The following is a 229,881-nucleotide window of genomic DNA, read 5'->3' as shown; positions in this document are numbered from 1 at the left end:
CGCCGCCGGGGAGTCGGGATCGTCCTCCCAGAACCGCCCCACCGCGTCGCTGATCTCGACGAATCGGGAGGAGTGCTCGGTCACCGCGATCTCGGTCACCCCGGCCTGCTGCGCTCGCTCCCAATACGCGGCGAGCCGTTCCGCCGTCACGTTCGCCGGTTGCCTGCCGTGTTCCCAAAGATGGAGGTGATAGTCGAGCATCGAACCGAGGCTACAGGCGAACGATCCCCGACGACGGCTCCTAGGTAGGCAACGGCGGGGGCGGTGGCGGAGCGGGGCCGAGATCGGCGGTCGATGAGGCCGGCTCCCGCTCGGCGTTGCGGGCCGCGACCGCGATGACCCCCAGCCCCACGATCGTCAGGACGAGCCACGCGATCCCGCCGAGGATGGGAACCAAGGCGATCAGCCGCACGACGATCCACCCGACGAGCAAGGCGAGGAACCGCGAGCGCGGTTCCTTCACGAACAGGCGACCCACCACGTAGGTGGCGACGGTGTAGCCGATCGCGTAGATCGCGAAGAGGGCGAGGAACAACCCGACCGCGAACGGGATGCCCACGAGCGTGACGACGGCCAACCCGCCGAGGATCGGAAGTCCCACGAACAGCGCCGCACCCCAGGCGAACGTCGCGCCGGTCGTGGAACGGAACGCTGCGGGAAGGCGTGTCATCCCGCGAGGAACGAAGGCCAAGAGCAGGATGCCGACCAACAGGATCGAGGCGGAGGCCGCGATCCAGAGCACGATCTTCGACGCGATCGCGAGCCCGACCTGCGTTCCCTCGAGGTCGATGCCCGTGGTCCGTCCTTCCACGGTCGCGCCGGGATCGACGGCCGGCGTCTCCCCGGTGACGAGGTCGCCGGTGACGCGGGCCCCGTCGGTGAGCTGTACACGACCGCTGAAGACGGTGACGGATCCCTCCACGAGCCCGGTGATCCGGGTGTCGCCGTTGAAGACGACGACATCGCCGTTCACCGTCCCGTCGATCTGGGCGGTCCCGTTGAACAGCACCACGCCGCTGACGAGGTCGTCCGGGCCGACCAGGACGCGTCCGTTCAGGACGACCTGGGTGTTCTCGTCGTAGGCGATGTCGGTGTCGGTGTCGGAGGGAAGGGGTTCGGGTGAGACCTGTGCAGTCGCGACGGCGGGGAACGACAGCAACACGAGGACGCCGAACGCGGCGACCACGATCCGGGTGCTCTTCATCGTGCGCTCCTTCCCTCGGTGGCTGCCCGACAAACCGGCGGCGTGTTCGTGGGTCCGACGCGTGTGCCCACCGAAGGCTAGTCGAGCCACGCACCTCGCGCGGACGCCCTGCCGGGCGTGCACGAGGATGTCGGTCCACCGGGCTACGGTCGAGGCGACGTCCCGGACCGGGACCGGGGCGCGTGCCTGGGAAGGAGCGTGGCGATGGGTCCGATCGCGATCGGAGTGGTAGCACTTGCCGTTGGGGCCGCGATCGGTGCGGGTCTCGTCGCGGTCCTTCGCGTTCGTTCGGGAGGCGCCGCCGCGGACGCCGGTTCCACCGCGCGGCTCGAAGCCCGGCTCGAGGTGCAGTCGGCAGAGCTGCGTCGGCTCGCCGACGATGCCCGGGGTCGGGACGACACCGCGCAGCGTCTGCGCGACGCGGTCGAGGGTGCCCGGGAGGCCGTGCACGAGCTCGGCGTCCGTGACGAGCACCGCCGGGCGCAGCAGCAGCTCGACTCCGACGTGATCCGCCGGCTCTCGACGGTGCTCGCCGGCGGCGCCTCGAAGGGTCGCGCGGGTGAGAACGTCCTGCGCCAGCACCTGTCGGAACTGCCGCCCGGCATGCTCGTCAACGAGTTCCGGGTCAACGGCAAGATCGTCGAGTTCGGGCTGCTGTTGCCCGACGGCCGTCGCCTGCCGATCGACTCGAAATGGTCGGCCCTCGCCGAGCTCGAGGCGCTCGAGGCCGCCACCGATCCGGCCCAGCGTGAGGCGCTCGCTCGCGAGGTCGAGAAAGTGGTCGTCGCCCGCGCGCGCGAGGTCGCCCAGTACCTCGACCCGGCGCTGACGGCCCCGCTCGCGGTGGCGGCGGTGCCCGACGCAGCCTACGACGTCCTTCGCCGCGCACACGCAGATGCGTTCGCCCGTGGTGTCGTGATCGTTCCCTATTCGTCCGCGCTGCCCATCGTGTTGTTCTGCTATTCGCTCGTCCAGCGCTACGGGGACGCCGGCGACGTTCAGGGATGTCTGGCCGAGCTCGGAGCGGTGTTCGACCTCCTCGAGGTGTCGCTCGAGAACAAGATCGTCCGCGGCGCGACGATGGTCGCGAACGGGGCGGACGAGTTCCGCTCGCAGCTCGGCAAGGCGCGCGGCTCCCTCGCACGGGCGAAGGCGACGGTCCCCGACGACGCGTCCGGGGGGGTCCTCGAGATCGTCCAGTGACCTGCGCTTCAGTGGCTCGCGCCCGGATGCCGATACCTCAACCCGATTGCGACGTCTCTCGCTCGTCCTCGCGCTGGCCTCCGCATGCTTGGTGGTTCCCGCGTCCGCCTCCGTCTCCGGCGCGGCGGGGGCGCATCGCTCCGAGCCCATCGCCGTCGGCGGTCTCGCCCGCGGGGTCGATCTGCCGGCACCGGTCCCGTGTCCCGGCTGCTACGCGCCGGATGACCTCGAGGTGCGTTGGCAGTGGCAGCTCCAGGGCGAGCTGGAGATCGACGAGTTCATCGACGACCACGGCGTCGAGCTGTTCGACGTCGACATGTTCGAGACCTCGGCGGAGCAGGTGGCGCAGATCCACGACGGCGGAGCCGCGGCGATCTGCTACATCAGCGCCGGGGCCTACGAGAACTTCCGGCCCGACAAGGGCAGGTTCCCCAAGCGCGTGCTCGGCAAGCCGCTCGACGGCTGGCCGGGGGAGCGATGGCTCGACATCCGACGGATCAAGGTGCTCAAGCCGATCATGCAGGACCGCTTGGATCGTTGTGCCACCAAGGGGTTCGACGCGGTCGAGTTCGACAACGTCGACTCGTACACGAACCCAACGGGGTTCCCCCTCACCGGAGCCGACCAGCTCCGTTACAACGTGATGCTCGCGAACGAGGCTCATCGCCGCGAGCTCGCCGCCGTGCTGAAGAACGACATCAAGCAGATCCCGAAGATGCTCGACTACTTCGACATGGCGCTGAACGAGCAGTGCTACCAGTACCGTGAGTGCGGGAACTACGACCTGTTCGTCGACGCGGACAAGGCCGTGCTCGGGGTCGAGTACGAGCTGGTCCCGGCGAAGTTCTGTCCGAAGGCGAACGCCTCCGGCTACAACTGGCTGAGGAAGGCCTACGCGCTGAAGGCCGAGCCGTTCCTGGACTGTCACGCCTGGGCCGCCTGAGCCGCCTGCTCGCAGCCGCTCTTCCTCGATCACCGGCAGCGTCCGGTTGACGCTGCGCTGCCCCTCCGTGCATAGTTATGCATCTCATGGCCGATCCATACACGCTGCGTGTCGCGGTCCTCGGCGCCTCCGGGTACACGGGGGGCGAGCTCGTCCGGCTGCTCGCCGACCATCCGTCGGCGGAACTGACCTACCTCGGCGCGCACAGCGCCGCGGGAAAGTCGCTGGCGCAGGTACAGCCACACCTCGCGTCGCTCGGTGAGGTGATCCTCGAGCGGATCGAGCCCGCCGCGATTGTCGAGCGCGCCGACGTCGCGTTGCTCGGATTGCCGCACGGCACGAGCGCTGAGATCGCCCCCGCGCTGCTCGATGCGGGCCTGCGTGTGGTCGACCTGGCCGGCGACTTCCGGCTCGACGCCGCGGCCTACCCCGAGTGGTACGGGTGGGAACACCCGGCGCCCGAGTGGCTGGAGAAGGCCGTCTACGGTCTGCCCGAGCTGTTCCGTGCCGAGATCGAAGGGGCCCAGCTCGTCGCCAACCCCGGCTGCTACCCCACGGGGGTTGCGATCGGGCTCGCGCCCCTGCTGGAGGCCGGCCTGATCGACGCGGAAGGGATCCTCGTCGACGGGAAGACCGGGCTGTCGGGGGCGGGACGCGCGGCCGACGAGTCGAAGCTGTTCACCTCCACCGAGGAGAGCATCCGGCCCTACAAGTTCCCCCGCCACCAGCACACTCCGGAGATGGAGCGCTCGCTCGCGCTCGCGACCGGGCAGTTGCCCTCCGTGCTGTTCGTGCCGCACCTCGTGCCGACGGTCCGAGGCGTTCTCACGACGAGCTACGCCCGCATGCGGGTCGACGCGACCACCGAGTCGCTCGGCCAGGTGCTGATGGACGCCTACGCCTCCGAGCCGTTCGTGCGCGTGCTCCCCGCGGGGCAGATGGTGGATTCGAAGCGGGTGCGGGGGACGAACGTGGTGGAGATCCAGGCCGTCGCCGATCCGCGGACCGGTGCCGCGATCGTCGTCGCGACCGAGGACAACCTCGTGAAGGGCGCCGCCGGACAGGCGATCCAGAACATGAACCTCCTCGCGGGGATCGACGAGACCGCGGGACTCCCGACGCTCGGGGTGTACCCGTGAGCGTGACGTTCCCGGCCGGGTTCCGCGCGGCGGGGGTGACCGCGGGTGTGAAGCCCTCGGGCGCTCCCGATCTCGGGCTGCTCGTCGCCGATGCTCCGTGCTCGGCGGCCGCCGTGTTCACGACGAACGCGTTCCGCGCGGCCCCGGTGGAGCTGTGTGCGCGGCGCCTCGCGAACGGCTCCGCGCAGGCCGTCGTCGTGAACTCCGGGCAGGCGAACGCGGCGACCGGCGCCGCGGGACTGCGCGACGCCGAGCGGCTCGCCGATGCCGTCGCCTCGGGGATGCATCTCGACCCCGACCGCGTGTTGGGGTGTTCGACCGGTGTGATCGGCGAGCCGCTGCACATGGACGCGCTCCTCGCGGGCGTTCCCGCGGCCGTGGGCGCGCTCTCGCGGCGTGGAGGGCCGGATTTCGCCGCCGCGATCATGACCACCGACACCGTTCCGAAGCAGGCGCAGGGAGCATCGGGATCCCATCGCGTGGGCGGCGCTGCCAAGGGCGTCGGCATGATCGCGCCGAGCCTCGCGACGATGCTCGCGTTCGTCACGACCGACGCGCCGGTGCCACCCGCCGCCGTGCATGAGCTCACGACCGAGGTGCTCGAGCCCGTGTTCGAATCGCTGACCGTCGATGCGAGCCCGAGTACGAACGACACCGTGTTGCTGATCGCCTCGGGTGCCGCGCGGGGAGCCGCCGTGACGCCGGGAACGGCGGCATGGGCCGGTCTCACGCGGACCCTCGAGGAGGTGGCCCTCTCGCTCGTCGACCAGCTCGCCGCGGACGCCGAGGGCGGGACCCACGTCCTGCTCGTGGAGGTCTCCGGAGCGGCGTCGACCGGCGATGCACGCCTGGTGGCGAGGGCGGTGGCGGACTCGCCGCTCGTCAAGACCGCCGCGTTCGGGGGCGACCCCAACCCCGGACGGATCCTGCAAGCGGTCGGTGCCTCGGGTGTTGCGATCGACCCCGGGCGGGTCGACATCGCGATCGGTGAGGTGCCGGTCGTGCGCGAGGGCGTGATCCCACCGGCCTACTTCGACCCGTCGGGGGACGAGGCCGCGCGCGCCGCGATGAAAGAGCCCGAGATCCGCTACCGGATCCGGCTCGGAGAGGGCGCGGGTACGAGCAGAACCTTCGGCTGCGACCTGTCCTACGACTACGTCCGGATCAACGGCGAGTACACGACCTAGAGGAGCACCGGTGAAGGACCTTCCACCCCAGATCCGCGAGCGGACGATCTCCAAGGCGCGAACGCTGATCGAAGCGCTCCCCTTCATGCAGGATCACCGAGGCAAGGTGGTCGTGATCAAGTACGGCGGGGCCGCGATGGACCGGTCCCCGCTCGTGCGTCCCTTCGCGGAGGATGTGGCGCTGTTGCTGCACTCGGGGATCCGTCCCGTGATCGTGCACGGAGGCGGTCCGCAGGTGACCGAGGTGTCCTCGCAGCTCGGGATCGAGACGACCTTCGTCGACGGACTACGCGTGACCGACGCGGCGACGCTCGACGTCGCGACGATGGTGCTGGCCGGCAAGCTCAACACCGACGTGGTTTCCGGGTTGCGATCGGGCGGCGTTCCCGCCGTCGGACTGTCGGGCGTGGACGGAGGCCTGTTGCAGGCGCGGCGGCAGACGGCGCCCGATCTCGGGTTCGTGGGCGAGATCGTGCAGGTGCACGGCCGGGTCGCCGGCACGCTCCTGGATGCCGAGTTCGTGCCGGTGATCGCATCGATCGCCTCTGACGAGGCCGGACAGGTCTTCAACGTCAACGCGGACGTCGCCGCCGCCGAGCTCGCGGTCGCGCTGGGCGCGGAGAAGCTCGTGTTCGTGGTCGACGTGCCGGGGATCATCGGTCCGAAGGGCGACCTGCTCTCCGAGCTCGGTTCGCAGGAGTGCCTCGACCTGCTCGCGGCCGACGGGGTGATCGCCGGCGGGATGATCCCCAAGCTCGAGAGTGCGGTGCGCACCGTGAAGGCCGGTGTCCGCCGCGTGCATCTGGTCGACGGCCGCGTCGAGCATTCGCTCGTGCTCGAACTGTTCACGCCCGAGGGGGTCGGCACGATGATCACCCCCGACGCAGGGACCCGGGAGGGATCGGGATGACGCTGCTCGGCGAGGCCTCCGTGATGCCGACCTACGCCCGGTACCCGCTCACGCTCACGCGGGGCGAGGGAATGCAGGTATGGGACGACCACGGCCGGGCCTACGTCGACTTCGCCGGCGCGCTCGGCGCAGTTTCGCTCGGACACGGGCATCCGCGCTGGCGCCGCGCGGTGCACGATCAGATCGACCGGTTGACGATGGTGAGCAACCTGTACGCGACCGAGCCGCAGGCGGAGCTGGCGGACCTCCTCTCGGGCGTCCTGCCGATCCCCGACGCGCAGGTGTTCTTCTGCAACTCCGGTGCGGAGGCGAACGAGGCGTCCCTGAAGCTCGTGCGCAAGCACGGCCTCGCGCGGGGTCGTGCGAAGATCGTGGCCCTCGAGGGCGCGTTCCACGGCCGATCCGTCGCGACGCTCGCGGCGACCGGCCAGCCCGCGAAGCGCGCCGCGTTCGAGCCATTGGTCGATTGGTTCGTGCACGTACCACCGAACGATCTCGCAGCCCTCGATGGGGCGCTGGGCGGCGACGTCGCGGCCGTCCTGCTCGAACCGGTCATGGGCGAGGGCGGCGTGATCCCGCTCGACGACGACTACCTCCGCGTGGTGCGCGACCTGTGCTCGGAGCGCGGCGCGCTCCTCGTGGCCGATGAGGTGCAGTCGGGCATCGGGCGCTGTGGCGACTGGCTGGCCGCATCGCGGTCCGGGGTCGTGCCCGATGTCGTCTCGCTCGCGAAGGGGCTCGGAGGCGGGCTCCCGATCGGCGCCTGCGTCGCGCGCGCCGACATCGCGTTCGCTCCCGGAGACCACGCCTCGACCTTCGGGGCCGGACCGGTTCCCTGTGCCGCAGGGGTCGCGGTGATCGAGACGATCCGCGACGACGGCCTGCTGGAGAACGCGCGCTCGCAGGGAACCGATCTGCGCGCTCGGCTCGAGGCGTCGGTCGGTGGATCGTTGCTCGCGCAGGTGCGCGGACGCGGGTTGCTCGTGGGTCTGGTCCTGCACCGGCCCGTAGCCCACGACGTCGCGCTCGCGATGCTCGCCAGGGGCGTGCTCGTGACCGAGGCCGGTCCCGATGTCGTTCGGATGTCGCCGCCCCTGATCGTGCAGGGCGAGCACCTGGAGCGAGCGGTCACGGCGTTCGAGGGGGCGCTCGAGGAGGTCGGTGCCGCCGTGGTCGGGAGCCCGGCATGAGCGCGCGCCCTCGCGCCGCCGATGGACGCCGGACCGACGCGAAGGCGAACGGGCGCGGTCGGTCGAGCGCCGCACTGAAGACGAAGCGTCAGCACGCGATCCTGTCCCTCGTCGGCCGTGAGCGCCTCTCGAGCCAAGAGGAGATCCGCGCGCGCCTGCGTTCCCTCGGACTGGAGGCGACGCAGTCGACGATCTCCCGAGACATCGAGGAGCTGGGGCTCGCTCGTGTCCACGATTCCGACGGGGTGCGGTACGTGGTGCCGGGCGAGAGCGATGCGCCGGGGCCGATCCGGTTGCTGCGGCACCTGCTTGACGAGTTCGCCCTGTCGTTCACGCCGGCCGACAACCTGCTCGTGATCCGAACCCCGCCCGGCGCGGCCAACGCCCTCGCCGAAGGGTTGGATCGCGTCGGGCTCGCCGATGTGGCCGGCACCGTCGCCGGCGACAACACGATCCTGCTCGTCGCCCGCGAGGGTGTGAAGGCCCGGGACCTCGAACGGGCGCTGACCCAGATCATGGAGGCATGACACCGATGAAGCGCGTAGTGCTCGCCTACAGCGGCGGATTGGACACCTCGATCGCGATCAAGTGGATGCAGGATCAGGGAGCGGAGATCTTCCCGGTCGCGATCGACATCGGCCAGCAGGAGGACTTCGACCGGATCGTGGAGCGCGGCGAGAGGGCCGGGGCCGCGCAGGTTCGCGTCGTCCGTGCCGTCGACCGGTTCGCTGACGACTACCTGGCGCCCGCGATCGCGGCGAACGGGCTCTACGAGCAGAAGTACCCGATGGTCTCCGGTCTCGCACGGCCGTTGATCGCCGAGGAGGTCGTGAAGGTCGCGAGAGACGTCGGAGCCGACGCCGTGGCGCACGGGTGCACCGGGAAGGGAAACGACCAGGTTCGGTTCGAGACGGCCTTCGGGGTGCTCGCGCCGGACCTGCAGGTCGTCGCACCGATCCGCGAGTCGGTGATCCCCCGCGAGAAGGCGATCGCGTACGCGGAGGAGATGGGGATCCCGATCTCGAAGGTCGCCACGGCCTATTCGATCGACGAGAACCTGTGGGGCCGCACCGCCGAGTGCGGTCCGCTCGAGGATCCTTGGGTCGCGCCGCCCGAGGACGTCTTCGCGCGCACCGCCGCACCCGGATCCAGGCCCACCGAGCCGACCGAGATCGTGGTCGGGTTCGAGCGCGGCCTCCCGATGTCCTACGACGGGGAGGAGGCCTCCCTCGCCGAGGTGATCCGCCGGACCGACGCGGTCGGCGGGCGGTACGGCTTCGGCCGCGTCGACATGATCGAGAACCGGCGCGTGGGCATCAAGAGCCGCGAGCTGTACGAGGTGCCCGGCGCGCTCGCGCTGATCCTCGCGCACCAGGCCCTGGAGGACCTGACGCTCGAGCGCGAGGTCGGCCACTTCAAACCGCTGCTCGAGCAGCGCTGGGCGGATCTGGTCTACGACGGCCTGTGGTTCTCGCCGCTGCGCCGGAGCATCGATGCGTTCGTCGAGCAGACCCAGCGTCACGTCGGTGGCGAGATCCGGTTGCGGTTCACGGCCGGCTCGTGCGTCGTGGTCGGGCGGCGTTCGCCCCACGCGCTGTACGACATGGAGCTGGCGACCTACGGACCCGAGGACCAGTTCGACCACGCGCACGCCGAGGGCTTCGTGCGCCTGTGGGGTCTGTCGACGAAGACCTGGTCGGCCCGCCAGGGGCTCGACTAGGCTCGCCCGTCATGGGCGAGACACCGTCGACGGCCGGGACGCACCCGGATCCGCCGGTCGATCGCGCGGACCCCGCCCGCGGAGCCGCGCTGTGGTCCGGCCGGTTCGCCACGCCACCGGCGCCCGAGGCGCATGCGCTCGGGGTGAGCATCGGCTACGACGTTCGGCTCGCACCGCAGGACGTCGAGGCCTCCGTCGCCCACGTCCGGGCCCTCGAGGCCGCCGGTCTGTTGACGGCCGACGACGCGACGCGCCTCGAACACGCGCTCCGCGAGGTCGGCGCCGCGATCGCGGACGGGTCGTTGACGCCCGAGCCCGCGGACGAGGACGTGCATTCGGTCGTGGAGCGCGGGGTGACCGATCGGCTGGGGGACCTCGGCGCGCGTCTGCACGCCGGGCGCTCGCGCAACGACCTCGTCGTAACCGACCTGCGTCTGTGGCTGCTCGCCGCGCGGAACCGCATCGGCGGCCTCACGACGATGTTGATCCGCGTCCTTCTCGACCGGGCGCGGGAGCACACCGAGACGGTCGTTCCCGGAACCACGCATGCGCGGCTGGCACAGCCGGTCACGCTCGGCCACCATCTGCTCGCGCACGCGTGGGCGTTGCTCCGCGACCTGGATCGGTTCGACGGCTGGGCGCGTCGTACTGCCGTCTCGCCTCTCGGCGCCGGAGCCCTCGCGACCTCGACCCTCGGGCTGGATCCGGCGGCGACCGCGGAACGGCTTGGGCTCGCGCGCGCGTTCGGGAACTCTCTCGACGCGGTGAGCGATCGCGACTTCGTGATGGAGTTCCTCGCGTCGGCGGCGATCTGTGGCATGCACCTGTCCCGCATCGCGGCGGACCTGGCCCGCTGGACCGACGAGAGCCTGGCCTGGGCCGAGCTCGACGAGGCGTACTCGACGGGGTCGAGCATGATGCCCCAGAAACGGAACCCCGATACGGCCGAGCTCGTCCGCGGCAAGGCGGCCCGGATCGCCGGGGACTTCACCGCGCTCGCCGCTCTCCTCCAGGGTCTGCCGCTCGGCTACCACCGCGATCTCCAGGAGGACAAGGAACCCGCGTTCGACGCCGCGGACACCCTCGAGCTGTCGCTCCCGGCTCTCGTCGGCGCGATCGGGTCGGTGCGCTTCCACCCCGAGACGATGCGCGCGGCCTGCGAGCCCGCCGGACTGTACGCGACCGACCTCGCTGAGGCGCTCGTCGCCGGCGGGGTCGCGTTCCGGGAGGCCCACCGTCGGACCGGGGAGCTGCTGCGCCGGCTCGCCGAGGAGGGACGGACGCTGCGCGACCTCTCCGTCGAGGGATGGAAGGCGTTCGGCGTTCCCGAAGGCGCCGCGATGCTGGACCCCGACCGATCGGTGCGTGCACGAACGACCCCCGGCGGTCCCTCTCCGGACCAGGTCCGAGCGCAGATCGCCGAGATCGAGCGCGAGCTCGCACAACGACGCTCGTGAGTCGGGGAACCCGCTCCGATCCCTACGAAGGTCGGCCGTACCGGGAACGTGGACCGATCCGCGGTCCGGTGTTGATCGCCACGGCCGGCGTCGTGCTCGCCGCCGGGATGACGATGACCTGGGTCCGGGTGCCGGGGGCGGACATCGACGTGCGGGGGATCGATGCGTCCACGTCGGTGCAAGTACTCGTGTTGTCCCAGGCGGCGGCTCTCCTGGTGCTCGGCTGCATCCGGCGACGCCTGTCGGCGGTCCTCGCGATCGTGCTCTCGATCACGGTCGCCTGGCGGGGGGTACTGATCCTGCGCGACGGGGTCGCCCTCGCGGCCAGCGACCTCGGGGATGTGTCCTTCGGACCCGGAACCTGGCTCGTGTTCGCCTCCTCGATCCTCGCGCTGGCCGGGGGAGCGATCCTGCTCGGGGAACTCGCCCGCGCGCCTCGCGGCGACCGGGGGTAGGCTGGGCGACCCGGGTCCGCCCGGCCCCGAGGAGCGCCGTGAGAGAGGGGAGTGCCGGATGAGTCAGCAGACCGTCGACATCGAAGTGGTTCGCTACGCGCCGGATGCGTTCGACTGGCAACAGCTGCCTCCGCCGCCGGAGGACACGAACCCGCCGGGCGAAGAGACGGTCCTGTTCCGTTCGGCCGACGGGAACATGAGCTGCGGCTTCTGGCGCCGCGTCCCCGAGCGTGGGCGCCTCGCGCCGCCGTTCGACGAGATCATGCAGATCCTCGAGGGTGAGGTCGACATCCACCAGGGCGACGACACCGTCCACCTCGGTGCCGGCGACATCCTCAGCGCGCCGAACGGCGCGGACGCGATCTGGGATGCGCACTCTCCCGTCTTCAAGTTCTGGTCGGTGTTCCAGGGCGAGGCCTCGCCTGGCGCGCGCGTCACCACGATCCACCCGAAGGAAGGGCTGCGCTGGCAGGAGGCGTCGATCCCGCCCGACGACGGTTACGAGGCCGGTCGCGAGGTCGTCGCGTTCGAGCGCGGGCCGTTCAGCTGCGGGTTGTGGGAACGCGACCAGCAGGACCGCGACTTCGAGCGGCCCTTCGACGAGGCCGCCGTCATCCTGGAGGGGGAGATCGAGATCACCACGGTCGAGGGCCGGACGCTGCTGGCCGGGCCGCGCGACGTTGTGATCACCCCCAAGGGCAGTCGTGGCCACTGGAAGAGCCTCCGCCCCGTGCGCAAGTTCTGGGCGATCTACGAGTCGTAGTCCGGCGACGGCTACTGATTCTTGTAGTAGGTGCGGAACGTGTCGCGATCGATCACGTCGCCTTTGCGGTCGGAGATCACGCGCTCGACGAGCACCGTGAAGCCGGCCTTCGTCTCGCTCACGAGCTCGGGGTCGGTCGCCTCGACCTCACGTCCCGGGTTCGTGCCGTAGATCGAGACTGTCACGGAGGTCGATCCCGCGCTCGCGAGGATCAAGGCGGCATCCTTCGTGTCGTTGGTGAACTTCAGATCGGGCGCCGTCCATGACACCGTGGCCTCCCGCCCGAGGGGGTAGCGGTCGAAGTAGAAGCTGTGCGCCTGATACTCCTGGAACGGGAGCCCGGAGAAGAAGGCCGCGTTGAACGTGGTCGTCGCCAGCTGTGACACGCCGCCGCCGATCTGTTCCTTGAACTTGCCGTCGACGATCGCGGGCGCTTCGACGTAGCCGCCCTCGAGGGTGCGCTGGCCGAGGACGCCGTTCATCGAGAACTGCTCTCCGGGCTCGAGCACGGTCCCGTCGATGCCGGCGGCCGCGGTCTGGATGTTGATCACCCGTGACTCGCCGGCCGGGTAGTAGGTGGTGAACGTCGCGAGACGCTCCCGGATCCCGAGTGCCTCGGCGTCCTCGGTCGAGAACCCCGGCTCCAGTGGAACGAGGCCGACCCGGCCCTGACGGGACGGGCTCGTCGCGATGCGCAGCAGCCGGGTGGCCGCGAGGGCGGGATCGATCGTGCGGCCGGAACGCGAGTCCCGGATACGCACCCTTTTGCCCGCCATGAACTCCGCGTCGCGCGCGGGGATCTCGATCCGCCGGCGATTGGGCTCGAGCAGGTCGCCGACGCGCGTCGGCGCGAAGCCGAGGACGAGAGGGCGCTTGGCCGCGGGGTCGATGCTGGTGCGGACCAGAGGACCGAGCTCTTCGGGCTGCAGCGTGATCTCGGTGCCCTTGAAGTCCGCGGTGATCGGCGCCGAGATGACCTCCTCGGTCGTGCGGACCGCCGCCGCGACGTCCTCGGCAGTGGTGAACGGATCGCGGCGATGCGCCGGGAGCACGGGATCGGTCGGACCGGCGTCCCCGTTGACGACGTCGGTCGCCTGCTCGGCGAGAGCTGCCGGGTCGACGCCGAGCCCGGGCGCGGGATCGCGCGCGAGCACCTCGTCGTCCACCACGCGAACGAGGCCCTCTCGGGGAGCGGCGCCGAGCCGCTCCTCCCAGCCGATCGTCACTTCCGCGACGTCGCCTTCGTCGAACCCGCCGAGCCATGGGATCCCCACGGAGCCGAACAGGCCGCGGATCCGGTCCCAGACCCGTGTCCACGGCAACCCCTCTTGCCCCACCTCCATCGCGCGCTGCCGGGTCGCCGGCACGTCGGGAGTCCAGCCGAGCTCGGCCGGGGTGGTCGCGAAGATCTCTCCCTCGTGCCGGAACCGGATCGGTTCGGAGGCGAGGGTCTGGGCACGTTCACGGAGCGCCTTCGTCGCGGCCTCGGGGCTGAGCCCGCCGATATCGATCCCTCCGACCTCGACCCCGCCGGAGACCCGCCCGCCGTAGACGAGGGAGTCGACGACGAGGAATCCCGTCACGAGCACGAGCAGCGGAACCAGGACGATCGCGACGTGGGTCCGGTTCCAGGTACGGGGATCGGCGGCCGCGCCCGCACGCCGGAAGCCTCTGGCCGCACGCTCGCGAGCGGTTCTGCCCGGCCCGCCCCCCCCGCCGTCCGGCCGGTCGGACCCCGCGCTCGTCCCCTCGTGGGAGGAGGTTGGATCGAGGGGGGGCGTGTCGCTGTCCACGGGGGAAACAGCGTACGAGAACGCTCGATCGGACACGGAGGGAATGCGCCACGGGTCGAGAGCGGATTCGAGCCCCGGCCGCATCCCTTCCCGTCCGCGCAGCGGTGGGGCACCCTTGGACCATGCGAACCGCTCCGCCGGGGATCGATCGGCCACCCGCTCCGCTGTTCGGTGCGGCGACCTCGCTGGCGCTCGCCACCGATCCGCTCGGTCTGCTCGAGCGGGCCGCCCGCCTCGGCGATGTCGTCGGGCTCCGGGCCGTGGGAGTCGACGCCGTGCTGGTGAACCATCCCGAAGGTGCGTGGGAGGTGCTCGTCACGAACGCGAAGCGGATGCGGAAGGGTCCGACCGCCGACGTGCTGCGCCGTGTGCTCGGGGACGGTCTGTTGACCTCCGAGGATCCGGTCCATCGACGGCAGCGGCGGTTGCTCCAGCCCGCGTTCTCGCGCGAGGCGGTCGCCGGGTACGCGATCCACGCCGCAGACCTCGCCGCCCGGCGTGCCGATCGATGGATCCCGGGCCGGCCGATCGACCTCGTTGCGCAGATGCGGTTCCTCGCTCTGGAGATCGTGGTCCGGGCGCTCTTCGGTGCCGGCGTTGACGCCGGGCGAGCGGCGGCCGTCGCGGACGCGATCGGGACCATGGTGGACGGCATGCGCCGGCTCCGCCTTCCGGGCGGCCGCCTCCTCGAGCGTGTGCGGACGCCCGGTGTTCGAGGCGTGGAACGTGCGCGAGACGACCTCGATCGCGAGCTGGCCCTGATCGTCGCCGAGGGGAGGGACGACACCTCGCTCGCCGGGTCGCTGCGTTCCGCCGGCGACCCACGTCAGGTCCGCGACGAGCTCATGACCCTGCTCGTCGCCGGACACGAGACAACCGCGGCGGCACTGGCGTTCGCGTGGGAGGCGATCGCCGCCTCGCCGCCGGCCGAAGCGGCGCTCCACGCCGAGCTCGACGACGTGCTCGCCGGTCGGGACCCCGCGCCCACCGACCTCGAGGAGTTGCCGTTCACCGGTGCGATCGTGCACGAGACGCTGCGTCTGTTTCCCCCGTCGTGGGCGATCGCGCGACGGTGCCGCGAGCGATCGGTGCTCGCGGGGACCCCCGTTCCCGAGGGGACGACGATCGTCGTTTCGCCGTGGCTGCTGCATCGCGACCCGCGCTGGTGGAACGACGCCTCGTCGTTCCTTCCCGAGCGTTGGGGTGTGCGCGAACGCGGGGCCCACCGGCCGTCCGAGCGCGGCGCCTACCTGCCGTTCGGAGCCGGTCCCCGAGCGTGCATCGGAGCGCCGCTCGCGAACGCCGAGCTCGTGCTCGCGCTCGCGACGATCGGGCGCCGATGGCGCTTGCGCCCGGTGTCGGCTGATCCTCTTCGGTTGCAGGCCGTCGTCACGCTCCGCCCCCGCGGTTCCCGGTGGGTCGTGCCGGTCCCCCGTTGACCTCGCGCACGATGATCGGCGATCAGACGGGGCCACCGCTGCGCGCACGCGCACGGACGAGCCGTCCGATCACCCACCTGCCGCCGAGGAAGGCGGCGAGAGCGATCGCGGCACCGAGTGCGCTCGCGACGAACGCGATCCAGAGGTTGTTGCTCGACAGATCGAAGGTTCTGCCCGCGAGTTCCTCTGCCGCGCGGATCCCCCAGATCACGATCCGGACGGGCAGCAGCAGGACCACACCCAGGACGCTGCTCACGAAGACGCGGGTCACCGCGAAGGGCTGCCCCTCCCACAGCACCGTGTAGCCGAGGAACCCCCACATCCCCCCGGCGGCGACGACGAGCGCGATCGCCGTCGCGGGCCGTTCGTCTCGGGGCAGGCCACGACGTGCCGACGCGGAGCTGGGGTCTGCACCCGGATCGACCGGCGGATCGGGGGATCGGTCCATGCGACAAGTGTGGTCCAGGATGTCGCCGACGTCTCGTACAGTGTTCGCCATGGCGTTCTCCAGCGCGCTCGTGATCTTCGCCCACCCCGACGACGCCGAGTTCATGGCCGGCGGAACCACCGCGAAGTGGGTCCGCGAGGGCACCGAGGTTCATTACTGCTGCATCACCGATGGCTCCGCCGGGTCCAACGAGCCCGGCGTGACCCGCGAGCAGGTCGCCCCCGTGCGCATGCGCGAGCAGCAGGCCGCGGCCGATGTGCTCGGGATCGAGAAGGTGCATTTCCTCGGCTACACCGACGGGATGATCGACGTCACCTTCGAGTTGCGTCGCGACGTGACCCGTGTGGTTCGCACGGTGCGCCCCGAGGTGATCCTCGCGCCCGACCCCCAGCGATTGTGGTTCGGCAACGGCTACATCAATCACTGGGACCACAAGGTCGCGGGCACGCTCGCCCTGTGTGCGGTGATGCCCGACGCGCCCACACGCGCCCAGTTCCCCGAGCTGCTAGACGAGGGGCTCGAGCCCTTCGAGATCGCGAACCTTTGGTTGTCCACGAGCGAGCCCGATACCTATGTGGACATCACGGACACGATCGACACGAAGATCGCGGCCCTGGCGCAGCACGCGTCCGAGGACGGAGGCGAGGCCGAGCCCTGGGTGCGCGAGCGTGGGCAGGTGACGGGAGCCGAAGCGGGGGGGTTCGCCTACGCGGAGGCCTTCAAGGCGTTCCGTTTCACCGACGACGAGCCGGAGGCGATCGAACCGGAGTAGGGTCGAGAGGTGCCGCGCCCGGGGGCGACTGCCCCGGCAGCACCTCATCCGAGGGGATGCAGATGGAGAACGAGGAGTCGCAGCAGCTCGATCCCCAGGAACGCGCCGACATCGAGGCCGATCTGGGCGACCTGCAGGGGATGTGGGACAACTTCGCGCCGCAGGGCGTCAAGGGCGTCGTGATCGCCTGCCCCGACTGCGGATCGAACCACTACTACGAGTGGGACCTGCTCTCGGACAACCTGCGCCACATGCTCGAGTTCGGCGAGCCCCGTATGCACGAGCCCGCGTTCGAGGTCCGCGAAGAGGAGTACATCCAGTGGGACTACGGCAAGGGGTACATTGACGCCCTCGCCGACAGCGGTCTCGAGGTCAAGGAGCTCGTCGAGATCACGCGCTGCCCGTGGTGCGAGACCCCGTTCCAGGAACATTTCCGGTATTGCCCGCGGTGCGGAGCCCAGCTCGCGGCGATCCGCCTCTACCTCGAGCTGCTCGATCGCGGGATGGAGGAACGCGACGTGCGCGCGCTCCTCGTCAAGGCCGGCTTCGAACCGTTCTGACCCCCGTCGTCAGCGGCTCAAAGCGGATTCCAGCACACAGTCCTCGGGACGCACGTCCGGGCGCATGCCCTTGAAGCTGGGAGCGCGCATCTTCTTGCCCCCGGCCGTCATCTCCAGGTACTCCACCTCGCACACGAGTTCGGGCTCGACGAAGGTCGCGCCCTTCACGGCGCTGAGTTCCGCATCGTCGATCGGGGCGGTCGCGCGTTCGAGGGGACGCAGCTCCTCGAGCAACAGCTCCAGGGTCCGTTCGGTGAAGCCGCTGCCCACCTGACCCACCCATCGCAGGTCGCCGTCGACGAAGGCACCGACGAGCAATGCTCCGAAAGAGCCCGTGCGCCCTCCCTGCCCGGGGGTCCAGCCAAGGATCACGCAGTCCTGGCTGTTGCGCAGCTTGATCTTGCGCCAGTCGGGACTGCGCCGGCCGGCACGGTAGCGAGAGCCGAGACGCTTCGCGATCACACCCTCGAGGCCCTGCGCCTCGGCGGTCGTCGTGAACGCGTTGCCGTCGCCCTCGACATAGGGAACGAGCTGGATCCGCTCGTCCTGCTCGACGATCGTCTCGAGCAGCTCGCGCCGCTGCTCGAGCGCGAGCTCGGTCGTGTCGTAACCGTCGAGCCACAGCAGGTCGAACACGGCATACGCCACCGGGATCTTCGTCGTCATCCGCTTTATCTCGCGTTCGTTCCGCAGGTTCATCCGCTGCTGGAGCGCCTCGAAGGAGTTCCTCCCGGCGTCGTCGAACGCGACGATCTCCCCGTCGAGCACCGCGTTCACCTGGTTCACCATCTCGTGGATCATGTGCAGCTCGGGATACTGCTCGGTGACGGTCCGTCCGGTGCGGGTGACCAGGGCGGTCTCGCCGGTCTCCATCCGTGCGAGCGCGCGGATCCCGTCGAACTTCGGCTCGAAGCGCCAGGCGGTGTCGTCGAAGGCCTGCCACCCGCCCTCGGCGAGCATCGGCTGCATGCCCCCCGAGGGTGACGCGATCGGCGGAGCGTCCTGGGCGCTCGCGAGCAGGGCGAGCCAGTCGGTGCGGGTCTTCACGAAGTGGAACTCCAGACCGGGGTACCGGCGACCGTGCAGGCGGAAGCTCACCTTCTTGTCGTCCCACTCGATCGTTTCGTACCAGCCGGCGTCGAAGATGCGGACCTCGCCGGCGCCGTAGTGACCCTCCGGGATCGTTCCCTCGAACGAGCCGTACTCCAGGGGATGGTCCTCGGTGCGCACCGCCAGCCGCTTGTCGCCCCTCGCGATCGGGAGGCCTCGGGGAACCGCCCACGAGGGGAGCGCGCCGTCGCGCTCCAGCCGGACGTCGTAGTGCAGCCGTGTCGCGCGATGCTTGTGGATCACGAACGAGTTCCCCTCGCCGGTCGCCTCGCCCGGAGCGGGCTCGGGCGTTGCATCGAAGTCGCGCTTGCGCAGGTACTCCGCGAGCTTCGGATCCTTCGAGGCCGCGATCACCTCCTCGCTCGTGCGACCTCCGACCGATGAGCCGGTGCGTCCGGAGGGTTGCGCTCCCGGATCCGCGTCCGGATCGAGCGGGACGCCGAGTGCCTCGAACGCGCCGTCGATCACCTGCGGCGAGGTCCGTACGCCCTCGAACAGATCCCCGACGCGGGTGAACCGCTCCCACACGTTGTCGATCCGGAAGTCCTGCGGAACGAACCCGCCCTCCTCGACCTCGTCCCACGTCAGCGGCGTCGACACGGGCGCCCGAGGCTCGGGGCGCAGGCTGTAGGCGGCGGACAGATTGGCGCCCGAGCGGTTCATGTTGTGGTCGATGAAGACCTTGCCGGTGCGATTCTCGATCTTCCACGCCATCGTGACGTGCTGGGGATCTGCCTTCTCGATCAGGCGTCCGGCGGCGCCGACGAGCGCGCGCGTTTGTTCGTAGGTGTACCGGCCGGGCTCGAGCGGAACGAAGATCTGCACCCCCGTCGCTCCGGAGGTCTTCGGGTAGCCCACGATCCCGAGCTGATCGAGGACGATCTTCACGTGGCGCGCGACCGAGAGGACGTCCTCGAAGGTATAGGGCTCGAACGGGTCGAGATCGAAGAACAGGTAGTCGGGATGTGCGACGTCGACGCAGTGCGAGTGCAACGGGTGGAACTCGATGCATCCGAGGTTGGTCACGAACAGCAGTCCCGCCGCGTCGGCGATCATCAGGTAGTCGATCACGCCCTTGCGAGACTCCTCGCTCTCGACCGGGCACCGTTCGATCCACTCCGGCGTGTGCGACGGGGCCGATTTCTCGTAGAAGAAGTCACCGTCGATGCCGTTGGGCATCCGCTTCATCGTCAGGGGCCGTCCGGCGAGGTGCGGAACGATCAGGGGCTCGACGTTGCGGTAATAGGCGAGCAGGTCGCCCTTCGTGTAGCCCTCGTCCGGCCAGAAGAGCTTGTCGAGGTTCGACAGACGCAGCTCGCGACCGCCGACCTCGAGCCACCACGCGTCGCCGTCCTTGGCCGCCGCGAGCGGCTCGGGGAACTCGATCGTGAAGGGCCGTCCGGCCGATCGGCCGCGTTTGGTTGCCATCGCGCGCGATGGTAGCGGGGCACGGCACCGGCGACGACCTGGTGTTTCGTCGCGTCGGGGCTCGGGGATAGACTGGGAACGACCCCCACGGGCGTGGGGGTTCCGCTTCCCCGGGAGGCTCGTCATGCCCAGATCGATGTGGAAAGGGGCCATCTCTTTCGGCCTCGTGACGATCCCGGTCGCCGTGTACCCGGCGACCGAGGAGAAGTCGCTGAAGTTCAACCAGCTCCATGAGAAAGACCTCGGACGGATCCGCTACAAGCGGGTGTGTTCGGTCGACGGTGAGGAGGTGCCCTTCGACGAGATCGTGAAGGGGTTCGAGTACGAGAAGGACCACTACGTCACCCTGACCGACGATGACTTCGACGCGATCCCGGTCGAGTCCTCGCGTGCGATCGACATCCATCAGTTCGTCGACCTCGAAGAGATCGATCCGATGCTCTACAAGAAGTCCTACTACCTCGTTCCCGAGGAGACCGGGGCGAAGGCCTACGCCCTGCTCCGCGAGGCGATGGCCTCCGAGAGCAAGGTCGGCATCGCGAAGGTCAGCTTCCGCGACAAGGAACACCTCGCCGCGCTCCGCTTCGTCGACGACGCCTTCGTGCTCGAGACGATGTACTGGCCCGACGAGATCCGGGCCGCCGAGTTCGACGGCGTCAACGTCGATCAGAAGGTGCGCACGCAGGAGCTCGAGATGGCCAAGCAGCTGATCGACAACCTGACGAGCGACTGGAGCCCGGAGCAGTTCACCGACGAGTACCGCGAGGCGATGCTCCAGATCGTCGAGAAGAAGATCGCCGGCGAGGAGATCGAGGTCGTCGAGTCCGAGGCGCCGGCCAAGGTGGTCGATCTGATGCAGGCGCTCAAGGCCTCGGTCGCGAAGGCCAAGACGGGTTCAGGCGACGCGGCGGATGACGACCACGAGGTGGCATCCGGGCCGAAGCGCTCGGCCGCGAAGGCGGTCGGTGCGAAGAAGCCGCCGGCGAAGAGGGCCTCAGCGAAGAAGTCGGCCGCCAAGAAGTCCGCGGCCAAGAAGTCCACCGCGAAGAAGACCACCGCGACGCGAAAGAAGGCCGTCGGCGAGTGAACGCAGCCCGCCGATGAAGCTCGTCGTCGCGATCGTGAAACCGCACGTGCTCGACGCCGTCAAGGAGGCCCTCCGGGACGTGGGGGTCAACGGGTTGACGACGACCGACGTCGAGGGGTTCGGGCGCCAGCGCGGACACACCGAGGTCTATCGCGGCGCGGAGTACCAGGTCGACTTCGTCCCCAAGGTGAAGGTCGAGGTGGCGGTCGACGACGATCAGACCCAGGGCGTGGTCGATGCGATCACGAAGGCCGCCCGCACCGGGAAGATCGGTGACGGGAAGATCTGGGTCGTTCCGATCGAGACGGTCGTCCGGATCCGCACCGGAGAGATGGGCCCCGACGCCCTCTAGGGCGCGGCCCGCGGAATCGGGATGAGCACGGGCGCCGCCCCCGTCCCGGCGCCCGCGGTGGCCCGGCTCCTCGACGAGATCGCGGCCCTCGATCGCGCCTACTCCGCCGGACACCACGGTCGCTGGTCGGCGCGACGTCGCGCGGAGCTCGTCGACACGTGTCTTCGGGAGCTGTTCGGCGGGCATGTGGACGCAGGCCCCGTCGCCCTCGCGGCGCTCGGCGGATACGGGCGCGGCGAGCTGACCCCGGGCTCGGACATCGACCTGCTGCTGCTCCACGACGGGGAGCATCCCCAGCAGGTGGCCGCGCTCGCCGAGGCTCTGCTGTATCCGTTGTGGGACAGCGGTTTCGTCGTCGGTCACGCGGTACGCACGCCGGAGGATTGCCTCGTCTACGCCGTGGGCCGGATCGACGCCGCGACCGCGATGCTCGACGTCCGCACGCTCGCCGGCGATGAGGTGCTCGTCGATCGGATGCGCGAGCTGGTCTACGGCTGGGTCCGGGAGGATCCACGCGGGTTCGCGGTGCGTCTGCGGGAGGCGATGCTCGAACGGCACGAACGCTACGGCACCGTCTCCTCCCACCTCGAGCCCGACGTGAAGGAGGGCAGCGGCGGGCTGCGAGACATCCAGACCCTCGGCTGGCTCGCCTCCGTCGCGGGAGAGTCGGCCGACGAACCGACGCTCGACGGGGTCGGGCTGGTCCGCGGAGCCGAGCGGGAGGAGATCGAGGCCGCCGCGGAGTTCCTCACGCGCGTCCGGAGCGCCGTGCACCTTCAGACCGGGTCCCGGACCGACCGGCTGCTGCTCGATCGCCAGCCCGACGTCGCGCGCGAGATGGGCTTCACCGGTCGGCCGGGACTTCCCGCGGTCGACGGTCTTATGCGGCAGGTGTTCATCCATGCCCGGCAAGTCGAGCACGTCGTCGGGTGCGTGCTCGAGCGGTTCCTGGGAACGGAGGCTTCCGGCGGCGACCCCGAACCGACGCCCGAGGGCGTCCTCGAGGCGTTCGCCTCGGCGGCCGAGCAAGCAGGTGCGCTCTCACCCACCCTGCTCGACCGGATCGAGGCGATCGCGTTGCCCGAGCCCGTCGTGTGGACGCCACCGGTGCGCGACGCGTTCCTGCGGATCCTCCGCTCGCCGGGAGGGGGCGTCGCTGTGCTCGAGGCGATGGACCGCGTCGAGGTCCTCGAGCGATTCGTTCCCGCATGGGGACCGGTCCGCTGCCGCCCGCAGCGCGATCCCTACCACCGGTACACCGTGGACGTGCACCTGCTCGAGGCGCTCTCGGGGATCGCGCGCATGCTGGACGCGGCCGACGAGGGCACCGAGCCCGAGGACTCACTGGCCGCCGAGCTGCTGCCGCTGGTCGCCGATCACGACGGGTTGCTGCTCGGCGCGCTTCTGCACGACATCGGCAAGACGGGGGAAGGACGACACGTTCCCGTCGGAACGCGGATCGCCGCGGAGGCCTTGCGGTCGATGGAGATCGCCGAGCCGACGCGAACGCTCGCCACGTTCATGGTCGAACAGCACCTGCTGCTCCCCGACACCGCCACCCGTCGAGACCTGGGCGACGAGGACCTGATCCTGTCGGTCGCCGCCACGGTCGAGAGTTCGAACCGGCTCGCCGCGCTCTACCTGCTCGCGATCGCCGACGCCGGCGCGACCGGCCCGCACGCGTGGACCCCCTGGCGCCGGACGCTCGTGCGTGAACTCGTCCGCAAGGTCCGACACGTGCTCGAGCGGGGCGAGATGACCGCGGGCGCCGCCGAGCGGCTCGTCGACCGCTCGAACGCGATCCGCTCCCTACTCACTGCCGAGGACCCGGCAGGCGTGGAAGCGTTCCTGGAACGCATGCCGCCGACCTACCTCCTCGTCGTCGAGCCGGAGCACGCCGCTGCGCACTTCCGGTTGCTCGCCTCCCCGATGGGCGCGAACGAGGTCCGCACGCACGCCGAACCCGGTCCGCGTCCGCAGATCCACCGGCTCGCCGTGATGGCGGTGGATCGCCACGGACTGCTCTCGCTGGTGGCGGGCGCGCTCTCGCTCGCCGGGTTGTCGATCCTCTCGGCCCAGGTCTTCACGACCGAGGACGACGTGGCCGTCGATCTGTTCGAGGTCGAGGGTCGGTTCGAGGGTGACCTCGGGGAGGAACGTTGGCGCGAGTTCCGCTCGACCCTGCGCGCCGCGATCGAGGGACGAACTTCACTCGAGCACCGCGTCGCGGAGAAGCGGCGGCACTACCCGGTGCCCCGCCCGCGCACGCCGGTCGAGGTCACGGTCGACAACGCGGCCTCGGACTTCTTCACCGTGATCGAGGTGGGCGCGCCCGATCGCCTCGGCCTGCTCTACGACATCACCCGCACCCTGGCCGAGCTCGGCCTCGACGTGCACCTGGCCAAGGTCGCTACCTACGGCGAGCGGGTGATCGACGCCTTCTACGTTCGCGACACGATCGGACGCAAGATCGTCGAGGAAGCCGAGCGCGCGGCGATCGAGCGGATCCTCGCCGAACGCGCGGCGCCCTGAGCCGGCGACCCACCGACCATCGAGTCGCGCCTTGCGTCACTCCTTGGAGCGCAAGATGTGTTCGAGGCGCTTGGCCATCTGTGGACTGGCCCCGAGATCTTCGTGCTTGAAGTGATCGCGGTATGGCCCAGATACATTGCAGCACAACGGCACTCTAGCACTGGGTAGTGCTCCGTATCAAGCCTCCCGCGACCAGCGGTTACACATTTCTCGCGGCGCTGATGTTGCCCAAAGTGTTGCCTGATTGGCTTTAGTTCGTCCTCCGAACGATGTGTCGCCGAAGTCAGTTCGCCGCCCGATACAGGCGCCAGGTGTCCGGAACGCCTTTCAGCTCGTGCTCGCCAGCGTCCTCGAAGGCCAGCCCGGATCCGGCGACCAGGTCCTTGACCGTCTGCGAGACGAGCACTTCGTTCGGACCGGCGAGCGCCGCGACCCGCGCGCCGATGTGTACGGCGATACCTCGAACGTCATCGCCTGACAGCTCCACTTCGCCCGTGTGGCAGCCGGCTCGGATGTCCAACCCGAGCGAAATGACCGCCTCCACGATGGCCTCTGCGCATCGAACCGCGCGCGCGGGGCCATCGAAAGTAGCGAGAAGTCCATCGCCGGTTGTGTTTACGTAGCGTCCGCGGAACCTATCGATCTCTGCCTTCGCCTTCTCGTCGTGGACCGCTAGCAGCTCCTTCCATCGGGCGTCGCCGAGCTCGGCGGCCTTCTCGGTCGACCCAACGATGTCGGTGAAGAGAACCGTGGCGAGCACGCGGTGGGCATCCTTGGTTGCCCGAGTGCCCGTGACGAACGCCTCGATCTCAGCCAGGACCGACCCTTGGTCTCCGGCCCACGGGAAGGAGTCGATGCCGGGGAGCTCGACGAACGTCGCCCCGGCGATCCGGTCGGCGACGTCGCGGCCTCCCTCGATCGGGACGTCTCGATCCCCTGTCCGGTGCAGCACGAGCGTCGGCACATGGATCGCCGGGAGCATGCCGCGCAGGTCGAGCGTGGCCATCCATCGTGAATAGGCCTCTTCGGTTCCCGGACTCGCGCTCTGCCGAAGGAGCCGCGAGTACCAGCGGACCATGCGATCGTCGTTCGCCACCGAAGGAGCCAGCTCCCGGAGCCACCGGCGTGCGTATCCGTCCGTCCCCCAGAAGCTCTCGCGCTCGGAGGCCCACACATCCATGGCCGACGGCTCGTACCCCCACGGATAGTCGGGCGCTCTCAGCACCTTCGCCCGCGTCGCGTACAAGATCAGCGCGCGGGTGCTGTCAGGGTTCGCGGCCGCGAAAACGGATGCGAGCGCCGCACCATCGTCGCCGTGACCGAACAGGACCGCCTGCTCCGAGCCCGCCGCCTCCATCACGGCGCGGACGTCATCGATCCGCACCTCGAGCGTGAAGAGATCGAGATCGACGGTCCGGTCGGAAAGGCCGCTCCCGCGCTTGTCGAAGAGCAGCAGCCGCGAGAACGCGGAGAGCCGCTCGAGGAATCGGGCGCAGAGGGGGTTCTCCCATTGCAGCTCGACGTTCCAGATCCAGTCGCAGATGAAGACGAGATCGACCGGTCCGTCGCCGACGACCTGATAGGCGATGTGGACGTCCCCGCTCTTCGCGAACCGGATCTCAGGGATGTCGATGTCAGGTCACCAACCCGGTAGAGCCGCCCCGGTCGGGGACGCCCTTCAGCGCGTGCTCGCCTACGCCTTCGAACGAAAGACCACTGCCTGCGACGAGGCCCTTCACGGTCTGCGACACGAGGACCTCGTTGGGTTCTTCACGTCGTCAGTCTCGTTCGCGCTGGACGCCAGGTGCAAGTTGTTGCCCAGACTGTTGCCCAGTCCTCGGTCCCGCAAGAGGTCACATCTGCTTCATGCTTTGGAGCGCAAGATGTCTTCGAGACGCTTCGCCATCTGTGGACTGGCCCCGAGATCCTCATGCTTGAAGTAGCAGAAGACATCATTGCCGTTTGCGAGGGTCTCGCCGATCCGCTCGGCCCAGGCCGCAAGCTCCTCGTCGGTGTAGGCGGTCTTGCGCAGTCGCAGGAACCCGAACGGCTCCCAGGCGAGGTCGTCCTCACCGGGATCCTGTTCGTCGGTCTCCGCGACGCACCAGGCGACACCCTGGTCGAGGAGCAGCTCGCGCGCCGCGCGCCACGAGGGGTGGCGGAACTCGATCGCGCAGCGGGGTGCGGGGGGCAGGTAGCCGACGAAGGACTCGATCAGCGCGCGGTCGTAGTGCAGGCTAGGCGGGCACTGGAACAGCACGCAGCCGAGTCGGTCACCAAGCTTGCCCGCCACCTCGAGGAACGCCCGGACATCCTCGTCCGCGTCGTGGAGCTTTCGGAAATGGGTGATGCGCTGGTTGGCCTTCAGCGTGAAACGGAACTCCGGTGGGGTCAGCTCCACCCAGTTGGCCACCGTCTTCTCCGAGGGGAACCGGCGGAAGGTGTAGTTGATCTCGACCGAGTTCAGTTTGCTCGCGTAGTACGAGAGCATCTCCCGGTTCTTCAGCCCCTCCGGGTAGAAGACGTCGTGCTTCCACTCGTCGTAGCTGTACCCGGAGGTACCGAGATAGAGCGTGCCGGACATGGCAGCATGATGGCATGCCGTCGCCCGAACAGCGCATCTCGATCGAGACCCCCGCAGGCACCGTAGCCGGGGTCCTCGCCCTGCCGCGGGGCGCGGTCGCCCTCGTCGTGCTCGCGCACGGGGCGGGCGGGAACATGGACGGGCCGTTCCTGTCCGGGTTCACGCGGGCGCTGAACGCCGACGGGATCGGGACGCTCCGTTTCAATTTCCGCTACAGCGAGATCGGCAGACGCGCGCCGGACCCGGAGCGGACACTGCGAGCGGTGTGGATCGCCGCGTTCGACGAGGCGACGCGGCACGCAAAGCGACGCCCGGTGTTCGCCGGCGGGAAATCCCTCGGCGGAAGGATCGCTTCGATGTGCACCGCCGATGACGAGATCTCACCATCCGGGCTCCTGTTCCTGGGGTATCCGCTGCATCCGCCGGGAAAGCCGGAGAAGCTGCGCGACGCGCACCTGGGCGAGGTCGGCGTCCCGATGTTGTTCCTGCAAGGGACCAAGGACCCGTTCGCCAAGCCAACGATCCTCGCTCCGGTGCTGAGACGCCTGGGTCGTCGCGCCGAGCACGTGGAGATCGACGGGGGCGATCACTCGTTCCGGGTCCGGGGGGCCAAGCGCGACGATCGGGAGATCGGAGCCTCCCTCGCCGAGCCCGCGGCCGCCTTCATCCGGCGCGCGATCTGATGCCGCGGCGCAACCGGCGAGACCGCTCCTCGGACGCGCCGCCGCAACGACCGGAGCGCCGCTCGGATCCGCCGTCCTGGACGCTCGCCTCCGGCGAGGACGTGCGCCAGGTCGTCGGCGACAAGCCGTACCGGTGTCCGGGGTGCGACCACCAGATCCGCGTGGGATTGTGGCACCTGGTGGTGGTGCCTGCCGCGGATGCGGACGCACGGCGTCACTGGCACACCGAGTGCTGGCGCTCGGAGCTGCGCCGCACGGGCACCCTCTAGCGGGCTCCCCGGGGGGTCCCCTGGCCACGGCTATCATCGCGAGCGTGAGCACCGAGGCAGGAGGCGCGGCGGCGCGTGAGGTCCACGCGACGATGTGGGAGCAGCGCAGCGGGCGATGGGCCGCGTTGCTGGACGAGCCGTTCACCGAGGTCGAGGCCGACACCCGGGCCGGCTGCCTCCGCCGGCTCCGCGCCGTCGCGGGCGCGGCCATCCTGCTCGTCGAGGTGATCCCGCCGCTGGCCGGGGTCGCCGAGGCCGCGGCGATCCTGGGCTGGGACAAGCGTCGGGTGATCACCTACCTCGACCGCGGCGCGTTCCCGCAACCGCTGATCGCGCTGGCCTCGGGACGGATCTGGCTCCGCGAGGACGTCGAGTCGTTCGCGAACGCGTGGCACGAGAAGCAGGCTCGCCGGAAGGGTGAGCCCGATCCGGTCGCCGCGTCGCTCCGTCACCATCCCGCGGGGAGCGCGCGGGGGTGAGCCAACCGCGGTTGCTGTTCCTGATCCGGCACGGTCGGTCGGACTTCGATTCGAACGATCTCGGCGACGTCGGGCGCGGACCCCAATGGGACCCGCCGCTCGGCGAACGCGGACGCGAGCAAGCGGAGCTGCTGGCCAGGCGCCTGCTCCTGATGAACCCGCGCCCCGTTGCCGTTTACTCCTCCACGATGCGCCGGGCGCGCGAGACGATCGCTCCGTATCTGGCCCGCTCGGGGAGCGAGGCGACCTATCTCGACGACCTCGCGGAGGCGCATGTCGGGGATTGGGAGAACCGCGGGTTCGAGGAGCTGCTCGCGTCGGACGAGACCCTGTTGCACGCGTTCCGAACGGAAGACTCGATGTGGAGCACCGCCCCGGGTTCGGAACCGGTCGGAGATCTCCGCAGGCGGGTCGGCGACGCGATCGATCGCATCGTTGCCGCCCACCCCGATGGGAACGTCGCCGTCGTGTGTCACGGCGGGGTCATCAACGCCTACCTCGGTCCGCTGCTCGGTCTGACCGAGCAGGCGATGTTCTTCCTGCCGGAGAACACCTCGGTCAACACGGTGACCCTCGACGGCGAGGATCGGATCGTGCGGTTCCTCAACGACGTGCGACACGTGACGGAGCCGCGTCTGTACGACGACGACACGTGAGCTGCCGCTCCAGCCGGGGTGTGGCATGCTCGAGCCACGGGTGCCTTCCACCGATCCCGTACATCCGATCCAGGGGGCACCGATGAAGGCGATCGTCCAAGAGCGGTTCGGTCCACCGGACGTCCTGCAACTCGTGGACACCGACCCGCCCGAGGTCGGGGCAGATGACGTCCTGATCCGAGTGCGCGCGGCTGCCCTCAACCCGGCCGACTGGCACATCGTGCGAGGCGATCCGCTCGTCGCGCGCCTCATGGGGGTGGGGGTGGGGCTGACCAAGCCGAAGGCCCGGGTGGCGGGGAGCGACGCGGCGGGCGTGGTCGAGGCGGTCGGCGCGAACGTGCGCGGGCTGCGGATCGGCGACGAGGTGCTCGGCTTCTGTCGGGGCGCGTTCGCCGAGTACGCATGCGCCGCGGCGGACATGGTGGTGCCGAAGCCGGCGAGCCTGACCTTCGAGCAGGCGGCCGCGATCCCCATCGCGGCGACGACCGCCTTGCGCGGGATCCGCGACGTGGGCGCGGTGAAGGCCGGTCAGCCGGTGCTCATCAACGGGGCCGGCGGCGGGGTGGGCAGCTTCGCGGTGCAGATCGCGGCGGCGCTGGGCGCCGAGGTCACGGGGGTGTGCAGCACGCGGAACGTCGAGCTGGTGCGCTCGATCGGCGCCGCGCACGTCGTCGACTACACGATGGAAGACTTCACCGCCGGGCCGACGCGTTACGACATGATCCTCGACAACGTGAGCAACCTGCCCCTCGCCCAGCTGCGCAGGGCGCTCACGCCGAAGGGGACCCTGGTGCTCAACGGGGGCGGTTCGCCCGGTCACGTGTTCGGACCGATCGCCGCCATCCTCAAGGCGGTCGTGGCGAACCTGTTTGTCTCGCAGCGGTTGCGCCCGCTCCCGTCGAAACAGGATCGGGAGGAGCTGCTCGCCGTGACCGAGCTCGTCGACGACGGGAAGCTCACGCCGATCGTCGACCGAACCTGCTCACTTGCGGATACGGCCGAGAGCTTGAGCTATGTAGAGCAGGGCCACGCGCGCGGCAAGGTCGTCGTCACCGTGGCGTGAGATGAGCACAGGCAACTCCCGATTGGTGCCGTTGACTCGTGAAGCATCTTGAAGGCACAGAGCCGATCACGACCTCGATAGATATCAGAAGTAGTCAGTAACCGGCAGGAACAACATCGGTCACCCTCAAGGACCACGGTCGCGCCCTGACCGGCATCACGGGAGGCGTTGTTATGCTGCCCCGGCTCGCCCCGCGGGGCCAGCCCGGTGCCGCACTTCGTTCGTCGACAGATCGCCGAGAGGCCGACAGGAGGTCCGTCCGTGGCCGTGAAGTTCCTCTCCTCGGGATGGGCCGACGAGCTCAAGCGCCGGCTGAACGAGGATCCGGCCGTCGCGGCGGCGCTCGGTGACGCCTCCGTGACGATCCAGCAGACGATCGCAACCAACGACGGCTCGGTGGAGTACTGGCTGTCGGTCGCCGGCGGCGCTGTCGACCTCGGGATCGGATCGGTCGAGGCACCCGACGCAACGATCGTCCAGGACTACGCAACCGCGGTCGGGCTCGCGAAGCGCGAGGTGAATGCCGTCACCGCGTTCATGATGGGCAGGATCAAGGTGCACGGTAACGTGGGAACGCTCATGGGACTCCAGCCGGCCCTCGGCCTGTTGTCGGAGCACATGCTCGCGATGGACATCGAGTACTGATCGAGCGACGGCCCGCCTAGGAGGGAGGCGTTCCCTCCCGGTCGGGACGAGCGCGCAACACGATGAACGTCGCGCTCGCGCGAGCGAGCAGCCGTCCCTCGCCGTCTCGCACGTCCGCCTCTCCGTACCCCGTCTGCCGGCCAGCCTTCACCGCGCGACCGATCGCCCGTACGGGCCCTGCTTTGCCGGGCGCCAGATAGTTCACGGTGAGCGAGCCGGTGACGTGGCTGTTGCCCGGACGGTGGCGCGTGCGAACGGCCAGTCCCATCGCGGTATCCGCGAGCGTCGCGATCATTCCGCCGTGGAGGATGCCGAGCAGGTTCAGGTGATGTTCCTGCGTGTCGAGCTCGATCTCGACCTCGCCGTCCTCGACGCGGACGAGGGAGATCTGCGCCCACTCGTGGAACACCGAACGTGCCATCCGGTCCTCGATCTCCCGGATCGCCGCCTCGAGCCGCTCGCGTGCCGCCTGCTGCATACGGCGCGTAGTCTCGCACGCGGTCGCGGCCGCGGCCGCCGAGAGGAGGAACGATGACCCGGGCACGACCGCGCGGGCGGATGGCCGCTCTCGCGACGGCCGCGACGCTCATGCTCGCCGCCTGTACCCGAGGGTCGGCCCCCGAGCCCGCGACCTCGGCGCCACCGGGGGACTCCACCGCCGCTCCCGGCACCCTGACGGTGGCGCTCGTGCTCGCCGCCGGCGGAACGGATCCCGGAAGCGTGAACGCGTCCGCGATCGAGGGGCTCGATCGTGCCGTGGATGCGGGCGCGGTCGCACGTTCGGACACCGAGGTGTTCGAACCGAACGTCCGCGGTACCGATCGCCGCGCGGTACTTGCCCGGGCCGCTGACAGCGGTGCGCGTCTGGTCGTTGCGATCGGTCCCGCGTACTCCCGCGCGGTCGACCGCGTGCGCCGCGACCATCGCCGACAGCTGTTCGCCGTCGTCCAGGGCGACGCGGTGCCCGCGCCGAACGTCGCCAACCTCGGGTTCGCGGTGAACGAGGCCGGGTTCCTCGCGGGCGCGGCGGCCGCGATGAAATCGAAGACGGGCACCGTGGGGTTCCTCGGCGGACAGTCGGGCACAGGGCTCGTCGAGCGAGCGCAGTCCGGGTTCGAGGCGGGCGCGCGTGAGGTCGATCCCGACGTGGGCATCCTCGTCTCCTACCTGGGGACCGATCCCGAGGCGTTCGCGGACCCGGATGCCGGGCGCGCGGTCGCGGCATCGATGTACGCGAACGGCGCGGACGTGATCGCCCACTACGCGGGGGCGTCCGGCATGGGGTTGTTCGCCGCGGCCACGGAGCTGCAACGACTCGCGATCGGCTCGGACGTCGACGAGACGGCGCTCGTTCCGGAGGACGAGCAGGAAGTGATCCTCACCTCCGCGGTCGACCGGGTGGACGTCGCGGTCGAGGATGTCGTACGGGCGGCGGCTTCGGACACCTTCGTCGGTGGGTTCCACGCGTTCGGCCTGGCCGAAGGAGGCGTGGACTACGCGGTGAACGAGGTGAACGCGACGCCGCGGCTGCTCTCGGATGCGATGCGCCTGCGGCTGGACGAGCTCGCCGCACGCGTGGCGGCCGGCGAGATCGTCGTGCCGCTCGAGCCCGACGTCGAACCGGAGGTCCCCGGCGCTGTCGACCCGACGACGGGCCCGATACCCTCGGACGCCCCCGTGGCCACCCCCTCGTGAGCCGGATGCCCGGGTCGGCACCGTCGGGCGACGGTCGCCGGGACGCCCCGAGGGTTGCCATCGCCCCAGCTCGCCCGCACAATAGAGGCGATGCGAGGCGCCCGCGACGATCGCCGGTTTCCCTACTTCGGGCACAGCCCGGGGTAGGCGCCTGCCGCATCCACACCGCAGGGGACCCCGGGCCGACCGACCCGGGGTTCTTTCTTGAGCCCCGGACGTTCCATCGGAGCTGAAGACGAGGAGCAGGCAGATGGTCGTGGTGATGAAGTTCGGGGCGACGGACGAGCAGATCGCCGCCGTGGCAGAGATGGTCCGCGAGGCGGGCGGCGAGGCGTTCGTCTCCCGGGGCACCGTGCACACGATCATCGGGCTCGTCGGCGACACCGCGCGGTTCCAGGGACTCGAGCTGCAGCAGCTCGAGGGCGTCGACCACGTGATCCAGGTCGGCAAGCCCTACAAGATGGTCGCGCGCGACCTGCACCCGGACACGACGACGGTGAAGATCGGGCACGTGCCGATCGGCCGCGACTCGTTCACGCTGATCGCCGGACCCTGCGCGGTCGAGAGCGAAGAGCAGGCTCTCGCCGCGTGCCGCGCCGCCGCCGACGCGGGGGCAACAGTCCTTCGGGGTGGTGCCTACAAGCCGCGGACCTCGCCGTACTCGTTCCAGGGACTGGGGGAACGCGGGCTCGCGATCCTGACGCAGGTGCGCGAGGAGCTCGGCCTGCCGATCATCACCGAGGTCGTCGACGCGCGGCACGTCGAGCTCGTCGCCCAACACGCGGATGCGCTCCAGATCGGGACCCGGAACATGCAGAACTTCGAGCTGCTCAAGGAAGTCGGGCAGGCGCGCAAGCCGGTCATGGTCAAGCGCGGCCTCTCGAGCACGATCGAGGAGTGGCTCATGGCCGCCGAGTACGTCGCGCAGCGCGGCAACTCGGAGGTGATCCTGTGCGAACGCGGGATCCGCACCTTCGAGACAGCGACGCGGAACACGCTCGACCTCGGGGGGATGCTCGTGGCGCAGAACGAGAGCCACCTGCCCGTGATCGTCGATCCGTCGCACGCGAGCGGCATCCGCGAGCTCGTCGCGCCGCTCGCCCTCGCGGCCGCCGCGGCGGGGGCCGACGCGGTGATGATCGACACCCATCCCGACCCCGCGAAGGCGCTCTGCGACGGACCCCAGGCGCTCACGTCCGAGGCGTTGAAGGAACTGGGCGATCAGCTCCGGGCGGTCAGCGGTGCGATCGGCCGGACCTGGGGCTGACCGAGGTCACGCGTTCCCGACGATCGGTGTGAGCTCGGCGATGTCGACCGAGCCACGCCATCGTTGCAGCGACTCGGCGGGAGGGCCCAATCGGCTGCGTCGCCGGTCGACGAGCGCCTTCGCAGCCTCCTCCCACTCGGGACCGACCAGGAGCCGGACAGACGCCGGGAACGCGTCGAGGGAGGTGTCGCGACCCTTCCGGCGGGTCACGACCTGCAGCTCCTTCACGCCGGGGATGCCGGGGATGCTCTGTTCCTGCGGGCCGCTCTCCTTCTGCGAGAGCAGCAGGATCTTGCCGTTCCTGTAGGCGAACCAGGCGGGCACCTGCCGGTGCGGGTCGCCCTCGACGCCGACCCAGATCACGTCCGACTTCTTCAGCCCCTCTTCGACCTCTTTCGGGAGTTTCGTGGGGGCCTGCTGGACATGGATCGGCACATCGATCTCGCCCACGATCTCGTCGTCGATCATGAACGACACGAGGTAGGTGCCGGTCTCGTCGAAGAAGGCGTCGTCGATCGTGTCGCCATAGACCGTGAGGTCCATCGAGCCGACCATCCGGCGCGCGTGAGGGCCGTGACGCCAGATCGTCCGTCCCGACGGACCGATGAACCGAACCTCCTCGTTCACGAAGCCCGTCGGAACCTTCCAGGCTCGGTAGATCGTGAAGGGGAGCGCGCGGCCCGGTTGGTTCAGCAGGTACACGCCGTCGGGACCGTTCTCCCCGTACACGCCGAAGACGCGCTGGTCGATCACTCCTGCGGCGACGAGCTCCCCTGCGGCCATCTCGGGCGCTGATGATAGCGGGTGGGGACCGCCCCGCCCGGCGAAGCCCCGGTCCCGGCTACGCGCTGCGGGCGAGCCAGAGGCGCGGCTCTTCGATCTCCGGCAACGAGGGCAGCGCCTCGCCCGAGGACCACATCGTCGTAAGCGTCGGCTCGTCGGTGAGCTCCACGACGGTGTCGCAGAAGACGCGGCCCTGCCGGTACTGGTCGCGTTTCATCTCGATACCGAGCAGCCGTTCGAACACCGGATCGTGCACCTCGGTCTCCCGGTAGCGCCGCATCGCCTCGGAGATCCGCGGGTAGCCGGCGAGCAGCTTGGCCCCGAGCACATGCATCACGTGGTCGCCGTAGCCTTCGGCCGCTGCCATGAACGCCTGGATCCGGCCGAGCTTCAGACGTTGCTCGTCGTCGAGCACGGTGCCGAACAGACCGTCGCCCTCCTCGACCGCGCGCCGCATCGCCTCGGGGTCGGCCGGGTCGATGCCGGCCATGCGCTCGCGCAGTTGATCCGCGTCGACCTCCATCGTCGAGAGGAAGTCGGCGAGCAGCTCGCGGAAACGCGGCGCCGCCCACGGCCGCGCGAACTCGAACCGGTGCGTGACCTCGTGGATCGCGATCAGGGTTCGGAAATCGGTGGGGGACAGGCTCCAGTCCTGTTCGAAGGCCGCGATGTTCGGAACCACGAACAGCAGCGCTCCCGGCTCGGGTCGCGGCACGGCGACGTCGTACTGACCGAGCACATGCTGTCCGAGGAAGCCGAGCGTCTGGCCGACCTGGGTTCCCATCATCAGGGGGGAGAACATCGTCACGGCTTGCTGCAACTGCTGCTCGAACCCCGGCGGCAGTTGCGACCGGAGTTCCTCGGGGAGTTGCGCGGCGAGATCGCCGCCGCCCTGTGCCGACGCGAGGGTCTCGGTGACGCGGCCGGCGGCCGGCTCGAGGAGCTCCCGCAGGCCGGTGAGGTTCTCCTCGACCCACGTCGCCCGGCGCACCGCGCGCACCTGCGCGACGTCGGTGGGGGCGTCGAGTCCCGTGAGCTCGGCGATCTGCAACTCGGCCACGCGGACCGCGCTCACGAACCCGGCGCCGTCTTCGTCGGTCGGTTCGGGGTCGGGCTTGCCTTCTTGCGCGGTGGCGATGCCGACCTGCCGGGCGAGCTCCCAGTTGATCGGCCCGTCCGATGCGGCCATGACCCGTTGGATCTCGCGGAACAGGGGGGTGTCGGCGAACGCGTCCGGGTCCCCGCCACCGAACCCGAAGCCACCGGATCCCGAGCCGCCGCCGCCGCCGTCCGCATCTCCCATACCGGCCATGCTAGGACAGACCCCGTAGCATGACGGCCGTGCCCGACCTGCTCATGGTCCGTGTCACGTCCGAGGTGCTCTCCGTCGACGAGGCGGTGCGCTTCGTTTCCGACCCCGCGGCGGGCGCGACCTGCGTGTTCCTGGGAACCGTCCGGCACCGATCCGACGCTGGCGAGGTCACCGGTCTTACCTACGAGGCCTGGGAGGACGAGGCACGCTCTCGCCTGGAAGCGGTGGGTCGGGAGATGCTCGATCGCTGGCCGACCACGGGGACGGCGCTGCTGCATCGGACGGGCTCGCTCGGGGTCGGCGAGATCTCGGTCGTGATCGCCGCCTCGGCGCCGCACCGGCCCGAGGCGTTCGAGGCGTGTCGGCACGGGATCGAACGGATCAAGCAGGATGTGCCGATCTGGAAGAAGGAGGCCCTCACCGGTGGCGAGGCGCATTGGGTGATGGGGTCGTAGATGGGACGCGACCTCGCGATCGATCTCGGGACGGCGAACACCCTGATCTACCGTCAGGGCGACGGGCTCGTGCTGAACGAGCCCGCAGTCGTTGCGCTCGATGGCAACACCGGCGAGGTCGTGGCGCTCGGGGAGGCCGCGTGGCAGGCGATCGGCGGGACGCGCGGAAGCGTCGTCGCGATGCGTCCGATGCGCCACGGCGTCATGACCGAGTACGACATCACCGAGAAGATGGTCAACGCGATGCTGCGTCGGATCGGACTGTCACGGTTCCCGCGGCCCCGGATCCTCGTATGCGTTCCGTCGTCGAGCTCACCGGTCGAGCGCCGAGCCGTCGAAGAAGCGATCGTGCGCGCCGGTGGGCGCAACGTCGTGCTCGTCGAGGAACCGCTCGCGGCCGCGATCGGATCGAACCTGCCGATCCACGAGCCGATCGGGAACCTGATCGTCGACATCGGGGGCGGGAACTCCGAGATGGCCGTGATCTCGATGGGTGGCATCGTGGCCGGATCGTCGGTCCGCGTCGGCGGGTTCGACCTCGACTCGGCGATCCAGGAGCACCTTCGCGCCGAGTACAACATCGCGATCGGCGAGAAGACGGCCGAGGAGCTGAAGATCGCGATCGGATCCGCGTTCCCCTTGCCGCAGGAGCGGGCCGCGATCGTTCCCGGCCGCGACCTGGGAACGGGCGGCACCGTCGAGCTGGAGATCAACGAACGCGAGGTGCGCCAGGCGATGGGCCCGCCGATCGCCGGAATCGTGGAGGCCGCTCGCGGGATCCTCGCCGCGGCGCCCGCCGAGCTGACCCACGACGTGCTCGAGACCGGCATCTTCCTCGCGGGCGGGGGAGCGCTGCTGCGTGGGATGGACATGCTGCTCGCCCAGGAGTGCGAGGTCCCCGTGCACGTGGCCGAGGACCCGTTGCAGACCGTCGTTCGCGGCGCCGGCGTGATGCTCGAGCATCTGTCGGACTACCAGAGCTCGTTCCAACTCGTTCGGCCCCGGTAGGGAGAGGCCGGGCTCAGCCCCCGAAGTAGCTCTCGAGCGCCCATCCGAACAGTCGTCCCCCGCCCACGACCACGAGCATCAGCACGATCGCCGAGATCGCGACCAACAGCAGGAGACCCAGCAGCCCGAGCAGTCGCGCGCGCAGCGGCGTCCTGATGACCGAGACGGGCAGGAACGTCGTGCCGGGGATCGCCGAGAGCCGAACCGTCCGGGGGACCGCCCCCGGGTCGGCCTCTGTGCCCCCCGCCACGGGGGCCCGCGGGACGTCGGTGCCTGTCACCTTCAAGGCCAAGACGTACACGAGCGCACCCGCGATCAGCGAGACCGCGAGCACAGCGCCTACCCACATCTCGTCGTCACCCTCCTCGTGCGGGCCCTAAGCCTAGCGGCACGGTCGGGCCCGGGAGCCCTTCCCGCCCAGAAGCACCGGGACGGATCGGTGCGGCCGGCCCGTACGATGGACGCCGATGCCGACCTCCCGGTTCCGAACGATGCTCGCCGCCCTGTGGGTCGTCGGCGTGCTCGCCGCCGCCTTCCTCGCGGGGTGGGTCCGCCTTCCGTACTACGCGATCGGTCCCGGCCCGGCGCGCGAGGTCCGCCCGCTGATCACGGTCGAAGGAGCCCCCGTGTACGACGCGCGGGGCCGGTTCGTGATGACCACGATCGAGGCCGAACAGCTCACGGCGATGGGTTCGCTGTTCGCGTGGATCGATCCGAACCTGGCCGTCGTCGACGAATCGGTGCTCTACCCGCCGGGCCTCACGGCTGAAGAAGAGGAGCGGCTCGCGATCTCCGACATGGACACCAGCAAGATCGACGCCACCTACGTGGTGCTGCGCGAGTTGATCGACTACCCGGAAGAGCGCGGGACCGGCGCGTTGATCCGCCAGGTCGTCCCCGATTGCTCGGCGGACGGTGCGCTGTTCCCCGGAGACGTCGTGACCGCGATCGACGGCCGGACGGTCGCCGATCCCCGCGCGGCGGGCGCCCTGATCGATGCCGCGGGTCCGGGCGAGGCCCTGACCTTCGAGGTGCGTGCGCTGGGAACCGACGTCCCCGAGCGCGTCCGGCTCGTCCGGGAGCGCTGCGGAGGCTCTCGGGATCCGATCGTCGGTGTCTCGATGGTCGAGGTCTTTCCGATCGACGTGGAGATCCGCAGCGGTGACGTCGGCGGTTCCTCCGCGGGGTTGATGTTCGCCGTCGCGCTCTACGATCTGATGACGCCCGGCGATCTGGCGGCCGGTCGGACGATCGCCGGGACCGGCACGATCGTTCCGAGCGGACGTGTCGGACCGATCGGTGGCATCGAGGAGAAGGTCGTGGCCGCCGACCGCTCGGGCGCCGAGGCGCTCCTGGTCCCGGCCGACGACTTCGCTGCTGCCCAGGAGGTCGCCCCCGACGGCCTCCAGCTCGTCGAGATCGAGACGTTCCGCGGAGCGCTCGACTACCTGCTCGAGACCGGCGGCCAAGCGCGAGTGGAGGACGCCGCCGCCTGATCGGCCCGGGGCGACCGCCGGATCGCGGTGGCTCCCACCGGACACCTGTTCCGCACGCCGGTGCTAGGCTGCCGCGCACCGGGTCCGGACGGCCCGGCATCCCGTCGACAAGTTCGGAGGTTGCCCCGGCTCGTGGTTCGCATCGCAGCTCAGATGCCGCGTCGACGCCGGATCGGTGTGTACGTCGTCGCCGCTGTGGCGATCACAGTCGTGCTGTTCACGGTCTTCTCGAGCCTGTGGGTCGACATCCTCTGGTACCGGGAAGTCGATCTCTCGCGGGTGTTCTGGACGACGATCCGGGCGCGCGGATCGCTCACCGTCCTGTTCGGTCTCCTCTTCTTCGGACTGCTCTACGCGAACCTGTTGATCGTTCGCCGCTTGAAGCCGCCGTTCCGAGCGATCACCGCGGAGCAGGAGATCTTCGAGCGGTACCGCCTCCAGGTCGAGCCGTCGCTGCGATGGATCCTCCCCACGCTCGCGGGCGTGATCGCACTGTTCGTCGGGGTCGCGGCGTCAACCCGGTGGGAGGTGTTCCTGCTGTGGCGGAACGCCGGCGATGCGAGCTTCGGGGTCGCCGATCCGCTGTTCGGGCGTGACCCGGCCTTCTACATCTTCTCGCTCCCGTGGTGGAAGTTCGTCCAGGGGTGGCTGTTCTCCGCGCTCGCGGGCGTCACGGTCATCACGGCCGTCGCCCACTACCTGTGGGGTGGGATCCGTCCGCAGGCTCCTGCGTTCGCGGACAAGGCGACGCCGCAGGTGCGCGCGCATCTGTCGACGCTGCTCGGTCTGATCCTGGTCGTGAAGGCGTGGGGCTACTACCTCGGCACGTTCGATCTGCTCGTGTCCTCGCGTGGGGTGGTGACCGGCGCGTCGTACACCGACGTGAAGGCGCAGCTCCCGGCGTTGCGATTGCTCACCTTCATCGCGCTCGCCTGCGCGGTCCTGTTCTTCGCGAACATCTGGAGGAAGAACTGGGCGTTGCCGGTGATCGGCGTCGGTCTGCTCGCTCTCGTGTCGATCGTCGCAGGGGCGCTGATCCCCGCCGCCGTGCAACGCTTCAGCGTCGATCCCCAGGAGCTGCAACGAGAGCGCCCGTACATCGAAGACAACATCGAGTTCACGCAGCGCGCGTTCAAGATCTCGCCCGACCGTGACATCGCGGTGTCGGAGCGCCCGGTCGAGTCCGAGGTGCGACCCGAGCAGATCGAGAGCAACGCTACGACCGTCTCGAACATCCGGTTGTGGCGCCCCGAGCCGACCCTCCAGGAGGTCTACGGAACGCTCCAGCGGATCCGCCAGTACTACGACTTCCTCGACGTCGACGTGGACCGCTACGAGATCGACGGCGACCGCCGGATGACGATGCTGTCGGTGCGCGAGATCGATCAGGCGGGGATCCCCGAAGGGGGACGTACCTGGCAGAACACCCACCTCGTCTACACGCACGGGTTCGGGGCCGTGGCGTCCCTGCCGAACTCGGCGACCAGCGAGGGTCTGCCCGTGTTCACGCTCCGCGACATCCCACCGATCGGTGACCCTCCGCTCGAAGAGCAACCACGGATCTACTACGGCGAGAACGACGACGCCGCCCCGTTCGTGGTCGTCGGCACCCAAGCCGACGAGCTCGACTACCAGGGAACGACCGACGGAGCCGACGAGCAGGTCACCTACCGGTACGACGGCACCGGCGGCATCCAGATGGGGAACCTGCTGCAGCGCGCCGTGTTCGCCTACCACTTCCGCGATGTGAACCTCGTGCTGTCGGGCCTGATCGACGGCGACAGCCGGCTCATGATGTATCGCGACATCCGTGAGCGGGCGAGCCGCGCGGCTCCGTTCCTCGAGTTCGATGCCGATCCGTACGCCGCGGTGATCGACGGGCGCGTGCAGTGGATCTGGGACGCCTACACGACGAGCGCCGACTATCCCTACTCGCAGCGGATGGACCTGGCGGGTCCGACCAAGGACGCCCTGCGCGGCACGGCCAACTACATCCGGAACTCGGTGAAGGTCGTCGTCGACGCCTACGACGGGACGATGACCTACTACGTCGTCGACCCGGAGGACCCGATGATCCAGGTGTGGGGCCGTGCGTTCCCCGACCTGTTCACGCCGGGATCCGAGGCGCCCACCGAGCTCCGCGAGCACTTCCGCTATCCCGAGAACCTCTTCCAGGTCCAGGCCGAGCAGTTCGCCGACTACCACGTCGACGACCCCGACGTCTTCTATCAGAAGCAGGACTTCTGGCAGATCGCCCAGGACCCCTCGGGGGTCGACGCCGCCGGGACCGCCCGGCCCCCGCTGGATCCCTACTACGTGCTCATGACGCTTCCCGACGAGGAGACCGAGGAGTTCGCGCTGATCCTGCCGTTCACGCCCGAAGGGCGACAGAACATGGTGGCCTGGATGGCGGCGCGGTCCGACCCCGACGACTACGGGGGGCTGATCAGCTACGAGTTCCCGTCGACCCGGAACGTGGAGGGACCGACGCAGATCTTCGCGCGGATCAACGCCGAGCCGCGGTTCTCCGCGCAGCGCACGTTGCTGACCTCGGCAGGATCGGACGTGCTCTTCGGCGACTTCCTCGTGATCCCGATCGAGGACTCGATCCTCTATGTGCAGCCGGTCTACGTGCAGGCCCGGCAGGAGAACTCGATCCCCGAGCTGACGTTCGTGCTCGTCGGCAACGGCACCCGGATCGGATTCGGAGACACGCTCGAAGAGGCGTTGACCGATTCCTTCGTCGGCCAGACCGACGGGAGCGAGGGTGAGGGTGAGGCTCCCGAGGGCGGCGGGCAGCAGCGGCTGGCCGAGCTGATCACCGAGGCCCTCGCGCGCTTCGCGGCGGCCGACGCGGCGCTCGAAGCGGGCGACCTGGCTACGTACGAGTCCGAGATCGACGCTGCCCAGGACCTGGTCCAGGATGCCGACGAGCTCGCCCAGCGGCTGCGTGAGCGCGGCGTCGACGTCGGCGGACTCGGCGAACCCGCGCCGGCACCGGAGCCCTCCGCGACCCCGACGGTCACGGCGAGCCCGACGGAAACCCCGACGCCGTAGGTCTCCGCCGTGGAGCCGGGCGGCGAGGTCGCTGGACACGGCGTCGCGTTCCGCGACGCGGCGCGATTCTGGATCAAGCTCGGATTCATCAACTTCGGCGGCCCGACCGGGCAGATCGCGATCATGCACGAGGAGATCGTGCACCGTCGCCGCTGGGTCGGCGAGGGACGGTTCCTCCACGCGCTGAACTACTGCATGCTCCTGCCCGGTCCGGAGGCGCAGCAGCTCGCGATCTACGTCGGGTGGTTGCTGCATCGGGCGAAGGGAGGTCTGGTCGCGGGGATCGCCTTCGTCCTCCCGAGCTTCTTCTTGCTGCTGGCGCTGTCGTGGGTGTATGCGGTGCACGGCGACATCGTGTGGATCGCCGGCATCTTCTCGGGGCTGGCCGCGGCGGTGGTCGGGATCATCGTCGTGGCGACGATCCGGATCGGCTCCACAGCGCTCGCGAACCCGCTCATGGTCGCCGTCGCGGGAGCGGCGTTCATCGCGATCTTTCTTCTGCACGTGCCGTTCCCGCTGGTGGTGATCGGTGCCGTCGCGCTCGGCCTCGTCGGCGACCGGGTCCGTCCGGACCTGTTCGAGGTCGGTGTCGAGCGCGAGCTGGAAGATGACGAGCAGGCGGCGATCCGCGACGATGCCGAGGCGGGCGTGCACGCGCGACCGAACATCCGGCGGTCGATCGTGGTGCTCGTGGTCGGACTTGCCGTGTGGTTCCTCCCCTTGCTCGCCGTCGCGTGGTGGAGGGGGACCGGCGACACCCTTACCGAGCAGGCGTGGTTCTTCAGCCGGGCTTCGTTGATCACGTTCGGTGGTGCGTACGCGGTCCTCAGCTACATCAACCAGGCCGCCGTGCTGCAGTACGGGTGGCTGCTGCCCGGGCAGATGGTCGTGGGCCTCGGGCTCGCGGAATCCACGCCCGGTCCGCTGATCATGGTCGTGGAGTTCGTGGGTTTCGTCGGCGCCTACCGGAACCCGGGAGATCTCGATCCGGTCGTCGCGGGGGCCCTCGGAGCGTTCGTCGTGGTGTGGGCCACGTTCGTCCCGTGCTTCCTATGGATCTTCCTCGGGGCTCCCTACATCGAGCGCCTCCGCGGCAACCGGAGGTTGGGCGCGGCCCTGCAGACGGTGACCGCCGTGGTCGTCGGGGTGATCGCGAGCCTCGCCCTGACCTTCGCGTTCACGACCCTGTTCGATCGCGTGCGAGCCGTGGATCTCGTTCGGGGTCCGGTTCCGATCCCCGTGGTGTCGAGCGTCGATCCGTTCGCGGTCGCCGTCGCGGTCGCGGCGTTCGTCGCGATGCGCCGGTTCCACGTCGGGGTGGTTGCGGTGGTCCTGGCCGCCGGCTTCGCGGGGCTGGTGGTCGAGGGTCTGCTCTAGGTACACGGATCCGGACCGTCCCCCGAAGGAACGTGAGCGGAGCGCGGCCTCGGGGTAGCCTTGGTCGTCGAACGGGAGGGACGGCGATGTCGGCGGGGATGACCTGGAGCAAGCGTCCGGCGAAGTGGCTCCGTTACACGGCGCTGTTCGAGTTCGCGATCGCCGCCTTCGTGGCCGCGATCGGACTCTCGATCCCCGAGGCGCGGACCTCGATGCTGATCACCGCCGGGATCCTGGTGCTCACGGGCATCGGCTTGTTCGCGTGGGGTCGCTCCGCGTCCCTGACCTACGAGCGCGCGCAGCAGATCCGGACGACCGGCATCGCGAGCCGTGCGGCGATCGTCTCGATGCGTCAGACCGGGATGTCGATGAACGACCAGCCGCAGATCGAGCTGGAGCTTCGCTACGACGTCCCCGGAAAGGGAACGCACACGACGACGCGCAAGGAGTACGTCCCCCTGATGCTGCTCGGAACCCTGACGAGCGGGACCCCGCTCCCGATCAAGGTCGACCCGACCGACCCGACCCTGGTGGCGATCGAATGGGAGCTCACCCGCGCAGCCGCCACGTCAGCGACCGCCGGATCGCCGTCCGCGGCCGGCGCCGACGCGGCCGAGCCGGGCCCGATGCTCACGCTCGGGGGAGGGGCCGGGGTCGGAGGGATCCCCGACGCCGCCGAGATCGAGCGGGCACGAACCCGGTTCCGCGCGACCGGGATCGACGGGACCGCCGTGTTGAGCGGGTGTCAGCTCACCGCGCTCGAAGTGGCCGACAACAAGGTCTTCCAGGTCACGATGACGGTTGACCTCCCCGGACGCGATCCGTATGTCGTCACGCACATGGCGTTGATCCCCGAGCCGCACGTCGCCCGGATGGTCGTCGGTTCGACCCTACCCGTGAAGGTGGATCGCGACGATCCTCAGACCGTGATGCTCGACTGGGACCGTCCCTGACGGGCGAGAGGGGATAGGAGTTCGGGCAGAACGAACTCCGCCCCGGACGTGGTCCGTGACCTTGGCCAGCCGTCAGGCCTATTGCCATCGTCCCCGTGACAGTGCTTGACTCCGCGACACCATCGCCCCCAAGGAGTCCGGTATGGCCCTGCGTTCCGGCCGTCGCGTGATGCTCGCCCTGGCCATCCTGCTGATCGGCGGGGGAACGTTGGCCGGGCCCGCCACATCGGGCGCCGCAGCGCCTCCCCAGGCCGATCCGGTGATCACAGCGGTCGGTGACATCGCGTGCCAGTCGTTCAGCCAGAGCGATGGCGAGGGAGCCTGCCGATCGGACGAGGTGGCGAGGCTGATCACCGGCCTCGCGCCCGACGCATTTCTCGCCCTGGGGGATCTCCAGTACAACAACGGCAAGCTGGCGGAGTTCGAGCGGGTCTACGACCTCCAGTTCGGACATCTGAACTCCATCACGCTGCCGACGCCCGGGAACCACGAATACGGCACCGAGGGTGCGCAAGGGTACTTCGACTATTTCGGCGACAGCGCACATGGGCCCGAGGGCTACTACTCGCTCGACGTTGGCGCCTGGCACATCGTGTCGCTGAACTCCGACATCTGCCGCGACGACCCGGGCTGCGGTCCGGGCACACCTCAATACGAGTGGCTCGCGGACGACCTCGCCGCCAATGACGATGCGGCATGCACCTTGGCGTTCCAGCATCATCCGACGTTCGACTGGCGACAGTGGCAAAAGTTCGTCGACCCGAACGACCCGCGACCGAACGGTGGTTCGGAGAACGAGATGTACTTCGACATGTGGAGGCTGATGGACGGAGCCGGCGTGGACGTGATGCTCGCGGGTCACAACCACATCTATCACCGCTGGGCGCCACAGTCGGCAAGCGGTACACGCGATGTGGACGGCATCCGTCAGTTCACGATCGGCACCGGCGGTCGCTCGCTCTATCCCCTGGGCAAGAAGCCGCGGCCGGCCAACCTGCTGGCGGTCCAGAACAAGGCGTTCGGGGTGCTGCAGATGACCCTGCACGAGAGCGGCTACGACTACGAGTGGGTCGGGCTACCGACCGATCGGGTGTTCCGCGACCGTGGGTCGTTCGCCTGCAGGTGACGCCGGGCCGGTGTGAAGTCGCGGTCAAAGCGTGCGTCAGCCCAAGGCCATGCCTTCGCCGGAGTTCGACGACGAAGGATCGGGCAGTCGCATCATCCGGAACCCGTTGGCCAACCCGAGGAGCGCGGCCAGGAGCGGAACGAGGAGCGCCACCTGGAGTGCGATCGGGCGTGCGTCCGTGTTGATCCGGACGATCTCGGTCTGGACGTCCTGGGGCTGACCGACGAGGAGTTCCTCGAGTTGTGTGTTGCTTAAGATCTGTGCGTCCTCCTCGAGACCGTCCGCGACGCGCTGCTGATCGGCGGGAGAGAACACGTCGCTCGACTCCGCCATGTTCGTGAAGGTGAATGCGAGGGTCCCCAGCATGATGGCTCCTGCGAACGCCAGGCCAAACGAGAGCCCGAACGAGCCGCCCGCCGAGTTCACGCCTGCGGCCTCGCTCACCCGCTCCTCATCGATCGGGGACAAGGAGTAGTTGTTGAGCTGGGAGACCAGCAGGCCCAGTCCGGCACCGGCGATCACCAACGGGACCAGAAGGGACCAGCCTGACACGCCTCGAGGCACGATCGCGATCAGCAACACGATGCCGATCGAAAGGAGCGCGAAGCCCGATCGGATGATGCTGCTCGGACGCCGTGCTCCAGACCTCTTGCCGGCGAGCAGTGCCACCCCGAACATCGTGAGCGAGAGCGGAGCCATCGATAGACCTGTCTGCATCGCGTTGTACTCGAGCACCATCTGCAGGAAGATCGGTATCGCGATCATCGCGCCGCCAAGCGCGATCTGCTGGAGCATCTGCCCGGTGACCCCCAACCGGAACATCTTCGATCTGAACAGATCCGGGTCGATCAACGCCGGCTCACCGACACGCTTGCGACGGACGAGCCAGTAGCCGAACGATCCCAATGCCACCGCGCCGGTCACCACGAGTGCTGCGACCGACTCCCCGCCTTCCTGCCACACGAGGATGCCCAGAACGAGGCCGCCCATGCCGAGCACGGAGAGGACTGCGCCGATCCCGTCGATGCGCCGAAGTCCTGTGAACGGAACGTCGTGCACGCGACCGATCCCGGAGAGCACGACCGCGATGATCACGACTTCGAGCAGGAACCCGACGCGCCACGAGAGGAACGTGGTGATGAAGCCACCGAGCAGGGGGCCGACCGCCGCTGCGATCGCTGCCGAGGCACCGACCATGGCATAGACCCGCTTCTGGGCCGGCCCTTCGAAGTTCCCGTGGATGAGGGATTGCATCGCGGGCAGCAGCAACGAGGCACCGAGCCCACCGATCACGGCCCAGAAGACGATGATCGCGGTCACGTCCTGAGCGAGCGTCATCGCCAGCCCACCGATGGCGTACGCGATCAGACCGAGAACGTACGCCCTCTTACGGCCGATGAGGTCGCCGACCTTGCTGCCGATCAGGATGAACGCCGCCGAGACGAGTGCCTCGAGCGCGATCGCCGACTGGACGCCGCTGACGGTCGTGCCCAGGTCGCGAACCACGGCCGCGATCGACACGTTCATCAACGAGGTATCGACGACGAGCACGAACATCGCCATCGCGAGCAGCATCGCGAGCCGCTGGTCGAACACGGCCTTTTCGGCGGCGCCAGCTGTTCCCTCGCTCACCCGAGATCCTCCATCCCCACGTCGTGACGACCCCTGCAGCGCAGTCGGTGCCTTCTGTCGTGCGACACCCTATCCCACACTTGATGCGGCCTGGATCGGAGCTCCGGACCCCGGGAGCGGGATCTGGGGGAGGTTTCACCGTGCCCTTTCTCCTAACCGTCGGCCGGCGGAGGAGCCTTTGCTATCCTCGGTCTGCGGGGTGGAGCAGTCTGGTAGCTCGCTGGGCTCATAACCCAGAGGTCACAGGTTCAAATCCTGTCCCCGCGACGAGATCGACGGGCGACCCCTCACGGGTCGCCCGTTCGCGTTGGTGGCGCGTCGACGACCCCTCGTGCAGCCCCCGGGGTAGGATTCGCTCGGCGCTCGCACGCACAACCCGTCCAGGAGGGGAGTCGAGATGGCCGATCGCGACCTCGCGAAAAAGCTCGGTAACGTCCCCCTGTTCGGCGCCCTCAGCAAGCGCGAGATCGGCGTCATCGCGAACGCGGCGAACGTTTCGTCCCACCGCGATGGGAAGGTCCTCGCACGCGAAGGCGACGCCGGTGTCGGGCTGTTCGTCCTCCTCGAGGGAACGGCCGACGTGACGATCGGCGGTCTGTCACGCGCGAGGCTCGGCCCGGGAGATTTCTTCGGAGAGATCGCGCTGCTCGATCGCGGGCCTCGTTCGGCGAGCGTCATCGCGACCTCGGACGGGCGGACGGCGGCGATCTCTGAGTGGGTCTTCCGCGGGTTGCTGCGGCAGCATCCGACGATGGCCATCAGGACGCTCGAAGTGCTTGCGGAACGCGTCCGTTCCGCGACGAACGACACGATCGCCTGACCGGGTGCCGTTCCTCGATCGTCCCGACGGCGCCCGCCTGTACCACGAGCTGCACGGTCCGACGGATCGTTCCGCGCTGGTGTTGCTCGAGGGTATGGGCGGCGACATCGCGGGCTGGCGGCGCAACGTTCCCCACCTGGCCGTCGATCATCGCGTCGTCGCGTGGGACCTCCGCGGGAACGGACGCTCGTTGCTCGGCACCGTTCCGGAGGACGTCCCGATGGGCATCGAGACCTTCGTCGACGACACCCTCGCGCTCCTCGACGAGCTCGGGATCGAGCGCGCGCACCTGTACGGGCAGTCGTTCGGCGGCATGATCGCGCAGGAGTTCGCTCTGAACCATCCCGGCCGTGTTCGCGCGCTCGTGCTCGCGGCGACCCATGGGGGGCGTGCGCACCTCGTCCCGGTGCCCGCCAACCGACGGACGGCACCGAATGACCGGCCCTGGATCACGCTGTACGCGCCGGGCTTCCCGGAGGCGCACCCCGAGCATGTTGCCGGCGACCTTGCCTCGGGGACCGGGCAGGAGCCGGTCGCCCGTCGCCGACAGTGGGAGGCGATCCAGACCTTCGACAGCTTCGACCGGCTCGGATCGATCCACGCTCCGACGCTCGTGCTGCACGGCGCGCAGGATCGCATGATCGATCCCAGGAACGCGCGGCTGCTCGCCGAGCGGATCCCCGGTGCGCGGCTCGAAACCCTCGAAGGGGCGGGGCACGTGTACCACTCGGAACAGGCCGATCGATCGGACGCGCTCGTTCTCGCGTTCCTCCGGAGCCACGACGATGCCTGAGGACGCCGGCGCGTCCCCTCCGGCGGCGGCCCTCGAGCTCGCGCGACGCAGGGATGAACATCGCGCGGCGAAGGAGTTCGCGGAGGCCGATCGGTTGCGGGACGAGCTCGGGGCGCTCGGCTGGCGGGTCGTCGACACCCCGGAGGGCACCCGACTGGAATCAGCCGCCGGAGTCGCTCCGACGCCCGACCCCCCGCGACGCCCCGAGGACATCGCATCGGTGTTGTCCGAGCCCACGACCGTCGACGCCTCGGTGCACTGGCTCGTGGAGGGTTGGCCGGAGGACGTCCTGCGCGGGATCGAGAGCGTGCGGCGGTTCGAGCCGGCACGGCGTGTTCAGCAGGTCGTCGTTGACGTCGCCGGAACCGACCCGTCGGTGTGGCCCGCCGACGTGGAGACGATCCGGCTCGTGGAAGGAACCGGGTGGGCGACCGCTCGCAACGCGGGGTTGCGCACCTCACGCGGTGAGGTCGTGCTCGTGCTCGACGGATCGGTGGAGGCGACGGGAGACGTGCTGGGTCCCTTGATCGACGCTCTCGCCGATCCGGGCATAGGGATCTGTGGACCGTTCGGGATCGTGACGGAGGATCTGCACGAGTTCCACGAGGTCTCGGATCCGCAGACCGGTCCCGATGTCGACGCGATCGAGGGCTACCTGTTCGCCGTGCATCGCTCGATGCTGGCGGAGGCCGGTCCGCTCGACGAGCGGTTCCGCTTCTATCGCAGCTGTGACATCGACTACTCGTTCCGGGTGAAGGACACGGGCCGGCGTGCCGTCGTCGTTCCCGTGCCGGTGCGCCGGCACGAGCACCGGATGTGGGCTGCGACGCCGCCCGAGCGTCGGGACCAGCTCTCGAAGCGCAACTTCTATCGGTTCCTCGAACGGTTCCGCGGCCGGTTCGACCTGACGGTGGCCGGGACCCGCCCCCAGCACGGATCCGACGATGGGTCGCAGGCGCCCGGGTGACATGCGCGGGGCATCGGCGATACTGGGCCGGTGGGCGAAACGACCAAGACCGACGCGATCGACGAGGCGGCGCTGACCGCGCGTTTCGAGCGCGACGTCACGCCGTTGCTGCCGAACCTGTACTCCTCGGCCTTGCGGATGACCCGGAACCCGGCCGATGCCGAGGACCTCGTACAGGAGACGATGCTCCGCGCATACCGGGGCTTCTCCGGATTCACCGAGGGAACGAACCTCAAGGCCTGGCTCTACCGGATCCTCACGAACACGTTCATCAACACCTACCGGAAGAAGCAGCGCGAGCCGCAGACGGTGCAGAGCGACGAGGACGTCGAGGACTGGTACCTCTACGACCGCCTCGCTGCACGGTCCACGGAGGCGTCGGCCGAGGCCGAGGTGCTCGAGGCCATGCCCGACGAGGACGTGCAGGCCGCCCTCGAGGCGCTGCCGGAGGGGTTCCGCCTCGCGGTGCTCCTGGTCGACGTGGAGGGCTTCTCCTACAAGGAGGCCGCGGAGATGCTCGGGATCCCGATCGGCACGGTGATGTCGCGCCTGCATCGGGGAAGAAAGGCCTTGGAGAAGGCGTTGTGGGAGACAGCCAAGGAGCGCGGGATCGTCGATGACTGATTGCGAACAGGCACTGCGGGAGATCGAGGCCTACCTCGACGGGGAGCTCGCGTCGGACAGCATCGTCCAGCTCGAGGTCCATCTCGAGGACTGCCCCCCGTGTTCGGGTCGAGCCGATTTCCAGCGCCGGCTGAAGGTGCTGATCGCCGGCAAGTGCGCCGGTCCCTCGCAGGTCCCTGCGTCGCTCCGGGCTCGGATCGACACGATCCTCCACCCCGATCCCTCCGCCGACTGACGCGCATGTACCCTGGCGTCGCCTCCCCGAACCGGAGGTTGTCGCGCGGCGAATCACGGGCGAGGAGGACCGCCCGTGAAGGGAACCCGCCCCCAGAAGCTGCCACCGCCGTCCAAGCCGAAGGGCGTCGACGGGCGCGTCTGCGCCGAATCCTCCTGCACGACCCGCCTCTCGCAGTACAACGCGACCGATCGGTGCTGGCACCACACCGAAGCCTCCTACCCCACGTTCCGCGGCAAGCGGTTCACCGAACCCGGCGGCGCCTGACCTCGCGGCTCCCCACGGCTCGGACGCACTAGCATCCCCGATGCCACGGGCTCGAACGGCCCGAGACCGATCGCACGAGGGGGCGGGCAGATGACCGGGGAGTACGGAACGGAACCTGGGAGTGTGGGCACATCCCGACGACGAGACGTATCTGTCCGCCGGCCTCATGGCCTCGGCCGTGGACGCGGGTGAACGCGTCGTCTGCGTGACCGCGACACGAGGTGAGGAAGGGTCCTTCGACGAAGAGCGCTGGCCTTCCGACCGCATGGGACGGATCCGCGAGGGCGAGTTGCTCCGCTGCCTCGAGATCCTGGGGGTAACCGACCATCGGTGGCTCGACATGCACGATGGAACCCTCCCGACCGAGGACGCATCCTCCGCCGTCGACAGGATCTTCATGGAACCGGGAACGCCGCCCGTGACGCCCGCCTCCGACCTCGAGATCGAGCTTCGGCTGTCTCCTGACGCGCTCGAGCGCAAGGTGCGCGCCGTCGAGCAGCACGTCAGTCAGGTCGAGCCGATGACCGCGATGCTCGGCCGGCGGGTCCTCTTCGACTCGCAAGACGGCGAATACTTCCGCCTCGCCGCTCGTAAGGATCCGGTGTGAGCCCGGCCGCCTCACCGACGCCGCCGGGGCGGGTTGCGGACCTGGACTGGGATGCCGAACGGGCCGAGGCGTTCGCGGATCAGGCGGTCGGCATCTGGCGCGAGTACCTCGAACGGTTGCCGTCCCTGCCGATCTCGCGGGGCCACACCGCGGACGAGGTCCGGGCGGCGATGGCGATGGAGGTTCCCGACGACCCGATGCCCGACGAGGAGCTGCTCGCCTTCCTGCGGGCGGCGGTGCTCGAATGGTCGGTGTACGCGGGCCATCCCGGGTTCATGGCGTACGTGACGGGGGCGGGGACCGTGCCCGGCGCGGTGGCGGACCTGCTCGCCGCGGGCGTGAATATGAACGTCGGAGGCTGGCTGCTCTCCCCGTCCGCGACCGAGATCGAGCGGCAGCTGATCCACTGGCTCACCGGGGTGTTCGGGCTTCCGGAGGGGGCCGGGGGACTGCTCGTGTCGGGCGGGGCGATGGCGAACTTCGTGGCGCTGAAGGCGGCGCGCGATGCCAAGGCGGGCTGGGACGTGCGCCGCGAGGGGGTGGGCGGGCCCGGCCGGCCACCCCTGGCGATGTACCTGTCGAGCGAGACCCACGTCGTCAGCCAGCGGGCATCGGACATGCTCGGGCTCGGGTGGGACGCGATGCGCTCGATCCCGGTCGATGACCGGTACCGGGTCGATACGGACGCGCTCAGCTCGGCGATCGCCACCGACCGGAACGACGGCGTGCGCCCGATCGCGATCGTGGGTTCGGCGGGCACCGTCGCCACCGGCGCGGTGGATCCGCTCGACGAGCTCGCGGACCTGTGCGCCGCCGAGGATCTGTGGTTCCACGTGGACGCGGCGTACGGAGGACCCGCAGTCCTCGCCGACGACCTGCGCCCGGTGTTCGCCGGCATCGAACGCGCGGACTCGATCGCGTTCGATCCGCACAAGTGGCTGTACACGCCCCACTCGGGCGGCTGCGTGCTGCTGCGTGACGAGGGGTTGCTCGGGGCGTCGTTCGCGGTCGACGCGTCGTATGTGCGACAGGACAAGGAACGCACCGGCGCGGGGATCGACTTCGCACGGATGGGGCCCCAGTTCAGCCGCGGCTTCTGGGCGCTGAAGGTCTGGGTGTCGTTGCTCGCGCACGGACGAGACGCCTATGCCCGCCGGATCTCCCACGACGCCGAGCTCGCGCGCTACCTGGGTGCCCTCGTCGAGGCGAGCGACATGTTCGAGCTCGCCACGCCCGTCTCGTTGTCGATCTGTTGCTTCCGGTACGTCCCGCCGGATCTGACGCGCGGACCGGCGGACACCGGCGTCCGTGATGCCTACCTGAGTGAGCTCAACGAACGGATCATGTCCGACCTGCAGCGTGACGGACGTGCGTACTGCTCGAACGCCGTTCTGGGCGATCGCTTCTGGCTCCGCGCCTGCATCGTCAACTTCCGCACCGAAGCGGAGCATCTCGACCGCCTGTTGGAGGTCGCGGCCGAGCTCGGATCCCGCCTCGATGCCGAGCTGCGACCCGCCTCGCTCGGCGGGACGGCGTGAGCCCCGGACCGGTCGCCCTCCTCGGCTCGGGCGAGTTCCTCCCGTGGACCGAGCCGGTCGATCGAACGCTCCTGGACGCGGCGACCGGCGGCGACCGCGTGCTCATCGTGCCGACGGCGAGTGCGCCCGAGGGGGACGCCGTCTTCGGAAGCTGGGGCGACCGCGGTGTGGAGCACTACTCCTCGCTCGGTGTACCGGCCGAGGTGGTTCCGCTGCGCACGCGGGAGGACGCGGACCGCTCGGAGCTCGTATCGGCGCTCGATCGCGCTTCGCTCGTCTTCCTCTCGGGAGGAAACCCCGCCTACCTGGCGTCCACCCTCCGGGACACCGCGTGGTGGGCGGCGCTGCTCGAACGGTTCACGAGCGGAACCGCGATCGCGGGATGCAGCGCCGGCGCCGCAGCCCTGCCCGAGCGCGCTCCCGACACGGCCGTCTCGGGCCTGGGCCCGGAGCTGTGGCGGCCGGGGCTGGGGTTCGCGGACGCTGCCGTGATCGGCCCCCACTGGGATGCCCTCGACGGGTACGTGCCGGGGATGACGGCCGCGATCACCGGGACGATCGCTCTGGGGGAGCGCCTCGTCGCGATCGACGAGGAGACCGCGATCGTCGGAGACGGGGAGACCTGGACGGTGCAGGGTCGCGGGGGAGTGCACGTGTTCGAACAGGCGCGATGGCGGTCGTTCGCAGCCGGCCGGCGCCTCCGGCTCGCGCTGATCCCAGCGTCGGGGTAGAACGTCGGTCGACCGCGGGCGCCGGACCGGACCGCACGACGGGTAGGCTTCCTCCGCGCGCGCGAACTCGGCAGCCGGAACCGCGCGCCGGAGCATGAGAGGAGCGCTGTGCCCGGGAAAGGATCCGCTCGACTCGATCGGCACAGCCCGGTGGAGCACCGCGTACCGGTGATCATCGAACGGCTGACGGAGGAATACCCGGAGGCGACGGTCGCGCTGCGCGCGTCGAACCCGCTGGAGATGCTCGTGGCGACGATCCTGTCCGCGCAGTGCACCGACGAGCGCGTGAATGCGGTCACCGAGACCCTGTTCGTGAAGTACCGCAGCGCGGAGGACTACCTGAGGGTCCCCGAGAGCGAACTCGCCGCGGACATCAAGCCCACGGGATTCTTCAACCAGAAGACGAGGTCGATCCGTGGCGCTTCGCGACGCATCGTCGAGGAGTACGGCGGGCGTGTCCCCGACACGATGGAGGAGCTGCTCACCCTCCCCGGTGTGGCACGGAAGACGGCGAACATCGTCCTCGGCAACAGCTACGGGAAGGTCGAGGGGATCGCCGTCGACACTCACGTACGGCGTCTGTCACAACGTTTGGGGTTCACCGAGCACAAGGACCCCGTGAAGATCGAACAGGACCTGATGCGCCTGCTCCCGAAGGAACAGTGGTTCACGTTCACCTACAAGCTGATCGATCACGGACGCACGACGTGTGTCGCGCGCAAGCCCCGGTGCGGCGAGTGCGTGATCGAGGACCTCTGCCCCTCGAGCCAAGCGTGACCGCGCGCCGTCGAGCGGTACCCGGGGTGCGTGGGCCCGGTCGCTCAGCCCGTCGCTGCGAGTTCGGCGAGCCGCCGCGCCTCGCGCCGGCGCGCCCGGCGGATCGTTCGGCGCTCCTCCTCATCGAGGCCGCCCCACACGCCGGCGTCCTGAGCGGTGTCGAGGGCCCAGTCGAGGCAGGTCGCTCGCACCGGGCACCGGAAGCACACCTGCTTGGCGTCGGCGATCTGGCCGATCGCCGGGCCCGTCGTGCCGACGGGAAAGAACAGCTCGGGATCCTCGTCGATGCATAGCGCCTGCTCGAGCCACTCCATCCTTCCCGTGACCTCCGTCGGGTTCCTCGATGACCGGTGTCTTGAATGTCTATTCAGGTCAGGGCTGCGCCCATCAGCGGAGCTCAGGTTGGCGGGGACTATAACCTGGGAAAAGGTCGATGCGCAAGACTGAATCGGGATTCAACTTCGTGCGATCCGGTTCCCGCCCACTCGTCGTGGCCCACCGCGGCGCCTCATCCACGCATCCGGAGAACACGCTCCCTGCCTTCGAGGCAGCGATCGGGGCGGGGGCCGAGATCGTCGAGTTCGACGTCCGCCTGACGCGGGACGGGGTGCCGGTCGTGCTGCACGACGCGTCGGTGGCACGGACCACCGACGGCCACGGGCTCGTTCGGAACATGGACCTCGCCGAGCTCAAGCGTCTGCGAGCCGGGAGTCCGCAAGACGCCGCCGAGGTCCCGACCCTGCGGGAAGCACTCGATCTGCTCGACGGGCGAGCCGGGGCCGATATCGAGATCAAGAACCTCCCCGGCGATCCGGATTACATCCCGGACGGGGAGCCCTCGGTGGACGCCACGCTCGGCGAGCTGGCGTCGGGGTTCGCCGGTCCGGTCCTCGTCTCATCGTTCAACCCGGCGTCGATCGGTCACGCGAGGCGGGCGATGCCCGAGATCGCCACCGGGTTGCTCGTCGTCGGCTCGTTCCCGCTCGACGATGCGCTCGCGCTCGCGATCGATCACGGGCACACGTTCGTGCTTCCCTCGACGGCCGCCGCCATCGAGGCCGGGCCCGGTCTGTGCGCGCGGGCCCATCGGGACGGTATCGGGGTCGGCGTCTGGGTCGTCGACGATCCCGGGTCCGTGTCCGATGTCGTCTCGCTCGGCGTGGATGCGATCGCGACGAACGACCCGGCGGCGATCGTGCGTGCGCTCGATCGTGCGGAGCGAGCGTGAACCCGTTCCGACGCAAGCGGCTTTCCCCGGAGCTCGCTCGAGCGCACGAGGGGTTCCGGGGCGTCCTCGGCGATGTCGAACGGGCGATCGGCATCCTGACGCAGGCGGCGCCGACGACGCGCTTCGACGGGCGTCCGCTGGGGGAGGTTCTCGCGGGATTCGAGTCGGGCCTCCAGATCGCGCGTGACCGCATGCCCGACTGGCGGCGTCGGGAGGTTCAGGAGCTGGAGGACGCGTGGGTCGCCTGCGGGCGAGGCATCGACGAGGCCTCGGAGATCGCCGAGCGTCTGCGGCTCCAGGCACCCACGATCGCCGGTTTCGAGGCGATCATCGGAACGATCGACGCACTGATCGCGCCTCTGGAGGTCTTCGAGGATGCCGCCGAGCGCTTCTCCGACCTGCGGCGATGAGCGGGTCCCCCAGGGGTCGCAGGGCTACGTATACCTAGTCGGAATGGGGGAGGAAACAACTAGCCAAAACGTACTATCTCCCTTGCGAGCAACGGCCGCCTCGGACAATGACCTGCGGTCGCATCCGTTCTTCACTCGGCACGCACGAGTCGGGATCCCCCCGACCTCAACGTCCTCCCATGGAAGCGGTCGTGGTCGTTCCGGGGCTCGAGCCTCGGAGGTCCCAGCCGCTTGGGGGAAGGAGGGTGGTATGCGACACCGTTTCCGCTGGGTAACAGCGGCGGCGCTTGCGCTCACGGCACTGCTCGCGAGCTCTGCGCTCGCGGCGATCACGTGGGGCAACGCTCCGGGCGCGGCGACCGGCCGGGTCGGTCCGAACTTCACGTGGGACAACGGCGACCCGGTCCTCGACCAACACGGGACGAGCAACGGTCTGCTCAGCACCGGGTACGTGACCGACACGATCAACGGCGTGTTCGCTCACGACACCAACGGTCCGTACATGGGCACCTACTACGTCCGCAGCACGAACGACGGCGGCACCTGGTCCAAGCCGTTCCGCCTGAACCCGAAGGGCAAGCACGGCGACCGTCTCACGCTCCAGGCCGAGGGCAACGTGGTCGTCGCCGCGTACATGGACCAGCAGAAGTACTACCAAGGCAATACGGCGACCTTCGACCCCTCGAAGCCGAGGAACATCTTCGTCCGGCGCAACACGAACAACGGGGTGAAGGCGGATTGGCAGGCGGCGGTCAAGCTGCCGGGCCAGACGAAGCAGAGCCGCGGTGACTACCTGTACATGGGCGCCTCCGGGACGAACTTCTACCTGGTGACGACCAACACCGCGAACGGAAAGATCTGGTTGTGGCGCAGCACCAACTCGGGCGGGCTCTGGACGGGTCCGACCGTGATCGGGACGACAACGGCGACGGACACCGCCACGGGCTACGTCGGCGGCTTTTCGGGGCTGCCAGCGGTGGCGGCCGCCGGTGAGGACGTCGTTGTCAGCTGGACCAACAGCAACGCCGGCGAGGTGCTGGCGGCGGTTTCGGACGACGCAGGTGCCAGCTTCGGCGCTGCGACGCAGCTCGAGGCCACCGGCGGCAACGCGAACAACGGGTACGTCCAGGCCGCAGGCCGGGACACCCGGCTGGCGGTGACGTGGACGACGGCGGCGGGAGCGTTCCTGCGGATCTACAACACGGGGACGGATGCCTGGCTCGCCGAACGCACGATCACGACGTTCCCCGACCCGGACCCGGCCGTTCCGGACACGCTGGATGACGGTGGCGAGGGTGCGGTCGTCGCTCTCGACGCCGGCAACATGGTCGGCGTGTCCCTGTCCGAGTGCAACACGGTGCAGGGGAACATCTGCAACAACGCGGCGTTGAGCCTCGGATCGACGAGGGAGACGCTCGTGTGGCGTGAGTCTTCCGACAACGGGGCCAACTTCTCGGCCGCGTCGATCGTCGCGCCGGTGACGAACAACAAGGGCACGTACATCAACAACTACGGCTCGGCCATCTTCCACGAGGGCTCGCCGTACGTGTTGTGGAACGGCCACAACGCCGCCTACACGGCGTATTCGGTCCAGCTGCGCGTGGGGTCGGGCACTCCCTGATCAGGTTCACCGCAGCACAGATCGACGACGAGGGGGCGGCGAGAGCCGCCCCCTCGTTCGTTCCTGTCCTCGCCCCGTCCGGCGTCCCGTTCCGCTGCGACCGCTCTGCGCGGCCCGGTGCCGCGCGATGTGCGTGTAGCCTGTCGGCCGGCAAGCACCCGGCCGCGGGCACGGTCCGCCGCCGGACCGGATCGAAGGAGGACCGTTGGCCAGCATCGATCTCGTCACTGGGTTCCCGGGCCCACGGTCGGCGGAACTGATCGCCCGCAAGCAGCGGGTGGTGTGCGAACCGCTCGATCTGCACGTCGAGACGATCATCGACCGGGGCGCCGGGGCGACCGTCACCGACGTCGACGGGAACACCTTCTACGACTTCTCCGCCGGCCTTGGGTGCCACCTCGTGGGCTACTCGCATCCGACGGTCATCGAGGCCGTCACGGCGCAGGCACGCCGCTTCTCGCACACCGACTTTTCCGTGATCCCGTACGAGGCCTTCATCGAGTTGTCCGAGAAGCTTGCCGCGCGCGTCGGTGCGGCCGCGGGCGGGCAGCGCAAGGTCGCGCTGTTCAACTCCGGTGCGGAGGCGGTCGAGAACGCCGTGAAGTTCGCGCGCGCCGCGACCGGCAGGCCGGCGATCCTGTGCTTCGAGGGAGGGTTCCACGGCCGGACCCTCATGACGATGACGCTCACGAGCCGTCACCACCCCTACAAGGCGGGGTTCGGTCCGTTCGCCCCCGAGGTGTACCGGCTGCCCTTCCCCTATCCGTACCGGTCCCGGGACCCGGAGTTGGCCGGGCGCGACGCGCTCGAGGCGATCGAGCGAGCGTTCACCACGGTCGTCGACCCCGCCAGCGTCGCGGCCGTCATCGTCGAGCCGATCCAGGGTGAGGGCGGGTTCGTCGTGCCGACGGACGACTTCCTCCCCGGTCTGCAGGCCCTGTGCCGCGAACGGGGGATCCTCACGATCGCGGACGAGATCCAGTCCGGAACCGGACGCACCGGGACGTTCCTCGCCTCGGAGCACTGGGGGTTCGAGCCCGATCTCGTCCTCTTGGCGAAGGCTCTCGCAGACGGGTACCCGCTGTCGGCCGTCGTCGGTCGTGACGAGATCATGGACGCTCCCGGCCCGTCGGCGATCGGGGGAACCTACGTCGGCAATCCCGTGGCATGCGCGGCGGCCAACGCCGTGCTTGATGTGATCGACGCCGAGGGGCTACTCGAACGCGCGGACGTCGTGGGGAAGGCGATCCACGCCCGCTGGGAGGAGCTCGCGCATGAGGTGCCCGAGGTCGGAGAGATCCGCGGTGTCGGGGCGATGGTCGGTGTGGAGTTCGTCTCGGATCGGGGCAGCAAGGAGCCGAACGGTGACTACCTGTCTGCGCTGATGTCGGAGACCCGGCGTCGGGGCGTGGTCACGGTCTCGTGCGGCATCTACCACAACGTGCTCCGTCACCTCGTCCCGCTCGTGATCACCGACGAGCAACTGGATGAGGCCCTCGACGTGATCGCGTCGTCGGCGATCGCCGCGAGGGGATAGACGGGACGCGCTCAGAGCGCGCTGGGCTTGATCTTGAAGGGGAGCGTCGCCGCACGGGCGATCTCGCCGTCCGCGTTCTCGCCGCGTACCACCAGCTCGTAGGTCCCGGAAGACCGTGGGTAGGGTGTCGCGTCCGATCCCTCCCACACGAGATCGAGCTCGGAACCGGTTCGCGGTGGGAAGGCGAACAGCTGGGCCCCTCCGGCCTCGTGGACCGAGACGCTCCACTCCAGCGAACGAGACCCGACGGCCCGGATCCGGAGGGGAGGGGAGCCCGCCTTCACGACCGACGGCTCGACGCGTGGTTTGTAGATCTTCGGCAGGCCCATCCGGGAGACGGTTCGCCGAACGTCCTTCAGCCGCCTCACGACCTTCCGGCCTGGGCAGTCCGTGTAGCCGGTGGTCCGGTGAGCGGTGATCACGGGGACGCTGACATGGTCGCCCGCGTCATAGCGGGTGTTGTCGCCACCCGCCGACGTCAGCACTCCGCGCCCGCGCGGATTCAGATGCGCGACGTCGAGCCGCCAGGCAAGGAGCTTGCGCAGTGAGCGCATCATGGATGACGACGGCCGCTTCCGCGTGAACGTTCCCATCAGCGAGACCGAGAAGGCACGGGTATTGAAGCCTTGCTGGGCCGCCCCGACCACCGGCTCGGTGATCCCTCCCGAGCGACCCTCGTACGCGCGTCCGAACCGATCGATCAGGAAGTTGTAGGCGATGTCGCACCACCCGCGTCCGCGCGTGTGGTACGCGTAGATCGATCGCACGATGTCGTCGGCCTGTTTGCGGGTGTAGCGGTTCGTGCCCGCCGTGTGATGAACGAACCCCGCGCGCACCTCGTCCGCGACGTCGGGTGTGCAGTTCATCAGGCTCGGGCGCGCTCCCCACTGTTGGCGACTGATCAGCTTCGGCTGCGCCGCGAGTGCCGAGGCGGCCGCGGGAGCGAACGCGCCGGGGTCCGCGATCGGAATCACGCTGGGATCGACGTACGGCGGTGCCGTACCGGGTCCGGCCGCCGAACCCGAGGAGTTGATGAACTGCAGCTCGAGGGCCGAGATCGACGTGCCTTCGGGAAGCCGCATCGTGACGCGGACGCACCGCGATCCGCCGGTCCACAGCAGCGAGCTGGCGGCGTCGCCCCGGACGTACTCCTCGGTGGCGGGATCGGCGCCGCTCTCGGCGTCCAGGGTTCGGGACGCGCCGAAGTCCCCGCGACGGGCGCCGGTGGCGATCTCGAGCTCCAAGGGGGTTCCGGCCTGCTGGTCCCAGGTCACGCCGACCGCCGTGAACCAGATCGGGGCGCAGACCACGGTCGGGGCGCTGGAGGTATCCCGCCGGGCGAGGATCCGGTTCCCGCGCAGCCGCAGGCCCTCGCCGGGTCGGCCGGCCAGCAGCCGCTCGGATGCGACCGCGACCGGCTCGACCACGGTTCCGGGCAGTGCCACGCTCGGGGGAGCGGCCGCGATGCCGCCGACGACCCCGGTCGCGACCAGGGCGATCACGAGCGGCAGCCGTGCAGCGAGGCGTCGGGGGCGGCGGGTCATGTGGGAGTTGTCGGCCCCACCCCGGGCGGGCTGGAGCCCCTACATCCCTACCGGGCGGGGCGCCTCGTGGCAAGCGCCCGTAGCATCCCGTGCATGGGGACGGCCGATCGACCCGCGGAGCTCCGCGCCCTGCGAGGACGCGCTCTGAGATGAGTGGCGCTGCGCTGGAACGGATCGAACGCGACGTCGTCGCGTGCCGAGCGTGTCCTCGCCTGGTGAGGTGGCGCGAGCAGGTGGCCCGAGATCGGGTGGCGCGGTTCGCCGAGGAGACGTACTGGGGCAGTCCCGTGCCGGGGTTCGGCGATCCGGCGGCGCGCGTGGTGATCCTCGGGCTCGCCCCGGCCGCGCACGGAGGGAATCGGACGGGCAGGATCTTCACGGGAGACCGTTCGGGTGACTTCCTGTTCGCATCGCTGCACCGGACCGGGTTCGCGAACCAGGCCGGCTCCACGGCTCGAGGGGATGGCCTGCGGCTCACGGACGCCTACATCGCGGCGGTCGTGCGCTGCGCCCCTCCGGCGAACAAGCCCACGCCCGCCGAGCGTGATCGATGCCTTCCGTTCCTCGGCCGCGAGCTCGATGCTCTGGAGGACGTTCGCGTCGCGGTCGCGTTGGGAACCTTCGCGTGGGACGGCGCCTTGCGTGCGCTCGCCGCTCGCGGCGCGACGAGCCGCCCGAAGCCTCGGTTCGGGCACGGCGTGGAGGCCGTCGTCGGCGGCGTCACGCTGGTCGGATGTTTCCATCCGAGCCAGCAGAACACGTTCACCGGCCGCCTCACCGAACCGATGATCGACGCCGTGTTCACCCGGGCTCGGGAGCTCGCGGCGTCGACGGCAGCCCCGCGGCGAGACTCGCGGCGGCCGCACGGATCTGCGTGACGGCGCGCGGCCGTATCCTGGACGCATGCCTCCTCGTGGCCACCGGATGTGGTCGAGCCAGCCCTCCGACGAACCGAGCCGTCCGATCCCCAAGGGAACGGTCGGGCGCGTCGTCGCGACCTTCCGCCCGTACCGGCGCAAGGTCGCGCTCGTCTCGGCGACGATCTTGGTCACCGCGGTCCTGGGCGTCATCAACCCGCTCCTGATCGCGCGGATCTTCGACACGGCGCTCTTCGGCAATCCGGTGGGCAACTGCTCGGGTGAGTCGTGTCCGAACCTGCCGCTGCTGTACGTCTATGTCGGGATGATGATCGCGATCCCGATCGTCTCTGGCATCGTCGGGATCGGCCAGACCTACCTGGCGAATCTCGTCGGCCTGCAGGTGATGCAGGACCTGCGGAACGCGCTCTACTCGCACCTGCAGTTCATGCCGCTTCGCTTCTTCACCACGACGCGCACCGGCGAGATCCAGTCACGGCTGGCGAACGACGTGGGCGGCGTCCAGACGGTCGTCACCGACACCGCCTCGAGCATCCTGTCGAACACCGTCGTCATCATCAGCACGTTGATCGCGATGTTCGTCCTCTCGTGGCAGCTCACCGTGCTGTCCCTGTTCATGCTCCCGTTCTTCTTGTGGCTCACCTACAAGGTGGGCAGGGCACGACGGGAGGTCGCGGTGAACACGCAGAAGACCCTCGCGGATCTCACCGCGGTGACCGAGGAGACGCTGTCGGTATCGGGGATCCTGCTATCGAAGGCGTTCGGTCGCCAACGGCACGAGATCGACCGGTTCCAGGGCGAGAACGAACGCCTCACCCGGCTGCAGATCCGCCAGACGATGATCGGCCGGTCGTTCTTCGCGGTCGTCGGAACGTTCTTCTCGATCACCCCTGCCCTCGTCTACCTGGTCGCGGGGTGGGTGAACGACGGCACGCCCGGTGGCATAACGGTGGGTGTCATCGTGGCGTTCACCACGCTGCAGGCGCGGCTGTTCTTCCCGATCGGGCAGATGCTGCAGGTGAGCACCGAGGTGCAGTCCTCGCTCGCACTGTTCGACCGGATCTTCGAGTACCTCGACCTCGAGCACGAGATCACCGACCCCCCGGACGCGCGCATCCTCGCTCCCTCCGAGGTCCGGGGTCGGGTGGCCTTGGACCACGTGTGGTTCCGGTATGAGCAGCCGAAGGATCCGGACGGGTCTTCCTCTCCGGGCGACGCGACGGACGCGGACACCGGGGAGGGACGGCCGGTGTGGACCCTCGAGGACGTCGACCTGCAGATCGAACCCGGGCAGCTGGCCGCGCTCGTCGGGCCGAGCGGCGCCGGCAAGACGACGATCACCTATCTCGTCCCGCGCCTGTACGACGTGGGTCGGGGATCGGTGCGGATCGACGACCACGACGTCCGCTCGCTGGCGCTCCGCTCGCTCGGCGACGCGATCGGGGTCGTGACCCAGGAGACCTACCTGTTCCACACGACGATCCGGCGCAACCTCCTCTACGGGCGTCCGGATGCGAGCGATGACGATCTCGTTGCTGCCGCGAAGGCCGCGTTCATCCACGATCGGATCGTCGAACTTCCCGAGGGGTACGACACCGTGGTCGGTGAGCGGGGGTACAAGCTCTCCGGGGGGGAGAAGCAACGTCTCGCGATCGCCCGGGTCCTCCTCAAGGACCCGCGGATCCTGATCCTCGACGAGGCGACGTCGAGCCTGGACACGACCTCCGAGCGCCTGGTGCAGGAAGCTCTCCGTCCGCTGATGCACGGCCGGACGACGATCGCGATCGCGCACCGGCTCTCCACGATCCTGTCGGCCGACGTGATCTTCGTCGTCGATCGAGGTCGCATCGTCGAACGCGGGACCCACGACGAGTTGCTCGGGCGGGGCGGCATCTACGCACGCCTCTACCAGCAGCAGTTCCGCGGCGGGCTCGTCGAGGCCGAGTGCGAGGACGGGGTGGTGTTCGCTGACGGGCACGTCGTCCCGGCCGAGGCCGAACCCGTCGAGCCCGAACCCGCCCCCGGTTAGCTCTGTGCTGCGCGCCGTCGGGCCTCGGCCACCAGAGGCCGGACGTGCGCGTCTCGGATGTTGACCCGCCCCGATCCGGCCGGGAGGATGAGCGTGTGGCGGACGTCGAGCTCAGCCGGTTGCTGCTCGAAGGGCATCGTGCGCTCGCGTCCGAGTCGGTCGTGTGGCTGACCGAACGCGGGTACCCGGATGTCCGTGCGAGTCATGCCGCTCTGTTCCTCCACATCGATCGGCGTTCCGGCACGCGACTGACCGAGCTGGCGCGCCGGGCGCGGATCACGAAGCAGGGCATGATGCAACTCGTCGACGACCTCGAATCGCGTGGCTACGTCCGTCGCGTACCCGACGAGCAGGACGGCCGCGCGAAGGTCGTCCGCCTCACCGCTCGGGGCCGCAGATGCGCCGCGGAGGCTCGGCGCGCCAATGCCGCGGTCGAAGGATGGGTCCGCCGCCAGCTCGGACCCCGCAGGTACGAACAGCTGCGCGATGCCCTCGAGGAACTCCTCGAGCTCGAGCTCGAGATGGACGAGGCGTGACCCGGCCCGCCGGGCCTCAGCCGGTCACCGTGACGCCGAGGAACACGCCGACCCCGTAGGTGATCCCGGCGGCGAGGACGCCGACGCCGAGCTGCCGCAGTGCCGAGACGACGGGGTTGCGTCCCGTCACGAGCGACATCGCCGCACCCACGGCCGTGAGCATGATCGCCGACAGCACCCCGGCCAGGACGACGGCCGCAGTGCCGGAGGTGAAGAGGAAAGGCACGAGCGGGACGATGGCCCCGAACGAGAAGGTGAGGAACGAAGAGACCGCCGCGCCCCAGGGCGACCCGAGACCCGCCTCCGGATCGAGACCCAGCTCCTCTCGCGTGTGCGTCTCGAGTGCGACCTTCGGATCGGCCATCAGCGTATGAGAGAGCTCCATCGCCAGGGCGGCAGGGACCCCCTTGCGTTCGTAGAGATGGGCGAGCTCGATCGTCTCCTCTTCCGGCATCGAGGCGATCTCATGCGCCTCGAGATGGATCAGCCGCTCGAAGACCTCCCGCTGGACCTTCATAGAGATGTACTCACCGGCGCCCATCGAGAACGCGCCGGCGAGCAAACCGGCGATCCCCGACAGCAGGATCACGTCGTTGCTCTGAGCCGCCCCCGCGACGCCCATGATCAGCGAAACGTTCGACACGAGACCGTCGTTGATCCCGAAGATCGCCGCGCGGAGGGCGCCGCTCTTGCCGGTCATGACCTGCTCGCCGTCGGTCGAGCCGGGATGAGGGGTCATGGATGGCCGCCGACGCCGGCGGCGGAGCCGGCCCAGCAGGCCCGTCAGGGCGGGGAGGTTCTCCTTGGTCTTGCGGTCCTCGGGCGGCAGCGCGCCGTCGCTCATGACCGGCAGCGTAGGGCATCGGCGCTCCGTCGTCGGTCACGTCGGAGGGGTCGTTGCGACGTACCGCCGGTCACGTTCCGCGGTTCCTGGGCTCGGCCGCGGCGGGTACCCTCACTCGTCGGAGCCGGGGGTGTCCGGCGCCTTCCGGGGGTGTTGCGACGATGAGCATGCGGATCCCGTGCCCGAACTGCGGATCGCGGCCGTACACGGAGTACTCCTACGGTGGCGAGCTGCGTGCCATCGACGCGGACAGCCTCGACGAGGACTTCCGCCGCGTCTATCTCCGGGAGAACGCGGACGGACCCCAGCGCGAGCGGTGGTTCCACGCCGCGGGGTGCCGCCGGTGGTTGACGTTGACCCGCGACACGGTGACGAACCGCATCGACGACGAGACGGCCGATCCCTCTGCCTCCGGTGCACCCGGTGGCTGAACTCGACTTCGAGGGACGCTCGATCCCGATCGAGGACGGCGACACGGTCGCGTCGGCGGTGTTCCGCGCCGGGGTCCGGACGTTCAATCGGTCGTTGAAGTATCACCGTCGCCGGGGGCTCTACTGCATGACGGGGGATTGCCCGAACTGCCTCGTCAACATCGACGGGGAGCCGGGGCAGCGCTCGTGCTGCACTGCCGCTGCCGAAGGTCAGCGGGTCCGGCGGGAGACCGGTTGGCCGTCCGCGGAACGTGACGCGCTGCACGTCACCGATCACCTGCACGCCCTGATGCCGGTCGGCTTCTACTACAAGACCTTCATCCGTCCGCGGTTCGCGTGGGAGCTCGCGGAGAAAGTGATCCGTCGCGCGACGGGTGTCGGGCGACTCCCCGTGGGAGCGAACCCGATCGTCTCCGACGTGCGCCACGTACGCACGGACGTCGTGGTGATCGGCGCGGGGCCGGCGGGGTTGGCGGCGGCGCTGTCCGCGGCAGCGTCCGGCGAGCGCGTGATCCTCGCGGACGAGGGCCGCCCCGGGGAGCGTTTGGCTCCCGGCGCGGTTGCCGACCGGGTCCGTGCCCTCCGCGCCGAGGTCGAGGCGGAAGAGCGCATCACCCTGCTGGAGCGGCACACGGCCGTCGGGCTGTTCGAGGGCCCGTTGGTTCCGCTCGTGGGCGAACACGAGACGGTACACACCGACCCCGGGCGGATCGTCATCGCGACCGGCGCGGTCGAGATCCACGGCGTGTTCGCGGGCAACGACGTTCCCGGGGTCTGGCTCGGGCGCGGCGCGGCACGGATGGCCGGGGCGCACAGGGTGCGGCCGGGGGCACGGGCGGTGCTCGTCGCCGGCACGCACGAGGCCCTCGCGCATCTCGATGTGCTCCGCGGCGCAGGCGTCGAGATCGCCGCGGTCTTGGCTCCGGACGAGGTCGCAGACGAGATCACGGACCGTTCGGTGCCGGTGCTCCGCGGCGCCCACCTGGAGTCGGCGCGCGGACGCAAGAGCGTGTCCGGAGCGATCGTCGCGACCGCGACCGGCGCGCGGGTCGTTGCGTGTGACGCGATCGTGGTCTCGATCGGGCACGCGCCGCGCGACGATCTGTTGCGGATGGCCGACGGCCTTCCCGTCGTCGGGGCCGGCGACGTGGTGTGGCCCGGCTGCACGCTCGACGAGGCGATCGAGAGCGGTGTCGTTGCCGGCAGGGGCGGAGCCGTTGCCGGGCGTGATGCTGCCTGTCCGCCGCTCGGATCCGACGGGACGGTCTGCCTGTGTGAGGACGTCGGCGTTCAGGATCTCGAGGCGGCTTGGCGGGAGGGGTGGACCAACGCCGAGATCCTCAAGCGCTACACGACCGCGACGATGGGGCCGTGCCAGGGAGCCATGTGCGGACGACATCTCGCCTGCTTCGCACGGGAGCGCTCCGGAGGTGACCTCGAGCACGCGGGGCGCCGGACGACGGCGCGCCCGCCGGCGCGGCCGATCAAGCTCGAGCAACTCGCCGCGGGCGTCAACGAGGTGATCGAGAGGCGCACCGCTCTGCACGAGGTGCATCTGCGGATGGGCGCACGGGTCGGGTGGTCGGGGAGCTGGAAGCGTCCGACGACCTACGGCGACGCGCGTGAGGAGATCCTCGCCGTTCGGGAGCGCGTCAGCGTGATGGACGTCGGAACACTGGGAAAGTTCCTGATCGCCGGGCCGGATGCTCAGGCGCTGGTCGACCGTGTGTTCCCGTGCCGCGTCGATACCCTCCGCGAGGGTCGTTCGCGGTACCTGCTCGCCCTCGACGAGGCCGGGTACGTGATGGATGACGGCGTGCTGTCCAGACTCGATGGCGGACGGTTCTTCGTGACGACCACCTCGGGTGGTGCCGACCGGATGGAGGCATGGCTCCGCAACTGGGCCGACCGGCTCGATCTGCGGGCGCACGTCGTGAACCAGACCTCGATGCTCGGCGCGATCCTCGTCGCGGGCCCCTTGACCCGCGGCCTGCTCGATCAACTGACCGACGATCCGTTCGATCGTGAGGCGGTGCCGCACATGTCGCACGCCGACATGACGGTGGCCGGCGTTCCCGTACGGGCGATCCGCACCGGGTTCGTCGGTGAGCTCGGGTTCGAGCTGCATCACGCCCGTTCGCGGGGGGAGCGGTTGTGGACCGCGCTCGTCGAAGCGGGGGCGGGGATGGACCTGCTCCCGCACGGGCTCGACGCGCTCGACGTGCTGCGTCTGGAGAAGGGACACATCTTCCTCGGACAGGACACCCTGCCCGACGATCATCCCGGGAAGCTCGGTCTCGATTTCGCGGTCGCGCTCGACAAGCCGGCGTTCCTCGGACGGCAGGCGCTCGAGCGTATGGAGGCCTTCGAGCCCGACCGACGGCTCGTCGGCCTCGCGTTCGAAGGAACGCCTCAGCGAGGCGCCCCGTTGTACGTGGGCGATCGCGTCGTCGGCCGGATCACCTCGTGCGCTCGTTCGATCGTCCTCGACCGGCAGATCGGACTCGGGTGGATCCGGGCGGTGGACGGCGCGTTCCCGGAGACGCTCCGGACGGGGGGGAGCATCACCGCCCGGGTCGTGCCGACCCCGTTCTACGATCCGGAGGGAGCGCGGCTGCATGCCTGACCTGGTCCCGACCGAGGTCGGCGTCGTGGCGGTGCACGCGACACCGGCCGCCCTCGACGCACTCGAGATCCCGGGGGCGGCCGCGTTCCGTGTGGCGCCCGACGAGTCGCTTCTGCTGACCTCGCCGGATGCTTCCGGGGAGGTCGCAGCGCAGGCCCGTCGCGGGATCGACGACTCCGACCCGGACGCGCTCGTGCTCGACGCGACGGACGGCTGGGCGATGTGGACCCTCACGGGGACGGGAACGCCGGCGCTCTTCGAGCGGCTGTCCGCGTTGCCTCTGCCCGAACGTGGCTTCGTGCAAGGCGATGTCGCGCATCTGCCCGTCAAGGTCGTCGTCGACCTCGACGGAGCGCACCTGCTCGTCGCCTCGATGTGGCGTGCCTACCTGCGCGAGCGGATCCTCGATCGGGGGGCATCGCTCGGGGTGTCGGAGGCCGAGGCCCGCAGCTGGACCACTCCTGTGGAGACGTCGTGAGCGGGCTGCTGCGGTCGCGGACGTTCCTGCGTTCGGACGAGGTGGCGCCGCACTACGACGTCGTGATCGTCGGGGGCGGGGTGAACGGGCTCGCCCTTGCCTACAACCTCGCTCAGCGACACGGGATCCGTCGGATCGGAGTGTTCGAGCGGGCCTACATCGGCTCGGGCGGCTCGGGTCGCAACACCCAGGTCGTTCGAGCGAACTACAACACGCCCGAAACGGTGCCGCTCTACCGTCGGAGCCTGCAGATCTGGCGGACCCTGTCCCAGGAGCTGGACTTCAACGTCCAGTTCTCCACCCAGGGCGAGCTCGACCTGTGTCACTCGGACGACGCCCTCGAGGTCGAGCGGGACAAGGCCCTGCTGAACCAGGCGTACGGGGTCGACACGAAGATCCTGTCGACGGGCGAGATCGAGCGGCTGTGTCCACTCGTCGATCTGACCGCCGGCGGAGAGCTCCCGGTGGTGGGGGCTTCCTACCACGCGCCGGGATCGTTCGCCCGGCACGATTCGGTGGTCTGGGCGTACGCGACGGCCGCGAGCAGGCTCGGCGTCCACATCCACGAAGGGGTGGCGGTGACCGGCGTCACCGTGACGGACGGGCGGTGCACGGGTGTGGTGACCGAGTCGGGACCGGTCTCGGCGGGGTGCGTCGTGAGCGCGGTCGCCGGCTATTCGAGCATCGTGGCGGGGATGGCCGGCCTGCAGCTTCCGATCAGCACCCACCCGCTCCAGGCGTTCGTGACCGAGCCGTATCGCCACGAGCTCGACGGGCTCGTGTCGTCGATGGATCTGTACATCTACATCTCCCAGACCGCACGCGGTGAGTTGCTCGTCGGCGCGGAGATCCTCCCGTACCCGACCTACTCGACGCGCTCGACCTTCGACTTCGTCGCGGAGACCTCGAAGCGCGCGATCCAGATCCTGCCGTTCATGGCGAAGGCGCGGCTGATGCGCCAGTGGACAGGCCTGTGCGACATGTCACCAGATTCGAGTCCGCTGCTCGGTGCCTCGGAGATCCCGAACTTCTACCTGATGGCCGGCATGGGTACCTGGGGCTTCAAGGGCTCACCGGTCTTCGGTCAGCTGACCGCCGAACTGATCGCGACGGGACAGACCCCGGAGCTGATAGCTCCGTTCGCACCCGATCGCTTCGCCCGCGACCGCATGGTGCCCGATGCCGCTTCCGCCGGCACGCACTGATCCGCCGTCACGGGAGCAGGCCGGTCATCCGGCCGGGGAGTCCTCGCGGTCGGCCCGGGACCAGAGGCGCCGAACACGGACGCCGATCCACGAGGAGTTGCGGTCTCCACGGGGCCCCGGTGCGCTCCGCGGTGGCTCGTCGTGCTTCGTCAGGTCGCTGTCGACGACTTCATGGCGATGGACGTAGGCGGACCCGAAGGCCTGGATGCTCGCCGCGGCCGGCAGGGCGAGGAAGGCGCCGATCGGACCGAGGATCATCCCTCCCGCGATCGCCGATCCGAACGCGATCGCGGGGTGCAGCTGCATCGTTCTCGCAGAGATCCGAGGGTTCAGCAGGTAGTTCTCGACCTGCTGGTAGATCAGTACGAACACGAGGAATATCGCCGCGTCGACGGGATCCTCGAGCAAGGCCACGAGGAGCGGAACGGCCGCCGCGATGTAGGTTCCGACGACCGGGATGAACTGGGAGATCAGTCCCATCCAGAGCGCGAGCGGAACGGCGAAGGGAACGCCGAGCGCCGTCAACACGACGAACGTGCACACACCGGAGATCACGGCGAGCAACAGCCGCGAATACAGGTAGCCGCCGGTCTTGTCGACGGCGATCTCCCACGCTCGGAGGACCTCCTTCTGATGGGCGGGGGGGAGCATCGAACAGATCGTTCGACGCAGACGAGGGCCGTCGGCGACGACGTAGAAGGTGAACAGCGCGATCGTCAGCATCTGGAAGACGGCGGAGAGCGCACGCGCACCGAACCCGAGCACGTTCCCCGCGACGTTGGTCGCGATGTCCTGCACGTCCGCATCGAGGTTCGTGAGCTCGTCGAGGACGCGGCTGGAGGACACGTTCAGGCCGAACCAACGCTCTGTGGTGACGCTGATCGTGTCCAGCCATCCTGGGACGCTCTGGATCAGGTCCTGCACCTGGCGGATCACCAGGGGGATCATCGCGCTGATGATGACCACTCCCAGGACGAACAACGTGGCGAGCACGGCGAAGGTCGCGATGCCCCGTCGCCAGCCGCGGTTCACGAGCCAATTGGCCGCCGGTTCGAGCGCGAACGACAGGAACGCGGCGATCAGTATCCAGACGAGGAGGTCGCGGATCTTCCCCAGCAGCTGGAAGGCGCCGTACGACAGGTAGAGCGTGACGACGATCAGGACGAGCAGCCGAGGGATCCACCGCGGCATCCGCTGCCGGGGATCGGCCTCCACGCCGTCGTTCTCGCCGGCGTTGCCGTCTGCCGCTCGGCTGCTCACGGTCGATCGCTCCTCCGGTTCGGGGTGCTCGTCGCTCGGGGCGAGCGTACTGCAGGCCCCCGGCCGGGATGGGGAGGGGCCGGCGCGTCCGTCGCGCCGCGACCGATCCCGCCGACGCCCGATGGTCGCGGCGCGGCTAGCATGGCTCCATGCCATCGGAAGCGCGTGGGAAGGCGGGTCGCCCCAGCACGGGTCGCAACAAGGCCGAACGCCCACGAGACCATCTGGGTCGGCCGCAAGCGTGGGACGCTCCGAACTCGCTCACCCTCGAGGACTACGACGCGCTCGCCTTGGAGGAGAATCATCGTCTCGGCCGGGAGCACTTCAATGCCGGGCGTTTCTTCCCGGCCCACGAGGCCTGGGAGGCGGCATGGAAGCAGGCTCGGGGAAGCGGAGACGAAGAGTTCTTCAAGGGCCTGTCCCAGCTCGGAGCCGGGTACACCCATCTGCTTCGAGGCAACGCCCATGGTGCCGCGACCTTGATGCGCCGGGCCTCGGGTCGGATCCGTCGCTACCCGCCAGGTCGCCACGGCGTCGCCACCGCCACGGTGGCCGACCGGGCCCATGCCCACGCCGCCGGCGTCGACGAGGGCAGCCTCGTGCCCGGCCAGGGCCCCCCCGCGGACACCCCGGTCGTCTGACCTCGGCCGCGGCATCGCACCCTCGGTCGTCCGGGCGGTTGACTGTTGCTCCCCGGCCAGGGAGCATTGAGGTCCTGATGAGCGACGCCACGCCCAATGAGCTGGCCTGGAAGGGCCGCACAGGCCCCTTCACGATCTCGCTCGGCGATGGGGTGTTCCATCCCACGCACACGAGCAAGACGATCGCCGAGGCGCTCGAGATCGGACCCGACGACGTCGTGATCGACGTTGGGTGCGGCAGCGGCGTGCTGTCGTTCGTGGCCGCCAAGCTGGGTGCCAAGCGCGTGATCGGATGCGACCTGTCCGAAGCGGCCATCGAGATGGCTCGCCAGAACGCGATCGACCTCGGACTCGACGACCGGGTCGAGTTCCGCGTCGGCGACCTCCTCGAACCCTGCCGGGGCCAACAGGCGACCGTGGTGATCGGTGACGTCTCGGGCATCCCCGATGACATCGCCCGGGTCGCCGGATGGTTCCCGGAAGGGAAGGCCGGTGGACCGACGGGCGCGGAGCTCCCGGCCGCGATGTTGCGAAGCATCGAGGACACGGGCTGCCTCGCGGCCGGCGGACGTCTCTACCTGCCGACGGGAACGATCCAGAACGAGCGCCCGTTGCTCGACGTGGCGCGACAGGTCTTCGGGCAAGCCAACCTCAAGAGCCTGATCCAGCGAGAGTTCCCGCTGCCCGACGTGGTCGCCAAGTCGAAGGAGGCCGCGCGCATGATGCAAGAGGGCCTCGTCAGCTTCACCGCTCGCGGCAGTCGTCTGCTGTGGCGTCTGCAGATCTGGCGTTGCGACTACGAGCCGACCCGCTCGGGCGCGCTCGGCAGCACCTAGGATCCCTCATCGTTCCCGGCGGTTCCGTCCGGTCGCAGCACCGCAACCGCGCGCGTCTCATATCCTTCGCGCCGCAGCGTGTCCGCACCACCCCGATCCAGCGCGAGCACGATGCACGCGATCGTCGCGCCCGTGGCCTCGAGTTCGCGTGCGGCCGCGGCGACCTGGTCGCCGGTCGTGCTCACGTCTTCCAGCAGCGCGATCGTCGCCCCGGGCGGGGCGTAGCCTTCCACCCTGGCGCGGGTGCCGTACCCCTTCGGCTGCCTACGCACCACGGCCATCGGCAGCCCCGTCTCGAGCGCCACGGCCGAGAGCAACAAGGTCGCGGCACCCTCCGGTGCGGCGATGTGCGTGACACCCTCCGGCAGCAGGGCGCGAACCGCGTCGGCGAGGTCGCGCAGCAACACCGGGTCGGACAGGAACAAGAACTTGTCGAAGTAGACCCCGGAGCGTTTCCCGGAGGAGAGGACGAAGTCACCATGCAGCTCGGAGGCTGCGACCATGCGCTCGACGAGCCCGGCGTTCGCGGCGGGGTCGGAGGAACTCCGATCGGGACCGGTCGTGGGTTCGCGCATCAGCCGGTAGCATAGAGGTCCGCATGGGTCTGTACCGGACGCTCGTTCGCCCCGCGGTGTTCTCCCTCCCGCCCGAATCCGGCCATCGCGTCGTCGAGACCCTCCTGCGGGTGCCTCTGCCGTGGCGGGCGATCGGCGGTGTGCCACGCGATCCGCGGTTGCAGGTCGATCTCGGTGGCGTGGTCGTTGCCAATCCGGTGGGTCTTGCGGCGGGGTTCGACAAACAGGCCAGGATGCTGCCGCACCTGGCGGATCTCGGCTTCGGCTTCGCCGTCGCCGGCACGTTCACCCGCAGGACCCGAGCGGGCAATCCGTCGCCGCGCATCGTCCGACATCCCGTCGACGAGGCGCTCGTGAACGCGATGGGGTTGCCGAACCCCGGCGCCGCCGTCGCGGCGGCCAGGCTCGTGCGTCTACGGCGGAACGGTCCGCGTTTCGCGAGCATCGCAGACGAGTCGGTCGAGGATGCCCTGGAGGTGCACCGACTGCTCGCGCCGCAGGTAGACGCGTTCGAGCTCAACGCGAGCTGCCCGAACGTGGCGTGGGGACGCGATCGTGATACCGAGGAGCACCTCCGAGCGCTCGTCGCGGCGCTCGTGGAGCGATCCGACGAGCCCCTGTTCGTCAAGCTTCCTCCGGTGCGAACCCAGACCGAGCTCGACGCCGTCCGGGCGCTTGCCTCGATCGCCCGGGACGCGGGAGCCGCCGGTCTCACCTGCGGGAACACGCGGCCGGTCGAGGAACCTGCCTTGTCGGTCGGCCGCGGGGGGCTGTCGGGGCGGCCCCTTCTTGCCGGGACGCTGGGTGCGGTCGCGGCCGTTCGCGCCGAGGTGGGTCCGCAGGCGGTGGTACAGGGATGCGGCGGGATCACGACCGCGTCGGATCTGCGAGCGTGTCTCGACGCCGGGGCGAACGCCGTCCAGGTCTACTCCGCGCTGATCTATCGCGGTCCCCGGATCGTCCGGGATCTTTGCCGGGGCCTGCTCGAGACGACCCCCGCCGCCTCGGCTCCGATGCCTCCCTCCTGACGTTGCGCGAGGCGCGCCGCCGTGTGTTGCGCACGGCGGGAGTTCGGCGTCGAGCGTGGGGACCTTCGCGACGACGTCGACGTGGAGACGATCGCCTCGGTCCTCGACTGGACGATGATCGATTTCGCGATGTCGCTCGCCAACGAGGACTTCGACGCCGGGTTGGTCCGTGCGCGTTCCCGTTGGAGCGGCGGCCGCGAGGGACTCATCGAGGACGTGCTCGAGTTGTTCTCATATGGTGCGGCGTCGGGTGCCGTCCCGGTCCGTGGATCCGAGGCGTCGGGCTCGTCCGCTTAGAGGTACTGACCGGGACCGCCGGGGGTTGCCTCCGGTCCCTGCCGCCCCGGCAGCCCCCGCTTGCGCAGCTCTTCGAACTGTGCGCGCGCCGCGGCCTGTTGGGAGAACATCGCGGCTTGGATCCCATGGAACAGGCCCTCGAGCCAGCCGACGAGCTGCGCCTGCGCGACCCGGATCTCGGACTCGGTCGGGACTCCCTCCATCGGCGGCGCGAGAGCGGCGAGCTCCTGCTGGAGATCCGAGGAGAGCACCTCGCGCAACTCACCGACGGCGCGATCGTAGATCTGACGGATCCGAGCCCGTCCGGCCTCGTCGAGCGATGTCTGGCGGGTTTCGTCCAGCAGCTCGCGCACCATGCTCGCGATGCGCAGCAGCTTCGCGGGCTCGGTGATCACCTCCTGGCCGGGGGGTTGCGGTGCCTCGGGGGCCGGAGTGGTCCCGTTCGAAGGCTCGTCGGCCTGGACGACCTCGGCGGGGGTCGTGGGTTCGTCGCTCACCGCGACAACCTAACAGCGACCGACGGGGATGTGCGGTCCGCCGGTCAGCGGTCCGGAGTGAGCTCGGCGACCAGGAGGGCTTGGGCGAGCGCCGCCCGCTCTACCTCCGCGAGATCGACGCTCTCGTCCTGAGCGTGGGTGTTGGATCGATCGTCCATCGCCCCCATGATCAGGATCTCTGCGTCGGGGAACGTCCGCGAAAGGGCCGGGATCAGCGGGACCGAGCCACCGCTGCCCGTCGTCACGGGCTCGGCGCCGTAGGCGTCGGTGAGTGCGCGCCGGGCCGCCGCGTATGCGGGCCCGTCGGTGGCGGCGGCGAAGCCCTCGCCCGGTTCGCCGAAGGAGATCTCGGTCCGGACCCCCCATGGTGCCGCCCGCTCGAGGTGGCGGGCGACCGCCTCGATCGCTTCGACGGGATCGCGGTCCGGTGGGACCCGCAGGCTGACCTGAGCGGCGGCACGGTCGACGAGGATGTTCCGAGCGCCGTGGACGGTCGGCGCGTCGAGGCCGATCACGTTGATAGCCGGACGCACCGAAGTGCGTTCGGCGATCGACCCGTCGCCGACCAGCTCCACGCCGTCGAGCACCTGTGCCTCGGCCCGGAACTCGTCGTCGGGCCAGTCGAGCTTGGCGGCCTGCGCCGTTCCCAGGCCTTCGACCGCCACGACGCCACGGTCGTCGTGCAGGGTCGCGAGCATCCGGATCAGGGCCAGGAGGGCATCGGGGGCCGCACCCCCATAGGACCCACTGTGGACCGGAACGGCGAGCGTTCGAACCTCGAGCTGCAGGTCGATCACGCCGCGCAGGGTGGTCGTCAGCGTTGGGACGCCCGTGGCGACGTTGCCCGAGTCGGCGACGACGATCACGTCCGCCGAGAGCCGACCGCGGTTCCCGGCGATCAGCTGCGGGAGATGTTCGGTCGTCGCTTCCTCTTCGCCCTCGACGAGCACCTTGAGCCCGACCGGAGGCCGGCCCGAGAAGGCACGAACCGTCGCCGCGTGGAGCACGATCCCCGACTTGTCATCCGACGTTCCTCGCCCGTACAGCCGTCCGTCCCTCAGCACCGGTTCGAACGCTGGGGTCGACCAGAGGTCCTCGGGACCCGCCGGCTGCACGTCGTAGTGCGCGTACAGCAGGATCGTGGGGGCACCGGGAGGAGCGGGGAGCTCACCGAACACCGCGGGGTAGCCGCCTTCCAGCTCGAGCAGGCCCGCCCCTCCGAGCCCGGCGTCGCGGAGCACCTCCGCGGTGACCTCGGCTGCTGCGCGGACGGGCTCGGGCGGGAATCCCGGGAAGGCGACGGAAGGGATCCGGACGAGCCGCTCGAGATCGGCGCGCATCGTCGGAGCCAGACCGCGGATCGTCGACGTGAGGGAGACGGTGTCCATGAACGGCAAGCCTAGCTGCTGGGCCGAACGGCTCGTCTAGGGGGACAGCCGGTCGATCTCCCACCCGGATGCAGAGCTCGTGTACCGGAAGCGGTCGTGCAACCGGTCGTTCCGGCCCTGCCAGAACTCGATCGTCTCTGGAGACAGCACGAAACCGCCCCAGAAATCGGGCAGGGGGACGTCGCCGTCGACGAAGCGTCGTTCCGCCTCCCGGGCCCGATCCTCCAACAGGGAGCGGTCGGGCAACACCGCACTCTGATGCGAGGCCCACGCTCCCAGCTGCGCGGTGCGTGGCCGTCCCCGGAAGTAGGCCTCGGACTCCTCCCGTGAGAGTGTTCGGACCGTTCCCGTGGAGGTGACCTGCCGATCCAGTTCCTTCCACAGGAAGACGATCGCGGCGTTGGGGTTCTCGGCGAGCTGGCGGCCCTTGCGACTGTCGTGGTTCGTGTAGAAGGTGAAGCCCCGCTCGTCCAGGCCACGCAGCAACACGTGGCGGGCGGAAGGACGTCCCGAGGCGTCGGCGGTGGCCAGGCCCATCGCGTTCGGCAGTGTGGCACCCGCCCCCTCGGCGTCGGCCAGCCAGGTCCGGAACTGCGCGATCGGGTCGGGGTCCAGGTCTCGCCGGCGCAGTTCCCTCTCGTGGAAGCCGCTGGGAGCTCGCATGTCGCGTGGGTCGGTCATCGCACCGGATGCTAAGCGACCGCGGTGCCCCCGGCAGGACTCGAACCTGCGCACCCGGCTCCGGAGGCCGGTGCTCTATCCGCTGAGCTACGGGGGCGGACCAGGGCGAGTCTAGCAACGGCCTCTCCGGTCCCCGCTGCGAGGGGCGCTGGGCGAACGCTGTCAAGTGGCGATGCGAGGCGCTCAGGGTGCGCGGACTATCCTGGATGGATGAGCGAGATGGCGCCCCAGGGCGCGAGCGATCCGGTGGCGCACGACCGCCGCGCTGCTTCGGACGAGGGCCGGGGGAGCGTGCTGATCGTGGACGACGACCCGGTGATCGTCCGGCTGCTCCAGGTCAACTTCCGGCTCGAGGGCTTCTCCGTCGAGACGGCGTCGAAGGGGGACGAGGCGCTCGAGCGCGCACTCGCGGACCCGCCGGACATCATGCTGCTCGACGTGATGATGCCGGTCTACGACGGGTGGGAGGTCTGCCGCCGGTTGCGGGAGCGGGACGAGACCCGGGACGTGCCGGTCGTCTTCCTCTCGGCCCGCGCCCAGGACGAGGACCGTGCACGCGGCTACGCTCTCGGCGTTGTGGAGTACGTGACGAAACCCTTCGACCCGGCCTCGCTCGTCGAGATCGTTCGGCGTACGCTGGCCGGACGTGCCGGCTAGGAGCACGACGGTGATCGACGACCGACTGCGTTCGCTGCTCCGCGACGCCGCCGCGGCGGCGATCCCCGAGGCGGAGCCTCCCGCCGAGATCGAGCTCGACCGTCCCAAGCGCAAGGAGTTCGGGGACTTCTCGACGAACCTCGCGCTCGTGCTCGCCTCCCGACTGGACGCACCCCCGCGCGAGGTGGCGCAGCGGCTGCTCGATGCGCTGCCGCACGCAGCGTTCGTCGAACGGGCCGAGATCGCCGGACCGGGTTTCCTGAACTTCCACGTGACCGACGAGTGGCTCTACGACGTGCTGCGCACCGTCGCGGCCGAGGGTGCGAGCTTCGGACGAGCGCCGTCGAGCGGCCGCTCGGTCCAGGTCGAGTTCGTCTCCGCGAATCCCACCGGTCCCGTCCACATCGGCACCACGCGGAACGCGGTGCTCGGCGACGCGATCGCGCGGCTGCTCGACGCGGCCGGTTGGCGGGTGGAGCGCGAGTACTACTTCAACGACGCCGGCCGCCAGATGGATCTGTTCGGCGCCTCGCTCGAGGTGCGCTACCTCCAGGCGTTCGGGCGCGACGCCGAGCTTCCCGAGGACGGGTACCGGGGCGAGTATGTCGCCGACATCGTCGCCGACATCGTCACCGAGCACGGCGACGCGTTCCTCGAGGTTCCCGAGGCCGAGCGCGGGGAGCGGCTGCTGGCCGAGGGTGCGCGCCGGATGCTCGGCCAGATCAAGCGCACCCTCGATCGGTTCGGCATCCACTTCGACGTCTTCTTCTCCGAGCGAACGTTGCACGAGAACGGGGAGATCGACGAGGCGATCTCTCGGCTCCGTGCGCGTGGCCATGCCTACGACGAGGACGGCGCCGTGTTCTTCCGCTCGACCGAGTTCGGTGACGAGAAGGATCGGGTGTTGATCCGGAGCAACGGCGAGCCGACCTACTTCGGCGCCGACTGCGCCTATATCGTCGACAAGTTCTCCCGTGGGTTCGACCATCTGATCTACGTCTGGGGCGCGGACCATCACGGCACCGTGAAGCGTCTGCGCGGGGCCGCGGAGGCCCTCGGATTCGACCCCGAGGCGGTCGAGATCATCCTCTACCAGTGGGTCACGTTGCTGCGCGGGGGGGAAGAGCTGTCGTTCAGCAAGCGCGCGGGCGTGATCGTGACCCTTGACGAGCTGCTCGACGAGGTCGGCCCCGACGCCGTGCGCTTCACCCTGCTGTCGCATTCGAGCGACTCGACGATCGCCTTCGACATCGACGAGGCGAAGCGCCGCTCGATGGACAATCCCGTCTACTACGTGCAATACGGACACGCGCGGATCTCGAGCATCCTTCGTCGAGCCGAGGCGCAGGGCGTCACGTTGCGTCCGGTCGACGCGGTGGATCTGTCGCTGCTCGCCGAGGACGCGGAGACCGATCTGCTGAAGGCGGTCGCGACCTGGCCCGAGCTGGACGCGCCCGCCGCCCAGCTCCGAGCTCCGTACAAGCTCACGCACTACGCCTACGACCTCGCGGCACGCTTCCACCGCTTCTACACCGACTACCGGGTCCTCACCGACGACGTGGAACTGACACAGGCGCGCCTGTGGCTCTCGCGCGTATCGGGCACGACGATCGCGAATGTCCTCGATCTCCTCGGTGTCCAGGCCCCGGAGTCGATGGGACGCGACGATGCCTGAGCGACCGTCGCTCCGGCTCGACGATGCCGGCCCCGGGTCCCGGACACCGTGGCCACGGAACGCGACGTTCACGCCGCGCGGGCTCGAGATCGCCGGGGTGTCCGCGGAGGAACTCGCGGCACGGCACGGAACGCCGTTGCTGATCGTCGACGAGGACGATCTGCGCGCTCGATGCAGACAGGTCCGCGAGGTGTTCTCCCGCGTGCACTACGCCGTGAAAGCCTTCACCGCGCAGGCGCTGCTGCGCGTCGTTGCCGAAGAGGGCCTCGACCTGCTCGTGTCGAGCGAGGGAGAGCTGGAGGCCTGCACCCGCGCGGGGATCCGCGGTGATCGGATCTGGTTCCACGGCAACAACAAATCGGATCGCGAACTCGCGCTGGCCGCCGAGCGCCGGGTGGGTGCGGTCATCGTCGACAACGTCGATGAGATCGAGCGGCTCACGCGCGAGGCGACGGTGCAGGGGATCGAGCTCCCCGTGCTGCTGCGGGTGCTCCCGGAGGTCGAGGCCCGGACCCATCCGGCGATCGAGACGGGGGCGAAAGGTTCGAAGTTCGGGATCCCGCTGAGCGACGCGCTCGAGGCGGTTCGGGCGGTCCGCGCGGCGACCTCGCTCCGGTTCGAGGGGCTTCACGCGCACATCGGATCGCAGGTGCTCGCCGCCGAGCCCTACCTGCGGACGGTGGACACGTTGATCGATCTCCTCCGGGATCTGCGCCGGGACCTCGGGGTCACCGCTCGCATCCTCGACATCGGGGGTGGGTTCGGCGTCACGTACGCGGATGAGACGCCGCTCGGTCTGGCCGAGCTCGCGTCGACGGTCCTGGCTCGCGTGCGTGCGGGCGCCGCCGAGCGCGGCCTCGACGCCCCGCAGGTCGTCGTCGAACCCGGTCGTTCGCTGGTGGCCAACACCACGATCACCTTGTACCGCACCGGCGCACGCAAACACGTCGCCGGATCACCGACGCTCCTCGCGATCGACGGCGGCATGGCCGACAACATCCGGCCGATGCTCTACGGTGCGCGCTTCACGATCGCCGCGGCCGGCCCGTTAATGAGTGAGCAGACCGAGCGGGTCACCCTCGTCGGGCGACACTGCGAATCGGGCGACGTCCTCGCCGACGACGTCACGGTGCCGGCCCACCTCGCGCCGGGATCGTTGATCGCGGTCGCGTCCACCGGCGCCTATACGTACTCGATGGCCAGCACCTACAACCGCGTCGGCCGCCCGGCGGTGGTGTCGGTGGTCGGGGGCCGGAGCCGCATGTGGGTGCGGCGGGAGGACCCGGCCGACCTCGACCGGCTCGAGGTGCCGCCTGCGGGTGCGATCCCCCAGGTGCAGCCGCCCGAGGGGATCGCGATCCGTGCCGCTCGACCTCAGGACGCCGCGTCGTTCCTGCGGATGTGGAAGGCGGTTGTCGCCGAAGGCGTGCACGTGCGGACCGAGCAGGTCCGGGGCACGGTCCGCTCCTACCGGCGCCGGTTCCGTGAGCCCTGGAGCGATCGCGAGGCCTGGGTCGTCGCCGTCGAGGGCGGACGGGTGGTCGGCAACCTGCACATCCAGCGGGAGGAACACCCCGTGACCCGCCACGTGGCCACGCTCGGTCTCGCCGTCGACGCGGCGTTCCGCAGCCGCGGGATCGGGGCGGCGCTCTTGGCCGAGGCCCTCCGGTGGGCACAACGGGTCGGGGTCGAGAAGGTCGAACTCTCTGTTTTCCCCACGAACGCGGCGGCGATCGCGCTGTACCGGCGGTTCGGGTTCGTCGATGAGGGCAGACTCGTCAAGCGATCCCGCAAGTCCTACGGTTACGAGGACGAGATACTGATGGCCCGCTGGATCGAGCGGGACTGACCGGGAGGCGAACCGAATGGGGCGAGGGTGAGCCGGTGAGCGATGTCGTGCGCGTCGGCCTGCTCGGAAGCGGCACGGTCGGCGCCGCCGTGCTCCGTTTGCTGCACGAACACGCCGGCGAGATCGCGCTGCGCGCGGGCTGCCGGGTCGAGGTGGTTCGCGTCGCGGTTCGCGACCTGGCGAAGGATCGGAACGTCCCGCTGCCCGCCGATCTATTCACCGCCGATCCGCAGGCGGTCATCGACGATCCCGACGTGGACGTCGTCTGCGAACTCCTCGGCGGGGTCGAGCCTGCGCGCGAGCTGCTGCTGTCGGCGCTCGAGGCCGGAAAGCCCGTCGTGACCGGGAACAAGGAACTGCTCGCGACCCGGGGCCGGGAGCTGTTCGATCTCGCGGACGCGAAAGGTCTCGACCTGTACTTCGAGGCGGCCGTCGGTGGCGGGATCCCCTTGATCCGACCTCTCAAGGAGTCGCTGGCGGGGGAGCGTGTCCGGCGCGTGCTCGGGATCGTCAACGGGACGACGAACTACATCCTCTCCCGGATGAGCGACGATCAGATGAGCTTCGACGACGCCTTGGCGGAGGCGCAACGGCTCGGCTACGCGGAGGCCGATCCGAGCGCGGACGTCGGCGGACACGACGCGGCGGCCAAGTGCGCGATCATCGCGTCGATCGCCTTCGACGCCCATGTGACGAGCTCCGACGTCTACACCGAGGGGATCGAGCGCGTGACCGCGCAGGACATCGAGTTCGCCCGGCGTCTCGGCTACGTCGTCAAACTGCTCGCGATCGCGGAACTGGACGGTGATGCGATCGCCGTGCGCGTCCATCCCGCAATGGTGCCGCAGGCTCACCCCCTCGCGGCCGTCCGTGGGTCGTTCAACGCGGTTTTCGTCGAGGGGGAGAAAGCGGGAGAGTTGATGTTCTACGGGCCCGGCGCCGGCGGCGATCCGACGGCGATGGCGGTGGTCGGCGACCTCGCCACGGTGGCACGCCACCTGCATTCGGGCGGTCGCGGTCCGGTGTTCTCCCGCATCGTGGAGCGTGCCGTCCGCCCGATCGAGGACAACGACGATCAGTACTACCTCCGGCTCGAGGTGGAGGACCGCCCGGGCGTCCTCGCCGAGATCGCAGCGGTCCTCGGCGGCAATGACGTATCGATCCGCAGCGTGTGGCAAGAGGGAGCCGGTCGCGACGCGCAGCTCGTGTTCGTCACCCATCGGGCCCGAGAGGCGAAGTTCCGCACCGCGGTGCGTGAGTTGGAGACCCTCTCCGTGGTCGAGGACGTGCGAAGCATCCTGCGGGTGGAGGGGGAGGAGTGAGCCGGGGCCGTTCCACACCGGCCGGGGCCGTCGCGGGCGACCCGCCGGCGGGCGCGCCGCAGTGGCGTGGGGTCATCGAGGAGTACCGGGACCGGCTCCCGGTCACCGACGCGACCCCGGTGGTCACCCTCCGTGAAGGAGGGACGCCGCTGGTTCGATCCGACCCGCTGTCGGCTGAGACCGGGTGCGAGGTCTGGCTGAAGTACGAGGGATCCAATCCCACGGGATCGTTCAAAGACCGGGGCATGACGATGGCGATCTCCAGAGCCGTCGAGGAGGGGTCCAAGGCCGTGGTCTGCGCCTCCACCGGGAACACGAGCGCCTCCGCGGCGGCGTACGCGGCGAAGGCGGGACTCACCTGCGCCGTCCTCGTCCCGAAGGGGAAGATCGCGCTCGGCAAGATGGCACAGACGCTCGTGCACGGCGCGCGTGTGCTCGAGGTCGAAGGCAACTTCGACGCGTCCCTCGAGCTCGCGAAGGACCTCTCGGAGCACTTCCCGGTCACGCTCGTGAACTCCGTGAACCCGTTCCGCATCGAGGGGCAGAAGACGCTGGCCTTCGAGGTGGTCGACGCGCTCGGGACCGCGCCCGATCTGCACCTCGTTCCGGTCGGGAACGCGGGCAACATCACCAGCCACTGGCGCGGATACACCGAGTACCTGCGCGACGGGTTGATCCACGAGCCGCCACGGCTGTTCGGGTTCCAGGCGAAGGGGGCCGCTCCGATCGTGGAGGGCCGGCCCGTGAAGGATCCGCGAACGATCGCGACGGCCATCCGGATCGGCAACCCCGCATCCTGGGAGAAGGCCGTCGCCGCCGCCAGCGAGTCGGAGGGATCGATCGAGGCGGTGACCGACCGTGAGATCCTCGCCGCGTATCGACGTGTCGCCCGCGAGGGGCTGTTCGCCGAGCCGGCCTCCGCGGCGTCGGTCGCGGGTCTGTTGCACCTGTCGGCGGAGGGGCGCTTGCCGCGCGCGGCGGTCGTCGTGTGCGTCCTGACCGGTCATGGGTTGAAGGATCCGGAGTGGGCGATCTCCGGTGCGAGCCATCCGGCCGTGGTCGAGCCCGACCCGTCCGCCGTCGCCGCCGAACTCGGCTTGTAGGCTCGCCCCGATGCGGATCACGGTACGGGTCCCGGCGACGTCGGCGAACCTCGGTCCCGGTTTCGACTGCCTGGGTCTGGCCCTCGAGCTCTGCAACGAGGTCACGCTCGACACGGCGGGCTCGGATCCGAGCGTCACGTGGGAGGGGGAGGGCGCCGGCGAGCTGCCCACCGACGGCTCGGACATGGTCAGCCGCGCGATCGCGTTCGCCGCCGCAGAGCTCGGAGACGGGACGACGCCCGGGTTCTCCCTCCACGGGACGAACCGGATCCCCCTCGAGCGGGGCCTCGGATCATCGTCGGCAGCGGCGGTCGCGGGCATCGTGCTGGCCCACGAGATCCGCGGCTCGGTCCCGGCCGACCCGGCCAGCGTCTTCGCTCTGGCGAGCGCGTTCGAAGGTCATCCCGACAACGCCGCCGCCGCCGTTCACGGTGGACTGACGATCGCGGTCGGCGACGAGGGGGGATCCCACACGGTGGTCCGGCTCGATCCGCACCCGTTCCTCCGTCCGGTCGTCCTGATCCCGCAGACCGAGCGTCTGCCGACCGATCGGGCCCGGCGCGCCCTGTCTCCCGAGGTCTCTCGAGGCGATGCCGTCGCGAACCTGCAGCACACGGCCCTCGCGGTCGTGGCGCTCACCCGGGATCCGTCGCTCCTCGGCGCGGCGCTCGTGGACCGGCTCCATCAGCAGGCACGGCTCGAACTCGTGCCCGAGGTTGCGGCGGTGTTCGGATCGCTGCAGAGGGCGGGCGTTCCCGTATGCGTCTCAGGGGCCGGTCCTGCCCTGCTGGCGTTCCGATCCGAAGCGCGGTCGGTCCCGAACCCACCGGGGGGATGGCGGATCCTCGATCCCGAGGTCCGGCCGATCGGCTACGAGGTCGACCGGAACTGAGGTCAGGTCCGGCCGAGACCGGTCGATGGTGTGGGAGGAACGCAACGAAGGGCTTTCCGGATGCCGTTGAACAAGGCCCGGATCGCTCCCTAGACTCGCGGGGGCGCGAGGAACATGTCGTTGCTGCGCCCCGACGACGAACCCCATGAGCGCAGCGCCAGAGCCCCCCCGAGAGCAGACCGCCGCCGAACGGGCGGACTCCTCACCGAGCGCGCACCCGATCCTGGTCACCGACCTCGCCTCGAAGACGCTCGCGGTGAAGGAGGGCGATACCTTCCTCTATTGCGACCTCGAGGGGAACCTCGATCACGGCGACGATTACGGGCTCGGCCTCTACGACGGAGACACGCGGTTCCTGTCGCTGTTCCACATGTCGTTGTCGGGACGCGATCCGGTGCTGCTGTCGTCCTCGTCCGAGCGCGGCTACATGTCCTACGTGGATCTCACGAACCCGGACCTGTACGAGGGCGACGAGATCGCGGTCCGCCAGCAAACGCTGAACATCCGCCGGATCCGCGCGATCAACGGACGCCTGTACGAGCGCGTCCGGGTGAAGAACTACAACCCGCACGCCGTGCGGATCGATCTGCGATTCGACTTCGCCGCCGACTTCGCCGACATCTTCGACGTCCGAGGCATCCCCCGGGACCGCCGCGGCGTCGACGAGCCCGTCCGCGTCGACGACGGAGCCGTGGAGTTCCGGTACCTGGGCGTCGACGACATCCAACGTCGAACCCGCGTCGCCTTCGCATCGCCTCCCGACGTGATCGAGATCGAGGGAGATGTCGCGCACGTGGAGTTCCGGCTCCAGCTCGGGCCGTACCAGACCAAGCTCGTCGGGATGACCGTGGAGCCGATCGTCGGCGAGGCCGCGCCCGAACCGATGGAGTTCGACGTCGCGGTGCACGAGCTCCGGCGCAGCTACGAGGACTGGGAGCGGGAATCGACGCAGATCGTGACGGACAACGAGTTGTTCGACCAGCTCCTCGATCGGAGCCTGCGCGATCTGCGCTCGCTGTCGGATGAAGACGAGGGAGGCACGCCCGCCGCCGGGATCCCCTGGTACGTCTCGCTCTTCGGGCGGGACTCGCTGATCACCGCGCACCAGCTGCTGATGGTGAATCCATCACTCGCGAGCCGGGTGCTCCGCGAGCTCGCCGCGCACCAGGGAACCGTCGTCGACGACTGGCGCGACGAACAGCCGGGCAAGATCCTCCACGAGGTCCGCAAGGGGGAGCTCGCTCGATCGGGGCAGATCCCGCACACGCCGTACTTCGGCTCGGTCGATTCCACCCCGTGGTTCCTGATCGTGTACGCCCAACACCTCCGATGGACGGGAGACCGCGCGTTCGCCGAAGAGCTCCTTCCCGCGGCAGAGGCGGCTCTCGCTTGGATCGACGACTACGGAGACCTGGACGGCGACGGTTTCGTCGAGTACCGGACGCGGTCGTCTCGGGGGATCCGGAATCAGGGCTGGAAGGACTCGTTCGACGCGGTCGTCCACGCCGACGGACGCCTCGCGGAGACACCGATCGCTCTCGTCGAGGTCCAGGGGTACGTCTACCTCGCGAAACAGCGGATGGCCGATGTCTACGACACGCTGGGTGAGCCCGACAAGGCCGAGCGCATGCGCACCCAGGCGATGGATCTGAAGCGGCGGTTCAACGAGGCGTTCTGGATGGAGGACGAGCGGTTCTTCGTCGGGGCCCTCGACGGTGACAAGCGGCCCGTTCGAACGATCCTGTCGAACCCGGGCCACGGTCTCTACTGCGACGTGATCGAACCTGACAAGGCGGCCGCTGTGGCGAAGCGGCTGCTCGCACCGGACATGTTCTCCGGATGGGGCATCCGCACGATGAGCAAGGCGGCGGCCGCCTACAACCCGATGAGCTACCACAACGGATCGGTCTGGCCCCACGACAACGCGTTGATCGCCGCGGGGTTGAAGCGCTACGGCTTCGCGCGCTCGACCAACCGCGTGGCGACCGCGCTGTTCGACGCGGCGATCCATGCCGACTACCTGCGCCTGCCGGAGCTGTTCTGCGGGTTCACCCGCCGAACACCGAACCGCCCGGTGAGCTACCCCGTGGCGTGCTCGCCCCAAGCCTGGGCCGCGGGCTCGCCGTTCCTGATGCTGCAGGCGATGCTCGGGATCTCCGCGCGAGCCGACCGGAACGTCCTCACCGTGAACCAGCCGCACCTTCCGGCGTGGTTGAATCAGGTGGAACTGCGCAACCTCCGGGTCGGCGACAGCCGTCTCTCGCTGGTGTTCCGGCGCGAAGGGGAGATCACCTCGTTCTCGTTGCTGAACCGTGAGGGCTCGGTTCGCGTCGTGATGGAGGAGTGAGCTCCCCGGCTCACCGCAAGCAGGGACCCGTCGAGACCGCCGCCGTGCGGGTGGCGGCGCGCTCCACGAGCGGACGGACTTCCTCCGCGGCAACCGCGTAGCCGAGATCCTCGTCGGTCGTCGAAGCCGACACCACGACGCCCGCCACCTGCCCGTCGCCAAGGACGAACGGACCGCCGGAGTTGCCCGGCACCACGGAGGTCTGCAGCTCGAGGAGCGATCGCCGTACCCGTCCCTGCCCGTACAGATCGGGGCCCACGGCCTCGATCGACCCGCGCACCGCGGCCGGTTCGGCCTGGAGGTCTCCGCCGCCCGGATAGCCGACGACGGCGCCTCCGTCCGAGCGGCGCGCGACCCGTGTGGTCAGGTCGAGGACGGGACCCGGACGGGAGGCGACGCGGAGGATCGCGAGATCGAGCCGTGGATCGAACACCACGGGCGTCGCCGCGTGCGTTCCCGCAGAGGTCTCGACGCGGGGTGAGCGCTCTCCTGCGACCACGTGAGCGTTCGTCACCACGAGGCCGTCCCCTGCGACGAACCCGGAACCGGACAGCACGAGTTCACACGCTTCGCCGACCACGCGCACGGTGCTCTCGTCGGCGGCACGGAGCGCGCGACCGGCGACCCCGGGAGGAGGGTCGGAGACAGGCCCCGAGGGGACCGGGGGGATCCCGGAGAACACGTCCGGGAAACCGAGGGAGTTGAACCAGCGCTGGGTCTGGGTCAGCAGCGACGGTGGATCGGGCAGCAACTCGTCGATCGATCGGACGACCGCCGAGCGACGGATCTCACTCGCCACGAGCGGCAGGGGACCGTTCACGAGGTTCAGTGCGACGACCCAGATCGCGAGAACCACGGCGATCACCGCGACGAAAGACCCCCCGGCACGATCCGCGCGACCGAGCACGGTCCCGTGCGCCTTCGAACGCACCCATCCACCGACGATCCAGCCGACGAGGTCGCCGATCGCCCCGGCGATCAGCAGCGTCGTGACGGCGATCCCGGCGCCGCCGGCCGGGTCGGTCGTGGTCCCCGCGGTCAGCGGTGCGAGCGCCGCGCCGGCGATCAGTCCGAGGAGCAGGCCGCCGTAGGTGAAGAGTTGGAGGACGGCTCCCCGACGGAACCCGAGCAGCGCCGCAAGCAGGAGCACACCGAGCAGTGCGAGGTCGAGGAAGGACACGAGGGCGGTATCGTCCCACGGTCGGACGATCACGGCAGGGTCAACGCGAAGGAAGACGGAGGAACCGACGCATGGAACGCTTGGAGGCCAAGACCGCGCTCGTGACCGGCGGGACGACCGGCCTGGGTGCTGCGATCTGCGAGCGATTCCTCACCGAGGGGGCGCGGGTCGTGTTCACGGGCCGCGACCCCGCGCTCGGCGAGCGCGCCGAGGCCGCGTTCTCGAAGATCGGGTTCGCGCGATTCCTGCGCGCGGATGCCGCGGTGGTGGCCGACGTCGACGCGTCGGTTGCCGACGCGGTGCGAACGCTCGGAGGCCTCGACATCCTCGTGAACAATGCGGGGATCGGGGTCGGCGCCTCGACGCTGAACACGCCCGTCGCCGACTTCGATGCGGTCATGGCCGTGAACGTTCGGGGATGCTTCCTCTACGCGCGGGCGGCGTTCCCCCATCTGCGTGATCGTGGCGGCTCGATGATCCACATCTCCTCGGACGCGGCGATCCTCGGCGAGCCTGCGGTCGGCGTGTATTCGATCTCGAAGGCTGCGGTGAGCATGCTGTCCAACGTCCTGGCGATCGAAGGCGGTCCGGAGGGCGTGCGGTCCAACGCGATCTGTCCCGGCGACATCGAACCGGGGATGCGGCACATGGCGCCTCCCGGCGAGCGCTACGGGCAGGAAGACAGCGCATCCTGGCCGCTCCCTCCCGTGGGCCGGATCGGGTCCGCCAGCGATGTCGCCGCTGCCGCCGTTTACCTCGCCGGTGACGAGGCCGCCTTCGTCAACGGCACTCAACTCGTCGTCGACGGTGGGATGCGGGCCGGGTACGGCGCCGGCAGGCCTCGGGTCTGATCCGGCACGGGCCTCGTGCCCGCGCCGCGGGCCCGCACGAGTCCTCAACCGGCTGCTCGGATGGGCCGACTAGACTAGAGACGTGGTCACGATCGCCCACATCTCCGACCCGCACGTCGGCTCTCCCTACTTCGTGCCGAACCTGATGAACCGCGTGATCGCCGAGCTCAACGAGCTGGCGCCTGAGGCGGTCGTCTGCACGGGCGACCTGACCAACGAGGGCTATCGGCAGGAGTACAAGAGCTGGCTCGCGTACCGCGAGCGGATAGAGGCGCCGGTCCACACGATCCTCGGCAACCACGATGCGCGCAACGTCGGGTACCTGCACTTCGAGGAGCTCGTGGGGTCCCGCTACTGGGGGGTCGACGTGGCCGGGGTGCGCATCGTCGGTGTGGACTCCAGTGAACCCGATCTGAACGAGGGGCATGTGGGGCGCGAGCGGTACGAGTGGATCCGCGAGCGTTTCGACGCGCCGGCCGCGCTCAAGGTCTTCGCGCTCCATCACCACCTGCTGCCGATCCCCGGCACGGGACGGGAGCGCAGCACCGTTGCCGATGCGGGGGATCTTCTGGAGGTGCTGATCGCCTCAGGCGTACAGGTCGTTCTCTCGGGCCATAAGCACGTCCCCTACGTCTGGAAGCTGGAGGACATGTTCGTCGCGAACGCGGGCACGGTGGCATCGCTCCGTCTGCGCGGCCACACCAAGCCGGCGTACAACGTCCTGGAGTTCGAGGAGGACGAGGTCAAGATCTGGCGGCGACAGCCGTTCGGCGGCGGGCGCGTGATCGCGCACTTCTCGCCATCGACCGGCGCCCAGTTCCACCGGGAGATCGAGGCTCCGGTGCAGCGCGCCGCCACCCAGCCCGCCGGCGACTGATCCGTCCCGCGGGCAGGCCACGCCTCGTGAGGAGAGAACATGCGCGTCCTCGCGCTCGTTGACGGTGAGCACTATCCGCCGGTGACCCGTTGGGGCTTGGCCACGGCCGGCGCCCTCGGTTACGACGTGCTCGCCGCGCTGCTGCTCGGTGGCACCGAGAAGGTCCAGCCGGGCCAGGTGCCCGATCTCGGCGAAGTCGAGGTCGAGGTGCTCGCAGGAGCTCCGCTCGGCGACGGGCTCCGCGCCGCGATCTCTCGGCATCGCCCCGACGGGATCCTGGATCTGTCCGACGAGCCCGTCCTCGGATCGCGAGAGCGGATGGAGCTGGCGGCGGTCGCGCTCGCTGCGGGTGTTGCCTACGTCGGGGCGGATTTCCGGCTCGATCCTCCGATCGAGGGCCCGCCGCTGCCGGTTGCGAGCGTGGCGGTGATCGGCACCGGGAAGCGAAGCGGGAAGACCGCGATCGCGGGTGCGATGGCCCGGGAGGCCGACGCGCTGGGTCTGGATCCGGTCGTGATCGCGATGGGGCGGGGCGGTCCCACCGACCCGCAGGTCGCGGAGCGGGGATCGGTCACCGTGGAGCTGCTCCTGGACCTGGTTCGGTCCGGGCGTCACGCGGCCTCGGACTACCTCGAGGATGCGTTGACCTCGGGGGTCACCACCGTCGGGGCGCGCAGGGCCGGGGGAGGGCTCGGGGGACGTCCCTTCGTCTCGAACGTACGGCCCGCGGTCGAGATCGCGATGCGTCGGGACCCCCACCTGCTCGTGCTCGAGGGCAGCGGCTCTGCGATGCCGCCGGTGCCCTGGGATGCCGGTGTGCTCGTCGTGCCCGGTGGGGCCCCCGAGGAGGTGCTCGGAGGATATCTCGGGCCGTTGCGCCTCTTGTTGTCGGACCTCGTTTTCTTTACGATGGTGGAGAACCCGAACGACGGGTTCGGTTCCCTCTCCGCGCTGCGCTCCCATGTCCGACGGATCCGTGGCGACGACCTTCCCATCATCGTCACCGACTTCCGGCCGGTCCCATTGGGCGACGTGCGGGGGCGGGACGTGTTCCTCACCACCACAGCCTCCGGGCCCGCGGCAGCCAGGCAAGCGGAACGGCTCGGTGCCGAGCACGGATGCCGAGTGGTGGGATACAGCGCTCGTCTGGCCGATCGGGCCGGGCTGGTGGAGGACCTGGACGGAGCATCAGACTTCGAGGTGCTACTCACCGAGTTGAAAGCCGCCGCCGTGGACGTTGCATGCGAGCACGCACGCGCACGGGGGGCTGAGGTCCAGTTCGTGGACAACCGTGCGGTCGCCGTCGATGGAGACTCGGACGTGACGACGGCGCTGCGCGAAACGATCGAGAGCGCCGGATCGCGCGCTGTGGACAGGAAGCAACGCTCATGAACGAAGGACGATCGACACCGCAGGGAACGTCGGCTGCGAACCATCCGGCGGAAGGGCGCGCGTCCCACATCCTGATCTCCGACCGGGAGCACGGCCTGCCCTACTCGAAGGGGCTGATGGCGTCCCAGGTCATGGTGACCGGGTTGTCGCCCGTTCGCGCCTACCAGGTCGCCGAGTCCGTCGAGCAACGGCTCCACGGACTGGGGGTTCCCGCCGTCACGAGTGACGAGCTCGACGCCGTCTGCGTCGAGGTGATCTCGGACGTTGCGGGCGAGCGGTACGCCGCGAACTACCGCAGCTGGCGGCAGGTCGAGGCCCTCGACATCCCGCTCGTCGTGCTGATCGGTGGGGCGACCGGCGTCGGCAAGTCGACGATCGCGACGCAGCTGGCGGCGCGCCTCGGCATCGTTCGCGTGGAGGCCACCGACTCGATCCGCGAAGTGATGCGGGCTTTGTTCTCTCGCGAGCTGATGCCGACGCTGTACACGTCCTCCTTCGAAGCGGACGCGGCGCTCCGCGAGCCGCCCAAGGGTGGTTCGGACGCGGTGGTGGTCGGATTCCGCGAACAGACGTCGGCGGTGTCGGTCGGGATCGAGGCGTTGCTCGACCGTGCCGCGGTGGAGGGAACGAGCCTCGTGATCGAGGGAGCGCACGTCGTACCCGGTTTCTTCGACCTGGCATCCCGGACCGAACGGATCCTCGCCGTGCCCGTGATCATCACGGTCGAGGACGAGGAGGTGCACAGGAGCCACTTCGACGCCCGGTCGATGGACGTGACGATGCGCCCCTCCAACAGGTACCTTTCCAGCTTCGAGAACATCCGCCGGCTCCAGCGGTACGTGAAGAGCCAGGCACTCTCGCACGGGGTTCCCGTTATCCCCAACTACAATTTCGATCGGTCCCTCGCGGCGGTCACCGACCTCATCATGCGTCGGACAACCGAGCGAGCGGTACAGGTTCGAGGCGACGACGCGGGATCCGCGCAGCCTCGGGCGATCTCCGGCGAGACCTCGAGCTCGACACGAGGAGTCCCCGGGTCGCAGGAAGCGGCAGGTCGCACAACCGATCCGCAGGATCGGTTCCGTCCGCCGGCCCCGGAACCGGCACAGGAGCGACCGGAGGATGGGAACCGAGAACCACAGGTCCGGCACAAGGAAAGGGATCCGGCATGAGGCTGTTCCTCGACACCGCGTCGATCGAAGAGATCCGCGAGATCAACCGCTGGGGAGTGCTCTCCGGCGTGACGACGAACCCGACCCTCGTCGGGGCCGAGAAGGAGGATCCCGACACGGTCTGGAAGCAGATCCTCGAGGAGGTCAAGGGAGACGTCTCCCTCGAGACCACCGAGACCGAGGCGGGTCCGATGTACGACCAGGGTGTCGAACTCGCCGCGAAGGGTGACAACGCGATCGTGAAGGTCCCGATGACCCCCGCGGGTCTCGAGGCCGGGCGCCGGCTCACCGACGGGGGGATCCGGGTCAACGTGACGCTCGTCTTCTCGCCCGCGCAAGCGATCCTCGCGGCGGAGATCGGCGCCTACATCGTGTCGCCGTTCCTCGGCCGGATCGACGATTCAGCCAGCGACGGGATGCACGCGTTGCGCCAGATCTGCGACATCTACGCCGTGCAGGGCTACGACACGAACGTCCTCGCGGCGTCCCTGCGCCATCCGATGCACATCGTCGATGCGGCGAGCGCGGGCGCCGACATCGCGACGATGCCCTACGACGTCTTCACCAAGCTGGTGAAGCATCCGCTCACCGACATCGGACTCCAGCGGTTCGGGTCGGACTGGGCGAAGCTTCAGCAGGAACTGAAGGGAGAGTCCTGAGATGGACGCAACGACCGATCGCGCAGCACTGGAGGGCAAGGTCCTTCCGGAGCTCCAGAAGATCGCCGGCACCCTCGGCATCCAGGGGCATCAGCGGCTGCGCAAGGCGGGCCTGATCGACGCGATCATCGCCGAACGGGGCGGTGCGAGCGACGCTGCCGGCAACGGGCCCACCGCGGATTCGCGGCCGGCGACGACCCGCGCGGCGTCCACGAACGGCGAGGTCGAGACCGACAACGACACGTCGGACGCCGGCCGCCGGCCGCCCGAGGACATCGACGAAGGTCCGTCGGACACGAGCGAGAACCGAGACGGCGATCGCGGCGACGACCGGGGGCGGGGTGGACGCGACCGTGATCGTGATCGTGGCACCCGCAACGACCGCGGCGATCGCAACCGAGGCGGCAGCGACCGGAACCAGCAGGGCGGCCAGGGCGGCGGTCAAGGCGCGCAGGCCGGGCAGGGCGGTGGGAACGAGCGCCGACGCCGCTCACGTGAGGATCGCCGGCGCCAGCGCGAGCAGCGGCGAGCCCGTGAGCAAGAGGACCGCGAGGAAGAGCTCCAGAACGCACCGATCGCGACCGGTCTGCTCGACATCCTCCCCGAGGGGTACGGGTTCCTGCGGACCTCCGGGTACCTCCCGGGATCGGAGGACATCTACGTCTCGGTCTCGCAGGTCCGTCGATTCGCGCTCCGCAAGGGCGACACGGTCGTCGGCGCGGTGCGGCGCCCGAAGGACGGAGAGAAGTACTCGGCGCTGCTCCGGATCGAGAGCGTGAACGAGCTCGAGCCGGAGGCCGCGAAGCAGCGTGCCGCGTTCGAGAAGCTCACGCCGCTGTTCCCCGAGGAGCGATTCCGGCTCGAGACGGGCCCGACCGAGGTGACCGGTCGCATCATGGACATGGTCGCGCCGATCGGGAAGGGCCAGCGCGGCATGGTCGTCTCGCCCCCGAAGGCGGGGAAGACGACCGTGCTCAAGCAGATCGCGAACGGGATCATCGAGTCCGACCCCGAGACCCACGTGATCGTCCTCCTCGTGGACGAGCGCCCCGAGGAGGTCACCGACTGGCAGCGAACCGTCGAGGCCGCGGAGGTCGTCTACTCCACCTTCGACAAGCCGGCCGATCAGCACATCCAGGTGACGGAACTGGTCCTCGAGCGGGCCAAGCGCCTCGCCGAGATGGGCAAGGACGTCGCGATCCTGCTCGACTCGGTCACCCGGCTCGCGCGCGCTTACAACCTCGCGGCACCGGCGTCGGGAAAGATCCTGTCCGGTGGTGTGGACTCGACGGCCCTGTATCCGCCGAAGCGATTCTTCGGTGCGGCGCGCAACATCGAGCAGGGCGGCTCGCTGACGATCATCGCGAGCGCGCTGGTCGAGACGGGCTCGCGGATGGACGAGGTGATCTTCGAGGAGTTCAAGGGCACCGGCAACATGGAACTGCGGCTCGACCGCAGCTTGTCGGAGAAGCGGCTGTTCCCCGCGATCAACGTCGAGGCCTCCGGAACGCGCAAGGAGGACCTCCTGATGGCAACCGAAGAGCTCGCGCTCGTGTGGCGACTCCGTCGTGTCCTCCACGCGCTGGACCCCGCCGCGGCGATCGAGTTGCTCACCGACAAGATCCGTGCCACGAAGTCGAACGAACAGTTCCTCAAGGAGATCGCGAAGGCGCCCTGATCGGGGATGTTCTTCGGGGAAGGAAGCGAGACGAGATGAAGCAGGGCATCCATCCCGAGTACCACGTGACGGTCGTCCACTGTTCGTGCGGGAACACGTTCGAGACGCGGTCGACCGTCGAAGGCAAGGAACTGCGCGTCGAGTTGTGCTCGCAGTGCCATCCCTTCTACACCGGCAAGCAGAAGCTGGTTGATACCGGCGGGCGCGTCGAGCGCTTCCAGCGCCGCTACGCCAAGCAACAGGCGCAACAGTCATCTGCGTCTACCGCTCCCGCGGCGGTCGACACCGCCGATGGGGATCCCGGCGGCGAGCAGGGCTGACCCGCAGACGATGACCGACTCGCCCGACCGGCCGCTCGGTGGAACGACCGCGCCACCCCCGAAGGATCACTTCTACGGTGGGCAGGCCCTGATCGAGGGTGTCATGATGCGCGGCCGCGACATCTGGGCCATCGCCGTGCGCAAGCCCGAGGGCGATCTGTACATCGAGTCGCACGCGATCGAGTCCGTCGTCGCCAAGCGCCCGATCCTCGGCAAGCCGTTCTTCCGCGGCATCATCGTCCTCGTGCAGTCGCTGCGGATCGGATTCCGGGCGCTCATGATCAGCGCGCGCGTGTCCTCACCCGAAGAGGTCCAGCTGTCGTCGACCGCGATGGGTTTTTCGATGGTCATCGCGATCCTGTTGTTCCTCGGATTGTTCATCGCGTTCCCCGCGGCCCTGTTCGGCTGGGTCGGCGATCGCGTGGGGTCGGGGGTATGGACGAGTGTGGCCGAGGGCGTGTTCCGCGTGTTGCTGTTCCTCGGGTACCTCCTGATCATCGGGCAGACGAAGGACATCCGGCGCGTGTTCCAGTTCCACGGCGCTGAACACAAGACGATCGCGGCCTACGAGCACGATGAGCCGCTCGAACCCGAGCGCGTCGATCGCTACTCGACGCTCCATGTCCGTTGCGGCACGAACTTCCTGCTGATCGTGATGGTCCTGACGATCCTGGTCTTCGCCTTCTTCGGCAGCCCGCCGATCCCCTGGCGGATCCTGTCCCGGATCGTCGCGATCCCGTTGATCGCAGGGTTCGCCTACGAGATGCTCCGGCTCGGCGCGCGCTTCCCGAACTCCTGGGTGATGAAGGCCCTGATGACGCCGGGTCTATGGTTGCAGAAGATCACGACGAAGCCGCCGACGATCGACCAGATCGACGTCGCGATCGCTTCGTTCAACGAGGTCCTGCGCCGCGAAGGTGGCGGAGCCGAACCCGTCGACGGTCGCGTGCCGGTCCCAGGATCGATCTCGCCCGACCCGCCCCCGGGCCTGGCCCCACCCCCGTCGGAGCAATCCCCGGACCCGGATGGCGCCGCGAGCGGACCGGCGGGGTCGCCCGACCGCGGCTGAGGGCCGGGTGCGCCGCTCGAGCGCGCTTGGGAGGGGCTCCGGTGCAGGTCGTTGCATTCCCCGAGGGCGGAGCTAGAGTTGCAGCTCGAACCCCATCGGACCCGTTTCCCCAGGAGGGGTGAGACCGCATGACACCCACTGAACTCGATGTTCCGCTCTCGCCGAGCGCCGAGCAGATCCGCCGCCGGATGTTCGCTTCGGTCCGCCGGGGATTCGACCCCGAGCAGGTCCGTGACTACCTCGAACAGATCGCCGGGCAGGTCGAGAAGCTCGAGAAAGACCTGAAAGACGCGAGGATGCAGGCCGAGACCGCGTCCGCCGACGTGTCCTCGCCCGCGCAGGCGTCTGCCCAGCCCGCGACGGTGTCCCGTGACGCCGATCCGTACGAGGACCTCAGTGCCCGCATGGCGGGGCTGCTTCGATCGGCCGACGAGCAAGCGCAACGGATCCTTCGCGAGTCGAAGGAGGAGTCCGCCAAGGTCCTCGCGCAGGCCAGGGGCGAAGCGGATCGTGTTCGTACCGATGCGCAGGCTCGCGCCGAGCAGGCGCGCTCCGAAGGAGAGCAGGCGCTCAGCAGGGCCCGCGAAGAGGCGGATCGCGCCCTTTCGGGACTCGCCTCGCGTCGCGAGGTCATGATCGGTCAGCTGCAGGAGATGCAAGGCCGCCTGCTGGAGGTCGCCCGCGAGCTCGAGACCGCGATCGATCGCAACGAGCCCGTCGATCTGCCGCAGGTGCCGTCGGTCTCTCCCGGTTCGCCGTCGTCCAGCACGACGGTGAGCGGATCGACCGACGCCCCAGCCGACACCTCGCCGGCGCCGGGGTCGTCCGCGGCTCCGGGGTCCGGTGCGGATCCGATCGATCCGCGCTACGAGGATCTCTGGTCGTCCGGCAGTGGGGAGACCGTCGATCTCAACCTGACCGACCTCGGCGACCTCGACCTGAACCTCGGTGAGGATTCGCCGGGCGAGCAACGCCGCTCCTAGGACATCGTCGGCCGCGGGCGGGCGACGCCGGCGCGCGCGGGGATACTGGTTCCATGGCCTCCGACGCCGCGACCGACTTCGAAGATCGCCTGCTCGAGATCGAGCAGCGGTTCGAGGACGTCCAGCGGCAGATGTCCGCTCCCGACGTTGCCGCAGATCCCGATCGGCTCCGAAACCTCGGTCGCACCTTCTCCGAGCTCCGCGACGTCGTCGAGCCCTACCGCGCCTACCGGGCGGCGCTCGAGCAGGCCGGCGAGGCACGGGAGCTGGCCGAGGCGGACGCCGACCGGGAGATGGTCGCCTATCTCAAGGAGGAAGCCGAGCGGGCCGACGAGACCGCGCGTGCGCTCCGAGAGGAGCTCGAGCTCGCGCTGATCCCGAAGGATCCCGACGACGGGAGGGATCTGCTGCTCGAGATCCGCGCCGGCGCCGGAGGGCAGGAGGCCGCGTTGTGGGCCGGGGACCTGTTCGAGATGTATCGACGGTACGCGGAGCTTCACAAGTGGAAGACCGAAGTGCTGTCGAGCTCGCCTTCGGACGTCGGAGGGTTCAAGGAAGTGGTTCTCGAGGTTCGGGGAGCCGACGCCAATTCCCATCTGAAGTGGGAGTCGGGCGTCCACCGGGTTCAGCGCGTCCCTGCGACCGAGTCGGCCGGGCGGATCCACACATCGACCGCCACGGTCGCGGTGATGCCGGTCGCCGAGGAGGTCGATGTCGAGGTGCGTTCCGAAGACCTGAAGGTCGACGTCTATCGCGCCAGCGGTCCGGGTGGCCAGGGGGTCAACACGACCGACTCGGCGGTACGGATCACCCACCTGCCGACCGGGATCGTCGTTTCGTGTCAAGAGGAACGTTCCCAGCTGCAGAACCGGGAGAAGGCGATGCGCTACCTGCGGGCGCGCCTGTATCAGCAGGCGATCGAAGAGCGACAGAAGGAGGAGGCGGAGACGCGCCGATCCATGGTCGGCACGGGGGAGCGCGCGGAGAAGATCCGCACCTACAACTTCCCGGAGAGCCGGGTGACCGACCATCGCATCAAGGTCACGTCCCATCAGCTCCAGGACGTGCTCGGTGGGGATCTGGACGGGTTCGCCGACGCCCTGGTCGCCGCCGATCGAACACGCCGCCTCGCGGACGGCACCACCGGCTGATGCCCGAGGGGCGGCCGCCTCGAGCACGACCCAGCGAGGTGCGCCGCTGGGTCCGTGACGAGCTCGAGCGGTCCGGTGTCGATCAGGCCGATGCGACGGCAGACCTCCTCGTCTGTCACACGCTCGGATCCGACCGCGCGACGATCGCCACGCGCACCGCCCCGATGTCCCGCGAGGAGGAGGAGCGGCTCACCGATCTCCTCGAGCGGCGTACGGACGGGACACCGGTCCAGCTCCTGATCGGGAGCCAGCGTTTCCGGTCGCTCGACCTGGCGGTCCGGGCCGGTGTGTTCGTCCCACGACCCGAGACCGAGTCGCTCGTCGACCACGCGCTGAGCCTCGTGGAGGGCGTCGAGGCGCCCGTCGCCGTCGACGTCGGGACGGGAACCGGGGCGATCGCCCTCGCGATCGCGGTGGAGCGCCCGGATGCGCGGATAGTGGCTACCGACCTGGCCCCCGAGGCGGTGGATCTGGCGAGGGAGAACGCGCGAGTGCTCGGGCTCGAGCTCGAGGTGGTCGGGGGCGATCGGTTCGAACCCGTGGATCCGGCGCTGCAGGGCCGGGTCGACCTCGTCGTGAGCAATCCCCCCTACGTGGAGACGGCCTCGGTGACCGAGCTCCCGGTCGAGGTGCGCGCGGATCCGCCCCTCGCGCTGCTCGGGGGTCCGGATCAGATCGCGACGCTTGCCGACGAGGCAGCCGCGTGGCTGCGCCCCGGAGGAGGGATCGCGCTCGAGATCGGGGAGGAGCAGGCCGACACGGTGACGACCGCTCTGCAGCGACACTTCGCCGACGTGGTCGTCCGCGACGACCTCGCCGGGCGTCCCCGCTTCGTCCTCGGACGGCGCCGGTGAGCACGCCGTTGGATCCGTTCGACTCCGGTTCGGGGGAGGGGGAGCCGACGCCGTCCGACGGGCTCGACTGGGACGCGATCACCGCATCGGTGCGGGCCGCCCTCTCGGGAGAGCTCGTCGTGCTCGCGACCGACACCGTGTACGGGATCGCGGCCCGGCCCGATGACGGGAGCGCGACCGGCAAGATCTTCACCGCGAAGGCGCGAGACCGAGCCCGCACGCTGCCGGTGCTCGTGGCCTCCGAGGAGCAAGCCCGGAGGGTCGGCGTGTTCGACGCCGTGGCCGAGCGGCTCGTGGGCAGCGTGTGGCCCGGAACGGTCACCCTCGTGCTGCGGCGATCGCCCGCGGCCCTCGGATGGGATCTGGGGGGCGACGCCGAGACCGTGGGCCTGCGCATCCCCGATCATCCCGCCTGCCGGGCGGTTCTCCACCGGAGCGGGCCGCTCGCGGTGAGCAGTGCGAACCGTTCCGGGCGGCCCACGCCCCGGACGTGTTCGGAGGTTCACGACGTCTTCGGGGACGAGGTGGCCGCGTACCTGTGCGACCGGGGGCGCTCGGCGGTGTCGGCCTCGACCGTCGTCGATCTCGCCCACGGCAAGCCCACGGTGCTCCGCGCAGGCACGTTCGATCCCGAGCGCCTCGCCGCACTGCTCAACGGCTGATCCCGGCGCTGCCGGGTTCGGCCCGGGTCGGTCGGGTGTGGCGCCGCTGCTAGACTCCGGGTCCGTCCCCATGGCCTCGATCCTGGTCATCTGCACCGGCAACGTCTGTCGATCCCCGGTCGCCGAGGGTTTCCTCCGCGCGGCGCTGCGGGAGCGCTTCGGCGACGACGCCCCGCAGGTCTCCTCCGCCGGCACGACCGGCTGGGAGGACTCCGGGGCGATGGCCGAGTCGGTGGAGGCGGCGAAGGAGCTCGGAGTCGATATCTCTTCCCATCGAGGCCGGGTGCTCTTGCCCGAGCACGTCGGTGAGGTGGATCTCGTGATCGGCATGGCGCGTGAGCACGTCGAGGCGATCGCGCGATCGATGCCGGACGCGGAGGGAAAGACGTTCACCCTGAAGGAGCTCGTGCGCTTGCTCGAAGGACTCCGTCCCCTGCCCGGCCCGGTGGGGGCCGAGGCCCTCTCGCGACGGGTCGAAGACGCCGAGGGGCTCCGAGCGACGGGCTTCGCGGGCAACCCCCACGATGAGGACGTCGTCGACCCACTCGGGATGCCCCTCGAGAGCTACCGCGCGATCGCCTGGGAGCTCCGCGACTGGACCCAGCGCCTCGTCGACGCGATGTTCGGGGCCGTCGCGGAAACCGGACGCGGCGCCGGATCCCTGACGCAGGGGACATCGTGAAGATCGCGCTCGGCTCCGACCACGCGGGCTTCGCCTTGAAACAGCACCTGATGGCCTTCCTCGAAGCGGAGGATCACGAGGTGCTCGACCAGGGCACAAACTCGGAGGAGACGACCGACTACCCGATCTACTGCGTCCGCACGGCGCGGCAGGTCGCCGAGGGTGGGGCCGACCGGGGGATCGTGCTCGGGGGATCGGGGCAGGGTGAGCAGATCGTGGCCAACAAGGTGCCCGGGATCCGGGCGAGCCTCTGCAACGATTTGTATACGGCGCGGCTCTCGCGTCAACATAACGACGCGAACGTGCTCGGGATCGGCGCCCGGATCGTGGCGGCGACCCTTGCCGAGGAGATCGTCCAGGTGTGGTTGTCCACGTCCTTCGACGGAGGACGCCACGAGCGGCGGATCGAACAGATCGCCGCGATCGAGCGGGGGGAACTATGAAGGACTACGCGGCAAGTTGGGATGCCTTGAAGGAAACGGATCCGGAGGTCGCGGACGCGATCGCGGGTGAGCTTCAGCGGGAACGAAGCACGATCCGTTTGATCGCATCCGAGAACTTCGCGAGTCCCGCGGTGCTGGCAGCCGTCGGGTCGTCGATGAACAACAAGTATGCGGAGGGTTACCCCGGACGCCGCTACTACGGCGGGTGTCAGTACGTCGACATCACCGAGCAGCTGGCGATCGATCGCGCGAAAGCGCTGTTCGGCGCAGACCACGCGAACGTGCAACCGCACGCCGGGGCGCAGGCGAACATGGCCGTATTCGGCGCGTTCCTCGATCCGCGTTCCGACGACAAGGTACTCGGGCTCTCGCTCCCGCACGGTGGGCACCTGACGCACGGCTCGCCCGTGAACGTGTCCGGCATGTGGTTCAACTTCGTCGCCTACGAGGTCGATCGGGAGACCGAACAGCTCGACATGGACACGATCTCGGACCTGGCCGAGCAACACCGCCCGAAGGTGATCCTCGCCGGCTTCACCGCCTATCCACGGGATATCGACTTCGCGAAGTTCCGCGAGATCGCCGACTCCGTCGGGGCGATCCTCTGGGTGGATGCCTCCCACTTCATCGGCCTGACCGCGGGACAGGCGTATCCGAGCCCGGTTCCGTACGCCGATGTCGTCACGTTCACAACGCACAAGGCGCTGCGGGGTCCACGGGGCGCCATGATCCTGTGTAAGGCCGAGCACGCCAAGGCGATCGACAAGGGCGTGTTTCCGATGATGCAGGGCGGCCCGCTGGAGCACTGCATCGCGGGGAAGGCGGTCGCTCTCAAGGAGGCCGCCTCCCCGGACTTCAAGGACTACGCGGCTCGCACCGTCAGGACCTCCCGTGCCCTGGCAGCCGGGCTCGGCGAGGAGGGCATGCGGGTCGTCTCGGGAGGCACGGATTCGCACCTGTCGCTGATCGACCTGCGGCCGCTGGACGTCGGGGGCAAGGAGGCCGAGAAGGCGTGCGACGAGGTCGGGATCGCCCTGAACAAGAACGCGATCCCCTTCGACCCGATGCCTCCCGGCACACCGAGTGGTGTCCGTGTCGGAACGCCGGGGATCTCCACCCTCGGGATGGACGAGGCGGAGGCGCGCGAGATCGCGAACGTGATCGGCGAGACCGTTCGCAACCTCGACGACGAGGCGGTGAAGGACGCCCAGCGCAAGCGGGTCGCCGAGCTCACGGGCAGGTTCCCCGCCTACCCGAACTGATCCGGTCGGCGATCGCCGCGCGGCCGGCACCGGAGGTCGGAAGTTGTCCCCGGCCGCGTGCGCCCGCACACTGGAGGGCATGAGCACGCACGGGGTCCGCGCGTGACCGGTCGGCCCTTGACGCCGTACCTGGTGGTCTTCGCCGCGAGCGCGATCGTCTGCTTCGTCGGTACTCCCGTCGTCCGGCGCCTCGCGCAGCGGGTGGGAGCGATCGCGATGCCGGCCGACCGGATGGTGCACGAGCGCCCTACACCCTCGATGGGAGGTCTCGCGATGTTCGCTGGCCTGCTCGTCGGCCTGCTCGTCGCCCGGACGCTCCCCGCGTTCGACGGGTTGGCCGGCTCGACGATGCAATGGACCGCGGTCGTCGGAGCGGCGACCGTTTCGGCGGGCGTGGGCGCGATCGACGACGTGAAGGACATCTCCGCGCTGTCGAAGCTCACCGGGCAGGTGTTGGTTGCGGGCCTGCTCGCCCTGGGTGGGATGACCTTGCAGTACTTCCTGTTCCCGGGTCAGGGGCTCCTGGCGCTGTCGTTCGATCTGCAGGTGCTGCTGACGGTGCTCTGGGTCCTCCTGCTGGTCAACGCGGTGAACCTGATCGACGGTCTCGACGGCCTGGCCGCGGGGATGGTGGCGATCGCCGCCATCGCACTGTTCATCTTCATGTATCGATCGCCCGGCGCGGCGTTCGGGGGCGATGTGTCCGCTGCCGCGCTCGTGGCGGCGATCACCGCGGGCGTCTGCGTCGGGTTCCTCCCATGGAACTTCCATCCCGCGAAGATCTTCATGGGCGACTCGGGAGCGATGCTTCTGGGCACGCTCCTCGCCGTATCGACGATCTTCGGCATCGGTCGCGACGCCTATGCACCCGGCACCGGAGACCTCGCGATCATCGGTCTGCCCGTCTTCCTCTTCCTGCTCGTGATCGCGATCCCGTTGCTGGACGTGGCGCTGGCGATCGGCCGGCGGGTTCGCCGTCGCCGGAGCTTCGCGCATGCCGACAAGGAGCACATCCATCATCGGTTGATGGACATCGGGCACGGCTACCGGAAGACGGTGCTCCTGATGTACCTGTGGAGCGCCCTGCTGTCCGCGGTCGCCCTCACGGTCGCGTTCGTCGACGGCCGGGGCGTCGTCCTCGTCGTGGCGGCGTGCGCGCTGGCGGTGTTCTTGGCAACGCTGCTCCCGGGCCTGCTCGCCCGGCGGGCAGAGGTGCGAGCGGTGCCGGACCGAGGTGGCGCCGATCCCCCGGGGGACCGGCCGGAGGACCCCGGCGGACCCGATGACCACCAGGAGCCGGCGGGGGCATCGCCGAGCGATCGGGCGCGCTAGGCAGCCGGAGGCCGCTCCCCGATCCGGGGCCCCATCCGCGGGGCAACTCCGCGGCGTATCAACAGCGGGAGCAGGATGTGCCGTTCCGTGGTCGCGCGCAGGCACCCCGCGAGGGGTGATAATCGCGGCCGGCGTGGGGCATAATCCTGCCCACGGTCGGCAAGGGGGCACGTGTGGCAGAGATCGATGTACGCCTCGAACGAGTCACGAAAGCGTTCGGTGACACGCTCGCGGTGGACGACCTCTCACTGGACATCAGCGAGGGGGAGTTCTTCAGCCTGCTGGGTCCGTCGGGGTGCGGCAAGACGACCACGCTGCGGATGATCGGGGGATTCGAGGACCCCACCGCCGGCACCGTGTACCTCGGCGGGCGGGACGTCACCGACGACCCGCCCTACAAGCGTCACGTCAACACGGTCTTCCAGTCGTATGCGCTGTTCCCGCATCTGGATGTGTACGAGAACGTCGCGTTCGGTCTCCGCCGTCAGAAGGTCGACAAGGGAGAGATCGACAAGCGGGTCCCCGAGGTCATGAAGCTCGTCGACCTCGAGGGCTTCGACAAGCGTCGTCCCCCCCAGATGTCCGGCGGCCAGCAGCAGCGGGTCGCGCTCGCGCGTGCGCTGGTGAACCATCCGAAGGTGCTCCTGCTCGACGAGCCGCTCGGTGCCCTCGATCTGAAGTTGCGCAAGCAGATGCAGCTCGAGCTCAAGCGGATCCAGCAAGAGGTCGGCATCACCTTCATCTACGTGACGCACGATCAGGAGGAGGCGATGACGATGTCCAACCGTCTCGCCGTGATGCGCTTGGGGGAGATCGAGCAACTCGGTGAACCCGAGGTCGTGTACGAGAACCCCGGTACCGAGTTCGTCGCCGGGTTCCTCGGGGCGTCGAACATGCTCGAAGGGGAACTGAAGGAGAACCAGGGCGGCACCGCGACGGTGCTCGCCACGGGAGGCGCCCGCTTCACGGTGCCGAGCGAGCGGGTCCCCGACGATGCGGGCAGCCAGGTCAAGGTCGGGGTCCGACCCGAGAAGATCACGATCGCACCGGAGAACGGCGCGTCGATCGATGGGTCGCTCAACGGGATCACCGGTCTGCTGCGGATGTCGACCTACATCGGCGTCAGCAATCAGTACAAGGTCGATGTCGCGGGCGGCACCGAGATGACCGTCTACGTCCAGAACCTGGGGTCCGAAACCGTTCCCCGGCCCGGGGACCGCGTGCAGCTCACGTGGCGACCGGAGCACACGTTCGTGGTCAAGCCGTCGGCACCGCTGACGGCGGAGGAGGAGGACGAATGAGCCAGAGCAAGCGACCGCGCATCGACCCCGCACTGATGCGGGGACTCACCCTGCCGCGGACGGGTTCGCGCGCGCTGTCCCGGCGCGACCTGTTCAAGTACGCAGGAGCCGGCGCCGGCGCCGTCAGCATGGCCGCCGTCCTCGCCGCGTGTGGTGGAGACGAGAGCGACCCCGCCGGCAACGGCGGCGACACGAGTGTCGATCCCGCGACGATCTACGCGGGGCAGCCGAACGGCGAGCTCGTGTTCGCGAACTGGCCGCTGTACCTGGACTTCGCCAAGGACCAGGAGACGGGCGAGCGGTACAGCCCGTCGTTGCGGATGTTCGAGGAGGAGACGGGGATCGCCGTGACCTACGCGGTGGATATCAACGACAACGCGTCGTTTTTCGGCGAGATCCAGCCGATCCTGGCCAACGGCGACACCCCCGCGTACGACATCATCGTGATCACGAACGGCCGGGAGTTCACGGCGCTCACGCAGAACGAGTGGGTGTGGCCGCTCGATCCGAGCAAGCGCCCGAACTTCGACGCGAACGCCGCGAAATGGGCGAAGGACCCGACGTTCGACCCCGACAACAAGTACTCGATGGCGTGGCAGTCGGGGCTCACCGGCATCGGGTACATCCCCGACAAGGTGAAGGGGGGCGCGATCACCAAGATGGACGATCTCGCCGACCCCGCCAAGGTCGGTCAGGGAACGGTCGGCATGCTGAAAGCCGACATGCCCGACTTCGTGATGATCAACCTGGGGATCGACCCGATCAGCTCGACGCCGGCCGAGTGGCAAGAGGCCGCCAACTGGCTGACGATGCAGCGCGACTCGGGAACGGTGCGTCAGTACTACGATCAGGGCTACGCGGACGATCTCAAGGCGGGCAACCTCGCCGCGTCGATGGCCTGGTCGGGCGACGTGCTCTACTACAACATCTGGGAAGGCAACCCGATGGAGTTCGTCTTCCCCGAGGGCGGGGCGCTGCTCTGGATCGACAACATGCTGATCCCGACGAACGCGTCGAATCCTCTCGACGCGATGACGATGATGGATTTCTACTACCAGCCGGAGGTCGCCCAGATGGTGACCGAATGGGTGCTGTACATGTCCCCGGTTCCCGCGACACAGGATCTGATCCTCGAGCACGCGGAAGAGGTCGCCGCCGACGGCGACGAGGCCTACGCGGGGCAACTCGAGGAGAGCGGGACGAGCAACTACCTGTATCCGAGCGACGAGTTCCTCGAACGGACCTCGTTCGCCCGCGACCTGACCACGGACGAAGAGCTGGAAGAGTGGGATTCGATCTTCCTGCCCATCTCCGAGGGCTAGGTCGGGGTCCGGATGGCGACATCCACGGCGCCCGACGAGGCGCTCGCCCGAACCAGGGGCGGGCGCCTCGCCCGTCGTCAACGCGCCGTCGCGTACGGGCTGCTCGGGCCAGGTGGGTTCTGGCTCATCGTGTTCTTCCTGCTTCCGGTCGCCCTCATGGTGTACACGTCCCTCGAGACGGGCGGGACCCTGTCGGGTGGATACAGCTACACCTTCCCCGGTGACTGGGGCAACTATCCGGAGGTCCTGAGCCAGTACAGCACCCAGTTCATCCGATCCCTGACCTATGCCGGGCTCGCAACGGCGATCGCGTTGCTCGTGGCCTATCCGATGACGTACTGGATCGCGTTCCACGGTGGGCGGCGCAAAGGCGCGATCCTGCTGCTGATCCTCTTGCCCTTCTTCGTCTCGTTCGTGATCCGGACCGTGCAGTGGAAGTTCATACTCGGTGACACCGGGCTGATCTTCGGGCCGCTGAAGGACCTCGGATGGATCCCCGAGGACTTCCGGGTATTGGCAACACCGCTGGCCGTCGTTGCCGGGATCACCTACAACTTTCTGCCGTTCACCGCTTTGCCCCTGTACGTCTCTCTCGAACAGATCGACAAGCGGCTCGTCGAGGCCGCGAAGGATCTCTACGCGTCGAAGTGGACGGCGTTCCGGAAGGTCGTGCTTCCCCTGTCGATCCCCGGCATCTTCGCGGCCGTCCTGCTCACCTTCGTTCCGGCGACCGGCGACTACATCAACTCGACCGTGCTCGGTGGCCCGGGAACGACGATGATCGGGAACATCATCCAGGATCAGTTCCTCGTCCAGCGTGACTATCCGGAGGCGGCCGCTCTGTCCGCGATCCTGATGCTGGGGATGCTGATCCTCGCCAGCATCTACGCGAGGATCCTCGGGACCGACGACGCCTCGCTCGCGGGTGCGGTCGGATGAGCGCGGTCGCCGAGGCTCCGACCGTCGTGGTGCGTGAGTCGCCGCCGGCGCGCGCTCCCCGGAAGCGCTGGACGCGGTTCGTCCTGCCGACCTACACGACCCTGGTGATCGTCTATCTCACGTTGCCGGTGCTCGTGATGGTCGTCTACGGGTTCAACAACATCGCGGGTGAGCGGCAGACGGCGGACTTCCAAGGGTTCACGCTCGATTGGTACAAGAACGTCTTCTCCGATCCCACCCTGGAGAGCGCGTTCCTGAACTCGTTGAAGCTCGCGCCGATCTCCGCCCTGATCGCCACTGCCCTCGGGACGCTGTTCGGACTGGCGCTGGGTCGGTATGCCTTCCGTGGTCGTGCGTTGACGATGTTCGTGATCTTCCTCGCGATCGCGGTGCCCGAGATCGTTCTTGGCGCGTCCCTGCTGTCGATGTTCGTCCAGTCCGGGGCGCCACTCGGATTCGGGAGCACACTCGTGTCGCATGTGGGGTTCAGCATCGCATTCGTCGCGGTCACGGTTCGTGCGCGGGTCGAAGGCTTGGATCGCGCGCTCGAGAGCGCGGCGCAGGATCTGTATGCGACGCCGGTGACGGCGTTCTTCAAGGTGACCCTGCCTCTGATCGCACCGGGGATCATCGCCGGGTTCCTGCTCGCCTTCGTCCTGTCCTTGGACGACTTCGTGATCACCAACTTCGTCTCGGGCACCTATACGACGTTCCCGCTCTGGGTGTTCGGAGCCCAGAAGATCGGGTTGCCGCCGACCGTCAACGTGATGGGGACGCTGCTGTTCGCCGCGGGCCTCCTGCTCGCGCTGCTCCAGGTGATCGCCTCGCGCAGGCGGCCCGTCTCCTGACCGACCCGACCACGACGGGCACCTCCGGAGGGGAACCGTCCTTCGCTCCGTCCTATTCGTGAATCGTTTCACAAGCTCGGTCCGAAATGGGCTCTGACCTGCAGAGATAACCCTCCTCGATCTTTGACGGGATGTTCGAGCCATCGCTATACTTCCCGCCCGATGCCCGCACAGACGCAACGAGGCGATGCTTGGCGGGGCGCCGATCAGGCGTGGGGGATCCTCGGGACCTTGATCGCCGGGCTCGCTGCCTGGGGCGGGATCGGGCTCCTGCTCGACCTCTGGCTCGACCTCCGCTGGTTGTTCCTGCCGATCGGGATGGTGCTCGGGATGGGCACCGCGATCTACATCGTGTACATGCGGTACGGACGTGAGTAAGGCGACCGAGTGACCGATCGACCGGAACGGGAGATGGTGCGCCGGGCCATGGTGCCCGGGGCGATCGCCGTCCCCCTCGCCGCGGGACTCGCCTGGTTGATCGCCGCGCCGGGCGATCGCGTCGGGGCCGGAGCATCGGCCGCGATCGGGATCCTCGTGGTCCTCGCGAACTTCGCCGCCCACGGCTGGTCGCTTGCGTGGGCATCGACGATCTCGATCACCACCGTACAGGTCGTCGCTCTCGCAGGTTTCGTCGTCCGGCTCGCGATCGTGGTGGGCGTGCTGTTCGTCCTCACGCTCTTCTCGTGGTTCTCACCGCTCGCCTTCGGTCTCGCGGCCGTTCCCGCGACCCTGCTGCTCCTGGCCTTCGAGGCCCGATTGATGCTCCGGGGTGTCGGCGCCCAGTTGCAGATCCCCGCCGACCCTGCGGCGGATCGGGCGGCCGCTTCGATGGCTTGCCCGGGAGGCCGGTTGATGCTGACGTCGCTCTTCGGCCTGGTCGCCACCGACGTCCGCCCCCCCGAGGGGTTCCGCCCGCCGGGAACCGAGATCTTCGAGACGCCGTGCCTGATCGGCGAGGGCACGTACTGCGCGAACCGGGTGATGCTCTACATGGTCCTGTCGGCGATCATCGTCGTCGGGCTGTTCTTCGTCGCCTTCCGTCGCCCCAAGCTCGTCCCGTCCGGCTTGCAGAACGGGATGGAGTCGGTCGTCGAGTTCATCCGCAATGGGATCGTGCTCGAGGTGATGGGCCCCAGCGGGTTGAAGTACCTGCCGTTCCTGACGTCCCTGTTCTTCTTCATCTTCGTCAACAACATCTTCGGGATCCTGCCGTTCATCCAGTTCCCCGTGAACTCCCGGATGGCGATCCCGGCCTTCCTCGCCGTGCTGGTGTGGTTCGTGTACAACATCGCGGGCATCCGGGCGCAGGGGTTCGGTGGCTACCTGAAGAGCTCCTTGTTCCCGCCCGGGGTTCCGACGCTGATCTACATCCTCGTGACGCCGATCGAGCTCGTGTCGACGTTCCTCGTCCGGCCTCTGACGCTGGCAGTCCGGCTCGCGGCGAACATGATCGCCGGTCACCTGATCCTGACGATCTTCTTCGTCGGGACCTGGTACCTGCAGTGGAAGCTCATCACGATCCCGTTCGCGGCGCTCTCGTTCGCGCTCGGGACCGCGCTCGTGGCATTCGAGATCCTCGTGGCCGTGCTGCAGGCCTACATCTTCACGATCCTCACCGCCGTCTACATCGCGGGGTCGGAGCACCCCGAGCACTGATCCGAGGGCTACCGGAGAAAAAGGAGAAACGGATGCAACTGTTGGGACTGATCGCCGCCGTGGAAGGCGATGTGGGCGTGATCGGCAAGGGTTTGGTCTACGGACTGGCCGCGATCGGCCCGGGCATCGGCATCGGCTTCCTCGTCGGGAAGGCCGTCGAGGCCATGGCACGCCAGCCGGAGGCCGCCGGCATGGTCCGCACGACGATGTTCCTGGGGATCGCGTTCGTCGAAGCGCTCGCGCTGTTCGGCTTCGTCCTCTCGTTCATCATCTAGCTGGAGGGGCTGCCCATGCTGTCCCTGATCCTGATCGCCACCGAGGCGGGCGCCGAGGAGCACAACCCGATCCTGCCTGAGATCCCAGAGCTGATCTGGGGAAGCATCGCGTTCGTGATCGTGTTCACGGTGCTGTGGAAGTTCGCCTTCCCGCAGATCAACACGATGCTGGCCGCCCGCGCGGAGAAGATCCAAGGCCAGATGGAAGAGGCCGAGTCGACGAAGACCGAAGCCGAGACGATGCTGGCCGAGTACCGCGAGCAGCTCGCCAACGCCCGTGAGGAAGCCAACCGCATCATCGAGGAGGCCCGAGCCACGGCCGAACAGATGCGCAAGGACCTCAACACCAAGGCCGAGGGAGAGGCGCAGGGGATCGTGGACCGGGCGAACGAGGAGATCCGCGCCGAGCGCGACCGGGTGTTCGCCGAGCTCAAGGCGCAGGTAGGCGACATCGCCGTCGAGCTGGCGGGCCGTGTCGTCGGCGAGACCCTCGACAGGAGCACGCACGAGCGCTTGATCGACGACTACATCGAGCAGGTCGCCCGCAGTGGGAACGGCAACGGGAGCGGGAACTGACCGTGGCGGAGGACGACGTGATCCAGGGGTACGCGCAGGCGCTGGTCGCGCTGGCGGAGACCGAGGGGGATCCCGAGCGCGTCGAGGACGAGCTGTTCGCGTTCGCGAAGGCAGTCGAGTCCAACGGCCAGCTCCGGGAGGCGATGACCGATCCCGGCCTGCCGGTCGACCGCAAGCGCGCCACGATCGACGAGATCCTCGGCGATCACGCGTCCCAGGCGACTCGCAGCGGCCTCGGATTGATCGTGGAGCAGGGCCGGGGACGCGACCTTGCCCGGATCGTCGAGCGGGCCAACGAGCTCGGCGCCGAGCGTCGCAGCCATGTGGTGGCGGAGGTTCGCACGGCGGTGCCGCTCGATGCAGCGCGACAGCAGCGGCTCGCCGAGGCGCTCGGCACCTCGACGGGCAAGCAGGTCGAGCTGAAGAACGTGGTCGACCCCTCCGTCCTCGGCGGCGCCGTGGTACGGATCGGCGACGAGGTGATCGACGGCACCGTGCGCACGCGTCTGGCGGACGCCAAGGACGCCCTAAGGAGCAGATGACCCCATGGCCCTGAACATCGACCCCGCAAGCATCGCCGACGCCCTGCGCGAGAACGTCGAGAGCTTCGAGCCCTCGGTCGAACGCGAAGAGGTGGGCCGCGTGATGGAGACGGGCGACGGGATCGCCCGTGTGTCCGGCCTGCCGCGCGCGATGGCCAACGAGCTGCTGGAGTTCCCCGGTGGCCTGCTCGGGCTCGCGCTCAACCTCGAGGAGCACGAGATCGGATGCGTGATCCTCGGCGAGGCCGATCACCTCGAGGAGGGAGATCCCGTCAAGTCGACGGGGCGGATCCTCTCGGTGCCGGTCGGGGACGGCTTCCTGGGACGGGTGGTGGACGCGCTCGGCCGGCCGCTCGACGGCAAGGGACCGATCGACGCGACGCAGACTCGCAACCTCGAGATCCAGGCGGCAACGGTAGTCCAGCGCCAGCCCGTGTTCGAGCCCCTGCAGACCGGCATCACGGCGATCGACGCGATGACCCCGATCGGTCGTGGGCAACGGCAGCTGCTGATCGGTGACCGGCAGACGGGGAAGACCGCGATCGCGATTGATGCGATCATCGCCCAGCGCGAGCTGTGGGGCACGGACCGCCAGGTCAAGTGCATCTACGTGGCCGTCGGGCAGAAGGCCTCAACGGTCGCGGAGGTCGTCGAGGCGCTGCGTGAGAACGGCGCGCTCGAGTACACGACCATCGTGAACGCGTCGGCTTCTGACCCAGCTCCGTTCCAGTACATCGCGCCGTACGCGGGCGCGGCGATCGGGGCCCACTGGATGTACGAGGGCGACGCGGCCCTGATCGTCTACGACGACCTGTCCAAACAGGCGACCGCGTATCGCACCTTGTCGCTGCTGCTCCGTCGTCCTCCAGGCCGCGAGGCCTACCCGGGCGACGTGTTCTACCTGCACTCTCGTCTGCTGGAGCGGGCGGCCAAGCTATCCGAGGACCTCGGTGGCGGATCGATGACGGCACTGCCGATCATCGAGACGAAGGGGAACGACGTCTCCGCGTACATCCCGACGAACGTCATCTCGATCACGGACGGACAGATCTACCTCGAGCCGGACCTGTTCTTCGCCGGAACGCGTCCGGCGATCAACGTCGGGATCTCGGTCTCGCGCGTCGGTGGAAACGCACAGACCAAGGCGATGAAGAAGGTCGCGGGCCGCCTGCGGATCGACCTCGCGCAGTACCGAGCGCTCGAAGCGTTCGCCCAGCTCGGGTCCGAGCTCGACAGAGCGTCGCAGCAACAGCTGACCCGCGGTGCGCGTGTGGTCGAGATCTTGAAGCAGCCGCAGTACGCCCCGGTCACGCCCGCCCACCAGATCGTCCACGTGTGGACCGCGACCGAAGGACACCTCGACGACCTTCCCGTCGAGGACGCCCGGCGCTTCGTCGACGAGTTCACCTCGTACGTCGAGAATCGGTACACAGAGACGCTCGCCACCCTCGCGGAGGGGAAGTTCGACGACGCCGTCGTCGAGGCGCTCACGAAGGCGGCCGGCGAGTTCACCGCGCTGTTCTCCCCGAGCGACGACTCCTCGGCGACCGAGGCGGCCCTGGCGGCGGGGACCGCTCCGGACGAGGTCAAGCCCGACGTCGGGTGGGATCGGATGTCCTCGGCCGACGACGAAGACGGAACGGCGACGTAGTGGGGGCCAAGCTCCGTGTCGTCCAGCGACGGATCCGTTCGTTCCAGTCGACGATGAAGATCACGCGCGCGATGGAGCTGATCGCGACCTCTCGGATCGCCAAGGCTCAGCAGCGGGTCGAGGCGGCGCGCCCGTACGCGGAGCTGCTCACCCAAGCGATGGAGGACGTCGCTCGCCAGACCGGTTCGGTCGCCCACCCCCTCCTCGAGGAACGTCCGGATCCGAAGGCGGCGGCCGTCCTGGTGCTGACCTCCGATCGGGGCCTGGCCGGCTCGTACAACACGAACGTGCTCCGACGCGCCGAGGACCGGATCCGGGGGATCAAGAGCCGCGGCCTGCGGCCTGTCCTCTACGTCGTGGGCAAGAAGGGACAGGCCTACTTCCGGTTCCAGGGACAGCCGATCGAGCGCACCTGGCTCGACGTGAGCGAGGTTCCGCCCTACGAGGCGGCCCAGGAGATCGGCCGCGCGACGATCGAGGCGTTCGCCGATCGGACGATCGACGAGCTCCACGTCGTGTACACCGATTTCCGGTCGATGTTCACGCTGCGGGCGACCGACGCCCGATTCCTGCCGATCGCTCCGGAGGAGGTCTCCGGCGAAGGCGGGCAGCCGCATGCCGAGTACGAGTTCGAGCCTGCGCCGGCGCAGATCCTCGAACGCCTGCTTCCCGCTTACGTGATCACGAAGGTCTTCGCCGCGATGCTCGAGTCCGCGGCGTCGGAGAACGCCGCACGCCGCAGGGCGATGAAGGCCGCGACCGAGAACGCGGAAGAGCTGATCAAGTCGCTCACCCGCGAAGCCAACCAGGCGCGCCAGGCGGAGATCACGACCGAGATCATGGAGATCGTCGGCGGGGCCGAGGCCCTCAAGCAAGCATCCGGGGAGTGAGGAGACACCGATGAGCGACAACGGCAACGCAACCGCCCAGGGCCGTGTGGTCCGCGTGATCGGGCCGGTGGTGGACGTCGAGTTCCCCCCGAACGAGCTCCCCGAGCTGAACAACGCGCTCACGGTCGACGTCACGATCGGCGATCAGACGACGACGATCACCTGCGAGGTGGCGCAGCACCTCGGCCACTCGATCGTTCGGACGGTGGCGTTGAAGCCCACGGACGGGATGGTCCGAGGATCGCCGGTGTTCGACCTCGGCCAGCCGATCACCGTCCCGGTGGGGGAGGGTGTCCTGGGTCACGTCTACAACGTCCTCGGTCAGCCGCTCGACACGACGATGGACGAGATCCATCCGAGCGACTACTGGCCGATCCACCGCGAGCCGCCGCCGTTCGACGAGCTTGAGCCGAAGTCGGTGATGTTGGAAACCGGGATCAAGGTCATCGACTTGCTCGAGCCGTACGTGCAGGGCGGGAAGATCGGGATGTTCGGCGGCGCGGGGGTCGGCAAGACGGTCATCATCCAGGAGATGATCCGCCGGCAGGCCGAGCAACACGGCGGTGTGTCGGTGTTCGCCGGGGTGGGGGAGCGCACCCGCGAAGGCAACGACCTGTTCCTCGAGATGACCGAGTCCGGCGTGATCGACAAGACGGCGCTGATCTTCGGACAGATGGATGAACCCCCGGGCGTGCGTCTGCGGGTGGCGCTGAGCGCGCTCACGATGGCGGAGTACTTCCGCGACGTCGAGCGCAAGGACGTCCTGCTGTTCGTCGACAACATCTTCCGGTTCACGCAGGCGGGGTCGGAGGTCTCCACCTTGCTCGGCCGGATGCCGAGCGCGGTCGGGTATCAGCCGACCCTCGCCGACGAGATGGGCGAGCTCCAGGAGCGCATCACCTCGACGAAGGGCCGCTCGATCACCTCGCTCCAGGCGATCTACGTGCCCGCCGACGACATCACCGACCCCGCGCCGCACACCGCGTTCGCGCACCTCGACGCGACGACGGTGCTCTCGCGCGAGATCTCAGCGCTCGGCATCTACCCAGCGGTCGACCCGCTCGATTCCACTTCGCGCATCCTCGACGCACGGTACGTCGGCGACGAGCACTACACGGTCGCCCGGCGGGTGCAGGAGATCCTTCAGCGCAACAAGGACCTGCAGGACATCATCGCGATCCTCGGGGTCGACGAACTGTCGGAGGAGGACAAGGTGATCGTCGGCCGCGCGCGGCGGATACAGCGGTTCCTGTCGCAGCCGTTCTTCGTGGCCGAGCAGTTCACCGGGATCCCCGGCAAGTACGTTCCCCTCGACGAGACGATCTCCTCGTTCAAGGCGCTGTGCGACGGTGAGTACGATCACCTGCCCGAGCAAGCATTCCTCCTCGTCGGTGGGATCGAGGAGGCCGAGGCTGCGGCGAAGGAGCTGGCGAAGGTGGGCGCGGAGTAGGTGGCGCTCACCGTCCGCGTCGTCACTCCCGAGCGGGAGCTGTGGTCGGGCGAGGCCTCGATGGTGATCGCTCGCGGGGTCGAGGGCGAAGTGGGCATCCTCGCGGGCCACATCCCGATGCTCGTCTCGCTCGCCGTCGGCCCGCTCCGGATCCAACGCGAGGGCGCGCCGGAGAACGTGGTCGTCGTGGATGGCGGCTTCATGCACGTGACGAGCGAGGGTGACGCGACCCGCGTGGACGTGCTCGCCGAGCAGGCGGTGGCCTCCGATGAGATCGATCCTGTGCCGATCCAGGCCGCCCTCCCGGAGCTCGAACGGGCGGCCGAGGACGGCGACGAGGCCGCCCGAGCCCGGCTTGCCCGAGCCCGTGCGCAGCTCGCCGCCGCTTCCGGGCGTTCCGCCACCCCAGCGTGAGGTCACCGGAACACCACGCCGACCTGCGGCCCGGAGCTGCTCCGCCCGCCTACAATCCTGAGGATATGGACCGACTCTTCGTCACCGGCGGGGCCCGGCTGACCGGTTCCGTCTCGATCTCCGGCGCCAAGAACTCCGCGCTGAAACTGCTCGCGGCGTCGCTGCTGACCGAGGGCAGATCCGTCGTGCGCAACGTCCCGAGGATCCAGGACTGCGCAACGATGGGTGAGGTGCTCGAGCACCTGGGCGCGCGGCTCGCGTGGGACGGCATGACCGTGACCGTCGATACCTCGACGCTGACCACGGTGGAGACCTCTTACGAGCTGGTTCGCCGGATGCGCGCCTCGATCCTCGTGCTCGGTCCGTTGCTGGCGCGCCGCGGCCGCGCACGGGTCGCGATGCCCGGCGGCTGCAACATCGGCTCCCGCGCGATCGACCTGCATCTGAAGGGGCTCCAGCGGATGGGAGCAAGTTTCTCCCAGGAACACGGCTTCCTCGAGGGTCGCACCGACGGGCTGCGCGGGGCGATGATCACGCTCGACTTCCCCAGCGTCGGCGCGACCGAGAACCTGTTGATGGCCGCGGTCACCGCGAGGGGGACGACGGTGATCGACAACGCGGCGCGCGAGCCGGAGCTCGTCGATCTCGCGTCGTTCCTGAGCACGATGGGGGCGAAGATCGACGGTGCGGGCACCACCACGATCGAGATCGAGGGAACGGGATCGACCGACGCGTTGCGCCCCGTGGATCATAGGGTGATCCCGGATCGGATCGAAGCCGGAACCTTCGCGATCGCGGCGTGCATCACCGGCGGCGAGGTGCTGCTCGAGGGTGCGCGCAGCGACCACCTCGACCTCGTGCTCTCCAAGCTGTCGGACGCGGGAGCCGACATCCTCGCAACCCCCGACGGCGTCGGCGTCGCGATCGACGACCGACCTCGCCACGTCGACTTCGTGACCCTCCCGTACCCGGGGTTCGCCACCGACCTGCAACCGCAGTTGATGGCGATGCTCGCGACCGCCGAGGGGACGAGCATCGCGACCGAGAACGTGTTCGAGCGTCGGTTCATGTTCGTCGACGAGCTCTCCCGGATGGGCGCCGACATCCGAACCGAGGGTCATCATGCGGTGATCAAGGGCATCGATCGGCTGTCCGCCGCGCCCGTCCGCGCGCTCGATCTGCGCGCGGGAGCCGCCATGGTTCTGGCCGCACTCGGCGCGGACGGCACGACCGAGATCTCGGACGTGTATCACGTCGACCGCGGCTACGAAGGGTTCGAGGACAAGCTGTCCGCCCTCGGCGCCGAGGTCCGGCGCGAGCGATCGGCCGTCCCCGCGTTGTCGTGACCCGGGGGGCGTTCCGAGCCCTCGTCGTCGCGTCGAGCCTGATCCTCCTCACCGCGGCACCCGCACGAGCCGGCGAGCCGGTCACGGAGGCCGTCGTGGTTGTCGTCCGGGGTGTGAGCTTCTCCGATGCGATCCAGGTTCCCCGATTGCGTCAGCTCGCCTCACAGCAACCGACCCTGGCCGAGCCCTCGGGAGCGGCGCTCCTCGTTCCGCAGGAGCCGCTCGACGAACAGCTCGAGCGGTTGGTCCGTTCCCCCGTGGGCGATCAGGTGGTCGTGGTGGAGCACGGCGGCTCCGTGGGAACGGTGGGAGCCACGATCGGCCGAGCGACCGACGACATCCAGACCGAGTTCGTCGTCGTCGTGGGGGCGGCGCCGTCGCCGGCGATGAGCGAGCGGAAGGATGCGATCCTCCCCCTCGTCGTCGGACTCTCGGGGAACCGGTGGGGGAGCGGGAACCCGCGGGCGTTGACCTCCGATTCCACCCGCAGGGTCGGTGTCGTTTCGAGCCTGGATCTGGTGCCGACGATCGAGGATGCGCTCTCGTTCTCCCCGAGCCTTCCAGGATCGCCGGTGGAGGAAACCGATGAGGGTGCCCCGATCGCGCTGCACCAGCGGTACCTCCAGATGCGCCGATTGAGCGTGCCCGTCCAGGCCGCGGCGTGGGCCGGCGTGCTGATCGCCGGGCTGCTCCTGGCGGCGCTGATGTTCCTACGGGCTCGCCGTCCCGACCGGGTTCCCGACGCTGTCGTCGGTCGCTTCCGGTGGTTGGGCCTGGCGGTCGTCCCGCTCGTTGTCGGCATGTACGCCGCCGGGCACCTGTCCACGCTCACGTACGCGACCGTCGTGCCGTTCCTCGCCGTGGTGACGATCGTCGGGACGGCTGCGCTCGTGCCGCTCGCCCGGCGGGGCGCCTTCGCCCCGATCGCGGCGCTCGGCGCAGGGGTCCTGGTCCTGGCGCTCGTGGAGGCGGCACTCGGATGGAGCGCAGCGCTCACGCCCCTGGTCGGTGGATCCCAGCTCGATGGAGGGCGCTTCTTCGGGATGCCGAACGTGCTGATCGGTGTCGTGATCGGAGCCGGCGGGTACGCCGCGACTCGTCTGTCGATCCGGTGGGGAGCGACGGTGTTGGTGGGTGCGATCCTTTTGGTGGGTCTCCCGTGGACGGGCGCGAACATCGGCGCGGCCGTGGCTGGTTCGGCTGCCCTGGGGCTCTGGGTGGTGCTCCGCCTCCGGGGACGACTCGATCTGCGGGGGTTGGCGATCGTGGCGGGGGTGACGATCGCGGGAACGGCGCTGCTCCTCGCGATCCACCGCTTCGCCCCCGGCACACCCACCCATGGGACCCGGTTCGCGGAAGGGAGTCTCGGGGGTCCGCTCGATGTCGTTGCCGACCGTCTCGAGGTCGGGTTCGAGCTGCTCCTCGCGTCGCCGGCCGCCTGGATCCCCGCGGTCGGTCCCGTCGTGCTGGCGGTGCTCGCCGCGCGGCCGACCCGCTCGATCGCGCCCGCCTTTTGGGCCGAGCCCCTCCTTCGCTGTCTCGTCCTGACCCTGGCCCTGACGGGGGTCGTCGCCTACGTGGTCGAGGACTCGGGCGCGGGTGCTTCAGGGATGTTCTTCGCGCTGGGGCTCGGGGCGCTGTTCTACGTGTCGCTTCCCCTCGCGGGCAGCCAAGATAGGGCCAGCCCATGAGTGATCTGCCTCCCGTGCCCCCCGAGCCCACGCCGCCCGCTCCCGGCCTTCCTCCTCGCCGTCCCCCGCGAGGATCCGATCCGGATCCCGGCAGATCGCCCGAACGACCCGACCTGGACTGGCCGGCGGCCACATGGCGGTGGTGGGAGGTCGTGCTCGCCTACCTGATCGGCGCCTTCGTGCTCGGGTCGATCGCCAGCCTGCCGATCATCGCCCTGTCCGGCAGCGAGGGTGTCGCCCTGATCGCGGCCAGCATCGTGATCGATCTCGTGCTGCTCGCGACGCTGCTCGTGTGGCTCCAACGAGCCCACCCGACCTGGCGCCGGATCATGGGGTTCCCGAGGCGGGACGCTCTCGCGAAGGAGACCACCGCCGGCTTCGTCTCCGCTCTCGTGATCCTGTTCGTGGGAGGAATCGTCGGCGTGGTCGTGCAGAAGCTCCTGTCGATGGTCTCGGGTGACGAGGTGGTTCAGCCCGATCAACTTCCATCCGATCTGGGTTCGAGCGGCACCGTGCTCGCGGTGGTGTTCGTGTGCATCGTCGCGCCCGTCGTGGAGGAGTTCGTCTTCCGTGGCCTGCTGTTCCGATCGATCCGCGACCGATATGGGCTCGTCCTCGGCGTCGTGCTCTCGGGGCTGGCCTTCGGCCTGGTGCATTTCGGGGTCGAAGGAAACGTCCTGGACAACCTGGTCCTGCAGATCCCGCTCACCGTCGTGGGGATGGGGTTCGCGATCGTCTACGAGATGCGCAGGAACCTGGTGGCGCCGATCGCCGCCCACGTGATGTTCAACCTGATCGGGATCATCGTGATCCTGGCCGAGCTCTGAGCCACGACGGGCGATCGCGAGCGAGCGCGGGAAGGAGACGACGGGATGGCGATCTTCCCATCGGCCGCGTGGATCGACGGGTTCGCCGACGCGATCAACGCCTCCGAGGCCTATCGCTCGGCGGCCGCGACGTGGGAGGGGGCGATCGCGTTCGTGTTCGAGGCCGAGCCCGACCGCGGTGTTCCCGATGACGTGTGGGCGCTGCTCGACCTGTGGCACGGGGCGTGTCGCGAGGCTCGGATCGTCGACGCCGAGGAGGGCGGGCGAGCGCCCTATGTGATCCGCGCTCCCTATTCCCGGTGGCGATCGATCCTCGAGGGCGACCTCGATCCGATCAAGGCCATGATGCAAGGCAAGTTGAAGGTCCGGGGGAACCTCGCGACGATCGTCCGCTACGTGCGGGCCGCGAACGAGCTCGTCCGGCTCACCGGAACCGTTCCGACAGAGTTCCTGGGCGACCCGGCCTGAGGAAGCGAGGAGCCAGGACGGTGCGAGCGGTGGTCTTCGCGGGAACGGGGCGGGTCGAGCTGCGTGACGTTCCCGCGCCCGAGCTCCTCGATCCGGGCGACGCGGTGATCCGGGTCGAGGCGACGGGCATCTGCGGCAGCGACCTGCACTTCTTCAACGGGAAGGCGCCGCTCGAGGACGGCGACGTCATGGGGCACGAGGCGGTGGGTATCGTCGAAGAGGTCGGACCCGACGTCCGGCGGTTCGGGACGGGAGACCGGGTCGCCGTGTCGTTCGCGATCGCGTGCGGGTCGTGCTGGTTCTGTCGGCGGGGGCAGACGCAGCTGTGTGAGCAGAGCCGGATCCTCGGGGCGGGCGCCTTCGGCGGCAGCCTCCCGGGAACCCAGGCGGAGCGGGTCCGTGTGCCCGTCGCCGACGTGAACCTGTTGGCGCTCCCGGTCGAGATCGATGACGAGGCGGGGGTGTTCGTCGGAGACGTGCTCGCGACGGCCACCGGTGCCGCTGCGATCGCGGATCCCGCGAACGGCGAGGTTGTGGCGGTGGTCGGGTGCGGACCTGTCGGTGTGCTCGTGGTGCAGAGTCTGCGGCTGCGCGGGGCGGAGCGGATCCTCGCCTTCGACCGGGTGTCCGGCAGGCTCGACTTGGCCGCCGCAGCCGGTGCCGAACCGGTCGACGTACGTGCCCGTAATCCGCACATGGCCGCCGCCGCCGCGACCGGTGATCGGGGTGTCGATGTCGGGATCGAGTGCGTCGGGCACCCGGATGCGTTCGAGACGGCGCTCGACGTCGTGCGGCGCGGGGGACGGGTCGTGGTCGCGGGGATGTATGCGGGCGAGACGATCGACGCCCAGCTCGGAGCCTGGTGGGCCCGAGCCTTGGACCTCCGGTTCATGGGACCGTGCCCCGTGCACGCCTGGTGGGAACGCGCACTCGGGAACCTCGTCGACGGCGCCGTCGATCCGCGACCGCTCGTGTCCCACCGGTTTCGGCTCGACGACGCGGGTCGCGGGTACGAGGCGTTCGACGCACACGAGGCGACGAAGGTCGTGCTGCGCCCGTGAGCGCCGGCAGCACGCCGGTCAACGGAACGGGAACCGAGCCGCCTTCCACGACCGGCCCCGGTCCTCAGCGTGCGGCAGGTCGTCGTCGATGGTGGCCCTCGATCGTGGTCGTGGCGATCCTCGCCTTCACGGTGTTCGGCGGGTACCTCGTCGCCGCCGCTCTCCAGAGGCCGGCGGGTCCTCCGATCGCGGTCGCCGGCACCGTCGCCGTGCAGCCGCTGTCCGGGTGGGAGGTCGCACACACGTTCTCCGGTGATGTGGGATCCGGGCGGGCCGAGGGTGTGAGCCTGACACGAGGGACCGGCAACCTCGACGTCGTGGTGATCGATCCGGTCCCGGGAGGGCTCGTCGAGCTCGGTGCGACGTTCGTCGAACAGGTCCTCGAGCCGCAGGCACAGCGACTCTCGGTCTCGTCCGGCCTCGAGCTCGTCGCGCTCGCCGGCGGGCGGGACGCCGCACGGTTCTCCTACGTCGGCGTGTTCTCGCGCGGCGGGTCACCGATCGAGGGTGAGGTCACCGTGACCGTCGCCGGGAGCGGCGCCGGTGTGGTGTTCGACGCGTGGGCTCCGCAAGGCCAGCTCGGGTTCAGCCTCGTCGACGCGCACACGATGGAAGACGCCGCGGAGATCGTCTGAGATGCCGGGGGCGACCACGACCCGAGGATCCGCGTTCGTCCGCGCCGTCGACCGGGGAACCCGGGGGCCGGCGCTGCTCGTGTTCCTCGGGCTGCTCGTTGTCACCGGGGTGCTCGCCGTTCGCGATCAGAGCGCGATCTCGCAGTTGTCGCCGGGCGGCTGGGCCCTGTCCTGGGGGTTGCTGGTCCTGTACGCGTTGCCGGTGGGGCTCGTCCTCTACGCGCTCGATCTCTATGAGCGGGAACCGCCGCGCTACCTCGTCGCCGCGTTCGTGTGGGGCGCCGTCATCGCCACCCAGCTGTCGGGGATCGCGAATGCGGGCTGGGGACTCGTCGTCGCCCGGGCCGGTGGTCCCGAGTTCGCGGCCGACTGGACGGCCGCACTCACCGCGCCGTTCGTCGAGGAGGCGATCAAGGGCGCCGGCGTGGTGCTCGTGTTCCTGATCGCGCGCGAGCAGATCGATGACGTGCTCGACGGGTTCGTGTACGGGGCCGTCTGCGGCCTCGGCTTCGCGATCGTCGAGGACGTGTTCTATTTCGTCGGCGTCTTCGGTGGAACCACCGAAGGCGTGCTCCAGGGCTTCTTCGTTCGGGTCATCTCCAGCGGGCTCTACGGGCACGTCCTGTACACGGGACTCGTCGGGATGGGCATCGGCTACTTCGTCTCGCACCGCCGCGACGCCCCGCTCGGCCGGCGGGTGGCGGTGCTCGCCGGCCTCACGGCGGTGGGGATCCTCGGCCACGTCGCGTGGAACTCGCCGTGGCTCGACCTGTTGCCGGCCGAACCGTCCGGGGCGGGCTGGCTCCTGGTACCGATCGCGACGGCGGTCAAAGGTGTTCCGCTGCTCGCCTTCGTCGTGGTGGCGGTCGTGCTGGCGCTCGGCAGGGAGCGGCGGTGGTTGCGGGAGGCCCTCGGACCCGAGGTCGGCGGACCGGCGCTGTCGGCCGCGGAGCTCGCCACGATCGAGGACCCGCGCAGGCGCCGGCGTACGCGGCGCCGGATGCGGGCACGCGCCGGAGATCGCGCCGCGGCGATCCTGCACCGGCTCCATCGCGAGCAGCTCCACCTCGCGGTCGTTCGGACGCGGTCGGGGATCGTGCACTCGGGCGAGGCCGAGGGGAGTACGGAGCCGCCCGAGGTCGCGGCGCAACGAGACGTGTGCCGATCGTTGCGCGACGCCCTCGCCGCGGTTCCCGGAGCCGCACCGGGCGGCGGGTAGGCTGTCGCCCGTCGTGGACCTGGACGCGTTGGTCGAAGGGGTTCTCTCCGGGCAGCCGCGGGCGATCGCCCGTGCCGTGTCGCTCGTCGAGGACGGCGCGGTGGAGCTCCCGGCGCTTTCCGCCGCCTTGTTCCCGCACACCGGCTCGGCCTGGACCGTGGGCCTGACCGGTGCGCCGGGGGTCGGCAAGTCGAGCCTGGCCAACGGACTCGTCGGCGCCGGTCGCGGACGTGGGCGACGGGTGTCGGTGCTCGCCGTCGATCCCTCCTCTCCGTTCTCCGGAGGGGCGTTACTGGGGGACCGCGTCCGGATGCAGGAGCACGCGACCGACCCCGAGGTGTTCATCCGATCGATGGCCGCGCGGGGACACCTCGGCGGGATGGCCCTCGCGGCACCGGAGGCCGTACGCATCCTCGATGCGGCGGGCGCCGAGCTGCTCGTCGTGGAGACGGTGGGGGTCGGCCAGGCGGAGCTCGATGTCGCGACGGCCACGGACACGACGATCGTGGTCGTCCAGCCGGCGTGGGGGGATGCCGTCCAGGTGGCCAAGGCGGGGATCCTCGAGATCGCCGACGTCTTCGTCGTCAACAAGGCGGACCTCGAGGGAGCGCATCAGACCGTGCGCGACCTGGAGGCGATGCTGCGTCTCGGAGGGCGTCCCGCATGGATGCCCCCGGTGCTCGAGGTCTCGAGCCACGCGGGCGACGGCATGGACTCGCTCTGGGACACGATCGGGCTCCACCGGGCGCATCTGGAGGAGCACGACGCCGTCGAACCGGCGCGGGTGCTCCGCCTCCGGCGTGAGGTCGAGAACCTCGTGGCGGGATCGGTTCGCCCGCAGGTCGAGCGGCTGCTCGATGAGGATCCGGGTCTGCTCGAGGATCTCCGCGCGCGCGCGGTCGATCCGTACGGGGCCGCGTCCAGGCTCCGCGCTCGGCTCCCTTGACGCTCCCGGATCGCCCCGATACCGTTCCTTCGAGCACGTCCTGCATGTCGTTGCATCTGCAAGTCGACGCGAACGAGGAGGTACCGGTGCACATCCCTGACGGCTTCATCAACGCGGGGGTGTCCGTGGGCGCGGGGGTGGTCGCCGCGTGCGGAGTCGGTGTCTGCCTGAAGAAGGCGGGCGAGGAGCTCGACGACCGACAGGCCCCGATGGCCGGCCTGGTCGCGGCGTTCATCTTCGCGGTCCAGATGCTGAACTTCCCTGTGGCCGCGGGGACCAGCGGACACCTGCTGGGCGGCGTTCTGGCGGCGGTGCTGGTCGGTCCGTGGACCGGCGCGCTCTGCGTCGCGCTCGTCCTTTTCGTGCAGGCGCTCTTCTTCGCCGACGGGGGGCTGTCCGCCCTGGGGCTGAACGTGTTGAACATGACGCTGATCGGAACGCTCGGCGGGTACGTCGTGTTCGCGTGGTTGCGCAGACTCCTGCCGTCCACGCGCCCGATGGTCGTCGGCGCGGCCGGGATCGCCGCCGCGCTCTCGGTCGTGTTCGCCGCGACCGGATTCTGGATCGAGTACGCGCTCGGTGGCGTGGGCGCGGCCCCTCTGTCGGCCGTGTTCGTCGCGATGATCGGTGTGCACTCCCTGATCGGGGTGGGCGAGGGCATCATCACCGCGCTCACCGTCGGTGCCGTGCTCGCCGTCCGGCCCGATCTCGTGTACGGCGCCCGGGATCTGCTGAAACCGCTCACCCTCGACCCTGCGATGCACCCTGCGAGTCAGAGAGGGAACTGACCATGGATCGCAAGAACCTGGCGCTGTTCGTCGCGGGTGGTGTGCTCGTCGCCCTCGGACTGGCGTTCTTCGTGAGCCCGCGCGCCAGCGGGTCTCCCGACGGGCTCGAGAAGGTCGCGATCGACGAGGGCTTCGACGATACCGCCGAGGAGCACGACCGAGGGGAGGGGCCGCTCGCGGACTACGCCGTCGAGGGCGTCGAGGACGAGTCGCTGAGCACAGGCCTGTCCGGGATCATCGGTGTGGCGATCACGTTCGGTGTCGGGTTGCTGCTGTTCGGGACCCTGCGCGCGATCCGCGGTCGTCGGGGCGATCTCCCTCCGCCGTCGCGCGCTCCGACCGTATAGGTGAGGAGGTTCGGATGAGCGGAGCGCACACCCACGCGCTCTACGTCCACGGGCACACCCCGCTTCACCGACTCCCGCCCGAGTGCAAGCTCGCCGCGCAGTTCCTGTTCGTGGTCGCGGTCGTCGCCACACCGCGCGAGGCGTTCTGGGCGTTCGGTCTGTACGCGGTGGCGGTGGTCGCTCTGATGGCGGTTGCTCGCCTCCCGGTGACGTTCGTGCTGCGGCGGTTGGCGTTCGAGCTGCCGTTCATCGCGTTCGCACTGTTCCTGCCACTGGTGGGACAAGGCGAGCGCGTCGACGTCGCGGGGATGTCCCTCTCGGTGGAGGGCTTGTGGGGGCTGTGGAACATCACCGCGAAGGCGACGCTGGGGCTCGGTATCTCGATCGTCGTGGCGTCGACCACGACGATGCCGGAGTTCCTCCGAGGGTTCGACCGGCTCCACGTTCCGCGCGCGTTCACCTCGATCGCGTCGTTCATGATCCGCTACGGGGACGTGATCAGCGACGAGATGCGCAGGATGCGCGTCGCCCGTGAATCGCGCGGGTTCCGTGGGCGATGGATCTGGCAGGCGCGGGCCGTCGCGTCGTCCGCGGGCACCCTGTTCATCCGTTCGTACGAGCGCGGGGAGCGTGTGTACCTCGCGATGCTCTCGCGCGGATACACGGGGTCGATGCCCGGCGGCCGGGCGGACGGTGCGAACACGTCCGCCTGGGTCGTGTCGTTGAGCCTGCCCGGGATGGCCGCTCTCGTTGCCCTCGTCGCCTGGTGGGGGACCCGATGACCGCCGCCGCACTCGAGGTGTCCGGACTCGCTTTCGCCTACCCGGACGGGCACCAGGCTCTGTTCGGCGTCGACCTGCACGTCGATGCGGGGGAACGCGTCGCCGTGCTCGGTCCCAACGGTGCGGGCAAGACCACGCTGGTGCTCCATCTCAACGGCGTGCACGCGACCCAGGCGGGCCGCGTCGAGGTCGGAGGGCTCTCCGTGGAGCGCGAACACCTGGTGGAGATCCGTCGGCGCGTCGGGATCGTGTTCCAGGATCCGGACGATCAGCTCTTCATGCCGACCGTCCGGGAGGACGTCGCCTTCGGTCCGGCGAACCTGGGACTGCGCGGCGACGATCTCCAGGAACGCGTCCTCGAGGCCCTGGCTGCGGTCGGGATGGAAGAACATGTGGATCGTGCCCCCCACCACCTCAGCTTCGGACAGCGACGTCGCGTGGCGGTCGCCACTGTCCTCGCGATGCGCCCGGAGATCCTCGTGCTCGACGAGCCGTCCTCGAACCTGGACCCGGCCGGCAGGCGCGAGCTCGCGGACATCCTTTTGTCGCTCGGGATCACGATGCTCATGGTGACCCACGACCTGCCATACGCGCTCGAGCTCTGTCCTCGGTCGGTCGTGATGAACGCCGGGCGGATCGTGGCCGACGGCAGCACGATCGACATCCTGGGCGACGAGGCCCTCATGGCGGCCAACCGCCTGGAGCTGCCGTTCGGTTTCGTTCCCTCGTCGGTTTCCGATCGCCTCGGTGGGATCCCGCGCTCGTCCTGAGCGCGTGCCGCGACGCGCATCAGCCCTTCGTCCGCTGGCGCTTCCGCGCGCCGGAAGGTATCGTTCCCGAAGAGCGAAACCCGGCCGGGGCAGCCCGGTCCGCAGAGTTCTGGAAGGTGCTGTGATGCACGTGGGCAGACCGTTCCTCCGCAGGGCCGTTCTCGGTGGCATCCTCGTGACGGGGCTGATCGCCGCCGCCGCTCCGGCGGGTGCGACCTATCCGCGCGAACCGAACAAGGTGCCGTATTCGAGGATCGCGATGAGGGAAGGCCGAGAGGTCTCCGACATCTTCACGGTCAACTTCGAGGGGAAGAAGCGGACGAACATCACCGATGGCAAGCCTCCGGCCGCGTATGCGGGACGGCTGTCACCGAGTCGCAAGAAGCTCGCGTACGTCGCTCGCAAGGAAGGCAACCTCGAGCTGTTCGTGTCGAACGCCGATGGCTCGAAGCCGAAGCGCATCACGAACACACCACACGACGAGCTGTGGCCGGCCTGGGGACCCAGCAGCGGCCGGTTGATCTTCGCACGCGATCTTCCGAAGGGCTCGGAGCTGTTCACGATCCGCGTCGATGGGAAGCAGCAGCGGCGCGTGACGAACAACAGCGTCGACGAGCGCTACCCGGTCTTCAGCCCGGGTGGTACCCAGATCATGTTCACTCGCGTTACGCCGACCGAGAGCGACGTGTTCGTCAGTGAACCCAACGGCAAGAACCGGCGTCCGATCGTCGCCGCGCCGGCAGCCGAGACGGGTTGCGACTGGTCCCCCGACGGCTCGCGGATCCTCTTCATCAAGGAGAAGGACGGCAAGGCGCATCTCTACACGGTCTCGCCGCAGGGGCTCGATCAGAAGATCGTCGACAACACCTCGCGTGACGAGATCTTCGGACGGTTCTCGCCCGGGGGTCACCGGGTCGTGTTCGAGGGGCTCTCCGAGGGCCGGGTGCAACTGTTCGCGATGGACGTGCAGAAGGGCAAGCACAAGAAGCAGCTGACCAGCACGCCCTGGGCCGACAGCCGGATCGCGACCCCGCCGGCCCCGTAACGACGCGGGTCAGGCGCCCGCCGCCGCTCGCTCTTGGGAGCGGGTGCGGCAGGTGGCGCACAGTCCGCTGATCGCGAAGTGCGTCAGGTCGGGTGAGAACCCGTGGTGGCGCTCGATCACCTCGTGGAGGGCGCGGGCCTCGTCGATCGAGAGGTCGTCCTCGGCACCGCACCTCGAGCACGTCAGATGCACATGCTCGGCTTCCTCGGCGCGGTGGTACTCGGCTCCGCTCTCGAGGTGGGAATGCGACAGCACGCCGATCTCCTCGAGCAGCGACAGTGTCCGGTAGACGGTCGAGGCGTTGACGCCGGGCATCTCGCCCTGGACCTTCCGGGCGATCGCGGTCGGTGAGATGTGGCCCTGGGTACGCATCACCTCGGCGACGATCGCGCGGCGCTGGGGGGTCATGCGGAGTCCGCGGCTGCGCAGCAGGTCCATCACGTCTCCGGGCGGCATCGTGGTCGTGGCCATGGCGGCGATGCTACCAGCGCCCTTGCATCTGCAAGTGCTTCCCGCAGATGCGAGGGATCCGCGGGACGGGCTCCGGGCGCGCGTACCATCTGCCGCGATGAGCGTTGCGGTGGTGGGGGCATCGGGGGTGGTGGGCCCGGCCGTGGTGGCGAGCGTGGCCGCTCGTGACCCGTCCGTGAAGGCCCTCGTGCGCCGGCCCGAGGCCGTTGATGCCGCGCGGGCCGCGGGGGCGAAAGTGGCCGTCGGCGAGCTCGACGACGTCGCGACCCTCGAGGCCGTGCTGCGCGGTTCCGAAACGGTGTGTCACCTGGTGGGAGGGGTCAACGAGCCCGATGAGCACGCCTACGATGCCTCGAGCCGGGCATCCGCCGAGCGTGTGGTGCAGGTCGCCACGAGGGTCGGCGTTCGCCGGATCCTGCTGCTCTCGGCGTTCGGCGCCGCCCCCGAATCCCCCAATCCGTTCCTCCGGGCGAAGGGACGAGCCGAACACCTCGTGGCGACGTCGGGGTTGGAGTACTCGGTGCTCCGAACGGCGCCGATCTACGGGCCCGGCGGATTCTGGTTCACGGCGACGGTGCTCCTGGCCGAGCTCGACCCACCCGCGATCGTGGGTGAGCCGTCACGACCGGTCACTCCCGTGTTCGTCGATGACGTCGCAGCGGCCTTGGCGGCGATGGACGACCGGCAGACGCCGGTCGAGGGGCCGCTGACCCTGTCCGGTCCCCACCGCGTCACGGCCGCGGAGCTGGGGAGGATGATCTCGGGCCGGCCGGACGTGCGCTCACTCGACCCGATGCAGGCCCGCACCACCTTGTCCGACCTCCTCGGCCGCCCGGTCGCTCCCGCCGCGCTCGAGCTCCTGGCCGCTCCGGTGGTGCCCGACCCGCGACTCCGGGATGCCGCCGAACTGCTGGGGATCGCGATGACGCCGTTGCGGGAGGGGCTCGCGCGGGTGGCCTCCCACATCGGCCCCCACGCGGGGTAGGCTCTGCGTCCGTGGGGGAGTACGTGCACCTGGAAGTCGACCGGGGGGTCGGGACGATCCGACTCGATCGGCCTCCCGCGAACGCGATCGACGAACAGGTCGGCAGGGAGCTCGACGAGGCGGTTCGCGAGGCTGGCGCACACGCGGACGTAGGAGCGATCGTCGTCTGGGGTGGTCCGAGCCTGTTCGCAGCGGGCGCGGACATCAAGTCGATGGCATCGCTGGACCCCGACGGCGTTCGTCCCGTCGTCTCGGCGCTTGGCGACGCACTGATCCGCCTCGAGGCGTCGGCCGTCGTAACGATCGCCTCGGTGAACGGGTTCGCCCTGGGTGGAGGATGCGAGATCGCTCTGGCGTGTGACCTTCGGATCGCGGCGAGCGACGCGATGTTCGGCCAGCCCGAGGTGCTGATCGGCGTGATGCCCGGGGCGGGAGGCACGGTGCGGCTGCCGCGGGTCGTTGGGGTCGCGCGGGCGACCGACCTCATGCTCTCGGGCCGTCGCGTCGACGCGGCCGAAGCGCTCTCGATCGGCCTGGTGAGCGAGGTCGTGTCTCCCACCCGGACCTATCAGGCCGCGGTCGAACGTGCTCGACGGCTCGCCGAGGGACCCCGGCAGGCGATCGCGGCGATCAAGGGCTCTGTCGCCGCCGACCCGGAGGCGTCCCGGCGCCTGGCGGCCGAACGTGAGGCCTTCATCGGATTGTTCGCGACGGGCGACCAACGAGAGGGGATGCGCGCGTTCCTGGACAAGCGCGACCCTCGGTTCCAGGGGAGCTGACCGGCCCGGGGGACCGCAGCGATCGTGGGGATCTCCCCAGAGGTCGGCGTGCGAGAGGCAAGGAGAGGGGCATCTGGATGCAGGTTCGCCAGGCGACGCCGCCCGACGTTCCGTCGCTCGTCGCATTGTTCCAGGAGCTGGACTCGATGCAGCGTGACTGGCGGGTGTTCACCCCGCGCCCGGGCTTCTACGATCAGGTCGGTGCCAAGTACCGAGCGGCGATGGGAAGGCCGGACGAGGTCGTGCTGGTGGCCGAGCACGACGGCGAAGTCGTGGGCATGGCCTACGGCGAGGTGAACGTCCCCTCGCGTTTCTCCGACGAGCGCGCGCTCGAGCTCTCGGGGGTGGTCGTGCGCGCGGGCCACCGAGGCAGGGGTGTGGGCCGAGCGCTCGTGCGCGAGGCCACGCGGTTCGCTGCCGCGCGGAACGTCCCGTGGGTGACCCTGAAGACCTTCTCTCCGAACGAAGGATCGATGACGTTCTGGGAGCAGCTCGGGTTCACGCCGCGGGTGGTGCAGCTCACGTCCTCGACCGATGCCCTCGAACGCCGGATCGGCGACGACCAGGCCTGATCGGCCGCTCCGCCCCTCGGGATCCCGGTTCCGGCGGCCCCCGTTCGATCCCCCGTGACGGGGAATGAACCGACCCTTCCGACGGTTCGAATGCTTGACGAGGCTGCAGCGTGGGTAGCAATGGCACATACCCGAGGCTCGTCACCAAAGGGAGGAACCGACGTGGCCGAACAGAGCTACAGAGGAGCGAGGGTCCGGCAGCTGAACAAGCCCAACCGCACCTACCAGGCAGGACGCGAGTGCGCCGCCGATGGATGCGTCACGAAGCTCTCGATCTACAACAAGTGGGAATTCTGCTGGCAGCACGAACCCGTGCACAGCTACGTCCCCCGAGGCAAGCGGCGACGCAAGGCCGAGGCGGCCTGAACCCAGCCCTCTCCCCAGACAGATCCGTCCGAACCCTCTCCGGCTCGGGGCCGGAGAGGGTTCGCGTGTTCGTGGGTGATGTCGCACGGTGCGAGGGGGGAGCGGGTGCGAGGTGGCCAGTCCCGCATCGGCCGCATCACCCTGATCGGTTCCCGTGGGGGAGGCGTCGGTCACCCGAACGGTAAAGCCGAGCACCCGGTCGACCGACAACTGTAGGGATCGCTCCCCCCGGGGCGTTCCCAACCGGATGCCGAACAGCACAGACGACCCCTCGATGCGAGAGGCGGAGTGTCCGTACTGCGAGCGAACCGTGCTCGTGTACCAGGAGCCTCCGCGCTGCCCGCTATGTGACTGCCCGCTCGACGACGAGCGGACCCATCCGTACGAGTTCCCGCCTCCGTCACCGCCGGCCGCGCCCCGCGGGAAGGACGCCGACTGACGCCCCTGCGGTGCGCAGTTCGCGCTCGAGGCGAACTCACGCGTCGATAAGGACGGCAGGTCTCCATCCCCGCGTCGCGTTGATCAGCGCGATCTCCTGAGCACCGCGCGCTTCGTCGACCATGATCGCTCGCTCGTGCAGTGTGCCGTCCTCGAGCAGCTCGGACCGGCGCGTTCCGGGCAGGCATCCGGCTCCGAGCGGGGGTGTGTACCAGATCCCGTCGATCCGCACGGCGACGTTCGCGATCGTCGACTCGGTGATCTGCCCGCGACCGTTGACCAGGAGAACGTCCTCGGCCTCGGGGTGCCGGGCGCGGGCCTCCTCGAAGCGGGAACGGCGGGTGGTCTTGTGGAACAGCAGCGCGTCGTCGACGGGGACCGCGACGTCGTCGATCGCGATGCGGACCGGCTCGGTGCGCGGAGGAACCATGGGCATCGATTCGGTGGTCACGGTTCCGTCCCGGGCGAGGAGCAACCGCACGCGGACTGCCTCGTCCACTCCGACGGTCGCCGCCTCGATCGCCTCGCGGACACGGCTCTCGTCGAACGCGAATCCGAAGTACGCGGCCGAGGACGACAGCCGTCGGAGGTGCCGTTCGAACCCGTGGACGCCGCCGCCGGGGTGCCGGCGCATCGTCTCGATCAGATCGAAGGGAGGGCGACGTACCGCCAGGACCCGTGCCTTTGCCAGGACCTCGTCGTACTCGGCCGCCGCGCGGGAATCGTGGGTGATCCCGCCTCCGACCCCGTACTCCGCCGTGCCGGTCCGCGTGTCGAGCATCACGGTCCGGATCGCGACGTTGAACACGGCCCGGGGTTCGCGGCTCCCGGGCGGTGCGAGCAGACCGACGGCTCCGCAGTACACGCCCCGCGGCGAGTCCTCGAGAGTGGCGATCAGCTCCATCGTGGCGATCTTCGGGGCACCCGTGACCGATCCGCTCGGGAACAGCGCACCGAACACATCGGTCACGCTCGTTCCCGGTTCCAGGTCGGCCTCGATCCTGGAGGTCATCTGCCACACGGTCTCGTACCGCTCGGTGGTGAACAGGTCGGGAACCGTGACCGAGCCCGGCCGGGCGATCCTGCCGAGATCGTTGCGCACCAGGTCGACGATCATCGCGTTCTCGGCTCGGTCCTTCGCCGATGCGCCGAGCCGCGAGGCCGCCTCGAGGTCCTCTTCGGCCCAGCGTCCGCGCGCGGCGGTTCCCTTCATCGGACGGGTCACGATCCGCTCGCCCTCGGGTCCGTCCTCGATCCGGAAGAAGAGCTCGGGAGAGGCGGAGACGATGCGATAGCGGCCGAGGTTCAGGTAGGCACCGTACGCTCCCCGCTGCGCGAGACACAGGTCTCGGTACAGACCACGCTCGTCGCCGGCGAGTCCGGCGCGTAGCCGCAGCGTGTAGTTCACCTGATAGGTGTCACCCGCCTCGATCCGCTCCTGGATCGATCCCACGGACGCATCGAAGCGTGCTCGATCGATCGACGGAACCCACGTCTGTCCGAGGGCGTCCGCGGACCCGTCGGGTTCGTCGACGTCGGGGCCCTCCGGGAGCTCCGTCGGTTCGACCCTGTCGAACAAGGCGAACCACAGCAGGGGAAGCTCGGTGAACGGGTCGCCGGGAGGGCGCGAGGCCACCACGAGCGCGCGGTCGAATCCTGGGGCCGCCTCATAGCTCACGAAACCTCCCGCCCACAGCCCTCGCGCGGTGGCGGCCTCGACCGCGGCGAGTGCGTCCCTCACCTCGTCCGGCCGATGGGCTTCGATCACACCGACGGGCTCCTCGAGGCGGAACGAGCGAGGGGTGGGACCGAGGTCGTCGAACCGTGCTTCGATCACGGCTGGGGCCTCGCCGGCTGCGTGGATGGGGCCATGCCCGGCAATGGTGGCAGATGTGCCGCCGACGCCTGAAACGCCGGGCAGGGCGGGTCGCAACGCGCGACTACACTTGTCCGATGGCCGGGACTCCGAAGGTGCTCGTGGCGATGTCGGGCGGCGTCGACTCGTCCGTCGCAGCGTGCCTGCTCCACGAGCAGGGCTACGAGGTGCTGGGGTCGCACCTGTCCCTGGTTCACCTCGACGGGGTCGATCACGGGTGCTGCGGGCCCACGGCGAGGACGGACGCGGCCGAGGTCGCTCGCATCGCGGGGTTCGGATTCGAGGTCGTGGACATGAGCGAGCGCTTCTCGCGAACGGTCCTCGCCGATTTCTTCGCCGAGCATGCGGCCGGGCGGACGCCCAACCCCTGTGCCCGCTGCAACGAACAGATCAAGTTCGGGGCGTTCCTCGAACGCGCCGACGAGCTGGGAGTCGACTTCGTGGCGACGGGCCACTACGTCCGCAACGTGCGTGAGGCGGGCGGCCTGCGTGGTCTCCGCCGAGGGCTCGACGCGGGCAAGGATCAGTCGTACATGCTCCACATGCTCGGGCAGCGCGAGCTCGAACGGTCGTTGTTCCCGGTCGGGGGGATGCCGAAGGCCACGACCCGGCGCCTCGCCGAGCGTTTCGGACTTCCGGTCGCGGGCAAGCCGGACTCCCAGGAGGTCTGCTTCGTGCCGGGGGCCGACCACGCGGCGTTCCTCGAGACGCATGCACCCGATCTCATCCGCGAGGGCGAGGTGGTCGATGCGTCGACGGGAGCGGTCCTCGGTGTGCATCGGGGAACCTTCCGCTACACCGTCGGGCAGCGCCGCGGCCTCGGTGTCTCCCGGCCGGAGCCGACCTACGTGGTCGATGTTGACACCGCGACCGACCGCGTCCTCGTCGGCTCCTCCGAGTTGCTCTCTCGGGGCGGCCTGGTCGCCGATCGTGTCTCGTGGGTGGCGGGGGAGGCTCCGTCGACCGCCGCGTTCCGGGCCGAGGTGCAGTTGCGCTACCGGGGTGATCCGATCCCGGCGCGGATCTCACCCGAGCGCGACTCGGTCCTCGTCCGATTCGCGACCCCGCAGCGAGGGGTGGCACCGGGGCAGAGCGTCGTGGTGTACCGGGGTGACGAGCTCCTCGGGGGCGCGCGGATCGTGGAGGCCCTCCCGGTCGATCGCCACGCCTCGGACGGTCCCGGGGACGACGCGCCGGTCCCGGGTGCGGAGGTGCGGACGGGGTGAAGCTGCTCCGCAAGCGGCAGGAGACCTTCGAGATCCGGGTCCAGGAGTTTTCTGTCCGCGTGACCGCGCCGCCCGACCTCGTCGAGGAGTCCCGGGCGGCGACCCTGACCTTCTGGGAACAGCTCCAGGCGTATTCCCTGCAGCACCCCAGCTTCTCGAGCAAGCGCCCGATCGCGGTTCCCGAGTCGGCGCCGGAGCTGATCCGGGAGATGGTCGCGGCCTCTGCGGCCGCGGGAGTGGGTCCGATGTTCTCCGCGCGCGGTGCCGTCGTCGATTTCGTCGGCCGGCTGCTGCTCCGCCAGACGGGAGAGGTCACGGTCGAGTGCGGGGGCGACCTGTTCCTGCGGGCGCGCAAGCGCTCGAAGATCACGGTGGCCCAGCGTGACGAGGGAACATCCCTCGGGGTCGTCCTCGAGCCACGTTCCGGCGGGGTCGGTGTCTCCACGACCACGGGGCGCGGCCGGCGTGACACCGAAGGGGCGGATGCGCTCGCGGTCGTGGCGCCCTCGTGCATGCTCGCGGATGCCGCCGCGGCGGGGGTCCAGGCGCTGCTGCCGAAGACCGACGGACTGCGCCAGGCCCTCCGGTACCTGGAGGAGCTTCCCGACGTGATCGGTGGACTCGTCGTGCACCGGGGTCGGATCGGCGTCGCGGGCGGTCTGGAGATCGCCTCCTAGGGGGGACGCGGTGGCCACCGGGACCAAGAGCGACCGGCGCGCGCTCGCGGCAGCGAAGCTGCGGGTCGAAGAGCTGCGCGAGCAGATCAACCACCACAGCTACCGCTATCACGTGCTCGACGATCCCGAGGTTGCCGACGCGGACTACGACGCCTTGGTCCGAGAGCTCGCGGAGCTCGAAGAGCGGTTCCCCGAGCTGATCACTCCCGACAGTCCCACGCAGCGGGTCGGAGCGACGCCCACGGATCTGTTCAAGCCCGTCCGGCATCGAGCTCGGATGTTGTCGCTCGACAACGTGTTCTCTCCCGAGGATCTCGTGGCCTGGGCGGCGCGGGTCGAGAAGGCGGTCGGGGACGTGGCGCGGTTCAGCTGCGAGCTCAAGATCGACGGGGTCGCGGTAGCGCTCACCTACGAGCGCGGCGTGCTCGTCCAGGCCGCCACCCGCGGCGACGGGACGACGGGGGAGGACGTCACCGCGAACGTGCGAACGGTTCGTTCGATCCCCACACGGCTCCGGTTGGACGATCCCCCCGTACTGCTCGAGGTGCGCGGCGAGATCTACTTGCCGGTCCCCGTCTTCGAACGGCTGAACCGCGATCTGACCGAGCGCGAGCAGCGTCCGTTCGCGAACCCGCGGAATGCCGCCGCCGGGTCGCTGCGCCAGAAGGACCCGAAGGTCACGGCGAGCCGCCCGCTGAAGCTGTGGTGCCACAGCTTCGGCTACGCCGAGGGGATCTCCTTCGAGACCCATTCGGGGTTCCTGGCGTGGTGCCGCGAGGCCGGGCTTCCGGTGCAACCCACCTCGGAGGTGTTCGAGACGCTGGAGGAGGTCCAGGTGTACACGGAGCGCTGGGAACGCGATCGGCACTCCGTGGACTGGGAGATCGACGGGGTCGTCGTCAAGGTCGACCAGCTCGCGCTCCAGCGCCAGCTCGGCGCCACCTCGAAGGCTCCTCGGTGGGCCACCGCGCACAAGTTCCCCCCCGAAGAGCGCACGACGAAGCTGAGGAAGATCGAGGTGCACACGGGACGGACGGGCAAGGTCACCCCGTTCGCGGTCCTCGAGCCCGTGTTCGTCGGTGGTGTGACGATCACCTACGCCACTCTGCACAACGAGGACGAGGTCCGGCGCAAGGATGTGCGCACGGGGGACACGGTGATCGTGCGCCGTGCCGGGGACGTGATCCCCGAGATCGTCGGTCCGGTGCTCTCGCTGCGTCCCAAGGGCGCGCGGAAGTGGAGGATGCCCAAGAACTGTTCTTCGTGCGGTACGCCCCTCGTCCGTCCCGAGGGAGAAGCAGACCATCGGTGTCCGAACAAGGCCGCGTGCCCATCCCAGAACGTGGAGTGGTTGTTCCACTTCGCGGGGCGCGGGGCGATGGACATCGAGGGTCTCGGCTACGAGACGGGCATCCTGCTCATGGATCGGGGACTGGTGACCGATCCGGCGGATGTCTACGCCCTCACGGAGGACCAGCTCACCGAGCTCCCCGGGTTCAAGGACAAGAAGGTCGCGAACCTGCGGTCGTCGATCGAAGGTTCCAAGCAGCAGCCGATCTGGCGCTTGCTCGTCGGCCTCAACGTCCGGCACGTCGGAGAACACGTCGCGCAGCTGCTGTCCGACGCCTTCGGCTCGATCGACGCTCTCGCGTCCGCCGGCGAGCAGGAGATCGACGACGTCGAAGGCATCGGACCCGAGATCGCTCGCAGCGTGCGTGCCTGGTTCGACGACGACCAGAACCTGGCGTTGATCGAGAAGTTCCGAGACGCCGGGGTTCGACTGTCCGAGCAGCGGAAGGCGCTCCCGAAGGACGGGCCGCTGGCCGGCACGACGGTCGTGCTCACCGGGGGTCTCGCCTCACTCTCCCGTGACGAGGCCGCTGCGGCCGCGAAGCAGGCGGGCGCGCGCGTCTCGTCGAGCGTGTCGAAGAAGACCGACTTCGTCGTGGCGGGGGAGAACCCCGGCTCCAAGTACGACAAGGCGGTCGAGCTCGGCGTCGAGGTGATCGACGAGGCCGAGTTCCGTAAGCGGATCGGCGGCTGATCCGGCCTGGGGGCCCTCGCGCCGGGCAACTAGACTCTGCGTTCATGCCGGTCGAGATCGATATCGAGCACGTCGCGAAGCTCGCGCGGGTGGCGCTGACCGAGGAGGAGAGGCTCCAGCTCACCGCGCAGCTCGGCCAGATCCTCGAGCACGCGGCGAAGGTCGGCGAGGTCGCCACCGATGCCGTTTCGCCGACCTCGTCGGCGATCCCGCGTTCGAACGTGATGCGTACGGACGAGCTGGAGCCCTCGCTGCCGGTGGAGGAGGCCCTGTCCAACGCCCCTGAGCGCGAGGGCGACCGCTTCAAGGTTCCCCGCGTTGCGGAGATCGAGTGAGGCCGTGACCGAACTCTGCGACCGAACCGCTTCCGAGCTCGCGCCGGCGCTGGCGAGCGGAGAGCTCACCGCCGTCGAGATCACCGAGTCGTGCCTCGCTCGCATCGACGCGGTCGAGGAGCGGGTGAAGGCGTTCCTGACCGTGACTCCCGATGTGGCCCGCGAACGCGCCGCGGCCCTCGACGAGTACCGGTCGATCGGTGCCGACCAGACCGCGCTCGCGGGGATCCCCCTGGCGGTCAAGGACGTCTTCACGACCCAGGGGATCCGTACGACCGCCGCTTCGAAGATCCTCGAGTCCTACGTTCCTCCCTACGACGCCACCGCGTGGTCCCGAGCCTCGGGCGACGGCGCGGTGCTCGTCGGCAAGACGAACTGTGACGAGTTCGCGATGGGTTCGTCGAACGAGAACTCGGCCTTCGGTCCGGTCCACAACCCGTGGGACCTGGAGACGGTCCCGGGAGGATCCTCGGGCGGATCGGCCGCCTCGGTCGCCGCGGGAGAGGCCGTGTGGGCGCTCGGCTCCGACACCGGAGGGTCGGTCCGTCAACCCTCGGCCCTGTGCGGGGTCGTCGGACTCAAGCCGACGTACGGGAGGGTGTCCCGCTCGGGGTTGATCGCGTTCGCCTCGTCGCTCGACACGGTCGGCACCTTCACCCGCAACGTCCGCGACGCCGCGGTGTTGCTGTCCTCGATCGCGGGACGGGACCCGCGCGACGCGACGAGCCTGGACGAGCCGCGCCGTGACTTCGCCGAGGGGATCGAGGGCGGAGTCGAGGGGCTCCGCGTCGGCGTCCTGGCGGACACGTTCGGCGAGGGCGTGCAACCGGGGGTCCGGGATAGGGTGCGAACGGCCGTCGATGCGTTCGAGCGACTCGGTGCACGCGTGGACGAGGTGTCGCTGCCCCATGCCGCCTCGGCGTTGTCGGCGTACTACCTGATCGCGCCGTCGGAGGCGTCGTCGAACCTCGCTCGCTACGACGGCGTCCGCTACGGCTACCGCGTCGAAGGTGCGACCGATTCGATCGCGATGATGACGCAGACCCGTGGGGCAGGGTTCGGTGCGGAGGTCAAGCGGCGGATCATGCTCGGCACGTATGCCCTGTCGGCCGGGTACTACGAGGCCTACTATGGCCAGGCGCAGAAGGTTCGCACGCTGATCATCCGCGACTACGAGGCGGCGTTCGCCGATCACGACGTCCTCGTGTCGCCCACCTCGCCAACGACGGCGTTCGCGCTCGGCGAGAAGGTCGACGATCCGTTCGCGATGTACCTGAACGACGTCTTCACGATCCCGGCGAACCTCGCGGGTGTTCCGGCGATCTCGCTGCCGTGCGGACTCGACGACGGGTTGCCGGTCGGGCTCCAGCTCACCGCTCCCGTGCTGGCCGAGTCCGACCTGCTTCGCGCGGCGCATGCGGTGGAGAGCGCACTGGCGTTCGACCCGACCCCTCCGATCGTTCGGGAGGCTGCTGGAACGTGACCGAGCGCGAGGCGGTGATCGGGCTCGAGTGCCACGTCGAACTGTCGACGGCCACGAAGATGTTCTGCGGGTGCCGCAACGGCTTCGGCGACCCACCGAACACGAACACCTGTCCGGTCTGCCTCGGCCATCCGGGAACGCTGCCGGTCCCGAACGAGGCGGCGATCGCCTCGATCGTGAAGATCGGCCTGGCTCTCGGCAGCGAGATCGCGCCCAGGTCGGTCTTCGCCCGGAAGAACTACTTCTATCCGGACATGCCGAAGAACTTCCAGATCTCCCAGTACGACCTCCCGACGTGCGTCGGCGGGCATCTGGACATCGAGCTCGCGAGCGGATCCCGCCGCATCGGGATTACCCGCGTTCACATGGAGGAGGACACGGGCAAGACGACCCATGCCGGGGCAACGGGTCGGATCGCCGAGGCCGAGTACGCGCTGGTGGACTACAACCGGGCGGGCGTCCCGCTCGTCGAGTGCGTGTCCGAGCCCGATCTGCGTTCGGCCGAGGAAGCGGGTGCGTACCTGCGCGAGCTCCGGGCCACGCTCGAATCGCTCGAGGTATCCGATGTTCGGATGGAAGAGGGGTCGCTGCGATGCGATGCGAACGTCTCGCTCCGGGATGTCGGGACCGAGGCGTTGGGGACGAAGGTCGAGATCAAGAACATGAACTCGGTGCGTTCCCTCGAACGGGCGATCCGCTACGAGATCCAGCGGCAGGGCGCGGCCCTCGATGCGGGGGAGGCGATCGTGCAGGAGACCCGTCACTGGAACGAGGACACGGGGGTGACCACGTCGATGCGCTCGAAGGAGGAAGCCTTCGACTACCGCTACTTCCCCGAGCCGGACATCCCGCCGCTGGCCCCGTCGAGCGATTGGGTCGGCCGGGTCCGGGAGGGGCTCCCCGAGCTCCCCGCGGCGCGTCGCGCTCGGTACGAGGACGAGCTCGGGCTCAAACCGGATCCTGCCCGGATCCTTGCCGGGTCGAGCGGGTGGGCGGAGTTCTTCGAGGCGGTTCTCGCCCTCGGGGCCGATCCCGGAGCGGCGGCCAACTGGGTGACGCAGGATCTCGCCGGGGCACTGAACAAGGACGGCTCGCAGCTGCTCGGCAGCCGAGTGGAGCCCCGCCACATCGCCGATTTGGTGCGGCTGGTCGATGACCGGACGATCTCCCCGGCAGCAGCCAAGCAGGTGCTCGAGGTCGTCGTGGCGTCGGGCGGCACGGTCGAGGCGATCGTCGAGGACAAAGGCCTGCAGCAGGTCTCCGATACGGGCGAGCTCGGCAGGATCGTCGACGATGTGCTCGCCGGGAACAGCGATGCCGCGGAGAAGTTCCGGGCCGGGAACGAGGGGACGCTCGGGTTCCTCGTCGGGCAGGTCATGCGGGCCTCGGGCGGGTCGGCCGATCCGAAGCTCGCCGGAGAACTGTTGCGCGAGCGCCTGCGCTCCTAGAGAGGATCCGCGGTGGAGCCGCCCAGCGACGAGCGCGGGGACACGGAGGGGCCGTCCGACGGACGGGGCGGACGGCGCTCCCACAAGCGCCCGTGGTGGGCCGTGCTGCTGGTCCTGACGGCCTCCGGGGTCGCGACGGCAGTCTGGCCCCTGCGGCGGATGTGGCGCTCGGACAACCCCCTCGACGGATACGCGCTCGTGAACCTGGCGAGCGTCGGCGGTGACGTGCTCGTCGCGGTGGCGCTCGCGAACTCCGTCTTCTTCTCGATCCCGGTCGGTGAGGCGGAGGGGGAGGTGGCGCTGTACCTGCTCCTGACGATGGCGCCGCTCGCCGTCGCCGGGCCCCTGCTCGTTCCCGTTCTCGACCGTGCCGGACCCCGACGGGCGATCACGGTCGCGGCCGCGGCCGCACGAGCGTTCCTCGCGCTCTATGCGGCGCCTCGCACCGGGTCTCTCTTGTTGTTCCCGGCCGTGTTCCTGTTGCTCGCCGGTTCGCGCGTGCACGGCGTCAGCCGGAGCGCGCTCGTGCTCGCCTATGCGGGGCCGGGGGAGGGACTCGTTCGGGCCAACGCCCGGCTCGGTCGCGTGGCGGCGGTCGGGGCCGTGCTCGCGGCGGTTCCGGGGATCGTGGTGCTTCGCCTGTTCGGCGACGCCACCACCTTGTACCTGGCGTCGTTCGTCTACGGCGCGACGGCTTTGCTCATGCTTCGCCTGCCACAACCGCGGGTCGCGCCGACGCCGCGGACGGAGCAGGTGGGCAAGCGCGGGAGGATCGCCTCGCTCGCGACGCCGGCGATCGGCGCGATGGGCCTGCGCGCCGCGAACGGGTTCATGATCTTCCTGCTCGCGTTCGCCCTGCGTCGAGAGGGCCAGCCCGCGTACTGGTTCGGGGTGCTGTTCGGGGCGGGGGTGATCGGAGTGTTGCTGGCCGACGTCCTCGCCCCGCGGCTGCCGAACACGATCCGTGAGGAGCTCGTCGTCGTTGGCTGTGTGGCCGGCGCCGGGCTCGGGGCGCTGCTCGCCTTCCAGGCGTTCACGTTGCCGATGCTCGCCCTGTTCGGACTCGCGGTGGGTGGCGCGAGCGAGCTCGGGCGCCTGGCGTTCCAGAGCTTGATGCAGCGTCAGGCGCCCGAGGGAGCATTGGGGAGGGTCTTCGTCCGGTACGAGGTGCAGTTCCAGCTCGCCTGGGTCGCGGGGGCGCTGCTGCCTGCGCTGCTGCCGATCGAGTTCCGCGGAGGGATCCTCGTGCTCGCGGCGTTCTACGCCATCGTGGCCGTGTCGTACCTGCTCTGGCCCCGTATCGAACGGGGGCTGGCCTCCGGCAAGGAGCCCGGTGGCCGCGGACCCCCCGAGGAGTAGCCGCTCGGTTCCCGCCGGTTCGGTCCCCGCCTCAGGGGAATCGCCAGTCGATCCCCTCGCACCGTCCCTCGTCGTTCGCGCGCGACGCGGGCGCAACCCAGGTCCACCCGCCCTCGCCGGGCCGCCAGGTGATCGACGTCTCGATCAGCCGTCCCGAACGCAGGTCGATCGTGTGCCAGCGGGCGAACGCGGCCCGGCCATCGGCGATCCGGCGCACGTCGGCCGATCGCAGCACCAGAACTCGGCGCGCCCCCGCGGGAAGGAGCTGCCAGGGCACCTCTTCGTACCCCCGGTCGATGCCGGTGCCCCGGTAGACGACCTCGGAACCCATCGCCTCGCACCCGACACGGAACCGACGCAGCGTGTATCCGCGTGCGAAGAACTCGTGGACCACCGGGATCACGTAGTCGGTGGGAGAGATCCACGCGACCCCCACGCCCGAATCGGTCTGTGCGCGAGGTTCGTTGTTCCCCCAGAGCGTGAGCGCGGCGTCCGTGCTGCGGCCCTCGTCGTCGTTGCGGAGGATCTCGAACCGCGTTGGCACGTCGTTCTGCCGGAACAGCGTGACCGAGAATCGCGAGGCGCCCGGGTAGCCGTACACGTCGATCACCCCCTCGGCGAACCGCAGCGGGAGCGCCACGCGCCGCGGTCCGCCGTCGTCGACCATGACGTCGGTCTCGAGCCGACCACGGTCGTCGATCCCGTCCGCGAAACGGATCCAGTACACGCGCTCGGGACCGCGAGGTGTGGTCGGTGGGCGCAGGAAGGTCGGTGCCTCGATCACGCGATAGTCGTCGACGACGTCGACCGTTCGCACCGAGCCGTCCGGCTCGAGGACGTAGAGGAAAGCCGACGGATCCTCGGGTCCGAGCGAGCGGTCGTCGCCCCGGGTCACGGCGAGCGCGACGCGGCGGCCGTCCTCGGAGGCCGCCACCCGATGCACGAACGCCTCGGGGTGGCGCCACACGGCCGATCGGTCTCCGTCCAGCGCGATCGACCAGAGCGTGCGCCCGTCGTCATGCAGCAGCGCGCCGGTCGGGACCGGTTCGCCGCTCCAGCGCGCGGTTCCGAACGGCCCCGAGGGAACCGGAGATGGTGCGGGTGTGCCCGCCGAGGGGGAGTGGAACCCGGCTCGAGCCGCACGGTCGTCCGCGCCGCGGTCGGTGCATGCCGCGAGCGCGAGCAGCACGCCCAACGCGACGGCGATCGGGCGCAGGCCCCGGACGTCGGAGCGCTCGGCATCGGCTCGCTCAGCCATGATGGACCACGTAGAGGCTGGCTCGGCGGCGGTTGTCCGTGCGGTTGTCCCACTTCGACTTGAGGCCGCGGATCCCCTTGATCGAGAGCCGGATGCATCCGGCGGTACGGGTCGTCCACAGGCTGGCGCCGCCGTCGGAGCGCCGGCCGCCGTGGATCTCGAACGAGCTGCGGGTGCGAGACGAGCCCGGCTTGTAGATCACCCAGGGATCGAGGCGCCATTTGCCCGGGAAGAACGACGATCGCGAGTCCCACTCGAATCCCGTGTAGCTGCCGTGCATACGCCCCCAGCGGAACGAGTCGCGGACCTTGCCGCCGGCAGAGCCCTTGAAGCGATCGGGAACCGGGCCGACGTTGCGAACCCACCGCTGCGGGGGGTAGTTGTTGCCCGAACGCGCCGGGAACGCGGTCACGAACACGCCGGGACGGGGTCCCTGGTCGGTGACGGCGCGGAACTTGTGGTACAGCCAACCGCAGTGGCCGTTGTCGCGGACCGTGCCCCTGCATTGCTTGCCGTCGTACAGCGCGAACGTCGTCCATCCCGCATACGCGACTCCGCTGCCCCTCGAGAGCCGGACGTCGAGCTCGGCGATCGCCCGATCGTCCTCGTCGCGCACGATCGGGTCGGCGAACTGCGTTCCCTCGAGTTCGGCGTAGGTCTGCTCGCAGGTCCGCGCGCCCGCGCAGGAGTTCGGGTCGAACGAAGTGCCACCGGCGTCCGCGGGGGGAACGCATCCGGACAGGCCTGCCTCCGGCGCGCCGTCAACCTCGCACACGGGGTCGGTCCACTCGGCCACGGCAGGAGCGGCAGGGAACAGGGTCGAGAGCGCCAGCGCGCAGCCGATCGCGATCGCGCTTCGTCGGGCCATGGGTGTCCTCCTCGTTCGGGGACCGGTGGGGGCCGGGCCGTCGGGGAAGGGGAGGTTCAGCAAGCCTAGGGCGCGCGGCCCCTGGAGTCCGTGACCCGCGTCACCACGCGGCGCCGTCGGGGTCGGGGCGGCTGCTAGGCTGAAGCTTCGGCGCAGACGATGCCCGCGACCGACACGCAAGGAGCTGGACCTACCGTGGACAGGCCCGAGATCATCCTCGCCCCCGGACCCACCCCGATCCCGCCCGAGGTCTACGTCGCCCAGGGCAGCCCGATCGTCTATCACCGCGGTCCCGGCTTCGGGAACCTGCTCCGCGAGGTCACCGAGGGGCTCCAGCGCCTGTACCGCACGCAGGATGACGTTCTGCTGTTCAGCTCGTCGGGCACCGGCGGACTCGAGTCCGCGATCGCGAACTGCTTCTCTCCCGGCGACGAGGTGCTCGTGCCGCTCGCCGGGTTCTTCGCCGAGCGGTTCTCCAAGATCGCCGGAACGTACGGGCTGCGAGTGCGAACGATCGACTACGAGTGGGGGCAGACCGTCAAGGCCGACGACGTCGCTGCCGCGCTCGACGAGCATCCGGTCAAGGCGGTCCTGCTGACCCAGAGCGAGACCTCGACCGGCGTGTGCCACGACATCGGAGCGATCGCGCCGGTCGCCAAACAGCGCGGCGCGATGGTCGTGGTCGACGCGGTGTCCAGCCTCGGCGCGGTTCCGTTCGATTTCGACGCGTGGGGGATCGACGTCGCGGTGAGCGGGTCGCAGAAGGCGCTGTCGGCCACGCCCGGGGTCGCCTTCGTGGCCATCTCCGAGACCGCGTGGGAGGCGTCGCGCTCGGCGACCAACCCACGCTTCTACTTCGATTGGGCGACGACGAAGCGGTTCTACGACCTTCCCGATCCGGAGAGCCCGTGGACCCCGGCGATCTCGGTGATCCAGGGATTGCACGCAGCCCTGAAGCTCTACGAGCAGGACGGTGTCGAGGCCGCGCTCGAGCGACACCGTGTGCTCGCACGCGCGATCAAGGAGGGTGTCCGCGCTCTCGGACTCGATCTGTTCGGGGAGGACCTCGAGCACGCGGTCACCGTGACGGCGATCCGCGCCCCCGAGGGGCTCGACGCCGACGCGATCTGTGCGCGGATCCGGTCGGACTTCGGGATCGTCTTGGCGCCCGGGCAGGGACCGTTGAAGGGGACGGTGTTCCGGATCGGGCACCTCGGCTACTACGCGCCGCTCGACATGATCCGGGGCCTCGCGGGCCTGGAGATGACGCTCGAGCGCCTCGGTTACCCGGTCAAGCGGGGTGCGGCGGTCGCCGCCGCGGAGGACGTGTTCGCGCAGGCCCAGGCGGTCTGAGCCCGTGCGCGTTCTCGTCACCGAGCCCCTCTCCGAGCTCGGGTTGGATCTCCTCAAGGAGGACTTCCAGGTCTCGCTGCGCACCGACCTCGCGACGGGAGACCTCGTCGGGGCGATCGGGCCGTTCGACGCTCTCGTGGTCCGATCGCAGACCCAGGTGACCGCCGAGGTCCTCGCGGCCGGGGAGAACCTCAAGGTCGTCGGCCGAGCGGGGATCGGCTTGGACAACGTCGATGTCGAGGCGGCCACGCGCCGCGGTGTGATGGTGGTCAACGCGCCGCAGTCCAACATCGTGTCCGCCGCCGAGCACACGATCGCGATCCTGCTCGCACAGGCCCGGAACGTTCCGCAGGCGCACGCCGCGTTGAAGGCGGGCGAATGGGCCCGCTCCCGGTACCAGGGTGTCGAGCTGCTCGGCAAGACGCTCGGGATCGTGGGCCTCGGTCGGGTCGGCGCGATGGTCGCCGAGCGCGCCGCGGGGTTCGGGATGCGTTTGATCGCGTTCGATCCCTACGTGTCGAAGGAGCGAGCCAAACAGATGGGGGTCGAGCTGATGCCGACGCTCGAGGCGCTCCTGGTGCAGTCCGACTTCGTCACGCTCCACCTTCCGCGCACGGCGGAGACCGAGGGTTTGATCGGCGCGAAGGAGCTGTCGATGCTGAAGCCGGGCGCTCGGATCGTGAACACTGCTCGCGGCGGCATCCTCGACGAGGACGCGCTCGCGAAGGCGATCGAGGACGGCCAGGTCGCCGGTGCCGCGCTCGATGTGTTCGCGGTCGAGCCGACGACCGACAGCCCGCTCTTCGCATACGACTCGGTGGTCGTGACGCCGCACCTGGGCGCCTCGACGGTCGAGGCGCAGGACAAGGCGGGCACCACGATCGCCGAGATGGTCGGGCTCGCCCTGCGCGGGGAGTTCGTTTCCTACGCCGTGAACGTGTCGGCGGGGGCCGAGGTATCCGAGACGGTGCGGCCGTTCCTGCCGCTGGCCGAGCACCTCGGATCGATCCTCACGGGTCTGGCACAGGGCGCGGTGCGCACGATCGAAGCCTCGTTCCTGGGACGGATCGCCGAGAGCGACACCCGTGTGCTCACCCTGGCGATCCTGAAGGGAGCGCTGGCGGGCGTCGTCCACGAGCCGATCTCGTTCGTGAACGCGCCGGTGATCGCGCGCGAGCGCGGGATCGAACTGTCGGAGACCACCTCGACGGTCTCCCGTGACTACGTCAGCCTGATCGGCCTTCGCGCCGAGACCGACGACGGGGACGTCACGGTTGCGGGAACCCTGCTCGGCAAGCGGAACGCCGAGCGCGTGATGCAGGTCTTCGATTTCGACATCGAGATCCCTCCCGCCCGGTACATGCTGTTCTTCACCTACGAGGACAAGGCTGGCGTGATCGGCAAGGTCGGAACCGTCCTGGGCGACCGCGGCATCAACATCGCCACGATGGAGGTCGGCCGCACGGCGGCCGGCGGAGAGGCCCTGATGGGGCTCACGGTCGACGCACCGCTGTCATCCGAGATCCTCGACGAGCTCTCCCGGGCGATCGGGGCCCAGCGCACGCGTTTCATCACGCTCCCGGACTGAATCGGTCCGGACGGCGTGTTAGCATCCCCCGCATGAAGTGGACCACGGACTCGGTGAATCCCATGGGCCGCCCCGCAGCCGATAGCGCTGCCCGGCCGGCCCGGACCCGCTAGCCCAGCCTTCCCACCTCGACCGCCCGCACCAGGAGTCCGCTTCGATGGCTACCCGACCACGTTCCCGTTCCCGTTCCCGTTCCGCCGTTCGACGCCTCGCGACGGCTCGTCTGATCTCGATCACGGGTGGGGCCGCGGCGTTCGTCGCCCTGAACTTCACCGTCTACACGCAGACGGGATCGTTCGCATGGCTCACCGCGGCGCTCGTCCTGACCTTCGGTACCCAGGGCATCGCCGGCCCGTTCGCCGGCGCGATCGGCGATCGGTTCGATCGACGCCGGGTGATGATCGTTTCCGACCTGCTGGGAGCCGCCTTCTTCCTCGGGATGTCGGCGGTGACCGATCGTCCGGCGCTGTTGCTCGGGTTCGCCTTCTTCGCTGCGATCGTGGAGCTGCCCTTCGAGTCCTCCTCGGCCGCGGCGATCCCGAACCTCGCAGGGGAGCAGGACCTCGCGAAAGCCAACAGTCTCGTCGCGATCGGCCGCTACTCGGGGATCGCGGTCGGACCGCTGATCGGTGGCGTGCTCGTCGACCAGGTGGGACCGACGTGGGTGTTCCTGATCAACGGGATCTCGTTCGTCGTCTCGGCGGTGATCGTGTGGACGATCCATGCGCACTTCTCGCGCGAGCGCTCGGAGGACGACCTGCACGACCATGGCCTCGCGGCGCTCCGGGCGGGGATCTCCTTCCTCCGCCGCGAACCGGTGCTGTGGCGGATCACGCTGGCGTGGAGCGTCCTGGTGCTCGGTCTGGGGATGAGCATGATCGCGGATATCCCCCTCGCGGAGGAGTTCGGTCTGGGGGGCAACGGCTACGGCTACATCATCGGGGCATGGGGGGCCGGCTCGGTGGTCGGTTCGATCCTCGGCCGCTTCATGACCGTTCGCACCGAGCCGGTCGTGATCGTGCTCTCGACGCTCGGCATCGCGATCACCTCGGCGGCGATCGGCCTGTCCCCGGTGTTCTGGGTGGCTTTGGTCGCCCTGTTCTTGAACGGGACGAACGATGCGATCGGCCTGGTGGCCGAGCAGAGCATGCGCCAGCGTCGGACCCCCGACGCGCTCCGCGCGCGCGTACTCGCCGCGTCCGAGTCGATCTGGCAGTTGGCGATGCTCGTCTCGTTCCTCCTCGCGGGCTCGATCATCCGCGCCTTCGGCGCTCGCGCCGTGTACGTGCTCGGTGGGGTCTTCGGCCTGCTCGCGGCGCTGGTGCTGCTCCCGGTCCTGCATGTCCGCCGCGAGGGGGGTGGATCCGAGGAGCGCTCGAGCGATCCCGTCCCGCAGGCTGAACACGCGCTCAACGACGTTCCGATCACGTAAAGGCAGGCGAGAGGTTTGAACGGCGTTGAGGCGGTTCGGCCCAATGAGCTAGCGCTGAACGACCATTCAGGAGTAGGGTTCCGGAACCGACCGCGGTGAGCGCCGTGGAGAAGGGTGAGGATCAGCGGTGAACCGCTATGACGCCGTCGTCATCGGTGGCGGGCACAACGGCCTCGTGGCGGGCGCGTACCTCGCGAAGCTCGGCGCGCGCACGATCGTCCTGGAGGCCCGGCACAAGGTCGGCGGTGCGGCCGCAACCGACATCCCGTGGCCGGAGGCGCCTGAGTTCAAGGTCACCACGCTCAGCTACGTGATGAGCTTGATGCCGGACACGATCCTCAAAGACCTGCAACTCGAGCGGCACGGTTACAAGGTCTACCCGGTCGGACCGTACCTCGTGCCGTTCCCGGACGGGCGTGCGATCACGCAGTACGACGACGACGCCCAGCGCAACTACGAGGAGTTCGCCAAGTTCTCGAAGGCCGACGCCGACGCGATCGAGCGGTGGGACGCCTGGATCGGCGGACTGGCCGAGGTGCTCGGCGCGCTGCTCATGGCCACACCGCCGAAGCTCGGATCCAAGGCGCCCGGAGACCTGTTCGAGCAGTTGCGGCTCGCGTGGCGGTTCCGCGGACTCGACGTGCGAGCGATCGGCGACGTGACCCGGCTGCTGACGATGAGCATCGCCGACGTGCTCGACATGTTCTTCGAATCGGACCAGGTCAAGACCGTGATGGCCCTGAACGGCCTGATCGGCACGTGGGCGGGCCCCTACGAGCCCGGCACCGGATACGTGATGGCCCACCATTCGATCGGCGACGTCGGGGACGGACACCTGGGCGCGTGGGCGGTTCCCGAGGGTGGGATGGGCGCCGTTTCGGATGCGATCGCCTCGGCGGCCCGCAGCTTCGGCGCCGAGATCCGTCTGAACGCACGGGTCGACGAGATCCGGACGCAGGCGGGGCGCGCGACCGGTGTAACGCTCCAGGGCGGTGAGGAGATCGACGCTCCGCTCGTGGTCACGGCGATCCACCCGAAGATCACGTTCCTGCGCCAGCTCGACCGGAGCGAGCTGCCGGCCGACTTCGTCCGGGACATCGAGAACTGGAAGTCGCGCTCGGGCGTGGTGAAGATCAACCTCGCCGTCGACCGGCTGCCGCGGTTCACCGCGAACCAGGAGCTTACCGACCTGTCAGGCGGGTTCGAGCTCGCCCACTCGATCGAGTACCTGGAGACGGGATTCGAGCAGGCCCGCGCCGGGATCCCCTCGACGCGACCGTTCTCGGACGGGGTGTGTCCGACGGTGTGGGACCACACCCTCGCCCCCGAGGGTACGCACATCCTGTCGCTGTTCACCCAGTGGGTTCCCCACGAGTGGAGCGAGGAGCCGCATCCCGCAGAGCTCGACGCCTACGCCGATCGCGTGATCGATGGGTACGACGCGCTGGCGCCGGGCTTCAAGGATTCGATGCTCCACAAGCAGGTGCTCGGCCCGCATGAGATGGAGAAAGAGTGGGGGCTGATCGGCGGCAACATCTTCCACGGCGAGTTGTCGGCCGAGCAGCTGTTCCACATGCGTCCCGCACCGGGGTTCGCCGACTATCGAACGCCGATCGCCGGCCTGTACCAGTGCTCGTCGGCGACGCACGCCGGCGGAGGGGTGTGTGGGATCCCCGCCTACAACTGCATCCGAGAGATCCGCAAGGACCGCGAACGCGTGCGGAGCGCGATGAGGAGGTTCATCGAGCATGGGTAGCAACGAAGCACCCCAGGGTGAGCGCAACAAGTGGTTCCCCTTCTACTTCGCGTCTTGGTACAAGAAGTCGCCGTACTTCGATCGCACGGTCGACGCCGGCGCCGCCAGTTGGGATCTGTACAACCACATGCTGATCCCCACGCTCTACGACGACGACGTCAAGGAGTACTGGCACCTGCTGAACCATGTGACGCTGTGGGACGTTGCGGTCGAGCGTCAGGTGGAGATCACCGGTCCCGACGCCGCGCGGTTCACCCAGCTGTTGACACCCCGTGATCTGTCGACCTGTGCGGTCGGGCAGGGTAAGTACGTGCTGATCTGTGCGCCCGACGGCGGGATCGTCAACGACCCGATCCTGCTTCGCCTCGGCGAGAACCACTTCTGGCTCTCGCTCGCCGACTCCGACGCTCTGTTGTACGCACTCGGTGTCGCCGCGTTCGCGGACATGGACGTACAGATCCGCGAGCCGGACGTCTCCCCCCTGCAGCTACAGGGACCGAAGTCCAAACTGGTGATCCACAAGCTGTTCGGCGACGATGTGATGAACCTGAAGTACTACTGGTGCGCGCAGACCGAGCTGGACGGGATCCCACTGGTGATCTCGCGCACCGGGTGGACCGGCGAGGTCGGCTACGAGCTGTACCTGCGGGATTCCGCCCGGGGCGGGGAGCTGTGGGACAAGGTGATGGCCGCCGGCGAGGAGTTCGATATCCGCGCGATCGCCCCGAGCGATCAGCGCCGCATGGAGGCCGGGATCTTCAACTACGGCAACGACATGGACGTGACGAACAACCCCTTCGAGGTGACCGGGCTCGAGCGCCTGGTCGAGCTCGACACCGACACCACGTTCGTCTCGCGTGCCGCGCTGGAGAAGATCAAGGCGGACGGGGTGAAGCGCAAGCTCGTCGGCGTGAAGATCAACTCCGATCCCTTGGCGATGTGGCTCGAGAACTTCTGGCCGGTGAAGTCGGGCGGGGAGGTCGTCGGCCGCACGACGTCCGCGAGCTATTCACCACGGCTGGAGTTCAACATGGGCTACGTCTGGGTGCCGATCGAGCTCGCGGGAACCGGCACGCATGTCGCCCTGGAGTCTCCCGCGGGGGATCTGGATGCCGAGGTCGTGCCGTTGCCCTTCCTCGACCCGAAGAAAGACGTTCCCAAGCAGTAGGAGAGGAACTGGCCCGCGAAGGGCGGTCGGGCGTACCATCGGGGGGATGAGTGCCCGTTCCGCACCGATCGACCCGACTGCCCTGGAAGCCGTCCTGCGGCCCTGGGGCAGCAGCAGGGGCCTGCCCGGCGAGGCGTACAGCTCCGAGGAGCTCTTCGAATGGGAGCGCGAACGGTTCTTCGACGCCTCGTGGGTGTGCACCGGCCGGGCGGGCGTCCGGAAGCGGCACTCGTCGCAGCGTGAGTTCGGCGGTTGGGCCTTCGTGAATCGCTCGGGCGACGCGCTGCCGTTCGAGGAGCACTTCGGCAACGTTATGGAGCACCTGGGCCCGTACGAGCCGGAGCGGCTCGTGGTCGGCGCTCGCCACTCCTACGAGGTCGCCGCGAACTGGAAGTTGATCCACGAGAACTACCAGGAGTGCTACCACTGCTCGCAGATCCATCCGGAGCTGTGTCGCGTGACCCCGCCCGAGAGCGGCTATTCGCTCGAGCTTCGTGGCCTGTACGTCGCGGGGCCGATGGACCTGCGCGAGGGCTGCGAGACGATGTCGTTGGACGGCCGTTCCCGCGGGATCCCGCTGCGCGGGCTGTCGGAGCGTCAACTGCGCGAGGTCGGTTACTTCGGGATCTTCCCGAACCTGCTCGTCTCGCCGCACCCCGACTACGTCTTGACCCACCGGATCGAGCCGCTGTCACCCGGACGCTCCTACGTGGAGTGCGAGTGGTTGTTCCCGCCCGAACTCGTGGAGCGCGAGGACTTCGATCCGAGCTGGGCCGTCGATTTCTGGGACGTGACCAACCGCGAGGACTGGGCCGCATGCGAGTCTCTGCAGCGGGGGGTGACTTCCCGCGGGTTCCGCCCGGGTCCGTTGTCGACCGACTGGGAGATGGGTCCGTACATGATCGTGACGATGTTCGCCCGCGGCTACCGCGACGGCGGCGTGAACGAGGCCAGCCCGAACCCCGTGTGGCGCGAGGCCCCCGCCGAAGCGAGTTGAGCGGCCCGACACCTCGGCACGATTCCGTCTCGTTCGATCGTGCCGCCGACTACTACGACGCCACCCGGATCACCGATCCGGTCGCCCTCGAGCGCTCGATCGATCTGCTCGAGGGTGAGCTCGCCGGCAGGGGTACGATCCTCGAGACCGGTGTGGGAACGGGCGCGATCGCGCTCCCGTTGCACGAGCGCGGCATCTCGCTGGCGGGGGCGGATCTCTCGGAGCCGATGCTCCGCAGGCTCATCGTCAAGGCCGGCGACGCTCCACCCTTCCCGCTCGTGCAGGCCGACGCGACCCGGCTGCCCTTCGGAGACGATGCGTTCGGTGGCGCGTACCTGCGCTGGGTGCTCCACCTGATCCCCGGGTGGCGCGACGCCGTGTCCGAGCTCGTTCGTGTGGTGGTGCCCGGCGGGCACGTCGTGATCGAGCCGGGGGGCTACCAGGGAGGCTGGCGCGACCTGTGGCTGCGGTTCGTTGAAGAGCTGGGGCCGGACGCCGAGGCCGTCGGGTTGAACATGCGACACGGAGCGACGGATCTGGATGCGGCCCTGCTCGCCCACGGCGCCCGGCTCGCGGACACCCCGCTTATCACCGGCCCCGACCACAGCTCGATCGAGCGCTGGTTCGACGAGGTCCGCCGACGCCTGTACTCGTGGACGTGGCGCGTCCCCGATGATCGGCTGCAGTCGGCGATCGAGGTCGTGCAACCGTGGGCCAAGGAGCGATTCGGCGCCCTGCACGGTCCACCGGAACCCGAACACCGCCTCGCCTGGCGCGTCTATGAGTTGGAAGCCAGATGAGCGCTGACGACGGAGGAAGTCTGGTGCCGGCTGCGAGCGAAGCCCGTCTGCGGGCGGTCCTCTCGGCCGAGCCCGCCGAATCCCTCGTTGCTCGTCTGACGAGAGCGACGGAGGCCGGAGACCTTCTCGTCCCTCGCCATTGCACTGGCCCGCCTCGATCGAGGTGACGAAGCATTGCAGGCGCTCGTTGAGGCGCGCCGAGTTGCACCTGCCGATCCGGTGATCGAGGCGTACGCGATCTGCTGGAGCGGGCCGCGATTCGGGCACTTGTCTTCTGGAGAACGTGCCCGCCTGTACGAGCTCATGAAGGCTCATCCCGGCATCGAACAGATCCGTTTCCTGTATGCGTGGGCTGTCGCCTTCCACGATCCGCGCCGGCATGACTCCCGGGAGACGAAGCGAGATCGGGCCTGGGCCCGGGCGGTCGGCGAGGAGCGTCTCGAGCGAGATCCGGAGGACATTCAGGCTCTTCGCCTTTTGACGTGGATCGTGCTGGACGTCGAGGGCCCGTGCGAAGCCGCAACCCTAGCCGATCGACTTCGAGCAGTCTCCCTCGACCAGCCAACCTCTGCCGACCTGTATCTCGAAGCGCACGCAAGGGCTGGATGCGATGATCGTGCAGGAGGGTTGGAAGCGTGGCGCGCGTACTGTGCCCGAACCGAGCGCCCGTACATCGGATGGTGCTTCGTTGCGGGGAAAGGCGCTCAGCGGTTCCTCTGGGTCGTCGTGAGCGTGCTGGTCGGACTCCTCGTCACCGGATGCGTGACGCGTTCCGCATGGTTCGTCGGAGTCTTCACTCTCGCGGTGTTGGGAGCGGGCGCGTGCATCGCGTACGCCACATCGAGACGAATCTCGTGGACACTCTGGGCCGGGGCGGGGCCGTTGATCCTCGTGGCTTGGTTCCTCTTCGGGCTGGTGGTTCTCCTCGATCGGAGTTAGACACAGTTCTGCCTGGTCAGCGTTCGGTATCCTTGTCGGCACGCCGACGCCGGACGGAGCGGCGGACACATCTGGGAGAGGGAGACCGCGGTGCCGATCACGCCCGTCGAGAAGATCTGGATGGATGGGGAGCTGCTGGACTGGGACAAGGCCCAGATCCACGTACTGTCCCACGCCCTCCACTACGGCAGCGGCGTCTTCGAGGGTATCCGGGTCTACGAGACCTCCCAGGGCCCGGCCGTCTTCCGCGTGAACGACCACCTGAAGCGGCTCTTCCGGTCGGCGCACCTGTATCACATGGAGATCCCGTACTCGATCCAGGCGCTGACCGATGCGATCTTCGACACGGTCAAGGCCAACGGCCTGTCGACCTGCTACGTCCGGCCGATCGTGTACCGAGGGTACGGCGAGATGGGTGTGAACCCGCTGCAGGCGCCGCTGAACGTGTGCGTGGCGACGTGGCCCTGGGGCGCCTACCTCGGCGAGCACGCGCTCGAGCACGGCGTCAGGGTGAAGATCTCCTCGTGGAAGCGCAACGATCAGAATTCGCTGCCGACCTCGGCGAAGGCGACGGGGCAGTACATCAACAGCGTGCTCGCCAAGCTGGAGTCGATCCATGCCGGCTACGACGAGGCGATCATGCTGAACCAACACGGGTTCGTGACCGATGGGTCCGGCGAGAACATCTTCGTCGTGCGCGATCGCGTGATCACGACCCCCCCGATCTCCGCGGGGTGCCTCGACGGCATCACGCGCGAGTCGGTGATGACGATCGCCCGCGATCTGGGCTACGACGTCCGTGAGGACAACCTCGTGCGCACCGATCTGTACCACGCCGATGAGGTGTTCTTCACGGGGACGGCGGCCGAGGTCACCCCGATCCGTGAGGTCGACGACCGGAAGGTCGGCGAGGGTTCACGGGGACCCGTGACGAAAGAGCTTCAGGGGACGTTCTTCGCGGCGTCCAAGGGCGAGCTCGAGCAGTATCGCTCCTGGCTCACGCCGATCGACTGAGCGTCGCTCGGCGTTCCTTCCATCGTCCCGTCGCCGGGCCGATCAGCACGAGCGCGATCCACGAGTACCGAGCCCCGATCGGTGACCACAGGTAGGCCAGCGGGACCGACGCGAGGAACACGATCGCCGGAAGCACGCTGTCGATCACGTCTGCCCGATGGTACGAAGGTGACGGCGGGTGCGCGAACAAACCCCGCCGGTATGCGGTGACCGACAGCAGCGTGTCGAGCATCGACACGATCGCGATGTTCAGCGCATACACGGCGACGGGAAGTGGCTCGTTGGCGATCGTCGGGTCGCCGACCACCTCCGTGGAGAACGGCAGGATCACGATCGACGCGATCATGGCGAGCTCGACGACGATCAGACGGCCGTCGAGCGCGTCGAGCTGTGCGACGAACCGGTGATTGCCGTACCAGTAGGCCCCGATCACGATGAAGCTGATCACGAAGGCAACCGCCTGGGAGCCGACGGCGTCGTTCAGGTTGGCCAGACTGCTCCACACCCTCGTCTCGGTCCCCACGTCGAGCGTGGTCACGAGCAGCGTCAGCGCGAGCGCGAACGTCGCATCGAAGAACGAGAGGGCCCGGTCGAACTCGGACCCACCGCGTTCGTCACGAGACGGCCGGGCCGGCATGGGCCGCAGGATACCGCCGCCCACCCGTCCGGCCGTGCAGGCAGAGGCAGTGGGCTCGTCCCCGCGTGCGGTAGCCTGCCCGCCGTATGCGACTGGTGCGCTTCCGCTTCGGTGATCGGATCGCCCACGGTGTGGCCGACCCGGGCGGCACGGTGCGTGTGCTCGAAGGAACGTTCTTCGAGAGCCCGGTCCCGACGGGGGAGGAGGTCGCACTCGACGACGTTCGACTGCTCGCTCCGGTGTTGCCCTCGAAGGTGGTGTGCGTGGGGAAGAACTACGAGGACCACGTCGCGGAGTTCGGCGGTGCGGTTCCCGAGGAGCCAGTGTTGTTCCTCAAACCGACGACCGCCGTGAGCGGTCCCGGTGATCCGATCCCGTTGCTTCCCTTCTCCCGCCGGGTGGACTACGAGGGCGAGCTCGCGGTGGTGATCGGGGCACTCGCGCGCTCGGTGCCCGCCGAGGAGGCCGGCAAGGTGATCCTCGGCTACACCTGCGGCAACGACGTGACCCTGCGCGACATCCAAGGCAAGGACCAGCAGTGGACGCGCGCGAAGGGCTTCGACGGATCGTGCCCGCTCGGCCCGTGGGTCGAGACCGAGCTCGACCCGATCGATGTCCGGGTGGAGACCCGGGTCAACGGCGACACCCGACAGTCGGCCACCACGGCGCTGATGGTTTTCGGTGTCGCCGAGCTGATCGAGTTCATCACCGGCTTCATGACCCTGCTCCCCGGGGACGTGCTGATGACCGGAACGCCCGAGGGCGTGGGCCGCCTCGCAGCCGGCGACCGCGTCGAGGTGGAGATCGACGGGATCGGCACCCTCGCCAACCCCGTCGCCGGATGAGAGATGCCGGCATGAGCAGCGCGACCGGCGCCGCGGTCCGTTGCCGGTTCGCCCCGGCCCCCAGTGGTTCGATCCATGTCGGGAACGCGCGTACCGCGCTGTTCAGCTGGCTCACCGCCCGGCACCACGGTGGCATCTTCGTCCTGCGGGTCGAGGACACCGATGCCAGCCGGGTCACCGAGGAGGCCGTTCACGGCGTGCTGGAGTCGCTGCGCTGGCTGGGGCTGGATCACGACGAGGGTCCCGAGACGGGCGGACCGCACGGCCCCTACCGGCAATCGGAACGGGCCGACATCTACCGCGACCACCTCGATCGGCTCGCGGGATCGGGCGACGCCTACCGATGTTACTGCACCCCCGACGAGCTGGAGGAACGCCGCAAGGCCGCACTCGCGCGGGGGGAGATCCCGGGGTACGACGGCCGGTGCCGAACGCTCACCGACGAGCAGCGCGCGGCGTTCGAGGCCGAGGGGCGCTCGTACGCGATGCGTTTCGCGATGCCCGAGCGCGAGTTCGTGGTCGAGGATCTGGTGAAGGGCGAGGTGCGGTTCGCGCCGGGGGCACTGCGCGACTTCGTCCTGGTCCGCTCCGACGGATCGCCCACCTACCTGTTGGCCGCCGGCGTCGACGACCTGCTGATGGAGATCACGCACGTGATCCGTGGAGAGGACCTTCTCGCCTCCACGCCCCGCCAACAGGCGCTGATGCGAGCGCTCGGCGCAACCGACGAGCAGGTGCCGACCTACGCGCATCTCCCCCTGATCGTCGGATCGGATCGGCAGCCACTGTCGAAGCGCCACGGCTCGACCTCGGTCGAGGCGTTCCGTGAGCGCGGGTTCCTCCCGGAGGCGCTCGTGAACTATCTCGCCCTACTCGGCTGGGGGTTCGACGGTGAGACGACATTCTTCTCTCTCCCTGAACTGATCGAGCGGTTCGAGCTGCGTCGCGTCTCGCACAACCCGGCGGCCTTCGATACCGAGAAGCTGGAGTGGATGAACAACCACTACGTCCAGCAGCTCGGCGACGACGAGCTCGCGGCACGCGTGTTGCCGTTCCTGACCGAGACGGGCCTCCTGGTCGACGACCTCCAGGAACTCCGCGCGGCGATGCCGCTGGTTCGGGAACGGATGAAGACGCTCACCGAGGCGCCGGTGCTGCTCCGGTTCCTGTTCACCGACGATATCGAGCCGGACGAGAAGGCCACGAAGCTGATCGAGAAGGCCGGTTCCACGCACCTCGAGCTGGCGGCCGAACTCCTCGGGCGCGTCGAGCCCTGGTCGGTCGAGGGCGTGGCGGCCGCGCTCGACGAACTGACACAGCGCGCCGGACTGTCTCGCACCAAGGCGTGGCAGCCGATCCGCGCCGCGATCTCCGGGAGCACCGTTTCCCCGCCGCTCGACGGCTCGATCCACCTCCTGGGCAGGTCGCGCACGGTCGCGCGCCTGTTGGCTGCAGCCGAAAGTACGTAGAAGGCCCCGGACGGATCGGTCCGGAACCTTCCCGCGTTGCGGGGTAGTCCCAACGGGATTTGAACCCGTGTCTCCACCTTGAGAGGGTGATGTCCTAGGCCTCTAGACGATGGGACCGCGTCCTCCGGGAGTGATCTGGCAAGGGCCGCCCGGGGGCATCCCATGATAGCGAACGGGTCGCGGGCCTCCTCCGCCGGCCGCGGGGGCGTCAGTTCTCGCCCTGGTCCCGCGTGAATCCAAGCTCGTCGTCGAACTCCTGGAGCTTCTCGATGTGCATCCACCGATGCCGGCTCGAGATCCTCACGAGCAGGTCGTGGACGTCCCCGTCGGGGAGGTCACCCGGCTCCTCCTTGATGATGAACCGGCATCGCCAGTGGTCGAGCTCGTCGGTGATCGCTCCCGTCGGGGGGAACACCTTCGTTCCGCGGCTGGAGATCATCTTCAGCGACAGCCGGGTGTCGGCCGTCAGCTCCATCAGGCTGGCGCCGAGCTCCGCGCTCGACAGGGGAGACTCCACGAAGACGTCCATGCCGACGACGGCCCGCTCGGTGGGCTTGACGTAGTCGGGATCGGGTCGAAGATGCGGCAGGGCGATCGGCTTGTAGTCGCGTACCTGCCAGGTCGCCGACCGCTGTCCGAGGTTGGCGATGATCGCGTCGGTGTAGGCCGATGTCGGGGTGGCTCCCTCGTCCCCGACCACGTCGCGTGTCAGGGTGCCCGACTCCATCGTGACGAACACGGCGTGCTCGATCGCGGCAGCGGCGTCGAACTCGCCGAGGTGGCGAAGCAGCAACACCGAGGTCAGGATCACCGCGGTCGGGTTGATGACGTCCTTCCCCGCGTACTTCGGGGCCGACCCGTGCACGGCCTCGAAGATCGCGACCTCGTTCCCGATGTTGGCACTCGGCGCGAATCCGAGGCCGCCGACGAGCGCGCTCGTGAGATCGGAGAGGATGTCCCCGTTCATGTTCGTCGTGACGATCACGTCGAACTGCTCCGGTCGCTTGACGAGCTGGTGTGCGCAGTTGTCGACGATGATGTGATTCGCGTCGATCTCGGGGTACTCGGGCGCGACCTCCTCGAACACCCGCTTCAGGGTCCCCTCGGTGAGCTTCATGATGTTCGCCTTCGTGGCGCAGTGGACGGTCCGGCGTCCTTCCGCCCGGGCCAGCTCGAAGGCGAACCGGACGATCTTCTCGCAGCCCTTCACGCTGATCAGCTTCAGGCACTGCGCGACCCCGGGTGTCTGCATATGCTCGATCCCCGCGTAGAGATCTTCGACGTTCTCCCGAACGACGACGAGATCGATGCCGCGGCCGGAGTAGGGCGTGGTGACCCCCGGCATCTCGCGGACCGGCCGGACGTTGGCGTAGGTCTCGAAGAGCTTGCGCAGCGTCACGTTCGCGCTCTTCTCCCCGTAGCCGACGGGCGTTTCGAGCGGACCCTTCAGCGCGACGCGGGTGCGGGTCAACGAGGCCATCGTCTCGGGAGGCACACCCGACGGGAGTCCCTGCTTGAACACCTCTGCCCCGGCCTGCTGCTCCTCCCACGCGACGCGTGCACCGGTGGCTTCGACGATGCGTTGCGCGCTCCGGACGACCTCCGGGCCGATCCCGTCTCCGGGGATCACCGTGACGATCCGCCGACCCTGGGGGTCTTGTATGCCTTCCTGCACCACGGTTCCCTCCGCTGGGTCGATCGGGATCTCTCGCTGTTGCGGCGTCATCCTAGCGGCAGGGTCCGGTTCCGAACGGCGAGGGTTCGGTTAGCATCGTGCGCCATGCGTCGTGGGCTGTTGATCGCCGGCCTCACCCTTGTGGTCGCCGCTCTCGTCGCGGCGGCCTGCACGTCGGCGTCGTCTCCCGATCGTGAGGTCGCGGCTCCCTCGTCACCCGCGGAGGGCTCCTCGCCCATCGAGACGCCGTCCGGCCCGACGGGTCTGGACACGATCGAGCACCTGATCTTCGTCGTGCAGGAGAATCGGTCGTTCGATCACTACTTCGGAACGTTCCCGGGCGCGGACGGTCTGGTGAAACCGAACGGGGACTTCAAGGCGAGTGTCTGCCAGCCCGACCCGGTGCTCGGCGGCACCTCGTGCCCCTACCACGATCGCTCGATCGTGGATCTGGGTGGCCCCCACTCCAAGCCCGACTCGGACCAGAGCGTGAACGGCGGGAGGATGGACGGGTTCATCGAGTCTGTCGTGGACTCGCCGAACCCCTGCGCGAGCGATCGGTTCGTGTCCGGATGCGACGACCTTACGGGACCGGGCGGGGAGCCCGACGTGATGGGCTATCACACCGCCAAGGAGATCCCGAACTACTGGGCGTACGCGAAGAACTTCCTGTTGCAGGATCGGATGTTCGCGCCGGCCGACTCCTGGACCCACCCGGCGCACCTGTTTCTGTTCTCGGCGTGGGCGGCTCGGTGCGACGACCCGCGGGACCCGATGAGTTGCACCTCGGATCTGATCCAGACCGACGTCCTGAAGCGGCTCCGCCGGGGCGTCGCGAGACCGACCTACGCCTGGACCGACATCACCTACCTGCTCGACGAGAACGACGTGAGCTGGGCGCACTACGCCGGGGAGGAAGTCTGCGAGGACCCGCCCTGTCCGGGCAAGTTCGGGCCTCCTCCGGCGCAGAACGTCCTCCCGGGCTTCACGACGGTGATCCAGAACGACAGCCTGGACAAGATCCAGGATCACGGGGCGTACTACCAGGCGGCCGCCGAGGGAGAGCTTCCGTCCGTCACGTGGGTCACGCCGGGGCGAGGAGGCATCAGTGAACATCCGGGCACCGGTGAACCGATGTCGCTCGGGATGGAGCACGTGACGAACGTCGTGAACGCCGCGATGGAGGGTCCCGACTGGGAGTCGACCGCGATCTTCGTGACCTGGGACGACTGGGGAGGGTTCTACGACCACGTGCGGCCGCCGCGCGTCGACCTGAACGGTTACGGGATCCGCGTGCCGGCCTTCGTGATCAGTCCCTGGGTGCGGGCCGGTGCGATCGACCATCAGATCCACTCGTTCGACTCGTACCTGAAGTTGATCGAGGATCGGTTCCTGGACTCCGAGCGGCTCGATCCCGAGACGCTCTCGCGACCGGACTCGCGCCCCACCGTGCGCGAGGAGGTCAAGATCCTCGGAGACCTCCGGAAGATCTTCGACTTCTCCCAGGAGCCGCTCGATCCACTGATCCTCGACCCCTTGCCGCTCGGTCCGCATCAGCGGTCCGTACCCGTCCCTCCCGAGTACATGGAGGAGTGGGAGGCCTAGGCCTCCGGAGGGCACTCGGCCGCGCCCGAGTCGGCGTCGACGATGCAGTCCGAGGTGTCGACGGCCTCGAACGCCCCCGCGGGCACCTGCTTCAATTGGTCGAGCAGCCCGTTCGTCCATCGCTTGTCGCGCGTGCCGGTGAAATACCAGTCCGACCCGTTGTCGGCGACGATCATCCCGTAGGCCTGCATCGCTCGGAGCACGATCTGCGCCCGTTCGCCGAAACCGGAGATGTCGTAGTCCGCGTCGAGACGGAATCGGGCCCCCATCGGAGGCGCGTCCGGGTCGTCGACGCCCGCCTCATGTCGCGCCGGCCACACGTAGCCGTCGGTCGTCACCTCGGCGGTCATCCGGATCGCGTGATCGATCTCACCGGCCTCCACCTCGTCGTATCGCACGAGCCCGGGCAGGATCGGCAAACCGGCGGCGTCGGCCGAGGTCCATCCGTCGGGTCGTAGGGCATTGGATCCGAGCCGGAAGATCGCGCCGCTGCCCGCCGTGACCTTCTTCCCACGCCATCGCACGCGGTAGAGCTCGTAGAGCACGCAACGTTCGCGATCGACCATGAGCGCGTGCCGGTCGCTTCCCGCTTCGATCGGTGTTCCCTTCGTGATCGGGTAGCGCTTGCGGTCGCTCTCGCTCGCATAGGTGAATCGCACCGCGCGCCGGGGCGTGTCTCGGTCCACGACCCGATACGGGATCCCGTAGTCGGGTGGGCCGAAGTCGGGGTGCAGATCCGTCTCGTTTGCATGCATCGAATCGAGCCAGGTCTCGCTCGAGTCGTGGACGGGGAGGTCGTCGACCTCGGTGTTCCAGATGTTGTCGTGGGGCAGCAGCGCGCAGGGGGTGCCGGGCACGGGTCGCGCCGCCCGTGGTGGGCCGCTGCCGGCCGGTGCAGCGGGAACCCCGATCCCCGCGATCACCACCAGCGTGGTGACGACGACGATGATGTGGCGGGGGAGCGTGGCGGGCCCGGGGGGGAGGATGGGCTGCATCCTTCGGGTATCGGCTCGTTCCCGTGCCCGCCTTCAGTCGGGGTTCCGGGGAGGTGGCTGGCTGGGCGGGGAGGACTCGAACCTCCAACCTCTTGATCCAGAATCAAGCGTTCTGCCAGTTGAACTACCGCCCATCGCGTCGCTGGGAGAGCGCACGGAAGCGTAGCAAGCCACACGCCCCCGCGGCCCCAGCCCGGGACCGAGCCGATCCGCGTTTGACCGTAGCGGCGAGCAACCGTTACGGTGCAACGGCGCACCGGAACCGGCGTGCACGAGGCCCGACCGACACCGAGGAGGGCGGCCGTGAACAAGAGCGGACTGATCGCCGAAGTAGCCAAGCGCACGGGCGCCAGCAAGGCCGATGTCTCGCGCATGCTCGAGGCGTCGATGGACACGATCCGGGAAACGGTCTCGAAGGGTAGCCGCGTGTCGCTGTCCGGCTTCGGAACCTTCGAGCGTAAGCACCGGAACCAGAGGGTCGCTCGGAACCCCCGGAAGCCGGACGTTCCGATCGTGGTCCCGTCCCGCGATCTGCCCTCGTTCAATCCGGGCAAGGACTTCCGCGAGGCCGTTTCGAGCAAGGCCCGGCGTTCGCCGGCGAAGAAGCGGAAGCGCTGAGGCGCTCCGCCCTCCGCGTCAGTCGGTGGGCGTGTCCTCGAACGTGACGATGTTGAGCCCGCGCGCGACGGGCGCACCGTCCCGCTCGCCGAGTTCGAACCGCACCCGCTGTCCGAGCCGCAGCGTTCGCAGGTCGGCGCCCTGGGTGGAGACCGGATCGATCGCGATCTCGGTGCCGTCGTCGAGCAGCAGAGAGCCGGAGCCCGTCTCCTCGTCGTAGTCCTTCACGGTTCCCTGGGACATCGCGTCTCGCTCCTTGATCGTTCGCCCGTTGGTGTCTGCTCAGGTTCGCACCTGCAGGCGCGATCCCAGATCGAGCTCCTGGCACACCGCGAGCGTACGTCCGGAGCGGCCGGTCTCGAGCAGGGTGAGGATATCGTCCGGGACGTCGAGGTCGAAACTCAGGTCCGGTTCATCGACCGATGCCACGGGCAGACCCTTGCGCTCGGCCTCGACCCGATGCTTCGCGTAGGAGTCCGAACCGAATCGTGGGCGGATCGCCCGCGGCGGCCGGCGGAGCAAGAGGTTCGTCCCGGGCCCCTCTCCACCGCCGGACCTCGCCGGCGGGGACGACGGGGCCAGCACGACCGGACCGAGGGTCGCCAACGCGCGCCCGAGGGCGTCGGCGGTCACGAGCGGGGTGTCGCCGAGCACCACCGCGAGCGCGTTGGCGTCCCGTTCGGTCGCATCGTCGTCGACTTGCCGGATCGCCCGCAGCAGGGTCTCGCCGTCGTCGCGAACCGGTCGGACGCCCCGACGGGCCGCGATCTCGAGGACGGCTTCGTCCGGCGAGACGACCCAGGTGTCCCACGCGGAGAGCTGCAAGCTCGCATCGAGGACGTCCTCGAGCATCGCGAGCGTCAGCGCCGCGCGTTCGAGCGGCGCCAGGACGGGTGCGAGCCGGCTCTTGGACCGGGGCAAGGACGCCACGGGGACGGTGAGGATCCGCACGGAGCCAGCGTAGCGGAGGGACCAGTCGCGGGGAGGTGGGCCATCTCGGGGGGCTCACCGGTGGCGGACGCGGTAGACTGCCGCCGCCGCGGCGGCGTCGAACGCGCGTCACGGTCCACGGGATGACGCTCATATCGGGAGGATCGCCACTGTGACCACGCTCGCGCTCGCCGCAGCTCCACCGAAGGTTCGCGCCAACGGGCTCGCCTACCAGCTCTCCCTCGCGGTGATCGGTTCCGTGCTCCTCGCCGGCCTCGCCCAGCTGCAGATCCAGCTCCCGTTCACACCCGTGCCGATCACGGGACAGACTCTGGGCGTCCTGCTGATCGGGGCGTCGCTCGGCGCGGCTTTCGGGTCCCTCTCGATCGGGCTCTACCTGCTGTACGCGGTGCTCGGGTTCCACGTGCTCGCACCGGACGCCGAGGGCGCCTACGCCACCGGGTGGGAGATCTTCACCCTCGCGCAGGCGACCGGCGGCTACCTGATCGGGTTCCTCCTCGCGGGAGCTCTCGTCGGGTGGCTCTCGCGGCGCGGGTGGGATCGCTCCGCGAGTTCGGCGATCGGCGCGATGTTCCTGGGATCGGTCATGATCTACCTGGTGGGCGTTCCGTGGTTGCTCGCATCGGTGCGCGCGGGCGGCTTCCCCTACACCCTCAACGATGCGCTCACCGACGGGCTGTATCCGTTCGTGATCGGGGACACGATCAAACTCCTCATCGCGGCGGGACTGCTTCCCCTCGCCTGGAAGCTCGCGCGTCGCAACGACGAACCGACGGCCTAGCATCGAAGGAGCGCAGGAACAGGAGCCGACCGTGGAGTACGCCTACCACCTCGCGAAGGGCACGGTCGTTCCCCCGTTGCAGCTGTGGTTCAACTGGCGGTTCGAGGGCCTGGACGAGATCCCGGCCGACGGCCCGGTGCTGGCCGCCTGCAACCACGTGTCCTACCTCGATGCGTTCGCGCACGGGTACGCTGTGGTCAAGCGGGGCAGGCGCCCGCGCTTCCTGGCCAAGAGCGAGCTGTTCGACGTGCCGGTGGTCGGTCGGCTGCTGAGCAACGCGAAGATGGTCCCCGTCCGACGGGGGACCGGGGATCCGGCGGTCCTGCGACGTGCCGAGGACTCGCTGCGCCAAGGGGAATGCGTGCTGATCTACCCGGAGGGCACCGTGACGCGGCAACCGGATTTCCTGCCGATGCACGGCAAGACCGGGGTCGTGCGCCTCGCACTCGCGACCGGAGTGCCGATCACGCCGATCGCGACCTGGGGCGGACAGCACGTCTGGCAGAAGAACGGAAGAGGGAGCCTGAAGTTCGGGCGTCCGATCTGGGTGAAGGCGGGTCCGCCCATCGACCTGTCCGCCGAGAGGGATCGGCTCGACGACCAGTCGCGGGTGCGTGCCCTCACCGACGACGTCATGGCCGATCTCACCCGCCTGGTCGGGGACGTCCGCTCGCGGTATCCCGCTCGGTGGTCCTAGCGCCTCCCGAGCGAGACCTGCGGGGTAGGCTGTGGCGTCCGGCGAGAGGGGCACGGTGGTGATGAAGCGGCGGGTCGTGGTGCTGTTCGGAGGACGCTCCGCCGAGCACGAGATCTCGTGCATCTCCGCACGCTCGGTGATCGATGCCCTCGACCCCGAGCGCTACGAGGTCGTGCCGGTGGGCATCAGCAAACGAGGCACGTGGCACCTGCTGTCCGGACCACCGGCGCTCGACGCCGGCTCGGGAACGCTGCCGGCCGTCGTTCCGACCGACGGCGACGACGTTGCACTCGCGCAGGAACCCGGTGCCTGCGCGCTCGTCGATGCGGGCGGCGTGCCGACCGAGATCGACGTCGTGTTCCCGGTGCTGCACGGTCCCTACGGCGAAGACGGGGCCACCCAGGGGATGCTCGAGCTCGCGGGAGTGCCGTACGTGGGCGCCGGCGTGCTCGCATCGGCCATCGGGATGGACAAGGCCGTCCAGAAGGTGGTCTTCGAAGCCGCCGGATTGCCGATCGTCGCCTGGGAGCCGGTGCGCGAGGCCGAGTGGGCCGAGGACCCGGATGCGATCCGGGCGCGGGCGCAGTCGCTCGGCTATCCACTGTTCTCCAAGCCCGCGACCCTGGGCTCCTCGGTGGGGGTGCGGAAGGTGAACGATCCACCGGAACTTCGCAGCGCGCTCGAGGAGGCGTTCCGCTACGCCCGCAAGGCGGTCCTCGAACGGTCTGTCGAGGGCGCCCGCGAGATCGAGTGTTCGGTGCTCGGCAACGACGATCCCGTCGCGTCCGTGGCCGGCGAGATCGTGCCGATCGGACACGAGTTCTACGACTACGCGGCGAAGTACCTCGACGCCGAAGGAGCCCGTCTCACGATCCCGGCGGAGGTGCCCGCCGAGACGCTCGAAGAGGTGCAGCGCGTAGCCGTGGCGGCGTTCCGCGCGATCGACGCAGCGGGGATGGCGCGCGTGGACTTCTTCCTGACCGTCGACGGAACGCTTCTGCTGAACGAGATCAACACGATCCCAGGGTTCACCTCGATCTCGATGTACCCGAAGCTCTGGGAAGCCTCGGGCTTGTCCTACCCGGAGCTGATCGATCGTTTGATCGAGCTCGCGATCGAGCGGCACGATCTCGAACGCAAGAAGGGGACGGCTGCCGGCGAGCTGGGCGACGCCGGACGCGGAACGCGCGGCTGATCCGCGCCCGCGCTCAGAGGTGGACCACCGGGCAGGTCAGTGTTCGGGTGATGCCGTCGACGCCCTGGATCTTCGCCACGACGAGCTTGCCGAGCTCGTCGACGTTCTGGGCCTCCGCGCGGACGATCACGTCGTAGGGGCCGGTGACGTCCTCAGCCTCGGTGACGCCACCGATGTCGCGAACCTCGTCGGCCACCTGCGCCGCCTTGCCGACCTCGGTCTGGATCAACACGTACGCGTGAACCATCGGTGATCCCTCCTCGCTGATCGAGGCCGATCCGGGTCGATCGGAGCCTCCGGGGGCAGCATGCTATCCGCGTTCGACGCTGCGGAGCAAGACGCCCGAGGCGCCGACCTCGGGGGCGGGATACTGACCCACATGAGGTTCGTCGATCGCACCGGAGCCGGGGAGGCGCTCGCCGAAGCACTCTCGGGGCGCGTCGAGGGTGATGATCCGGTCGTGTTGGGGATCCCGCGTGGTGGCGTCGTGGTGGCGGCCGCCGTCGCGCGGGCGCTGGAGCTGCCGCTGGACGTGGTGGTTCCCCGCAAGCTCGGGGCTCCCCACAACCCGGAGCTCGGGATCGGTGCGATCGCACCCGGGGTGCGTGTCCTCGATGTGCGCATGGTCCGTGCGCTCGGGGTGAGCCGCGCGTACATCGAGGAGGAGGTCGCGCGCCAGGAGGCGGAGATCGCGCGACGCATGCAGACCTATCGCGTCGGGCGTCCGCCACTCGAACTCGAGGGGCGACTGGTCCATATCGTGGACGACGGTGTCGCGACGGGAGGGACGGCGATCGCCGCGGTACGGTGGGCGAAGGCCCGCAACGCGCAACGGGTCGCGCTGGCCGTGCCCGTCGCCCCGCCGCAGACCCTCGCCGCGTTATCCCGCGAGGCGGACGAGGTCGTCGCGCTCGAGGCCCCGAGTGGGTTCGGATCGGTCGGGGAATGGTACGAACGGTTCGATCAGACGAGCGACGAGGAGGTCATCGGGTTGCTGGCCGGCGGCGGGACGGTCGGATGACCCGGTTCGAGGCCGGACTCGCGGTCCTGTTCGCACTCGGCGGGATCCGTTCCCTCGTGTACTGGGCCCGCAGGCCGTTCGACAGTACGGACGTCACCGACCAGCTGTTGTACGCCCTGTTCCGTACCGCGCGTATCGGGCTGTGGTTCGCGTTCGCGGGACTGTTCCTGATCTACGCCACGAGCGAGGAATCCTCACTGGGGCGCCAGGCGGATCGGTTCCGCTGGTACCTGCTCATCCTGCTCGGGCTGTCGGCGCTCCAGTTCGTCGCGGGGCAGCTGCTTGGTCGCCGGACGCCGAGCGATTAGCCGGCGGCCGAGACGATGTCGCCGGACAGCTGCGGGAACTGCTCGAGGTGCGCCCGTCGTTCGGCCTTGAGTCGGGCCACGGTTCCGTCGTACTCACCTGTGCGACCCTGCTTGTCGTACAGACGCTTGGGCTGGAGCAGCTCGGGATCGTCGAAGTCCGGGACCGACTCGGCGACCTGGTAGCCGAAGTCCGGATCGTCGGTCCAGGCGATCGTCCCCTCGGCGATGCCTTTCACACAGGCGGACGTGTGCGGGATCTTCACCTTCTTCGATCGGTCGTCGTCCTCCTTGCCGCCGACGCGTCCCGTGTTCAGCAGGAACACCTCGATCGGGTGGGAGTCGAGGAGCTCCAGGATCCGATTGCCCTGGAACCCGTGTGGCAGCGGGAAGAACGGATTCGTGCCGGGAACCCGGAGGAACTTGCCCGCTTCGGACGCACCTCCCGCCGAGGTGCCCGTCGTCTCTCCGAGCATGAAGTACGCCGCGGCCTGTGCCTGCGTCAGCTTGGCGACCGAGGGGATGATGTTCTCGTTCCGGTTCAGGATCAGCAGGTAGTCGACCGTGCCGATCCCCTCTGCCCGGCGGTAGCGCGCGAGGTCGCTCATCTCGAAGACGGCACGGCCGTTCTGGGTGTAGTTCTCGTTGAAGAAATCGACCGTGCCGTTCTCGTCCTGGTACACGTTCTCGAGGTAAGCGTTCGGTTTCACGACCGCGTTGTAGATGTTCGGTTCGAAATCGGGATCGAGGCTGAAGGTCTTGGCGAAGCAGCCGTTCTCGCTGCCGTAGACGCCGCCTCCAGGCATCAGCGCCACGAAGTCGTCCTGGACCGGCAGGGAGTCGTTCTGTGTGGTGAACGTCGTGGTCGTCTTGCCCGTGCCCGACAGGCCGATGATCAACATGACCTTCTCGCCCCTGTCGGTCGGGATCACCTTGAGGCCGGCGTGCAACGACAACCCGCCTCGGTTGAAGACGATGTTGTTCCACATCCGCAGACCACCCTTCTTCGACTCCCCGAAGTAGTCGGAGTTGAAGACGCGGGTGACGTTGGCCTCGAGGTCGACGGCGATCATGCGGTCGTCGGGATAGCCAGGCATCGGCAGGTTCGGCGTGTAGATCACGTGCACCTCGGGGTCGCCGCCCTCGCGAGGGAAATACAGCTTCTGCTGCATGCCGGCGATGTTCGCGTTCGCCTTCTCGATCGTGAGGCGAGCGGCCGTTCGGAACTCCGGGTCGTCGCCGATGTACCCGTCGATCTGGATCAGATCACGGGAGGTCAGGTGCTCATCCTGCAGAGCGGCGAGGCGCTCGTACTCCGACCGGGGGATACTCTTGCCGCTCGTGGTCGAGGGGTCTTCGGTCACGACGTGGGTGCTGGCGGCGCTGCGGGACAGCACCCGGGTCTGCACGTTGACGTTGTCGTACTCGGTGATGCGGCACTGCGGCATCTCCTCGGTTAACTTCCGCAGCTCGTCGGGGGACGGGTTGTCGTAGAGCGTCCCGGTGGTCATCTCCAGCGCCAATGGAGTCTCCTTCACGCGTGACGGATAGGCCTGCTCCTGGGGAACGAGGTCTAGAGTCTACCCGAACGGTCGTCGGGCACCCTCGCCACGCTGGGGGAACGCGGCGGGTCACCGTTGGACGGACCGGACAAACGTGACCGGAGGGAGTGCCGGTGGATCGCAGCGAGGACGAACTGCTGGCGGCGATCGCGCGCGTCCTCTCGGGAGCCGGTCCGGAGGTGATCGTCGGTGTCGGAGACGACGCGGCCGTCCTGGCACCGCCTGCGGGGGAACAGGTCCTGACCACCGACGCGCTCGTGGAGGGGACGCACTTCGAGTTGGGACGCACCTCCGCCCACGACCTCGGTGCGAAGGCGATCGCGGTGAACGTCTCGGACGTGGCGGCGATGGGTGCGAGCCCCCGTGCCGCACTCTGCGCGCTGACCCTGTCGGATGCCGTCGACGCCGCGTGGGTGATGGAGCTGTTCGGCGGGATGCGCGAAGCGTGTGACGAGTACGCGCTCTGGCTCGTCGGAGGGAACCTTGCCCGCGGCACCGACGTCTCGATCGTGGTGACCGTGACCGGTGAGGTCGCTCCGGGCCGGGCCGTGCTGCGCTCGGGCGCGCGCGTCGGGGATCGGCTCGTCGTGACGGGCACGCTCGGAGCCTCGGCGGCGGGTCTGCGGATCGCGCGAACGGTCCGCGCTCCTGACCCGGAACAGCTCGAGCTGGTCCGTGTTCATCTGCGACCGACCGCACGGCTGGGGGAGGGGGCGCTGCTCGCCCGCCACGGCGCGACCGCGATGCTCGACGTTTCCGACGGCCTCGGCCTCGACCTGGGGCGGTTGTGTGCCGCGAGCGGGGTCGGTGCCCGGATCGATACACGCTCCGTCCCCGTCGCCGACGGCGCGACGCGGGCGGAAGCGTTCGCCGGCGGGGAGGACTACGAGCTGCTCGCGACGATGCCCTCCGACGAGGCGATCGACGCCGCGAATCGCGATCTCCAGCAGGGGTTCGGGGTGGCGCTCACGCGGATCGGCGTCATCATCGAGGAGGGGCTCATCGCCGTCGACGACGACGGCGTGCCGCGCCCCCTCGAGGCGGAAGGGTGGGACCATTTCGATGCAGGCAGGTGACGGTCTGCCGCGTGCACTGACGATCGCGGGTTCGGATCCCGGGGGCGGAGCCGGCATCCAGGCCGATCTGAAGACGTTCTCGGCGCTCGGCGTGTACGGGATGACCGCGATCACCGCCGTCACGGTGCAGAACACGAAGGGTGTCTCGGGGTTCGACGAGGTATCGCCGGACACGGTGGGGGCGCAGATCCGCGCGGTCGCGACCGATATCGGCGTCGATGCCGCCAAGACGGGGATGCTGGCGTCGGCGTCGATCGTGGCCGCGGTCGTCGATGCCGTCCGCGAGACTCGGCTGCCGAACCTGGTGGTCGATCCGGTGTTCGTGAGCAAGCACGGTCACACGCTGCTCGCCGACGACGCGGTCGACGCGATCCGTTCGGACCTGTTCCCGCTCGCGACCCTCGTCACCCCGAACCTCGATGAGGCGTCGGGGCTGCTCGGTGAGCCCGTCCGCTCCCGCGGCGAGATGCGGCGGGCCGCGATCGCGCTGCTCGCGACGGGTCCGGACGCGGTCCTGATCAAGGGCGGTCACCTCGAGGGAGGGATGGCGGCCGATCTGTTCCTGGACCCGACGCGGGAGGAATGGCTCGAGGTCGAGCGGATCGACACACCCCACACTCACGGCACGGGGTGCACGCTGTCGGCGTCGATCGCGGCGTCGCTCGCACGAGGCGACGACCTGCTGGATGCGGTTTGGGCGGGGAAGGCCTTCGTGACCGGGGCGATCCGGCACGCTCTCGTGCTCGGTGACGGGATCGGGCCGGTCGATCCGCTGTGGGATCTCGACCGTTGAGCCGGAGGGTCAGCCGGCCCGCTGGACCTTGCCGGCCTTGAGGCAGCTCACGCAGACGTTGAGCCGCTTCGGCGAGCCGTCGACCAACGCCCGGACCCGCTGGATGTTCGGATCCCAGCGTCGATTGCTCCGACGATGGGAGTGGGAAACCTTCTTGCCGAAGAACGGCTTCTTCTGACAGATCTCGCAGACGGCGGCCATGACGCGGGCAAGGGTAACAGACGCCCCTGCCTATTCCCTGCGTCGATGCAGGTCAGGGCGCGGACGCGAGGATCAGCTCGATCCCGTCGCGGAGCTCGTCGGGCCCGATCGCGCCCTGCCGCTGGTGCACGAGCTCGCCGGAGCTGTCGTAGAACAGGGTGATCGGTTGTCCGAGGAATCCGAGGCTGTCGCGGACGTCGCCGTTCGGGTTCGACACGCTCGGGTAGGTCCATCCCGCCCGCTCGATGAACGCGGCCGCCGAGGTGCGCTCGTCGAGGATGTCGACGCCGAGGAATTGGACCCGGTCGCCGTACCGTTCCCCCGCCGCCCGCAGGTCCGGCGCTTCGTCCTTGCAGGGACCGCACCAGGAGCCCCAGAAGTTGACGACGACGGGTGTTCCCTCGAGTTGTTCGAGGAGCTGCTGGTAGCCGGCCGGATCGAGCTCGGGAAGCGCGTCGACCGTCGTCGGCAGCAGGGGGGCTGTCGTCGCGTTCCGCGCGGGTGCGCCGGCAGACGGTGCTCCGGGGAGCGTCGGTTCGCCATCCCCGGTGCAGGCGGCCAGAAGCATGAGAACGCCCCAGATCGTTCCGGTCAGCACGATCGCGCGCGGTCGTGGCATGGGGTCATGGTAGAACCGGACCGGACGGACGCCCGGTGCCCCGACGATCGCATGACCTCGTGACCCTCACCCCCTCCTCGCCGACAACCGCGATCGATGTCCGGATCGCGGGCCGGCGCACGGGGGGCCGCAGCAAGGGTCCTCCCGCCTCTGACGTCCTGCGCGAGAGCCTCGGGATCGACACGGTGGGCGCCCTGCTCCACCACTACCCACGGACCTACATCGATCGTTCGCAGGTCGGATCGATCCGGGACTGCACCGAGGGGGAGCGGGCGACCGTCATCGCACGGGTCAAGAACGTGCGTGCGCGCAAGCTCGATCGCAGACGCACGATGGTGACCGTCACCCTGGGCGACGGGAGCGGTTCCCTCGACGTCTCGTTCTTCAACCAGCCGTGGGTCGCGAAGCGCTACCCGGTGGGGACCGAGGTCGCCGCGTGGGGAACGGTGGCGCGCTTCGGACGCACGCTGCAACTGCAGAACCACGAGATCGAGGTGCTGCGAGGGAGCGACGACACCGTGCACACCGGCCGGATCACGCCGCTGCATCCGGCGACCGACGGCATCTCGCCAAGGACGATTCGCGAACTGGTGTTCCGGGCGCTCGAGCAGCTCCCCGAGCTGGACGATCCGATCCCCTCCGACATCGTCGAAGCGGAGTCGCTCTCCTCCTATGACCGGGCGATCCGCGACATCCACTTCCCCGGATCGCAGGAGGAGCTCGCGCGCGCGCAGGCACGTCTGAAGTTCGACGAGCTGTTCGTCCTCGAGCTCGGCGTCGCCTTCCGGAAGCATCGCGTGGAGACCGAGACGGCCGGCGTCGAGCACGAGACCGGCGGACCGCTGGCATCGGCGATGCTCGGCGTGTTGCCGTACACGCTCACCGGATCGCAGGCCGCCGCGATCGACGATGTCACGCGGGCGATGGCGCGTCCGCGTCCGATGAACCTGTTGTTGCAGGGTGACGTGGGATCGGGCAAGACGGTCGTCGCGCTCGCTGCTGCCCTGATCGCGATCGACGCCGGGCACCAAGCGGCGGTGATGGCCCCGACGGAGGTCCTCGCCGGCCAGCACCTCCGATCGATGGGGGCGTTGCTCGAGGCCCTCGGCGCCGTGGCGTTCCTCGACGCGCCCGTGCCGCGAGGCGATGCCGCGCAGGCGTCGCTCCTCGAAGACGACCACCCCCCACAGCCGGGGCTCACCTACGCCTCGCTCACCGGCTCGGTCACGGGTGGGCAGCGAACGCAGGTGCTCGAAGGGATCGCCGACGGATCGATCGACCTCGTGATCGGAACGCACGCGCTCGTGCAAGAGGGCGTTGCGTTCAAAGACCTCTCGCTCGCCGTCGTGGACGAGCAACATCGGTTCGGCGTTCACCAACGGATCGCCCTGAAGGGCAAAGGTGGCGACCCGGACGTGTTGATCATGACCGCGACTCCGATCCCGCGCACGCTCGCGCTCACCTATTACGGTGACCTCGACGTCGTCACGCTTGACGAGCTCCCCGAGGGCAGGCGGGCGATCGAGACTCGTATCGTGCGCAGCGCTTCGCAGCGGCGAGGTGCCGAACGCGTCATCCGCGAGGAGGTCACCGCAGGCCGCCAGGCCTTCGTCGTCTGCGCGGCGATCGACGAAGGGAACCGCACCCAGGTCAAGGCCGCAGAGGCCGAAGCGGATCGCCTCGCGACGACCGTGTTCCCCGACCTGCGCGTCGAACTGCTCCACGGACGGATGCGGCCCGCGGACAAGGATCGGCGCATGGAGGCCTTCCGGTCGGGCGAGGCCGACGTCCTGATCTCGACGACCGTGATCGAGGTGGGGGTCGACGTGCCGAACGCGACGGTGATGCTCGTCGAGAACGCCGAACGGTTCGGCCTCGCCCAGCTGCACCAGCTCCGCGGGCGGATCGGCCGCGGGACGCATCGATCGACCTGCTTCCTCGTCGACGACAGCGATGCCGCCAACCTCGACGCACGCGCGCGTCTCGAAGCGATGGCGGCGACGCAGGACGGCTTCGTCCTCGCCGACGAGGACCTGCGGCTGCGCGGCGAGGGAACCTTGTTCGATGTCCGGCAGTCGGGGATGCCCGACCTCAAGCTGGCACGGCTCGCCGAGGACCTCGACCTGGTGCGGCGCGCCCGCGGCCGCGCGTTCGATCTGATCGCGTCCGACCCCGAACTCTCCGGGCGGCCGGAGCTGCTCGCCGAGCTGCAGCGTCGGTTCGTAGCTTCGATCGACTGGCTCTTCCACAGCTGAGCCGGCCGGCCCGGCGACCGGGTCGCCCGCGCCTCGGTATCGTCGATCCGTGAGGATCGTCGCCGGCTCGGCTCGTGGTCTCCGCCTCGGGAAGGTTCCCGATGGCACGCGTCCGCTCTCCGATCGCGCCCGCGAGGGGTTGTTCTCGAGCCTCGGACGCGACGTGGTCGGAGCGGGGGCCCTGGACCTGTTCGCCGGAACCGGCGCCATGGGCATCGAGGCGCTCTCGCGCGGCGCGGCGTCGGCGACCTTCGTGGAACGATCCCCGGCCGCCGTGGCGGCGATCGAGGGCAACCTCGCGCGGACCCGGCTCGGCGACCGCGCAACGGTGCTGCGGTCCGACGTCGTGCGGTTCCTCCGGTCGGCACCGGCCGCGGCCACGAGCACGACCGTGACGGGCGGGGAGGACGCCACGGGCGTCGTCGGCCCGGAGGTGGGAGAGCTGGTCTTCATGGATCCGCCCTACGACCTGCCCGAAGGGGTGCTCGCCGAGCTGCTCGGGCTGCTCGACGAGGGGTGGTTGGTCGGGCGGGATCGGTGGAAGGTATGCCTGACAAGGCCCCGAAGGAGTTCCACCGGTGTGGTTCCGATAGGATGGGTCGTCGCGCGGCGCCTGGAGTACGGCGACAACCTCATCATCTGTTACCGCCGGGAGGAGTAGATCGTGGGTCCGACCGCCCTGTGCCCGGGGACGTTCGACCCCGTGACCAACGGACATCTCGACATCATCGTCCGGACCGCCCGCCGGTTCGACGGGCTGATCGTGGGGGTGCTGGAGAACCCGGGGAAGGCTCCGGTGTTCTCCGTGGAGGAGCGGGTGGCGATGCTGAAGGAAGCCACGATCGACCTGGCGGCGGTCGAGGTCGCCTCGTTCTCCGGCCTGTTGGTGGACTACGCGCGACACCGCGACGTGGACGTTGTCGTGAAGGGCCTGCGGGCCGTGACCGACTTCGAGTACGAGATCCAGATGGCCCAGATGAACCACCGTTTGACCGGTCTCGAGACGTTGTTCATGACCACGAACCCGAAGTGGTCGTTCCTGTCGTCCTCGCTGGTGAAGGAGGTCGCCCGGTTCGGCGGCGACATCACCGGCCTGGTGCCCGACGTCGTTCGAGACCGCCTGTCCGGCAAGCTCGGCCCGCAACTGCAAAGGAACGCCTGACGATGGACCTCACTTCTCGGATCAATCAGCTCGAGCAGCTCCTTCAAGACGCGAAGTCGATGCCGCTGTCGTCGTCGGTTCTCGTCAACCAGGAGGAGATCCTCGAGGTCGTCGACGAGATGAAGCGTTCCCTGCCCGAAGAGATCAAGCAGGCGCGTTGGGTCGTGAAGGACCGCGAGGAGCTGCTGACCAAGGCGCGCGGCGATGCCGAGCAGATCGTCGAGCAGGCGCGCGCGGAGCAGCTGAAGATGGCGCAGAAGGAAGAGATCGTCGAGCGCGCGAAGCAGGAGGCCGAGCGGATCCTCGACGTCGCCGACGAGGAGGCGCGCACGGTGCGCTCCGAGGCGGAGAACTACGTCGACGGGAAGCTTGCGCAGTTCGAGAATGTGCTGCGCAAGGTCAGCGAGGACCTTTCGGACTCCTCCCAGCAGATCGTCCGGACGATCGAGTCCGTGCAGGCCGGGCGCGACAAGCTGCGTTCGGCTACCGTGGCGGAGCAGGAGTTCGGCACCGATGCGGAGCCGGCGACGATCGATGCCGATCAAGCGACGAGCGACACCGGCCCGCTTCCCGCCCAGGAGATCGATCTCGACCTCGGGGTTCCGGGAGACCGATGATGCGTTCGATCGATGTGCGCGAGCTTCTCGCCCGTCCGGGCTCGTCCACGACGAGCGCCGTTCGCGAGCCGCTCGCCGGTCTGCGCACCGAGCTCGTCGTGCTCGACGACGCCGAGCCGGTCAAAGGCGACCTCCTCCTGGAGAGCATCGTCGAGGGGATCCTCGTGAGCGGACACCTGTCGGCGCCGATGACGTTCCGGTGCGCGCGATGTCTCCGGGAGTTCGCGGCGCCGGTCGCGGTCGAGGTCGAGGAGCTGTTCGTTCCCGATCCCGACCCCGAGGCAGACGACTACCGGCTGGACCCGGAGGGCGAGCTCGATCCCGAACCGATGGTGCGCGACGCCCTCGGTCTGGCGATGCCGTTCGCCCCCTTGTGTCGCACCGACTGCAAGGGTCTGTGCGAGCGGTGCGGCGCGGACCGCAACGCGGGGGAGTGCTCGTGCACCGAGCGGATCGACGCTCGGTGGGCACCTCTCCAGGGGCTGACGTTCGACGACTGACGATGAGCGAGTGAGGAGTACACGACGATGGCCGTCCCCAAGAAGAAGCAGAGCAAGACGCGAAGCCGCAAGCGGGCCGCGCAATGGAAGGCGCAGCCGGCCACCTACGCAGAATGCCCGCAGTGCCACCAGCCCAAGCTCCCTCACAAGGTCTGTGGCAACTGCGGATCTTACGCCGGGCGCCAGGCCGTCGAGGTCGAGTAGCAGGAGCGCCGTGGGCCAGCAAGGGAACCGGACGGATCCCGCTCCACGCGACCGCGCCGCGGACCGTTCCAGCGCAGCCCCCGTCGAGCGGCTCGATGAGGCCCTCGGTGTCCGGTTCCGCGACGTCGCGTTGCGGGAGGCATCGCTTTCGCACCGCTCCTACGCGTTCGAGCGTGGCCTCGACATCACGAACGAGCGCCTCGAGTTCCTCGGCGACGCCGTGCTCGGGCTCGTCGTCACCGATCTCGCCTTCACACGGTTCCGCGACCTGTCCGAGGGACAGCTCGCGAAGCTGCGCGCCGCGATCGTGAACATGCAGTCGCTCGCGGAGGTCGCTCGCGAGCTCGATCTCGGATCGGTCCTGCTGCTCGGTCGCGGCGAGGAGCTGTCCGGTGGCCGCGACAAGGCGAGCATCCTCGCCGACGGACTCGAAGCGGTGCTCGGAGCGGTCTACCTCGACCTCGGTCTCGACGACGCACGCGCCCTGATCGAGCGGTTGTTCTGGCCTCGGATGGAGGCCTACGCGCGCGGCGAGGGAGCGCGCGACTACAAGACGATCCTGCAGGAGCTCGCCTCCCAGGACCTGCGTGAGCTGCCCGACTATCGGCTGAGTGACGTGGGGCCCGACCACGAGAAGGAGTTCACCGCGGTCGTCTTCCTGGCGGGGACGCCGTGGGGGACGGGTCGTGGTCGATCCAAGAAGGAGGCCGAGCAGCAGGCCGCCCGTGAGGCGTTCGAGAAGCTGACCGCCACGCGCAGGGCCATGGACGGGGGGAACTAGGTGGAGCTTCCAGAGGTCGAGGTGATGCGCCGCGATCTGGAGAAGGACGTCGTCGGTCGCCGGATCAAGACCGCGGAGGTACGTCCCTCGAAGAACGCGATGCGGGCGATCCGGCGTCACAGCAAGCGCAAGGACCTCACATCCCGGCTCGAGGGCACGAAGATCCAGAAGGTCGAGCGCAAGGGCAAGTACCTCCTGCTGTTCCTGGATTCGGGCGACGTGCTGGTGGTGCATTTCGGGATGAGCGGGCAGTTCATCCGGAGGAACAAGCGGATGCCCGTAGCGCCGCACACGCACGTCGTGCTGACGTTCACGCAGGGGGGGGATCTTCGATTCATCGATCCGCGGACGTTCGGCGAGATGTTCGTCACCGACGCCGACGAGCTCGACAAGGTCAAGGAACTGCAGCACCTGGCGATCGACCCTCTCGATCAGGTCTTCACGTGGCCGGCCTTCCAGGTGCGACTGGCGGAGAAGGCGGCGAAGATGAAATCGCTGCTGATGGACCAGAAGTTCATCAGCGGGCTCGGCAACATCTATTCCGACGAGGTGCTCTTCACGGCCGGACTCCGCTACGACCGGCTCAGCGACACGATCAGCTCCCAGGAGGTCCGGCGCTTGTACCGCGCGATCCAGGAGACCCTGCAGGAGGCGATCCGGTTCCGCGGCACCACGTTGGAGGACGAGGCTTACGTCGATCTGTTCGGCGAGCCGGGGGAGTACCAGAAGGAGCTCAAGGTGTACGGGCGCAAGGGAGAGCCGTGTCGTCGGTGCCGGACACCGATCCAGACGGTGAGGATTTCGAACCGCACGGCCTACTTCTGCCCGCAGTGCCAGTCCTGACGACGCGGATCCCATCGCTGCGGCACCACCGGAGCCGGGACCGATGGGGGAGACGGGCTCGCTATCCTGCCCGGATGCGACGAGCTCTGTTCCTCGTGCTCCTGTTCACGTTCGTGGCCGCCTCCTCGGCGGCGGAGGTCTCGGCGATCGAGGGGTCCGCCGACGCCCGGCCTCGATCCGAGCGGGTCACCGATCGGTCGATCGGACGGCGACTCTCGATCGTTCGAGGCGAGGGTCCTCGGGTCGGAAAGAAGAACGCGCGTGTCCGGCGGTACCTGATCGAGATCGATCGACGCCTGAGGACCGATCGCGATCGTTATGCCGACCAGGTCGAGCGGATCCTCTCCGACCGTCGCAGCTGGATCGGCGGTCGCGGCGTCGCCCTCAAGCGCATGTCGCGAGGTCCTGTGGCGTTCCGCGTCACCCTCGCGGCCCCGAGCCTTACCGACCGTCTCTGCGCTCCGTTGCCGACGAACAGGATCTACTCCTGTTACATGCGAGGCCGTTCGGTGCTGAACGCGTGGCGGTGGCGGCGCGGGGCGGCGGCCTACCACCGGGACATCGACGGGTACCGCACCTATCTGGTGAACCACGAGGTGGGCCACGCACTCGGCCACGGGCACGGCACCTGTCCTGCTCGGGGCCGGAAGGCCCCCGTGATGATGCAGCAAACCAAGGGGGTCCGACCGTGCGTCCGCAACCCGTGGCCCCTGGAACGCGAACGACGATGAAGCGGATCCACGCGGTCGTCTCCGGCCGCGTGCAGGGCGTGTTCTTCCGGGTTGCGTGCGCCGAGCGGGCGCGCTCGGCGGGTCTCGCGGGCTGGGTGCGCAACCGCCCCGACGGGACGGTCGAGGCCGTATTCGAGGGCGACGGCGCGTCGGTCGATGCCCTGGTGGAGTGGTGCCGGCACGGTCCGTCCGGAGCGGTCGTCGAACGTCTCGAACTGGAAGCCGAGCCGCCGGCAGGAGCCGAAGGGTTCCGCGTCTCCGGCTGAGCACGGCCCGGGCGCCGCCCAGCGGTGAGATCGGGGGGTCCAACCCGAGATACGACGTGCCTGCGTTGGTAGCATCGCGTTCCAGCATGTTCCTGCGGCAACTCTCGATCCGGGGCTTCAAGTCGTTCGCCGACAAGACCGTCCTGGAATTCACCCCCGGCGTTTCGGTGATCGTCGGCCCGAATGGGTCCGGCAAGTCCAATCTCGTCGACGCGATCAGCTGGGTGCTCGGACAGCAGGGCCCTCGCGCGATGCGCAGCGGCGAGATGGCGGACGTGATCTTCGCCGGCTCGCCCTCGCGGACGGCGCTCGGGATGGCCGAGGCCAAGATCGTGATCGACAACACGGCCGGAACGATCCCGGTGCCGATGTCGGAGATCGAGGTCAGCCGCACGATCTTTCGCTCGGGCGAAAGCGAGTATCGGATCGGCGGCCAGGTCGTCCGCCTGATGGACGTGCAGGAGTTGCTGTCCGAGACCGGGATCGGCCGCGCGCTGCACACGGTCGTGGGTCAGGGCCAGCTCGAGGACGTCCTCACCGCGCGCCCGGAGGATCGTCGCCGGTACATCGAAGAGGCCGCCGGGATCGCGAAACACCGCAAGCGCAAGGAGCGGGCTGAGCGCAAGCTCGCGAACCTCGATCAGGATCTGCTCCGTCTCCAGGACGTTCTGGCGGAGCTGAAGCGGCAGCTGAAGCCGCTCAAACAGCAGGCGGAGATGGCGGGCCGGCACGAGACCCTCGCCGCACAGGCCGACGAGTTCGCGATCAAGCTCGCGGCCGCGCGACTGCGTGACCTGCGCATCGAGCGCGACAAGCGAAGCTCGGGATGGGACGAGGGGCTGGTCAAACGCACCGAGGCCCGTGCGCGGCTCGACGGGCTCGACGAGAGGGTCGTCGCGACCGCCGATGCCCGGGCGCAGGCGACCTGGGCGCTCCAGGCCGCCGAGACCACGTTCCGCGACGCACAGACGGCGCGGTCCGACGCGGAACGCTCGTTCCGGTCGGCGGTGGAGCGTGAGTCCGCCGCGCGGACCGAGCTTGCGCACGAGGCAACGAAGACCGCGCGGATCGGAGCGATCGACTCCGAGCTGAAAAGGCTCGGGTCCGAGCTCACCACCTTGACGACCCAGCTGGCCGAGGGCGAGGCGGAGCTCGACGCTGCCGAGCAGGCGTTCCACGCGCTCGAGACCCAGCGTCGGGACGCCGAGGACGAGCGTCGCCGGGTGTCCGAGGAAGGTGCCGCTCGCCGCGCCGAGATCGAGGCGATCCGCCGCTCGCTCGCGGGCTACGACCATGAACGCGAACGCCTCGAGGCTACGATCGCCACGGTGAGCGAGCGCGCCGCCGCGGTCGACGCCGATCGAACCGAACTCGACGCCGAGGTGGAGCGGCTCGACGCGACGACGACCCCGATCTCCGAGCGACGCGCCTCGCTCGACGTCGAACGCAGGGAACTGATCGACGAGGTCGCCGAGCTCGACGAGGTGATCCGTCGGAACCGGTCGCGCCGGGACCTGCTCGAGGCGCGGCGGCGAGACATCGAAGAGACGCCGGGATCGCGGTTCCTCTCCGGTCACAAGGGAAGGGCGCTCGGCCTGCTCGGAGACCTCGTGCGCGCGGAATCCGGTCTCGAGCGTGCTCTGTCTGCGGCGCTCGGACCGCTCGCCGACGCGGTCGTCTATCTCGACGGCGAGCACGCCCTGGCCGACGCGCCCGGCGGCGACGGGGCGATCCTGGCGGTGGCCGCCGGTGGCCCGGTGTCGTTCAAACTCCCCGGCGAACGAAGCCTGCTGTCCGCGGTCACCGCGGAGCCGCCGGCCCGGGGCCTCGCGAGCACCGTCCTGCGTGATGTCTACCTGGCCGCATCCGTCGACGAAGCCGCGATCAAGCACGCGGTGCATCCGAAAGCGTCGTTCGTCACCGCGGACGGGGTCCTCGTGGGTCCGGCCGTGATCCACACGGCCGCCGGGACCGGCGACCGAGCGCGCGAGATCCGCAGCGAGCTGCAGGTCCTCGATCATGACCTCGCCGCCGCGGCGGCCCAACGTGCTCCGAAGCAGCATCGGCTCGAGGAGATCGTCGATGAGGTCGAACAGCTGGTGGCACAGCTGGACGAGGCCGACGGACGGTTGACCGCGGCCGCCGAGCGAAGCGGTGCGCTTGCGGCCGGCCTGGCATCGCTACGCAAGGAAGAGGAGATGCTCGTCCAGCGGCTCACGGGGCTCGAGGACGCCGCGGACGCCTGGCGCCGCACCCTTGCCGAGGCGCCGACGCAGTCCCCGGAGCTGCCGGACCTGCCGCCGGTCCCCGAGGCTGCGATCCGGGAGCGGGTCGCGGTCGAGACGCTCCGGCGCGACCGTGCCGCCCACGAAGAGCGCCTCTCCGCTCTCCGCCTCGAGCGCGACCAGCTCGCCGCGCACGATCCGAACGCGCTGCGGGCCGAGTTGGCGACCGCCGAGCGGTCACGGACCGAAGCGGAGGAGGCCCTGGCGCGAGCCGGGAGCGCTCAGGACGAAGCGTCGGTCGCACGCGAGCACGCTGCTGTCGCCGAACACGCGGCGGTCGACGCCGAGGCGCTCGTCAACAAGGAGTGGCGGGAGGCATCGGGCGAGCTCGATCGGCTCCGCGAGGAATACGAGGAAGACGACCGGATCCGTGGGGACCTCGAGCGCCGGATCCGCGAGGCCGAGCGGCTGGTCGTCGAGGGTCACGGCGTGGACCTCGACGAGGCGGTGGCGGCCCTTACCGACGGCGACACCGTCGACAAGCTCGAGAAGCGCGCGCAGCTCGTTCAGCGGCGGCTCGCGCTGCTCGGACGCGTGAACCTTCTGGCCTCGGGCGAGTTCGAGGCGCTCCAAGAGCGGCACGATTTCCTCCATCGCGAGCTCGAGGACGTGCGCAAGGCGCGGCGCGACCTCCTGCAGGTGATCGAGCAGATCGAGCGGGAGATCCTCACCACGTTCGATGCCGCGTACCGTGACGTTGCGGTCGAGTTCGAGAACCTGATCGCAGAGCTGTTCCCCGGAGGCGAGGGGCGTCTGGTCCTCACCGATCCATCGAGCCCGCTCACGAGCGGGATCGAGATCGAGGCTCGACCGGGCAGGAAGCGCGTCAAACGGATCTCGCTGCTGTCGGGCGGCGAGCGAGCGCTGACCGCGATGGCGTTCCTGTTCTCGATCTTCCGATCCCGGCCCAGCCCGTTCTACCTGATGGACGAGGTGGAACCGGCCCTGGACGACGCGAACCTGCACCGCTTCCTGCGCCTGCTCGAATGGTTCTCCGAGCGGTCCCAGGTGATGATCGTGACCCACCAGAAGCGGACGATGGAGATCGCCTCGACGATGTATGGCGTCTCGATGTCCTCCGACGGCACCTCGCGGGTCTTGTGCCAACGGCTCGAGGATCGCGACACGGCGTCCGAAGCCGCCGAACGTGCGCACGCCGAGGTCGTCGCAGCGGGCAGCGCGTCGGGTCCGGCCACCGAACCCGCCGAGCGGAGCACCTCCGATGGGGAGGAGACCGGCGTGGTCACCGTCGTCGGCGACGGGATCGAGGTAGCGGTGCCCGAGCCCGACCCCGTCCGTTAGCCTCTCCCCGAGATGGAGATCGTTCTGATCGGCACCGTCGTGGTGCTCGCCCTCGCGGTCATCGGCGCCCTCGTGGTGCGGCGCCGCAGACCGCGAACGGGCACGACGCCCCCGATCGTGTCGGATCGGGACGGCCGTCGGGCGGACGGCCCCGAGGCGCGCACCGAGGTCGGTGGCTCCGCGACCGTGGCGACGCCTTCTACGTCGCCCTCAGCGACGAGCCCTTCCACGGGGTTGGGTTCGAAGATCCGCAGACTCCTCGGGTCGGCCCCGACCGAGGACGAGTGGCACGGCCTCGAGCAGGCTCTGGTCCGGGCCGATGTGGGACCCCGGGCGGCGAGCGACCTCGTCGCCCGCGTGAAGGAGCGCTTCGACAGCGAGTCGGACCCCGTCGGACTGGTGCGCGAGGAGATCGTCGGGTTGCTCGGTGAGAGCACCGGACTCATCCTTCCCGGTGATCGGCTCGCGATCGTGATCGTGGTCGGGGTCAACGGCGCGGGAAAGTCGACGACGATCGGCAAGCTGGCCGCGAAGCTGCGCGGTGAGGGCAAGCAGGTCATGCTCGCCAACAGCGACACCTTCCGTGCGGCGGCGGGCGAGCAGCTCGGGATCTGGGCCGACCGCGCGGGTGTCGCGCTCGTCGCGCAGGAACGCGGCGCGGACCCGGGCTCCGTGGCGTTCGACGCGGTGACCTCCGCAGCGGCGAAGGGCAGCGACGTTCTCATCATCGACACCGCGGGACGGCTCCACACGAAGATCCCGCTCATGGACGAGCTGAAGAAGGTCCGCCGGGTCGCCGAGAAGGCCGCTGCGCAGACGGGGGCGGGGATCGACGAGACCCTGCTCGTGTTGGACGCCCAAACCGGGCAGAACGGGATCGCGCAGGCGCGGGCGTTCACCGAGGCGGCCGACGTCACCGGGGTCGTACTCACGAAGATGGACGGGTCGGCACGCGGAGGGATCGCACTCGCCGTCCGTGAGGAACTCGGTGTTCCTGTCAAGCTCGTGGGGATGGGGGAGTCGATCGGCGACCTCGAGACGTTCGATCCGCGGTCGTTCGCGGACGGGCTGCTCGGGAGCGGCGTGTGAGCACGCGGATCCTGATCGTCGAGGACCACCCGACGATGCGCGAAGCGATGCGGATGGTGCTCGAGCACGAGGGGTTCACGATCGACGAGGCGGCGGACGGACAGACCGCGCTCGGGCAGGTGCGCGCGGATCCTCCGGATCTGGTGTTCCTTGACCTGAACATCCCGGGAACGCCGGGCGCGGAGGTGCTTCGGGAGTTGAAGAGCGACCCGGAGACCTCGTCGGTCCGCGTGATCATCGTCACCGCCACCGGCGAGGAGGGGCGCGATCAGGTTATCGCGCTCGGCGCCGACGAGTACTTCACGAAGCCGTTCAGTCCGCTGGCCCTGCTGAGGACAGTGGAGCGGGTGCTGGAAGCTCCGCCTGGTTCACCGGCAGACGAACGCTGAACGTCGCGCCTCTCCCGACGTCCGAGCTCACCTCGATCCTTCCGCCCATCGCCTCCACGAGTCGCCGCGTGATGTAGAGGCCGAGCCCGGCGCCCTCGGCCTTCCGTGTGCTTGCGGCGTCGGTCTGGTGGAAGCGCTCGAAGATCCGCTTCTGCTCGTCGTTGGGGACGCCGACGCCGTGGTCGATCACGGCGAAGGTGACGGTGTCGCCGTCCGACCGGGAACGCAGGGCGACGGGTTCGGCGCTCGGTGAGAACTTCAGCGCGTTCTGCAGCAGGTTCGTCAGCACCTGCCCGAGCCGGTGTGGGTCGACGAACATTCGCTCGGGACCGGTCGGATCGCAGAACACCTCGACCCGTGTGGCTCCGTCGCCGAGGCCCTGGACGACCGCATCGAGGAACACCGGTGGCTCGATCGATTCCGGATGGAACGCGATCTTTCCGGCTTCGATCCGGGAGACGACCAACAGATCCTCGACGAGTCGGATCAGGCGGTCAGTCTGCTGGTCGACGATCCCGAGGAACTCCTCGATCTCCTCGGGAGACAGTTCGCCCAGACGGCGACGCAAGGTGTTGACGAACCCGCGAACGGCGGCAAGCGGCGTTCGCAGCTCATGGCTCGTGATCGCCACGAAGTCCGACTTCATCTCGTCGAGCTCGCGCAGTCGCTGCAGGGTCTCCTCCTGACGGGCGTGGAGTTGTGCCGCGCGGACGACGAGTGCGATCTGCTGTGCGAGCCTCGTCAGCAGCCCGAGCCGTTCCTTGTCGATCGCCTCGGGGGGCGAACGCCGCTCGTAGAGCACGCCGATCACCTCGTCGCCCACCTTGAGCGGTGCCGCGGCCTCGGAGGCACCGCGCTCGTCCAGCGCCATGAGCGCCGTTCCGGTCTCGAGCGCCCGCGACACGACGCCCGGAGTCCCCGCGGCCGGGGCATCCACCGCCAGGACTCCTTCGGGCCCGAAGCCCGTCTGGCCGTGCAGCGCCCGCGGCACGAGACCCTGTTCCTCGGCGAGCAGGATCGCGAAGGAATCGAACCCCAGGTCCCGGGAGATCGTCTCGGCCATCGATTGGAGGCCGCCGTCAGCGTCCTCTGCCGCGACGCCGGCCAGGATCGCCGTCTGGAACGCGGCGAGTTCGCGCCGAGCGGATTGCTCACGCACGGCCGCATCCTCCGCGTGCATCGCCCGTTCCTGTGCGCGATCCGCCTCACGCTGCATCGAGCGCGCCATCAGCCCGGCGACGACCGCGACCACGAGCTCCATGCCGACCCGCGTGGCGATCGTGGCGAGATCGGCTCCGTCGCCCGACGGGCGCATCTCGCGGGCGATCTCCGACACGAGATTGACCACGACCGGAAGCAGCGCTCCCGGGAGCCCGTAGCGGATCGCGCCCTCGAGGGGGAGGAGATAGGCGACCACCCACGTGGCGTCGTCGGGGCGATCGGCTCCGATCCACACGAGGCCGGTGATCACGGCGATGTCGAGGAGGAACGCTCCGAACCCCACGGGTGCGAGATCCTCCGGCCGCTTCGCGCGTTCGACCGCGAGGGTGATGAGCACGTTGCCGATCGCGAGGACCGCCACGAGCCCGAACCCGAGCGGAACCGCATAGCCGGGAGCGTCGGTCCGATCCTGGGCCGTCAGGAACGTGAGCAGGCCGCCGAGCATGACGACGAACCAGCGGAGCCCGATCAGGCCCGTCTCGAGGCGTCGCGCCTGGGCGAGGTCCCGACCCCTCACCAGCATCTGCTCTCCCGTCGTCGAACCCGGCCGTGAGCGCCCGGCCGTGGGTACACTCTGCGTCTCCGCGACGCCCTCGCTCCGGGCGCGCGTGCCCAACAGGCTCGGAGACCCTCAAAAGAGATGTTCGACACCCTCACGGACCGCTTGAACGCGGTCTTCAAGAAGGTCCGCTCTCGCGGCAAGCTCCATCCGAAGCAGGTGGAGACGGCCCTGGGAGACATCCGCCTCGCCCTGCTCGACGCCGACGTCGCGGTCGAGGTGGCCGACGACTTCCTGGACCGTGTCCGCACACGCGCCCTGTCCGAGGAGGTCATGAACAGCCTCACGCCGGGTCAACAGATCGTGAAGGTCGTTCGGGACGAGCTCCAGGTGACGCTCGGAGGCGAGATGGTCCCCTTCCAGCTCCCGGGTGCCAGTCCCGCCGTCGTGATGATGGCCGGTGTCCAGGGCTCGGGGAAGACGACGGCGTGCGCGAAGATCGCCAAACTCCTCAAGTCCAAGGGCAAGCGTCCTCTGCTCGTGGCGGCGGACCTACACCGTCCGGGCGCGGTCGATCAGCTGATCACGCTCGGTTCGGAGATCGGCGTGCCAGTGGTGTCCGACGGCAAGGACGCCGTGAAGGTGGCGAAGAGCGCGTTGAAGGAGGCTTCCCGCCAGGCCGCCGATGTCGTGATCGTCGACACCGCCGGACGGCTCCACGTCGACGAGGACATGATGCGCGAGGCACGCCGCGTTCGCGACACGATCCGCCCGCATCACGTCCTCATGGCCTGTGACGCGATGGTCGGACAAGACGCGGTCATCCAGGCCCGCGCGTTCATGGACACGGTCGACACGACCGGCTTCGTGCTGACGAAGATCGACGGTGATGCCCGCGGCGGAGCGGCGTTGTCGATCACGGGCGTCACGGGGCGCCCCGTCTTCTTCGTGGGAACGGGGGAGCGTCCCGACGATCTCGAGCCGTTCTATCCGGACCGGATGGCCTCTCGGATCCTCGGGATGGGTGACGTGTTGACCCTGATCGACAAGGCACAGGAGAAGATGGACGCCGACTCGGCCAAGGAGTCGGCCGAGCGCCTGCTGAAGGCGCAGTTCACCCTTGAGGACTTCCTGACGCAGCTGCGGGAGATGCAGAAGCTCGGGCCGATCCAGGACGTCCTGGGGATGCTGCCCGGCGTTCCCGGAGGCAAGAACGCGATGAAGGATCTGGCGGGTCAGGTGGACGACGGCCACCTCAAACGGGCCGAGGCGCTCATCCTGAGCATGACCCCGGAGGAGCGACAGAATCCCGCTATCATCCAGGGGTCTCGACGCCTGCGGATCGCTCGCGGGTCGGGTACCACGACCGCCGAGGTCAACGGGCTCCTGAAGGACTTCGAGGGCGCCCGGAAGATGATGCGGTCGATGATGGGTGGCAAGCGCATGCCCGGGATGGCCGGCCTGGCCGGTGGTCTCGGCGGGCTCGCGGCCCCCGGAGGTTCGCCGGGCGGCTCGAAGCGCCCGAAGAAGAAGAAAAAGAAGCGATAGCGAGAGGGAACGGATGTCGACACGGATCAGGTTGCGACGGATGGGCGCCTCGAAGCGTCCCTTCTACCGCGTGGTGGTGGCCGACCAGCGGGATCCCCGCGACGGCCGGTTCATCGAGGCGATCGGCAAGTACCATCCCCTCGACGACCCCTCGGTGATCGAGATCGACGAGGGGCGCGCACTGCACTGGCTCAACAACGGTGCGCAACCCAGCGACACGGTCCAGAACCTCCTCGACAAGATCGGGATCTGGGAGAAGTACGCGGCGGATCATCCCAAGGTGAAGGTCAAGGCCGAAGCGAAGGCCAAGACCGACGCGTTGAAGTTCAAGCGCGGAGAGGCGCGCAACGCCGACATCGCGAAGCAGGCCGCCGCGGACGCCAAGGCCAAGGCCGCCACCGAAGCCGCCGAAGCCAAAGCCGAGGCGGCTGCCGAGCAGGCCGAGTCGCCGGGAGGCGATGACGCCCCGGCCGATGTCACAACGGGATCGCCCGAGTCGCCTGCCTCGGACGCCGGTGAGCAACAGGCATCCGAGTGAAGGACCTGGTCGAGTTCCTGGCCAAGCAGATCGTGGACGAACCGGACGCCGTCCGAGTCTCCGAGCGCACCGACGACCGCGGCCTGCTCGTGAGCCTCAACGTCGCGCCCGACGACATGGGCAAGGTCATCGGCAAGGGGGGCCGCACCGCCCGGGCGATCCGCTCGGTCGTGCGCGCCGCCGGGACGCGGCAGGACATCCACGCGAGCGTGGAGATCGTCGAGGACTGAGGTGACCGAGCCGACCGTGGTCGTCGGCGAGGTGACGAAGGTGCACGGCCTGCGAGGCGAGCTCCTCGTCAAGGTGTACTCCGAGGTTCCCGATCGGTTCGCTTCCGGAGCCACCGTCTTCTGTGACGACGGCCGTGAGCTGACGATCTCTTCGACGCGCAGCGACCGCGATCGCCTGCTCGTAAGCTTCGAGGGCGTGGTCGACCGCGCGTCGGCGGTGCAGCTCCGTGGCATGACGCTGGTCGTCCCCGTATCGTGGCTCCCCGAGCTGCCGGACGGTCGCTGGTGGCCGCACGAGCTACGTGGGTGCGAGATCGTCACCGAGTCGGGCCGCTCGCTCGGACCGATCACCGACGTCGTCGAGAACCCGGCCAACGACCTGTGGATCGCGGTCGACCTCGACGGCAACGAAACGATGGTCCCGGCCCTTCGCGAGGTCGTGCTCGATGTCGATCTCTCGGCGCGGCGGGTGCTCGTCCGCGACGTCCCCGGTCTCACCGCTCCCGGATGATCCCTCTCGGGAGCTAAGGTCTCGGACGTGCGGATCGACGTGATCACCGTGTTCCCCGAGATACTCGAGGGCCCTCTGGGTGCGAGCCTGTTGGGCAAGGCGATCGAGGGCGGACTCGTGGACGTACGGATCCACGACCTCCGGGAACACGCCGAGCCCGGTGACGTTCACCGCTCGGTCGACGATGCGCCCTACGGGGGCGGTCCCGGGATGGTGCTGCAGGTCGGACCGATCGTGGGAGCCGTCGAGGCGCTCGGGACGGATCCGGGCCGGGTCCTCGTCCTCTCGCCCGCCGGCCGGCGGCTCGACCAGCCCTTCATCCGACAGCTCGCCGCCGACGAGCACCTCATCCTGGTGTGCGGTCGCTACGAGGGCGTGGACGAGCGCGTCCTCCAGGTGCTGGGGGCCGAGGAGCTGTCGGTCGGGGACTACGTCCTGTCGGGGGGCGAGCTCCCCGCCCTCGTGGTGATCGAGGCGGTGACCCGCCTGCTCCCGGGAGTGATCGGCAAGGAGGAGTCCCACGAGCATGACTCGTTCGGCGCCGAGGGGACGCTGGACCACCCCCAGTACACGCGTCCCGCCGAGTTCAGGGGACTGTCCGTGCCGGAGGTGCTCCGTTCCGGGAACCATGCGGAGATCGAGCGGTGGCGTCGGGACGCCGCCGTGGCCAAGACCCACCGCAACCGCCCGGACCTCACGTCCGGGTGACCGTCGCGAACGTCGCGAGGTCCGGGGGGCCGACACACGAACGACACGTTCCGAGCCTTCTCGGGAGCCAGGACGAGTACTCCCACCTGCTATGATTCCGCTCCCGCCGAGCCGACCCCCGGTGGATCCCTGCGAATGAAGAGCACCGATGTGATCGACCAGGCGTACCTGCGCACCGACCTGCCCGAGTTCCGGCCGGGTGACACGGTGAAGGTCCACGTTCGGGTGGTCGAGGGCAACCGCGAACGCACCCAGGTGTTCCAGGGTGTCGTTATCAGACGCCAGGGCGGTGGGCTGCAGGAGACCTTCACCGTCCGCAAGGTGTCTTTCGGTGTCGGCGTCGAGCGCACGTTCCCGCTGCACTCGCCGTCGATCGCGAAGCTCGAGATGGAGTCTCGCGGTCGCGTGCGCCGGGCCAAGCTCTACTACTTGCGCGAACGCACGGGCAAGAAGGCGCGCATCAGGGAGCGTCGGGACGAGGCCGCCGAGGCGGCGGAGGGCGCCCGGTTGGCCGCTCTCGAGCAGGGCGCGGACGCCCCGAGCGCCTCCGACGGCGCGGCGGACGAGTCCGCCGCCCCCGAGCCGGATGCGGCGGCCGCTCCCTTGGCCGAGGCTCCCGGAGAGACCCCGGAGGCATCGGGCGCCGACGAGGCCCCGGCTGCCGAAGTCGACACCTCCGACAAGTCCTGAACCGCAAGCCCCTTCAGCGCACCGCCCCGCGTGTCCCCCCTGTCATCCGTTCCATCGGCTAGGTTCCGAGGCGATGGATCCCGTCACGACCTCCGCCGCCGGGCCCGGGATCGCGATCGACGAGCCGCAGCCCGCCCCGTCGGTCGGAGACCTGAATCGTTACGAACGCCGGCTCCGTGAGGCCGGGTTCGGCAACATCGCGGGGGTCGACGAAGCCGGTCGGGGAGCCTTGGCCGGCCCTCTGTTGGCCGCCGCGGTGATCCTTCCCGACGGCTTCGATCTCGAGGGGATCCGAGACTCGAAGCTGCTCAGCGCCGGTCAGCGCGATACCGCCTACGAACGCATCACCGCAGGCGCCGTCGCGATCGCCGTGTGCCGGGCCACGCCGCAGCGAATCGACGGGCGCGGGCTGCACCGTTCGAACCTCGCGCTGATGCGCAGGTGCGTGCGGACCCTGACCGTGGTTCCCGACTACGTCCTGGTCGACGGGTTCCCTCCCGGACGCATCCCGGTTCCGTGTCTGTCGATCAAGAAGGGCGATCTCGTCTCGGGCACGGTGGCCGCCGCGTCGATCATCGCGAAGGTCGTCCGGGACCGAGCGATGGCCCGGTACCATCGTCGCTGGCCCGAGTTCGGCTTCGACCACAACAGGGGATACGGAACGCCGGATCACCTGGCCGTGCTCGACCGCCTGGGTCCGACGCCGATCCACCGTCTGTCGTTCCGGGGCGTGGGCCAGGTCAGCTTCGATCTGGGTCATGCCGGCGCTGCAGAGACACCCGGGTGGATGCCGATATCGCAAGCGGGAGCGCAGGCGGCGGAAGGGCCGTCCACCTGGGATGATGGACGACCATGAGCGACGACGACATCGAGCGGTTCGAAGAGGAGCGCGAGCTCGAGCTCTACCGCGAGTATCGAGACGTCCTCCCGATGTTCTCGTTCGTGGTCGAGACCGAGCGCAGGTTCTACCTGGCGAACGACGTCCACCTCGAGCCCAAGGGCGACGACTGGGTCGAGGTCAGCTTGCAGGACGCCTGGGTCTGGGACATGTTCCGACCCGCCCGCTTCGTGTCGTCGGTCCGGGTGATGACCCGGCGCGACGTGAACGTCGAGGAGCTATCCCACAACGAGGAGCCGATCCCTCGGTGACACGCCTCGGCCGGGGCGCCGCGCTCGTCGTGGGGCTCGCGATGCTCGCCCTCGTCGTCCCGATCCAGGTCGCCTCCGCATCGGTGAGTCCCTGGCCGTCGGATGCCACGACCACCGTCGATCTCACGACCGGTTCGAGGGGACGCACCTACACGGGCATCGTCCAGATCCAGTTCAGGAACTCGGGCCCCGATCCGTTGACGTCGGTCTACGTGCGCTTGTGGCCGAACGGACTCCTCGGCTGCAACGGTCGTCCTCCCGACATCCGGGTGAGTGCGCCGACCGGAGGGTCGTTCGGGAACTACCTGCTGCGTTGCAGCGCGCGGGAGCTCGTTCTCGACGATCCCGTGGCGCCGGGCGCAACGGCCACGATCGGGATGCAGATCGAGATCGCGCTGCCGCAGCGCAACGATCGGTTCGGGTGGACGGACACGATCGCGTTCGCGGGAACGGCGATCCCGATCCTGGCCGCGGAGGATGCCGACGGCGTGCACCTCGATCCGTACACCGACGCGGGGGAGAGCATGTACGCGCCCGTCGGCGACGTGCTGTTCACCGTGACCTCTCCGAAGGGGCTGCGGTTCGCCTCGGCGGGGACGGCACAGGCCACGACCAAGCTCGTGAACGGACGGATCCGCAGGACCTACTTCGCGGAAGAGGTCCGCGACTTCGCGTGGGCCGCCGGACGGTTCGACCGGGCGGTCGGGACGGCCTCGGACGGCACCCGTGTGCGGGTGTGGCATGTGGGCGGTGCGAGCACGGCGCGGACGATGCGGGACCAGACGATCCGTTCCCTCGATCTGATGTCGGCGATCTTCGGCGACTACCACGATGCGTGGAACGAGCTCGACGTGGTCAAGTCCGCCTACACGACCTTCGGTGGGATGGAGTACCCCTCGATCGTTTTCTCGAACCCGAATGCGGGTGTGCTCGCTCACGAGGTCGGTCACCAATGGTGGTGGGGCATCGTCGGCAACGACTCCTACCGTTCGCCCTTCCTCGATGAGGGGCTCGCCGAGTGGTCCGCGCTCTACGTCGTGGCCCGCCCGTTCGCCAAGAGCTCGTCGTGGTGCACGCCGTTGCCGTGGCCCCGCGAGAGCGCCCGTCTCACGAACGGGATGGGGTACTGGGACCAGCACGGTGGCTACGGACTGGTGTACGAGTTCGGATCGTGTGCGATCTCCGACCTGGTCGATCGGCTCGGGATGGCGCGCGTCAAGTCGATGCTGCACGACTACGCGGCGAACCACTGGCTGTCGCCGATGACGACGGTGCCGGACTTCATGGACGCCGTGATCGCCGCATCCGAGGACGTGCCCTCGTTCGACCCCGACGCGTGGTTCGCCGAGTGGAGGATCGGACCCGTCTAGACATGACGAGCGCACACGGATCCCCGTGGCGCACGGGGGTGTCGGAGACCCCGGGTAACGTCGCCGCATGTCCTCCACCACGATCCGCACCAGCGCTTCGGACCGGCGGGCCCGTCTGGGGCGTCGCGGCGAAGACGCAACGCTGGCGGCCTACCTGCGCGCCGGGTTCCATCTGGTCGAGCGCAACTGGCGCTGCCCCGCGGGCGAACTCGACCTGATCGTTCGGCGAGGGGATCTCCTCGTGGTGTGCGAGGTCAAGACACGGTCGGGCACCGCGTTCGGCGACGGGTACGAATCCGTCACATCCACGAAGCGGCGCCGGCTTCGGCGGCTCGCGCAGCTGTTCCTCGCACAGTGGCCGGATGGTCATTCCGTCGTGATCCGGTTCGACGTCGCGAGCGTCCTCCTTCCGCGCGACGGTCGGCCGGATGTAGTGCTGTTCCAAGACGCGTTCTGAGCGGCCTCTCGCACACGGGCGTGTCGGTGCGCGTCGATACGGTCCGCACATGTACGCGCGGGTGCGGGGGGTCGCGATCACCGGTGTGCGCGGGCGGATCGTCAACGTCGAGGCGTCGATCGGCCGCGGGCTGCCGTCGCTGACGCTGACGGGGATGCCGGGGGCGGCGATCACCGACGCCCGCGAACGGATCCGTCCCGCCGTCGAGCGCGCCGGCTTCGCCTGGCCGCCGCACCGCGTCGTCGTCAACCTGTCGCCCGGCAGCATCCGCAAAGAGGGGGCGGGTCTCGACTTGCCACTGGCGATCGGGGTGCTCGCCGCCAACGCGCAGCTGCCGCCCGACCATCTGGACCGGTACGTGGTGTGGGGAGAGCTCTCGTTGCAGGGGGCCCTCGTCGCGACGCCGGGTGCCCTGTCCGTGGCGATGGCTTCGGCCGCGGCGGGGCTCCCGGGGGTGATCGTTCCGCTCGCCAACGCCGCCGAGGCGTCGCTCGTCGAAGGTCTCCACGTCGTCGGGGTCGGTGCGCTCGACGAGGCCGTCGGGTTCCTGCGGGGCACCACGGCGCCGCCGCCGGTTCCGCAACACGCCGATCCCCCCGACGAGGCGGCCGACGCTCCCGACCTCGCCGAGGTGCGCGGCCAGGTTGCAGCTCGGCGCGCGCTCGAGATCGCCGCGGCGGGTGGCCACAACATAGCGATGACCGGGCCCCCCGGCGCCGGCAAGACGATGCTGGCGCGACGGCTGCCGACGATCTTGCCCGGGCTGGCGCGTGACGAAGCGCTCGAGGTGACCCAGCTCCACTCCGTTGCAGGTCTGCTCGGCTCGGGAACGCTCGTGTCCCGACGGCCGTTCCGTGCGCCGCACCATTCCGTGTCGTCCGCCGGCCTGCTCGGTGGCGGAGCGGCGGGTCGGTTCCGCGCGGGTGAGGTCTCGCTCGCTCACCGGGGCGTGCTCTTCCTCGACGAGGTCACCGAGTTCCGGCGCGACGCGCTCGAGGGACTGCGCCAGCCGCTCGAAGACGGTCGCGTGGTGATCGCGCGTCTGCAAGGGTCGGTCGAGTTCCCCGCGAGGTGCATGCTCGTGACGGCCGCGAACCCGTGCCCGTGTGGGTACGCGGGCTCGGACGACGAAGCGTGTTCGTGCACGTCGCAAGCGTCCTCCGCCTACCGCACCCGGCTCTCCGGACCCTTGCTGGATCGGATCGACATCCGCCTGCCCGTGCCTCGGGTATCGCGACGTGAGCTGTTGGGAGCGGGCTCGGCCGAGTCCTCGGAGACCGTCCGGCAGCGGGTCGTCGACGCTCGCGAGCGGCAGCGCGCCCGTGGCCGATCGGTCGGTGTCGCGTGCAACGCCTACCTGCCAGGTCCCGTCGCCCGCCACGTCGCGCAGCTCACCGGGGAGGCCGAAGGGCTCTTGGCGCACGCGGTGGATGCTTTCGGGCTGACGGGCCGCGGGTTCGACCGAGCGCTGCGGGTCGCGCGGACGATCGCGGATCTCGAGGGAGCGCGCGGCGTGACCGAGCTGCACATCGCCGAGGCGCTCGCACTCCGGGGTGGCACCGAGGGTGGGCTGGCGCGTGCCGGGTGAGCCCGAGGAGGGCGACCCATCCAAGCGCGGCTGGCCCCCGGGGTTCGGTCGCGGGCGAGCCGAGCTCGATGCGGTGCTCGTGCTGACCTCCCTGCCGTGGCTGCGACCCCGGCGCCTGCGACCGATCGTGTGGCGCCGGGGCTCCGCGTCGGCGGCGCTGCGTGCGGTGCGGGCCGGCGCCGAGCTCGGTCCCGCCGACACCGCCGTCGCGCGCGCGACCGATGCGCGCGAGGTGCGCGCGGCCGTCGAGGCGTGCGGTGCCCGGGTCGCGGTGCAGGGAGACGACGAGTACGACCCGAGGCTGCTGGCGCTCGCCGATCCACCGACGGCTCTGTTCCTGCGCGGCCGTCCCCTGACTCCCGGTGCGACCCGAATCTCGGTGGTCGGTACACGCAAGCCGTCCCGGGTCGGGGCCGACGTCGCGGAGACGCTCGGTGCCGATCTGGCCGCGTCCGGCGTGTGCGTCGTCAGCGGTGCGGCCAACGGGATCGACTCCTGCGCCCACGAGGGCGCGGTCGCCGTCGGCGGACCGACGGTCGCGGTCTTGGCCGAGGGCATCGTCGGAGATCGCGGTGGTCGGCGCGGGGTGCTGCTTCGCAAGGTCGCCCGTTGCGGAACGGTGCTCAGCGAGGCCGCTCCGTCGATCGAGGCGCAGCGACATCGGTTCCCCGCTCGCAACCGCCTTGTCGCCGCACTCGGTGTCGGCGTGATCGTCGTCGAGGGCGCCGAACGCAGTGGGTCGCTGATCACCGTCGATCATGCGAACGATCTGGGGATCACGGTGCTCGCGGTTCCGGGCGCGGTGACCAATCCCATGGCGGTGGCGCCGATCGGGCTGATCCGCTCGGGTGTCCAGGCGATTCGGCACGCGGGTGACGTGTGTGACGCCCTGGGGATACCTGTCGACGACATCGCGATCCGCGAACGCCGTCGATCGCTCGGCGCGATGCTCGACGGCACCGAGGCGCGGGTGTTCGACGCGGTCGGCGACGGGGTGCTCCCCGAACAGGTCGCCCGGGAGACGGGGCTGACGATCGCCGAGGCGCTCGGATGCCTGCTCCGGCTCGAGCTCCGCGGCCTCGTCAGCGGTGACGGAGGCCGGTACCGGCGGATGGTCCGAACCGCGATCACCGACGCCTGAGTCTGCGTCGCTGGGTGCATCGTTGCTTCGGGTGTGGGACGCTGGTACAAGGTTCCGGGCCCTCCCCCTCGTCGAAAGAGCCGACGTGCACACGGTGACCGACCTTCCCCGCGCAGACGCCGACCTGATCGGTCGTTTCTGCGACCACCTCGCCCTCGAGCGCCACCTCTCGGAGAACACGGTCACGGCGTATCGCCGTGACCTCGCGCAGCTCGCCGTGTTCTGCTCTCGATCGGGTTGGCGGTTGACGGAGATGACCCACGAGCGGCTCCGGCGGTTCCTCGCGCAGCAGTCGACCCGCGGCTACGCGCGCGCGACGATCGCTCGCCGTGTGGGAGCGATCCGCGGCTTCTACCGTTGGGCCGAGGCCCGGGGTGAGATCGACGGAGATCCCGCCGCGCTGCTCGGCCGGCCGAAGGTGGCCTCGCGTCTTCCGGGGGTCCTTCGGCCGAGTGAGGCCGCGGCGCTCGTCGAAGCACCGGGCGGCGACCCGATCGAGGCAGGCCGGGTGGCTGATCCGGAGGCGAGCAACGCGACCGTAAGCTCGCTGGCCTTGCGCGACCGAGCGATACTCGAGCTGCTGTACGGATCGGGCCTGCGCGTGGGGGAGGTCGCAGGGCTTACGCGCGATCGCGTCGACTTGCACCGAGGACGCGTGAACGTGCTGGGTAAGGGGTCCAAAGAGCGCGAGATCCCCCTCTCGGAGTTCGCCGTCGACGCCCTCGCCGCATACCTGGAACGGGGTAGGCCGTTCCTGGTCCCAGAGGGGGGTTCTTCGCCGAACCTCTTCACCAACCGCCGTCGCAAGCCGATGACCGAGCGTGACATCCGAACGATGGTGGCCGAGTATGGGGGAACGACCTTGTCGGGACGTCGCGTGACTCCGCACACCCTGCGGCACTCGTTCGCGACGCACCTGCTCGAAGGAGGGGCGGACATCCGGGCTGTTCAGGAACTCCTAGGGCACGCGAGCGTCGCGACGACCCAGCGGTACACCCATGTTTCCCGCGAGCGTCTGCGCGCGGCCTACCTTCGATCCCATCCGAGGGCCTGATGGCCAGGGCGACGAAGGCACCGGACGCCGTGGCGGCGACGAGGAAGGCGAAGACCTCATCGACCGCGACGAAGAGCGCCGCCAAGAAGGCGACCGCGACCAAGAAGAAGACGGTGAAGATCCCGCCGGCGGCTTCTGAAGCGAAGACCGCCGCGAAACCCTCGAAGTCGAACAGCAAGGTCTCGTCGGCCACGAGGGGTTCGAAGACCGCGGCCAAGGCTCAGGACCCCGACCAGATCAACGAGCTGGCGGCATTGTGGGACGACTACAAGGCGACGGACTCCCATGAAGCGAGAGAACGTCTGATCCTGCACTACGCGCCGCTCGTGAAGTACGTGGCGAGCAAGGTCGCGACGGGGTTGCCGGCCAGCGTCGAGCAGGCCGACCTCGTCAGCTACGGGATGTTCGGGCTGATCGACGGGCTGCAGAAGTTCGAGCCCGGTCGGGGCAACAAGTTCGAGACGTACGCGATCCCCCGGATCCGCGGAGCGATCATCGACGAGCTGCGCGCGATGGATTGGGTCCCCCGCTCGGTGCGCTTCAAGGCTCGCGAGATCGAGAAGGCCTACAGCGACCTCGAGACGATGATGAAGCGCGCGCCTTCGGAGGGTGAGCTCGCGGACCGGCTCGGGGTGAGCCTCTCCGAACTCCACGACGTGGTGAACCAGATCTCGTTCGTGTCGGTGCTCGCCCTCGATGAGATGGTCTCGGTCGGTGCGGACCGCGGTGAACAGGTCTCGCTGCTCGACACCCTCGCCGACAAGGGTGTGGACCCGGCGGCGGGGATGGAGAGCCACGAGACCCGCGGTCTCCTCGCACACGCGATCAACAACTTGTCCGAACGCGAGAAGATCGTCGTGACCCTCTACTACTTCGAGGGGCTCACCCTCGCCGAGATCGGCGAGATCCTCGGCGTCACCGAGTCCCGCGTCTGCCAGATCCACACGAAGGCGGTCGGGGGACTCCGGTTGCAGTTCACCGACGACGAGTGATCACCACCGCCGAGATCTTCTCGGCGGTGTGACGCACGTCACGGAGCCGAGCGACCGGACCGCGTAGCGTCGGTCGCATGCCACGGATCGCGACCCTCGCGCTCGGCGCGTGCATCGGACTGCTCGGCCACTTCGTCACACCCGCCGTCGCTGTGGCGCTCGAGCCGGGGAGCTGGCTCTGGCCGGTGTCCGGGCCCGTGGTGCGGGCGTTCGATCCGCCCGATTCGCCGTTCGGCGCAGGACACCGGGGGGTCGATGTCGCCGTCGCGGTCGGCTCGCCGCTCGTCGCACCTGCCCCCGGCACCGTGAAGTTCGCCGGACGCATCGGCGGTCACCTGTTCCTGTCGATCGCGCACGGCGAAAGCTGGGAGTCCACGGCCTCGTGGCTGTCCACCGTGACGGTACGCAAGGGCGACACCGTCTTCGCGGGGCAGCCGGTGGGCACCACCGGCTCCGGTCATCCCGGCGCGGCGGCGCCCCACGTCCACCTCGGCGTCAAGCACGGTGGCGCCTACGTCGATCCGCTCCTGGTTTTTGCTCCGCTGTCGCTGTCGGGTCTGATCCGTCTCGCGCCGCTAGGATGGGCGACCGACCCGAGCCTGTCTCAGAAGGCTCGGCCGAGCGAAAGACACGCAGCTGACGCAGTCACGCACGCCGCCCGTCCGCACCGCCGCCCGAACGCTGGGGCTCATGGGCGTACTGCTCATCCTGCTCGCGCTGACCGCGAGCGCCGCGATCGGTCAGCAGCCGTCCGAGTGGCCCCAGTTCCAACGCGACGCGGCGCACACCGGGTCCGGTGAGGGACCCGAACCGCCCTACCGCATCGCGTGGGAGTTCCCGGTGGAGCGCGTCAACCAGCGTGGAGCGTCACCCGCGGTGATCGCCGGCGGTCTCGTGGTCACGGTGGGCCCGGACGCGGTGCACGCTCTCGACATCGCGACCGGCGACGAGGTCTGGAGCGTGCCGCGCGAACCGGGCCCTCCCGTCGCCCCCGCGATCGTGGCCGACGGGGATCGCTCCTTGCTCGTCTACACCGAGGGCGGTGGCATCGAAGACCCGTCCGGCACTCCCACGCCGGGGCCCACGACCGACGCGGAGGACGAGGGCGATCAGGCAGATCGCTCCACCGTCCTCGCGATCGACCTGGAGAACCAACGACTGGCCTGGAAGCTTCCCTACGAGCTCGAGGGCGCCGCCGAGGCGTCGCCCGTGATCGAGGGGGACACCGTCCTCGTCGGCGACACGGAAGGGACGCTGGCCGCTCTCGATGCGGCGACCGGCGTCGAGCGCTGGAAGGCTTCCGCCGGGGGAGAGGTGCTGCGCCCCCCGGCCGCCGACGGCGATCACGTGGTCCTCTCCCTTCGCGAGGGAGAAGAGGTGCAGCCGACGGTCTCGGCCTTCGATCTCGGCGACGGCGAGCGCGTGTGGAGCGTGTCACCCTCGGTCGCCGCGGCGAACCCCTTCACGACGATCCCGTCGATCAGCGGCGGCCGCGTGTACCTGGGTTCCTTCGATCGCGTCGTCCGAGCGCTCTCACTCGAGGACGGCGGCGAGATGTGGACGAACGCGGGATCTTTCCGCTCGTATGCACCGATCACGGCGCCGGCCGTGATCGGCGACGAGCTGTACCTCGGCGACGACGCCGGTGGGCTGCACCGCTTCGCCGCGGCGACGGGAGAGATCGCGTGGAGTCACGCCCTGAACGCCGGAATCACCTTCGGAGCACCGGTCGTGGTCGGTTCGGTGGTCGTCGTCGGGCTCGATGACGGCCGACTGGCTGCGCTCGACCGCGATTCCGGTGACCTGGTATGGGAAGTGGACGCGGGGGAGGATCTCGGCCCGATCGCGGTGGGGCCCGAGCACCTCGTCGTCGCTCGCACGGGACCCGGTTCGGGGATCGTGGCCTTCGAGCACGACCCTGATGCGACCCTCATGACGATCGTCTCGCCCTCGAAGATCCGTGCCGGTTCGCTCGTGGGTCTGTGGGTCGCCGCGGCCGCGATCCTCGTCGTTCTGTTGCTCGTGCCGCTTCGGCTGGTTGCCGCGCGGGTACGACCGTCCGCCGTGCAGGCCGACGCTGCCGACGGGGTCGCGCCCGGAGAGGGGACCGACGACGTCGCGATCGAGCAGATCGACGACGACGCGCAGGGGCCGGAGGAGCACCGATGAGCTCGGGCAAGAAGAAGCGTCGCGATGACTTCCGGGCGCCGCAGCACGGGTCGAGCGATCGGAGCGATCCGGGACCAGCCGGCCGGACGCAACGTCCGGGTGGGTTCCTCGGTGGTCTGTTCGGTCGGGGCGTGGCGCCGAGTCAGTCGCCCTATCCGACGCTTCGCCAGTCGTTCGGCCGGGGGTTCCTAGCGGTCGGCTCGTCCCCGGTGCTGGTGGGAGTCGCGGTCGTCGCCCCGTTCCTCGCGTGGTCGGTGTTCCTCGTTCTGGGGATGGTCCCGTCGATCGGCAACATGGCGGGCTACCTCGCGCTGCCGTCGATCGGGGTGAGCACGGACATCGTGGCCGGGAACCTCGTGTTCGGTGCGCGCGGTGGCTCGCTCGCCGCTCCCGTATTGATCGCCCTGCGCGCCGTGATGACGGCGCTCCTCTCCGGCATGGTCGTCGAGCAGCTACGGTTCGGGAGGGTCAGCGGTCGAGGCCTGCGGGACGGCGTCCGTGCGATCCCCGTTTCCCTTGCGATCTCGATCCTCGCGTTCACCGCGACACTGCTGATCAACATCGTGGGGAGTTTCGGCCTGGGGATCGCGTTCTCGCTGCTGATGCTCGTGGCGTCCGTGTTCTTCCTCAGCTATGGCCCGGTGATCGCGGTGGTCCACCCCCGGGGGATCGGACCCGCGATCCGCCGGACGTTGCTCGCAGCGCGGGTTCCGGGCTCGCAGAACCTCCTGTTGGCGTTCGCCTACGCGCTGTTCGCGTTCGTCTCGCCGTTGCTCGTGCCTGGTCTCGGAAGGATCGATGCGAATCCTGGGATCTCCACGTGGATCGGTGTGCTCGCCGTCAACGTGATCCACCTGGGGTTCCTCGCCGTCTATTCCTACCGGTACCTCTACGCGGCGCCGGGCCTGCCCGAACCGAAGCCCCCACAGCAGCGCGCGCAGCGCCGATCCGCTTCCTGAACCGGCTTCCGTCGGCCCGGGGAGCAGCGTGAACCCGCTGCTAGACTCCCTCGCGGCGCTTCGGCGTACATCACAGGCTCGGGGACCGCCCCCGGGGTCCCGACGGCGACGCCGGGCCGGGACGGGACGAACCGAGCCGAGGGCTCCACCGAAAACCACAGAAGGAGGAAGCATGCCCGTCGTTACGCGGCGGGAGCTCCTCGAAGCAGGCGTGCACTTCGGGCATCAGACCAGGCGCTGGAATCCGAAGATGCAGCGGTTCCTGTACGGGGAACGCTCCGGCATCTACATCATCGACCTCGAGAAGAGCCTCGAGGGGCTCGAAGAGGCGCATACGTTCGTCCGCGACCTCGCCGCTCGCAACGGCGTCGTTCTGTTCGTCGGAACGAAGAAGCAGGCGCAGGAACCGATCCACGAGCACGCGGGCCGAGCCGGGATGCCGTTCGTCACGATGCGGTGGCTCGGCGGCATGCTCACGAACTTCCAGACGGTGTCCAAGCGGCTGATCAGGCTGCGCGAGCTCCGCGAGATGGAGCGCACCGGTGCGTTCGACGCGCTCCCGAAGAAGGAAGTGATCCGACTCCGTCACGAGATGGCCAAGCTCGAGCGCAACCTCGGTGGGATCCAGGATCTCGAACGGCTCCCGGACGCGGTGTTCATCATCGACACGAAGAAGGAGCAGATCGCCGTCACCGAGGCGCGCAAGCTCGGTCTGCCGGTGATCGCGATCGTCGACACGAACTGCGATCCAGACGAGGTGGACTATCCCGTCCCGGGCAACGACGACGCGATCCGTTCGGTGAACCTCGTGACCCGCGTGATCGCCGACGCGATCATCGAGGGTCGGCAGGAGGGTCGCGAGCGCGCGATCACGAAGGCGACCGGACCGGAGATCGAGCCCGAGCCCGAACCCGAACCCGCCAAGGCCGAACCCGCCAAGCCCGACGACACCGCACCGGCACCCGCCGCGTCGGCTCCCGATGGACCCGCCGCACCGGCACCCGCCGCTCCCGCCGCCGCGGGGGAGGAGACGTCCGCATGAGCGAGGTGACCGCTTCGGAGGTCAAGTCGCTCCGTGATTCGACGGGCGCCGGCATGATGGATGCGAAGCGGGCCCTCGTCGAGGTGGACGGCGACGTGGAGAAGGCGACGCAGCTGCTCCGGGAAAAGGGACTGGCCGGGGTCGCGAAGCGCGCCGGGCGTGCCGCCGAGCAGGGAATGATCGCGAACTACCAGCACTTCAACGGCTCCGTCGGTGTGCTCGTCGAAGTGAACTCCGAAACCGACTTCGTCGCGAACACCGAGGAGTTCCAGCAACTCGCCAAGGACATTGCCGTGCACATCGCCAGCATGGCGCCGCGCTGGCTCTCCCGCGACGACGTTCCGGGCGAGGTGCTGGAGAAGGAGCGGGAGATCTACACCGCGCAGGCCGCCGAGAGTGGCAAACCGGAGAACGTGATCCCCAAGATCGTCGAGGGCAAGCTCAACGCGTTCTACAAGGACTGGGTGCTCACTGATCAGTCCTTCGTGAAGGACGACAAGCTGTCGGTCCAGCAACTGGTCGACGAGACCGCCGCCAAGCTCGGAGAGAAAGTTGCCGTGCGACGGTTCGTCCGGTACAAGCTTGGCGAGGAAGTCGACTGAAGGGGCGGGCGAGATGAGCGAGGGGGCGCCGCAGATCGAGCCGACAGCGTCTCCGCGCGCTGAGCGGCCTATCTACCACCGGGTGCTGCTCAAGCTCTCCGGGGAGGCGTTCTCCCCCCCCGATGATGAGCACGGCATCTCCACCGAGGCGACCGCGCTGCTCGCGCGCCAGTTGGCTGAGGTGGTGGATCTCGGTGTTCAGACGGCCGTCGTCGTCGGCGGCGGCAACATCTTCCGCGGACGCGACGCCGCCGGGATGGACCGGGGACGCGCCGACTACATGGGGATGCTCGCCACCGTGATGAACGCCCTCGCCCTTCAGGACGCTCTCGAGAAGATCCACGTCACGACGCGTGTGCAGACCGCGATCCAGATGGCGCAGATCGCCGAGCCCTACGTTCCGCTCAGGGCGACGCGGCACCTTGAGAAGGGCAGGATCGTAATCTTCGCCGCCGGCCTGGGGGCGCCGTTCTTCTCGACCGACACCACGGCCGCCCAGCGCGCGCTCGAGATCAAGGCGCAGGCGATCCTGAAGGGAACGAAGGTGGACGGCGTCTACACCGCGGATCCCCACAAGGACGCCACTGCCCGCAAGTTCGAGACGATCGAGTACCTCGATGTGCTCCGCGAGGGCTACCAGGTCATGGACGCGACCGCGATCTCGCTGTGCATGGAGAACGATCTGCCGATCATCGTGTTCGACTTCCGCGAAGAGGGGAATATCCGACGTGCGCTGTCGGGCGAGCCGATCGGAACCCTCGTGCACGGGGCGCCGGCATCGTGACGATCCAGGGCGCGCTGGCCGAGGCGAAGGGCAAGATGGCGAAGGCGGTGACGCACCTGAAGGACGAGATGGGCGGCGTGCGAACGGGGCGCGCGAACGCGAGTCTGCTCAACCGCGTTACCATCGATTACTACGGAGCGCAGACGCCGCTTCAGCAACTCGCCGGGATCTCGGTTCAGGAGAGCCGTTCGTTGGTGATCCAACCGTTCGACCGCAACGCGATAGCGTCGATCGAGAAGGCGATCCAGGCCAGCGACCTGGGGATCACGCCGCAGAACGACGGCGTGGTGATCCGCCTCACGATCCCTCCACTCACCGAGGAGCGACGCGCTGAGCTCGTGAAGGTCGTGCACGGCCTCGCGGAAGACGGGAAGGTGGCCGTGCGCAACGTGCGCAGGCACGACAAGGAGAAGCTCGAAAAGCTTGAACGTGAGGGGACCATCTCGGAGGATGAGTTGAAGCGTGCCGAGAAGGAGCTCCAGAAGCTCACCGACCAGCATGTCGCCGAGATCGACGAAGTCCTCGCTCACAAGGAGCAGGAACTCAAGGAGATCGCGTGACGGATCGCGACCAGGACAAGGACGAGCTGTTCGAAGACCTGGACAAGTTCTTCGCACCGATCCAGGACGTTGAGTGGCCGGAGCACGACGACGCGGTTCCCGCGGCGGCTCCGCCGACCCAGACTCCCGCGTCCGCGGACGAACCCACGACCGACGACGAGGATCCCTTCGCCGCGCCGGATGAGCCCGTGGATCCGGCGGGCCGTCCCGAACGGCAGGTCGACATCTACGCGGAGGTCGAGGAGGGAGCGGACGCGCCCTTCTCCGAACGCGCCGCCGGGGATGAGCCCGCGGACGATGGATCGAGCGTCGTCGAAGGCATCCGGGTCCGGCCGATCGGCCAGCCGAGCGCCGAGCCCGATCCCGGCGTGTCGGTCGAGGGATCGACCGGCGACCTGTTCGAAGAGCCCACCGGCGAGCTGGGTGGTGCCTCAGATGCGGCCGGGTGGCCGTTCCCGGCCGAGGCCGAGGTCGAGGTGGTGGACGAAACCGACATCGTCGACGTCGTCGAGCCGGTCGATGCCGCCCCGGTCGAACCGGTAGCCGAAGGCCCCGACGTCGAGGCGGCCGCCGAGCACTTCGCGACGTCGGTGCGTGCGGAAACGGGAGAGGAACCGCCGGCCCCCGGACCCGGTGACGGGCTCGGCGATCTTCCGGCGACGGATGAGCCCGCACTCGAGCCCTACCTGACCGAGGAGATGCCCACCCAGCAGGGGACCGAGGCCGAGCAGGTCGAGGTCTACGAGACAGAGACCGTGGTGGGCGAGCCCTACGACACGGACCGGCCGTTCGCGGCCGAAACCGAGGTAGAGCGATCACTCCTCGCCGACCTCGACGAGGGCGAGGGGTCCGACCCGGTGGTCGTCGGCGGAGAGGGTCCCAGCTGGCAAGAGCCGACCTCCGTCGAGGTCGGCGGCGTCGAAGAGAGCGGACGCGGAGGGCGCGACATGCCGGCCGCGTTCCTCACGGGCGTGGTCCTGGTCGCCATCGCCCTGTTGAGCCTCGCGATCGGGCGCGGTGTCTTCGCGCTCGTCGCATCGGCTCTCGTGCTGCTCGCCCAGGGCGAGCTGTACGCGGTGATGCAGAAGCGCCACCTGCAGCCCGCCACGATCGTCGGGTTGGTCACCGGTGCGCTCGTCCTCGCCGCCGGCTATTTCCACGGCGAGCCGGCGATGCTCGCGATGCTCGCGCTCGGAACGATCGCCACCTTCCTGTGGTACATGACGATCCCGCCCGCGCACCGCAAGCACCTCGTGGTTGCGATCGGCTCGACGATGTTGCCGGTCGTCTACGTCTCCCTGCTTGCCGGCTACGCCCTGATCACGTTGTCGCTGGACGCGCTCGACGGGCGTGCTCTGATGATCTCGGTGATCGCGCTGACGTTCATCTACGACACGGCGGCGTTCGCCTTCGGTTCGGTGTGGGGAAGCCGCCCGCTCGCGCAATCGATCAGTCCGAAGAAGTCCTGGGAGGGCGCGATCGCGGCAACGCTCACCCTGATCGTGGCGGCCGGGATCCTCTCCTCACTCGTCGATCCGCTCGACACGATCCAGCGTTCGATCGGACTCGCGATCGTGGTCGCGATCTTCGCGCCTCTCGGCGATCTCGCGGAATCGCTGATGAAGCGAGACCTCGATGTGAAGGACATGGGAAGCATCCTCCCCGGACACGGTGGCGTGCTCGACCGGATCGACTCGCTGCTGTTCGTGGCACCAGCGGCGTTCCTGTACTTCCGGATCTTCCTCTGACCAGCGGGTTCCGGCTCATCCGGGCCTCTGCCCGAAACCTTCCGGGGCCGTGACCTGGGGATTCGCACGCGTACCCAACGCCGGGTATCGCTGTCACGTCCGGAGGCCCCGATACTGCGAACCAGGAGTGGGAACCCGGTGCGGGGCGGTCGGACCGTCCCGGCGGGTCGGGAACGCGGTGTCGTTTCCTCGACTTGTCACGGAGCCGGGGTACCCTAGGTGACGATGCGCTCGCTGATCATCCTCGGTTCCACCGGTTCCGTCGGAACCCAAGCGCTCGATGTCGTGCGTCGCAATCCGGATCGGTTCAAGGTCGTCGGGTTGTCGGCGGGAACCAACCACGAGCTGCTGATCGGACAGATCCGCGAGTTCCTGCCGCCCTTCATCGCGATCGCCGACGAGACGGCATCGGTCGACCTCAAGGAGAAGCTCGAAGGGATCAAGGGGGTCGAGCTCCTCGTCGGACCTGACGCCGCCGAGCGACTGGCGCGAGACACCGAAGCCGACATGGTGCTGAACGCGCTGGTCGGCTCCGCCGGACTCGGTCCCACGATGGCCTCGTTGCAGAGCGGCAAGACGCTCGCTCTCGCGAACAAGGAGAGCCTGGTCGTGGGTGGGGAGCTCGTGAAGGATCTGATCAAGGGCGAGCCGGAGCGTCTGATCCCCGTGGACTCCGAGCATGCCGCGCTCGCTCTGTGCCTTCGGGGTGAACGTCGCGAGGACCTCAAGCGGGTGATCCTCACGGGCTCAGGCGGTCCGTTCCGAGGGTGGACACGAAGCGAGCTGACGCGGGCCTCGGTCAAGGAGGCCCTGGCCCATCCGGTGTGGCAGATGGGTCCGAAGATCACGATCGACTCGGCGACCCTGATGAACAAGGGACTCGAGGTGATCGAGGCGCACTACCTGTTCGACCTGGAGTACTCCTCGATCCACGTGGTCGTGCACCCGGAAGGGCTCGTCCACGCGATGGCTGAGTTCCGAGACGGAGGGATGACCGCGCAGATCGCCTCGCCGGACATGCGCCTGCCGATCCAGCTCGCGCTCGGCTGGCCCGAGCGCCTGCCGACCGGTATCGACTCGGTTCCGATCGTTGACTCGAGCCTCACGTTCGAACCCGTCGACCGGGAGGCGTTCCCGGCGCTCGATCTTGCCTACCGGGTGGGGCAGCTCGGGCAGACGTTCCCTGCCGTAATGAATGCGGCCAACGAGGTCGCCGTCATGGCCTTCCTCGAGGGGAAGATCCCGCTCACGCGGATCGTCGAGGTCGTCCAGACCGTGGTGGACGAACACGAGGCGCCCTCGGTCGTGTCGATCGTCAACCTCGAGCGGGCCGACACGTGGGCGCGCAAACGTGCTTCCGAACTGCTCGAGGAGAACTAACCCATGAGCACGGCCGTGGGCGTCACCGCCTTCATCGTGATGCTGCTCCTCGTGATCCTGATTCACGAGGCTGCCCACTTCGGCTTCGCGAAGCTGTTCGGATTCAAGGTCGAGGAGTACTTCGTCGGCTTCGGCCCGAAGCTCTGGTCGACACGTCGCGGCGAGACCGAATACGGCATCAAGGCGATCCCCGCGGGCGGCTACGTGAAGATCGCCGGCATGGATCCCTTCCGGCCGGTCCCGACGACCGATCCCGACCATTCCCGCACCTACTACGAGAGGCCGATGTGGCAACGTGCCGTCGTGATCGCGGCCGGACCGTTCACCCACTTCGTGATCGCCTTCATCTTCTTCGCGATCGCGCTGACGTTCGCCGGCGGGTTGTTGCCGACCGAGTCAGTAACGTTCAGTCGGGTCGAGCCGACGCTTGACGGCGTGTCGTCGCCTGCGACCGACGCAGGGATCGAGGTCGGCGATCGGGTGGTGCGAGTACAGGCCGGCGACAACCCCGTGCTCATCGATCCGTCACCGGATGCGTTCACCGACTATGTCCGGTCGAATCAGGGGGAAACCCTTCACCTCGAGCTGGAGCGCAACGGTCGCTCGCTCAGTGTCACAGCCGATCCGGTCCTTGCGGAGGTGGAGGGGGAGTCCGTTCCGAGGATCGGCGTTGTGCTCAGCGGCACCGATCCCGAACCGATCGGTTTCCCGGGCTCCATCGTCGAGGGCGGCCGCATGGTGTGGACGAGCATCTCCGCCTCGGTCGGGGAGGCGGGACGGATCTTCGGACCCCAAGGGATCGGCCGGATGTACGAGCTCGTCTTCACGGATGCCGAGCGTGAGATCACAGATCCCGCAAGTGCGGTCGGTCTCGCGGGTGCCGCAGGAGAGCTTTCGCAGGGAGGACGGTTCTTCCAGCTGCTGTTCCTCTTCGGGGGGATCAACATCTTCGTGGGTCTGCTGAACCTCCTGCCGCTGCCGCCGTTCGACGGAGGGCACCTCGCCGTGCTCGTGATCGAGAAGATCCGGGGCAAGCGGGTGGACGTCCGGCGCCTCGTGCCGATCGCCGCGGTCGTGCTGACCTTCTTCGTTCTGTTCACTTCCGCGGCGGTGCTCGTCGACATCACCAAGCCGTTGCAGCTCGGTCCCTGACGCACCGACGGCGCTGCTCAGAGCACCCGAACCACGATTTCTCCACACCGCCGTCGGCGCTCCGCTACGCCGTCCCCGCTACGATGGGGCGTATGAGCGAACAACGATCCGTGCTGGTGGTCGACGACGAGGAGGCGATCGCCGAGGCGGTTCGTCTGCGGCTCGAGTCCGAGGGCTACAGCGTCCAGGTTGCCTTCGACGGACCCGAGGCGATCCGCCTCCACGGCGAACACCACCCGGATCTCGTGGTGCTCGACCTGATGCTCCCGGGGATGGACGGACTCGAGGTGTGCCGCGAGATCCAGCGTGACGGCTGGACGCCCGTGCTGATGCTGACGGCGCGGACCGACGAGACCGACAAGGTGGCGGGCTTCGCGGCCGGCGCCGACGACTACCTCACCAAGCCGTTCAGTCTGCGTGAACTCGCCGTTCGGGTGAAGGCGATCCTCCGGCGGATGGACAACATCCGCACGGCGAAGACCTCGGGCCCGGTCGAGCACGATGGGCTCGTGATCGACCCGCAGCGCCGCCGCACCTTGCTGGACGGCGAGGAGGTCGGCCTCACCCCTCTGGAGTTCGAGATCCTGGCGACCCTGGCGACCGAGCCCGGCGTCGTGTTCAGCCGTGAGGACCTGATGGACAAGGTCTGGGGGTACCGCGACTACGCGGGTGGGAGGGTCGTCGACTCACACGTCGCCCGGATCCGGCGCAAGCTCGACGAGGACGGCAACGAACCCAGGTTCATCCGCACGGTCCACGGCGTGGGCTACGCGTTCCAGGACGGGAGCTAGCGCGTGCGGTTCCTCCAGCGGCTCGGGTCGATCCGCGCCAAGCTGGGCTCGACGATCGTGTTCGCGGTGGTCGTCACGCTCGCGGTGATCTACGTGCTCTTCGCGTGGGCTTTGCGGAACTCCCAGACCGAGGCCGACTACCTGAAGTTGATGGCGACCGCGAACCGAGCCGCCTCCGCGCAGCTGCGCAACCCGCCGTCAGGTGTGACCACCCTGTACCTCAACGCCGACGGCTACTTCGAAGGAACGGCTCCCACCGAGCTCCCTCCCGAGTTCTTCGACGGGCGCAGCCATTGGGGTGTGAACGACACGATCGTCTACGCCGCGGTACCCAAGGTCATCGAGGGGAAGCAGATCGCGACGATCTACGCGTACCGTGACGCACCGCCTCGCGGATGGGTCGGCGGGTTCGCGAAGACGGCTCGGTTCCTCCGCGACTATCGGTGGCAGTTGCTCGCCGCGGGAGCGATCGCAGCCGGTATCGCGCTCGTCTTCTCTCGCTGGCTCGCACGCGGGATGACGCAGCCGCTCCGCGACATGGCGGCGGCCGCGAGCCTGATGGCGAAGGGAGAGTACGGCCAGCGTGTGACGACGACGTCGCGGGATGAGGTCGGACGGCTGGCCCAGGCCTTCAACCTCATGGCGGCCGATCTCGAGAGCGTCGAACTTCAGCGCCGTGATCTCGTCGCGAACGCCGCGCACGAATTGAAGACGCCGATCGCCGCGATGCGCGCGCACCTGGAGAACCTGCTCGACGGCGTCGAACAACCCGATCCGAAGACCCTCCAGGTGATGCTCGGTCAAGCCGAGCGGCTCGGTCGGCTCGTCGAGCAGCTCTTGGACCTCTCACGGCTCGAGTCGGGAGATGTGCCCCTGCGCCGTGGTCGCCTGCCGCTGCCGCCCCTCGTCGACCAGGTCATCTCCGAGATTGACGTCGCGCGTGGAGATCGGAACGTTAACGTCACGAACGGGATCGGGGACGACCTGCCGCCGCTGATCGCGGATCGGGAGCGGGTCGCCCAGGTGGTGTTCAACCTGCTCGACAACGCCGTCCGATTCACCGCACCGGGAGGCAGCGTGACGGTGACCGCCGAGGGCCATGGCGGTGTGGTGCAGGTGCGCGTGGCCGATACCGGCGTGGGGATCCCGGCCGAGCACCTCCCTCGCGTGTTCGAGCGCTTCTACCGCGTAGACTCGGCCCGTTCTCGGGACGAGGGAGGCACGGGGATCGGGCTCGCGATCGCACGGTCGGTTGTGGAGGCGCACGGAGGGCGGATCTGGGCAGAGAGTCGCCCCGGCCGGGGCAGCGACTTCGTGTTCGAGCTTCCCGCCGCCGCTCCCCGCGCGGAGTCCGATCGGTCCGGAACCCCGGATGTGACGAACGGCAGGACGAACGACGCCGACGGCAGGGTCGGCCCCCAGGTGAAGCCACGAGCAAGGAGGGATGCGTGACCGCCCGCACGATCACGATGGAGGTAACGCCACCGGAACGGTACGCGTTCCTGGACCTGACCGAGGACCTGGAGCGAGCGATCAAGGATTCCGGGGTGACCGACGGCGCCGCGATAGCGTTCTGTGCGCACACCACCTGCGCCCTGCTGATCAACGAGTGGGAGGACGGCGCGATGCAGGACTTCCGCGCCCGGATGCGCGATCTTGTTCCCGACGAAGATCACTACTACGCACACGATGATCTCGAGCGCCGCACGCAGAACCTGCAGGAATCCCACGAGCGCGCGAACGGTCATTCCCACGTGAAGTCGATGCTGCTGTCGGCGACCTCCCACGCGATCCCGGTCGTGTCGGGGGAGCCGGGGTTGGGACGGTGGCAGCGTCTGATCTTGTTCGAGATGGACGATCCGAAGGATCGCCAGATCATGTTCCACGTGTTCGGCGAGTGATCGCGACCCCGCCCCGGGTCCAGAAGGCGAGAGCACGCCCGCACGTAGACTGGACGGAGACCGATGCTGGCCCCACGCCGGACGACCCGGACGATACGGATCGGCGATGTCGAGATCGGCGGCGACGCGCCTGTGCGCGTGCAGTCGATGACGACGACGAAGACAGCCGACATCAACGCGACCCTGCAGCAGATCGCCGCGCTGGTGGCGACCGGGTGCGAGATCGTGCGCGTCGCCGTTCCCCACTGGGAGGACGCCGAGGCGCTGACCGCGATCGCGGCGAAGTCCACGATCCCGGTAGTGGCCGATATCCACTTCCAGTGGAAGTACGCGATGGCTGCCCTCGAAGCCGGGATCCAGGGACTGCGGATCAACCCCGGGAACATCAAGTACCAGGACAAGGTGCGCCTGATCGCGCGTGAGGCCAAGCAGCGCGGGGTGCCGATCCGGATCGGCGTGAACGCGGGATCACTCGAATCCGATCTGCTCACCAAGTACGGTGCCCCCACCCCCGAGGCCCTGACAGAGTCGGCGCTGAACGAGGCTCGGGTCCTCGAGGACGAGGACTTCTTCGACATCAAGATCTCCGTGAAGCACTCGAACCCCCTCGTGATGATCGAGGCCTACCGCATGCTCGCGGAGAAGTGCGACTACCCGCTGCACCTCGGCGTCACCGAAGCGGGACCGATGCCAACCGGCGGCGTGAAGTCGGCTGTGGGGATCGGCACCCTGTTGGCCGAGGGGATCGGCGACACGATCCGTGTCTCGCTCACCGACGACCCGGTCGAGGAGGTCAAGGTCGGCATGACGATCCTCCAGTCGCTCGGACTCCGCAAGCGCGGACTCGACCTCGTCGCGTGCCCAAGCTGCGGTCGAGCCGAGGTCGACGTGCTCGGGTTGACGAAGCAGGTGAACGAGGCCCTCGAGCGCGAGGGCCTCAAGGTCCCGATCCGCGTCGCGGTGATGGGGTGTGTCGTGAACGGTCCCGGTGAGGCCCGTGAGGCCGATCTCGGTATCGCCGCCGGCAAGGGGCAGGGGTTCCTGATCGTCGGCGGCGAGGTCAAGGACAAGATCCCCGAGACGGAGTTCGTTCCGCGCTTGATCGCCGAGGCCAAGCGGATCGCCGCGGAACGTGAGGGCGCCGGCGAAGAGCAGTGATCCCGGAGGGTCTCTAGACCTGGCGCCCCGTCTCGGCCAACAGTCTCGTCTGGGCGTCTGCGTCGTCGGGAACCGGAACGGCGGCGACGAACGCCCCGCCGTCGCGCCACGCCTTGATCTGCGGCATCAGACGCTCGGTCACGAATGCCACGAGCTCGGGCGGGAGCGTCTCGTCCGCGCCGATGCCACGTGCCAGGTCCCAGGCATGGATCGTGTGGTCTGCCGTCATCTCGAACGCGTACTGCTCGGCGGGAGTCTCGCCCCCGGACAGGTGCACGGGCCGGGTCATCGCGCCGCTCGCGGAGAACTGCGTCTGAGCGGCGGCGACGGCCTGGTCCCATGCGGCGACCGGATCCTCACCGAGTACATCCCCGTCGTAGGCATCACCCACCTCCGCGACGGTGCGGCCGACCAAGAGGGGAACGACCCAGCGATCCTCGGCGGTGACGTGGTTCACGAGGTCGCGGACGTTCCATTCCGTGCAGGGCGTGGGCGCGCCCCATTGGTCGTCGCGGATCGTGTGCACGAGCGCTCCGAAGTGATCGCTCGCGCGGCGGTACAGGTCGGGAATATCGGCCATGTCGGAACCCCCTGATGGTGATCGTTCGCTGCCGGGAGTCCCAGCATCGCCCGGCGAGCCGCGCACGTGCAAGCCGGCGTCGTCAACGGGTCAGGCGCAGGAAGTTCTCAACGATCGTCGGGCCGTCGGGCGTCAGGATACTCTCGGGGTGGAACTGGACCCCGAACCGTGGCAGCTCTCGGTGCTGGGTCGCCATCACGAGGCCGTCATCGGTCCACGCGGTGAGCTCCAGCTCGTCGGGCAGCTCGTCCCGCAGGACCACGAGGGAGTGATAGCGGGCCGCCTCGAACGGGCTCGGTACCCCGGCCAGGATCCCGGCGCCCTCATGGAAGACCTTCGACGCCTTCCCGTGCACGGGCGCCGCGCGATCGACCCTCCCACCGGTCGCGATCCCCAACGCCTGGTGGCCGAGGCATACCCCGAGCACGGGGGTCTCTGCGGGCAGGATCGCGAGGAGATCGGTCATGCAGCCCGCGGCCTCGGGGCGACCGGGACCGGGGGAGAGCACGACGGCATCCGGGCGGCGAGCGACGAGGGCCTCGGCCGGCTCCGCGTCGCTGCGGACGACTTCGGTCGCCTCGCCGATCTTCTCGATCAGCTGGACGAGGTTGTAGACGAACGAGTCGTAGTGATCGACGACGAGGATCATCGGCTGGCTCCCGTGGGTTCGGTGGTGCCGGTTCGTCCCGCGACGGCGGGCATCAGCCCCGCGGCTTTGGCCTTGGTTTCCCGCAGTTCGGCCTCCGGGTCGGAGTCGGCGACCACACCGCAGCCACTCTGTACCGTCGCGATCCCGTCCGCGATCACGGCGGTACGGATCGTGATGCAGAAGTCGAGGTCCCCGGCGAACGTCAGGTATCCGACCGCACCTGCATAGGGACCCCGTGCTGTCGGCTCCGCGTCGGCGATCAGCTCCATCGCTCGTCGCTTCGGTGCGCCCGTCACCGTTCCCGCCGGAAAAGTGACGGCGAGCGCGTCCAGCGGGTGGAACCCTTCGGCGAGGTCACCCTCGACCGTGCTGACGATGTGCATCACCCGCGAGAAGCGTTCGACGACCATCAGCTCGGTGGGTTCCACCGTTCCGGGCGCGCACACGCGACCGATGTCGTTCCGAGCGAGGTCGACGAGCATCGCGTGCTCGGCGCGTTCCTTCGGATCGGCGAGCAGGCGATCGGCGAGCGCGCGATCCTCGTCCTCGTTCGCGCCCCGCGCGTACGTGCCGGCGATCGGGCGGCTCGTCACGCGCCTGCCCTCCACGCGAACGAGCGGCTCGGGGGAGGACCCCGCCAGCTCGATGCCCGGCTGGCGCACGAAGAACATGTACGGGGAGGGGTTGCTGACGCGCAGGCGACGATAGATGGGGAATCCCCCGTCCGGCGCGGCGAACGCGACACGGCGCGAGGGAACGCCCTGAAAGATGTCGCCGGCGAGGATGTGCTCCTTGAAGTCGGCGACGATGTCGCGGAACCGCTGGTCGGTCATGTTCGGGTCGCCGGCGGATGCGTCCGCGGCCGCCCCGTCGCCGATCGGTTCGGGCGCAGGAGGGCGTGCCTCCACGACCTTCCGGGCGAGATCGCCCAAGGCCTCGAGCGCCCCGTCGTAGCCGCCGCTCGGCACGTGCGCCACGAGCAGCAGCCGCTGCCTCCAATGATCGAACACCACTGCACGGTCGATCACCTGCAGCGTGATCGGAGCCGCGACGAGTTGCTCGCCGGACGTGCCTGTGGGGAACGGATGTCCGTCGAGCAGGAACGCGGCCTCGTACGAGAGCACGCCCATCAGCCCCCCGGTCAGGGCCGGGAGGTCGGGGATCCGCGGACCGCGGAGCTGTTCCGCTACCGATCGCAACGCCGCGCGCGGATCGGTTCCCGGGGCGGGAGGTTGGAGGCGGAGCTCGCGAACGCGGTCTTCGACCCGAACACCGTCGGCGTCGGCGACGATCAGCGCTGCAGGCTCCCCGGCGACGAACGAGAACCGCCCCCAGCGCTCGGAGCGCTCGACGCTCTCCAGCAGGATGCCCGGACCGTCGGCCGCCAGCGCCTCGAACAACCCGACGGGGGTGGACACGTCGGCGAGCAGCTCGGTCCACACCGGGACGAGCGGCCACTCGGCGGCGAGGGCGTCGAACTCGCTTCGGTCTGGTCGGATCTGCAGCTGCTGGTCCACCGGTCGATCCTCCTCGGATACGTCAGGTGCTCGGAAATGCAAGAGCCCCGGGCTCGTCGCCCGGGGCCGTCGCGTCGTCGCTGGTGGAGCGGGGGATCAGGCGCGCGTCGGAACCGGGCTCGTGGAGCCCCGACGCCAGACCCAGCTCTCCGTGCGGACGATCATCGTGCCTGCATCGTGCCAGGTAGGCCCCATCGGCGTCAATCATCCCCAGATGACCGATAGACGCCTCAGGCACGGATTGGCAGTCTTGGCCGGTCCCGCCGAGCTACCCGTGGCCCGGCGCCGCAACGGAAGGAACCTCAGATGCCCGCACAGCCCCCCAGCGCTGTTCGCCGTGCAGTGGGCAACGCGACCGCTGCCGCGCTGGTTGTAGCGGGAGCAATGCTCGCCTCGCCTGCGGCAGCCGTCGATCAGGGAACCGTGGAGGGCCAGCCCCGCAAGGTCGTTCCCGGTACAGGTTCGCTGCCCTCGAACGTCCTCGTTGAGGACGAAGTGATCGTGCGGTGGGCAGAGGGCGTTCGCGGCCGAGACCTTGACGGGCTTCACCGCTCGACGGGCGTGGTGGTCGATGATCGTCTTCCCAACCTCGAGATGGACGTCCTGAAGGTCCGGTCCGGGGTCTCGGTCGATGCGGTCATCCGCAGCTACGAGCGCGATCCGCGGGTGAAATTCGCCGAGCAGGGTCTTCGGCGCTACCCGCAGATCGTTCCGAACGACACGGACTTCGGCGACCTTTGGGGTCTGCGCAACACGGGGCAGACGGTCGGCGGGATCGCCGGAACGAACGGCGCCGACGTCGATGCGACGACGGCCTGGGACACATCGCTGGGTGGATCAAGCATCGCGAACGGCGTGATCGTCGCGGTCCTCGACACGGGAACGCGGCTCGCACACGAGGACCTGGCGGACAAGCTGTGGGCGAACCCCGACGAAGTGGTCGACGGCCTCGACAACGACGGGAACGGTTACGTCGACGACATCCACGGCGTGAATCTGACGACGGGGGGAAGCCCGAACCAGGTCAACGGGCAGTGCGACCAGAACGGCTGTCCCGCGCACGGGACGCACGTCGCAGGAACGATCGGCGCGGAATTCGACAACGGTCTGGGTGTCGCGGGAGCCTGTCCCAACTGCCGGATCATGTCGCTGCGTTCGAACCTGTCGACAGGTGAGATCGTCGAGGGCTTCAGCTACGCCCTGGAGGAGGGCGCCACGATCGTGAACGGGAGTTTCGGCGGCCCGGTGTGGTCGAAGGCCGAGCGGGCCGCGATCATGCAGGCTGCCAACCAAGGCGTACTGTTCGCGTTCGCCGCCGGCAACGATGCGCTCGACAACGACATGAATTCGCAGAGTACTTCGACGGGCGGGATCTCTCCCTCGTACCCGGCGAGCTACAACGTGCCGGGGATCATCGCCGTGGCGTCCAGCGACAATCGCGACCGCTACTCGACGTTCTCGAACTGGGGAAGGACCTCGGTCGACATCGCCGCCCCGGGGACGAACGTCTACAGCACGATGAGTGTTGCGAACAACGCGTACGGGTTCCTCAGCGGGACCTCGATGGCCACCCCGCACATCGCCGGGATCGCCGGGCTCGTTCGAGCGCACCGCCCCTCCCTCTCGCCCCTTCAGACCGTCAACGCACTCATGCGCGGTGTCGACCAACCGAGCTCCCTCCAGCTCCAGACGGACGCCGGGGCGGTCGGGGGTGACCTCACGGCAAGCCAGGGACGGAGCGACGCGAACTCCGCCCTGACGGCGACGACGGAGAACGCGACCCCCGACAGCGACGGCTTCCCGACGGAAGCGAACGGGATCACGAAGTCGAAGAACGGAAGCTTGGCCTGGCCCGCCGACGTCAATGACTTCTTCAAGAAGCGGCTGCGGAAGGGAGCTACCTACGAGGCGAGACTGGCTGTCCCCCCCGGCAAGGACTTCGATCTGGTCGTCTGGACCAAGGCCGTGAAGGACACGTGGCAGTTCACGATGGGCTGCTACACGGGGGGAGCCTGTCCGCAGTTCCGTGGTGGGTCCTTCAAGGGCAATGGGAAGGACGAGACGGTCCGATTCAAAGCCAAGTACGCGGGCGTGCACTACTTCCATGCGACGTCGTACTTCAGCAACGGCAACTACACGATGAAGGTCGTGAAGGTCTGATCCCCGCGGCAGCGCTGCGGTAGGGTCGATGGCGCTCAGGTTCGAGCTCCCCTTGATCGCCGTTCCAGAAGGGTTGACGCTATCCGCCTGCTTCGTTCCGTCCTTGCCTCTTCACTCGCCACCTGTCTCCTGTGGACGGCCGGGGTGGCCTCCGCTGGAGTCTCGGGCTCGCCCGGATCGTTGATCGAGGCCAAACTCGCGCCCCGGCTCGAGGCGACGCTCGACTCGACCGACCCGTCGATCCAGCGCGTGCCGGTCTCTGAGGGGGGTTTCCTCGGTGTTGACGACCGTCTCGAAGCCACACCCGCATGGAGCACCGGGGCACTGGGGCAGAGTTGGTTCGTGTCGGCGGTCAACGCCCACATCGGCGTGTTCCCCGCGGGCGGGGGCGCTGTTCGGCCCGGATGGCCGGTCCGGCTCCGGGTCTTCGAGGGCGCCCTCCCCGCAGGTGCGGTGGAGTCGTCACCGCGCGTCGTCTACGACGCCTACGCTGATCGGTTCGTGCTCGCGTTCGTCGGGCAGGACAAGGCGTCGAAGCCGACCCGGTCGTGGATCGTCCTTGCCACGGTTCGGGACGCCGATGCCGACGATCCGGATGCATGGTGCGTTCGGCGCGTCGCCGGCGATCAAACGAAGAACGACGGCGAGCAGCGGCCCGCCGCACCCGCGCTCGGGTTCACCGGCGACCGGGTCACGGTCGCGACCGACCAGCGCGGCATGAAGGGAACGAAGTTCCACTACGCGCAGGTCCTCTCGTTCGCGAAGGGCCAGCTCTACGGGTCGTGCGGCAAGCTCGCCCCGAAGGTGTTCGCCAACGAGAAGACCCGCGACCCGAACCGCGAGCGCGGCGTGGGGCTGCAACCGGTGCAGACGGTCGGAGGAACCTCGCCGAACGTGCAGTACCTCGTCTCGTTCCAGGGAACCGCTCGGGGCGATCGGCTCGTCCTGTGGCGGATCCGCAAGACGGCTGGGGGCTACAAGCTCGCCCGTGTCTCCCGCAAGGTGCCGTCGGCATCGGTCGCGCCGTACGGGACGCAGCGCGATGGCGGGATCGGCGATCCCGACACGTTCTGGGATACCGGCGACCTGCGGCTCGGTCCCTCCTGGTTCGACGTCGACACGAACCGCATCAGCACCGCACACGCGGTCGCGCGCGCCGCCGGGGACGCCTCGTACGTGGAGTCGGCGATCCGCTGGTACCAGCTGCGGCCCGAGCCGGACCTCACCTCGTCGGCGGTGTCGGGTCAAGGCTCCCTGTTCGTCGAGGACAGGGATCTCGCGTGGCCCGCCGTCGCGACGACGGCTTCGGGAACGATCGTCATCACCCACAGCCGTGCCGGCGTGCTCGGAGGCGGGCAGTTCCTGTCCGCGTACGCGACCGACGTCGTCGGCGGCGTGGTGGACGGGACCACGCTGCTTCGGGCGGGGGAGGCCCGGTACCAGGCGGGGCAGGGCCCGGATCCGTGGGGCGGATCGAACGCGGCGAACCGCGACCCATCGGCCCCATCGAGGGTCGCGGTCGCCAACCAGTTCGCGATCTCCGACGGCGGTGGCGCCACGGCGCTGTGGCACCAGTGGCTCGACGTGCTCGATCCCGCCTGATCTGCTCCGCTCCCTCGCACCCGCGCGGAACTCCTCGCCCGACGACGGTATCCTTCGAGGATGCGTCTGTCCCAACTCTTCTCCCGCACGCTCCGCGAGGCGCCAGCCGACGCGGACGCTCCCTCGCACCGACTGCTGCTGCGGGCGGGGATGATCCGTCAGCTCATGGCCGGCGTGTATTCGTTCCTCCCCCTCGGACTCCGAACCTTGCAGAGGGTCGAACACATCGTCCGCGAGGAGATGGACGCCGCGGGTGCGCAACAGGTGCGGCTCCCGGCGATCGTTCCCAGCGAGCCCTGGAAGGTCACCGGCCGGTGGGACGCCTACGTCGAGGAGGACCTGCTGTTCACCCTGCACGATCGCCAGGATCGTGAGCTCGCGCTCGGGCCCACCCACGAGGAGATCATCACGCCACTGGTCGCCAGCGAGGTCGAGAGTTACCGGGATCTGCCAGTGAACGCGTACCAGATCCAATGGAAGTACCGGGACGAGGCCCGTCCACGGTCGGGCCTGCTGCGCGGGCGCGAGTTCCTGATGAAGGATGCCTACTCGTTCGACCGCGACGTCGACGGGCTGCGCGAGAGCTACCGGAAGATGGTCGATGCCTACAGAGCGATCCTCACCCGCTGCGGCCTGGACTTCGCACAGGTGGAGGCCGACCCCGGGTTGATCGGCGGGGACGTGAACCACGAGTTCATGGCGCCCGCCGATGTCGGCGAAGACCTGTTCGTCCGTTGCGAGCGCGGGGACTACGCGGCGAATGTCGAAGCGGCGGTCGCCGCCACTCCCGACGAGGCGACCGGCGCCCCCGCAGAGCGGCAGGACGTTCCCACGCCCGGCGCGTCGACGATCGAGGCGGTCGCGACGCTCCTCGAGGTCGCGCCAGGTGAGACCTTGAAGTCGATGGCCTACGTGGTGGACGGCGCGCCGATCCTGGTCCTGGTTCCCGGGGACCGGGATGTGAACGAGGGCAAGCTTCGACGTCTGTTTTCGGGGTCGGAGCTGCGGATGTTCGATACGGCCGACTTCGGCCGTTACGGGATGGTCGTGGGATTCACGGGACCCCAGGATCACGACGGGGTCACGATCGTCGCCGACAACCGGGTCCGGACCCGCTCGGACTGGATCACAGGCGCCAACCGTGCCGATGCGCATACGAAGGGGATCGCCCCCGGCCGCGACTTCACGATCGATCGCCTCGAGGACATCGCGACCGTGACCGACGGCGACGTGTGCCCCCGATGCGGCGGCGGTCTGACGATCGGACGGTCGGTCGAGGTGGGACACACCTTCCAGCTGGGAACGCGGTACTCCGAGCCCCTGAAGTCGACGTTCGTCGACGACGACGGGATCGAGCGCCCGCTGGTGATGGGGTGCTACGGCATGGGGATCTCGCGCGTGATCGGCGCGGTCGTCGAGCAGCACAACGACGACGACGGCATCGTCTGGCCGAAGGCGCTGGCACCGTTCCAGGTCGTGATCGTGATGGCGAACCGCGACCACGCGGAGGTCGTCGCTCGCGCCGAGAGCCTCTACCGGGTGCTCACCGAACGTGGGCTCGATACCGCGCTCGACGATCGCGACGCTTCGGCGGGCGTCAAGTTCACCGATGCCGACCTGATCGGGTACCCGGTCCAGGTCGTCGTCGGCAAGCGGGGGATCGACGGCGGCACGGTCGACGTGAAGGTCCGCGCGTCCGGAGAGCGTTCCCAGGCGCCGGTCGACAACGCGGTCGAGGCGATCGTTCAGGCTCTTCACGCCGCCCCGTAGTTCCTTTCGCCGGGTCGTCCGGGTTCGAGCAGCGGGGACCGGAGACGCGTCGTGCCTGCTGAACGGGCATTAGAAGACCCTCCGCTATACTCGCGAAGGACCAGGCACTCGTGCGTTACCGAAGTGGGCTCGCGGCCCACTTTCTGTTTCTGGGAGCCGGTGCCGGCCAGGGTCGAGGGAGGGCCCGTAAGGAGGAGATGGACCTGGAAGCGGTGCTGACCCCGGTGCTCGAGAACGAAGGGCTCGAGCTGGTCGAGGTGAAGATGGCCCGGGAGGGCGGCGGACGCGTGCTTCGCGTCACGATCGACCACGCCGAGCAGCCGCTCGACCTCGGCACGATCGCGGCTGTTTCCGACAAGATCTCGCGGCGATTGGACCTCGAGGGGTTCGATCCGGGACCGGGTTCCTACCGGCTCGAAGTGTCCTCGCCGGGGATCGAGCGCTCGCTGATCCGGCCGGAGCATTTCCGGCGGCGTGTCGGTGATCTGGTGAAGGTGAAGACGACGGAGCCGGTGGACGGCTCCAGAACGCATTCGGGCGCGCTCGTCTCGGCCGACGCGGAGGCCATCGTGGTGGCCGCCGACGGCGGAGAGGTTCGCGTCAGGTACGACGACATCGCGTCGGCCCGCACGGTGTTCGACTGGGCGGCCGAGCAGAAGAGGAGCACCCGATGAACGCAGAGATGATCGCTGCGCTCCGCGAGCTGGAGCGTGAGAAGGGCATCGCGTTCGAGACGATCCTCGCGGGACTCGAGGAGGCGATGGCCTCCGCCTACAAGACTTGGTACAAGCAGGAGCATCCGGAGATCGATGAGGAGACCCTCGGTGTCCGTGCGTCGATCGACCCCGAAACCGGCGACCTGCGCATCTGGCTCCAGGAGCTCGAGGAGATCTACCCGGACGAGTCCGAGGCCGTCGTCGAGGTAGCGGCGGAGGCGCCGCCGTCCGGCGATGCCGACACGGCAGTCGCAACGGACGGAGCACCGGAGGCGCAATCCTTCGAGCCCACCGAACCAGCGGAGCCCGTGGAGCCCGAGATCCGCATCGTCTCCGAACAGGAGGTCGAGGTCACCGACGAGTTCAAGGGGCGGATCGGGGCGCAGACGGCCAAGCAGGTGATCTTCCAGAAGCTCCGCGACGCCGAACGGGAGATGACCTACGAAGAGTTCGCCGGACGCGAGGGCGATGTCGTGACCGGGATCGTTCAGCAGTCCGAGCGTCGATACACGCTCCTCGACCTGGGAAAGGTCGAGGCGCTGCTGCCGCAGGGTGAGCAGGTTCCGTCCGAGCCGTACCGCAACGGCGAACGCCTCAAGGCCTACATCACGGAGGTCCGCAAGGGGACGAAGGGCCCGCAGATCGTCGTGTCACGCTCGCACCCCGGGTTGTTGAAGTCGCTGTTCGCGATGGAGGTCCCCGAGATCGACGAGGGCATCGTCGAGATCAAGAACGTGGCGCGCGAGCCGGGCCACCGCTCGAAGATCGCCGTCGCGTCGAACGAGCCTGCCGTGGACCCGGTCGGAGCGTGTGTCGGACCGAAGGGCTCGCGCGTTCGCATGGTCGTGAACGAGCTGCGGGGCGAGAAGATCGACGTGGTCCCCTGGAGCCCGAACCCGGCGGAGTTCGTGGCGAACGCCCTCCAACCCGCGAAGGTGAACCGGGTAGAGACCGACGACTCCACGCAGAACGCTCTCGTGATCGTTCCCGACTATCAACTCTCGCTCGCGATCGGCAAGGAGGGCCAGAACGCGCGGCTCGCCGCGCGGCTGACCGGCTGGCGTATCGACATCAAGTCCGAGAGCCAGCAGCAGGAAGAGGCCCGTGGTCCCGCCCCGGCGCCTCCCGCCCCCGCGGAGCCGGAACCCGCACCCGCACCCCAGCCCGAGTCTGCGCCCGCCGAGGCCGCGGCCGAGGTGCCCGAGCCCGAGCCCGAGTCGGGGACGGACGTGGCACCGACGCCCGTGGCCGAACCGGCGCCGTCGGAGCAGAACGAGGAGGCTCCCGCGGGGAGCTGACGTGGAACGACGTCGGCCGGCACCGGAGCGGACCTGCGTCGGCTGCCGGCAGCGGGCCACCAAGGGTGACCTGCTGCGAGTGGTGAAGGCGCCGGACGGTACCCTGAGGGTGGACCCGGCGGGTTCGGCCCCCGGTCGGGGCGCCTACCTGCATCGGGATCCCGACTGCGTCGCGATCGCGATCGACCGTGGAGGGCTTACCCGGGCCCTGCGGACGGGCGCGTGTGCCGAGGCAGCAGCCAGGCTACGAGCCGAGATCGACGAAGTTGTGGGGGACTCTTGAGGGTTCACGAACTGGCCAAGGAACTGGACATCAGCAGCAAGCAGCTGCTGACGTCGCTCGAGGAGATGGGGTTGGGCGGCGGAACCGCCAGCTCCAGCGTGCCCGACGAGGCCGTCCCGCGCCTGCGTGCGTCCGGCGGCAAAGCCGTGAAGGGTCGCAAGCCCAAGGATGTCCTCGAGGCTCCCACGCCGAAGAAGCGGTCCCCCGCGGCGAAGAAGGCGGCGGCGAAGAAGGCGGCGGCGAAGAAGGCCGTCGAGCCCCCGGCCGGTGCCGATGCCCCCGCCCCGGAGCCCGCGGCCGTGAAGGCCGCCACGAAGACGGCCGCCAAGAAGACGGCCGCCAAGAAGACGGCCGCCACGAAGACGGCGTCCAAGACGACCATACCCGTCGCAGCGAAGACGACGGAAGCACCGTCCGAGGCTGATGCTCCCGCCCCTGCCGCAGCCGCGGAGACCGTACCGACCCCCGCCGCAGCCGCGGTCGCCGAGCCGGCGGCGGCCGAGCCGGGCGCGGACTCAGCCGCCCCGGTTCTCCCGGTCCTGAAGGTCGGTCACGGCGCCACGGCGCAGGAACTCGCCGACAAGATGTCGAAGACGGTCGCCGAGGTCGTGAAGACTCTGTTCGGGTTGGGGGAGATGGCGAGCGCGACCACCTCGCTGTCCGACGACGCCCTCCAGCTCGTGGCGCACGAACTGGGCTACGAGGCCGAGATCGTGGCCGTCGACGAGGACCTCTCGGACGAAGAGCCCGAGGAAGAGGTCGACGAGTCGCTCCTCCAACCGCGGCCGCCGGTCGTCACGATCATGGGCCACGTCGATCACGGCAAGACCAAGCTCCTCGACGCGATCCGCGAAGCGAACGTCGTCGAGGGCGAGTTCGGTGGGATCACCCAGCACATCGGTGCGTATCAGGCGCACGTGGGCGAGCGCGAGATCACCTTCATCGACACTCCCGGTCACGAAGCGTTCACGGCGATGCGCGCCCGAGGAGCGCAGGTGACCGACATCGCCGTCCTCGTCGTCGCGGCCGACGACGGCGTGATGCCCCAAACGGTGGAGGCCCTCGACCACGCGAAAGCGGCAGGGGTTCCGATCGTCGTCGCGGTGAACAAGGTGGACAAGGAAGATGCCGATCCGACCCGCGTCAGGCGACAGCTCGTCGAGCGGGAGATCGTGCCCGTCGAATGGGGCGGGGACTACGAGTTCGTCGACGTGTCGGCCAAGGCGCGGACCAACCTCGAGTCCCTGCTCGACACGATCCTGATCGTGGCCGACCTCGCGGAGCTCAAGGCGAACCCCGAGGGCCGGGCACGCGGCGCGGTGATCGAGGCCCACCTGGACAAGGGGCGAGGGCCGGTCGCCACCGTCCTCGTGCAGCGCGGTTCGCTCGAGGTCGGCGATGCGCTCGTGGCGGGTACGGCGTTCGCGAAGATCCGCGCGATGCAGGATGAGAACGGGCTGACGGTCAAGCGCGCCGGTCCCTCGAAGCCGGTGCTGCTCCTCGGTTGGTCCGCGGTCCCGACGGCGGGAGACGATTTCCGCGAGGTCGCCGACGAGCGTGGGGCACGCCACGTGGCCCAGGAGCGCGAATCGCGCACGCGTGCCGCCGAGCTGGTGACCCCGCGAGCGACGACCTTGCAGGACCTGCTCGCGCAAGCGAAGGACGAGGAGGTGCCCGAACTCAACCTCGTCTTGAAGGCCGATGTCCAAGGATCCCTGGGTGCGCTCACCGACTCGTTCCTGAAGATCCCGCAGGATGAGGTGCGGATCCGCATCATGCGATCCGGGGCGGGCGGTATCACGGAGAACGATGTCCAGCTCGCGATGGCTTCCAACGCGATCGTCGTCGGCTTCAACGTCCGGCCGGACGCCGGTGCCCGGGCCCTCGCCGAGGAAGAAGGCGTCGACGTTCGCCTCTACCGGGTGATCTACGACGCGATCGCCGACGTGCGGCAGTCGCTGTCTGGGTTGCTGTCGCCCTCCCGTGAGGAGGTCGAGAAGGGCCAAGCAGAGGTCCGGGAACTGTTCCGCGTGCCAAAGCTCGGCGTGGTTGCCGGCTGCTACGTGACGGCTGGCACGATCACGCGCGATTCGCGGGCACGGGTCGTGAGGGACGGCGTCGTCGCCTACGACGGGACGATCGGTTCGCTGCGCCGGTTCAAGGACGACGTCAAAGAAGTTGCCCAAGGCTATGAATGCGGGATCGGGATCGCGAACTTCCAGGACATCAAAGAGGGCGATGTGATCGAGGTCTACGAGGTCCGCGAGGTCGCCCGCTCGCTGTAGCGCAGGGCAGTGTCGACGCGCGTCACGAGGTGCTCATGCTCGTCGCGGTGGAACGGTTCGACCTCCGGATCCCCGGTTGTGGCTCGCTCAAAGCGAAGCGGCACGTCGTGAAGGCTCTGACGGGCGGGTTGCGGGCGAAGTTCCCGATCGCGGTGGCCGAAGTGGACCACCAGGATCTCTGGCAACGCAGCGCGATCGGAGTGGCGGTGGTCGGAGGAGAGGGCTACCACCTCAAGCGCGTGCTCCACGAGGTCGAACGCTTCGTGGAGGTCCATCCGGGGGTCGAACTGATCGATCGCGAGGTGTCGATGCACGATCCGGAGGACGCGTGACGGAACACGAAACGACCCCGGGGATCGGAGCGCCACGGGCGCCACGCCCCCCTGGGGAGTCGAGCGCCCGACCGAGCCGCGTTGCCGAGGAGATCCGTGAGGTGCTGGCCCAGGAGCTTCCGAGCCTGAAGGACCCGAGGATCGGTTTCGTGACGATCACCGGCGCGAAGGCTTCGCCCGATCTGCGGCATGCGTGGATCTACTACACGACGATGGGCTCGGACTCCGAGCGCAGGGCGACCGCAGCCGGGCTCCGCTCGGCGACGCCGCACCTGCGGTCGGTCGTCGGTCGTCAGGTACGGTTGAAGTTCCTGCCCGAGCTGCACTTCGAGCAGGACCCGACCCGGGAGCAGGGAGAGCGGATCGACGAGCTGCTGCGGCAGCTCCACGAGCGGGGGGACGGATGAAGGAGCAGGCTGCGCGGTACGAGCTCGATCGAGCCACTGCGGTTCTCGCGGAAGCGTCGTCGGTCGCGATCGCTTGTCACGTGAATCCCGACGCGGACGCTCTGGGGTCGATGCTGGGGTTGTCGAACTTCTTGCGCACGCGCGGGACCACCACCGTCTGTTCCTTCCCGAACGAGCCCCTCGAGCCGCCGCGCTGGGCGGCGTTGCTGCCCGGCAGCGACGATCTCGTTCCCGTGAAGGAGTTCCCCAAGCGTCCCGAGGTCATGGTCACCTGCGACTGCGCGTCGTCCGACCGGCTCGGTGCGCTCGGAGGCGCCGCGGCGAAGGCCGGGGAACTGATCTGGATCGATCATCACGTGAGCAACGACGGGCTCGGGACGATCGGTCTGATCGATCCCACGGCCTCGTCGACGGCCGAGGTCGTGTATCGCCTCGTGCGCGCGATCGGGGGAGAGCTCCCGGTCGAGACCGCGGTGTGCCTGTACGCGGGGATCGTTACCGACACGGGACGGTTCCAGTACGAGGCGACCTCGCCGGAGACCCTTCGCGTGGCGGCCGAGCTACGCGAGCGCGACTTCGACCATGCGCGGCTCGTGCAGGCGCTCTACGAGGACAATCGATTCGCCTACATCCGACTGCTCGGCGCCGCACTCCAGCGGGCGGTGCTGGAGGCGGACGATCGGTTCGTCTGGACCTATCTCACGCAGGCCGATCTGCAAGGGTCGGGTGTGCATCCGCAGGAGACGGACGATCTGATCGATGCGATCCGCACCTCCCGCGAGGCCGACGTCGCAGCCGTGTTGAAGCAGCAGAAGGACGGCCGATTCAAGGTGTCGATGCGCTCACGTGGCGACCACGACGTGGCCGCCGTCGCGGCGGCCTTCGGCGGCGGCGGACACCGGCTGGCAGCCGGGTACACCTCGAAGCACGGACTCGCCGAGAGCGTCACCCGGATCCGCGCCGCTCTGCGCGGCGAGCCCGTCGCTCCGTGAGCGATCCCCGCCATGGTGGCGCGCGCGGCGACGGCACAGGTCCCGACGGTCTGCTCGTGATCGGCAAGCCCGGCGGAGCCACGTCGCACGACGCCGTCGACACGATCCGCCGGGCGCTCGGCACGCGCAAAGTCGGTCACGCGGGCACGCTCGACCCGATGGCTACCGGCGTCCTGCTCGTCGGCGTCGGACGGGCCACACGCCTGTTGCGGTTCCTCGCGGACCTTCCGAAGACCTACGAGGGCACCGCGCGCCTCGGGGTGACGACGGACACCCTCGACGCGCTAGGGGAGATCGTGGCCACCTCAGCCGTCGAGGTGGGGACCGCGGAGCTCGATGCCGCAGCCGCGGCGCTCGTGGGGGCATCGATGCAGCGTCCTCCCGCGTACTCGGCGGTCAAGGTGGGCGGACGCAAGCTCTACGAAGCCGCTCGCGCCGGAGAACGACTCGAGGCGGATGCCCGACCGATCCACGTCGAGCGGTTCGCGGTCACACGGTTCGAAGCCCCGGACATCGATTTCCGCGTGACGTGTTCGAGTGGGACCTACGTGCGGGTGCTGCTGGCCGACGTCGGCGACCGTCTCGGGTGCGGCGCCCACCTCACGCGGCTCGTTCGAACGCGGATCGGTCCCTTCGCAATCGAGGACGCGACCCCTCCGGACGACCCGGGCGCGCCGCTGCCGATGGATCGAGCGGTCGCCCATCTCCCACACCTGGATCTGCATCCCGAAGAGGCGATCGCCGCTTCGCACGGAAGGATCCTCGGGCCCGCCGGGATCGCGGGTCCCTACGGCGTCTTCGCGCCCGGCGGGCGCCTGATCGGGATCTACACCGATGAAGGCACGAAGGCGCGCCCCGAGGTGATCATCGCCCCGGCCGACGCCGACCGGACTCCCGGCTAGAGTGGCCCGGGCTCGGGGGGCGCTTCCTCGGGGTCCGCTTCGGTCTGGTGACGCCACCAGACCTCGCGTACCTCCGAGACCATGGCTGCGGTCCCGACGGCGATCGCCGCCCCGAGCAGGACGCCGCCCACCGTGTCGGTGAACCAATGGGCGTTGAGGAAGACCCGTGAGGACGCCATGAGCAGGGTGATCCCGACGGCCGTCAACTCCCAACGCAGGCGCCGACGGCCCGGTTTGAGCAGGACGATCACCAGGCAGACCGCGGTCGCGGCGGTCGCCGAAGCGTGGCCGGACGGGAACGACGCGCCGCTGGTGGCGACGAGTGGCGCCGGCGGCCGTGGCCGGTCGTACACCACCTTTGCTATCGAGGTGCTCGCCTCGACGAAGACCCACGTCAACAGCCACGCGGACAGTGCCGCCCATCTGCGTCGGTAGATCAGCCAGGCGGCGACACCGATCCGGATCGGTGTCGTGACCCAGACACTGCCGAGGACATCGAGCACCTTCGCGAACTCGTCGACGAGGCCGACGCGGATCCGGTTCACCACCTCGTACAGGTCGAGGTCGAAGCGATCGATCGAGGCCCGGGTGACGGCGTTACCCATCAGGACGAAGAGCGCGACGAGCGTGATGCCGAGGACGACCGCCCAGGCGAGCGCTCGACGATGATCGTGGAGCATCTCGCGACGCCGCTCGACGATCGCGGGCGGGCGCGCGTCTAGCCGGGACACGGTGGTGCTCCCGCCCCGCAGAGGGGGACACCCACCTCCTCGTCGACCTGGGCCGCGACCTCGTCCCTGGGAACGAACGAGAGGGCGGTGGAGCCCTCGGCGAACAGGGTCGAAGGGCTCTCGGGTGGAAGCACGAACTCCACGGTCACGCAGGCACCCGGGTACCGGTAGTAGGTCGTCCCGGGCAGGATCCGATCGTCGGCCTCGATGGGAAGCACGAACTTCGAGGTCCCGATCTCGTCCCCTTGCGCTCGCTGCGGCCGGGCGTCACCGACGTCGCATGCCGGTGTCAGGCTCACCCGGAGCGCATCCGATCCGCCCCGGTCGTTGTCGAGTGTGAAGACGGTGTTGCCACGCGCGACGGTCATGCCGCCGAAGCCCCACCCGGCCGGCAACACCTCGATACACGGGAGCAGCGTCGCCTCGGGGATCGACTGTGCGACGAGGACCCTGGCCGGCAGGTCCGCCTCGGTTCGGCACATCGGCGCACCGACGTTGTTCGTGGCACACGCCGTCAGTCCCGTTACCGCGAGGGCGAGGCAACAGACGATCAGGCCACGGGTGATGAGACGGACGGTCACAGGATCCCCCGCTGGATCATGCTGAACGCGAGGGACAGCAGGATCAGCCCCGAGAGCGCGACACCGGTGGTGAGGCCGACCCGGCGCCAGCTCCATCGCTGGATCGAGATGCGTTCGTTCGCGGGCGCGAGCTCGCGGAATCGCGCGACGAGGTCGGTGCCGTCCTTCTTGTTCTCCGCTTTCAGCTCCGCGCGCAACTGCGACGGGCTCGCCATCCCGTAGGTCGCGGCGAATGCCTCGGAGATCTCTTCCGGCGTGAAGAACGCGAGCGCCCGCTCGTAGACCCGCTCGGGTTCGGAGTAAAGCCCGAGAACAAGCATCATGTTGGCAAGGTCGACCGCCTGCCTCCACGGGGAGGGGCGGACCTGCCCGAACGCGACGTCGATCACCTGGAGGCGTCCGTCGCGCACGAGCAGGTTCGCGGGCTTGATATCGCGGTGGGCCAGGCCCGCGTCCCAGAGTTTGCGCACCAGGAGGAGGCCGTCGTCGATCACGCGGTCATCGACCTCCGCTTCCGAGATCTCCGTGGCACCGTCGAAGAACTCGGTGACGATCAGGTACTCGCGTTCCGGGGTGATCTCGACGATGCCGTACGGATCGGCGACGGGGATCCCGGAGTCGCGCATCAGACGCAACGCGTAGTCCTCGTACTCCACCAGTTGGCGGACCGACTTGAACGGTTTCTCGTCCTCGAGTGCTCCGTAGCGGATCGTGCGGCCGGTCTTATACCAGCGATCGGCGCGGACGTGCTGGGTCGCGTAGAGCTTGGCGAACAGGTACGGGGCCGATGCCCCTTCGACCCGCAGCCGCATCGGGCTCGAGCCGCCGGAGCCCGCGAGTCCGAACGGTTCGATAGCGACGACCTGCAGGCCGAGCTCGTCCGCCACGGCACTCCGGATCGCTTCGCCGCGCGGCCCGTCCAGGTCCAGGTGAGCGGAGTTCCCCCGGCCGTAGGCGACCGGGAAGGTGTCGTTCGGGCAGAAGATGCGGAACGCTCCGACGGCGAAGACGAAGCCGAGCAGAGCACCGGTCAGCGCATCCGAGGCGTGGGCGACGCCCAGGTAGACCTGGGCGAGCGCCACCGCGGCGATCAAGACCCCTGCCGCCCACTTGGCCCGGTACCGCCAACGGCCATGGGGAAGCAGCGCGTACGCCATACCCATCGAGATCATCGCGATCGTGGCCACGTCGCGCGAGGGGAACGAGGGTCCCTCCCACCCGCCGAGGATCACGATCCCGAGTGGGCGAGGCCGTTCGAAGAGCGCTTGCAGCTGGAAGACCGTCATCTCGAGCGCCAGGATCGCGATCACGAACACGACGAGGTGGCGCCAGCGCCGGAAGACGATGAGCACGAGCATCGTCGACCAGCCGAGCAAGCGGACGAACCACAGCCCGGTCAGATCGTGCGCGGCGTCGGCGATCGTGGTGAGCCACCCGGTCCGGTGCTCGGCGAGCCATCGCATCGGGGCGACCTCGAACCGTTCGCTCGCTGCTCCTCCGCCGGCGGAGAAGAACAGGAACAGCACCGCGGTCGCGATCGAGACCAAGGCCAAGGTCAGTACGAACCGACCGGACGCGCCGAGGTCGCCGCGCGGCAACGGCGGCGGTTCGCCCGAGGGACGCCGGCGAACGGCGCCGGGCAGCACCCGCCGGTCACGCTCCTCGGCCAGGCCGGGATCGATCGGTCCGCTCGTGTCCGTCGTCTGTTCCCCTTCCTGCGTTCCCCTGCGGTTCCGACCGACGGGGGCTAGCCCGCCGGACCCTCCCTGAGACCCTCGCGCGCGAGCCACTCCGCCGCCACGGCGCTCGGGGAGCGTCCTCGATCCATCAGCTCGTCCATCACCGCGACCTCCCGGGTCGTGAGCCTACGGGAGACGGCGTCGACCCTCTCGACGAGCTCGGGGCCGAACCGTTCGACGAGCTCGCGGCGGATCACCGGCACGACGTTCTGCGCCGGTTGCAGGTCGCGATCGTCCTCGAGCACCACGAAATCGTTCAACAGCACGTCCGCGTCGGTGGTGAACACCTGAGCGACATCCACCACGCCCTCGGAGAGTGCCTGCGCGGTCAC

227 protein-coding genes, 4 tRNA genes and 3 pseudogenes (2 of these 234 only partly in view) are annotated in these 229,881 nt (G+C 69.1%); 189 read left to right on the top strand and 45 right to left on the bottom strand.

Annotated elements, in window-relative coordinates:
* Both WEF05_08545 and WEF05_08540 read right to left on the bottom strand, forming a co-directional pair.
* A protein-coding gene (locus WEF05_08545) for a PHP domain-containing protein (GenBank protein MEX1101930.1) crosses the window boundary here: on the bottom strand, positions 1–201 show its 5' portion. 681 nt of this gene lie to the left of the window's left edge; the window shows 201 of its 882 coding nt (coding positions 1–201); the start codon lies at positions 199–201; the stop codon falls past the left edge of the window.
* A 40-nt stretch (positions 202–241) separates the two neighbouring features.
* Positions 242–1,204: a hypothetical protein gene (locus WEF05_08540; protein MEX1101929.1), complete on the bottom strand. Its 963-nt coding sequence runs from the start codon at positions 1,202–1,204 to the stop codon at positions 242–244.
* A gap of 204 nt (positions 1,205–1,408) precedes the next feature.
* On the opposite strand from WEF05_08540, the gene rmuC reads away from it, so the two are divergent.
* The 11 genes from rmuC to WEF05_08485 all read left to right on the top strand — a co-directional run bounded on the left by rmuC (position 1,409) and on the right by WEF05_08485 (position 12,171).
* Positions 1,409–2,407: a DNA recombination protein RmuC gene (rmuC, locus tag WEF05_08535; GenBank protein MEX1101928.1), complete on the top strand. Its 999-nt coding sequence runs from the start codon at positions 1,409–1,411 to the stop codon at positions 2,405–2,407.
* Positions 2,408–2,498: 91 nt separating this feature from the next.
* Complete coding sequence (locus WEF05_08530) at positions 2,499–3,350, top strand: endo alpha-1,4 polygalactosaminidase (protein MEX1101927.1); 852 nt, start codon at positions 2,499–2,501, stop codon at positions 3,348–3,350.
* A gap of 86 nt (positions 3,351–3,436) precedes the next feature.
* Positions 3,437–4,489, top strand: coding sequence for an N-acetyl-gamma-glutamyl-phosphate reductase (gene argC / locus WEF05_08525; GenBank protein ID MEX1101926.1), 1,053 nt, complete (start codon positions 3,437–3,439; stop codon positions 4,487–4,489).
* Positions 4,486–5,676 carry a bifunctional glutamate N-acetyltransferase/amino-acid acetyltransferase ArgJ gene (argJ, locus tag WEF05_08520; protein ID MEX1101925.1) on the top strand — a complete coding sequence of 397 codons (1,191 nt, stop codon included), beginning with the start codon at positions 4,486–4,488 and terminating at the stop codon, positions 5,674–5,676. The genes argC and argJ overlap by 4 nt, the downstream gene beginning before the upstream one ends.
* Positions 5,677–5,686: 10 nt before the next feature.
* Positions 5,687–6,586, top strand: a complete 900-nt coding sequence (argB, locus tag WEF05_08515; GenBank protein ID MEX1101924.1) for an acetylglutamate kinase — start codon at positions 5,687–5,689, stop codon at positions 6,584–6,586.
* Positions 6,583–7,776, top strand: a complete 1,194-nt coding sequence (locus tag WEF05_08510) for an acetylornithine/succinylornithine family transaminase (GenBank protein MEX1101923.1) — start codon at positions 6,583–6,585, stop codon at positions 7,774–7,776. Before argB ends, WEF05_08510 begins: the two co-directional genes overlap by 4 nt.
* Positions 7,773–8,303, top strand: a complete 531-nt coding sequence (locus tag WEF05_08505) for an arginine repressor (protein MEX1101922.1) — start codon at positions 7,773–7,775, stop codon at positions 8,301–8,303. Before WEF05_08510 ends, WEF05_08505 begins: the two co-directional genes overlap by 4 nt.
* Positions 8,300–9,496 (top strand): argininosuccinate synthase, encoded by a 1,197-nt coding sequence (locus WEF05_08500; protein MEX1101921.1) that lies wholly within the window; start codon positions 8,300–8,302, stop codon positions 9,494–9,496. The genes WEF05_08505 and WEF05_08500 overlap by 4 nt, the downstream gene beginning before the upstream one ends.
* Before the next feature lie 11 nt (positions 9,497–9,507).
* The gene (gene argH, locus WEF05_08495; GenBank protein MEX1101920.1) at positions 9,508–10,953 is read left to right on the top strand and encodes an argininosuccinate lyase; all 1,446 of its coding nucleotides are present in this window, start codon (positions 9,508–9,510) and stop codon (positions 10,951–10,953) included.
* Positions 10,954–11,021: 68 nt separating this feature from the next.
* Entirely contained in the window at positions 11,022–11,408 is a 387-nt protein-coding gene (locus WEF05_08490; GenBank protein ID MEX1101919.1) for a hypothetical protein, read from the top strand.
* A gap of 58 nt (positions 11,409–11,466) precedes the next feature.
* Positions 11,467–12,171: a cupin domain-containing protein gene (locus tag WEF05_08485; protein ID MEX1101918.1), complete on the top strand. Its 705-nt coding sequence runs from the start codon at positions 11,467–11,469 to the stop codon at positions 12,169–12,171.
* Positions 12,172–12,182: 11 nt separating this feature from the next.
* Here WEF05_08485 and WEF05_08480 read toward each other — a convergent pair whose 3' ends face one another.
* Positions 12,183–13,964, bottom strand: coding sequence for a VanW family protein (locus tag WEF05_08480; protein MEX1101917.1), 1,782 nt, complete (start codon positions 13,962–13,964; stop codon positions 12,183–12,185).
* Between the two features lie 122 nt (positions 13,965–14,086).
* Here WEF05_08480 and WEF05_08475 point away from each other — a divergent pair, with 122 nt between their 5' ends.
* Complete coding sequence (locus WEF05_08475) at positions 14,087–15,403, top strand: cytochrome P450 (protein ID MEX1101916.1); 1,317 nt, start codon at positions 14,087–14,089, stop codon at positions 15,401–15,403.
* Between the two features lie 22 nt (positions 15,404–15,425).
* Here the strand turns inward: WEF05_08475 and WEF05_08470 are convergent, their stop codons facing one another.
* A complete protein-coding gene (locus WEF05_08470; protein ID MEX1101915.1) occupies positions 15,426–15,851 on the bottom strand; it encodes a hypothetical protein in 426 nt (141 codons plus the stop codon).
* 49 nt (positions 15,852–15,900) lie between these two features.
* Between WEF05_08470 and WEF05_08465 the strand changes: the two genes are divergently transcribed.
* Together WEF05_08465 and WEF05_08460 are read left to right on the top strand one after the other, a co-directional pair.
* Positions 15,901–16,623 (top strand): PIG-L deacetylase family protein, encoded by a 723-nt coding sequence (locus WEF05_08465; GenBank protein MEX1101914.1) that lies wholly within the window; start codon positions 15,901–15,903, stop codon positions 16,621–16,623.
* 62 nt (positions 16,624–16,685) lie between these two features.
* Positions 16,686–17,183, top strand: coding sequence for a DUF5319 family protein (locus WEF05_08460; GenBank protein MEX1101913.1), 498 nt, complete (start codon positions 16,686–16,688; stop codon positions 17,181–17,183).
* A gap of 9 nt (positions 17,184–17,192) precedes the next feature.
* On the opposite strand, the gene ligD is transcribed toward WEF05_08460, so the two are convergent.
* Positions 17,193–19,721, bottom strand: coding sequence for a non-homologous end-joining DNA ligase (gene ligD / locus WEF05_08455; protein ID MEX1101912.1), 2,529 nt, complete (start codon positions 19,719–19,721; stop codon positions 17,193–17,195).
* Between the two features lie 124 nt (positions 19,722–19,845).
* Here ligD and WEF05_08450 point away from each other — a divergent pair, with 124 nt between their 5' ends.
* Genes WEF05_08450 through WEF05_08440 form a run of 3 tightly spaced genes read left to right on the top strand, consistent with a single transcriptional unit; the run spans position 19,846 to position 23,692 of the window.
* A complete protein-coding gene (locus tag WEF05_08450) occupies positions 19,846–20,808 on the top strand; it encodes a Ku protein (GenBank protein MEX1101911.1) in 963 nt (320 codons plus the stop codon).
* Between the two features lie 13 nt (positions 20,809–20,821).
* Positions 20,822–21,160, top strand: coding sequence for a P-II family nitrogen regulator (locus tag WEF05_08445; protein MEX1101910.1), 339 nt, complete (start codon positions 20,822–20,824; stop codon positions 21,158–21,160).
* Positions 21,161–21,181: 21 nt separating this feature from the next.
* Positions 21,182–23,692 carry an ACT domain-containing protein gene (locus WEF05_08440; protein MEX1101909.1) on the top strand — a complete coding sequence of 837 codons (2,511 nt, stop codon included), beginning with the start codon at positions 21,182–21,184 and terminating at the stop codon, positions 23,690–23,692.
* A 283-nt stretch (positions 23,693–23,975) separates the two neighbouring features.
* Here WEF05_08440 and WEF05_08435 read toward each other — a convergent pair whose 3' ends face one another.
* Both WEF05_08435 and WEF05_08430 read right to left on the bottom strand, forming a co-directional pair.
* On the bottom strand, positions 23,976–25,145 hold the full coding sequence (locus WEF05_08435) for an adenylate/guanylate cyclase domain-containing protein (GenBank protein MEX1101908.1): 1,170 nt from the start codon (positions 25,143–25,145) through the stop codon (positions 23,976–23,978).
* Positions 25,146–25,556: 411 nt separating this feature from the next.
* The gene (locus WEF05_08430; protein ID MEX1101907.1) at positions 25,557–26,276 is read right to left on the bottom strand and encodes a DUF72 domain-containing protein; all 720 of its coding nucleotides are present in this window, start codon (positions 26,274–26,276) and stop codon (positions 25,557–25,559) included.
* Between the two features lie 14 nt (positions 26,277–26,290).
* Between WEF05_08430 and WEF05_08425 the strand changes: the two genes are divergently transcribed.
* The 6 genes from WEF05_08425 to WEF05_08400 all read left to right on the top strand — a co-directional run bounded on the left by WEF05_08425 (position 26,291) and on the right by WEF05_08400 (position 30,071).
* Positions 26,291–26,959, top strand: a complete 669-nt coding sequence (locus WEF05_08425; GenBank protein ID MEX1101906.1) for an alpha/beta family hydrolase — start codon at positions 26,291–26,293, stop codon at positions 26,957–26,959.
* Positions 26,959–27,228, top strand: coding sequence for a hypothetical protein (locus tag WEF05_08420; GenBank protein MEX1101905.1), 270 nt, complete (start codon positions 26,959–26,961; stop codon positions 27,226–27,228). Before WEF05_08425 ends, WEF05_08420 begins: the two co-directional genes overlap by 1 nt.
* A gap of 44 nt (positions 27,229–27,272) precedes the next feature.
* The gene (locus WEF05_08415) at positions 27,273–27,707 is read left to right on the top strand and encodes a hypothetical protein (GenBank protein MEX1101904.1); all 435 of its coding nucleotides are present in this window, start codon (positions 27,273–27,275) and stop codon (positions 27,705–27,707) included.
* On the top strand, positions 27,704–28,363 hold the full coding sequence (locus WEF05_08410; protein MEX1101903.1) for a histidine phosphatase family protein: 660 nt from the start codon (positions 27,704–27,706) through the stop codon (positions 28,361–28,363). Before WEF05_08415 ends, WEF05_08410 begins: the two co-directional genes overlap by 4 nt.
* Positions 28,364–28,445: 82 nt before the next feature.
* A complete protein-coding gene (locus WEF05_08405; GenBank protein MEX1101902.1) occupies positions 28,446–29,426 on the top strand; it encodes an NAD(P)-dependent alcohol dehydrogenase in 981 nt (326 codons plus the stop codon).
* 261 nt (positions 29,427–29,687) lie between these two features.
* On the top strand, positions 29,688–30,071 hold the full coding sequence (locus WEF05_08400; protein ID MEX1101901.1) for an SCP2 sterol-binding domain-containing protein: 384 nt from the start codon (positions 29,688–29,690) through the stop codon (positions 30,069–30,071).
* Positions 30,072–30,087: 16 nt separating this feature from the next.
* Here the strand turns inward: WEF05_08400 and WEF05_08395 are convergent, their stop codons facing one another.
* Complete coding sequence (locus tag WEF05_08395; GenBank protein ID MEX1101900.1) at positions 30,088–30,549, bottom strand: PaaI family thioesterase; 462 nt, start codon at positions 30,547–30,549, stop codon at positions 30,088–30,090.
* A 53-nt stretch (positions 30,550–30,602) separates the two neighbouring features.
* Between WEF05_08395 and WEF05_08390 the strand changes: the two genes are divergently transcribed.
* On the top strand, positions 30,603–31,766 hold the full coding sequence (locus tag WEF05_08390; GenBank protein ID MEX1101899.1) for a BMP family ABC transporter substrate-binding protein: 1,164 nt from the start codon (positions 30,603–30,605) through the stop codon (positions 31,764–31,766).
* Between the two features lie 250 nt (positions 31,767–32,016).
* A complete protein-coding gene (gene aroF / locus WEF05_08385) occupies positions 32,017–33,033 on the top strand; it encodes a 3-deoxy-7-phosphoheptulonate synthase (GenBank protein ID MEX1101898.1) in 1,017 nt (338 codons plus the stop codon).
* Between the two features lie 6 nt (positions 33,034–33,039).
* On the opposite strand, the gene WEF05_08380 is transcribed toward aroF, so the two are convergent.
* Positions 33,040–33,816 (bottom strand): hypothetical protein, encoded by a 777-nt coding sequence (locus WEF05_08380; protein MEX1101897.1) that lies wholly within the window; start codon positions 33,814–33,816, stop codon positions 33,040–33,042.
* A gap of 58 nt (positions 33,817–33,874) precedes the next feature.
* On the bottom strand, positions 33,875–35,119 hold the full coding sequence (locus tag WEF05_08375; GenBank protein ID MEX1101896.1) for a zinc-dependent metalloprotease: 1,245 nt from the start codon (positions 35,117–35,119) through the stop codon (positions 33,875–33,877).
* Positions 35,120–35,157: 38 nt separating this feature from the next.
* Here WEF05_08375 and WEF05_08370 point away from each other — a divergent pair, with 38 nt between their 5' ends.
* The gene (locus WEF05_08370; protein MEX1101895.1) at positions 35,158–35,583 is read left to right on the top strand and encodes a molybdenum cofactor biosynthesis protein MoaE; all 426 of its coding nucleotides are present in this window, start codon (positions 35,158–35,160) and stop codon (positions 35,581–35,583) included.
* Positions 35,584–36,591, top strand: a complete 1,008-nt coding sequence (locus tag WEF05_08365; protein MEX1101894.1) for a rod shape-determining protein — start codon at positions 35,584–35,586, stop codon at positions 36,589–36,591. It abuts the gene before it with no gap.
* A gap of 13 nt (positions 36,592–36,604) precedes the next feature.
* Here the strand turns inward: WEF05_08365 and WEF05_08360 are convergent, their stop codons facing one another.
* Positions 36,605–36,940: a hypothetical protein gene (locus WEF05_08360; GenBank protein ID MEX1101893.1), complete on the bottom strand. Its 336-nt coding sequence runs from the start codon at positions 36,938–36,940 to the stop codon at positions 36,605–36,607.
* A gap of 118 nt (positions 36,941–37,058) precedes the next feature.
* Here WEF05_08360 and WEF05_08355 point away from each other — a divergent pair, with 118 nt between their 5' ends.
* From WEF05_08355 to WEF05_08335, 5 genes are all read left to right on the top strand, one after another.
* A complete protein-coding gene (locus WEF05_08355) occupies positions 37,059–38,087 on the top strand; it encodes a S16 family serine protease (GenBank protein ID MEX1101892.1) in 1,029 nt (342 codons plus the stop codon).
* 153 nt (positions 38,088–38,240) lie between these two features.
* Entirely contained in the window at positions 38,241–41,144 is a 2,904-nt protein-coding gene (locus WEF05_08350) for a UPF0182 family protein (protein ID MEX1101891.1), read from the top strand.
* A 9-nt stretch (positions 41,145–41,153) separates the two neighbouring features.
* Entirely contained in the window at positions 41,154–42,521 is a 1,368-nt protein-coding gene (gene chrA, locus WEF05_08345; protein ID MEX1101890.1) for a chromate efflux transporter, read from the top strand.
* Between the two features lie 86 nt (positions 42,522–42,607).
* A complete protein-coding gene (locus tag WEF05_08340) occupies positions 42,608–43,474 on the top strand; it encodes a hypothetical protein (GenBank protein ID MEX1101889.1) in 867 nt (288 codons plus the stop codon).
* Positions 43,475–43,616: 142 nt separating this feature from the next.
* Positions 43,617–44,600 (top strand): metallophosphoesterase, encoded by a 984-nt coding sequence (locus tag WEF05_08335; protein ID MEX1101888.1) that lies wholly within the window; start codon positions 43,617–43,619, stop codon positions 44,598–44,600.
* A 36-nt stretch (positions 44,601–44,636) separates the two neighbouring features.
* On the opposite strand, the gene WEF05_08330 is transcribed toward WEF05_08335, so the two are convergent.
* The gene (locus WEF05_08330) at positions 44,637–46,175 is read right to left on the bottom strand and encodes an MFS transporter (GenBank protein MEX1101887.1); all 1,539 of its coding nucleotides are present in this window, start codon (positions 46,173–46,175) and stop codon (positions 44,637–44,639) included.
* Positions 46,176–46,425: 250 nt separating this feature from the next.
* Here WEF05_08330 and WEF05_08325 point away from each other — a divergent pair.
* The 11 genes from WEF05_08325 (at position 46,426) to nth (ending at position 53,591) form a co-directional block, all read left to right on the top strand.
* Positions 46,426–46,499 (top strand) — tRNA-Met (locus WEF05_08325).
* Positions 46,500–46,629: 130 nt separating this feature from the next.
* Positions 46,630–47,052, top strand: a complete 423-nt coding sequence (locus WEF05_08320) for a cyclic nucleotide-binding domain-containing protein (GenBank protein ID MEX1101886.1) — start codon at positions 46,630–46,632, stop codon at positions 47,050–47,052.
* A gap of 4 nt (positions 47,053–47,056) precedes the next feature.
* The gene (locus WEF05_08315) at positions 47,057–47,845 is read left to right on the top strand and encodes an alpha/beta fold hydrolase (GenBank protein ID MEX1101885.1); all 789 of its coding nucleotides are present in this window, start codon (positions 47,057–47,059) and stop codon (positions 47,843–47,845) included.
* A complete protein-coding gene (locus WEF05_08310) occupies positions 47,838–48,812 on the top strand; it encodes a glycosyltransferase (protein ID MEX1101884.1) in 975 nt (324 codons plus the stop codon). Before WEF05_08315 ends, WEF05_08310 begins: the two co-directional genes overlap by 8 nt.
* 30 nt (positions 48,813–48,842) lie before the next feature.
* Positions 48,843–49,436 (top strand): sigma-70 family RNA polymerase sigma factor, encoded by a 594-nt coding sequence (locus WEF05_08305; protein ID MEX1101883.1) that lies wholly within the window; start codon positions 48,843–48,845, stop codon positions 49,434–49,436.
* The gene (gene rsrA / locus WEF05_08300) at positions 49,429–49,671 is read left to right on the top strand and encodes a mycothiol system anti-sigma-R factor (GenBank protein ID MEX1101882.1); all 243 of its coding nucleotides are present in this window, start codon (positions 49,429–49,431) and stop codon (positions 49,669–49,671) included. Before WEF05_08305 ends, rsrA begins: the two co-directional genes overlap by 8 nt.
* A 75-nt stretch (positions 49,672–49,746) precedes the next feature.
* Entirely contained in the window at positions 49,747–49,938 is a 192-nt protein-coding gene (locus WEF05_08295; GenBank protein MEX1101881.1) for a hypothetical protein, read from the top strand.
* 121 nt (positions 49,939–50,059) lie between these two features.
* Entirely contained in the window at positions 50,060–50,545 is a 486-nt protein-coding gene (locus WEF05_08290) for a PIG-L family deacetylase (GenBank protein ID MEX1101880.1), read from the top strand.
* A complete protein-coding gene (locus WEF05_08285) occupies positions 50,542–52,083 on the top strand; it encodes a pyridoxal-dependent decarboxylase (protein MEX1101879.1) in 1,542 nt (513 codons plus the stop codon). The genes WEF05_08290 and WEF05_08285 overlap by 4 nt, the downstream gene beginning before the upstream one ends.
* Positions 52,080–52,814, top strand: a complete 735-nt coding sequence (locus WEF05_08280) for a Type 1 glutamine amidotransferase-like domain-containing protein (GenBank protein ID MEX1101878.1) — start codon at positions 52,080–52,082, stop codon at positions 52,812–52,814. Before WEF05_08285 ends, WEF05_08280 begins: the two co-directional genes overlap by 4 nt.
* A gap of 150 nt (positions 52,815–52,964) precedes the next feature.
* A complete protein-coding gene (nth, locus tag WEF05_08275) occupies positions 52,965–53,591 on the top strand; it encodes an endonuclease III (protein ID MEX1101877.1) in 627 nt (208 codons plus the stop codon).
* A 44-nt stretch (positions 53,592–53,635) separates the two neighbouring features.
* Here the strand turns inward: nth and WEF05_08270 are convergent, their stop codons facing one another.
* Complete coding sequence (locus WEF05_08270) at positions 53,636–53,905, bottom strand: WhiB family transcriptional regulator (GenBank protein ID MEX1101876.1); 270 nt, start codon at positions 53,903–53,905, stop codon at positions 53,636–53,638.
* A 119-nt stretch (positions 53,906–54,024) separates the two neighbouring features.
* Between WEF05_08270 and WEF05_08265 the strand changes: the two genes are divergently transcribed.
* The 4 genes from WEF05_08265 to WEF05_08250 all read left to right on the top strand — a co-directional run bounded on the left by WEF05_08265 (position 54,025) and on the right by WEF05_08250 (position 58,387).
* Positions 54,025–54,819: a glycerophosphodiester phosphodiesterase gene (locus tag WEF05_08265; protein ID MEX1101875.1), complete on the top strand. Its 795-nt coding sequence runs from the start codon at positions 54,025–54,027 to the stop codon at positions 54,817–54,819.
* Positions 54,816–55,229, top strand: coding sequence for a hypothetical protein (locus WEF05_08260; protein ID MEX1101874.1), 414 nt, complete (start codon positions 54,816–54,818; stop codon positions 55,227–55,229). Before WEF05_08265 ends, WEF05_08260 begins: the two co-directional genes overlap by 4 nt.
* Before the next feature lie 250 nt (positions 55,230–55,479).
* Positions 55,480–56,850 (top strand): hypothetical protein, encoded by a 1,371-nt coding sequence (locus WEF05_08255; GenBank protein MEX1101873.1) that lies wholly within the window; start codon positions 55,480–55,482, stop codon positions 56,848–56,850.
* Between the two features lie 205 nt (positions 56,851–57,055).
* The gene (locus WEF05_08250) at positions 57,056–58,387 is read left to right on the top strand and encodes an aspartate aminotransferase family protein (protein ID MEX1101872.1); all 1,332 of its coding nucleotides are present in this window, start codon (positions 57,056–57,058) and stop codon (positions 58,385–58,387) included.
* Positions 58,388–58,398: 11 nt separating this feature from the next.
* Here the strand turns inward: WEF05_08250 and WEF05_08245 are convergent, their stop codons facing one another.
* On the bottom strand, positions 58,399–59,931 hold the full coding sequence (locus tag WEF05_08245) for a peptidoglycan recognition protein (protein MEX1101871.1): 1,533 nt from the start codon (positions 59,929–59,931) through the stop codon (positions 58,399–58,401).
* 149 nt (positions 59,932–60,080) lie between these two features.
* On the opposite strand from WEF05_08245, the gene WEF05_08240 reads away from it, so the two are divergent.
* The 3 genes from WEF05_08240 (at position 60,081) to WEF05_08230 (ending at position 63,374) form a co-directional block, all read left to right on the top strand.
* The gene (locus tag WEF05_08240) at positions 60,081–60,809 is read left to right on the top strand and encodes a uracil-DNA glycosylase (GenBank protein ID MEX1101870.1); all 729 of its coding nucleotides are present in this window, start codon (positions 60,081–60,083) and stop codon (positions 60,807–60,809) included.
* 25 nt (positions 60,810–60,834) lie between these two features.
* The gene (locus tag WEF05_08235) at positions 60,835–62,838 is read left to right on the top strand and encodes an ABC transporter ATP-binding protein (protein ID MEX1101869.1); all 2,004 of its coding nucleotides are present in this window, start codon (positions 60,835–60,837) and stop codon (positions 62,836–62,838) included.
* A gap of 95 nt (positions 62,839–62,933) precedes the next feature.
* Positions 62,934–63,374: a helix-turn-helix domain-containing protein gene (locus WEF05_08230; protein ID MEX1101868.1), complete on the top strand. Its 441-nt coding sequence runs from the start codon at positions 62,934–62,936 to the stop codon at positions 63,372–63,374.
* Positions 63,375–63,390: 16 nt separating this feature from the next.
* Here the strand turns inward: WEF05_08230 and WEF05_08225 are convergent, their stop codons facing one another.
* The gene (locus WEF05_08225; GenBank protein MEX1101867.1) at positions 63,391–64,218 is read right to left on the bottom strand and encodes a VIT1/CCC1 transporter family protein; all 828 of its coding nucleotides are present in this window, start codon (positions 64,216–64,218) and stop codon (positions 63,391–63,393) included.
* Positions 64,219–64,379: 161 nt separating this feature from the next.
* On the opposite strand from WEF05_08225, the gene WEF05_08220 reads away from it, so the two are divergent.
* From WEF05_08220 to WEF05_08205, 4 genes are read left to right on the top strand one after another with little or no spacing between them, the layout of a single operon-like run.
* The gene (locus tag WEF05_08220; GenBank protein MEX1101866.1) at positions 64,380–64,649 is read left to right on the top strand and encodes a sarcosine oxidase subunit delta; all 270 of its coding nucleotides are present in this window, start codon (positions 64,380–64,382) and stop codon (positions 64,647–64,649) included.
* A complete protein-coding gene (locus tag WEF05_08215; GenBank protein MEX1101865.1) occupies positions 64,642–67,275 on the top strand; it encodes a 2Fe-2S iron-sulfur cluster-binding protein in 2,634 nt (877 codons plus the stop codon). The genes WEF05_08220 and WEF05_08215 overlap by 8 nt, the downstream gene beginning before the upstream one ends.
* On the top strand, positions 67,268–67,753 hold the full coding sequence (locus WEF05_08210) for a hypothetical protein (protein ID MEX1101864.1): 486 nt from the start codon (positions 67,268–67,270) through the stop codon (positions 67,751–67,753). Before WEF05_08215 ends, WEF05_08210 begins: the two co-directional genes overlap by 8 nt.
* Positions 67,750–68,958 carry an FAD-binding oxidoreductase gene (locus WEF05_08205; GenBank protein ID MEX1101863.1) on the top strand — a complete coding sequence of 403 codons (1,209 nt, stop codon included), beginning with the start codon at positions 67,750–67,752 and terminating at the stop codon, positions 68,956–68,958. Before WEF05_08210 ends, WEF05_08205 begins: the two co-directional genes overlap by 4 nt.
* 24 nt (positions 68,959–68,982) lie before the next feature.
* Here WEF05_08205 and WEF05_08200 read toward each other — a convergent pair whose 3' ends face one another.
* Positions 68,983–70,218 (bottom strand): AI-2E family transporter, encoded by a 1,236-nt coding sequence (locus WEF05_08200; GenBank protein MEX1101862.1) that lies wholly within the window; start codon positions 70,216–70,218, stop codon positions 68,983–68,985.
* 149 nt (positions 70,219–70,367) lie between these two features.
* Here WEF05_08200 and WEF05_08195 point away from each other — a divergent pair, with 149 nt between their 5' ends.
* Both WEF05_08195 and WEF05_08190 read left to right on the top strand, forming a co-directional pair.
* Positions 70,368–70,859, top strand: coding sequence for a DUF309 domain-containing protein (locus WEF05_08195; GenBank protein ID MEX1101861.1), 492 nt, complete (start codon positions 70,368–70,370; stop codon positions 70,857–70,859).
* A gap of 77 nt (positions 70,860–70,936) precedes the next feature.
* Positions 70,937–71,695, top strand: coding sequence for a 50S ribosomal protein L11 methyltransferase (locus tag WEF05_08190; protein MEX1101860.1), 759 nt, complete (start codon positions 70,937–70,939; stop codon positions 71,693–71,695).
* Here the strand turns inward: WEF05_08190 and WEF05_08185 are convergent.
* A complete protein-coding gene (locus tag WEF05_08185) occupies positions 71,692–72,270 on the bottom strand; it encodes an orotate phosphoribosyltransferase (protein ID MEX1101859.1) in 579 nt (192 codons plus the stop codon). The genes WEF05_08190 and WEF05_08185 overlap by 4 nt on opposite strands.
* 23 nt (positions 72,271–72,293) lie before the next feature.
* On the opposite strand from WEF05_08185, the gene WEF05_08180 reads away from it, so the two are divergent.
* Positions 72,294–73,298 carry a dihydroorotate dehydrogenase 2 gene (locus WEF05_08180; protein ID MEX1101858.1) on the top strand — a complete coding sequence of 335 codons (1,005 nt, stop codon included), beginning with the start codon at positions 72,294–72,296 and terminating at the stop codon, positions 73,296–73,298.
* A gap of 21 nt (positions 73,299–73,319) precedes the next feature.
* Positions 73,320–73,595, top strand: coding sequence for a hypothetical protein (locus WEF05_08175; GenBank protein MEX1101857.1), 276 nt, complete (start codon positions 73,320–73,322; stop codon positions 73,593–73,595).
* Here the strand turns inward: WEF05_08175 and WEF05_08170 are convergent.
* From WEF05_08170 to WEF05_08155, 4 genes are all read right to left on the bottom strand, one after another.
* Positions 73,592–74,092, bottom strand: coding sequence for a proteasome activator (locus WEF05_08170; protein MEX1101856.1), 501 nt, complete (start codon positions 74,090–74,092; stop codon positions 73,592–73,594). The two genes, WEF05_08175 and WEF05_08170, sit on opposite strands and share 4 nt — an antisense overlap.
* 44 nt (positions 74,093–74,136) lie before the next feature.
* Complete coding sequence (locus WEF05_08165) at positions 74,137–75,480, bottom strand: M20/M25/M40 family metallo-hydrolase (protein ID MEX1101855.1); 1,344 nt, start codon at positions 75,478–75,480, stop codon at positions 74,137–74,139.
* 36 nt (positions 75,481–75,516) lie between these two features.
* Positions 75,517–76,161, bottom strand: a complete 645-nt coding sequence (gene pdxH, locus WEF05_08160; protein MEX1101854.1) for a pyridoxamine 5'-phosphate oxidase — start codon at positions 76,159–76,161, stop codon at positions 75,517–75,519.
* A 25-nt stretch (positions 76,162–76,186) separates the two neighbouring features.
* Positions 76,187–76,258 (bottom strand) — tRNA-Arg (locus WEF05_08155).
* A gap of 113 nt (positions 76,259–76,371) precedes the next feature.
* Here WEF05_08155 and WEF05_08150 point away from each other — a divergent pair.
* The 7 genes from WEF05_08150 to WEF05_08120 all read left to right on the top strand — a co-directional run bounded on the left by WEF05_08150 (position 76,372) and on the right by WEF05_08120 (position 86,006).
* Positions 76,372–76,818 (top strand): response regulator, encoded by a 447-nt coding sequence (locus tag WEF05_08150; protein ID MEX1101853.1) that lies wholly within the window; start codon positions 76,372–76,374, stop codon positions 76,816–76,818.
* Positions 76,819–76,828: 10 nt separating this feature from the next.
* Complete coding sequence (argS, locus tag WEF05_08145; GenBank protein ID MEX1101852.1) at positions 76,829–78,493, top strand: arginine--tRNA ligase; 1,665 nt, start codon at positions 76,829–76,831, stop codon at positions 78,491–78,493.
* Positions 78,486–80,342 carry a diaminopimelate decarboxylase gene (gene lysA / locus WEF05_08140; GenBank protein MEX1101851.1) on the top strand — a complete coding sequence of 619 codons (1,857 nt, stop codon included), beginning with the start codon at positions 78,486–78,488 and terminating at the stop codon, positions 80,340–80,342. The genes argS and lysA overlap by 8 nt, the downstream gene beginning before the upstream one ends.
* 35 nt (positions 80,343–80,377) lie before the next feature.
* Entirely contained in the window at positions 80,378–81,664 is a 1,287-nt protein-coding gene (locus WEF05_08135; GenBank protein MEX1101850.1) for a homoserine dehydrogenase, read from the top strand.
* Positions 81,665–81,738: 74 nt separating this feature from the next.
* Complete coding sequence (gene thrC, locus WEF05_08130; protein ID MEX1101849.1) at positions 81,739–82,767, top strand: threonine synthase; 1,029 nt, start codon at positions 81,739–81,741, stop codon at positions 82,765–82,767.
* A gap of 10 nt (positions 82,768–82,777) precedes the next feature.
* A complete protein-coding gene (thrB, locus tag WEF05_08125; GenBank protein MEX1101848.1) occupies positions 82,778–83,659 on the top strand; it encodes a homoserine kinase in 882 nt (293 codons plus the stop codon).
* A 145-nt stretch (positions 83,660–83,804) separates the two neighbouring features.
* Positions 83,805–86,006, top strand: coding sequence for a glycogen debranching N-terminal domain-containing protein (locus WEF05_08120; protein MEX1101847.1), 2,202 nt, complete (start codon positions 83,805–83,807; stop codon positions 86,004–86,006).
* A 10-nt stretch (positions 86,007–86,016) separates the two neighbouring features.
* Here WEF05_08120 and WEF05_08115 read toward each other — a convergent pair whose 3' ends face one another.
* Entirely contained in the window at positions 86,017–87,186 is a 1,170-nt protein-coding gene (locus WEF05_08115) for a MarP family serine protease (protein MEX1101846.1), read from the bottom strand.
* Positions 87,187–87,257: 71 nt separating this feature from the next.
* On the opposite strand from WEF05_08115, the gene WEF05_08110 reads away from it, so the two are divergent.
* The 42 genes and pseudogenes from WEF05_08110 to WEF05_07905 all read left to right on the top strand — a co-directional run bounded on the left by WEF05_08110 (position 87,258) and on the right by WEF05_07905 (position 126,362).
* Positions 87,258–88,037 (top strand): SDR family oxidoreductase, encoded by a 780-nt coding sequence (locus WEF05_08110; protein MEX1101845.1) that lies wholly within the window; start codon positions 87,258–87,260, stop codon positions 88,035–88,037.
* Between the two features lie 82 nt (positions 88,038–88,119).
* The gene (locus WEF05_08105; GenBank protein ID MEX1101844.1) at positions 88,120–88,914 is read left to right on the top strand and encodes a metallophosphoesterase; all 795 of its coding nucleotides are present in this window, start codon (positions 88,120–88,122) and stop codon (positions 88,912–88,914) included.
* Between the two features lie 39 nt (positions 88,915–88,953).
* Positions 88,954–90,306: a 2,3-diphosphoglycerate synthetase gene (locus WEF05_08100; GenBank protein MEX1101843.1), complete on the top strand. Its 1,353-nt coding sequence runs from the start codon at positions 88,954–88,956 to the stop codon at positions 90,304–90,306.
* Entirely contained in the window at positions 90,303–91,478 is a 1,176-nt protein-coding gene (locus WEF05_08095) for a 2-phosphoglycerate kinase (GenBank protein MEX1101842.1), read from the top strand. The genes WEF05_08100 and WEF05_08095 overlap by 4 nt, the downstream gene beginning before the upstream one ends.
* Positions 91,475–92,137: a fructose-6-phosphate aldolase gene (fsa, locus tag WEF05_08090; protein MEX1101841.1), complete on the top strand. Its 663-nt coding sequence runs from the start codon at positions 91,475–91,477 to the stop codon at positions 92,135–92,137. Before WEF05_08095 ends, fsa begins: the two co-directional genes overlap by 4 nt.
* Before the next feature lies 1 nt (position 92,138).
* Positions 92,139–93,815 (top strand): transcription termination factor Rho, encoded by a 1,677-nt coding sequence (rho, locus tag WEF05_08085; GenBank protein ID MEX1101840.1) that lies wholly within the window; start codon positions 92,139–92,141, stop codon positions 93,813–93,815.
* A 35-nt stretch (positions 93,816–93,850) separates the two neighbouring features.
* Entirely contained in the window at positions 93,851–94,135 is a 285-nt protein-coding gene (gene rpmE / locus WEF05_08080; GenBank protein MEX1101839.1) for a 50S ribosomal protein L31, read from the top strand.
* A gap of 10 nt (positions 94,136–94,145) precedes the next feature.
* On the top strand, positions 94,146–95,204 hold the full coding sequence (locus WEF05_08075; protein MEX1101838.1) for a DUF1385 domain-containing protein: 1,059 nt from the start codon (positions 94,146–94,148) through the stop codon (positions 95,202–95,204).
* Between the two features lie 128 nt (positions 95,205–95,332).
* A complete protein-coding gene (locus tag WEF05_08070) occupies positions 95,333–96,187 on the top strand; it encodes a DivIVA domain-containing protein (GenBank protein ID MEX1101837.1) in 855 nt (284 codons plus the stop codon).
* 53 nt (positions 96,188–96,240) lie between these two features.
* Positions 96,241–97,338 carry a peptide chain release factor 1 gene (gene prfA / locus WEF05_08065; protein ID MEX1101836.1) on the top strand — a complete coding sequence of 366 codons (1,098 nt, stop codon included), beginning with the start codon at positions 96,241–96,243 and terminating at the stop codon, positions 97,336–97,338.
* A 38-nt stretch (positions 97,339–97,376) separates the two neighbouring features.
* Positions 97,377–98,192 carry a peptide chain release factor N(5)-glutamine methyltransferase gene (gene prmC / locus WEF05_08060; protein ID MEX1101835.1) on the top strand — a complete coding sequence of 272 codons (816 nt, stop codon included), beginning with the start codon at positions 97,377–97,379 and terminating at the stop codon, positions 98,190–98,192.
* Positions 98,189–98,854, top strand: a complete 666-nt coding sequence (locus WEF05_08055; protein MEX1101834.1) for an L-threonylcarbamoyladenylate synthase — start codon at positions 98,189–98,191, stop codon at positions 98,852–98,854. Before prmC ends, WEF05_08055 begins: the two co-directional genes overlap by 4 nt.
* A 70-nt stretch (positions 98,855–98,924) precedes the next feature.
* On the top strand, positions 98,925–99,536 hold the full coding sequence (locus WEF05_08050; protein ID MEX1101833.1) for a hypothetical protein: 612 nt from the start codon (positions 98,925–98,927) through the stop codon (positions 99,534–99,536).
* Positions 99,533–99,979 carry a ribose 5-phosphate isomerase B gene (gene rpiB, locus WEF05_08045; GenBank protein MEX1101832.1) on the top strand — a complete coding sequence of 149 codons (447 nt, stop codon included), beginning with the start codon at positions 99,533–99,535 and terminating at the stop codon, positions 99,977–99,979. The genes WEF05_08050 and rpiB overlap by 4 nt, the downstream gene beginning before the upstream one ends.
* Positions 99,976–101,241 carry a serine hydroxymethyltransferase gene (gene glyA / locus WEF05_08040; GenBank protein MEX1101831.1) on the top strand — a complete coding sequence of 422 codons (1,266 nt, stop codon included), beginning with the start codon at positions 99,976–99,978 and terminating at the stop codon, positions 101,239–101,241. The genes rpiB and glyA overlap by 4 nt, the downstream gene beginning before the upstream one ends.
* Positions 101,242–101,343: 102 nt before the next feature.
* The gene (locus WEF05_08035) at positions 101,344–102,573 is read left to right on the top strand and encodes an MraY family glycosyltransferase (protein MEX1101830.1); all 1,230 of its coding nucleotides are present in this window, start codon (positions 101,344–101,346) and stop codon (positions 102,571–102,573) included.
* A 173-nt stretch (positions 102,574–102,746) separates the two neighbouring features.
* A complete protein-coding gene (locus tag WEF05_08030) occupies positions 102,747–103,874 on the top strand; it encodes an ABC transporter ATP-binding protein (protein ID MEX1101829.1) in 1,128 nt (375 codons plus the stop codon).
* Positions 103,871–105,196, top strand: a complete 1,326-nt coding sequence (locus WEF05_08025; protein MEX1101828.1) for a spermidine/putrescine ABC transporter substrate-binding protein — start codon at positions 103,871–103,873, stop codon at positions 105,194–105,196. Before WEF05_08030 ends, WEF05_08025 begins: the two co-directional genes overlap by 4 nt.
* Before the next feature lie 12 nt (positions 105,197–105,208).
* Positions 105,209–106,135 (top strand): ABC transporter permease, encoded by a 927-nt coding sequence (locus tag WEF05_08020; protein ID MEX1101827.1) that lies wholly within the window; start codon positions 105,209–105,211, stop codon positions 106,133–106,135.
* Entirely contained in the window at positions 106,132–106,983 is an 852-nt protein-coding gene (locus WEF05_08015; protein MEX1101826.1) for an ABC transporter permease, read from the top strand. The genes WEF05_08020 and WEF05_08015 overlap by 4 nt, the downstream gene beginning before the upstream one ends.
* A 162-nt stretch (positions 106,984–107,145) precedes the next feature.
* Complete coding sequence (locus WEF05_08010; GenBank protein ID MEX1101825.1) at positions 107,146–107,361, top strand: hypothetical protein; 216 nt, start codon at positions 107,146–107,148, stop codon at positions 107,359–107,361.
* Positions 107,362–107,370: 9 nt separating this feature from the next.
* Positions 107,371–108,639: a F0F1 ATP synthase subunit A gene (gene atpB / locus WEF05_08005; protein MEX1101824.1), complete on the top strand. Its 1,269-nt coding sequence runs from the start codon at positions 107,371–107,373 to the stop codon at positions 108,637–108,639.
* A 32-nt stretch (positions 108,640–108,671) separates the two neighbouring features.
* Complete coding sequence (gene atpE / locus WEF05_08000) at positions 108,672–108,914, top strand: ATP synthase F0 subunit C (GenBank protein MEX1101823.1); 243 nt, start codon at positions 108,672–108,674, stop codon at positions 108,912–108,914.
* Between the two features lie 15 nt (positions 108,915–108,929).
* Complete coding sequence (locus WEF05_07995) at positions 108,930–109,490, top strand: F0F1 ATP synthase subunit B (GenBank protein MEX1101822.1); 561 nt, start codon at positions 108,930–108,932, stop codon at positions 109,488–109,490.
* Between the two features lie 2 nt (positions 109,491–109,492).
* Positions 109,493–110,032, top strand: coding sequence for an ATP synthase F1 subunit delta (gene atpH / locus WEF05_07990; protein ID MEX1101821.1), 540 nt, complete (start codon positions 109,493–109,495; stop codon positions 110,030–110,032).
* Positions 110,033–110,036: 4 nt separating this feature from the next.
* Positions 110,037–111,542 (top strand): annotated as a pseudogene (gene atpA, locus WEF05_07985) (F0F1 ATP synthase subunit alpha).
* Between the two features lie 140 nt (positions 111,543–111,682).
* Positions 111,683–112,573, top strand: coding sequence for a F0F1 ATP synthase subunit gamma (locus WEF05_07980; protein ID MEX1101820.1), 891 nt, complete (start codon positions 111,683–111,685; stop codon positions 112,571–112,573).
* A 10-nt stretch (positions 112,574–112,583) separates the two neighbouring features.
* Complete coding sequence (gene atpD, locus WEF05_07975) at positions 112,584–114,023, top strand: F0F1 ATP synthase subunit beta (protein ID MEX1101819.1); 1,440 nt, start codon at positions 112,584–112,586, stop codon at positions 114,021–114,023.
* Positions 114,024–114,437: an ATP synthase F1 subunit epsilon gene (atpC, locus tag WEF05_07970; protein ID MEX1101818.1), complete on the top strand. Its 414-nt coding sequence runs from the start codon at positions 114,024–114,026 to the stop codon at positions 114,435–114,437.
* Between the two features lie 65 nt (positions 114,438–114,502).
* Entirely contained in the window at positions 114,503–115,783 is a 1,281-nt protein-coding gene (gene murA / locus WEF05_07965; GenBank protein MEX1101817.1) for a UDP-N-acetylglucosamine 1-carboxyvinyltransferase, read from the top strand.
* Positions 115,780–117,474, top strand: coding sequence for a hypothetical protein (locus WEF05_07960; protein MEX1101816.1), 1,695 nt, complete (start codon positions 115,780–115,782; stop codon positions 117,472–117,474). The genes murA and WEF05_07960 overlap by 4 nt, the downstream gene beginning before the upstream one ends.
* On the top strand, positions 117,471–118,301 hold the full coding sequence (locus WEF05_07955; GenBank protein ID MEX1101815.1) for a type II CAAX endopeptidase family protein: 831 nt from the start codon (positions 117,471–117,473) through the stop codon (positions 118,299–118,301). The genes WEF05_07960 and WEF05_07955 overlap by 4 nt, the downstream gene beginning before the upstream one ends.
* Before the next feature lie 45 nt (positions 118,302–118,346).
* The gene (locus WEF05_07950; protein MEX1101814.1) at positions 118,347–118,769 is read left to right on the top strand and encodes an SCP2 sterol-binding domain-containing protein; all 423 of its coding nucleotides are present in this window, start codon (positions 118,347–118,349) and stop codon (positions 118,767–118,769) included.
* 20 nt (positions 118,770–118,789) lie between these two features.
* Positions 118,790–119,830, top strand: a complete 1,041-nt coding sequence (locus tag WEF05_07945; GenBank protein MEX1101813.1) for an alcohol dehydrogenase catalytic domain-containing protein — start codon at positions 118,790–118,792, stop codon at positions 119,828–119,830.
* Entirely contained in the window at positions 119,827–120,465 is a 639-nt protein-coding gene (locus WEF05_07940) for a hypothetical protein (GenBank protein MEX1101812.1), read from the top strand. Before WEF05_07945 ends, WEF05_07940 begins: the two co-directional genes overlap by 4 nt.
* A gap of 1 nt (position 120,466) precedes the next feature.
* Positions 120,467–121,684 (top strand): PrsW family intramembrane metalloprotease, encoded by a 1,218-nt coding sequence (locus WEF05_07935; protein MEX1101811.1) that lies wholly within the window; start codon positions 120,467–120,469, stop codon positions 121,682–121,684.
* A gap of 13 nt (positions 121,685–121,697) precedes the next feature.
* Entirely contained in the window at positions 121,698–122,630 is a 933-nt protein-coding gene (meaB, locus tag WEF05_07930; protein MEX1101810.1) for a methylmalonyl Co-A mutase-associated GTPase MeaB, read from the top strand.
* A gap of 86 nt (positions 122,631–122,716) precedes the next feature.
* Complete coding sequence (locus WEF05_07925; GenBank protein MEX1101809.1) at positions 122,717–123,418, top strand: energy-coupling factor ABC transporter permease; 702 nt, start codon at positions 122,717–122,719, stop codon at positions 123,416–123,418.
* A 2-nt stretch (positions 123,419–123,420) separates the two neighbouring features.
* Positions 123,421–123,765 carry a PDGLE domain-containing protein gene (locus WEF05_07920; protein ID MEX1101808.1) on the top strand — a complete coding sequence of 115 codons (345 nt, stop codon included), beginning with the start codon at positions 123,421–123,423 and terminating at the stop codon, positions 123,763–123,765.
* Between the two features lie 14 nt (positions 123,766–123,779).
* A complete protein-coding gene (cbiQ, locus tag WEF05_07915) occupies positions 123,780–124,547 on the top strand; it encodes a cobalt ECF transporter T component CbiQ (protein ID MEX1101807.1) in 768 nt (255 codons plus the stop codon).
* A complete protein-coding gene (locus WEF05_07910) occupies positions 124,544–125,317 on the top strand; it encodes an ABC transporter ATP-binding protein (protein ID MEX1101806.1) in 774 nt (257 codons plus the stop codon). Before cbiQ ends, WEF05_07910 begins: the two co-directional genes overlap by 4 nt.
* A 124-nt stretch (positions 125,318–125,441) precedes the next feature.
* Complete coding sequence (locus WEF05_07905) at positions 125,442–126,362, top strand: hypothetical protein (protein ID MEX1101805.1); 921 nt, start codon at positions 125,442–125,444, stop codon at positions 126,360–126,362.
* 9 nt (positions 126,363–126,371) lie between these two features.
* Here WEF05_07905 and WEF05_07900 read toward each other — a convergent pair whose 3' ends face one another.
* The gene (locus WEF05_07900) at positions 126,372–126,833 is read right to left on the bottom strand and encodes a Fur family transcriptional regulator (GenBank protein MEX1101804.1); all 462 of its coding nucleotides are present in this window, start codon (positions 126,831–126,833) and stop codon (positions 126,372–126,374) included.
* 97 nt (positions 126,834–126,930) lie between these two features.
* Between WEF05_07900 and WEF05_07895 the strand changes: the two genes are divergently transcribed.
* The 4 genes from WEF05_07895 to WEF05_07880 all read left to right on the top strand — a co-directional run bounded on the left by WEF05_07895 (position 126,931) and on the right by WEF05_07880 (position 129,535).
* Entirely contained in the window at positions 126,931–127,818 is an 888-nt protein-coding gene (locus WEF05_07895) for an NAD(P)H-binding protein (GenBank protein ID MEX1101803.1), read from the top strand.
* 11 nt (positions 127,819–127,829) lie between these two features.
* Positions 127,830–128,597 carry an enoyl-CoA hydratase-related protein gene (locus WEF05_07890; protein MEX1101802.1) on the top strand — a complete coding sequence of 256 codons (768 nt, stop codon included), beginning with the start codon at positions 127,830–127,832 and terminating at the stop codon, positions 128,595–128,597.
* Positions 128,598–128,674: 77 nt separating this feature from the next.
* Positions 128,675–129,169, top strand: a complete 495-nt coding sequence (locus WEF05_07885; GenBank protein ID MEX1101801.1) for a GNAT family N-acetyltransferase — start codon at positions 128,675–128,677, stop codon at positions 129,167–129,169.
* Positions 129,170–129,331: 162 nt separating this feature from the next.
* Entirely contained in the window at positions 129,332–129,535 is a 204-nt protein-coding gene (locus tag WEF05_07880) for a hypothetical protein (protein ID MEX1101800.1), read from the top strand.
* Positions 129,536–130,010: 475 nt separating this feature from the next.
* Here WEF05_07880 and pabB read toward each other — a convergent pair whose 3' ends face one another.
* Entirely contained in the window at positions 130,011–131,810 is a 1,800-nt protein-coding gene (pabB, locus tag WEF05_07875; GenBank protein MEX1101799.1) for an aminodeoxychorismate synthase component I, read from the bottom strand.
* Positions 131,811–131,926: 116 nt separating this feature from the next.
* Here pabB and mnmA point away from each other — a divergent pair.
* The 7 genes and pseudogenes from mnmA to WEF05_07840 all read left to right on the top strand — a co-directional run bounded on the left by mnmA (position 131,927) and on the right by WEF05_07840 (position 140,421).
* Positions 131,927–132,979: pseudogene (gene mnmA, locus WEF05_07870) on the top strand (tRNA 2-thiouridine(34) synthase MnmA).
* Positions 132,980–133,071: 92 nt separating this feature from the next.
* Entirely contained in the window at positions 133,072–133,752 is a 681-nt protein-coding gene (locus WEF05_07865) for a hypothetical protein (GenBank protein MEX1101798.1), read from the top strand.
* Positions 133,753–133,762: 10 nt separating this feature from the next.
* A complete protein-coding gene (gene ligA / locus WEF05_07860) occupies positions 133,763–135,796 on the top strand; it encodes an NAD-dependent DNA ligase LigA (protein ID MEX1101797.1) in 2,034 nt (677 codons plus the stop codon).
* 44 nt (positions 135,797–135,840) lie between these two features.
* Positions 135,841–136,131: an Asp-tRNA(Asn)/Glu-tRNA(Gln) amidotransferase subunit GatC gene (gatC, locus tag WEF05_07855; protein ID MEX1101796.1), complete on the top strand. Its 291-nt coding sequence runs from the start codon at positions 135,841–135,843 to the stop codon at positions 136,129–136,131.
* Between the two features lie 4 nt (positions 136,132–136,135).
* Positions 136,136–137,614, top strand: a complete 1,479-nt coding sequence (gene gatA, locus WEF05_07850; GenBank protein ID MEX1101795.1) for an Asp-tRNA(Asn)/Glu-tRNA(Gln) amidotransferase subunit GatA — start codon at positions 136,136–136,138, stop codon at positions 137,612–137,614.
* Entirely contained in the window at positions 137,611–139,062 is a 1,452-nt protein-coding gene (gatB, locus tag WEF05_07845) for an Asp-tRNA(Asn)/Glu-tRNA(Gln) amidotransferase subunit GatB (protein ID MEX1101794.1), read from the top strand. Before gatA ends, gatB begins: the two co-directional genes overlap by 4 nt.
* A gap of 12 nt (positions 139,063–139,074) precedes the next feature.
* The gene (locus WEF05_07840) at positions 139,075–140,421 is read left to right on the top strand and encodes a hypothetical protein (GenBank protein ID MEX1101793.1); all 1,347 of its coding nucleotides are present in this window, start codon (positions 139,075–139,077) and stop codon (positions 140,419–140,421) included.
* A gap of 31 nt (positions 140,422–140,452) precedes the next feature.
* Here WEF05_07840 and WEF05_07835 read toward each other — a convergent pair whose 3' ends face one another.
* Both WEF05_07835 and WEF05_07830 read right to left on the bottom strand, forming a co-directional pair.
* On the bottom strand, positions 140,453–141,679 hold the full coding sequence (locus WEF05_07835; GenBank protein ID MEX1101792.1) for a hypothetical protein: 1,227 nt from the start codon (positions 141,677–141,679) through the stop codon (positions 140,453–140,455).
* Entirely contained in the window at positions 141,672–142,547 is an 876-nt protein-coding gene (locus WEF05_07830; GenBank protein MEX1101791.1) for a hypothetical protein, read from the bottom strand. Before WEF05_07830 ends, WEF05_07835 begins: the two co-directional genes overlap by 8 nt.
* A gap of 195 nt (positions 142,548–142,742) precedes the next feature.
* Between WEF05_07830 and WEF05_07825 the strand changes: the two genes are divergently transcribed.
* The 8 genes from WEF05_07825 (at position 142,743) to WEF05_07790 (ending at position 153,594) form a co-directional block, all read left to right on the top strand.
* Positions 142,743–143,900 carry an alanine--glyoxylate aminotransferase family protein gene (locus WEF05_07825; GenBank protein MEX1101790.1) on the top strand — a complete coding sequence of 386 codons (1,158 nt, stop codon included), beginning with the start codon at positions 142,743–142,745 and terminating at the stop codon, positions 143,898–143,900.
* Between the two features lie 4 nt (positions 143,901–143,904).
* Entirely contained in the window at positions 143,905–145,488 is a 1,584-nt protein-coding gene (gene serA / locus WEF05_07820) for a phosphoglycerate dehydrogenase (GenBank protein ID MEX1101789.1), read from the top strand.
* Positions 145,489–145,645: 157 nt separating this feature from the next.
* Positions 145,646–146,920, top strand: a complete 1,275-nt coding sequence (locus WEF05_07815; protein ID MEX1101788.1) for an MFS transporter — start codon at positions 145,646–145,648, stop codon at positions 146,918–146,920.
* A 127-nt stretch (positions 146,921–147,047) separates the two neighbouring features.
* The gene (locus tag WEF05_07810; GenBank protein MEX1101787.1) at positions 147,048–148,676 is read left to right on the top strand and encodes an NAD(P)/FAD-dependent oxidoreductase; all 1,629 of its coding nucleotides are present in this window, start codon (positions 147,048–147,050) and stop codon (positions 148,674–148,676) included.
* Complete coding sequence (locus WEF05_07805) at positions 148,669–149,844, top strand: glycine cleavage T C-terminal barrel domain-containing protein (GenBank protein MEX1101786.1); 1,176 nt, start codon at positions 148,669–148,671, stop codon at positions 149,842–149,844. The genes WEF05_07810 and WEF05_07805 overlap by 8 nt, the downstream gene beginning before the upstream one ends.
* 46 nt (positions 149,845–149,890) lie before the next feature.
* Entirely contained in the window at positions 149,891–150,841 is a 951-nt protein-coding gene (locus WEF05_07800; protein MEX1101785.1) for an RHO alpha subunit C-terminal catalytic domain-containing protein, read from the top strand.
* Positions 150,838–151,641: a class I SAM-dependent methyltransferase gene (locus tag WEF05_07795; GenBank protein MEX1101784.1), complete on the top strand. Its 804-nt coding sequence runs from the start codon at positions 150,838–150,840 to the stop codon at positions 151,639–151,641. Before WEF05_07800 ends, WEF05_07795 begins: the two co-directional genes overlap by 4 nt.
* A gap of 1,029 nt (positions 151,642–152,670) precedes the next feature.
* Positions 152,671–153,594: a branched-chain amino acid transaminase gene (locus WEF05_07790; protein MEX1101783.1), complete on the top strand. Its 924-nt coding sequence runs from the start codon at positions 152,671–152,673 to the stop codon at positions 153,592–153,594.
* On the opposite strand, the gene WEF05_07785 is transcribed toward WEF05_07790, so the two are convergent.
* On the bottom strand, positions 153,578–154,231 hold the full coding sequence (locus WEF05_07785) for a TMEM175 family protein (GenBank protein MEX1101782.1): 654 nt from the start codon (positions 154,229–154,231) through the stop codon (positions 153,578–153,580). The two genes, WEF05_07790 and WEF05_07785, sit on opposite strands and share 17 nt — an antisense overlap.
* An 86-nt stretch (positions 154,232–154,317) precedes the next feature.
* Here WEF05_07785 and WEF05_07780 point away from each other — a divergent pair, with 86 nt between their 5' ends.
* Both WEF05_07780 and gltX read left to right on the top strand, forming a co-directional pair.
* Positions 154,318–155,076: a fumarylacetoacetate hydrolase family protein gene (locus WEF05_07780; GenBank protein ID MEX1101781.1), complete on the top strand. Its 759-nt coding sequence runs from the start codon at positions 154,318–154,320 to the stop codon at positions 155,074–155,076.
* Between the two features lie 11 nt (positions 155,077–155,087).
* Complete coding sequence (gene gltX, locus WEF05_07775) at positions 155,088–156,545, top strand: glutamate--tRNA ligase (protein MEX1101780.1); 1,458 nt, start codon at positions 155,088–155,090, stop codon at positions 156,543–156,545.
* A 44-nt stretch (positions 156,546–156,589) separates the two neighbouring features.
* Here gltX and WEF05_07770 read toward each other — a convergent pair.
* Both WEF05_07770 and WEF05_07765 read right to left on the bottom strand, forming a co-directional pair.
* A tRNA-Glu gene (locus WEF05_07770) sits at positions 156,590–156,662 on the bottom strand.
* A 91-nt stretch (positions 156,663–156,753) separates the two neighbouring features.
* Positions 156,754–158,271 carry an NADP-dependent isocitrate dehydrogenase gene (locus WEF05_07765; GenBank protein MEX1101779.1) on the bottom strand — a complete coding sequence of 506 codons (1,518 nt, stop codon included), beginning with the start codon at positions 158,269–158,271 and terminating at the stop codon, positions 156,754–156,756.
* 54 nt (positions 158,272–158,325) lie between these two features.
* Here WEF05_07765 and WEF05_07760 point away from each other — a divergent pair, with 54 nt between their 5' ends.
* A complete protein-coding gene (locus tag WEF05_07760) occupies positions 158,326–159,825 on the top strand; it encodes an alkaline phosphatase family protein (GenBank protein ID MEX1101778.1) in 1,500 nt (499 codons plus the stop codon).
* Here WEF05_07760 and WEF05_07755 read toward each other — a convergent pair.
* Entirely contained in the window at positions 159,822–160,820 is a 999-nt protein-coding gene (locus WEF05_07755) for a hypothetical protein (GenBank protein ID MEX1101777.1), read from the bottom strand. The two genes, WEF05_07760 and WEF05_07755, sit on opposite strands and share 4 nt — an antisense overlap.
* 58 nt (positions 160,821–160,878) lie before the next feature.
* A tRNA-Gln gene (locus tag WEF05_07750) sits at positions 160,879–160,954 on the bottom strand.
* Positions 160,955–161,123: 169 nt separating this feature from the next.
* On the opposite strand from WEF05_07750, the gene WEF05_07745 reads away from it, so the two are divergent.
* Positions 161,124–161,438: an HU family DNA-binding protein gene (locus tag WEF05_07745; protein MEX1101776.1), complete on the top strand. Its 315-nt coding sequence runs from the start codon at positions 161,124–161,126 to the stop codon at positions 161,436–161,438.
* Between the two features lie 18 nt (positions 161,439–161,456).
* On the opposite strand, the gene WEF05_07740 is transcribed toward WEF05_07745, so the two are convergent.
* Together WEF05_07740 and cofC are read right to left on the bottom strand one after the other, a co-directional pair.
* On the bottom strand, positions 161,457–161,681 hold the full coding sequence (locus tag WEF05_07740) for a hypothetical protein (GenBank protein ID MEX1101775.1): 225 nt from the start codon (positions 161,679–161,681) through the stop codon (positions 161,457–161,459).
* A 39-nt stretch (positions 161,682–161,720) separates the two neighbouring features.
* A complete protein-coding gene (gene cofC / locus WEF05_07735) occupies positions 161,721–162,389 on the bottom strand; it encodes a 2-phospho-L-lactate guanylyltransferase (GenBank protein ID MEX1101774.1) in 669 nt (222 codons plus the stop codon).
* A gap of 151 nt (positions 162,390–162,540) precedes the next feature.
* On the opposite strand from cofC, the gene WEF05_07730 reads away from it, so the two are divergent.
* From WEF05_07730 to WEF05_07720, 3 genes are all read left to right on the top strand, one after another.
* Entirely contained in the window at positions 162,541–163,170 is a 630-nt protein-coding gene (locus WEF05_07730; GenBank protein ID MEX1101773.1) for a biotin transporter BioY, read from the top strand.
* Between the two features lie 31 nt (positions 163,171–163,201).
* On the top strand, positions 163,202–163,867 hold the full coding sequence (locus tag WEF05_07725) for a lysophospholipid acyltransferase family protein (GenBank protein MEX1101772.1): 666 nt from the start codon (positions 163,202–163,204) through the stop codon (positions 163,865–163,867).
* A gap of 61 nt (positions 163,868–163,928) precedes the next feature.
* On the top strand, positions 163,929–165,062 hold the full coding sequence (locus tag WEF05_07720) for a D-alanine--D-alanine ligase family protein (protein ID MEX1101771.1): 1,134 nt from the start codon (positions 163,929–163,931) through the stop codon (positions 165,060–165,062).
* A gap of 13 nt (positions 165,063–165,075) precedes the next feature.
* Here WEF05_07720 and WEF05_07715 read toward each other — a convergent pair whose 3' ends face one another.
* Positions 165,076–165,309, bottom strand: coding sequence for an Lrp/AsnC ligand binding domain-containing protein (locus WEF05_07715; protein ID MEX1101770.1), 234 nt, complete (start codon positions 165,307–165,309; stop codon positions 165,076–165,078).
* Between the two features lie 132 nt (positions 165,310–165,441).
* On the opposite strand from WEF05_07715, the gene WEF05_07710 reads away from it, so the two are divergent.
* The gene (locus WEF05_07710; protein ID MEX1101769.1) at positions 165,442–166,083 is read left to right on the top strand and encodes a phosphoribosyltransferase family protein; all 642 of its coding nucleotides are present in this window, start codon (positions 165,442–165,444) and stop codon (positions 166,081–166,083) included.
* Entirely contained in the window at positions 166,080–166,391 is a 312-nt protein-coding gene (locus tag WEF05_07705) for a hypothetical protein (protein ID MEX1101768.1), read from the top strand. The genes WEF05_07710 and WEF05_07705 overlap by 4 nt, the downstream gene beginning before the upstream one ends.
* Here WEF05_07705 and WEF05_07700 read toward each other — a convergent pair.
* The gene (locus WEF05_07700; GenBank protein ID MEX1101767.1) at positions 166,388–167,926 is read right to left on the bottom strand and encodes a phosphoenolpyruvate carboxykinase; all 1,539 of its coding nucleotides are present in this window, start codon (positions 167,924–167,926) and stop codon (positions 166,388–166,390) included. The genes WEF05_07705 and WEF05_07700 overlap by 4 nt on opposite strands.
* A 137-nt stretch (positions 167,927–168,063) precedes the next feature.
* Here WEF05_07700 and thiL point away from each other — a divergent pair, with 137 nt between their 5' ends.
* Both thiL and thiD read left to right on the top strand, forming a co-directional pair.
* Positions 168,064–169,026: a thiamine-phosphate kinase gene (thiL, locus tag WEF05_07695; protein MEX1101766.1), complete on the top strand. Its 963-nt coding sequence runs from the start codon at positions 168,064–168,066 to the stop codon at positions 169,024–169,026.
* A complete protein-coding gene (gene thiD, locus WEF05_07690) occupies positions 169,013–169,819 on the top strand; it encodes a bifunctional hydroxymethylpyrimidine kinase/phosphomethylpyrimidine kinase (GenBank protein ID MEX1101765.1) in 807 nt (268 codons plus the stop codon). Before thiL ends, thiD begins: the two co-directional genes overlap by 14 nt.
* 9 nt (positions 169,820–169,828) lie before the next feature.
* Here the strand turns inward: thiD and rpmB are convergent, their stop codons facing one another.
* Together rpmB and WEF05_07680 are read right to left on the bottom strand one after the other, a co-directional pair.
* The gene (gene rpmB, locus WEF05_07685; GenBank protein ID MEX1101764.1) at positions 169,829–170,020 is read right to left on the bottom strand and encodes a 50S ribosomal protein L28; all 192 of its coding nucleotides are present in this window, start codon (positions 170,018–170,020) and stop codon (positions 169,829–169,831) included.
* Positions 170,021–170,072: 52 nt separating this feature from the next.
* Positions 170,073–170,639 (bottom strand): TlpA disulfide reductase family protein, encoded by a 567-nt coding sequence (locus WEF05_07680; protein ID MEX1101763.1) that lies wholly within the window; start codon positions 170,637–170,639, stop codon positions 170,073–170,075.
* A gap of 59 nt (positions 170,640–170,698) precedes the next feature.
* Here WEF05_07680 and recG point away from each other — a divergent pair, with 59 nt between their 5' ends.
* The 13 genes from recG to WEF05_07615 all read left to right on the top strand — a co-directional run bounded on the left by recG (position 170,699) and on the right by WEF05_07615 (position 183,063).
* A complete protein-coding gene (gene recG, locus WEF05_07675) occupies positions 170,699–172,894 on the top strand; it encodes an ATP-dependent DNA helicase RecG (GenBank protein MEX1101762.1) in 2,196 nt (731 codons plus the stop codon).
* 49 nt (positions 172,895–172,943) lie between these two features.
* Positions 172,944–173,555 carry an RsmD family RNA methyltransferase gene (locus WEF05_07670; GenBank protein ID MEX1101761.1) on the top strand — a complete coding sequence of 204 codons (612 nt, stop codon included), beginning with the start codon at positions 172,944–172,946 and terminating at the stop codon, positions 173,553–173,555.
* Positions 173,556–173,558: 3 nt separating this feature from the next.
* Positions 173,559–174,056: a pantetheine-phosphate adenylyltransferase gene (gene coaD, locus WEF05_07665; protein ID MEX1101760.1), complete on the top strand. Its 498-nt coding sequence runs from the start codon at positions 173,559–173,561 to the stop codon at positions 174,054–174,056.
* Between the two features lie 2 nt (positions 174,057–174,058).
* Complete coding sequence (locus WEF05_07660; protein MEX1101759.1) at positions 174,059–174,673, top strand: hypothetical protein; 615 nt, start codon at positions 174,059–174,061, stop codon at positions 174,671–174,673.
* Entirely contained in the window at positions 174,670–175,173 is a 504-nt protein-coding gene (locus tag WEF05_07655; GenBank protein MEX1101758.1) for a YceD family protein, read from the top strand. Before WEF05_07660 ends, WEF05_07655 begins: the two co-directional genes overlap by 4 nt.
* A gap of 27 nt (positions 175,174–175,200) precedes the next feature.
* Positions 175,201–175,377, top strand: a complete 177-nt coding sequence (rpmF, locus tag WEF05_07650; GenBank protein ID MEX1101757.1) for a 50S ribosomal protein L32 — start codon at positions 175,201–175,203, stop codon at positions 175,375–175,377.
* A 10-nt stretch (positions 175,378–175,387) separates the two neighbouring features.
* The gene (rnc, locus tag WEF05_07645; protein ID MEX1101756.1) at positions 175,388–176,158 is read left to right on the top strand and encodes a ribonuclease III; all 771 of its coding nucleotides are present in this window, start codon (positions 175,388–175,390) and stop codon (positions 176,156–176,158) included.
* Complete coding sequence (mutM, locus tag WEF05_07640) at positions 176,159–177,001, top strand: bifunctional DNA-formamidopyrimidine glycosylase/DNA-(apurinic or apyrimidinic site) lyase (protein MEX1101755.1); 843 nt, start codon at positions 176,159–176,161, stop codon at positions 176,999–177,001. It abuts the gene before it with no gap.
* 74 nt (positions 177,002–177,075) lie between these two features.
* Positions 177,076–177,732 carry a DUF3152 domain-containing protein gene (locus WEF05_07635; GenBank protein ID MEX1101754.1) on the top strand — a complete coding sequence of 219 codons (657 nt, stop codon included), beginning with the start codon at positions 177,076–177,078 and terminating at the stop codon, positions 177,730–177,732.
* On the top strand, positions 177,729–177,998 hold the full coding sequence (locus WEF05_07630) for an acylphosphatase (protein ID MEX1101753.1): 270 nt from the start codon (positions 177,729–177,731) through the stop codon (positions 177,996–177,998). Before WEF05_07635 ends, WEF05_07630 begins: the two co-directional genes overlap by 4 nt.
* 86 nt (positions 177,999–178,084) lie before the next feature.
* Entirely contained in the window at positions 178,085–181,585 is a 3,501-nt protein-coding gene (locus WEF05_07625) for an AAA family ATPase (protein MEX1101752.1), read from the top strand.
* Positions 181,586–181,597: 12 nt separating this feature from the next.
* The gene (ftsY, locus tag WEF05_07620) at positions 181,598–182,674 is read left to right on the top strand and encodes a signal recognition particle-docking protein FtsY (protein MEX1101751.1); all 1,077 of its coding nucleotides are present in this window, start codon (positions 181,598–181,600) and stop codon (positions 182,672–182,674) included.
* Complete coding sequence (locus WEF05_07615; GenBank protein MEX1101750.1) at positions 182,671–183,063, top strand: response regulator; 393 nt, start codon at positions 182,671–182,673, stop codon at positions 183,061–183,063. The genes ftsY and WEF05_07615 overlap by 4 nt, the downstream gene beginning before the upstream one ends.
* Here WEF05_07615 and WEF05_07610 read toward each other — a convergent pair.
* A complete protein-coding gene (locus tag WEF05_07610; GenBank protein ID MEX1101749.1) occupies positions 182,987–184,801 on the bottom strand; it encodes an ATP-binding protein in 1,815 nt (604 codons plus the stop codon). The genes WEF05_07615 and WEF05_07610 overlap by 77 nt on opposite strands.
* A 123-nt stretch (positions 184,802–184,924) precedes the next feature.
* On the opposite strand from WEF05_07610, the gene ffh reads away from it, so the two are divergent.
* The 28 genes and pseudogenes from ffh (at position 184,925) to ispG (ending at position 211,005) form a co-directional block, all read left to right on the top strand.
* Positions 184,925–186,331: a signal recognition particle protein gene (gene ffh / locus WEF05_07605; GenBank protein ID MEX1101748.1), complete on the top strand. Its 1,407-nt coding sequence runs from the start codon at positions 184,925–184,927 to the stop codon at positions 186,329–186,331.
* A gap of 13 nt (positions 186,332–186,344) precedes the next feature.
* A complete protein-coding gene (gene rpsP / locus WEF05_07600; protein MEX1101747.1) occupies positions 186,345–186,869 on the top strand; it encodes a 30S ribosomal protein S16 in 525 nt (174 codons plus the stop codon).
* A complete protein-coding gene (locus WEF05_07595; protein ID MEX1101746.1) occupies positions 186,866–187,099 on the top strand; it encodes a KH domain-containing protein in 234 nt (77 codons plus the stop codon). Before rpsP ends, WEF05_07595 begins: the two co-directional genes overlap by 4 nt.
* A gap of 1 nt (position 187,100) precedes the next feature.
* On the top strand, positions 187,101–187,610 hold the full coding sequence (gene rimM / locus WEF05_07590; GenBank protein MEX1101745.1) for a ribosome maturation factor RimM: 510 nt from the start codon (positions 187,101–187,103) through the stop codon (positions 187,608–187,610).
* Positions 187,611–187,637: 27 nt separating this feature from the next.
* Entirely contained in the window at positions 187,638–188,318 is a 681-nt protein-coding gene (gene trmD / locus WEF05_07585; protein MEX1101744.1) for a tRNA (guanosine(37)-N1)-methyltransferase TrmD, read from the top strand.
* A gap of 135 nt (positions 188,319–188,453) precedes the next feature.
* Positions 188,454–188,810 (top strand): annotated as a pseudogene (gene rplS, locus WEF05_07580) (50S ribosomal protein L19).
* Between the two features lie 271 nt (positions 188,811–189,081).
* A complete protein-coding gene (locus tag WEF05_07575; GenBank protein MEX1101743.1) occupies positions 189,082–189,864 on the top strand; it encodes a ribonuclease HII in 783 nt (260 codons plus the stop codon).
* Complete coding sequence (locus WEF05_07570; GenBank protein MEX1101742.1) at positions 189,861–190,157, top strand: DUF2469 family protein; 297 nt, start codon at positions 189,861–189,863, stop codon at positions 190,155–190,157. Before WEF05_07575 ends, WEF05_07570 begins: the two co-directional genes overlap by 4 nt.
* Positions 190,154–191,527, top strand: a complete 1,374-nt coding sequence (locus WEF05_07565) for a hypothetical protein (protein ID MEX1101741.1) — start codon at positions 190,154–190,156, stop codon at positions 191,525–191,527. Before WEF05_07570 ends, WEF05_07565 begins: the two co-directional genes overlap by 4 nt.
* Before the next feature lie 67 nt (positions 191,528–191,594).
* Positions 191,595–191,984, top strand: a complete 390-nt coding sequence (locus WEF05_07560; protein MEX1101740.1) for a YraN family protein — start codon at positions 191,595–191,597, stop codon at positions 191,982–191,984.
* 49 nt (positions 191,985–192,033) lie between these two features.
* Complete coding sequence (locus WEF05_07555; GenBank protein ID MEX1101739.1) at positions 192,034–193,572, top strand: YifB family Mg chelatase-like AAA ATPase; 1,539 nt, start codon at positions 192,034–192,036, stop codon at positions 193,570–193,572.
* Positions 193,562–194,713: a DNA-processing protein DprA gene (locus WEF05_07550; protein MEX1101738.1), complete on the top strand. Its 1,152-nt coding sequence runs from the start codon at positions 193,562–193,564 to the stop codon at positions 194,711–194,713. Before WEF05_07555 ends, WEF05_07550 begins: the two co-directional genes overlap by 11 nt.
* A 94-nt stretch (positions 194,714–194,807) precedes the next feature.
* Positions 194,808–195,767 carry a tyrosine recombinase gene (locus WEF05_07545; GenBank protein ID MEX1101737.1) on the top strand — a complete coding sequence of 320 codons (960 nt, stop codon included), beginning with the start codon at positions 194,808–194,810 and terminating at the stop codon, positions 195,765–195,767.
* Positions 195,767–196,759 (top strand): RNA polymerase sigma factor WhiG, encoded by a 993-nt coding sequence (gene whiG / locus WEF05_07540; GenBank protein ID MEX1101736.1) that lies wholly within the window; start codon positions 195,767–195,769, stop codon positions 196,757–196,759. The genes WEF05_07545 and whiG overlap by 1 nt, the downstream gene beginning before the upstream one ends.
* Before the next feature lie 77 nt (positions 196,760–196,836).
* Positions 196,837–197,559, top strand: coding sequence for a M23 family metallopeptidase (locus WEF05_07535; GenBank protein MEX1101735.1), 723 nt, complete (start codon positions 196,837–196,839; stop codon positions 197,557–197,559).
* Positions 197,450–198,928 carry a PQQ-binding-like beta-propeller repeat protein gene (locus WEF05_07530; GenBank protein ID MEX1101734.1) on the top strand — a complete coding sequence of 493 codons (1,479 nt, stop codon included), beginning with the start codon at positions 197,450–197,452 and terminating at the stop codon, positions 198,926–198,928. The genes WEF05_07535 and WEF05_07530 overlap by 110 nt, the downstream gene beginning before the upstream one ends.
* Complete coding sequence (locus tag WEF05_07525) at positions 198,925–199,887, top strand: hypothetical protein (GenBank protein ID MEX1101733.1); 963 nt, start codon at positions 198,925–198,927, stop codon at positions 199,885–199,887. Before WEF05_07530 ends, WEF05_07525 begins: the two co-directional genes overlap by 4 nt.
* Positions 199,888–200,059: 172 nt before the next feature.
* Positions 200,060–200,929 (top strand): 30S ribosomal protein S2, encoded by an 870-nt coding sequence (gene rpsB, locus WEF05_07520; GenBank protein MEX1101732.1) that lies wholly within the window; start codon positions 200,060–200,062, stop codon positions 200,927–200,929.
* Positions 200,926–201,531, top strand: coding sequence for a translation elongation factor Ts (gene tsf / locus WEF05_07515; protein ID MEX1101731.1), 606 nt, complete (start codon positions 200,926–200,928; stop codon positions 201,529–201,531). Before rpsB ends, tsf begins: the two co-directional genes overlap by 4 nt.
* 13 nt (positions 201,532–201,544) lie before the next feature.
* Entirely contained in the window at positions 201,545–202,315 is a 771-nt protein-coding gene (gene pyrH, locus WEF05_07510; GenBank protein MEX1101730.1) for a UMP kinase, read from the top strand.
* A gap of 35 nt (positions 202,316–202,350) precedes the next feature.
* Positions 202,351–202,875: a ribosome recycling factor gene (frr, locus tag WEF05_07505; protein MEX1101729.1), complete on the top strand. Its 525-nt coding sequence runs from the start codon at positions 202,351–202,353 to the stop codon at positions 202,873–202,875.
* Positions 202,872–204,623 (top strand): phosphatidate cytidylyltransferase, encoded by a 1,752-nt coding sequence (locus tag WEF05_07500; protein ID MEX1101728.1) that lies wholly within the window; start codon positions 202,872–202,874, stop codon positions 204,621–204,623. The genes frr and WEF05_07500 overlap by 4 nt, the downstream gene beginning before the upstream one ends.
* A gap of 225 nt (positions 204,624–204,848) precedes the next feature.
* Complete coding sequence (dxr, locus tag WEF05_07495; GenBank protein ID MEX1101727.1) at positions 204,849–206,003, top strand: 1-deoxy-D-xylulose-5-phosphate reductoisomerase; 1,155 nt, start codon at positions 204,849–204,851, stop codon at positions 206,001–206,003.
* Between the two features lie 3 nt (positions 206,004–206,006).
* Positions 206,007–207,155, top strand: a complete 1,149-nt coding sequence (locus WEF05_07490) for a site-2 protease family protein (GenBank protein ID MEX1101726.1) — start codon at positions 206,007–206,009, stop codon at positions 207,153–207,155.
* A 92-nt stretch (positions 207,156–207,247) separates the two neighbouring features.
* On the top strand, positions 207,248–207,946 hold the full coding sequence (locus tag WEF05_07485; GenBank protein MEX1101725.1) for a response regulator transcription factor: 699 nt from the start codon (positions 207,248–207,250) through the stop codon (positions 207,944–207,946).
* Positions 207,947–207,949: 3 nt separating this feature from the next.
* A complete protein-coding gene (locus WEF05_07480; GenBank protein MEX1101724.1) occupies positions 207,950–209,398 on the top strand; it encodes a HAMP domain-containing sensor histidine kinase in 1,449 nt (482 codons plus the stop codon).
* The gene (locus WEF05_07475; GenBank protein ID MEX1101723.1) at positions 209,395–209,847 is read left to right on the top strand and encodes a secondary thiamine-phosphate synthase enzyme YjbQ; all 453 of its coding nucleotides are present in this window, start codon (positions 209,395–209,397) and stop codon (positions 209,845–209,847) included. The genes WEF05_07480 and WEF05_07475 overlap by 4 nt, the downstream gene beginning before the upstream one ends.
* Before the next feature lie 63 nt (positions 209,848–209,910).
* Entirely contained in the window at positions 209,911–211,005 is a 1,095-nt protein-coding gene (gene ispG / locus WEF05_07470) for a flavodoxin-dependent (E)-4-hydroxy-3-methylbut-2-enyl-diphosphate synthase (protein MEX1101722.1), read from the top strand.
* Between the two features lie 13 nt (positions 211,006–211,018).
* Here the strand turns inward: ispG and WEF05_07465 are convergent, their stop codons facing one another.
* The 3 genes from WEF05_07465 to WEF05_07455 form a co-directional block, all read right to left on the bottom strand.
* Positions 211,019–211,585, bottom strand: a complete 567-nt coding sequence (locus tag WEF05_07465) for a TIGR03086 family metal-binding protein (protein MEX1101721.1) — start codon at positions 211,583–211,585, stop codon at positions 211,019–211,021.
* An 82-nt stretch (positions 211,586–211,667) separates the two neighbouring features.
* On the bottom strand, positions 211,668–212,234 hold the full coding sequence (locus tag WEF05_07460; GenBank protein MEX1101720.1) for an aminodeoxychorismate/anthranilate synthase component II: 567 nt from the start codon (positions 212,232–212,234) through the stop codon (positions 211,668–211,670).
* Complete coding sequence (locus WEF05_07455) at positions 212,231–213,751, bottom strand: anthranilate synthase component I family protein (protein MEX1101719.1); 1,521 nt, start codon at positions 213,749–213,751, stop codon at positions 212,231–212,233. Before WEF05_07455 ends, WEF05_07460 begins: the two co-directional genes overlap by 4 nt.
* 306 nt (positions 213,752–214,057) lie before the next feature.
* On the opposite strand from WEF05_07455, the gene WEF05_07450 reads away from it, so the two are divergent.
* The 11 genes from WEF05_07450 to truB all read left to right on the top strand — a co-directional run bounded on the left by WEF05_07450 (position 214,058) and on the right by truB (position 226,498).
* On the top strand, positions 214,058–215,911 hold the full coding sequence (locus WEF05_07450; protein MEX1101718.1) for a S8 family peptidase: 1,854 nt from the start codon (positions 214,058–214,060) through the stop codon (positions 215,909–215,911).
* 144 nt (positions 215,912–216,055) lie between these two features.
* Entirely contained in the window at positions 216,056–217,513 is a 1,458-nt protein-coding gene (locus WEF05_07445) for a hypothetical protein (GenBank protein ID MEX1101717.1), read from the top strand.
* A 60-nt stretch (positions 217,514–217,573) separates the two neighbouring features.
* A complete protein-coding gene (locus WEF05_07440; GenBank protein MEX1101716.1) occupies positions 217,574–219,283 on the top strand; it encodes a proline--tRNA ligase in 1,710 nt (569 codons plus the stop codon).
* 197 nt (positions 219,284–219,480) lie between these two features.
* Positions 219,481–219,957 (top strand): ribosome maturation factor RimP, encoded by a 477-nt coding sequence (gene rimP / locus WEF05_07435; protein MEX1101715.1) that lies wholly within the window; start codon positions 219,481–219,483, stop codon positions 219,955–219,957.
* Positions 219,954–221,297, top strand: a complete 1,344-nt coding sequence (nusA, locus tag WEF05_07430) for a transcription termination factor NusA (protein ID MEX1101714.1) — start codon at positions 219,954–219,956, stop codon at positions 221,295–221,297. Before rimP ends, nusA begins: the two co-directional genes overlap by 4 nt.
* Position 221,298: 1 nt before the next feature.
* On the top strand, positions 221,299–221,580 hold the full coding sequence (locus tag WEF05_07425) for a YlxR family protein (GenBank protein ID MEX1101713.1): 282 nt from the start codon (positions 221,299–221,301) through the stop codon (positions 221,578–221,580).
* On the top strand, positions 221,577–223,865 hold the full coding sequence (gene infB / locus WEF05_07420) for a translation initiation factor IF-2 (protein MEX1101712.1): 2,289 nt from the start codon (positions 221,577–221,579) through the stop codon (positions 223,863–223,865). The genes WEF05_07425 and infB overlap by 4 nt, the downstream gene beginning before the upstream one ends.
* Positions 223,866–223,900: 35 nt before the next feature.
* Entirely contained in the window at positions 223,901–224,197 is a 297-nt protein-coding gene (locus WEF05_07415; GenBank protein ID MEX1101711.1) for a DUF503 domain-containing protein, read from the top strand.
* Positions 224,198–224,220: 23 nt separating this feature from the next.
* Positions 224,221–224,604 carry a 30S ribosome-binding factor RbfA gene (gene rbfA, locus WEF05_07410; GenBank protein ID MEX1101710.1) on the top strand — a complete coding sequence of 128 codons (384 nt, stop codon included), beginning with the start codon at positions 224,221–224,223 and terminating at the stop codon, positions 224,602–224,604.
* Complete coding sequence (locus WEF05_07405; GenBank protein MEX1101709.1) at positions 224,601–225,596, top strand: bifunctional oligoribonuclease/PAP phosphatase NrnA; 996 nt, start codon at positions 224,601–224,603, stop codon at positions 225,594–225,596. The genes rbfA and WEF05_07405 overlap by 4 nt, the downstream gene beginning before the upstream one ends.
* The gene (gene truB, locus WEF05_07400) at positions 225,593–226,498 is read left to right on the top strand and encodes a tRNA pseudouridine(55) synthase TruB (GenBank protein MEX1101708.1); all 906 of its coding nucleotides are present in this window, start codon (positions 225,593–225,595) and stop codon (positions 226,496–226,498) included. The genes WEF05_07405 and truB overlap by 4 nt, the downstream gene beginning before the upstream one ends.
* Here the strand turns inward: truB and WEF05_07395 are convergent.
* From WEF05_07395 to WEF05_07380, 4 genes are all read right to left on the bottom strand, one after another.
* Positions 226,495–227,229 (bottom strand): phosphatase PAP2 family protein, encoded by a 735-nt coding sequence (locus WEF05_07395; protein ID MEX1101707.1) that lies wholly within the window; start codon positions 227,227–227,229, stop codon positions 226,495–226,497. The genes truB and WEF05_07395 overlap by 4 nt on opposite strands.
* Positions 227,217–227,810 (bottom strand): hypothetical protein, encoded by a 594-nt coding sequence (locus WEF05_07390; protein MEX1101706.1) that lies wholly within the window; start codon positions 227,808–227,810, stop codon positions 227,217–227,219. Before WEF05_07390 ends, WEF05_07395 begins: the two co-directional genes overlap by 13 nt.
* Positions 227,807–229,456, bottom strand: a complete 1,650-nt coding sequence (locus WEF05_07385; GenBank protein MEX1101705.1) for a phosphatase PAP2 family protein — start codon at positions 229,454–229,456, stop codon at positions 227,807–227,809. The genes WEF05_07390 and WEF05_07385 overlap by 4 nt, the downstream gene beginning before the upstream one ends.
* A 101-nt stretch (positions 229,457–229,557) precedes the next feature.
* Positions 229,558–229,881, bottom strand: the 3' portion of a protein-coding gene (locus WEF05_07380) for an ABC transporter substrate-binding protein (protein ID MEX1101704.1). 645 nt of this gene lie beyond the right edge of the window; only the last 324 of its 969 coding nucleotides appear in the window; the start codon falls outside the window, past its right edge — the gene reads right to left on this strand; its stop codon occupies positions 229,558–229,560.

It is taken from the genome of Actinomycetota bacterium (assembly GCA_040881665.1).
GTDB lineage: Bacteria > Actinomycetota > UBA4738 > UBA4738 > HRBIN12 > JBBDWR01.
Note: the sequence above shows the minus strand (reverse complement) of the source record. Positions and strands in the feature narration are given on the sequence as shown.

Bases quoted from the DNA above. Each gene is read 5' to 3' on its own strand.
- thrB (MEX1101848.1), top strand. From the start codon at position 82,778: ATGCGGATCACGGTACGGGTCCCGGCGACGTCGGCGAACCTCGGTCCC.
- WEF05_08430 (MEX1101907.1), bottom strand. From the start codon at position 26,276: ATGTCCGGCACGCTCTATCTCGGTACCTCCGGGTACAGCTACGACGAG.
- WEF05_07555 (MEX1101739.1), top strand. From the start codon at position 192,034: ATGTACGCGCGGGTGCGGGGGGTCGCGATCACCGGTGTGCGCGGGCGG.
- WEF05_07740 (MEX1101775.1), bottom strand. From the start codon at position 161,681: ATGTCCCAGGGAACCGTGAAGGACTACGACGAGGAGACGGGCTCCGGC.
- WEF05_08075 (MEX1101838.1), top strand. From the start codon at position 94,146: ATGACCGACTCGCCCGACCGGCCGCTCGGTGGAACGACCGCGCCACCC.
- WEF05_07660 (MEX1101759.1), top strand. From the start codon at position 174,059: ATGGACCTCACTTCTCGGATCAATCAGCTCGAGCAGCTCCTTCAAGAC.
- argC (MEX1101926.1), top strand. From the start codon at position 3,437: ATGGCCGATCCATACACGCTGCGTGTCGCGGTCCTCGGCGCCTCCGGG.
- WEF05_07835 (MEX1101792.1), bottom strand. From the start codon at position 141,679: ATGGCTGAGCGAGCCGATGCCGAGCGCTCCGACGTCCGGGGCCTGCGC.
- WEF05_08390 (MEX1101899.1), top strand. From the start codon at position 30,603: ATGACCCGGGCACGACCGCGCGGGCGGATGGCCGCTCTCGCGACGGCC.
- WEF05_08340 (MEX1101889.1), top strand. From the start codon at position 42,608: ATGTCGGCGGGGATGACCTGGAGCAAGCGTCCGGCGAAGTGGCTCCGT.
- WEF05_08440 (MEX1101909.1), top strand. From the start codon at position 21,182: ATGAGCACGGGCGCCGCCCCCGTCCCGGCGCCCGCGGTGGCCCGGCTC.
- WEF05_08500 (MEX1101921.1), top strand. From the start codon at position 8,300: ATGACACCGATGAAGCGCGTAGTGCTCGCCTACAGCGGCGGATTGGAC.
- WEF05_07560 (MEX1101740.1), top strand. From the start codon at position 191,595: ATGTCCTCCACCACGATCCGCACCAGCGCTTCGGACCGGCGGGCCCGT.
- WEF05_07995 (MEX1101822.1), top strand. From the start codon at position 108,930: ATGCTGTCCCTGATCCTGATCGCCACCGAGGCGGGCGCCGAGGAGCAC.
- WEF05_08375 (MEX1101896.1), bottom strand. From the start codon at position 35,119: ATGGGAGATGCGGACGGCGGCGGCGGCGGCTCGGGATCCGGTGGCTTC.
- WEF05_07755 (MEX1101777.1), bottom strand. From the start codon at position 160,820: ATGCAGCCCATCCTCCCCCCCGGGCCCGCCACGCTCCCCCGCCACATC.
- ffh (MEX1101748.1), top strand. From the start codon at position 184,925: ATGTTCGACACCCTCACGGACCGCTTGAACGCGGTCTTCAAGAAGGTC.
- WEF05_08240 (MEX1101870.1), top strand. From the start codon at position 60,081: ATGAGTGGCGCTGCGCTGGAACGGATCGAACGCGACGTCGTCGCGTGC.
- WEF05_08070 (MEX1101837.1), top strand. From the start codon at position 95,333: ATGACACCCACTGAACTCGATGTTCCGCTCTCGCCGAGCGCCGAGCAG.
- WEF05_07530 (MEX1101734.1), top strand. From the start codon at position 197,450: ATGGGCGTACTGCTCATCCTGCTCGCGCTGACCGCGAGCGCCGCGATC.
- rpsB (MEX1101732.1), top strand. From the start codon at position 200,060: ATGCCCGTCGTTACGCGGCGGGAGCTCCTCGAAGCAGGCGTGCACTTC.
- WEF05_08335 (MEX1101888.1), top strand. From the start codon at position 43,617: ATGGCCCTGCGTTCCGGCCGTCGCGTGATGCTCGCCCTGGCCATCCTG.
- WEF05_07760 (MEX1101778.1), top strand. From the start codon at position 158,326: ATGCGTCGTGGGCTGTTGATCGCCGGCCTCACCCTTGTGGTCGCCGCT.
- WEF05_08110 (MEX1101845.1), top strand. From the start codon at position 87,258: ATGGAACGCTTGGAGGCCAAGACCGCGCTCGTGACCGGCGGGACGACC.
- WEF05_07450 (MEX1101718.1), top strand. From the start codon at position 214,058: ATGCCCGCACAGCCCCCCAGCGCTGTTCGCCGTGCAGTGGGCAACGCG.
- atpE (MEX1101823.1), top strand. From the start codon at position 108,672: ATGCAACTGTTGGGACTGATCGCCGCCGTGGAAGGCGATGTGGGCGTG.
- WEF05_08465 (MEX1101914.1), top strand. From the start codon at position 15,901: ATGGCGTTCTCCAGCGCGCTCGTGATCTTCGCCCACCCCGACGACGCC.
- WEF05_08460 (MEX1101913.1), top strand. From the start codon at position 16,686: ATGGAGAACGAGGAGTCGCAGCAGCTCGATCCCCAGGAACGCGCCGAC.
- nusA (MEX1101714.1), top strand. From the start codon at position 219,954: ATGAACGCAGAGATGATCGCTGCGCTCCGCGAGCTGGAGCGTGAGAAG.
- WEF05_08445 (MEX1101910.1), top strand. From the start codon at position 20,822: ATGAAGCTCGTCGTCGCGATCGTGAAACCGCACGTGCTCGACGCCGTC.
- WEF05_08470 (MEX1101915.1), bottom strand. From the start codon at position 15,851: ATGGACCGATCCCCCGATCCGCCGGTCGATCCGGGTGCAGACCCCAGC.
- WEF05_07910 (MEX1101806.1), top strand. From the start codon at position 124,544: ATGACCGCCGCCGCACTCGAGGTGTCCGGACTCGCTTTCGCCTACCCG.
- WEF05_08100 (MEX1101843.1), top strand. From the start codon at position 88,954: ATGCGCGTCCTCGCGCTCGTTGACGGTGAGCACTATCCGCCGGTGACC.
- rpmE (MEX1101839.1), top strand. From the start codon at position 93,851: ATGAAGCAGGGCATCCATCCCGAGTACCACGTGACGGTCGTCCACTGT.
- WEF05_07635 (MEX1101754.1), top strand. From the start codon at position 177,076: ATGCGACGAGCTCTGTTCCTCGTGCTCCTGTTCACGTTCGTGGCCGCC.
- rpsP (MEX1101747.1), top strand. From the start codon at position 186,345: ATGTCGACACGGATCAGGTTGCGACGGATGGGCGCCTCGAAGCGTCCC.
- WEF05_07525 (MEX1101733.1), top strand. From the start codon at position 198,925: ATGAGCTCGGGCAAGAAGAAGCGTCGCGATGACTTCCGGGCGCCGCAG.
- WEF05_08310 (MEX1101884.1), top strand. From the start codon at position 47,838: ATGCCTGAGGACGCCGGCGCGTCCCCTCCGGCGGCGGCCCTCGAGCTC.
- WEF05_08010 (MEX1101825.1), top strand. From the start codon at position 107,146: ATGCCCGCACAGACGCAACGAGGCGATGCTTGGCGGGGCGCCGATCAG.
- WEF05_08225 (MEX1101867.1), bottom strand. From the start codon at position 64,218: ATGAGCGACGGCGCGCTGCCGCCCGAGGACCGCAAGACCAAGGAGAAC.
- WEF05_08380 (MEX1101897.1), bottom strand. From the start codon at position 33,816: ATGGCCGCAGGGGAGCTCGTCGCCGCAGGAGTGATCGACCAGCGCGTC.
- WEF05_07800 (MEX1101785.1), top strand. From the start codon at position 149,891: ATGAGTGCCCGTTCCGCACCGATCGACCCGACTGCCCTGGAAGCCGTC.
- murA (MEX1101817.1), top strand. From the start codon at position 114,503: ATGGACCGACTCTTCGTCACCGGCGGGGCCCGGCTGACCGGTTCCGTC.
- WEF05_08450 (MEX1101911.1), top strand. From the start codon at position 19,846: ATGCCCAGATCGATGTGGAAAGGGGCCATCTCTTTCGGCCTCGTGACG.
- WEF05_07720 (MEX1101771.1), top strand. From the start codon at position 163,929: ATGAAGCGGCGGGTCGTGGTGCTGTTCGGAGGACGCTCCGCCGAGCAC.
- WEF05_07885 (MEX1101801.1), top strand. From the start codon at position 128,675: ATGCAGGTTCGCCAGGCGACGCCGCCCGACGTTCCGTCGCTCGTCGCA.
- WEF05_08020 (MEX1101827.1), top strand. From the start codon at position 105,209: ATGGCGACATCCACGGCGCCCGACGAGGCGCTCGCCCGAACCAGGGGC.
- WEF05_08095 (MEX1101842.1), top strand. From the start codon at position 90,303: ATGAACGAAGGACGATCGACACCGCAGGGAACGTCGGCTGCGAACCAT.
- WEF05_08015 (MEX1101826.1), top strand. From the start codon at position 106,132: ATGAGCGCGGTCGCCGAGGCTCCGACCGTCGTGGTGCGTGAGTCGCCG.
- WEF05_08120 (MEX1101847.1), top strand. From the start codon at position 83,805: ATGAGCGCAGCGCCAGAGCCCCCCCGAGAGCAGACCGCCGCCGAACGG.
- frr (MEX1101729.1), top strand. From the start codon at position 202,351: ATGGCGAAGGCGGTGACGCACCTGAAGGACGAGATGGGCGGCGTGCGA.
- WEF05_07485 (MEX1101725.1), top strand. From the start codon at position 207,248: ATGAGCGAACAACGATCCGTGCTGGTGGTCGACGACGAGGAGGCGATC.
- WEF05_07415 (MEX1101711.1), top strand. From the start codon at position 223,901: ATGCTCGTCGCGGTGGAACGGTTCGACCTCCGGATCCCCGGTTGTGGC.
- rmuC (MEX1101928.1), top strand. From the start codon at position 1,409: ATGGGTCCGATCGCGATCGGAGTGGTAGCACTTGCCGTTGGGGCCGCG.
- WEF05_07815 (MEX1101788.1), top strand. From the start codon at position 145,646: ATGGCTACCCGACCACGTTCCCGTTCCCGTTCCCGTTCCGCCGTTCGA.
- WEF05_08420 (MEX1101905.1), top strand. From the start codon at position 26,959: ATGCCGCGGCGCAACCGGCGAGACCGCTCCTCGGACGCGCCGCCGCAA.
- fsa (MEX1101841.1), top strand. From the start codon at position 91,475: ATGAGGCTGTTCCTCGACACCGCGTCGATCGAAGAGATCCGCGAGATC.
- rpmB (MEX1101764.1), bottom strand. From the start codon at position 170,020: ATGGCCGCCGTCTGCGAGATCTGTCAGAAGAAGCCGTTCTTCGGCAAG.
- WEF05_08265 (MEX1101875.1), top strand. From the start codon at position 54,025: ATGCGCAAGACTGAATCGGGATTCAACTTCGTGCGATCCGGTTCCCGC.
- pyrH (MEX1101730.1), top strand. From the start codon at position 201,545: ATGAGCGAGGGGGCGCCGCAGATCGAGCCGACAGCGTCTCCGCGCGCT.
- WEF05_07710 (MEX1101769.1), top strand. From the start codon at position 165,442: ATGAGGTTCGTCGATCGCACCGGAGCCGGGGAGGCGCTCGCCGAAGCA.
- aroF (MEX1101898.1), top strand. From the start codon at position 32,017: ATGGTCGTGGTGATGAAGTTCGGGGCGACGGACGAGCAGATCGCCGCC.
- rsrA (MEX1101882.1), top strand. From the start codon at position 49,429: ATGACTGATTGCGAACAGGCACTGCGGGAGATCGAGGCCTACCTCGAC.
- WEF05_07490 (MEX1101726.1), top strand. From the start codon at position 206,007: ATGAGCACGGCCGTGGGCGTCACCGCCTTCATCGTGATGCTGCTCCTC.
- WEF05_07575 (MEX1101743.1), top strand. From the start codon at position 189,082: ATGGATCCCGTCACGACCTCCGCCGCCGGGCCCGGGATCGCGATCGAC.
- WEF05_07570 (MEX1101742.1), top strand. From the start codon at position 189,861: ATGAGCGACGACGACATCGAGCGGTTCGAAGAGGAGCGCGAGCTCGAG.
- WEF05_08475 (MEX1101916.1), top strand. From the start codon at position 14,087: ATGCGAACCGCTCCGCCGGGGATCGATCGGCCACCCGCTCCGCTGTTC.
- WEF05_08320 (MEX1101886.1), top strand. From the start codon at position 46,630: ATGGCCGATCGCGACCTCGCGAAAAAGCTCGGTAACGTCCCCCTGTTC.
- prfA (MEX1101836.1), top strand. From the start codon at position 96,241: ATGGCCTCCGACGCCGCGACCGACTTCGAAGATCGCCTGCTCGAGATC.
- glyA (MEX1101831.1), top strand. From the start codon at position 99,976: ATGAAGGACTACGCGGCAAGTTGGGATGCCTTGAAGGAAACGGATCCG.
- WEF05_08270 (MEX1101876.1), bottom strand. From the start codon at position 53,905: ATGGAGTGGCTCGAGCAGGCGCTATGCATCGACGAGGATCCCGAGCTG.
- WEF05_07935 (MEX1101811.1), top strand. From the start codon at position 120,467: ATGCCGGGGGCGACCACGACCCGAGGATCCGCGTTCGTCCGCGCCGTC.
- WEF05_08185 (MEX1101859.1), bottom strand. From the start codon at position 72,270: ATGCGCGAACCCACGACCGGTCCCGATCGGAGTTCCTCCGACCCCGCC.
- WEF05_07705 (MEX1101768.1), top strand. From the start codon at position 166,080: ATGACCCGGTTCGAGGCCGGACTCGCGGTCCTGTTCGCACTCGGCGGG.
- WEF05_08190 (MEX1101860.1), top strand. From the start codon at position 70,937: ATGAGCGACGCCACGCCCAATGAGCTGGCCTGGAAGGGCCGCACAGGC.
- ispG (MEX1101722.1), top strand. From the start codon at position 209,911: ATGCTGGCCCCACGCCGGACGACCCGGACGATACGGATCGGCGATGTC.
- WEF05_08395 (MEX1101900.1), bottom strand. From the start codon at position 30,549: ATGCAGCAGGCGGCACGCGAGCGGCTCGAGGCGGCGATCCGGGAGATC.
- WEF05_07465 (MEX1101721.1), bottom strand. From the start codon at position 211,585: ATGGCCGATATTCCCGACCTGTACCGCCGCGCGAGCGATCACTTCGGA.
- WEF05_07785 (MEX1101782.1), bottom strand. From the start codon at position 154,231: ATGCCGGCCCGGCCGTCTCGTGACGAACGCGGTGGGTCCGAGTTCGAC.
- WEF05_08255 (MEX1101873.1), top strand. From the start codon at position 55,480: ATGCGACACCGTTTCCGCTGGGTAACAGCGGCGGCGCTTGCGCTCACG.
- WEF05_07630 (MEX1101753.1), top strand. From the start codon at position 177,729: ATGAAGCGGATCCACGCGGTCGTCTCCGGCCGCGTGCAGGGCGTGTTC.
- WEF05_08510 (MEX1101923.1), top strand. From the start codon at position 6,583: ATGACGCTGCTCGGCGAGGCCTCCGTGATGCCGACCTACGCCCGGTAC.
- WEF05_07655 (MEX1101758.1), top strand. From the start codon at position 174,670: ATGATGCGTTCGATCGATGTGCGCGAGCTTCTCGCCCGTCCGGGCTCG.
- ftsY (MEX1101751.1), top strand. From the start codon at position 181,598: ATGGAGATCGTTCTGATCGGCACCGTCGTGGTGCTCGCCCTCGCGGTC.
- whiG (MEX1101736.1), top strand. From the start codon at position 195,767: ATGGCCAGGGCGACGAAGGCACCGGACGCCGTGGCGGCGACGAGGAAG.
- WEF05_07905 (MEX1101805.1), top strand. From the start codon at position 125,442: ATGCACGTGGGCAGACCGTTCCTCCGCAGGGCCGTTCTCGGTGGCATC.
- ligD (MEX1101912.1), bottom strand. From the start codon at position 19,721: ATGGCAACCAAACGCGGCCGATCGGCCGGACGGCCCTTCACGATCGAG.
- WEF05_08165 (MEX1101855.1), bottom strand. From the start codon at position 75,480: ATGGACACCGTCTCCCTCACGTCGACGATCCGCGGTCTGGCTCCGACG.
- argH (MEX1101920.1), top strand. From the start codon at position 9,508: ATGGGCGAGACACCGTCGACGGCCGGGACGCACCCGGATCCGCCGGTC.
- WEF05_07405 (MEX1101709.1), top strand. From the start codon at position 224,601: ATGAAGGAGCAGGCTGCGCGGTACGAGCTCGATCGAGCCACTGCGGTT.
- dxr (MEX1101727.1), top strand. From the start codon at position 204,849: ATGCGCTCGCTGATCATCCTCGGTTCCACCGGTTCCGTCGGAACCCAA.
- WEF05_07765 (MEX1101779.1), bottom strand. From the start codon at position 158,271: ATGACGCCGCAACAGCGAGAGATCCCGATCGACCCAGCGGAGGGAACC.
- WEF05_08330 (MEX1101887.1), bottom strand. From the start codon at position 46,175: ATGCTGCTCGCGATGGCGATGTTCGTGCTCGTCGTCGATACCTCGTTG.
- gltX (MEX1101780.1), top strand. From the start codon at position 155,088: ATGAGCAGCGCGACCGGCGCCGCGGTCCGTTGCCGGTTCGCCCCGGCC.
- WEF05_08220 (MEX1101866.1), top strand. From the start codon at position 64,380: ATGAGCATGCGGATCCCGTGCCCGAACTGCGGATCGCGGCCGTACACG.
- WEF05_07780 (MEX1101781.1), top strand. From the start codon at position 154,318: ATGCGACTGGTGCGCTTCCGCTTCGGTGATCGGATCGCCCACGGTGTG.
- WEF05_08425 (MEX1101906.1), top strand. From the start codon at position 26,291: ATGCCGTCGCCCGAACAGCGCATCTCGATCGAGACCCCCGCAGGCACC.
- WEF05_08150 (MEX1101853.1), top strand. From the start codon at position 76,372: ATGAGCGAGATGGCGCCCCAGGGCGCGAGCGATCCGGTGGCGCACGAC.
- WEF05_07895 (MEX1101803.1), top strand. From the start codon at position 126,931: ATGAGCGTTGCGGTGGTGGGGGCATCGGGGGTGGTGGGCCCGGCCGTG.
- WEF05_07805 (MEX1101786.1), top strand. From the start codon at position 148,669: ATGGGTAGCAACGAAGCACCCCAGGGTGAGCGCAACAAGTGGTTCCCC.
- WEF05_07955 (MEX1101815.1), top strand. From the start codon at position 117,471: ATGAGTGATCTGCCTCCCGTGCCCCCCGAGCCCACGCCGCCCGCTCCC.
- WEF05_08245 (MEX1101871.1), bottom strand. From the start codon at position 59,931: ATGACCCGCCGCCCCCGACGCCTCGCTGCACGGCTGCCGCTCGTGATC.
- WEF05_07625 (MEX1101752.1), top strand. From the start codon at position 178,085: ATGTTCCTGCGGCAACTCTCGATCCGGGGCTTCAAGTCGTTCGCCGAC.
- WEF05_08360 (MEX1101893.1), bottom strand. From the start codon at position 36,940: ATGTGGGTAGGCGCTGTGCTCGCGGTCTCGCTGATCGCGGGTGCGCTC.
- tsf (MEX1101731.1), top strand. From the start codon at position 200,926: ATGAGCGAGGTGACCGCTTCGGAGGTCAAGTCGCTCCGTGATTCGACG.
- WEF05_08025 (MEX1101828.1), top strand. From the start codon at position 103,871: ATGAGCCAGAGCAAGCGACCGCGCATCGACCCCGCACTGATGCGGGGA.
- WEF05_08355 (MEX1101892.1), top strand. From the start codon at position 37,059: ATGCCGACCTCCCGGTTCCGAACGATGCTCGCCGCCCTGTGGGTCGTC.
- WEF05_08405 (MEX1101902.1), top strand. From the start codon at position 28,446: ATGAAGGCGATCGTCCAAGAGCGGTTCGGTCCACCGGACGTCCTGCAA.
- WEF05_08235 (MEX1101869.1), top strand. From the start codon at position 60,835: ATGCCTCCTCGTGGCCACCGGATGTGGTCGAGCCAGCCCTCCGACGAA.
- WEF05_07680 (MEX1101763.1), bottom strand. From the start codon at position 170,639: ATGCCACGACCGCGCGCGATCGTGCTGACCGGAACGATCTGGGGCGTT.
- WEF05_07460 (MEX1101720.1), bottom strand. From the start codon at position 212,234: ATGATCCTCGTCGTCGATCACTACGACTCGTTCGTCTACAACCTCGTC.
- WEF05_08350 (MEX1101891.1), top strand. From the start codon at position 38,241: ATGCCGCGTCGACGCCGGATCGGTGTGTACGTCGTCGCCGCTGTGGCG.
- WEF05_08050 (MEX1101833.1), top strand. From the start codon at position 98,925: ATGGCCTCGATCCTGGTCATCTGCACCGGCAACGTCTGTCGATCCCCG.
- atpD (MEX1101819.1), top strand. From the start codon at position 112,584: ATGAGCGACAACGGCAACGCAACCGCCCAGGGCCGTGTGGTCCGCGTG.
- WEF05_08540 (MEX1101929.1), bottom strand. From the start codon at position 1,204: ATGAAGAGCACCCGGATCGTGGTCGCCGCGTTCGGCGTCCTCGTGTTG.
- WEF05_07900 (MEX1101804.1), bottom strand. From the start codon at position 126,833: ATGGCCACGACCACGATGCCGCCCGGAGACGTGATGGACCTGCTGCGC.
- WEF05_08210 (MEX1101864.1), top strand. From the start codon at position 67,268: ATGCCTGACCTGGTCCCGACCGAGGTCGGCGTCGTGGCGGTGCACGCG.
- WEF05_08195 (MEX1101861.1), top strand. From the start codon at position 70,368: ATGCCATCGGAAGCGCGTGGGAAGGCGGGTCGCCCCAGCACGGGTCGC.
- WEF05_07830 (MEX1101791.1), bottom strand. From the start codon at position 142,547: ATGGCCCGACGAAGCGCGATCGCGATCGGCTGCGCGCTGGCGCTCTCG.
- WEF05_07920 (MEX1101808.1), top strand. From the start codon at position 123,421: ATGGATCGCAAGAACCTGGCGCTGTTCGTCGCGGGTGGTGTGCTCGTC.
- lysA (MEX1101851.1), top strand. From the start codon at position 78,486: ATGCCTGAGCGACCGTCGCTCCGGCTCGACGATGCCGGCCCCGGGTCC.
- WEF05_08365 (MEX1101894.1), top strand. From the start codon at position 35,584: ATGGGACGCGACCTCGCGATCGATCTCGGGACGGCGAACACCCTGATC.
- WEF05_07535 (MEX1101735.1), top strand. From the start codon at position 196,837: ATGCCACGGATCGCGACCCTCGCGCTCGGCGCGTGCATCGGACTGCTC.
- pdxH (MEX1101854.1), bottom strand. From the start codon at position 76,161: ATGACCGACCCACGCGACATGCGAGCTCCCAGCGGCTTCCACGAGAGG.
- WEF05_07440 (MEX1101716.1), top strand. From the start codon at position 217,574: ATGCGTCTGTCCCAACTCTTCTCCCGCACGCTCCGCGAGGCGCCAGCC.
- rpmF (MEX1101757.1), top strand. From the start codon at position 175,201: ATGGCCGTCCCCAAGAAGAAGCAGAGCAAGACGCGAAGCCGCAAGCGG.
- cbiQ (MEX1101807.1), top strand. From the start codon at position 123,780: ATGAGCGGAGCGCACACCCACGCGCTCTACGTCCACGGGCACACCCCG.
- WEF05_07715 (MEX1101770.1), bottom strand. From the start codon at position 165,309: ATGGTTCACGCGTACGTGTTGATCCAGACCGAGGTCGGCAAGGCGGCG.
- rho (MEX1101840.1), top strand. From the start codon at position 92,139: ATGGACGCAACGACCGATCGCGCAGCACTGGAGGGCAAGGTCCTTCCG.
- WEF05_08485 (MEX1101918.1), top strand. From the start codon at position 11,467: ATGAGTCAGCAGACCGTCGACATCGAAGTGGTTCGCTACGCGCCGGAT.
- gatC (MEX1101796.1), top strand. From the start codon at position 135,841: ATGCCGGTCGAGATCGATATCGAGCACGTCGCGAAGCTCGCGCGGGTG.
- rimP (MEX1101715.1), top strand. From the start codon at position 219,481: ATGGACCTGGAAGCGGTGCTGACCCCGGTGCTCGAGAACGAAGGGCTC.
- WEF05_07950 (MEX1101814.1), top strand. From the start codon at position 118,347: ATGGCGATCTTCCCATCGGCCGCGTGGATCGACGGGTTCGCCGACGCG.
- WEF05_08505 (MEX1101922.1), top strand. From the start codon at position 7,773: ATGAGCGCGCGCCCTCGCGCCGCCGATGGACGCCGGACCGACGCGAAG.
- thiD (MEX1101765.1), top strand. From the start codon at position 169,013: ATGCAGGCAGGTGACGGTCTGCCGCGTGCACTGACGATCGCGGGTTCG.
- WEF05_08180 (MEX1101858.1), top strand. From the start codon at position 72,294: ATGGGTCTGTACCGGACGCTCGTTCGCCCCGCGGTGTTCTCCCTCCCG.